Genomic DNA, 227482 nt, shown 5'->3' on the forward strand with positions numbered 1-227482 from the left:
GCCCTGGGTGTAGCACCAGCTGCTGCTGGAGATGCTGTCGTCGGTCAGCCAGTACGGGGTGGTGATGTCGGCCGGGCCGCCGCGCTCGTAGTCGAAGACCTCGCCCTTGCTGTTCATGCCGTCCTTGTACGTGGCGACGACCTCACGGCCCCAGCTGCCCGCCTGGTTGTAGTAGTACGACAGGAAGTTCAGGCGCTTGGTCTCGTCGACGGCGTCCAGCTTGAAGTCCTGCCACAGGATGTCGGGCTGGGCGCGGTCGATGACCTCCTTGAGCTTGTCGAACCACAGCTGGTTCTCCGCGGCCGGCCCCAGTTGCCCGTAGAGCTTCTTGAGGCTGCTGTCCGTCTGGGGGGATACGAATTCATAGAAGCCGTTGAAGTTGTACGCGTGGTGCATGGCCACCAGCAACTTCAGGCCCTTGGCGCGGATGGCCGTGGAGAAGAGCCGCAGCAGGTCGAGACCCGGACCCTTCTTCACCGAGTTCCACTCGTTGACCTGGCTGTCCCACATGGAGAAGCCGTCATGGTGCTCGGCGACCGGGCCGGCGAACTTGGCGCCGGCGTCGACGAACAACTGCGCCCACTCATCGGGGTCGAAGTTCCCGCCGGCCGACTTCAGCTTCGGCGCGAACTTCACGACGGTGCCCGCCAGGTCCCGCGCTCCGTTGATGAAGTGGTGATAGGGCCACGCCGATGGCTGGCCGTAGGTCGCGGTGTGGTGTTGGTTGGCCCGGCTGCCGGCCTGGTACATGCTGCGCGGGTACCACTCGTTGTCAAAGGCGGGGACGCTGAAAGCGCCCCAGTGGAAGTAGATCCCGAACTTCGCGTCCCGGAACCACTCCGGGGCCGGCGGGTGCTGGTCGACCGAGTTCCAGTCGGGCGTGTACGTGCTGGGCGCCGCCTGGGCGACGCCGGCGCCTGACACACCTCCACCGACGGCCGCCGCGGCCACGCAGGTGGCGTTGGCCAGGAACTGGCGTCTGTTGATCGAGCTCGGCATGGACACATCCCTGGGGCGGAGAGGAAGGGGGATCAGGGGACAGCGATTGGCATGGCTGCTTGTGCCTGGAGCGTCGCTTGTTAGGCACGAAGGTCGACCATGTCTCCCAGGGATGTCAACGGGCGTGCAGGGATGAAAAGCATCGCACAGCCAGTCAATTTGCATGATTTACACCTTTGGATGGGTGTTTGCGACTGCTGAAACATGGCATGTCTGGCAGCTACTTCGCGACCGGCTCCCTCACCGAAGGGGCAGGATTGATGGGATGGATCGCGATCCCGACTCCCCAGGCCCTCACTTTGAATGCGCACCGAGCTGGCACTTTGCAAGAGATCGAGCGAGAGACTGGACAGCACAGCAGGAGCGCGCCTATAAAGACATCCCATCTCTGTTGTACGGCGATAGACAGATGTCGTCGAGGCGAAACTTCTCCCGCTACGGGACCAGTACGAGGAAGCATCGATGAGACTCAGAACCGTCCTCTGTTCCGCCGTCTCCACCCTGTCCGCACCGGCGCTGCTCAGCGCATGTGGCAGCGGCTCCACCATCACGGGCGGCAGGGTCCAGGAGTGAATCAGGCGGCCGTCGCCGCCGAACACCGCCCGCCGCTCCCCCTCCGTCGCGGGGAGCCGGGTTTCCACCTGCTTCTCACAGGAGTCGCTGTCATGCCCTCTGCCGTGTCCCCTCCCTCGGCATCTGCCCGTATCACCGCCCTCGACGTCCTGGACGTGCGGTTCCCCACATCCGAGCATCTGGACGGGTCGGACGCGATGAACCCCGAACCCGACTACTCCGCCGCCTACGTCGTCCTGCGCACCGACGCCGGTGACGGGCTGGAGGGCCACGCCCTGGCCTTCACCACCGGACGCGGCAACGACGTGCAGGCCGCCGCCATCGCGGCCCTCGCCCCACACGTGGTCGGCCGGTCCGTGGCGGAGGTCTGCTCCGACCTGGGCGCGTTCTCCCGCTCCCTCGTGCACGATCCTCAACTCCGCTGGCTGGGACCCGAGAAGGGCGCCATCCACATGGCCACCGGCGCGGTGGTCAACGCCGCCTGGGACCTGGCGGCCAAGCGTGCGGGCAAGCCGGTGTGGCGCTTCCTCGGCGAGATGTCCCCCGAGGATCTGGTCGCGCAGGTCGACTTCCGCTGGCTCAGCGACGCGATCACCCCCGAGGAGGCCCTGGACATCCTGCGCCGCGCCGAACCCGGACGCGACGAGAGGATCGCCCGCCTGCTGGAACGCGGCTACCCGGCCTACACCACCACCCCCGGTTGGCTCGGCTACTCCGACGAGAAGCTGGCCCGCCTGGCCCGCGAGGCCGTCGCCGACGGCTTCTCCCAGATCAAGCTGAAGGTGGGCGGGTCCCTGGAGGACGACGTACGGCGCATGCGCACCGCCCGCGAGACGGTCGGCGACGGTGTCCGTATCGCCGTGGACGCCAACCAGAGATGGGATATCGCGCAGGCCATCGACTGGATGCGCGCTCTGGCGCCGTCCCAGCCGTACTGGATCGAGGAACCCACCTCCCCCGACGACATCCTCGGTCATGCCGCGGTCCGCAGGGCCGTCGGCCCCATCAAGGTCGCCACCGGCGAGCACATCGCCAACCGGGTCGTGTTCAAGCAGCTTCTCCAGGCCGGCGCGGTGGACATCGTGCAGATCGACGCGGCACGGGTCGGCGGGGTCAACGAGAACATCGCGATCCTGTTGCTCGCCGCGAAGTTCGGCGTACCGGTGTGCCCCCACGCCGGCGGCGTCGGTCTGTGCGAGATGGTGCAACACCTGTCGATGTTCGACTACATCGCCGTCTCCGGCGCCCTGGAGGACCGGGTCATCGAATACGTGGACCACCTCCACGAGCACTTCGTCGACCCGGTACGCATCGCCGACGGCCACTACCTGGCGCCGGAACTTCCCGGGCTGAGCGCGCAGATGCATCCCGAGTCGCTGAAGGAGTACGCGTACCCCGACGGCCCCGTCTGGACCGCCCGTGTCTGACGCCCTGGCCCTCGTCGATGCCCACCACCACGTGTGGAACCTGGACCTCCGGCCGCAGCCCTGGCTGGACGAGCCCGGGCACGAGCCGCTCCGCCGCAGCTTCAGCTCACGCGCCCTGCGATCGGCCGCGACCCGGCCGATCGCCGGACGGCGGCTTACGAGAACGGTGGTCGTCCAGTGCATCACGTCCGTACCCGAGACACGCGACCTCCTCGCTCTGGCCGACAGCGACCCGCTGGTCGGTGCCGTCGTCGGCTGGGCGGACCTGACGTTCCCGGCGATCGGCGACGTGCTCGACGAACTGCGCGCCCGGCCCGGAGGCGAGTACCTGCGGGCCCTGCGACACATCGTGCAGGACGAGTCCGATCCGGAGTGGCTACAGCGGCCCGCCGTCGAACGGGGCCTGCGGGCCGTGCAGGACAGCGGTCTCGGCTACGACGTGCTCATTCGCAGCCACCAGTTGCCCCAGGCGATCCGGCTCGCGGAAAGGCTGCCGGAGCTGCCCCTCGTCCTGGACCACGCGGGCAAGCCGCCTCTCGCACGGCGGGAACTGACCGACTGGGCCGAGCAGTTGCGCGGACTCGCCCGGCATCCCCAGGTCCGCTGCAAGGTGTCGGGGCTTGTCACGGAGGCCGACCACGAAAAGTGGACCGTCGACGACATCCGCCCGGTGTGGGATGTCCTGCTCTCCGCCTTCGGCTCCGACCGGCTGATGTTCGGTTCCGACTGGCCGGTCTGCGTCCTCGCCGGCGGCTGGAACCGCTGGGCCGCCACCGTCGAGGAACTCCTGGACGGCTGCTCGGCCACCGAGATCCACGCGGTGCTCGCCGGCACCGCGACCGCCTTCTACCACCTGACGACCGCCCCGTCGAAGGAGGGGACTCCGTGCTCCTGACGGAACTGCTGCACCCCGCAATCCTCGAATCCCTGGCCGGCTCGGGCCACGGCGCCCGCGTCCTGCTCGCCGACGGCCACTACCCCGCCAGTACGGCCACCGGGGAGTGGGCGCGGACCGTGCACCTCAATCTGCGGCCGGGCCTGCTGGACGTCACCACCGTGCTCGATGTCCTGCTGCGGGCGATCCCCGTCGAGTCGGCCCATGTCATGGTGGGGCCCGAGGGCGAACCGGAGCCGCCGGCCGTCGCCGAGTGCCGCTCCCGCCTGGCGCCCGCCCCGGTGGAGGCACTGGGCCGATTCGAGTTCTACGACGCCGCCCGCTCCCCCGACCTCGCGCTGACGATCGTCACCGCCGACATCCGTACCTACGCCAATCTGCTGCTGACCATCGGCGTCCGCGCTGAAGGGACCCTGACTCCACGATGACACTCGCAGTCCGCTACACGGCCGCCCGCACCCTGGACACGGGGCCGGCCGATACCCGCTCCCCCGGCCCCGGCGAGGTGGAACTGGCCCCCGCCTACGTCGGCATCTGCGGCACCGACCTGCATATCTTCCACGGAGACATGGACAGCCGGGTCGCCACCCCCGCGGTCCTCGGACACGAGATGTCCGGACGTGTCGTACGCGTCGGACCGGACGTGGAGGGCTGGCAGCCCGGTGACGCGGTGACCGTGATGCCGCTGCGCTGGGACGGCACCTGCCGCGCTTGCCTGACCGGCCACCAGCACATCTGCCAGAAACTCGACTTCATCGGCATCGACTCGCCCGGCGCGATGCAGCAGCGCTGGACAGTGCCCGCTTCGACACTCGTACGCCTGCCTGAGTCCGTCCCACTGGACCGGGCCGCGCTCGTCGAACCCACCGCCGTCGCCGTCCACGACGTCGGCCGGGCCGAAGTCCGTGGCGGGGAGCGGGTCGTCGTGGTCGGCGGAGGGCCGGTGGGCGTGCTCATCGCGCTGGTCGCGCGCGCCGAAGGAGCCGACGTTCGCGTCGTCGAGCCGAGCGCTCATCGGCGGCGGTTCGCCGCTGATTTGGGCCTGCTCGCCTGGGACCCGGCCGCCGGCGACGTGCCCGAGCTGGTGCGGCAGTGGACCGGCGACGCGGGTGCCGACGTCGCCTTCGAGGTCTCCGGGGCGGCAGGTGGCGTGGATACGGCGGTCGATGTCCTCGGGGTGCGCGGTCGGCTGTGCCTGGTGGCCATCCACCCCCGTCCCCGCGAGGTGAACCTACACCGCTTCTTCTGGCGCGAACTCACCCTCGTCGGGGCGCGGTTGTACGACCGCACCGACTTCGAGAGGGCGGTCGCCCTGGTGGCGGACGGCACGATTTCCGCGGAGCGGCTGATCAGCAAGATCGTGCCGCTCACCGAGGCACCTGCCGCGTTCGAGACGCTGGAGGCCGGTGGCGATGTGATGAAGATCCTCGTGGACTGCACCGACGAGACGGAGGCAGCGGCCGTATGAGCGCGTTCGACCTGACGGGCCGACTGGCTGTCGTCACAGGAGCCCGACGGGGCATCGGCCGGGCCATGGCCCGTGCTCTGGCCGAGGCCGGAGCAGACGTCATCGGCGTCAGCGCCAGTCTGGAGGAGTCCGGGAGCGAGGTGGAGAAGGATGTCCTCGCCACGGGACGCACCTTCGAGGCGATCCGCACGGACTTCGCCGACGCCGACGCCGTACGTGCTCTGGGCGCGGACCTCGCCGCACGGGCGCGTCCGGTGGACATCCTGGTCAACAACGCCGGCACCATCCGTCGCGCACCAGCGGCCGAACACACCGACACCGACTGGGACCTGGTGCTCCAGGTGAACCTCAACGCGCAGTTCGCCCTGAGCCGGGCGGTGGGCGCGGCGATGGTGGCCCGCGGCCAGGGGAAGATCATCTTCACCGCTTCGCTGCTCAGCTTCCAGGGCGGCATCACCGTCCCCGGCTACACCGCCGCCAAGCACGGCATCGCCGGCCTGACCAAGGCCCTGGCCAACGAGTGGGCACCGCACGGCGTCAACGTCAACGCTCTCGCCCCGGGCTACATCGCGACTGACAACACCCAGGCGCTGCAGGACGATCCGGTGCGCAGCAAGGCGATCCTGGACCGCATCCCTGCCGGGCGCTGGGGCACCGCCGACGACCTCGCGGGCGCCACCGTGTTCCTGGCCTCCGACGCGGCCGCCTATGTCCACGGCACCGTACTTCCGGTCGACGGCGGATGGCTGGGACGGTGACCCCCGATCCGGCTGTCACACCGGCCCAGGACGCGGCAGCGGCCATCGAGGCGGCCCGGGACAGCGGCATCCGGTACTTCGACACCGCGCCGCACTACGCGCTCGGCCTCTCCGAGCAGCGAGAGCGTACGGGTCTGGATCGCCTCGACGTCGTCTACGTGCACGCCCCCGACGCCCACTGACGGCAGGCCGCCGAGAAGCCCCGTCCACCCTTGCGGACCTGCGCGACCAGGGGGGTGATCGGCGCGATCGGCACCGGCATGAACCAGTCGGCCATGCTCGCCCGCTTCCTGCACGAGACTGCGGCCGATGTGGTGATGCCGGCCGGACGTACCCACGCCCCGGTGATCCTGCTGTTCACTCGGCTCCGGGGCTGAGCAGCCGCTGCCCTTGGGAGCCGTCGATCACGGGTTCACGGCGCCGGCCCTGGCGACCGTGGACCCGTTCAGGAGTGGTCGTCGGGGTACGGCAGCCCCAGGCGCGGCAGGAGTTCGGTTTCCATCCGTTCCCGACCACTTGTGTTAACGGTCACATCACCGCATGATTGTGGCGTCGGAATCCGAAGTGTCAAGAGTTCGCGCAGCATGGATTTCTCCGGGCTTCTTCCGCCGGGCCGGGCCCGGCGGCCGTGCAGATGATCGCTGAGGATGGACCCGCGCCCGCGTGACCGGTCACATGGCCGCACCGGCAAGGAGCAAGGAGCCAGCCATGCCGAGCGGCTACCGTCGCCTTCCCGGAGTGGGCACAGTGTGATGGGCACGGCCCCTGACGCCAGCGGCGCCCCCACCGTGACCATCCGCGATGTCGCGCGGGAAGCCGGCGTCTCCCACCAGACGGTCTCCCGCGTCATCAACGGCCACTCCGCCGTGGCGGATGCCACCCGTCACCGGGTCGAAGCGGCCATCGATTCGCTCGGATTCCGGCCCAACCACGCGGCCCGCGAACTCGCGGGCAAGGCAGCCCGCTCGCTGACCGTCCTCACCAGCGACACCAGCCTGTACGGGGCCGCCTCGACACTGCGCGGCATCGAAGAGGCCGCCCGAGCCGCCTCATTCGCGGTCGCGGTCAGTGTGCTGGACCGGCACGCCCATGCGGACCGGGCCGAGTTACGCGCCCGCCTCGCCCGGCCGGGCGAACCCGTCGTGGTCATCGCCTTCGACGCCCCCGGGGTGCATGCCCTGCGGCTGCTGCCCGCGGACACACCGGTGGTGGCCGCGGTAGAGCACCCCTCCGGCAGTGAGCCGGTTTCGTCTCGGCCGCAGGCCTGGCTGGACGACCGGCTCGCCGCCGCCCACGCCACCCGCCATCTGCTGGGCCTGGGCCACCGCACGGTGCACTACCTGGCGCTGCCTTCCTCGACCGCGGACGTGGCCCAGCGCACGCAGGGCTGGCTGGACGCGCTGCGCGCGGCCGGTGCCCCGGAACCGCCCGTGGCGGAAGGCGGCTGGACGCCGCGTACCGGCTACCTCGCCGCGCGGGAGCTGGTCGCGGACCGGACGGTGACCGCGGTGCTGTGCGGCAACGACGACGTGGCCGCCGGGGTGATGCGGGCGGCCCGCGAAGCCGGACGTCACATCCCCGACGACGTGAGCGTGGCCGGCTTCGACGACGTACCCGTCGCGGCCTTCCTCGCCCCAGCGCTGACTACGGTCCGACTCGACTTCGAGGGGCTCGGCCGCACCTGCTTCGGACTGCTGCACCGGCTGCTCGACCCCGCGGCCCCCGCTCCCGACCCCTGCGACGAGCCCGCCCTGATCGTCCGCGAGAGCACCGGCCCATGGCGCGGGACCGGCCAATAAGCGGCAGCGCGAGTGCCGTTCCGGCCACATGAGCCGAGTGCCGGACGCGCAAACAGCCTTCATCGGCCATCGACGGGCTGGTTGGCGCGAGGGGTGTTGACGTCCCACGGAGTCCGCCTATCATCCATGCTTGTCCGGCCTTCCGATTGTCGTTCGCCATACCGAACGACAATCCGGGTGGACAGGTTTGTGTCGGCCCCACAGACCACCGTTGACAGCCGTATCCCGGTGAGATTCCCCCCTACGTCACCGTGCCGGAGTTCGAGGACACGGGCGGCGACGTTCAAGGGAGCCATCCCCAGCCGACACAGGGAGTTTCCCCGTACCCGCACCCGACCGGCAGCCGCGGCCACCCGGTCGCCGGGGCCGTCAGCAGCCTTCCTCAACATGGGCATGACCGCACCACAGCCGTCATTGGGAGCGCTCCCAATGAGAACGCCTCGACCTCCAAGGAGAACCATGACTGTTGTGAAGCCACCCGGCCGATACCGAAACCTCGCGTTAGGTCTGCTGGCCGCCGGCGTGATGGCGGTGGCCGGGACCGCCGCGCCCGCGTCCGCCACTGCCACGGCCACTGACTCCGCCGCTGCCTCCGACTCCGTTCAGGCGTCCACCTTGGGTGCTCAGGCGGCCCAGTCCGGGCGGTACTTCGGGACCGCCGTGGCCGGCGGCAGACTCGGCGACGGCACGTACTCGACCATCCTGAACCGCGAGTTCAACATGGTCACCCCCGAGAACGAGATGAAGTGGGACACCACCGAGCGCTCCCGCGGATCGTTCAACTTCGGCCCGGCCGACCAGATCGTGAACCAGGCCACCTCGCGCGGACAGCGCGTACGCGGCCACACCCTGGTCTGGCACTCCCAGCTGCCAAGCTGGGTCAGCTCCATCGGCGACGCGAACACCCTGCGCAGCGTGATGAACAACCACATCAACGGCGTGATGGGCCACTACAAGGGCAAGGTCTACGCCTGGGACGTGGTGAACGAGGCGTTCGCCGACGGCGGCAGCGGAGCGCACCGCCCCTCGGTGTTCCAGAACCTGCTGGGCGACGGCTTCATCGAGGAGGCGTTCCGCACCGCGCGGGCGGCCGACGCGTCGGCCAAGCTCTGCTACAACGACTACAACATCGAGAACTGGACCGACGCCAAGACCCAGGGCGTCTACCGCATGGTGCGCGACTTCAAGGCGCGCGGTGTGCCCATCGACTGTGTCGGTTTCCAGGCCCACTTCGGCACCGGCGGCCCGCCGGCCAGTTTCCAGACCACCCTGTCGAACTTCGCCGCCCTCGGTGTGGACGTGCAGATCACCGAACTCGACATCGCGCAGGCGCCGACGACCGCGTACACGAACACGGTCAAGGCCTGCATGAACGTGGCGCGGTGCAACGGCATCACGGTGTGGGGCATCCGGGACACCGACTCCTGGCGCGCCGGGGAGAACCCCCTGCTCTTCGACGGCGGCGGCAACAAGAAACCCGCCTACAACTCGGCGCTCACCGCGCTGGGCGGCACCCCCGCAGTGAAGGCCGCGGCAAACACCGTGACGAAGGCCGCGGCAAAGACCCCCGCGAAGAGCCCGGCCTCCCCCGCCTCGTCGGCCGCCGCCCTGCCCGGCAGCTACGGCTGGAGCTCCAGCGGGGTCCTGATGTCCCCCAAGCCGGACTCCACCCACAACATCGCCGGGCTCAAGGACCCGACCGTGGTCTACTACAACGGCAAGTACCACGTGTTCGCCAGCGTCGCCAGCTCCTCCGGATACAGCCTGGTGTACCTGAACTTCACCGACTGGTCCCAGGCGGCCTCGGCCACCCACTACTACCTGGACCGCAGCGGAATCGGCACCGGATACCGGGCCGCACCCCAGGTCTTCTACTTCGCCCCCCAACGCACCTGGTACCTGGTCTACCAGACCGGCAACGCCTCCTACTCCACCAACACCGACATCAGCAACCCGAACGGGTGGAGCGCCCCGCGCAACTTCTACTCCTCGATGCCGGACATCATCAAACAGAACATCGGCAACGGCTACTGGGTCGACATGTGGGTGATCTGCGACAGCGCCAACTGCTACCTGTTCTCCTCCGACGACAACGGACACCTGTACCGCTCCCAGACCACCCTCGCCCAGTTCCCGAACGGGTTCACCAACACCGTCATCGCCGCCCAGGACTCCAACAAGTACGCCCTCTTCGAGGCGAGCAACGTGTACAAGGTGCAGGACAGCAACCAGTACCTGCTGATCGTCGAGGCCATCGGCTCGGACGGACGGCGCTACTTCCGCTCCTGGACCTCCAGCAGCATCGGCGGCTCCTGGACACCACTGGCCGCCTCCGAGAACAACCCGTTCGCCCGCGCCAGCAACACCACCTTCCCGGCGGGAGCCTGGACCAAGGACATCAGCCACGGAGAGCTGATCCGCGCCGGCTACGACCAGACCCTCACCATCAGTCCCTGCAAGATGCAGTACCTCTACCAGGGCATGAACCCCAACGCCGGCGGCGACTACAACACCCTCCCCTGGCGGCTCGGCCTGCTCACCCAGACCAACTCCTCCTGCTGACCGACCCGGAGACACCCGGTCTCGGCGCGGACATCAGCCCCCGGGACGCGCACCGCGCCGAGGTCCCTCCCGATCGACCCGGTCACTCCATCCAGCACACAGGCGGGTGCCGTCAGTGACGCCCCTGCGGCACCCCTCCGGGAAAGGAACCAAGGTGCCCACACGACCACGCGGACGACTGCTCCGCCTCCTTGTGGCCGCCGCTCTGACGGCCACCGCGTTCACCACCGCCTCGGTCCACTCGCCGGCTCAGGCCGCGCCGGGCAGTCCGGCGCTCACCCCGCCGCTCGGCTGGAACAGCTGGAACAGCTTCGGGTGCGGGGTCACCGAGGCACAGGTCCGCCAAGCCGCCGACGCGATGGTGTCCTCGGGCATGCGGGACGCCGGATACCGGTACGTGGTCGTCGACGACTGCTGGTTCGACCCGCAGCGCGACGCCGCGGGCAACCTGCGGGCCAACCCCACCAAGTTCCCCGGCGGGATGAAGGCACTCGGGGACTACATCCACCAGAAGGGCCTGAAGTTCGGCATCTATCAGGTGCCCAACGAGCGCACCTGCGCCCAGGGCACGGGCGGCTACCCGGGGTCCACCGGCAGCAAGGGGCACGAGACCCAGGACGCTCGCATGTTCGCTTCCTGGGGCGTGGACTACCTCAAGTACGACTGGTGCTCCTCCGCCGGCACCCGGGACGAGCAGGTCGCACGGTTCACGCTCATGCGCGATGCCCTGCGCGCGACCGGGCGCCCGATCGTCTACAGCATCAACCCGAACAGCTTCCACGCCATCACCGGCGACAGGTACAACTGGGGCGAGGTCGCCGATCTGTGGCGGACGACCGAGGATCTGCTCGACATCTGGCAGAACGGCAACACCAACAGCTATCCGATGGGCGTGGGCAACGTCCTGGACGTCACCGCGCCGCTGGCCGCGCAGTCGGGTCCGGGCCACTGGAACGACCCGGACATGCTCGTCGTCGGCCGACCCGGCCCGTCGCTGACCGAGTCCCGCTCCCACTTCGCCCTGTGGGCGCTGATGGCCGCGCCGCTCATGGCGGGCAACGACATCCGCACCATGTCGGCCGACGTGAGCGCGATCCTGCGCAACCCGCGCCTGTTGGCGGTGAACCAGGACCCCCTGGGCGCGGGCGGGCGCAGAGTGCGCGACGACGGAGACACCGAGGTGTTCGCCAAGCCCCTGTCCGACGGCTCGGTCGCCGTGGGCCTGTTCAACCGGGGCGGCGGCGCCGCGACTGTCACCACCACGGCGGCCCAGGCCGGTCTGTCCGGCGGGTCGTTCACCCTCACCGACCTGTGGACCGGGGGCACTTCGAGCACGACCGGCCAGATCTCGGCGAGCGTGCCCGCACACGGCGTCGCCGTGTTCCGGGTGACCGGGGGCACCCCGCTGGCCGCCGCCACGTCCCGGCTGCGCGGCAACGGGTCCGGCCGTTGCCTGGACGTGGAGAGCGCCTCCACCGCGGCCGGGGCAAGGACACTGATCCAGGACTGTCACACCGCCGCGAGCCAGCTGTGGACCACATGGGCCGACGGTGAGGTCCGCGTCTTCGGCGACAAGTGCCTGGACGCCTACGACCAGGGCACCACCAACGGTACCCGTGTCATCACCTGGCCCTGCAACGGGCAGGACAACCAGAAGTGGACCGTGAACTCCGACGGGTCGATCCGCAACGCGCACGCCGGCCTGTGCCTGGACGTCGACCAAGCCGGCACCGCGGGCGGAACCCCGCTCGTCCTGTGGACCTGCGACGGCCGGGCCGGCCAGAAATGGAGCCGTGCGTGAGGCCCGATCGCGGCGGTGTCCGCCCTGGCGGCCGTCCAACGTCACTCGTCGACCAGCCCTCCGTGGAGGCCACGATGCTCCCTGCCCGGCCCACCCCGACCCATGCGAGGCTCGGCCGAGCCGTGGCCTGGGTGGTAGCCCTCGTCCTGGCGTTCGCCGTCGTCCCCGCCGCGGTACAGCCCCCGGCGGCCAGGGCGGACAACCCGATCGTGCAGCACATCTACACCGCCGACCCTGCCCCACTGGTCCACAACGGCCGGGTCTACCTCTACACGGGGCACGACGAGGACGGCTCCACCAACTTCACCATGAAGGAGTGGCGGGTGTGGTCCTCCGACGACATGGTCAACTGGACCGACCACGGCTCGCCGCTCAACCTGGCCACCTTCAGCTGGGCGTCCTCCAACGCGTGGGCGGGGCAGACCACCTACCGCAACGGCAAGTTCTACTGGTACGTGCCGGTGACGAACCGGGCGACCGGCCGGATGGCCATCGGCGTGGCGGTGTCGGACAGCCCCACCGGGCCGTTCCGTGACGCCATCGGCCGCCCCCTGGTGGAGAACGGCGAGATCGACCCCACCGTCTTCGTCGACGACGATGGCCAGGCCTACCTGTACTGGGGCAACCCGAACCTCTGGTACGTCAGGCTGAACGCCGACATGACCTCGTACTCGGGGAGTCCGGCCAAAATCCCGCTCACCACCGCGGGCTTCGGTACCCGCGCCGGCGACCCCAACCGGCCCACGCTGTTCGAGGAAGCGCCCTGGGTCTACAAGCGAGGCGGCCTGTACTACATGGTGTTCGCGGCCAAGTGCTGCTCGGAGTTCATCGCCTACTCCACGGCGCCCGGCCCGACCGGACCGTGGACCTACCGAGGGACGGTCATGCCCACACAGGGCAGCAGCTTCACCAACCACCCGGGCGTCATCGACTTCAAGGGCAACTCGTACTTCTTCTACCACAATGGTGCCCTGCCGGGAGGCGGCGGCTACACCCGCTCGGTCGCCGTGGAGAAGTTCACCTACAACGCCGACGGCACGATCCCGACCATCACCATGACCAGCACGGGAGCGCCCCAGGTCGGCACGCTCAACCCGTACGTACGCCAGGAGGCCGAGACGATCGCCTGGGGCTCCGGGATCGAAACCGAGCCGTCGAGTGAGGGCGGGATGAACCTCGGATGGCTCGAGAACGGCGACTACGTCAAGGTCAAGGGCGTGGCCTTCGGCACCGGCGCGTCCTCCTTCACCACCCGCGTGGCCTCGGCGACCGGCGACGGCACCGTCGAAGTCCGAGTGGGCGGTCCGAACGGGACGGTCGCGGCCCGGTGCGCAGTACCGAACACGGGCGGCTGGCAAACCTGGACGACGGTGTCCTGCCCGGTCAGCGGGGCGACGGGAACCCAGGACCTGTATCTGCGGTTCACCGGCGGCAGCGGCTACCTGGCCAACGTGAACTGGTGGCAGTTCACCCCGGCCGCCAGTGACCGGTTCTGACCACAGCATCAGCGCACGTGGCGCAGCCGGATGGTGGGCGCCGGGCCGACCGCTTCGAACCGAACCTCGATGGGCCCGGGGGCGCCCGGGGCGGCTGGAGCGGTCTTCCGCCTGCCGCCCCGGGCACCGGCAGGCCGCGTGACAGGTGGCCGAGAAGACCGCGTGTCGCGGCGGGGTCCGATGGGGAACGCTATCCGAACAGGCGCCGCTGGATCTCCCGCCGGTAATCCTCGAGCGTCCTGTCGAGATGTGCCGCCGTGGCCTGGGCCGCCTCGTCGGGCCGGCCGTCACGAATGGCTCGGTAGATCGCCTCATGCTCCTCGACCGCCGACTCGGTGCCCTCGCCGAGCCTGTCGTGGATCCCGATCGCGCTCGACTGCCGCTGTAGTCGCCGTGCGTCCCGCACGGCGCTGACGAGGAAGGTGTTGTGCGAGGCCGCGGCGACGCCCGCGTGGAAGTCCTCATCCGCCTGGTTGAACACATCGACCTGACCGTGGACGAACCCGTCTCGGCACTGCTGCGTGGCGGCTTCGATGGTACGCAGCTCGGCGGGCGTGGCACGGGTGGCGGCCAGACTGCTGGCAGCCATCTCCTGAATCCTCCGGAACTCGAACAGCATGAGGACGTGATCAAGGTCGACGGGGCGGAAAAAGCCGCCCCAACGGCTGGTGAGGAGCATGCCCTCGTCGTCCGCGACGAACAGTCCGCGCCCCTTGTGCGCCCGGACCCGGCCAAGCGCCGAAAGGATCTTCACAGCCTCACGCACCACCGCCCTGCTGGTATTCAGCATCTGGGCCAGATCGTTCTCTGTGGGCAGCCGATCGCCCGCCACCAGACGGGCCTCGGCGATGAACTCGAGGATCCGCTCCGCGACGACTTCGTAACCGGGGCGATAGTCACGCCGCTGGCCCGAGCCGTTCACCGCTGCCGCCTCGGCGTAAGAGACCTGCGCAGGCAAGGCCGCTTCGGCTGCGGGCGTGTCGTTCATCTGTCGTGCCTCCGGGGTGACTGCGACGAGGGCCGCTGATCGCTGTGGAGCCGCGCTCATCGTACCGCAGGCAACAATGAGTCGTACTCATTCGGAGATGACTCCACGCCATAGACTTCTATGGCAATTCGGAAGATTCATGAATCTGTTGGGCATAGTTCGGCCTCAACTTTGCGCCATCATCCATAAATCATCGAGAAGACAGCCACACACACCCTTGACGGATGCCTCGATAAGGCGGCTAATTTCTTCCGAGACGGCAGCGGCACAGCCGTCCGCGCTACCCGACGCCCGGCCGGGACGGTCCGGCGTCACCTCATCCGCGCCGCTGCTCTGCCGATCTGCTCGGGCCGCCTGCTAACCCAGGAGAGTCGCATATGACCGTCAACAAGCCTTCGCTCAGCCAGGTAAGGGTGGTCAGCAACAGACGTTCGGCATGGTTGGCCGGCTGCGCGGCCACCGTGGTGCTGACCGCGGCCGGCTGTGGCGGCGGAGGCGCTGCCGGTACGACCACCAAGGACGGCTTCGCCCAGGTACCCCAGAAGGACGGCGCATTGACCGTCTGGGTGGACGCGACCCGTCTGGACTCCGCGAAGCTGTACCAGAAGCTGCACCCGGACGTGAAGCTGGACATCGTCACCTACGACGGCAACGCCAACGGCTCGAACTACCTTCAGACCAAGGTCCAGCTCTTCAACCGCACCCGCAAGGGCTGGCCGGACGTGGTCTTCAGCTCTCAGAACAACGAGGTGACCTGGGCAGTCGACGCGGGCTTCGCGGCGCCGCTCAACAAGGGCCTGATCCCCCCTGCGACCCTGGGGCGGTTCGCCGAGGGCGCCAACGACGTCTGCACGGTGAGCGGCACCGTGTATTGCCTGCGCAATGACCTCTCCCAGGCGGTGCTCTGGTACAACGCGCCACTGCTGAAGAGGTTCGGCTACCAGGTTCCGACGACTTGGGAGGAGTACGAGCAGCTCGGCAAGAAGGTGGCAGAGGAACACCCCGGCTATCTCGTGGGTGACGCGGGCGACTCCTTCGCCCCCGAGATCTACCTGTGGGCGAGCAAGTGCGGCGCCAACCACATCACCGGCCCGAAGTCGGTTTCGGTGAACACCACCAGCGAGGCCTGTACCAAGATGGCCAGGCTCATGGACGTGCTGATCAAGAACAAGTCCCTGTCCATCAGTGGGGTCTTCAGCACCGACTTCGGCAAGAACAAGGCCGACAAGGTCCTGCTCATGCCCGGCCCCGCCTGGTTCGGCGGCGCGGTGTTCAAGGACACCCTCAAGACCCCGGCCAAGCACATCGCGGCAGCGCCCATTCCCCAGTGGCAGGGGGACACCTCGCCGTCCACCGGCAACGTCGGCGGCGGCACCTGGCTGCTGTCCCGGCACTCCGCTCACATCAAGGCCGCCACCGACTTCCTGAAGTGGGTCACCACCGACAACGCCTACCAGGGCGAGAAGGCGCCTGGTTTCCCGGCCTACGCACCCGCAGCCGAGACCTGGCTGAAGGAGCAGGACGCCTCCGGATACTTCGCCGGCGACCTGAGCGCGCTCAAGGACGCGGCCTCCCAGGTCTGGCCGGGCTGGGGCTCGGGCCAGTTCAGCCAGGAGGCGATCTGGGCGGCCACCGTCAAACCCGCCCTGACCCAGGGCAAGACCGTCGAGTCGATGCTGCCCGCCTGGCAGGACTCCGTCGTCAAGTACGCCAAGGCCAACGGATACAAGGTCGCCCAGTGACCCTCGCCCACTCCACGGCCGGCCCCGCCCACCGGCGCCGTCGCGGCGCCGCCCGCCAGAGCCGGGCCGGCACCGCCTTCGTCGCCGGCTATGTGCTCCTGCTGATCGCCTTCGGCATCCTTCCGACCGGGTACGCCGTCTACTTCGCCTTCACCGAAGCCGGGGGAAGGTTTACCGGCTTCTCCAACTTCGTCACCACGGCGCACGACTTCCGCTTCCTGGACGCCGTGAACCACGTCGCGGTCTACCTCATCTTCTGGCTTGCCTCGCTGGTGGTGTTCGTGGTGGGTCTGGCGCTGCTGCTGCACCGCCTGGCCTCCGGGACCGTCAGCAAGGCACTGCGCTTCCTCTTCTACATCCCCGGAGCGCTCGCCGGCGCCGCGAGCGTGCTGGTGTGGCTGTTCGTGCTCGACCCCACGGTGAGCCCGGTCAGTTCGCTCCTGAGCATGCTGGGGTTCCACACCTTCGGAGAAGTCATCGCTCCCGGCAACCTGCCGTTGCTGTTCACGGTCATCGCGTTCTGGACCGGCGCGGGCGGCTGGATCGTCGTCATGTACGGCGCGCTCAACAACATCCCCAAGGACGTCATGGAAGCGGCGCGCATCGACGGCGCCGGCGCCTGGCAGACCGCCTGGCACGTGCAGATCCCCATGCTCCGCAAGTGGATCGTGTACATGATGATCCTGGCCTTCGCGGGCGGGGCGCAGCTCTTCGTCGAGCCGCAGTTGCTCTCCCTCGCCAGCGTGGGTGTGGCCGGACGCGACTACTCGCTCAACCAGCTGACGTTCGACTTCGCCTTCCAGATGAACAACATCAACGGCGCCGCCGCGGTCTCGGTGGAGCTCCTGGTCGTCAGCGCCTCTGCCGCCGCGATCTTCGTCGCACGGTCGGGATTCTTCGATGCCGACTAAAAGCCCCTCCCGGCTGCTGACCGGCTCCGTGCTGGCCGTGTTCGTGGTGTTCTTCGTGCTGCCGGTGCTGTGGCTCGTCCTCGCGGCGACCAAGACCGACCAGCAACTGGTCCACGACAACCCGCTCTCCTTCGGCTCCTGGCAGGCGCTGAAGGCCAACTGGGACGCGCTCACGGCGTTCCAGGACAACGCCATCATGCAGTGGCTGGGCAACTCCGCTCTCTACGCGGCGATTTCCCTGGTCATCACGCTCTGTGTGGCCGTACCGGCGGGCTACGCGCTGGCCATGACCGAGTTCCGCGGCCGACGGACCCTGCTGGTCTCGACCCTGGTCGTGATGCTCATGCCGAACGCCACGCTGGTGGTGCCGTTGTTCCTGGAGATCAATGCGGTGCACCTGATCGGCACGATGTGGTCGATCATCCTGCCGTACTCGTTCTACCCGTTCGGGGTGTACCTGACGTACATCTACTTCACCACCGCCGTGCCGAAGGACCTGCTGGCAGCGGCACGCATGGACGGCTGCTCGGAATTCGGCGTCTTCCGGCACGTCGCGCTGCCGCTGGCGACTCCGGTCATCGCGCTCGTTGGTTTCTTCAGCTTCGTCGCCAACTGGACCAACTACTTCCTGCCGTACGTCATGCTTCCCGAGAGCAGCCAGATGCCGGTCCAGGTGGGCGTCGGAACCCTGCTCAGCAACGTGCCGTCCTTCAATCCGGCCGTCGGCACCCTCGCGATCCAGCGTCCGCAGCTGGCGCTGGCGACACTGCTGGCCATCACGCCCGTGCTGATCGTCTTCCTCTTCGCCCAGCGCTTCCTGGTCGGCGGGATGCTCGCCGGCGCCACCAAGGAATGACACCTGCCTCGTCCGCCCGGCCGTCGTCCCCGGCGTGCGCGATCGCGCCGCCACCCCGAACGGAGCTCCTTCCATGCCCCTCAGCTCTGCTGACCACTCCTCGGCCGAGGACGCCCCGCCCTCCGGCCCCCCGGTTCCGCCACCCGAGATCCGGGCAGGGCTGCCGCTGCTCGAACCACCTGGCTGGGCCGTGGCCCAGCGGGCCCTGTTCGACCTGCTGGACCACGCCTGGCGGCGCTTCGCCCGCGACTTCACCGGCCCGGACGGACGGCTGAACTACACCGGCCGACTGACCACCCGTGACGGTGTGGACGACTTCTACGAGGTGTTCTTCAACTGGCCCCAGCTGTATCTCCTCGGTGGTGCCGACGATCTGCTGCCGGCCAGTGAGAAGCACTGGGAAGGCGTGACCCGGCAGCTCACCGAACTGGACATGCTGCGCGACGAGTTCGAACGCGGCTACGACTGGTTCCACCAGGGCGAGAGCCTGCTCCTGCTCTACTTCCTGTGCATGGCCGCCCCCGACCGCTGGTCCGAACGCGCCCTGCGCTTCGCCGATTTGTACGTCGACCCCGTCAAGGGCAACTACGACCCCGAGCACCGTGTCATCACCCATCCGCACAACGGCAGCGACCCCGACCGCAGGGGCCTGTTCGACGGCGACGTCTATCCCTGGCTGCCCAAGGAAGCGCAGACGTACGGATTCCCGCTCGACTGGATCCCCGAGGCGGACGGCGGCCCGTACCCGCTCTCCTCGGACCCTCGGCTCGGAGCCCGGATGCGCGACCGGATGGGCGTCGGCGACACCGCCGTCAACCTCGCGGCGGCCGGTCTGGTGCTCAACGCCTGGATCCTCTCTGGCGAGGACCGCTACCGCGACTGGATCGTCGAGTACGTGGGGGCGTGGCGAGAGCGCACCCAGGCACACAACGGTCTCATTCCGGACAACGCGGGGCCGGACGGGGTCGTCGGCAGCCTGCTGGAAGGCCGCTGGTACGGCGGCCACTACGGCTGGTCCTGGCCGCACGGCTGGCACAGCGTGGGCCACGCGGCCTGTGTGGCAGCGCTCGCGGCGGCGACGGTCACCAGGGACGACGGCTACCTCGCCATGGTCGCGACCTCACTCGACACCCTCATCGGCCACGGCAGGGTGATGCCCTTCACCGACTCGGACTCCAGTCTCCCCTCCAAGTGGGTGGCCGAACTCGGCCCGGACATCCACACGCCCACCCTCCACCTTCCGTTCCGCCACAACGACTCGGGCTGGTTCGACTACAACCCGGTCACCCCGCCCGTACCGGTGGCGCTGTGGCACCACACGGCCTCCGCCGCCGACCGCACCCGGCTGGAGCGGTTGCGCGAAGCCGACGGCCTCGACTGGCGCACCGTCCGGCCGTTCCGGGCCAAGGAGGAGTCCGGACACGAGAAGGCGTGGTTCGCCTTCCTCGCCGGTGACGACCCCGGCTATCCCGAGCGCATCCTCGCCGCCGCCCAGGCCCAGGTCCGCCACCGGCTGCGCCGCATCGACCGCTACCGCGACCTGGACGTGCCCGAGGCCGACATCCACGTGTGGCAGCAGAGCAACCCCGTGGTCACCGAAGCCCTCGTCCAGCTGACCTGGGGCGGGCCCCAGGTGCTGTACAACGGCGGCCTCCAGCAGGCCCGGCTGCGCTACCACGACGCCGACGCCCGCCGCGCCGGACTGCCGCCGGATGTGGCCGCGCTGGTCACCTCCATCGACCCCGAGGCGACGACGGTCGAACTGGTGAACCTTTCCGCCGAGGCAGACCGCACGGTGATCGTTCAGGCCGGCGCCTTCGCCGAGCACACCATCACCGCCGTCCGTTACACAGCCTGCGAGGACGACGGCTGGATCGGGGACATGTACGACTACGGCCACACCGAGCCGGCCGCCACCGAGACGGAGGAGTCCTGCGACAGCGTCTTCCTGACGGTCCGGCTGCCCGCGTCCACCCGTATTCGGCTCACCCTCCGCCTCCAGCTGCGCACCAACGCCCCGAGCTACCGCACACCGTTCGACACCCCGGCCCAGGGAGCCGCCGCATGAACGCCTGCCCCACCGCCCGAACCAGCACGAGGAGCAGCCGATGAAGCCAGTCACCTCCACCGTCCGCACGTTGTCGGCAGCGCTTGCGATGACGGTCGCCGCTGTGCCGCTGACATCCCTCACGGCACCGACCCCGGCCTCGGCCGCGACTCAGGCGACGTACTACGTCGCCCCCGACGGTGACGACGCCAACCCCGGCACGATCACGGCGCCGTTCAAGACCCTGCGGCACGCGCGGGACGTCGTGCGCACCGTCAACAACAACATGAACGGAGACATCCACGTATATCTCCGCGGCGGAAACTACCCGGTGAGCAGCACGATCGACTTCACACCGGCCGATTCCGGAACCAACGGCCACCGTGTCGTGTACGCCGCCTACCGGGGCGAGAAGCCGGTCCTGAACGGAGGCGTTCAGGTGACCGGCTGGACTCGGCACAGCGGGAACATCTGGCAGGCTCGGCTGAACCGCGACGACAAGCTCCGCGCGCTCTACGTCAACGGCAAGCGGGCCCAGATGGCTTCGAAGACGATCAGCTCGGCGGGATGCCACGGTACCTACACCATCACGGCCGGCCAGGCTCCCTGGGCCTGGGAGTCCGGTTCGCAGTGCGACGGAGCCAAGTACAGCCTCGCGGATCTGCCTGCGGTCGCCCTCAACCAGGACGACGTCGAAATCAAGTCCGCGACGACCTGGACCACGGCCATCGTGGGAGTCCGTGAGATCACCACGAGCTCGGACGGCGCCCATCGCGTGGCTCTCTTCCAGCAGCCGGGCGCGGCCATCGCCCAGGGCCCGCCGAACGGGCATTTCAAAGCCGACGGTACCCACACCTTCATGAACGCGTACGAGTTCCTGGACCAGCCGGGCGAGTTCTACTTCGACAAGACGAATCACCGGCTGTACTACTACAAGTCCGACCCCGAGGACATGACGACCGCACAGGTCTTCGCGCCGAACAAGCTGTCCACCCTGATCAGGATCGCGGGAACGTCCACGACCGACCACGTTCGGAACATCACCTTCTCCGGACTCACCGTCGAGCACTCCGACTGGAACCTGGTCGAAGTGGCGGGCTCCGTGTTCAGACAGGGCCAGCAGGGAAACGCGAGCTCACTCGTGTACGCGAAGGAGAACTTCCACGCCTACTCCTACCGCAACGTCGACCTGCCGCCGGGGATCATACAGATCGAGAACGCCGACGGGATCATCCTGCGGCGCAACACGGTGCAGCACACCGGCGCTGACGGAATCAACATGGTCAACGACGTGACGGACACGCAGTTGATCGGCAACTACACCAATGACATCGCCGGATCCGCCGTCACCGTCGGGCATCCCCAGCATGTGTACATCGGGGACCACACCTCGTCAAACGGCGAGAAGTACCCGGCAAACGTCGAGGGAGTCTGCAAGAACATCTCGATAACGGACAACTACCTCTACGACAGTGCGGTGCTGTTCCAGGGGTCCAGCGCCGTATCGGCCTACTTCGCCGATTCCCTGTCCGTGCGGCACAACCAGATCGAGAAGACCCCCTGGGCGGGCATCACACTCGGCTGGGGATGGTGGAACTTCGACGGTTCGGCGAACTCGGTCCGCCCCGGCGTGCCGACCACCACGGCGAAGAACAACACCATCAGCCACAACCAGATCATCGACACGATGCAGGTGCTCGGCGACTCCGCTCCCATCTACACGTTGGGCAGCCAGCCGGGAACCGAGATCGACAACAACTATATCCAGGGCGTTCCGGCCGGCCACAAGTACGGACTCCACCCCGATGAAGGCTCCGCCTACATCAATTACCGCGACAACGTGCTCCACCTGGACCCGAATGTCAACTACGCCATCAACTCCGGCACGTGGGGCCGACAGCACGACCTGAGCATCACCAACACCTACGGCACGATCAACAAGATCGCCGACAAGAACGTCCCGAACAGCACCATCGAGGACGTGCGCGCGTACGCGGACAACGTGTGGCCGTCACAGGCGTACAGCATCGCCGTGAACGCAGGCCTGGAGAACACCTACAAGGACATCGTCCCCCGGGGCAGACTGGCCCTGCCGGACTACGTTCTGCCGGCCAGCACGTTCGTCGGCAAGGGTGTGTCGTCCATTCCCGTCCGAAGCGCCGGTGACGGGAGCAGAACTCTCTGGCTGGCTCCTTCCGGTACGACGACGTTCGCCGTCGGCCCCACCATGACCAAGGCGAGGGGAACCGCGACGACCATCAAGGTTCCGCCAGCGGTCGGTGACTATCACCTCTACGTCCTGGACGCGCAGGGTCAGGCATCCACCGAGTCGAAATCGCTCGTACGGCAGCGATGAACTCACGTCGACGGCGCCGGCGGCGGGAGCCGGCGCCGTCCCGCGGCCGTCCCCGACGGGCGACAGCGGCAACGATTCCAGGACCGCGTCTCCCTGGCGGAACCGCAGAAAGGTGGGGTTGGTCGACAGGCCGCCCCTCTCCTGTGGAAATCAAGGTGTTCGACATCTCGAACTAAGGCCGAACTATCGGACAACGATGGATGGTAGAGCAGCGCTGAAGAGTGTCAATACCGCGCACCGGACTCGCGTAGCAATCGCGACGAAACCGCCGACCGGAGTTGCTCCCGCAGGGCGTGCTCGTCAACGTGATGTGATGTTTGACCTCCTCTACCGCCGCCACACCGCAGGATTTCGTCCCGAATGGCACGGCAACCCCCTGCATCATTCGACGTCAAGCCTCTTGACAGGCTCCAAGGTCCCATGGGACCCCTAGAGAGGTCATGGGATGTATCGGCGCCACTTGCCGCCCCCCGTTTTTGCGCTCCCCGCCCGTACATGCCGTCGGAAGGTCATGTCATGACGACCAACAGGCGCGTCTTCCCGGCCGGCCACGCCTCGCCGACCGCGCGATATTTCGTCCACGCCTGAATATCGAGTACCCCCCGCAGATCGCCCACGACAGCACCCGCGCCATCCGTACCGGTAAGGCCCCCCACGCGTTGCCGCCATGCTGGTTTCCGAGGACACACGCGACATTTGTGTGACGGGCCTCCGGCCGACCCCATGGAGCTTTCATGCATCCAGGACGCCGACCGCGCTCGCGATACGTTCGCGCTGCCGTAACTCTGCTGCTAAGGCTGGCGATGGCGCTGTTCGCCTCCCCTTCCGGAGCCACCATCGCTTCCGGAGGCACCCCCGCATCGCGGACCCCCGTTCAAGGAGCCGTCAGTGGTGTACGCGAACGGCAAGTGGCACGTCTTCATGACGACCGCGAACAAATGGGGCGGCCTCAACGGCCAGTGGCAGCCACTCGCGGCCGGCGAATCCAATCCCTTCGCCCGTGCCAACAACGTGGGCTTCCCTTCCGGCGCCTGGACCAAGGACATCAGCCACGGAGAACTGATCCGCACCGGCAATGAGCGTCCCGGCCCCTCTTTCATGGGGCCGGGGACCGAGCTGACGGCCCGGCCCCATGAAAACAACACCGCGGGACCCACCACGCTGATGCACCGCGTCTGTGCGGCCCGCCTCACCCCCACACCAACAAGGAGTCATCAATGTCAGTGCGACGGCGTACCTTACTGGGCCTCGGCGCGGCAGCGGCGACGGGCGTTGGCATGTCCCTGCTCGGCAGCAGCGCGGCCGCCGGCACCCTGCTGGCACCCCGGATGTCCTCACCGCGGCAGGCGCCCACCGCGCAGTTCGCCATCGGTGTGCGCCAGTTCAACTGGTCCCGCGGCAACCGCCAACTGACCACGAAGATCTACTACCCGGCCGCCGGCACCCCGGGCGGCAACCCCATCCCGAACGCCCCCATCGCAGGCGGCGTCTTCCCCATCGCCGAATGGAGCCACGGCATGGGGTGCAACTCCGACTGCTATTCCTCGCAGACCCACGACCTGGCTTCCGCGGGCTTCATCTGCCCCGCTCCCTCGTTCTCCGACAACACCAACATCGGCAGCGTCTACAACGGCAACTGGTCGAAGGACGTCTCCGAGGTCCTCACCCGGACACTGGCGCTGAACAACACCGCGGGCGACCCGTTCGCCGGGCACATCGACACCCGAGCCGGAGTCGGGGTATCCGGCCACTCGATGGGCGGTATGACCACCCACGGCCTACTCACCGCCTGGCCGGACAACCGCATCGTCGCCGCCGTCCCGGTCGCCTGCGTGGACATGGGCAACCCGGCAGGCCTGGCCGCCAAGGTGCTGTTCATCCACGGCAGCAACGACGGGACCTGCGACATCAACTCGGCGCGGCAGGCGTACAACGAACTCCGCGCGCCGAAGGCGTTCCTCACTCACGTCGGGGCGGACCACGGCCAGTACCTGGTCCCGGACTACCGGTACTACGCCCAGACGAAGAACACCTTCCTGGACTGGTTCCGCTGGAGCCTGTACGGCGACACCGCCGCTCGCGACCGCCTGCAAAGCGATGCCACCAGCAACGGCACCTCCTGGCAAGCGGCCCTCACCTAGGCGATTTCGCCTTGGACCAGCCATTCGTCGGTCCGGGGGTGCGGTTGCTCCCGGACCGGAGGCCGAAGCGGGCGGCCGGCGGCGGGACCACCGGCAGATGAGCCATGCTGATGGCCCAGGCCGATGCCGTCCCGGCAAGGGCAGGGCCCCGGTCGTGGCCGGGGCCCGACCACTTTGGCTACTCGCTCGCGTCGGCGCCCGGTTCGGCCGACGGCACGGCTTCCTCGACGCACACCCGCACGTCCCACGGGCCCAGAGACAAGGTGTCGCCGGCCGCGTACCGCCGGCCGGTGAGGACATCGCGGACCGGGCTCGGCAGCGGGAAGGCGGTCTGGTCCCATGACCAGTTGTGCACGAAGCGCAGCCGGCTGCCGTCCCTGGCGGTGGCCCCGGTGGAGGTGATCGACGGGTGGCCGGGGCGCCACGGGTCCGTGCCGGTGGCGGCCCACTGGAACAGCGCGCGGGCCAGGGTCTGGTCCGGGACGGTGCCCACGCAGGTGATCCGCCCGGCTCCGTAACGGTGGGTGGTCACAGCGGGCCACCGGGCGAAGTGCGGGTGCTCGTAAGCGGCCAGTACCTCGGCCTCGGCGGGGGACAACGCGTCGGCCCAGGCCGTCGCGCGCGCGGCCGACGGCAGCGGCATCGCATCCGTACCGGTGACCGGCAGCGCCGACGCCAGGTTGGAGAACTCCTCGTAAGCGACGCCTGCCGCCGCGGCCAGGCGTGCGGGCTGGACGTCGGTACGCGCCCTGGCCTCGTGGTCGGCGTAGCCGGTGCGCGGACCGAGCAGGAGATGGCCGCCCGCTTGCGCGTACGCCAGCAGCCGGTCCAGGACCTGGTCCTCGGCGATGTAGTAGCCGGACGCGACCAGCAGCGGCGGCAGGTCGGCGGTGTCCAGCTGGCCCGGGTGGACGATGCGTGCCTGCAGCCCCGCGTCGAAGGCGCCGCGGTAGAAGGCGCCGAACAGGCGCCCGTAGGAGCCGGTGTCGGGACCGCCGTCGGGGGTGGAAAGCGGCGGCTGGTGCTGTAGCGCCCACATACTGGGGTGGTCGAAGAGGAAGGCCGCGTCGGCGTCCGGGCGCAGTCCCGCGACAAGACCGCCCGCCGTCTCCAGCTCCTCCCCCAGCCGGGCCAGTTCCCGGTAGCTGCGGCCAGGGCGGCCGCTGTGCGGGAGGATCCCGCCCCAGAAGGTCTCGGTGCCGAAGTGCAGGGTGTGCCAGTGCCAGTACTCGATCATGGACGCGCCGCGGGAGATCAGTGCCCACGCCGCCTGGCGCCACTGGCCGTCGTAGGCCGGGTAGTTCATCTCCGGGCCGCCGATGGCCTGGGCGTCGGTCTCGGTGACCAGGAACGGCTCCTGCCGGGAGGCGTACATCCGATCGGCGCTCTGGTACAGGGCCCAGGTCCCGCGGCTCGCCCACCCCTGGGGGGCGGTGTCCCGGTCCGGAAGCGCCAGACCGTCCTGCATGGCGTAGTACGGGTTCCCGGCGGTGACATCCAGCGCCTTCGTCAGTTCGGCGTCCTCGGCCGCCACCCGGTCGTAGGAGATGCACGTGGTGACGAACTGCCCCGGCCTGGCGTATTCCCGTACGAGGTCGGCCTGCCAGGCGATGAATTCGGTGGTCTGGCGGGCCTGGAAGCGCCGCCACGCCAGGTCGTACTGCGGCTGCGCGTTGCCGTCGGGGCGCCACAGGTCAGCCCAGTCGCTGAGCCGGTGCGACCAGTAGACCAGGCCCCACTCCCGGTTGAGCGTTTCGACATCCTGGTAGCGGTGGCGCAGGTCGTCGACGAACCTCTGGAAGACCCCGTGGTTGTGCAGAAGCGCCACGCCCGGCTCGTTGTCGACCTGGAAGCCGACGACCGCGGGGTGGTCGGCGTAGTGCTCCACGATCTTGCGGATGACTCGCTCGGCGTGGAAGCGGAAGGCCGGGTGGGTGAAGTCGACCTCCTGCCGGTGGCCCCACGCGATCCGCTCCCCGGTGCGCCGCTCCCCCGCGATCTCGGGATACTGCCTGGCCAGCCACGGCGGAACCGCGTAGGTGGGAGTGCCGATGATCACCCCTATCCCACGCTCGTGCGCGCCGTCCAGCACCGGGCGCAGCCACTCCAGCGCGAACCGGCCGTTCTCCGGTTCCCAGGTCGACCACACCGACTCCCCGACCCGGATCACCGAGAACCGGGCCTCGGCCATCAGGTCCAGGTCCTCCTGGAGCCGGTCGTGCGGCTGGTACTCGTGGTAGTAAGCGGCGCCGAAAAGGACCCGCTCGGCAGGCTCGTACACGCGTTTCTCCACTTCTGTCTGTATGGGGGCCGCAGGACGAACACCGCGACGGTCGGCAGGACGGCGAGCACGGAACCGGCCATCACCAGGTCGTACTGGCGGCGGTGAAGACCGGCGGCGAGGCGAGTCCGGGGGCTTGCGTTCCCGCGGTGCTTCTACGGGCGGAACGCCTCGAAGGGGGCCGGACTCCTCGTCCAGCGCCACGAAAACGCCGTGCTACGACACCGATGCAAGGGCCGCCATGAAGAAGCTCATGGCGGCCCGAGCACGGTGGCCGGGGGTGGCGATCCCGACCGTCGGGTCCAGCCGCACCGCTTCCGGAGTGGGAGGTCCCGTAGTCGGGTCTGTGGTGCTCTTGGGTGGTCGGTGCCGTCACCAGCCGATCGGCAGACCGGCGATGAACGACGTGAGCCGGTCGGAGATGAGTCGGTCGTCGTGCGCCGAGTAGTGCCAGTCGCAGCCCAGGAAGTCCAGCCCCGAGTCGTCGAGGGACCAGTAGCGTACCCGGCTGTCACCGGCGTCGTTGCGTGCCTTGACCACCTGCTGGACATGGCCGGCGAACTGACCGGTGCCGACCGCCACGATGGTGGTCGTGGCCCCGTAGCGCGTCCGCAGCTTCTGGAGGAAGTCGCCGTAGGCGGTGCGGTAGGCGGCCGCCAGGCTGTCGGGCGTCCACGGCTCACCGGGGTTGATGGCGGTCGAGAAGTCGTTGGTGCCCAGGTTGACCACCACGAGCTGAGGGCGCCAGGTGCCCGGGTTCTGCCAGACGTCGCCGGACACGTTGAGCAGGGCACGGTCGTAGAAGGTCCGGTAGGTGACGTCCGGAGAGCCTCCGTTGTAGTTGCGCACCATGCCGAGGCCCGAATAGCCGTTGATCTGGTAGTCGGCGTTCAGTTGCCGGGCGGTCAGGGCGCCGTAGCTCACGTCGGCGTTGGTGGTCCGCCTGACCCGGTCCCAGGTGCAGTCGCGCGAGGTCGAGAGGTTGCCGTAGCCCACCGTGAGGGAATCCCCGATGAACTCGATCTGGCGGTTGCGGGCCGCCGGTTTGCTCAGCACGGCACCGCCCGGCGCGGCGACGAAGCCTCCGAACGTGCTGGTGTCCCCTGGGCTGTCGTTGCGCTTGACGAGCCGGACGGTGTGCACGCGGTCCTGTAGACCGTTGATCCAGTGCGTGGTCCGGCCGGGCGTGACGAGCGTGGCGACGGTGGCTCCGTCGACCTGGACGTCGTAGTCGGCGGCCGAGTCGTTGAGCACGATGCCCACGCCGGTACCCCTGACGGTGCCCTCGAAGTACACGCCGGGCCAGCTGTACTGCACCGTGTTCCCGGCGTCCTTCACCCGCCCGGCGGTGTGCGCCTGCGCCAGCACTCCCGTCGTGGGGACCAGTTGCCACTGCTGGTTGGCCCCGCCCCCGTCGGTGAACTGCATGACCTTGGCGCCGTCAGCGGTGGAGGCGTTCTCCACCTCGACGGCCTTGCCGCTGTTGCGGTTGACCAGCACGTACCACGCGTTCGGATCCACGGTGGCCGCCCGTGCCGTCGCGGCGGCACCCAATCCGGCCAGGAGCGCCACCCACAGGGCGGTCACCACGGTGAGCACCGTCGTTCGCGTCAGAGCCGTTGTCCGCCCGATGGGAGTCCCGGGCGGACGGCGCCGGCCGTCCTCGCTACGCCGGGCTGGAAAGTTTCGTTGATGAACCAGCTCTTGAGCACCGTCCGGTCCACGACGAGCGAGGCGTCGTCCTTGAGACCGAGGTAGCAGCCGGTGTCGGCGTCGCGGGGCCGGATCACGGAACGGCAGCCGGACGGCAGCGGAAGGGAACGGAGTGGCCACGAATCAGATCCCTCTGCAGGCGGATATGAATGACGGCTTGAGCGTGAGTTTGTCGAAGCGCATCGACGCTGCCAGTGCTCGCACGGGCTGTCAATGGACCAGGCAGAGAAACTTTCTTTCCATCTGGGCTCTTGTTTCGCACGAAACAAGCCCGCTAACTTCCCGTGCCAAGTGAAGCGCTTCGACAGCTCCAGGGGAAGGGGCCCGACCATGACGCACGAGTTGAACCGCGATGGCGGACAGCAGAAGACAGGCATCGATCCCGGGTTCAAGGACGCCGGCACACCATCATGGTGACCATCGCCGACGTGGCGAAACACGCGGGTGTCTCGTCCAGCACGGTCAGCTACGTCCTGAACGGCTCCCACCAGATCTCCGAGACGACCCGCGGCCGTGTCCTGCGCTCCGTGGCGGAACTCGGCTTCCACCCCAACGCCGGAGCCAGGACGCTGGCCGGCCGCCGCTCCCGCATCATCGCGCTGGTGATGCCGCTGCGGACGGACATGTACGTCCCGGTCATGATGGAGATCGCCATCTCGGTCACGACCGAGGCACGGCGGCACGGGTACGACGTCCTGCTGGTCACCGACGAGGAGGGCCCCGAGGGAGTGCGGCGCGTCGCGGCGAGCGGGCTGGCCGACGGCGTGATCCTCATGGACGTCCAACTGGGCGACCCTCGCATCCCCGCGCTGCGCGCCCGGGGCACACAGACCGTGCTGATCGGCCTACCGGACGACCCGCACCAACTGTCCTGCGTCGACCACGACTTCACCGCCGCGGGCGCCCTGTGCGCGGACCATCTGGCGGACCTCGGCCATCGGGACGTGGGCTTCATCGGCTACGGCTCCGGCGTCTACGAGCGGCATGCCGGATACGCCGAACGAACCCTGGCCGGCTTCCGCGAACGGGCGGAGCAGCGGCGAGTGCGCTTCCTGCACCGGCCCTGCGAGGGCACGTACGAATCCACCGCCTGGACCCTGACCCGGATCCTCGCCGACCGACCCGGCACCACGGGCTTCGTGGTGCAGAACGAGGCGGCGATCGGCCCGCTGCTCGGCCTGCTGAAGGCCGCTGGACGGTCCGTTCCCGAGGACGCCTCGGTGGTCGCCCTCTGCCCGGAGCAGCTTGCCGAGCAGCACACACCCGCCCTCACCACCGTGTCCGGCCCCGGACAGGAACTGGGCCGCGTGGCGGTCGGCCAGATGATCCGGCGGCTGACCGCCGCACAGCGGGGCGAGCCGCCGACGGACGAACGGGTCCTTCTGCAGCCGACTCTGACCATCCGCCAGAGCAGTGCTAGCCAACCCTCTCCGCCCAAAGAGCCGTCATGACAGCAGTGCGCATCAAGGCCCGACCGACCGAGAAGGACGACATATGAAGGACATACGGCTCCCCGCACACCGCCGAAGTCGGGGCCCGGGACGCCTGGCGGCCCTGCTGCTGACCCTGGTCGTCATGCTGGGGCTGACCGGCGGCACGGCACTGGCCGCGCCCGACGGCACAAGGGAAGCGTCATCGTCGGCGGTCAGGGTCCCGGCTTCCGCCATGGACGCCGTCGCGGCGATGCAGCCCAGCTGGAACCTGGGCAACACCCTGGACGCCATTCCCGACGAGACGTCCTGGGGCAACCCGCTGACCACCAGAAAGCTGCTCGCCACCGTCCGCGCGCAGGGCTTCCGCAGCGTCCGCATCCCGGTGACCTGGACCGACCACCACTCGGCCACCGCCCCCTACACCATCGACGCCGCGTACATGAACCGCGTCGAGCAGGTTGTCGACTGGGCGCTCGCCGAGGGCCTGTACGTCGTGATCAACATCCACCACGACTCATGGCAGTGGATTTCGAAGATGTCCACCGACCATGACGAGGTACTCGCCCGCTTCAACGCCCTGTGGAGCCAGATAGCCGAGAGATTCCGGGACGCGCCGCGCGCCCTGCTCTTCGAGAGCGTCAACGAACCGGTCTTCGACAACGCCACGGACGCGCGGAAGACCCAGCTCCTCAACGAGCTCAACACCTCCTTCCACTCCATCGTCCGCTCCTCCGGCGGCGGCAACGCAAACCGTCTGCTGGTCCTGCCCACGGTGGGCTGCACGCCCTCCCAGACCCTCATGGACGATCTGTCCGCCACCATCGACGCGCTGGACGACAGCAACCTCGTCGCCACCGTGCACTACTACAGCTGGTACCCGTTCAGCGTGAACATCGCGGGCGGCACCCATTACGACGACAACGCCCAGAAGGACCTCGACGACGCCTTCGCCCGCATGCACGACACGTTCGTCGCCAAGGGCATCCCCGTCTACCTCGGCGAGTACGGCCTGCTCAGCTGGCCGGACCACAACCATCCGGACCGCGTCGAGCGCGGCGAGGCGCTGAAGTACTTCGAACACCTCGGATACAAGGCGCGAGTCGCCGGCGTCACCACGGCGCTGTGGGACCCCTTCGCCTACCTGAACCGCGAGACCCTGCAATGGCGGGACCCCGCCCTGTTCGCCTGGATCAAGTCCAGCTGGACCACCCGCTCGGGAACCACCTCCTTCGACAAGATCTTCCTGCCGAAGTCCAGCCCCATCACCGCCCAGTCGCTCACCCTGAACCGGAACGGAACCAGCTTCCGCGGCCTGTGGCACGGCCGCACCAAGCTGGTCGCGGGACGCGACTACACCGTCTCCGGAAACCGGCTCACCCTCACGGCCAAGGCCCTGACCCGGCTCGCCGGCGATCGTGCCTACGGGGTCAACGCCACGCTCCGAGCCCGGTTCTCCCGCGGGCTGCCGTGGCAGATCGACGTGGTCAGCCACGACACGCCGGTCCTGACGGACGCCACCGGGACGACGAGCTCGTTCACCATCCCCACGCAGTACCGGGGTGACGTACTGGCGACCATGCACGCCACGTACGCCGACGGCACCAACGCCGGCCAGACCAGCTGGACTCCTTACCAGGAGTTCAACAAGGCCTACTCACCGGACTACCCGGGCGGCGAGATCATCCTGACCCCCGAATTCCTGAACGCGCTCCGCGACACCGAGCCGGTGACGCTGACCTTCCACTTCTACAGCGGAGCCACCGTCACCTACCACGTCACCAAGTCCGGATCCTCGGTCACCGGCACGGCCTCCTGACCGGCCTCGCTCCCCGGCCGCCCGCTCCCCCGGGCGGCCAGGGCACAGCGGTCCGTTCCCCGCGGGCTCACTCCTCCTTCGGCACAGCCGTGCTCTCCCGGACGGTGAGGGTGGTCACGATCTCCAGCCCCACCTGGGGCACCGCCTCACCCCGGCCGAGCGCGAGGGCCAGCTCGGTGGCGGCCGTCGCCATCTCGGCCAGCGGCTGATGGACAGTGGTCAGGGGCGGATCCATCCAGGCCACGGCCGGCACGTCGTCGAAACCCACCACGCTCAGGTCATGCGGGATACCCAGGCCCAGCTCCCGCGCGGCCTGATAGACACCGAGCGCCTGCATGTCGTTGGCGGTGAACACGGCGGTGGGACGTTCGGGGCGGGACAGCAGCTCCCGCGCCGCCACGTACCCGTGTTCACGCGAGAGCTGCGTCTTCACCACCAGACCGGGGTCCGTCGGCAGGCCCGCCTCCGCCAAGGCGGAGACGTAACCGGAGAGCCGAGCGCGGCAGAAGTCGTGGTCCGGCCCGCTGATCATGGCGATGCGCCGGTGCCCCAATTCGATCAGATGCCGGGTCGCCGCCTGACCACCTCTCCAGTTCGTCGCTCCCACGAACGGCACTCCGTCGGGCAACTCGTCGATCGGGTCGAACACAACGAAGGGGATGCCCTTGGCGGTCAGTTGCTCCCGCTCCGTCTCGAGGAGCTGGGCCACCGACAGTACGGCCTGCGGTCGCCGCCCCACCGTGTCGCCGATGGACCTTCCGTCCGCGTCCAGAAGCCCGAACTCCGACACCAGCAACCCGACCCCGTTCCTGCGGGCCACGCGCTCGACTCCGCGGATGATCTCCACGGACCACAGGTGCTCCAGCTCGCGGAACACCAGCTCCACCAGATTGCTCCGGCTCTGGGGAGGCTTGCGGTAGCCGTACTCATGGATCAGCTGCTCGACCCGGGCCCGGGTCTCGTCGGACACTCCGGAACGACCGTTGAGCACTTTCGACACGGTGGGAATCGAGACGCCCGCGGACTCGGCGATGTACGCAATCGTCACCGATGCGGGTCCCGCGCCACGCTCCCTGTGTTCGTCCGCCGAAGGTCTTCCCGATCGGTTGTCCGGCACGGTCGCCTTTCCCCATCCCCTCGACTGCTGCAACCGCCATTCTGACACCTTCGATCAACCCTGCGTCCTGCCTCGCCTGCCCGTTGCACCCCGGCGCCGTCTCCGGCGTCGAGTCGGCTTCCCGCGCCCGAGGCCGCCACGCTGCTTCCCTTCCTGCCCCTCGTCACAAGGACCACCATGGCTCTGTCTGATCAAAATCCTGACGAACTCCTCGCCTACCGGCCGGAGGTGTCCGCGCCGGAGGACTTCGATGCCTTCTGGCAGCGGACCCTGGCAGAAGCCCGCGCCCGAGGCGGAGCGGTGAAGGCTGAGCGGGTCACCGACCGGCACCTGCTGAGCACGGTCGAGGTCGACGACGTACGCTTCCCCGGCTGGAACGGCGAACCCGTGGCCGCCTGGCTGCTGCGCCCGCGCGGCGCCGAGGCGCCGCTGCCGGTCGTCGTCACCTACATCGGGTACTCCGGCGGCCGCGGGCTGCCCACCGACCACCTGCTGTGGTCCGCGGCCGGTTACGCCCAGCTCGTCGTCGACAGCCGCGGACAGGGCCACGACACCCCGGACCACGGCGAGGGCGACGGAACGCAATGGGCCGAAGGCTTCATGACCCGCGGCGTCGACTCACCTGACAACTACTACTACCGCCGCCTCATGACGGACTGTGTACGCGCCCTGGACGCGATCGTCGAACTGCCCGGACTGGATGCCGGGCGGGTCGTTGTCGCGGGCGGCAGCCAGGGTGGCGGCCTGGCCCTCGCGGTCGCCGGACTCGCCCCGGACCGGGTGGCGGCAGTCGTTCCGGACCTCCCGTTTCTGTGCCACTTCCGCCAGGCGGCGCGGATCAGCGGGGAGGGCCCGTACCTGGAACTCACCAGATATCTGCGCTGGCACAGTCCGCACCGCGTCGAGACGACCTTCGCCACACTCGACTACTTCGACGGTGTCCAATTCGCCCGTCGGGCGACGGCCCCGGCACTGTTCAGCGTCGGCCTCATGGACCCGATCTGCCCGCCCTCCACCGTCTACGCCGCCTTCAACCACTACGCGGGTGTGGACCGGACCATGACCGTCTGGCCCTTCGCCGACCACGGCGGCGGCTTCGGCCGGAACACCGCGGTGCAGCTGAAGTGGCTGCGCCAACGCGGTCTGGCCCCTCAGCAGTAGGGGTCACAGCCGTCAGGCGCTGAAGCGGGTGACCAGGCGGGTAGGCAGGATCAGCGGGGTGGGGTCCTGTCCGTTGACGAGCGCGACGAGCATGCGTGCCATCTCCCGTCCCAAAGCCGCAATGGGCTGACGGACGGTGGTGAGCGGCGGATCGGCGATCTGGGCGACGGCCAGGTCGTCGAAGCCGACCACTGCGACATCGGCGGGGACCAGTCGGCCGGCCTCGCGCAACGTGCGCAGCGCTCCCGCACCCATGTTGTCGTTGGCGGCGAACACCCCGTCCAGGTCGGGGCGGTTCGCCAGGAGTGCGGCCATGGCGGCGGCCCCGCTGGGCTCGGTGAAGTCCCCCTCCTGCGGCGGGAACGGATCGAGGCCGGCGGCCAGCATGGCGTCCCGGTAGCCGCGGTACCGGGCGCGCCCGGCCTCGGTGTCCAGACGCCCGCAGATCGCGGCTACGCGCGTCCGGCCCCGCGAGACCAGGTACTCGGTCGCCTCGCGCGCTCCACCGACGTTGTCGACGTCCACGTACCACCGGGGAGCCGATCCGACCGGGCGTCCACCGAACACGACGGGCATCACCGCCTCCTCGGCCATACGGGCCAGTGGATCGTTCTCACGCAGCGCCATCAGCATGACGCCGTCGGCGCCCTTGGAGCGAAGGAGTTCCTCCACCCGCTTGCGACCCCGGTCGGAAGCGGCCAGGCACAGCATCAGATGCAGGTCGGCCTCCTCCAGAGCGGCCGACGCCCCCACGATCACCTGGGCGAAGAACGGATCCGCGAAGATCGACGGATCCTCTCCCGAGACGACCAGGGCGGCCGCTCCTGTCTGGCGGGTGGCCAGAGCGCGGGCGGTCGGATTGGGTACGTAACCGAGTTGCCGGACGGCCCGCTCGACCGCCTCGCGTTTGGCGCGGCTGACGTGCGGTGCGTTGTTGAGGGCGCGGGAGGCCACGGAGCGGGAGACGCCGGCGAGTTCGGTCACCTCGTCGAGCGTCGGCTGCCGACGCGGCGCATCTTCTGCCATGAGCCATGAGCCCTTCCCGCTCGGCCGGACGGGAAGCGTCTCACCCCGGCCCATGCCGCCGCCACCGCCCGGTGGGCGAGACAGGACAGGTACGGAGCTTCAGGGACCGGAGAGGGCTGGGAGCGCTTCCAGTTGTGGACTGTAAAGCTTCGTCCTCGCCATGTGAAGGGCGGGTTGTTACGTCGACCCTTGACAGCTTGACCAGCCCGCAACACGATACCGACCACACCCCAAAGGCCACGGCGCTGTTGGGACCGCTCCCAATGGGAGCGCTCCCAGTGATGCTCTCTGCCGACCTTCGGAGATGTCGTCCCTGCCGGAGAGTCGCCGCGCCGACGGGACGCCGTACCACCGCACTTCCTCAGCAGGTCGCACGCTCGGGACCAGAGCGTGCGACGCATCCCTGTCAGGAAACCGAGGTACAGTCATGCGCCGCAGACTCCGCGTCCTGGTGGCAGCGCTCTTCACGCTGCCGCTTGCGCTCGCTGTCGCACCGTCCGCCCACGCGGCCGACCCGACCACCATGACCAGCGGGTTCTACGTGGACCCCGACTCCAGCGCGAAGAGGTGGGTCGCCGCCAACCCCGGCGACGGCCGGGCGCCCGCGATCAACGCCTCCCTCGCCGATACCCCGATGGCCCGCTGGTTCGGCTCCTGGAGCGGCACCATCGGCACCGCCACCGGCGCGTACGCGGGCGCCGCGGACTCCAGGGACAAACTGCCCATCCTCGTCGCCTACAACGTCTACAACCGCGACTACTGCGGTGGGCACTCCGCGGGCGGAGCCGCTTCGCCGTCCGCCTACGCGACCTGGATCGCCCAGTTCGCCGGCGGGATCGCCAACCGCCCGGCCGTCGTCATCCTCGAACCGGACTCCCTCGGGGACTACGGTTGCATGACCCAGGCTCAGATCGATGAACGTGAGGGCATGCTCACCGGCGCCCTCACCCAGTTCAGCCGCCAGGCCCCCAACACCTGGGTCTACCTCGACGCCGGCAACCCCGGTTGGGCGGACGCGGCGACCATGGCCCGGCGCCTCCACGAAGCCGGCCTCCGCCAGGCCCACGGCTTCTCCCTCAACGTCTCCAACTACTTCACCACGGCCGAGAACACCGCCTACGGCAACGCCGTCAACAGTGAACTCAACGCCCGCTACGGCTACACCAAGCCGTTCGTCGTGGACACCAGCCGCAATGGCAACGGCTCCAACGGCCAGTGGTGCAACCCCTCAGGCCGCCGTATCGGCACCCCCACCCAGCAGGGTGGAGGCGCCGAGATGCTCTTGTGGATCAAGGCCCCGGGCGAGTCCGACGGCAACTGCGGCGTCGGAGGCGGCTCCTCGGCCGGACAGTTCCTCCCCGAGGTCGCCTACAAGATGATCTACGGCTACTGATTCACATCCATCCATGTACCCGCGTCCCGCTCGTCGACGCCTACCTGTGGATAAAGCTCCCCGGTGAGTCCGACGGCCGCTGCACGCGCAACACCGCCGGTACGATCGACCCCGAGTACGGCATCGTCGACCCGCCCGCCGGCACCTGGTCGCCCGACCAGGCCCACGCACTGGCCCGCAACGCGGCACCGCGCCTGACGTTCAACCGCTGAACTCCGCCGGGCACCCTGGACGTGTCCAGCCACGAGTTACCGTTCACCCGTGGCTGGACGCTTCCGGCCGGGCCGCTCGGGCGCGGTTGCCGTACCGGGTCAAGGGCGGGAGCCTTCCTCCAGCTTCTCGAAGAAGAACTCGTGCTTGAGAAAGGAGACGTCGTACTCGTGGCCGGACTGCGGCGGCAGCAGTTGGGAGGCCTGGAACAGACGCCACCCGTCGTGCAGGGCGGCAAGCCCGGTGGGGTAGGGCGGCTCGTCGCTGTCGCCGGTTGTCGGACGAGTTCGGCCGGTCCCGTCGTATCGGGACCAGCCCACGACGTGGGAGTCGAGCGCCGACGTCGCGAGATAGAGGACCAGAACGTGCTGTCTCATGAGTGGCTCCCCAAGGTCGGCCGGTTGCTGACGCGCGTGACCCAGTAATCGATGTCGAACGAGTGGTCGCCGGTCAGGGCTCGCCACAAGAGGACCCGGTTGTAGATCTCCAGCCGAGCGGTGGCCTGCTCGTACCAGGGGAAATACGTGTTGAGTTCCGCGGTAACGGCCGGGTCGTGCAGGTCGGAGGTGTCCCACAGGCGCACCTGTGGCACGGTCGGATTGAGACGGAGTTTGTACATGTGGCGACGGCGCGCGGTGTCGTTGCGGCGACCACTGTGCCAGATGCCGTGGTGGACGAGGACGACCGTGCCTGCCGGGCAGGTCAGCCGTGTCTGTCCCCTGAGGTTCTGCACGCGGCCGACGTCCGTCTCGTTGATCCTTCGCAGATGGCTTCCGGGCACGCTGAGCGTGCCGCCCATCTCGGCGGTCACCTCGTGGGGGTAGTACATGAGCTGGATGTCGAACGCGTCCGGCCGCACGTCGATGATCGCGTCTCCGTGGAGCGGCTGTGCCTGTCCCTCGTGCGGCTCACGCACATGCACCGCATGGTGATCCACGGTCGGCTCAGGGCCGACCAGGCTCTCCACGGCGCCGGCGATGACCGGCAGAGCGAGCAGCTCGTGGACAAAGTTGCTCTGCGCGAACGCCTTGCCCAGCGGAGTGCCGTAGGGCACATCTGGTATGCCCTCGGTCAAGGTTGCGACGGCCCGTTCATTGATCTCATCCGGCACCACTCCGTCCAAGCGCAGAAATCCCTGCGCCACGAAGCGCGCCACCTGAACCGAGGTCAGGAGTTGCTTGCTGGTTGACATGCGACGAACGTACGTGCTCCGTCCGGCTGAGTCGTGGCCTAAAATCCTCCATTGCTGGTAAATTTCCGTCCTCGTGAAGCTCGTAACACTACGGCTCGAGGAGCCGCCCACCGTGGTCGATGCCGGCGTCGGGGTGCACGGTGTCTCCACCGCGCACGACGTCTTCCGGCTGCCCGACCTGTGGCAGCTACACCTGTACAACTACGCGGGCGAACTCTCCCTCGGGCAGTCGGTCCACGCCATCCGGCCCGGTCACGTCAGCCTGGTACCGCCGAACACGGAGGTACACTTTCACTACCGGGGCAGATCGGAGCATTTCTACGTTCATCTACGGCTTCACGATGGCGGAACCGCGCGGGTGGTACCGGTGATGCAGGACGCCGCGGCCAAGAGCACGCGCCTGGCCGATCTGCTCCGACACGCCGTGACGGCCATGCCGGCTTCTCCCTCCCGGGCCTCCGCCGAGGTCTGGGCCGCCCTGTGGCGCATTGCCGAGTTGCCGAGGAACGACGGAGCCGGGCGCCACCACCCCTTCGTCGCCGCCGCCCAGGGCTACATCGAGGAGCACCTGGCCGGCCCGCTGTCCGTACCGGACGTCGCTCGGGCCGTCGGAATCTCCCACACGCACCTGACGCGCGTGTTCCGTGCCGAGACCGGCCTCACGGTCGTGTCGTACGTCCGGCGCCGGCGCCTTCAACGCGCCCGCCACCTCCTTCTGTCGTCCACTCTGTCCATCACCGCCATCGCCGGGGCCGTGGGCATTGCCGACCTCCAGGCCTTCAACAAGGCCTGCCGCCGCGAGCTCGGAGCGAGCCCTCGTCACATACGTGCGGCCGGACACGAGAGAGCCGGCGACGAGGTACTCGCAACCTCCGGCGAGGTGATCTCATAGCCGAACTGGACGTCGCCGATGGTCTCGCCGCCGGGCAGCCCAGGTGCACTGGCTGCCCGCGCCGGATCCCCAGATGTTGTTGAAGAGCTTGTAGCCGTCGAGGCTGGTGCTGCCCCACTGGTCGCAGGAGTTCCAGACTGCCGCAGCCGAAGCGGGGGCGGAGGCGAGGCCGACGGTGGCGCCGAGAGCCATCGCCGGCGCGAGCACCGCCATGGTGATCTTGCGTGTTCTGCTTTTAACCAGGTGTCTCTTCCACGGGTGAGGGGAATTGTGGGGGGGTGCTACCACGCCCCCATGCTGAGGGCGTGGTCCTCTCCGGCGACGAGATCGATCAGCTCCGCCTCGCCGGACGGAGATCTGACTTCGATTCGGACGGTCCGAGTCGGCCTCAGGACCGCCGTCGCCCCGTCGGGCCCCCAGGTCAGTTCGGCCTCGGCGCCGAATCGCGTGCGCACGCCCGTGAGTCGGCCCGCCGGGAGAGCGGGCGGCAGCGCGGGCAGGAGGGCCAGTCGGTGGGGGGTCGACTGGAGCAACATCTCGATCAGTACGGCGGGCAGGGTGTGCGCGGCGTCCGCGTTGTAGACGTGGCGGTTCGGGTAGTGGGCGCTCATCAGGGAGGCGTGGAAGAAGTCGCCGTCCAGGACCTGGCCTAGGGCGTGGGCGACGCGTTCGCCGTCCCGGAGCCGGGCGGCGATGAGCGCGTGGTGGAGGTGGCCGTGCGCGGAGTCGTTCTCGGCGCCGCGCAGCTCGAGGGCGCGGTGGGCGGCGGCCGCGAGGTCGGGGGTGTCGTAGGGGGTGATCTCGTCGAGCGGCCAGACGCCGTAGAGGTGGCTGAGGTGACGGTGGTCGTAGGAGTCCAGGAGGCCGGGCCACGCCCATTCGGCGAGGGCGCCGTCCTCGTTGATCCGATGCGGCGGGAGCCGCTCGGCGAGAGCTTGCCAGCGGTCGGCTTCCGGGGTGTCCGAGTGGTAGTCGGCCGCCGTGAGCAGGGCGTGGCGGGCCGCTGAGAGGTCCATGGCGGCGTTGATCGTGCCCCAGCTCGCGCCTGCGGGGCGGTTCTCGGGTGAGTAGGAGGGAACGACGACGAGGTGGCCGTCGTCGTCGACGCGGGTGAGGAAGTCCTCGTAGAACAGGGCGACTTCGGTGAGGGCGGACGCGGTGCGCGGGTCGCGGGTTCCGTGGGTCTCGTCGTGGTCGACGAGCGGCTTGAGCAGCCAGTCGGCGCCCGCGGTCCACAGGTGCAGGGGGTACTCGCGGTTGAAGTGGTACGAGTGGCCCGACTCGCCGTCGGTGTGGGCGGGGGCGACCACGCCCCGGGCGCCGAAGACCGCGCGGGCGTTGTCGCGCCAGTCGGGGAGCTGGCGGTGAATCAGCGCGGCATGGGCCTCGGTGACCTCGGGAAGGGCGGCGGCCGCGGCGGAGGCGGTCTGGAGGTTGAGGTTGGCGTTGTTGGTGAACGCGCCCGACCAGGCGGTGTTCCAGTCGCCGGTCCACAGGCCGGTCAGGCGGGGCGGGAAGAGGCCGCCCGCGGACAGCAGGTGGTAGCGGCCGGCCGCGAAGAGGCGCTCCAGCAGGGCAGCGTCGCGCGGGGCCTTCAGCAACTCCGAGCCTGGCAGCGCCCGTTCGGCCGCGTTGGCGGCGAGATCGAGGGTGACTCGCTGATAGGCGGTGCGGTGGAGTGCGACGTGGCGTTCGAGGAGCTCGTCGTACACCGTCGGCAGGTCGCGCAGGGCCCGGCCTTCCACGGTCAGGTCGAGTTCGCCGGTGTGCCGCCGGACCCGGGTGAGGAGAGTTACGGAACGGGCGCCCTCGACGTGCGCGTGAGGTGGGGCGAGGGTCGTCGTGCCGCCGGTGACGACGACCAGGGTGACGCCGGTGAAGGCGCGGTCACTGTTGGGGTAGCGGGCGCGCAGGCTCAGCAGAGCGCCCTCGGGGGTGACGACGGCTCCGTGGCCGACGGCCAGGTGGGCGGGGGCGCCGGGGAGGCGGTGGTCCAGGGAGATGTCGAGGGTGAGGCCGGGCGCCGTGATGTGCTGGACGATCACGTCGTCGGCGCGGGAGACGAAGACCCGGCTTCTCCAGCCGGCGCAGGTCGCCCGTACGACGCCGGTCGTGAAGTCGACGTCGCGGCGGTAGTCGTGGCAGCCGGCGACGGGGCGGGTCAGACGGACTTGGAAGGCGGGGTGGAAGGGCCGTACCCACTGCATCGGACGGCCGTCGGTGAAGCCCTCCGCGGCGGTGCGGTCGCCTGCCAGGAGGCGGTCCTGTAGCGCGGGCAGTTCGGCGGCGAGCCGGGGCGGCCGGCGGTGCTCGCCGTCGCCGCCCGGCCGTACCAGGGTGTGATGCGTGACGACGACCCGCTCGGCGTCCGGTCCCCCGAACACAAGTGCGCCGTGATGGCCGTTGCCGCTCAGGAAGCCGTCCTCCCAGCGGGCGGCCGGGTGCGGCTCCCAGGTGCCGTGGACGGGCCCGTTGATCGCGGTCATGGCCGGAGCACCGCCACGCCGTAGCGGCCGAGGGTCACCCGGTCGGTGACGGCCTCCCCCGTCAGCAGGTCGTGGTGGGTGCCGGGCACCTCCACGGTCACCGGCTCGCGGCCGTGGTTGAGCACGAACAACACCTCGCCCCGGCGTACGGCCTCGACCTGCTCGGGGAGGCCGTCGAGCACCGGCCGGACGCCCGCGCCGGAGGCGATCCGGGCCAGCAGGTCGCGCAGCGCCTCCGGCTCCGGGAGCGTGGAGACGTACCAGGCCCGGCCCTTGCGCAGGACGGCGGGCAGTCCGTCGAGTTCACCGCCTTCGTACGGCACGCTCTCCTCGGCGGTGCCGTCGGCCTCCAGCTCCTCGGACCACAGGGACGCCCGGAAGCCCTCGCAGGTGACGGTCTCCCCGGCGCCCAGCGGCCACCACTCGTGCAGGGTGCGGATGCCGAACAGCTCGCGCAGCCGGGCGTCCATGCCGCCGGGGCGGACCCGGTCGTCCTCGTCTGCGACGCCGGTCTGGAAACCGCACACGAGGGTGCCGCCGCCGCGGACGTAGGCGAGGAGGTTGTCGATCGCCGCGTCGGTGAGCGCGTACAGCTGTGGAACGACGACCACCGGGTACGGCGTCAGGTCGTGCTCGGGGTGGGCGAAGTCGGTGGTGAGGTGCGCTTGCCAGAGTGCTCGGTGCCAGGCGCGCAGGACGTCCGGGTAGTCCGCCTGGGTGGACAGGCGGCCGTCCTGGGCGCCGGCCCACCAGGAGTTCCAGTCGTGCAGGACGGCGATGTCGGCGGTGCCGTGCCGGCCCGTGACGTCCGGGGCGATCCGCGCGAGGTCCGCGCCGAGCTGCTTGACCTCCTGATAGGTCCGCCCCTCCTCCCCGGCGTGGCTGACCATGCCGGAGTGGAACTTCTCGGCGCCCTGCCGGGACTGCCGCCACTGGAAGTAGCAGACGGCGTCGGCGCCCCGGGCCACGGCCTGGAGGGACCAGAGCCGGTTGAGGCCGCGTGGCTTGGGGTGGTTCACCCCCCGCCAGTTGACGGGCCCGGCCGCCTGCTCCATGAGCATCCACGGCCCGCGTGCCTGGGAGCGGGTCATGTCCTGGACGAGTGCGCCGCCCTGGGCGCCCAGCGGGTCGCGCGGGTCCGGGTAGATGTCGACGGAGACGACGTCCTCCTCCTCCGCCCAGCGCCAGGCGTCCTGGCCGAGCCACAGCGGCATGAAGTTGCTGGTGACCGGGAGGTGCAGGGTGTGGTGGCGGACGATGTCCCGCTCGGCGACGTAGCACTCCAGGAGCATGTCGGAGGTGAAGCGCCTGAAGTCCAGCATCTGACCGGGGTTGCGCATGTAGTGCGGCAGGCGGGGCGGCAGGATGCCGTCCCAGGTGTCGTAGCCCTGGCTCCAGAAGGCGGTGCCCCATGCCTCGTTGAGGGCGTCGAGTGAGCCGTACTTCTCGCGCAGCCAGCGGCGGAAGGCGGCTGCGGCCTGGTCGCCGTAGTCGAAGGTGCAGTACTCGTTGTTGATGTGCCACATGGTGAGGGCCGGGTGACCGCCGTAGCGGGCGGCGAGGTCCTCGGTGATGGCGGCGGCGTAGCGCCGGTAGGTGGCGCTGGAGTGCGAGAAGTGCTGCCGGCCGCCCCACCACTCGGTGCGGCCGTCCTCGGTGACGGGCAGGGTGTCCGGGTGCAGCCGCCCCATCCAGGGCGGGGGTGAGGAGGTGGGAGTGGCGAGGACGACGCCGATGCCGTTGTTGTGCATCAGGTCCATCAGCGTGTCCAGCCAGCCGAACTCCCGGGCGCCGGGCTCCGGTTCCAGCGTGGACCAGGAGAAGACGCCGAGGGTGACCGAGTTGACCCCGGCCGCGTTCATCAGCCGGACGTCCTCGTGCCAGGTCTCCTCGGGCCACTGCTCGGGGTTGTAGTCGCCGCCGAAGAGCAGGCGGCCCCGTGTCGCGTCACTCAGGCCGGGCATCAGGCGGACTCCCCGTACTGCACACCGCGCCCGTTGGTGGCGACGCACACCCGGTTCGGGTGGGCCGGGTCGACGGCCATGGCCTCCACGCCGAGCAGGTTCACATCGTCCCAGCCGAGGTGATCGGTCAGCGGGATCCAGCGGTCGGCCCGGTCCTCCCAGCGGTAGGCACCGCCGATGTCGGTGCGGGCGTAGGCGAGGCCGCGGACGGCGGGGTTGAAGAGGACGCCGGTGATGGAACCAGTGCCGCCCATGACGACGCTGCGCCACCGGTATCCGCTCTTCGCGACGGCCGTGGCAGCAGCGGAACCGGCAAGAACGGAACGTCTGCTGAAGTGAAACGTGCCCATGACATACCTCGGACTTGACGAAGGGAGAAGTTGAGCTGGGGCCAGGGGCTCCGGGACCTGCGCGACCAGCCACGGCAGAGCCGGGGGCGGCACACGACGGCCGGACCTACGGCGGGACTCGGAGCCCAGGGGGCTCAGCCCTTGATGGCTCCGGTGAGCATGCCCTTCTTGAAGTGCCGCTGGACGAAGGGGGAGGCGACCGCGACAGGGATCAGCGCGAGGACCATGACGGCCATCTGGAGCCCCAGAGAGGAGAGTTGTCCGGTGTGGACCGCCTGCTGGAGGCCGGTCGGGGCCTGGGTGTTCTTCTGGACCAGCTGGATGAGCACGTTCTGGAGCGGCATCATCTGCTGGTCGGTGAGGTAGATGGAGGCGTTGAACCAGGCGCTCCAGTAGCCGACCGCGTAGAACAGGGAGATGACGGCCAGTACCGCGCGCGACAGCGGCAAGATGATGGTCAGCAGGATGCGCAGGTCACTGGCCCCGTCGATGCGAGCGGACTCGGTGAGCTCGGGGGAGATCCCCATGAAGAAGGCCCGCAGGACGAGGATGTTGAAGACACTGACCGCGCTCGGCAGAACCAGCGACAGATAGCTGTCGGTGAGGCCCAGCGACTGCACCAGAAGGTACGTCGGAATGAGCCCGGCTCCGAAGAACATGGTCGCCATCATGGTCATCAGGAAGAACCGGTGCCCCAGGCTGCCCGGCCGGGACAGCCCGTAGGCCGCGAACACCGATACCGTCATCGAGAACAGCGTGCCGAAGAGCGTGACACCGACCGAGACCATGATCGCGCGGCTGACCTGGCCACCGCTGAGCAGTTCGGTGTAGTTGATGAAGGTGATGCCCTGAGGGATCACGACGAGGCCGCCGACCCGGTCGATCACGGGTTTGGGAGACAGGCTGGTGACGATCACGATCCACAGCGGACCGAGCACCCCCAGGCAGCAGAGCAGGAGGAAGCCGCCCTTGGCGGTGAGTCCGACCTTGCTCGGCGGCTCCTCCCAGGCGGGGCGGGCGGGAGCCTTCAGGCTGCGGATGAGCTGCGTGTTGACACTCACTTCTTGTACACCCCCTGCTCGCCGAGCAGGTGCGCGAACTTGTTCGCGCCCAGGACGAGACACACTCCGATGACTCCCTTGGCGAGGCCGACCGCGGCCGCATAGCTGAAGTCGCCGTTCTGGATACCCATGTTCCACACGTATGTGTCGAGGACCTCGCTGGCCCCCGCGCCGACCGCGTACCGCTGGAGCAGGAACTGCTCGAATCCCACGCTCAGCGCGTCGCCGACCCGCAGGACCAGCAGCAGGGCGATCACCGGGCGCAGCGCGGGCAGCGTGACATGCCACATGCGTCGCCAGCGCCCCGCGCCGTCCATGGCGGCGGCCTCGTACAGGTCGGTGCTGACGGCGGACAGGGCCGCGAGGAAGACGATGATCCCCCAGCCGGCGTCCTTCCAGACGGCCTGCCCGATGACCAGATACTTGAAGAGGTCCGCGTTGGTCATCAGGTCGAAGCCGCTCCACCCGTGCTTCTCCAGGGTCTGCGCGATGATGCCCGCGCCACCGAGGATCTGCTGGAACACGGTGATCACGAGGACCCACGAGAAGAAGTGCGGCAGATACATGATCGCCTGCGCCACGGCCCGCACCCGGGGCCGGATCACGCTGTTGATGACCAGCGCGAGGACGATGGGGACCGGGAAGAACAGCACCAGTTGGAGCATGAACAGGACGATGGTGTTCTTCGTGGCGCTCCAGAACAGCGGGTCGTCGAGCATCCGCGAGAACTGCTCCACGCCCACCCAGGGGCTGTGGAAGATCGCCGTGATGCCGTTGCTGGAGACGTACGGGTCGTAATCCTGGAAGGCGACGACGTTGCCCAGCAGGGGGACGTAGTTGAAGAGGAGGAGCAGGACGATGACGGGCAAGGTCATCAGGATGAGCGCGCGGTCGCGGCGCAGCCGGATCCGCCAGGGGACCTTGCCCGCCTTGCCGGCCTTGCTCGTCCTGCGTGGCGCCCGGTCCTTCGCCGCCGCGGAGGCGACCGCGGCCGTCGGCTCCTCGACGGCCGCGGGGGGACGGGTCCCGTCAGGCCTGCTACCGGCCGTGATGGACATCAGTTGCCGCTGCCGTTCTTGTCGAGGAGCTTCTTGTACCAGTCGCGCAGCTTGTCGCCGCCTGAGGACCTCCAGGTGGAGATGGCCTGCTGCACATCGGACAGCTTCTTGTGGCCCCGCACGTAGTCGATCTGCAGTTGCTCGAACTGGCTGGTGAGGCTGGCGTATCGGGTCGGCTCGACGATGTTCATGCCGTACGTGGACGTCTTCTTCATGAAGGCGCCCATCCGCTGCTGCCACTCGGCCTGCTTGCGGGCGACCTCGGGGAAGTCGGGGTGGGCGAAGTAGGGAGCCGGGGCCGCCAGCATCACCCAGGCGTTGATCACCTCGGAGTTGCCCCGGTCGTTCTTGACCGGGACGCCGTCCTTGACCGTGTAGTGGGTGCCCTCGACGCCGTAGTCGACGAGCATCCGCTCCTTGGTGCCGTAGGGCGCTGCCGCGAAGTTGGCGGCGGCCAGCGCGTTCTCCACGGTCTCCTTGGAGGCGCCCTTGCGGATCATCGACCAGATGGTGGCGGGCGCGGAGGCGTACAGCGTCGGGTTGCCACCGTCGGCGCCGAAGATGTCCATGGCCTCGATCTGGAAGTCGGGGTTGGCCTTGGCCTGTTCGGCGGTCTTGACGTACCAGGCGGAGGCGTCGCTGGCGTAGACCAGGATCTCTCCGGCGGTGAACCGCTGGCCCGCGTCGCCGGTGCGCGCCTTGTCGTCGGGATGGACCACGCCGGCATCGAAGAGCTTGCGGGTCCACTCCAGGGCCTCAAGGTATTCGGGCCGCTCGAAGCCGTACCTCAGCTTGCCGTCGTCATCGATGTTCCAGCCGGGGCAGGCGCCGAAGATGCTCCCCGAGACCCAGGCTATGTCGCCGCAGGCGTACACCTTGGCCCTGGCGCTGGTGGCGTCCTTGGCCCAACTGAGGAACTCGTCGGCCGACTTGGGTACGGTGTAGCCCTTCTTGTCGAAAATGTCCTTGCGGTAGTAGGGCATGATGAACGTCGCGGGGGCGGAGGGCATCGGAATGCCGCGCAGCGCGCCGCCGAAGATGGACATGCGCCAGGAGTCGGAGGGGATCGCGGCCAGGTTCGGGTACTTCTTGACCTTGTCGCCCGCCAGGTAGGGGCCGAGGTCCATGAACTTCGCGCTCACCGCGTTCGGGATCTTGTTGCTGACCATCTCCCAGCTGGGCACGACCACCATGTCGGGTATGGAGCTGGAGGCGAGGACGGCGCCGAGCTTCTCGCCGTAGGTGGTGCCGTCCTGGTTCTGCCAGGTGACCTTGGTGCCCGCCGCCGCATCGACCCCCTTGTAGTACGCACACCCGGGCTTCGGAGGGGTGCCCCAGAACGGGGACATGATCTTGATGGGAGCGCCGGTACCGAGCTTGTCCGGGACCGAGGTGGCAAGCGCCGCGAGGTCGACCTTGCTGGTGTAGCCGGCTGACGAACCGTTCTTCGACGGCAGGTCCGGCTTGGCGACCGTGCTGGCGACGTACGTCGGGATCAGCTTGTCTGCGGCCTTGCCCGACGTGGCACCCTCTCGCGAACCGTTGTCCGAACCCCCGCAGGCGGTGAGCAGCGGCATCCCACCGGCCACCGCTGCGGTGGCGACCGCTGTGGAGGCGAGGAAGCTTCTCCGGCTGGGTCCTGAGGAGATGGAGGCGGCATTCGGCGTCATTGCGTCAACCCTTCATGGCGCACCTGGACACTCGGCGGTGGCCGTCGGCTGTAGTGTCCTGAGTGGAACTCGCTGAGCTGAAGCAGTCCTCCGACCACTTACCGAGGAGCACCCACCACACAGGGCGGGTCGGCCTCTTAGTCGAAGCGCTTCGATGTTGCTGCGAGGTTAAGTGAAGGCATGAGGGCGCACAAGAGTCGATTCCAAGATTCCTCCGAGGTGTGGAGGACCCGACCACGCCTAGATCTCACCTGAATAACAGTCAGGAGTCAGAGATATTGCGCCGGGGAGACTTGACACCCACCCCCGGGTCGACTGAGCATCGAAGCGCTTCGAAAGCGCCTCACCGCTCCACCGCAAGGGGACCCCCAAGTGACCGCACACACGCCGCCAACTCCGCCTTTCCGTGATCGGCAACTGCCGTTCGCGAAGCGCATCGACGACCTTCTGTCGCGGCTCACCCTCGACGAAAAGATCGGATTCCTGCACCAGTTCGCGCCCGCCGTGGAACGGCTCGGCGTCGCCGCGTTCCGCACCGGCCAGGAGGCCCTGCACGGCGTGGCCTGGATGGGTCCGGCCACCGTCTTCCCGCAAGCGGTGGGCCTGGGCGCGACCTGGAACACAGATCTCGTACGACGGGTCGGCGAGGCGGTGTCCAAGGAGGTCCGGGCGATGCGCGCCCGGGACGACCGCGTGGGGTTGAACGTCTGGTCCCCGACCGTGAACCTGCTGCGCCACCCTCTGTGGGGCCGGAACGAGGAGGGCTACTCGGAGGACCCGAAGCTCACCTCGGCCATCGCCACCGCCTACACGCACGGCCTGCGCGGCGAGCACCCGACGTACTGGCGCACCGCGCCCGTCCTCAAGCACTGGCTGGCCCACAACAACGAGACGGGCCGCGACGTCACGTCCTCCTCGGTCCGCCCGCGCGTCCTGCACGAATACGACCTGCGCGCCTTCCGCGAAACGGTCGAGGCGGGCGCCGTGGCCGGTGTGATGCCGGCGTACAACCTGGTCAACGGCCGCCCGAACCATGTCTCGCCATATCTGCGCGAGCATCTGCGCACCTGGACCGACGAGGACCTGCTGGTCTGCTCGGACGCGGGCGCGCCCTCCAATCTGGTCGACTCCGAGCACTACTTCGACACCCACGAGGAGGCGACGGCCGCCGCTCTGCGGGCCGGCGTCGACAGCTTCACCGACCACGGCACCGACAGTTCGCAGATCACCGGACGGGTCCGCGGCGCCCTGGAGCAGGGCCTGCTGACCGAGTCGGACATCGACGCGGCGGTCCGCCGCCAGCTCTCCGTCCGCTTCCGCCTCGGCGAGTTCGACCCGGAGTACGACCCGCACGCGCGCACCACGGACTTCGACACCCCGGCCCACCGCGCCCTCGCCCAGGAGGCCGCCGAGCAGGCGGTCGTGCTGCTCAAGAACGACGGCGGCCTGCTGCCGCTCGCCCCGGACACCCGGCTCGCCGTGGTCGGCCTGCTCGCCGACGAGTGCAAGCTCGACTGGTACAGCGGCACGCTTCTGCACCGCTGCACGCCGTTGGCGGGCCTGCGCGAGCGGTTCGGCTCGGAGCGCGTGCAGTTCGCGGAGGGCGTGGACCGGATTCTGCTGAAGACCTCGGCCGGAACCTTCCTGCATGTGCCCGAGGCGGACGCCGAGGACGAGGTTCGCGGCGTCGAAGGCGCCCTCGACCCGGCCCTGCTCGCGGGCCGGACGGACCTGCCCCCGCTCACCACCGACGCGACCGGCACCGAGCTCTCCCTCATCGACTGGGGCGAGGGCGTGCTGACCCTGCGCGCCCCCGACGGCCGCTACCTCTCCGTCGCCGAGGACGGCCATGTCCGAGCCTCCGCGGACCAGCCCGGAGGCTGGGTCGTCCAGGAGACGTTCCGCCTGGAACCGCACGAGAACGGGCACCTTCTTCGGCACATCGGTACGGGTCACCCCGTCTCCGTCGCCGCCGACGGCCTCAAGGTCGCCGACGGCGACGGGGAGATCTTCGAGGTCGTCGTCGTCGAAAGCGGCGAGGACGCGGTGAGCCAAGTCGCCTCGCAGGCGGACGTGGTCCTGGTGGTCGCGGGTAACGATCCGCACATCAACGGACGCGAGACCGAGGACCGTACGACCCTGGCCCTCCCCGGCCACCAGGAGCGCCTTCTGCGCGCGGCCCGCACGGCCAACCCGAACACGGTGCTGGCGCTGGTGTCGGCGTACCCGTACGCGGTCGACCACGCCGAGGTGCCGGCGCTGCTGTGGACGGCCCACGGCGGCCAGGCGGCCGGCAGCGCCCTGGCCCGGATCCTGGCCGGCGACGTCTCCCCCGCCGGCCGCCTCCCGCAGACCTGGTACGCCGACGACTCCGACCTGCCCGACCTCCTCGACTACGACGTGATCGCTGGCCGCCAGACGTACCTCTACTTCGAGGGCACGCCTCTCTTCCCGTTCGGCCACGGCCTGTCGTACGCGTCCTTCTCCTACGAAGGCCTCACGACTCGCGTCGAGGACGGGACTCTGCACGTGTCCTTCACGGTCGGCAACACCGGTGACGTCACCGCGGAGGAGGTCGCCCAGCTCTACACCCGGGCCATGGAGCCGTCCGTGCCACGGCCCCGCAGGGAACTGGCCGCGCACCAGCGTGTGACGCTCGCGCCCGGCGAGGTCACGGAGATTGCCTTCCGGGTGCCGATGTCGGCGTTCGCGTTCTGGGACGTGGCGCAGGGACGTCTGCGGGTGGCACCGGGCCTCCACGAGATCCTCGTCGGAGCGTCCAGCGAGGACATCCGCCTGGTCCAGACCGTCGACCTCGACGGCGAGCCGTCCGTCCCCCGGCCGGTCATGGTAGGCGGCCTGGACGCGGTGGACTTTGACGACCAGAGCGACACGGAGGTCGTGGACCGCGCGAAGACCTCCGGTGACTCCGTCGCTCCAGTGGCCGGCGTGGAGGGCGAGCTGGTATTCCGTGACTGTGATTTCGGAGAGGGGGCTGCCGGAATCACGGTGGAGGCCGCGGGTGAGGGCACGGTCGAACTCTCGCTGGGTGACGGTCCGGTACTGGCAGTGCTCACGCTGTCCCCGGGTACGGCCGGGCCCTACGACTACTCCACGGTGGGCGTCCCCGTCGTCGTGGCGGCCGGTGTGCACGACGTCCGCCTCGGACTGCGTGGCCCGGTGCGGCTCGCGCGCGTCACCTTCTCCGTCTGAGTTCCGCATCGACCCCATGTGCGCGGGAGTCGCCGCACAGGAGTCCGGCACCGGAAGGCTCGGTGCCGGACTCGGCTTCTTCAGCACTGCGTGGGACCACCGGCTCTCCAGCGCACACCATCGCGACGATCGACTACGACACCCTGAACCGCGCCCCCAAGGACCGCTACCACTGGTACCGGGGGCTGATCACCGCGCACCGCGCGCGGACGGAGGAACCTGCCCGATGAAGTTCACAGACGGCTACTGGCTGATGCGTCCGGGCTGCACCGCCCGCTATGCCACCGAGGTCGCCGACATCCGCGCCGATGACCACCGGATGACGCTGTACGCACCCGTGAAACACGTGAGCCGACGCGGGCAGACCCTCAACAGCCCGCTACTGACGGTGGAGTGCTGGTCCCCGGCCGAGGGAATCATCGGCGTGCGGACCACCCACCATGCCGGATCGGTCCGCCGGGGACCGGAGTTCGCGTTGCCCGGCGCCGGTGCGGACGTCGGCAAGGTATGCCGGGACGGAGCGGTGCTGGAGCTGTCCTCCGGCGAACTGACGCTGCGGGTGGATACGGAACAGCCGTGGCGGCTGGAGTTCACCGCCGGCGGACGCGTGCTGACCTCCGCCGGCGAGCGCGGTACCGGTTTCGTCACCGACGCCGAGGGCCGCCACCACATGCTCGGCCAGCTCTCCTTGGACGTCGGAGAGCTGGTCTACGGCCTGGGGGAGCGTTTCACCCCGTTCGCCAAGAACGGGCAGAGTGTGGATATCTGGCAGGCCGACGGCGGAACCAGCAGCGAACAGGCCTACAAGAACGTCCCGTTCCATCTGACCAACCGTGGATACGGCGTCTTCGTGAACCATCCCGGCAAGGTCAGCTACGAGGTCGGCTCGGAGTCGGTCGGCCAGGTCCAGTTCAGCGTCGAGGACCAGTCGCTGGAGTACTTCGTCGTCCACGGCCCGACCCCGAAGCAGGTCCTGGAACGCTACACCGCGCTCACCGGCCGCCCGGCCCTGCCGCCTGCCTGGGCACTGGGCCTGTGGCTGACCACGTCCTTCACCACCGACTACGACGAGGCCACGGTCGGCCGCTTCATCGACGGCATGGCCGAGCGCGGCATCCCGCTGAGCGTCTTCCACTTCGACTGCTTCTGGATGCGCGCGTACCAGTGGTGCGACTTCGTATGGGACGCGGAGACCTTCCCCGACCCGGCCGGCATGCTGAGCAGGCTCAAGCAGCAGGGGCTGCGGATCTCCGCCTGGATCAACCCGTACATCGCGCAGAAGTCGGCGATGTTCGAGGAGGGCATGCGCGAGGGCCACCTGGTGCGGCGCCCGGACGGCAGCGTGTGGCAGTGGGACCTGTGGCAGCCCGGCATGGCCCTGGTGGACTTCACCAACCCGGCCGCGCGCGACTGGTACACCGGCAAACTGAAGACGCTGCTCGACCAGGGCGTGGACTGCTTCAAGACCGACTTCGGCGAACGCATCCCCACCGACGTCGTCTGGCACGACGGCTCCGACCCCGAGCGGATGCACAACTACTACACCCACCTCTACAACCAGGCCGTCTTCGAACTGCTGCGCGCCGAGCGAGGCGAGGGCGAGGCGCTGCTGTTCGCCCGCTCCGCCACGGCGGGCGGCCAGCAGTACCCGGTCCACTGGGGCGGCGACTGCGAGTCCCACTTCAACGCCATGGCCGAGTCGCTGCGCGGCGGGCTCTCCCTCGGCCTGTCCGGCTTCGGTTTCTGGAGCCATGACATCGGCGGCTTCGAGGGCACCCCGACCCCGGCCGTGTTCAAGCGCTGGGTGCAGTTCGGGCTGCTCTCCTCGCACAGCCGCCTGCACGGCAGCAAGTCGTACCGTGTGCCGTGGGACTACGGCGAGGAGGCCGTCGACGTCACCCGCGAGTTCACCCTGCTCAAGCACCGCCTCGCCCCGTACCTCCAGCGCGCCGCGCAGCAGGCGCACACCACCGGTGTCCCGGTGATGCGCGCCATGGTGCTGGAGTTCCCCGACGACCTGGCCGCCGCCACCCTCGACCGGCAGTACATGCTCGGCGACGACCTGCTCGTCGCCCCGGTCTTCACCGACGACGGCACAGTCGAGTACTACGTACCGGAAGGCACCTGGACCAATGTACTGACAGGGGCTCAGGTCACCGGTCCGCGCTGGACCCGTGAGCAGCACGGCTTCCACACCCTGCCGCTGCTGGCCCGCCCCGACTCGGTCATCGCGCTGGCAGCCGACGACCAGCACCCGGTCTCCGCCTGGGCGGACGGCGTCGAACTGCGGGTGCACGCCTTCGCCGACGGCGCCGAGCGCACCGTGGTGATTCCCAGCACCGACGGCCCCGGCGAGACGGCCCGCTTCCACCTGCGCCGCCAGGGCGGCCACCTGCACGTGACCACCGACAGCCCGCACCCGTGGCAGCTGCGGACCGGCGGCCCGAACGCAACCGTGCACACCCGGCCCGCCGGCACCTCGGAGGCCCACCTGCCGTACCCGGCCTGAACCCGACAGCCAGGGCGGGGCCCCTGCAGCCCGGACTGTCTGATGGCCGAGGTGTCCCGGGTCGCGCCGATGTGCTACCCGCGGGGCAAGTTCCGTATGGGTGTGGGGACGGCGGGTAGGGCTTCGTGACACCTACTCGCCGTCGGCGGCGCGCCGTCCGACTCGGCGGAACCCTCCGCGAGTACCAACATGCAGCGCGACCAGCGCGGACAAGATTCTTGGCACCCACACCGTTCCGCGGAAGGCAGGGGCGAGGGATTGCACCAACGACAAGGCAGCGCAAAAATGAGCAGAGTATTACATGACCATGTCAGCACCACGGACGTATCCCGCTTTCCTTGATCATGGAAAGGGTGCACATTGTCCTCCTCCGTCAGTCGACGCCGGCTGCTGCAGGCCGCCGGGGCCACGGCTGTGGCCTCCGCCGCTGAATCCGTCGTCGGATCCTCCCCCGCCCGGGCGGAAAGCGCCCCTGCCCGGGCCGGGATCGGGGTGTCCGCCTATCCTTTCGAACTCGGTCAGGTCCGGTTGACCGCGAGCCGATGGCTGGACAACGAGAACCGCACGCGGAACTACCTGCGGTTCGTCGATGCCGACCGGTTGCTGTACAACTTCCGGGCCAACCACCGGTTGCCCACCCATGGTGCCGCCTCCAACGGCGGCTGGGACGGGCCGACGTTCCCCTTCCGCACCCACGTGCAGGGGCACTTCCTCAGCGCGTGGGCGCAGGTGTATGCCGTGACGGGGGACACCATCTGCCGGGACAAGGCTGCCTACATGGTGGCAGAGTTGGCCAAGTGCCAGGCCAACAACGGCGCCGCGGGGTTCAACGGCGGGTACCTGTCCGGCTTCCCCGAGTCCGACTTCAGCGCTCTCGAGGCCGGAACCCTGTCCAACGGCAACGTGCCGTACTACGTCATCCACAAGCTCCTGGCCGGCCTGTTGGATGTGTGGCGCCATATGGGCAGCACGCAAGCCCGTGACGTGCTGTTGAGCCTGGCCGGATGGGTCGACTGGCGCACCGGTCGGCTGAGCGGCCAGCAGATGCAGTCCATGCTGGGCACCGAGTTCGGTGGCATGAACGCCGTGCTGTCCGACCTCTACCTCCAGACCGGCGATTCGCGATGGCTCACCACCGCGCAACGGTTCGACCACGGCGCGGTGTTCGACCCGCTGGCATCCAATCAGGACCGGCTGAACGGACTGCACGCCAACACCCAGGTGCCCAAGTGGATCGGCGCCGCCCGGGAATACAAGGCCACCGGCACCACCCGCTACCGGGACATCGCCACCAACGCCTGGAACATCTGCGTCAACGCGCACACCTACGTCATCGGCGGCAACAGCCAGGCGGAACACTTCCGCCCCCCGAACGCCATCGCCGCTTACCTGAACCAGGACACGTGCGAGAGCTGCAACACGTACAACATGCTCACGCTCACCCGGGAGCTGTTCACGCTGGACCCGGACCGGGTCGCGTTGTTCGACTACTACGAACGGGCGTGGCTGAACCAGATGATCGGCCAGCAGAACCCGGCCGACAACCACGGCCACGTCACCTACTTCACCCCGCTCAACCCGGGGGGCCGACGTGGGGTGGGTCCGGCGTGGGGCGGTGGCACCTGGAGCACCGACTACGACAGCTTCTGGTGCTGCCAGGGCACGGGCCTGGAGATGCACACCAAGCTGATGGACTCCGTCTACTTTTCCAGCGACACCACGCTGATCGTGAACCTGTTCGTGCCCTCGGTGCTCAACTGGTCACAGCGGGGGATCACGGTCACCCAGACCACGTCGTACCCCGTCAGCGACACCACCACCCTCCAGGTCACCGGCAACGTCAGCGGCACCTGGGCCATGCGCGTCCGCATCCCGAGCTGGACCACCGGGGCCACCATCAGCGTCAACGGCACGACGCAGAACATCACCACAACACCCGGCAGCTATGCCACCTTGACCCGTTCCTGGACCTCCGGCGACACGGTCACCGTGCGCCTCCCCATGCGGATCATCATGCGGCCGGCCAACGACAACGCGAACGTCGCCGCGGTCACCTACGGCCCGGTGGTGCTGTCCGGCAACTACGGCAACACCTCGCTCAACTCCCTCCCGTCGCTGAACACGTCCTCGATCACACGGACCAGCAGCACCTCGCTCGCCTTCACCGCCACCGCCAACGGCTCCACCGTCAACCTGGGCCCGTTCCACGACGCGCACGGCCACAACTACACCGTCTACTGGAACGCCAACGGCCGGGGCGGAGTTGAGCAGGCCGCCGAGTAGCTGTCGCCGTCGGACTACGGCAGCGGGCAGGGGGTGACGCTCGGGTGGTCGTCGGGTGCTCGTAGGTCGAGGCTGCGGTGGGCCCGTCCGGTGTGGCGAAGAGGCGTCGTAGCGCTTCGGTCCGTACCCACGATGAAGTTCACAAAGGAGAGGAACCCCAGCCGGCGCAGGCTTGGGGTTCCTCGAGGCGGTGACTATCGGGCGGTCAGCAGGTGGAAGTTGCCCATGCCGTAAACCGCTCGTCTACGCGCCGGCAGACCGCACAAATCGCGATCACCGTGGATCAGGCAGGTTAGCGCTGCAGGGTAAGGACACCCGGCCGCCAGGGCAGTTGGTCGTAGGGACCGCCCGCGGAGGGGGACTTGCCCTGGTAGAGGAACTGCAGGTTGCAGGGGTCGATGGTCATGGTCTGGTCGGAGTTGTTGCGGACCAGGTCACCGTGGCTGATGTCGTTGGTCCAGGTGGTACCGCTGTTGGCCTTGCCCGCGAAGGGATTGCTTTCGCTGCTGGCCTGCGGAGTCCACGAACCGCTCAGGCTGGAGGCCGTGAACGAGCGGAAGTAGCGCCCATTCGCACCCATCGCCTCAACGATCATGAGGTACTGGTTCTGGTCCTGAAGCTTGTAGACCTGCACCCCCTCGAACAGGTTGTTCGTGGAGTCGCTCATGATCGTCGTGTACGACGAGCCGAAGTTGCCCGGGAAGTTCCCGATCGGCATGCTCGCTCGGTAGATCTTGCCGTTGTCACCAGCGAAGAACAGGTACATGTTCTGGCCGTCACCGATCAGGGTCTGGTCGATCGGGCCGGTGCCGGAGCCGGAGATGCTACCGGTGAACAGCGGCTGCGGCGAGGACCAGCCGTTGGGATTGGTGGGGTCGCTCGACGTCCGGTAGATGAAGGGCCACGCACCCCACTGGTACGCCAGCACCCAGATGTTCTTGGGCGCGAAGTAGAACAGCGTGGGCGCCACCGCGGCCTGGCTCATCCCGGTCTGGCCGGCCGACCCCATGTCCGACCAGTTCGTGAAGGGACTGAACCTCATCGAGCCGTAAGACGATCCCGACACGTTCGACGCGTAGACCAGGTGCTTGCCGTTGTACACCACGTTGGTGAAGTCCTTCAGCGAGACCCACCCGTTCGCCGACTGCGCCAACACGCCCGTCGACGTCCACCGGTACGTCGACGGAAGAGAACAGGCGCTGGTGGCCGCCTGAGCCGGGTTGGCGACGAGCGTCGCCGCCAACGAGGCCAGGGCCGCAACCGCGGCTGCGAGCACCGCAGGCAGACGTTTGCGGCTGGAATTTCCTCTGCGCATGAGGACCTCTTGATTTTTGAGTAAGCGGTTCCGGTTGGCCCCGCCAGAGGCTGTCCGGACTGTCGATGTGGTTGCGGTTCGTAGCGGTCCGTGGGCACCGGACCGACCCCTTGAGGCTTCTCGGTCCTGCAGGACCTTCTGACACACCGGTGGCGCCCTGGGCCTTCGGTTGCGGTGGGCGCGGCCGGGGTCGGCTTGGTTCAGGGCGTGGACAGCTCGAACCGTGTGAGGCGGACCGAGCCGCCGAGCGCCGGGGTGGCGTGGTTGAAGGGGCGAACCGGTAGCCCGTGAACAACCGCCAGTCGTTGCCCGTGAAAAAGTCGGGTCCGAGGCAGGTGAACGTGATGCCGTCGATGCTGCGGGAGAAAGTCCCGGCGTGCCGCGCCGGGGCGGATGTCCGCGCTGACGCGCAGCCAGATGCAGCTCCCCGGAACGGTCCGCGCTCGCGAGCTCGAGGCCAGTGCCGACGGTGTTCCAGTTGCTGTCCATGGTCAGCCCGCTGACCATCGCCACCCGCATGGCTCCGCCCCGGCGCTTGACACCGATCCACGCGGAGGAGTCGCGCAGCGGCGCGAGTCCGGCCCGGTCACCGTCCCGCACCGCGGAGTGGTCGAGCTGGACCGTGGCGGTGGCGGTGAGGCCCTGGATGCGGCCGGTGGCGGCCCCCAGCGCACGACGACGGGAGAGCTGATGAAGCCATGACATCTGCATGAGCGGCATGCTCCTTGCGGCTCGGCCGTTTCGGTGGGCGTGACGGAGGTGCCCTGCTGTGCGGGTGGAGCAGCTCTATATGTTCGCGATATCGAAAAAGCGTCGACGTGTCGAGCAATCTGGATGGTAGGAGACCGGTGAGCGGCGTCAATACCTCTCGCAAGATTCGCGAGCAACGCCGAAATATTTCGCAGGACTTTATGGATGAACGCCGCAGGTCAAGCCGATCGAATGGCCGAGCTGGGCGGATGGACAGCCCTTTGGTGCCGGAGCGAAGCCGGCCTCGTGGATAGTGTTGACATGGCCGGTCGCCTCTCCAGTCCCGCACTGCGCGAGGATGGCGTCCAAGATCTGCTGTTCCAGGCCGTGGGCGATCAGCCGGTCGCGTCGGCCTCGCCGCTCGGGTAGGCGCTCTCGCGTAGTCGGTGGTTCACGCGTCATGATGTCGACCGCGCTGCTGCGACTGTGCCCCTGCCGGAAACCTCATCCATGCAGGTCACGCCGCATGTTGGTATGCGTGGAGGATGCCGCCGAGGCGATCGTGTCGGCGTATGTCGGGTCTTCGAACTTGAGCGGTGTGTCGTCCTGAGCGGCTGACTGGCTGTCACGTTGGGTGAGGGGCAGGGGTGGTCCCGGCAGCAGGACGCCCGTGGTCGTGAGTGATCATTTCTGTTCTCGACGCAGAACGAGCATCAGGAACCACGGGCTTGGACAACGATACGACGTTGCTGCTCGACCTTGACGGCCTGGCCGTCGTGCGGGTGGAGCGGCTGGAGGACGGCACCCGGCGGGTGTACCTGGCCACCGCCGATGAGCAGGCGCGGGCCCGCCCTGCGTGCGGGGTGTTCGCCACGCGGGTGAAGGGCTGGGTGGTCACCCGGCCACGTGACCTGCCCTGCGGGGAGCGGGGGCTGGAGCTGGTATGGCGTAAACGCCGCTGGTACTGCACCCGACCGGGTTGTGCCCGCCGGTCGTTCACCGAGCAGGTTCGCCAGGTCCCGGCCGGTGCGAGGATCACCACCCGGCTGCGGCAGGCGGCCGGGAGGCGGGTGCGGGATGCCGGATCCACGGTCGTGCAGGCCGGCCGGGACCTGGGCCTGTCGTGGCCGACGGTGATGGACGCCTTCCGGCAGGTCGGGCAGGAGGTGATGACGGCCCCTCCCGAGCCGGTGACGGTGCTGGGGATCGACGAGACCCGCCGAGGTCGCATGCAGTGGCGCCAGGATCCGGGCACCGGCCGGTGGGAGCCGACGGCGGACCGCTGGCACACCGGCTTCGTGGACGCAACCGGGATCCAGGGCCTGCTGGGCCAGGCCGAAGGCCGCGCCCCCAGCGACGTGCAGGCCTGGCCGGCAACCACCCCCAAGCCCTGGCATGAGCAGATCGCTTACATCGCCATCGACATGTCCCCCGGCTACCGGGCCGCCGTGCGTACCGGACTGCCCCACGCCACCGTGGTAGTCGACCACTTCCACGTCGTCCAGCCGGCGAACAAGATGCTCAACCTGGTGCGCCGCCGCGCCACCGCCACCCTGCGCGGCCGACGCGGACGGGCCGGCGACCCGGAATGGAAGGCCCGGCGCCGCCTGCTGCGCAACTGCGAAGACCTCACCGACACCCAGTTCAGCACGATGTGGAACCAGCTCATCGGCACCGGCGACATCGGCATGACGCTGCTGACCGCGTGGATCGCCAAGGAGAAGCTGCGTGACCTGCTCGCACGCGCCCGCTCCGCCGACACGGCACCGAGCCGGCCACCTGCGCTGGATGTTCCTCACCTGGTGCGCCGACTGCGACTGGCCCGAGATCCAAGCGTTCGTTGCCACCGGCCACGGCAACGCCAAGAGCGAAGGCATCAACCGCATGATCAAGCTCGCCGCGCGAGCCGCCCACGGCTTCCGCAACTCCACCAACCAACGCCTACGCACACGCTGCGTCACCATCCGCCGGGCCCGAGGCCACCTCCACCCCGCCTGAATTCGAAGACTCCGCAAACCTTGCCGCCGGAATTCGTCGTTCGAGGCCCGGCGGCAAGGTATGCGTTGGGGAATCGCTCCGGCGTTCGTCTCTGTGCGCGGACGGAGTGCACCGTCGTGTCGCGCGTATTGCGGCTAGATGCTTGATCCGCCGCCGGAGGTGTTGTTCCACCAGGCGCTGTAGGCGTTCAGCGAGTACCGCTTCTGCACGCCGCTGGTCGAGGTGATCTCGATGCCGAACTGCATCGTGTCAAAATTGGTGTTGCGCAGGAGGTTCTGCGACGCGGCCCATCGCCAGACCGCCGAGGCGTCGATGGAGCCGGTGTCGCTCTGCTGGGCGGGGATGAGCTGCAGGACGTTCCAACCGGGATCGGCCTGCCAGACCGACGCGTACTGGACGCCGCCGATGGTCACGTTGGACGCGATCTGCCTTCCCCAGCCGCCTGCCGTCCCGGACCAGCTGGTGAAGACCATGATCTCGTCCTGGTTGCCGGTCGACCAGAAGTCGCTCGTCCAGTTCCAGTGGTCACTGCCGGCGACGGGAGCCGACGACGTGTTGTACCAGAAGCCCGCCGAGTTCAACTGCGACAGCGGCGTCTGGGGCCGGACCGAGGTGTTCGGGTAGGACTTGATCCCGCCGCCGGAGTGGTTGGCATCGACGTACCAGGACTTGATGCTGTTGACGGTCTGGCACTGCGTGCCGGAGTTTTCGCCCCAGACGTTGTTGTAGATCGTCCAGGTGCCCTGGGTGTACTGACCCCACCGGTCACAGGTGGAGGACACCTGGGCCTGCGCCGGAGACGCGAAGCTCAGGAACCCGGCGATCACGGCGACGATCAGGGCCAGCCGACCGAACCCGGCCGACTTGCTTCTGATGGATTTAAGGGCTTGCCATCTCATGTGTCCCTCCAAGGACGGCGATGGGTTGTTCCGGACTCCCCGGTCTGGTGTCGGACTCTGGCGCCGCGAGGTGTCGCTCGCCGGCGAGTCCGGGCTCGGGGCGGCGCGACCCAGCCCCGTCCGAGGTGCTTGCGCAGTTGGCCGACTGATCGGCTTGATGGCCGGCCCTGGGCGAAGTGGTTCCTTCCACTGCTCGCAGTTGGAGTCCCTGCCGAAAGCGAGGCGGCCGAGATGGTCGATCAGCTGACGTGTTGACACCTTCGCTCCGTTCGCATGCGGTGCTGCTCGCGATGGTGGGTGGCTCGTGTCGTCGAGGTGGCGCGCTCAAGAACTGCGGGAACGGTGCTCGGTCCCCTTACTTTCAAGCACCGGGCTTGCCAGACGCAGGTGCGAAGTGTCGAAGCGCTTGCGTCTGCGTGGACAGTAATGACGGGGCCTCTGAACAGCAAGGCTCTGCACAGGAAGACACATTTCCTTCACCTGCGGACATCGCTGTCGAAGCGCTTCGAAACATCGGCCGCGCCCGCCACCTAGCCTTCACGGAACCGCTACTGGCCCTGGTGGATGTGGCGGAAGGTGCCGGGGCAGGTGCCGATGTGACGGGTCAAGAACGTCCCGAAGTTGGTGGGGGCGGGAAAACTCAGACGGCTGGCGACGGTCGCCACCGGCTCATCCGTGTGCGCCGGCAACCGCTGCACCTCCAACGCGGCACGGGCATCGATCACATGCTTCACCGGCTGTCCGGTGGCAACCATGCACGCACGGGTCAGGGTCTTGACCGTGTAACCCAGACGGTGCGCGTGCCACCGGTCGTCCCCGGCCGCACATTGCGGGTGCCGAAAAATCATCCATGCAGGTGGGGGCTTGATCAGTAATCTTCGGCTCTGCATGAGCTGGCCCAGGCGTCTTCTCCTGTCCAACGCACCGGCGGCATCATGATGTGCCGTGCTGCTGCGTCTGGCCTACCTCGCCGCGACCAATGCCCTGACGGTCCTACGCCTCCTGCCGATGAGCGACAACGAGAAGGACATCGAGATCCTCGTCCGCCGGCACCAACTGCTGGTCCTGCAGCGCCAGGTCGGCAAGCCGAGCTTCACCGACAGCGACCGTGCCATCCTCGCGGGCCTGCTCCACCACCTCCCCAAAGACAGACTGCGACACCTTCTGCTCCTGGTCCGCCCCGACACAGTGTTGCGCTGGCATCGTGAACTGCTCAGGCGGCGCCATGCCGCGACCTGCGTACCCAGGGGACGCGGACGCCCACGCACCATGCGATCGATCCGCGCCCTGATCCTGCGCCTGGCCAAGGAGAATGCCTCGTGGGGATATCGCCGGGTCCACGGCGAACTCGCAGCCCTGGGAATCAGGGTCGCCGCCTCCACCGTCTGGGAGATCCTCCGCGAGCACGGCATCCCACCCGCCCCCGAACGGCAGAGCACCACCTGGGCCGACTTCCTCCGCAGCCAGGCCGAGGCCCTTCTCTCCTGCGATCTGTTCGAAGTCCGCACGCTGACGGGGGCGCGCCTGTACGTCTTCGCCGTCATCGAGCACATCACCCGTCGCATCAGGATTCTGGGTGCCAGCGCGCATCCGACCGGGGACTGGATCGTGCAGCTCGGACGCAACCTCCTCATGGACCTCGAAGACGCGGGCAGCAGGGCACGGTTCCTGATCCGCGACCGCGACTCGAAGTTCACAACCGCCTCCGACGCCCTGATGACCGATGCCGGTCCCAAGGCCGTCACCACCGGCATTCGGATACCACGGATGAACTCGCTCATGGAGCGCTGGATACAGACCTGCCGCACCGAACTCCTGGACCGGACCCTGATCTGGAACCAGAGCCACCTCCTCCACGCCCTGCGCGAGTACGAATCCTTCTACAACGAGCACCGCCCGCACAGAGCCCTGGAACAAGCCGCGCCCCGCCGCCCGCTACCCACACCCATCACCCAACAAGCCCAACTCGCCCACCTGGAAGTCCACAGACGAGACCGACTCGGCGGAACCCTCCACGCATACCACCACGCCGCCTGAGCTGCGCGCATGATTTATCGGCACCCGCAGTTTCCCGAAATATGTCCGCAGTCGCTCGAGCCGACGCCCTCGCGCGGCTGCTGTCAGCGCGTCATGATGATCGATCGTGCTTGCTGCGACTGGCTTATCTCGGTGTGACGAACGCGTTCGCGATGCTGCGCCTGCTGCCGATGACCGACCGGAACAAGGACGCGGAGACCCTCGCCCTGCGCCACCAGATCACCGTGCTGGAACGCCAACTCGGCAAGGAAAAGATCCGCTTCTCGCCCAGCGATCGGGCGTTCCTGGCGGCGCTGCTTCACCGGCTGCCACTGCACGTCCTGCGACAGTTACGGCTGCGCACCAGACGACGGTGCCAGGCCAGCAGCGTCCCCGGGGTAACCAGGCGATGCCGGCGCAAGACGGATGGCAGGTGCCGGGCAAGAGCGGAGAGCACGGCACGATCAGCCCATGAAAGCCGCGGCCGCTCGACCTGCCGACGCGGCACAGCGACCTCATGACGAAGCACGAGGATCTCGGCGTTGTTCGCGGCGGCCGACCGGCCCAACAAAAGAAGACAGCCCAGTAGCCGGCAGAAGATCAAATAGAGCAGTCGCAGACCCACAATCAGTGATCATGCCCACACGTGGACGATCACAAAGCCCCAGGTCAACGACCATACGGCAATAAAGACACCCTTCAGGGAGCACCGTCGAGGTCCCTGAGACCGCACCACCACCGAGGGCCACCCCACCGTCCCCGATGGCGCCAACACCTGGACCCTGACCGCCGCCCCCGCTGACGGGCAGGGCGACCCCGTGACGGTCTCGGAGCGCTCGTGATCACTTCGTGAGGGCCTTCGGTCGGCGCCGTGCGGGCATGCGCCCCGCACGACGCAGCCGGTGGCTCGGCTGCACAGGCCAAGCCTGTGACAGTATCGGTGGTGGCGTAAGGCTGTGTGCTGGGGTCGAGAGCAGGGAAATGAGTGACATGAACCGGCCGCCGGGAATGATGGACGTGGCGCGGGAGGCCGGCGTCTCGCACATCACCGTCTCCCGTGTCGTCAACGGTCATCCGTCGGTGCGACCGGAGACCCGTACCCGAGTCGAGGCCGCGATCCGGAAGCTGGGCTATCGCCGTAACAGCGTGGCCAGGGCCCTCAAGAGCCGCCGTTCGTCGACGATAGGTGTGGTGATCGTCGGGTCGGAGCTGTTTGAACTGCCCCGCGTACTTCTGGGAGTGGAGACGGCTGCCAGACAGGCCGGTTACTGGGTCAGCCTGGCGAGCTGGCAGGGCGAGAGCACCACCGGTGACCTGGTGGAGACACTGCAGCGGCTCACCGATCAGTCGGTGGAGGCGATCGCGGTCGTCGCCGACCGCCCCGTCGCGGTGGAAGCGCTGGCCGACCTCGTTTTTGGGGTGCCTGTGGCGGTGGTGATGTCCGGAAGCGTGCCCAACCCCGATCTGAGCTTCGTGGAGATCGATCAGGGGCTCGGCGCACGTCTGGCGGTTCGGCACCTTCTCGACCTCGGGCACCGGCGCATAGCCCATCTGACCGGTTCCCTGCGCACCTTCGACGCGCGGGCGCGCGTCGAAGGCTGGCAGGCCGAACTCGCTGCCGCGGGAGGGGAGGGAACCCTGCTGGAAGGGGACTTCAGCGCGGAGAGCGGGTTTCGCCTCGGCCACCAACTCTGCACGGACGACGCCGGTCTGCCGACCGCGGTCTTCGCGGGGAACGACCAGATGGCCATGGGAGTGCTGGCAGCGTTCACGGAACGGGGCGTGAAGGTGCCGCACGACGTGTCACTTGTCGGGTTCGACGATATGAAGGGCGCCGGATTCCTGGTGCCTGCCCTAACCACGGTTCGACAGGATTTCGTCCGCCTCGGCAGAAACGCCATCGAGCTGCTGATGCGGATGCTGCGCGGGGAGCAGGCAGCGCGCGAGAAGATCGCGCCGGAGCTCGTCGTGCGGCACAGCACCGCTGCTCCGCGCGCCGGTTCCGCGTCCTGAATACCGGCGGCGTGTCCGAAGGGGACGCCGGCGATGCTGGTGCGGGACCGGTTGGATGTGCTGTTCGCGGACGGGGAGTTCGCGGACCTGTATCCCTGCGATGGCCGTCCGGGGTTCTCGCCGCGGCAGTTGGCCCTGGTGTCGGTGCTGCAGTTCGCGGAGAACCTGTCGGACCGTGCGGACGCCGTGCGCACAAGGATCGACTTCACGTACGCGCTGGGGCTGGAGCTGGAGGATCCGGGATTCGACTACTCAGTGCTCAGCGAGTTCCGGGCCGGCCGGCGGAAGGGGATGCCGCTGACCGGCTGCTGCAGGTGATGCTGAAGCGGCTGGTGGAGGCCGGGCTGCTGAAATCCGGGGCCGGCAGCGTACCGATGCCACCCATGTGCTTGCGGCGGTCCGCACGCTGAGCCGACTGGAACTGGCCGGGGAGATACTGCGGGCCCGTTGGAGGAGCTGGCCGGGGTCGACGGGGACTGGCTGCTGCCGTTGATCGAGCCGGAGTGGGGCAAGCGCTACGGACGCAAGGTGGATATCGGCAAGGTCCTCGGCGGGAGGGCCGAAGGTCGCCGCGATGGCAGAGACCTTCGGCCGGGACGGCCAGAAGATCCTGACCGCCGCGTGGGCACCTGATGCTCCACCCGGCTGCGAGTGTTACCGCAGGTGGAGATCCTGCGTCGGGTGTGGGTTCATCACTACCACTGGGACGCCCGAGGGCGGTTGCGCTGGCGTGACGGTCAGCGCTGCCCCCTGCTCGCCTGCGGTTCGACTCCCCGTACGACACCGATGCCCACTACTGCGTCAGCGGGACACCGCCTGGAGCGGCTACCGGGTCCACCTGACCGAAACCTGCGACACCGACCGGCCCGAGGTGGTCATCCACGTGGCCACCACGATCGCCCCGGTCCAGGACGGCGAACTCACAGAGCAGATCCACGACGATCTTGCCGACGCAGGGCCTGGCCCCGTCCGAACATGCCGTCGATGCCACTTACATCGCCCCGGCCCGGATCGAACGTGCCCGCCGGGTCCACGGCATCACCCTGCTGGGCCCGGTGGTGCCCGACCACAGCCGCCAGGCCAAAAGCGGTGGCGGCTTCGACAAGTCCGCCTTCGCCGTGGACTGGGACAACGAGCAGGTCACCTGCGCTCGCGGGCAGGTCAGCCGGAACTGGGGGCCACTGCGCATCAACGGCCATGACTACATCCAGGTCCGTTTCGACAAGGCCACATGCCTGGCCTGCTCCGACCGTCCCCAGTGCACCACCTCCGCCACCCGTCCCCCGCGCTCTCGCGCTCCTGCCTACACGTGAACTCCACGAAATCCAGACCCGCAACCGGGTGGAACAGCAGACCGAGGCATGGCAGCGGTGCTGTGCGATCCGGTCTGGGATCGAGGCCGCCATTTCCCAGAATATCCGCACCTGCGGGATGCGCCAGATCCCGCTACCGCGGTCTCGCCAGAACGCACGTACAGCACGTCCTGACCGCGCTGGCTTGCAACCTCACCCGCATCGCCGACTGGGTAGCCGAGCCCACGACCACCCGCCGCCCGGTCAACACGCTTCCACGCCCTGTGTACGGCCACCGCATGACCCCAGAAGATCACCAACAGAGTCCTGGTATTGCGTCTAGTGCTCTGACCGGGAGGTTCGCAGGGGTGAGCCGTGCGGGATGATCGCGTCATGAATGAGATCGTCTTGATGGCTGACCCGAAAGTCGCCGCCATACCCGTTGCGGAATGCGGTGAACGCCTCGTGGACGTCCGCCGTGGCGGCTCGTTGCTGGTCGATGTACGCAAGCAAGATCCAGCGGATGCCTTCGCGTACCTGCGGGAAGGCATGCTGGAGCGGCTGCTCAAGGCTCAGGCGATGCTTCCGCAGGGCATGCGGTTGCTTTTCGTCGAGGGGTACCGGCCGCCCTCACTGCAGCGGGAGTACTTCGAGGAGTATGCCAGCCAACTGCGCGCCGACCACCCGGGATGGCCTGCCGAGCAGATCCACGCGGCGGCGAGCCGATATGTGTCCCCGCCCGATATTGCCCCGCACAGTGCTGGCGCGGCCGTCGACCTCACCCTGGCCGACACCGCCGGGCGCGAGCTGGACCTGGGCACGCGAATGAATGCGGATCCGGAGGAAAGCGCGGGCGCTTGCTACACCCACGCCCTCAACATCAGCGAGGAAGCCCGCGCCAACCGGAAGGTGCTGGGTGCCGTGCTCACTGCTGCGGGCCTGGTGAACTACCCCACGGAATGGTGGCACTGGTCCTTTGGCGACCGCTACTGGGCTCTGACCACCGGAGAGACAACGGCCCTCTACGGTCCGAGGGAACTCACGCCACGGAGCTGACCTGCCCGGCCTTGCCGGAGTGACCGATCAGACGTCGCCGGCTGGTAGCGGGGCGTCCCCAGCGGATGCCCTTCTCCCTGCGGATGCGGGCGCGTTCACGCCGCTGGGCGGTCGGGACGTCGGGATGTCGGGCGTTGGCGTTGCGCCAGCGAAGGTAGCGGTGCAACGCCCTCGTCTGAACAGTGTGGTTGGGATGGTTCGAGTTGGCGAGGGTGAACTGGCGCAGCGGCCCGAAATGCGCCTCGATCGGGTTGGCCCAGGAGGCATTCGTCGGCGTGAAGCACAGCTTGGTCGCCGGCAGCCGGTTGGGACGGCCCTGCTCGGCCCAGCAGGACCCGGCGGTCGGGCGGATGCCCAGGGGCCCGAACTCGTCGAAGGCGAAAGTCCGGTCCGGGCGCTCGTTCAGCGCATGCTCGATCCGGTCCAGCTTGGCGTCGAAGTCCGGGTCGTTGGACTCCTTCCACGTCTTGGTGCGCTGGAAGGTGATGCCGCGGCGCACGAGCAGGCAGCGCAGGGCCTCGCGCCCGATCCGTATCGGACGGGCGATGTTGCGCCGCAGATGGTCGGCGAGCTTGCGGATCGACCAGCGGGTGAAGGGCTTGCCGAGCTTGGTGGGGGCGGGTGGTGGCCGTCTGGATGACGAAGTCCTCGTCGTCATCCGTGAGCAGGCGGGGGCGGCCTCCCGCCCACCGAGGGTCCAAGCAGGCCAGTCCGACCTCGTTGAATTTGTGGATCACGTCACGGACGGTGTCCTCGGCCGCCTGGACGAGCCGGGCGATCACCGGGACGCTGTTCCCGCCCGCCGAGGCCAGCAGCATCGTCGCCCGGCGGAACCTCACCGTGCTGGTGCTGCCCCTCCGCACGATCCGCTGCAGCTTCTGCCCCTCCGCCCCGGTCAACCTGCGGACCATGACCGGTTGCGCCATCCCGCCTCCCCGTGCCGATCGGACGTGTCGTCACATCCAACCGGCCCGAGCACCACGGTGATCGTTTGCGGTCACAGCACTAGCGGGTGGTCAGCTGTAGCTGCCCGCCCGTGCCGTCGCTCCCGGCCCTGTCCGGGGAGGCCGGAGCGGGCTCGTAGTCGAACCAGTGTATGTGCGCCTCCCCCTCGCCGGCTTCGGCGTGGCCGGTGCCGTACAGGCCGATGTAGACGCCGACGAACCCGCCGGCTCGTTCCGTGCTGAAGAAGGGCCGGTCGATGCTGCCCAGCGTGGTCCACGTGCTGTCTTTGGCGTGGAATGTGTAACCCGACTCGTCGCTGTCGACCGCGAGGATGACCTCGCTGTCCGTCATGGCGACCGCCGCGAGGCGGGTCTCAGCGCCTGCCTCGCGAGTGGTGAGTACGACATGAGGGGTGCCGGTGGCGTCGACGGTGAGAGCCAGGGTGGCGTGGTGGTTGTGGTTCTGGAAGACCGTCAGCCCTGCTTCCTGGGCCGGTGTGTCGGCGGTGAAGCGGATGCGGGTGCTGACGCGTACGCGCAGATGCTGCTGGCGGCGTGCGATGAAGGCGGGGGTACCCGTGGATGTGAGGGGCTCGGGGGACAGGCGGATGGTCAGGCCGCCCCCAGGGCGGGGTGAAATGAGGTCGTCGACCGGTCCGCGGAGGCTGTTCCATTCCAGGCCGAGTGCGGTGCCGTTGAAGTTGTCCCGCACTCGGCTGTCCTGGTGTGGGCCCGTGGCCGTCGCCGTGGTTCCCGCAGGCAGCCGTTCCGCCAGCCTCACCCGTCCGGTGTCCGGTGCGAAGACGGGACCTCTCGGAGTCCATTCGACCGGGACGAGGAACACCTCGCGGCCAAGGGTGTGCGTGCCGCCGATCGACTGCACCCCCAGGGCCACGGCCCAGGTTTCTCCGGCAGGTGTGTCGACGAGGTCGACGTGGCCGACGTTGTGTATCGGTTCCGCCGCCCCGCGGTGGCGGTGGGTGAGCAATGGGCTCCTGGGGTCCGTGGAATAGGGGCCGGTCACGGCGTCGGAACGGGCCGCGGTCACGGCGTGATGTCTTTCGGTGCCTCCCTCCGCGGCGACCAGGTAGTACACACCCTCGCGCTTGTACAGATGTGGCGCTTCGACCCAGGCGCCGCGCATCGCGCCGTGCCACAGGACGTGGGTCGGGCCGGTCAAGGCCAGCGTTTCGAGGTCGAGTTCGCGCATCCACAGCTCACCGGGGCCACCCGCGTCCGGCTGGACGGCGTCGCGGCAGGCGGTGAACCAGCAGCGACCGTCGTCGTCGAAAAACAGTGAGGGGTCGATGCCCTCCGCCTCCAGCACGATCGGGTCCGACCAGGGGCCGGCGGGGTCGGAGGCGGTGGAGAGGAACGTGACGCTGCCCCGGCGGTGTTTCGCCACGGTGGAGACCACGTAGAAGGTGCCCTCGTGATAACGGATGGTGGGGGCCCAGATGCCGTCCGAGACGTCCAGCCCAGTCAGTGACACCTGGGCAGACCGATGCACCACGTGCCCCAGTGGCCTCCAGCGAACCAGGTCGCGGCTGTGGAAGACCGGGATCCCGGGATAGTACGCGAACGATGAAGTGACCAGGTAGAAGTCCTCTCCGACCCGGCAGATCGACGGGTCCGGATGATTGCCGGCAAGAACGGGGTTGGCGAAGGTCAGCATGGGGCGCACTCCAGGCAGGTGTGGGGCGGGAGCCCGAGGCAGGTGTGGGGCCGTAGCGGCATTCGTCACGGCAGAGGCCTTGACAACTTGTTCACGTTAACATCAAGATCCCGACAAAGAACACCGGCAGACGCCGGAACGCACCACACGTCGAAGGAGACGTGAAATGACCGCATCACCGCTGCCCTCCAGCCGGTCAGGCCGCCCGTGGCGGCGTCCAGTCCCCGCGAGCCTGGCCACCGCCACACTGGCAGGCGTTCTCGCGGCCACCTCGCTGACCGGCTGTTCCTCCAGCGACGACTCAGCCTCCGACGGCGGGCCGGTCACGCTTCAGTTCTGGACCTATAGCGTCAAGGGCGGGGACCCGGCGGCCAAGGCCATCGTGGACAAGTACCACCAGGAGCACCCCAACGTCACGATCAAGTTGTCGGAGGTCGGGGGCACCGCGGAGACCGCCTCCAAGCTGCTCGCCGCCGATCGCGCCGACGACACCCCCGACGTGGTGCAACTCGAGTACCGGGCGCTGCCGTCCCTGGTGGTGGCCGGGGCGGTGAAGGACATCACCAAGGACGTTGCGAGCGTCAAGAACAAGATAGATCCGAACATCTGGGACGTGACGACCCTCAACAACCAGATCTACGGCGTTCCGCAGGACATCGGGCCCATGATGTTCACCTACCGCAAGGACCTCTTCGCCAAGTACGGCGTCAAGGTCCCCACCACCTGGGCCGAGTACGCCAGCGCGGCCAAACAGATCCACAAGAAGGACCCGGACGCCTACATCGCCAGCTTCTCCGCCACCCAGTTCGAGTTCTTCGCAGCTCACGCCGCCCAGGCCGGCGCCCAATGGTGGAGCAACGACGGCAAGAGGTGGACCGTTGGCATCGACAGTGAGGCGTCGCTGAAGACGGCCGACTTCTGGCAGGACCTGGTCGACCGGGGCCTGGTCAAGGTCGAGCCGCTCCTGACACCGGAGTGGAACGCACAGGTCAACGACGGGAAGATCCTCAGCTGGGCCGCCGGCTCCTGGGCTCCCAGTGTCCTCTACTCCGTCGCCCCGGACACGGCGGGCAAGTGGGCTTCGGCGCCGCTGCCGCAGTGGAAGGCCGGGGACGCTGCCGTGCCCTTCCAGGGCGGCTCCACCTACCTGGTGCCGGCGAAGTCCAAGCACGCCAAGGAGGCGGCGGCCTTCGCGGCCTGGCTGGGCGCCTCCGACGAGGGCTCCAAACTGCTGCTCGGCCTCGACATCTACCCCAGCGGCAACGCCGGCCGTGCCGCGACCCTCACCCATGAGCCGCCCAAGCTCATGCCGCAGCAGAAGGACTTCTACAAGGTCGCCGAGCGGGTCATCAAGAACACCACCATCCGGGTCGTCTGGGGCCCCAACGTCAACGTCGCCCAGAGCGCGTTCACTGATGCGCTGAACAAAGCCGCGCTCAACAAGACCTCGTTCCGCGAGGTGTACCGAGCGACCCAGAAAACGGTCGTCAACGACCTGAAGAAATCGGGCTACACCGTCACTCAGTAACGCGGCCCGGGCCGGACGCTTCCATTACGCGGCCTTCCGAGAACACCAGGACCCACTATGCCACGCACCGCCGCCTCACCCCCGCGGCCCGCCACCGCCCCACCGCCGAGCCGCCGCAGGCGAATCCGGACCCAGGCCACGCCGTGGCTGTTCGCCGCCCCGGCCCTCCTCCTCTTCGTCATGTTCTTGATCATCCCGATCGGGTACTCGCTCTACCTCAGCTTCCGCGGGTTCCGGATCCAAGGCGGCGGTGCGTTCGGCCGACGGGTCGAGACCTTCGTCGGGCTCGACAACTACCAGGCTGTTTTCACCGATCACGAATTCCTCGCCGGGCTCGGCCGGACCCTCCTGTACGGCGTCATCGCCGTCCCCAGTGTTCTCGGTCTGGCGCTGCTGTTTGCGCTGCTCCTGGACACTCCCCGCATCCGTGCCCGTGGCTTCGCCCGAACCGCCATCTTCCTGCCCTACGCCGTGCCCGGCGTCATCGCCAGCCTCCTGTGGGGCTTCCTGTATCTGCCCAGCACCAGCCCGGTGAACTACCTCGCCGACAAACTCCACGCGGGCCCACTGGATTTCTTCGGCTATCCGACGCTGTACTTCTCCCTCGCCAACATCGCGCTGTGGTCCGGCGTCGGCTTCAACATGGTGATCATCTACACCGCGCTGCGGTCCATCCCGCCCTCGGTCTACGAGGCGGCCCGCATCGACGGCGCGAGCGAACTGCAGATCGCTCTCCGCATCAAGGTCCCCCTGGTCGCGCCCGCCCTCGTGCTGACCGGCCTGTTCTCCGTCATCGGAACCTTGCAGTTGTACAGCGAACCGGCCACGCTACGGCCGCTCACCACGACCATCTCCTTCACCTGGGTACCTCTGATGAAGATCTACCAAGAGGCCTTCATGAACGACAATCTCGGTGGTGCGGCCGCCGCCTCCGCCGTACTGGCCTTGGGCATCCTCGCCCTCTCGCTGCTCCTGCTGCGTGTTCTCCAGCGCCGCACCTTCGGAGACAACGCATGAGCGCGCCCGCCCGGGAACGCGCCCTTCGCCCGGCCACCCGCCCGCTGCCCCGGCGCAACCCCCCGGTCAGACGGCCCTGGCTGCCGACGATCGCCCTCCTCCTCGGCGCGCTGTACTGCCTCACCCCCGTCGTGTGGGTCGTCATCGCCGCCTCCAAGAGCCCCCGCGAACTGTTCACCAGCTTTTCCTTCGCGCCCGGTACGGGACTGCTCCGGAACCTCAGCAACCTGAGCACCTACGCCGGGGGACAGTTCTGGCAGTGGGCGAGCAACTCCCTCTTGTACGCGGGCGTTGGCGCGCTGGCATCCACCCTGGTCTCCGCCATGGCCGGATATGCCCTGGCGAAATTCCGCTTCCGCGGCCGGGAAATCCTCTTCTCCGCCATCCTCGCCGGCGTGCTCGTCCCCGGCATCGTGCTCGCCATCCCGCAGTACCTGCTCATGGCGCGCCTCGGACTCGCCGGAACGTACTGGTCCGTGCTGCTGCCCGTCATCATCAACCCGTTCGGCATCTTCCTGTGCCGGGTCTACGCCGCCTCCGCGGTACCGGACAGCACCTTGGAAGCCGCTCGTCTGGACGGGGCCGGCGAGGTGCGGGCCTTTGCCTCCATCGCCCTGCCCATGATGACCCACGGTCTCGTGACGGTGTTCCTGCTGCAGTTCGTCGGCATCTGGAACAACTTCCTGCTGCCGTTCGTCATGCTCTCCGACCAGGACAAATACCCCATTACGCTGGGCCTGTACACGTTTCTTTCCAAGGGAGCAGGAGACACCGACCTCTACCCCCTGGTCATCATGGGCTCGGCCGTCTCGGTCCTTCCACTGATCGCCCTGGTCCTGAGCTTGCAGCGCTTCTGGCGAGCGGATCTCCTGGCCGGAGGTCTGAAGGGGTGACCCGGTCCACGCCGCGCCGGGAGGGCTCCTGGGTGAGCAGGTCCAGCAGGGCCGCGGCGTCGTGCTCGGGAGTCGCGGGTTCGGCACAGTAGGCGACCAGCCGGTGGGCCGGGGTGCCCTCAAGGACGAAGGGCGGATAGCCGAGGGCGAGGAGCTCGGGGTGAACCGCAGCCGATTCCTTGCCGAGTTGGCGCTCCAGCACCATGATCTGGTGCCGCAAGGCGAGTATCTCGACAGTCTTGTCCCGATCGCCCATCGATAGCAGGCGCAGCATGGCAAACGCATTCGCCACGCCCAAGCAGGCCAGTCGCAGCAACACGGTCGATCATCTTGCCGCGGTAAGCGCCGGCCTCGCGAGGGCGCCCCTTCAGGCGACTTCGCCGGTCGACCTCCGGTACACCGTGCGCACCGCATCCCACCAGGGCGGATGATATTTTCGGCAAGCGCAAGGTCGGCGGAACGCCTTCATCGACGTCAGACGCGCCGCGAGTGCTATCTGGACAGCGTGACCTACAGCACGCCGAGCAGGGCGTTGTCCTCCCACTGGTCGACGACTTCAAGGTAGCCGACGAGCGCCTTGGAGTGCGGTGCCCAGCCGCCACCCCTGCCAATGATCCCGCCGACCTGGCGGTCGGCGGACCCACACCGTCAGACCGTCGAACGCAACCGGTCCAATTCGCTGCTGATCGCATCCCGAAGCACGTCATGCTGCGGACCGAGCCTGAACCGCTCATCACTCCACCGCTCATGCGGATACAGCCACACAGGCTTGCCCACCAGCTCGGCCGGCTCCCACTCGAACCGCGGCCAGACGTGGGCATGCAAGAACGGGTCCGTGTTGCCGAGGATCTCCAGGTTGACCCGGCGAAAATCGGGATCCAGCCGCCGACAGGCCCGCTCAACCGCTTCCCCGAGCTGGTCCATATCAGACAGAAACGCCAGCCGCTTGGCCTTCGGCAGGTCAGACAGCCGTTGAACACCGGATTCGTCCACGAGGAGGACCGAGTAGCCCGACAAGAACTGAACGTCCCCGATCACCGCGAATCCCGACTCAAGCCGCCGCAGCACGGTTGGGTTCTCCCCGCGCAGAGCAGCCCCGCTCCGGTCCATCCGCCAGTCACCAGTCATGGCCAGAACCTACCCACAGGTGATCAAGCCGCGCTCCTCGCTCCCCAGCTTCCCCACACACATCAAGGACCAACCAAGTGAGGCGAGGAGTGACCCCGGCCGTTTTCAGGAATCGCCATCACCAATCGGCCTACTGGTCGGGATGGACGGCCTGGACACCGGTCCCTTCGTACACCTCGGGCGTCAGGGTGAGCAGGAAGCGCCCAGCAGGAAAGTCGGCGGAGGGGCGAGCGGCGTGGATGGCGTGGACGGCCGCCCAGGAGTGCCCGGCGTACAGCAGCTCGCTGGCGATGAGCGCGGCCTGCGTGTCGAAGGGCTCGATCGTGATGAACCGCAGTCCGTTGATGTAGGCGAGGAGCCCGGGTTGCTCGGCGTCGCCGGCGGTGAGGGAGAGCGCGGGGGCGTACAGGGTGCCCAGCCCGCCGGAGGCCCGGACGTAGAACGCGGCGACGGCCTCGTTGTGCGGGTCCTTGGGATCATGGAGGGCGGCGGCGGTCGTGTGGTCCAGGACGACCGAAATCGGCCCCACTACGCGACCGCCGAGCCCTGGCGGCCACCAAGGCGCTCCAGGAGACCGCGGGCCTTCGCCTCAGCCTGCTCGCTGGGCACAACGCCCAGGACGGAGGCAAGCTCGGCGCGGGCCTGCTCGGCGCGCTCGGCGTACTCGGCCCGGGTCGGCCGGCCTTCGGCGAGCTCCTCGACGAGCTGCCGGATCGTGGTGCCCTGCTCGCCCGCCAGCGCAGCCAGCCGGTCGCGGGTAGCCGCACTCACCTTGATACTCGTTTCGTCTGCCATACCTCGACTCTACTGCGGGTAGAGGACTGGCGCGCGGATTCTGGCGGCGCAGTGTGACTGAGCGCTTCACTTGGCGAGTGAGCTGTCGACTTGGCGGGGGGTGCGCTCACTGCCGGCCAACCAGATCCGATATCACGGCGAGCGGCAGGGACGGGTTGGCTGCTGCTGCTTCCACTACCTGCCAGTCCGTGTCGGCGAGCAGCTCTGCGATGACCGGTGGCGGAAGTGCTGGGTGGCCGGCGGCTGCGGGTCTCGCCCGCTTGTCCGCCAGGCAAGCGACCAGCGCCGAGGCCGTCGCCCCGCGATGTCGGGCAACTTCACGGAACACCTTCTGCACCGCTGGTTCGTGCCGGAGCAGGTCCTCCAGCAGGGCCGGGGGCGCGTCTGGGTTGGCCGCCACCTTGGCCAGGACACGGACACCGTGTCGGTCGACCATGGTGCGCAACTGCGCTTCGGTGAGGCCCGGGTGCGGAGCGAGGGCCTTGACCACCTTCGCGTCGGGGTCGTCGGCCAGCCGGTCGCGTATCTCGGGCGGCAAATCGCGTCGTTGGGCCACGAGCGTTCGGGTGGCCGGGTCTGGCGACGTGGCCAGCTCTTCGACCTCGGTGGGAGAAGAGGCGGCAATACGGGGCAGAAGGGTGGCACCGATCTTGGTAGTCCGGGCCAGGTGGGCGAGCACGTCGAGCGGTACGCGGGGATGGTGTGCGAGCCTGCGGCGCACGTCGGGGTCACGGTCGCCAGCCAGCGCACGGATCAGGGCATCGTCGATCGCAGGATTTTCGGCAAGGTCGGCGCGGGTGCCGGGAGTGGGGTCCGAAGCGAGCCGTGCGCAGGCCTGCTGGGGCAGGTCCTGACGGGCGGCGAGCGCCCAGCGCAACTGCATCGACGGATGGTCCACGAAGCCGACGACGGCTTCGACGGGGGTGGCGGGATTACGGAGCGCAGCCTCCCGCATAACGTGGACGGTGGACTGGTGGGAGCCGTCGCAGGAGGCGCCCGGCAGCAGGTCGCAGTCGGGCCGTGGACACTGCCGATCGTGAACGAAGGGGGTCTCCTCGCGGTCACAGACCAGACAGCGTCGCGCCGCAGGCAGCCCCTCCCCGGTCACCAACGCTGCCAGTGCGGCCGGGGGTGTCGCCTCGTTGCTCGCCACCGCACGGCGGACCTCGGCGTGCGGATGGGCCGCGAGCCTCGCGGCCACGTCCGGGGTGGTCCACAACGCAAGCTCGGCGACGACACGTACGTCCGGGTCCGCCGCGAGCGTGTCCACCACGTCGGACGGGAGTCCGCGGCAGGCTGCCAGCTTCTCCCGACGCTCACGGACCGGATCCGCCACAAGGAGACGCGCCCACTCCGGGCGGCCGACACCCTGGTCGAGCAGGGCGAGGGCGGCATCCGGCCAGGCAGCGGGATCGATGTCGGCGGCGGTCAGCCGACCCTCGTACGCGAGCTGCACCGCGCTCTCGTCGACGCGCTCGGCCAGCGCGACCGCCTGTGCACGGCTGAGGTCCGCGCGACAGGAGAGGCCCGCGGCGATGTCGTCGTCCGCGATGGATATCAGCCGGTCGACCAGCTCGGACGACAAGGCAGGGTTGGCGGCGAGCCCGCACAGGATGTGATGCACGGAGACATCCTGCCTGGAGCGTGAATGACGCGTTCAGGGTTATGTGATGCCCACGAGTTGCTGGGCGGGGCGCAAGGTCACGTGCTGAGCGTGCTGTCTGGCGAAACCCGTCAACTGGAGCATCGTGACCCACTCGACCAGGGCGTGTGGGAGGTCGAGTGCGGCAGGATAGGAAACCAACAGGGCTCCTGCGCTGCTGAGCTGAAACTTCGAGGAGGCAGCCCAGCAGTCGGCAGAAGATCAGGTAGAGCAGTCGCGGACCCACAATCAGCGATCATGCCCATATTCGGGCCATCGCAAAGCCCCAGGTCAGCCGCCGTACGGCAGTAATGACACCCTTCAGGCGGCTGCGGTGGTATGGGCCCGGGTGCGGCCGGTGGTCAGCGTCGTCCTGGCGGCCGTGGACACTGTCGCCGTGGTGTACGTGATGCGCGGCGCGTTCACGCGTCGCCCTGGACCCGCGCGACACCGAGGACCAGGCCGTGGCTGCGCCCGCTGCCCGGTAAGCGGTAAGCGGTCCGCGCCCCCGTACGAGCCGGTCCGCCTCGCTGCCGGCGCCCTGGCCGCCCGGGTCAACGCAGCGCGACATGCGGAGCGCCTGGGCTCCCGGCCGTACGCCGTCGCCGTGCCTGCCGCATCGAGGTCGCACTCGCGGCCATTCCACACCGGCCGGAGGGCCGGCCGCCTTCTGGAGCAGGAGTCCGGCGTCGACGTCGACACGGTGGAGCAGTCCCGCCGGACCTTCGAAGCAGCCGCCCTGCTGGCCGCCAGGCTCCAGGACGGCATGCGGGAGCGCGCCGTCGCCCGCGGCCCCCGGCCACAAGTCCGCCCCGGTGACGGCCTCGCCGCCGCACACCCAGCAGCCCGGCGTCCAGCACACGCCGGGCCGGACCGCAGGAGGAGTCGTGTGAGCACGGAACGGTCTAAATTTCCGCGTACTCTCGCGAGCCGTGCTGTCGGAGGCGGCATGTACCCTGCACTCATTCGACGATCGGACGATCACGGGTACGGGCATGCGGGCACGGGGTGGGCGTCCAGGGGCGGGAGCGCGGGGATTTCGATGAGTGACGCACATCCGATACGAAGCCGCAGACCGGGCCTCTCGGTCGGTGCGCGCATCATCGCCGGGGTCGTCCTCGCCGCGATCGGGGCCGTCGGCGCCTGGTTCCAGCACGACGCTCCCGGCCGGAGTGCGGAGCCGCGTACGGAGTTCACCGCGAACAATCCGCCCGCCGGTCTGCCCACCGCGCTCACCACCGGCCAGCACCTCCACTGGTCCCGCTGCACCTCGCCGCCCACCGCGCGCACGGGCTACGACTGCGCCGCCATGAAGGCCCCCCTCGACTACCGGAAACCAGACGGCAGGACGATCGACGTCGCCCTGATCCGCCGCAAGGCCACCGGCCCGAACGCCCGGCGCATCGGCTCGCTCGTCCTCAACTTCGGCGGCCCCGGCGTGTCCGGCGTGAGCGGACTGCCCGAACTCCTCAACCAGTACAAGCCGCTCCTCGACCGCTACGACCTGGTCTCCTTCGACCCGCGCGGCGTTGGCGCGACCATCCCCGTGCGCTGCGGGAAGACCGCGGACGACACCGGCTACGACGGGGCCGACGCCTGCGCCGAACACTCCGGGGCGCTCCTCCCGTACATCGGCACCTCGCACACCGCGCGCGACCTCGACCTGATGCGCTACCTCCTCGGCGACGAGCGGCTGCACTACTTCGGCGTCTCGTACGGAACGGCGCTCGGCGCGGTCTACGCCCACCTGTACCCGTCGCACGTCGGACGGCTCGTCCTCGAAGCGTCCGTCGATCCGACCGAGGACCTCGACGAGGAGCAGGTGTCGCAGGTCAAGGCGGTCCAGGCGGCGTTCGACCGGTTCGCTGTGCACTGCGCGGCCCGTATCCCCCGCTGCCCGACCGGCGACAGGCCTGAGGAGGCCGCGCGACGCATGGCGCGCCTGGCCGACCGCCTGGAGAAGAAGCCCGCCCCGGCCGGCGGCGGAAGGAACCTCGACGCCGACGACCTCGCGTACGCCGTCAGCGACCATCTCGACCTCGGCACAGACGGCTGGTCGCCGCTTGCCAAGGCCCTCACCGCGCTGATCGACCACAACGACGGCCGTCCGCTGAGCAAGGGCGCGGACGGCATCGGCTCCGCCGACCGCGCGGCGATCCCGCGCGACAGCAGCCGCGCCGCCCAGACCGCGATCACCTGCGCGGACTCCAGCCTGCGCCCCGGCTTCGAACGCCTCGACAGGGACAAGGCCCGCATCAAAGCCGCCTCACCCGTCTTCGGCGCGGCCTGGGCCACCGGCGTCTACCTCTGTTACGACTGGCCGTTCGACGGCGAGCGCGCCACGCCCCAGGTGAACGCCGACGGCGCGGCCCCCGTCCTAGTGGTCGGCGGCACCGGCGACCCGACTACCCCATACCCCGGCGCCCGCCACATGGCCCGCGCCCTGGGCGACGGTGTCGGCGTGCTCCTGACGGCCGAGGAGGAGGGCCACGGCACATACCCGCAGAACCGCTGCGTCACGGAGACGGTCGACCAATACCTCCGCACGGGCCGCACCCCGGCCCCGGGGACGGTGTGCCGGGGCAGCATGTCCTGAGGTCCGAGACCGCCTTCGGGTGGGTGCCGGGTCGATCGCCTGGGGCCTGATCGCCGACGGATACCGCCCCGATCGCTTCGACGTCATCGGAGCCCTCGTCTGCCTCACGGGAATGACCGTGATCATGTACGCCCCGCGTGGTACCTGACGACCTCAACCGCAGGTCATTCCGCAGGTTCTGATAGCCGGACTTACCAGCAGGGAAGCGCCTGTGCAGGGCGGGCAGCATGTCGGTGGCTGCCTGGCGGTCGGTGACGTCGCCCGCGGTCACGTTGATCATCAGCAGCAGGCCGGTCGTGTCGCAGATCAGGTGCCGACGCCCGCCGTTGATCTTCTTTCCGCCGTCGTAGCCCCGGCTGCCGGCCCCGACCACCGCATCGGCCCTGACCGACTGCGAGTCGATGACCGCCGCACTCGGCTCCGCTTCACGCCCGCCTGTTCGCGGACCTTCCCGCGCAGCCGGTCGTGGAGTTCGGCGATCAGCCCGGTCCGGCGCCAGCGGCGGAAGAAGGCGTAGACCCGGTCCCAGGCGGGAAAGTCCACCGGCATCGCCCGCCACTTGATCCCGATTCCAGGACGTAGAAGACAGCGTCGAGCATCTGGCGGTGGCAGTAGCCCTTAGGACGCCCGGCCCGGCCCTCCATCCACGCCGGCACCGGCAGCAGCGGCCTGAGTTGGGCCCACTGCTCATCCGTCAGATCCGTGTCGCACACCGGCGCCCGGTCGGGCTGATCCGCCGCGTTACCGAACCTGTGCGCGAGACAGTCACACGACGAAGTGTACGCGTTGGACTCGGACGGCTCGAGAACGTACAACTGCGACAACAGGGCCTCCTGCGTACCTCGTTGCTTCAACAACTCCGAGATTGCGGGTGCCAATACATCATCCACGCAGCTCAGGCCGCATGCTGGTATGCGTGGAGGGACCCCGCCGAGTCGGTCTCTTCGGTCGATATTCAGGTGGGCGAGTTGAGCCTGTTGGGTGATGGGTGTGGGTAGTGGGCGGCATGGAGCGGCTTGTTCCAGGGCCCTGTGCGGGCGGTGCTCGTTGTAGAAGGATTCATACTCGCGCAGGGCGTGGAGGAGGTGGCTCTGGTTCCAGATCAGGGTCCGGTCCAGGAGTTCACGTGCGGCAGGTCTGTATCCAGCGCTCCATGACCGAGTTCATCCGGGGTATCCGAATGCCGGTGGTGACGGCCTTGGGACCGGCATCGGCCGTGAGGACGTCGAAGGCGGTTGTGAACTTCGAGTCGCGGTCGCGGATGAGCAACTTTGCCTTGCTGGCTGCGTCCTCGAGGTCCCCGGCTTCGAACTCGCGCCCGGCCTTGACGTGGACATGAAACTGGCGTCGCTGGCCCCCGAGATCGCGGCGATCCGCTCCCACGCCGCCGCGGGCGAGGCCGTCGTCGCGATCTGCGTCGGTACGTTCCTGCTGGCCGAGCTGACCCCGGCATTCTTGGCCGCGGCGGCGATCGCCGCACGCTGCCGCGGGTCAGGGAAGCGCAGGCTCATGGCTTTGGGCTCTTTGGACTCACTCATGATACCTGCGGTATCAGTGATACCAGATGACCGCTGCTTCGACTCGACTCGACTCGACTCGACTCGGCCGGTTGGAGCGTCATCCACAACGCCTCCATAAACCCAATGCCCAACTCAACTTCGGCTTGGGTAACGCCAGTCAGCTAGTGCTGCGACCGGGATGGTTCACCGTGGTCGGGAGACGGCTCACGGGACGAGCGCGGTCCGCGAGGCGAGTGGTATTACTGGTGCATGCAGGAAGAGACCGCGCGGTCCGCGATCGACACGTTCATCTCCGCGTTCAACGCCTCGGACGACAGCTATGTGACTGCGCTGCTCTCCCAGGCCCTAACCTCGGACGTGGTCTTCTGGGGACCGTTGGGCCGCAGTGAGGGGATCGAGGCGGTCGAGCGGTTCGTGCTGGACATCCGGCGCCACCCCGCGGGGACCGGCACGATGGTGCGCTGTTCGGCGGTGGACATGCCGAACGAGTGGGCCCGGTACCAGTGGGTCTTCACGACGCCGGATGGAGGCCCCCGCCTGGCGGGAACGGACGTCGTCCATCTGCGGCGGAGCCTCATCGACCAGGTCATCGTCTTCGCGGGGGAGATCGAGCCGGCCGCCTCCTGAGTCATTCTCCTCTGGCGCCGTCCTTCTCCTGAACCGGCCCCGTTCGGGGCTCCGGGTCTGCCCAGCCGAGATCATCTTCACAACGCTTCGGTCGTCCGCGCTTGGCCACGAGCGGACCGATGATGCGCTGTGGCTGTGTAAGTTCGCGGTTGGTCAGGCTGCGGTGTTGAGGGGGCGTCCGCCCCAACGGATGCTCTTCTCGCTTCGGATGCGGGCGCGTTCCTTGCGTTCGGCGGCCAGGACGTCGCGGTGGCGGGCGTTGGCGTTGCGCCAGCGTAGATAGGCGTGCAGGGCTCGTGTCTGCACGGTGTGGTTGAGGTGGTTGGAGTTGGCGATGGTGAACTGCCTCAGCGGTCCGAAGTGGGCCTCGATGGGGTTGGCCCAAGAGGCGTAGGTCGGGGTGAAGCACAGCTCGGCCTTGTGCTTTGTAGACCAGCGGCGGATGTCGGTGCCTTTGTGGGCGGACAGGTTGTCCAGGATCACGTAGATGGGGGCGCCGTCGGGCCGGGCGGCGCGGATCGACTTGAGCGTGGCCAGCGTGTTCGCGGTACCTTTCTTGCGGCGGTTGACGCCCCACAACATGTCGTCGCCGACCGAGTAGCAGCCGTGGAAGTACCGGACTCCATGGGTGCGGTGGTAGGTGGCCGGCACCCGGTCGGAGTGTTTCCGTTCGGCCCAGCCCGAGCCTGCGGTGGGCCGGATCCCGAGTGGGCCGAACTCGTCGAACGCAAAGACCCGGTCGGGGAAACGGTCCAGGACGTGCTCGATCCGGTCCAGCTTCGCCTCGCGGTCGGGGTCGGTGGATTCCTTCCAGGTCTTGGTGCGCCGGAAGGTGACTCCACGGCGAGCGAGCAGGCCGCGTAACGCCTCGCGGCCGATACGGATCACTCGGCCGTGGACTGTGCGCAGGTAGGCGACGAGTTTGCGTAGCAACCAGCGAGTGAAAGGCTGGCCGAGCTTGGTGGGGCGGGTGGTGGCCGTCTGGACGACGAAGTCCTCGTCGTCATCGCTGAGCAGGCGGGGACGGCCTCCCGCCCACCGAGGGTCCAGGCAGGCCAGGCCGATCTCGTTGAACCGGTGGATCACATCGCGCACGGTGTCCTCGTCGGCCGCCACCAGCTGGGCGATCACCGGCACCCGATTCCCGCCGGCCGAGGCCAGCAGCATCATCGCGCGCCGATAGCGCACCGAGTTGGTGCTGCCCCGGCGCACGATCTGCTGCAGCCGCTGCCCCTCCTGGTCGGTCAGTCTGCGCACACGGACGGGCTCGGCCACCGCGCCTCCAGCGGTCGGATCAGACGTCACCGCACATCCAACCGCCACGACGACCAACCCGGCGAACCTATGCGGTCACAGCACTAGCCACCCAGGCATCGACACCGACACGTCGTCCGCTTCGGCGACACCATGCCCCGTGACGCACGCCCCGGCCTCGATCACCACACCTGGCCCATGCACCACCGCCGCCACTTTCCCACCCGCTTGGCACACTTTTTCTTACCGCAGGGCCTCTGCGAACTGTCTCGCTACGGCGCCACAGAGCCGGATACGGCGCTCACGCTCTGGGAGTGCCCCATCTGCCGGCGGACGACAAGGGGCTTTGCCCCGCCTTGACGCGGGGCGCACCCGGCGCGCAGGGACTCGGTACGGCGCGGTAGGTCTCTTATAGCCCATCTTGTTACCCCTGCAGATCTGGCGCGCTGTCAAGCTCCTTACGAAGCCGTAGCCGGCAGTTGTCAAGTGTCAACCCGGTGCTCCCACGAACGCATCCGACGCAGGTCCTCGCTGGGTCGCGTCCCCCGCACACATCCGCAGATCCGAGTGCGGCTCCGAGCCTGGATCTTGGTGAACCTTGACAGGGACTGCGCGGAGCGTTGGCCGATGGGCTCCATCACTCGGCGTCTTATAGCTGACCGATGCCGCCTCGACAGCGAAGACTGCTTCCGGTTGCCTGCACAACAGGAAACGGCCACGATCCGGGCCTCAACGGCACAGGAGCGGGAGAAAACCGCCAGGCGACCCTCTCGGTCGGATCAGGAGGAGTCGCGGACGACCAGCGTGGTGGGCAGGACCACGTGTCGGCGGGGCGTCTTGGGGTCGGAGATCTCCTGGATCAGGATCCGGGCGATCGTACTGCCGATCTCCTCGACGGGCTGGCGCACGCTCGTCAAGGACGGGGTGGTGTGACGGGCAATGATCGAGTCGTCGAAGCCGACCACGGCCACATCCTCCGGGACCCGCCGCCCCTGCGCGCGCAGTTCGACCAGGGCGCCTGCGGCCATGACGTCGGAGGCGACCAACACGGCGTCGAGGTCGGGAACGCGTCGCAGCAGCTCGCGCATGGCCCGCTGCCCGCTCTTCTCGGTGAAATCCGCCCGGGCCACAAGCACCTCCTCGGGTTCCCGGCAGGCCTCCCGCAGGGCGTTCCGCCAGCCCTGGAGCCTGCTGCGGCCGACTTCCATGTCCAACGGCCCGGTGATCGTCGCGACCTTTCTCCGGCCGCGTCCCAGCAGATGACGCACGGCCTCCTCGGCGCCGCCCAGATTGTCCGAACGAACATGACTCAGCGGCTCGGAGGGAGACCGCCGCCCGGCCAGCACCGTGGGAAGGCCGAATTCCTCCAGCAGCCCGGGGATCGGATCGTCCCTGTGCACGGAGACGAGGAGTACGCCGTCGACCCGTCGCTCGGCGACCGACTCGGTGAGCTGGTCGAGTTCACCCTTGTCACGCACAAGGACGAGCTGCAGCTGCGTCTTGGTGTCAACAAGACCGGTGCTCACGCCACGGATCACGGCGGAGAAGTAGGGCTCCGAGTCCAGCCTGCTCTCCACTTCAGGGATGACCAGTGCGATGGTGTTGGTCCTGCTGGTGACCAGGCCGCGCGCCACGGAGTTCGGCACATAGTTGAGTTCGGCGATCGCGGCTTCCACCGCTGCTCGGGCCCTGTCGCTGACCAGCGGTGATCCATTGATCACCCGAGAGACCGTGGTGCGTCCGACCCCGGCCCGTGCGGCCACGGTCTTGATGGTCGGTCGCTGGCTGGCGCCCATGATTCCCTCCTCCTGCGCGCTGCTCCCCTGGCGCTCACCAGCGCATTGTGCCAGAGCGTTTCACCGGCCACCGGCCGGAAAGTGAAGGCACGACATCTGGCGGCAACAAACTTGGATTCAAGTTCTTGACACAGCCGTCTTCCCGCCGCCAGTCTTCCCTGGACTTACTGGGAACGTACCCACCACGAATGGGAGCGTTCCCACTTGCGGATGTAGCCATGAGCCGTCCCAGTGGTTGGTACTCCGGTGCGCCGGTGCCGTTGTCAGGAGGAAGAAATGGGTGGGCCCTACAAGCTCTTACGTACAAGAAGTGCGGCTGCCGTCTCGGCCGCGCTCGCTCTCGGGCTGGTCGCCGGCTGCGGTGGAGGCAGTGACTCGGGAACGGGAGGCGGACGGTCCAAGGACGGCAAGGTCACCATCACCATGGGCCTGTTCGGGGTCATGGGCTTCAAGGAGACCGATCTCCTCGATCGGTACATGAAGGAAAACCCCAACGTCACCATCAAGGCCGAGGTGGCCGGCGATGAGCAGACGTACTACACCGCCCTGCAGACACACCTCGCGGCGGGCAGCGGGCTCAAGGACATCCAGGGCATAGAGATCGGCCGGGCCAAGGAACTCGTCGACACCCAGGCGGACAAGTTCGTCGACTTGTCGGACGTGCCGGGCACGGATCACTTCCTGCCGTGGAAGCTCAACCAGGTCACCACCTCCAAGGGCAAGGTCATCGGTCTCGGCACGGATATCGGACCGATGGCCGTCTGCTATCGCAAGGATCTCTTCAAGCAGGCGGGCCTGCCCACCGACCGCGAGGAGGTGGGCAGGCTCTGGGAAGGCGACTGGTCCAAGTTCGTCGACGTGGGCAAGGAATTCAAGTCCAGCTCCAAGGACGACAAGGTCGCCTACATCGACAGCGCCAGCGGGCTGTTCAACGCGATGGTCTACGGCGCCTCGAAGCAGTACTACAACGAGAAGGGCGACCTGATCTATCAGGACAACCCTGTGGTCAAGGAGGCCTGGGCCACGGCCTCGGAGGCCGCCACCTCGGGGCTGACGGCGAAGCTCCGGCAGTTCCAGCCCGGTTGGGATCCCGGGCTGGCCAACGGCACCTTCGCCGCCACCGTCTGCCCCGCTTGGATGCTCGCCCACATCAGCGAGAAATCCGGAGCCGCGAACAAGGGCAAGTGGGATGTCGCGAAGGCGCCCAAGGGCGCCAACTGGGGCGGCTCCTTCCTCGGCGTCCTGGAGAAAAGCCCGGTCAAGGAGGAGGCCAAGAAGCTCGTGGCCTGGCTCACCGCGCCGGAGCAGCAGGAGTACCTGTTCAAGAAGCTCGGCAACTTTCCCTCTTCCGAAAGGGCGTTGAAGTCCCCCGGTGTGGCGGAGGCGAAGTCCGAGTACTTCAGCGGCGCACCGATCGGCAAGATCTTCGGCACCGCGGCCCAGGAGATCCCCGACAAGCAGGTGCTGGGCCGGAAGGACGGCACGATCAAGGACATCTTCTCCCAGGGGCTGACGCTGATCGAGTCGCAGAACCAGAGCCCCGACAAGGCATGGGCCACCACGGACAAGCGGATCGCGAAGGCCACCGGCTGACCGTACGCACTTCCAGGGTTCCGGCGGCCGTCACGGCGGCGGCCGCCGGAACCGACCCCTCACCCATGTCTCGAAAGGAGGCCTGAAGGTGGTCACTTCCAGTTCGGTACCGCACGCCGACGGCACCCAGAACATCCCGGCCGGCGCCGTGAAGGCGCCCGGCGTCAGCGGTGACGGAGACCGCCCCAGGCAGGGCCGGCGCAACCTCCTGCACCGCCTGGACATCAAGGGGGCGCCGTACGCCTTCATCGCTCCGTTCTTCATCGTCTTCGCGGCCTTCGGCTTCTACCCGCTGCTGTACACGTTCTGGATCTCCCTGCACCACGTGGAGCTAGCCTCCATGAACCTCATGGAGTGGCGCGGCTTCGGCAACTACACCGAACTCTGGCAGGACGACCGGTTCTGGAACGCGCTGTCCAATACCTTCACCATCGGTGTGCTGTCCACCGTCCCCCAGCTGTTGATGGCCCTGGGTCTGGCCCATCTGCTCAACTACAGACTGCGCGGCTCGACGTTCTTCCGGGTCGCCGCCCTGACACCGTACGCCACCTCGGTGGGTGCTGCTGCCCTGGTGTTCACCATGCTGTTCGAACGCGACTTCGGTTTGATCAACTGGATGCTGAGCCTGGTCGGCATCGACAACGTCGACTGGGAGAACAACAAATGGGCTGCTCAGAGCGCGATCTCCGTGATCGTTATCTGGCGCTGGACCGGCTACAACGCGCTGCTCTACCTGGCGGCCATGCAGGCCATTCCGCGGGACCGGTACGAGGCGGCGGCCATTGACGGCGCGTCACGCTGGCAGCAGTTCACCAAGGTCACCGTCCCCGGCATCCGGTCCACGATCCTCTTCACCATCGTGTTGTCCACCATCGGCGCAACCCAGTTGTTCGGCGAACCGCTGATCTTCGGCCAGGGACCCAACGGCGTCACCGGCGGTGCGGACAACCAATATCAGACGCTCGGCCTGCTGCTGTACGAAGAGGGCTGGAAGAACTACCAGATGGGGCGGGCGGCAACCGTCGCCTGGGCGATGTTCCTGCTGCTGATCCTCATCTTCGCCCTGCAGCGTGTCCTCAAGCGCTTCACCTCCCGCAAGTCCTGACCAGGAGCAGCCAGCCATGACCACCGAAAGCCTCCAGCCCCGGGCGGGCGCGCGTTCGGGGACCCCCTGGGACACGTCAACGCTGTCCAGGCGCCGGTTCCGCCCTTCACTGCGCCCCAGGGCCGGGCGCCAGCACCACGCCGGTCCGGTCGCCTACGTCCTGCTCGGCCTGGCCACGGTGTTCTCCCTCCTCCCGCTATATTTCACGGTGGTGGCGGCGTCGAGCGACAACACCCGTGTCACGCAGACCCCGCCACCGTTCCTGCCCGGGCCGAATCTCTTCGACAACCTCGGCAAGGCGTGGGAGGACGCGGCACTGGGCAAGGCCATGATGAACAGTCTCATCGTGGCGAGCGCCATCGCCCTGTCCACCGTGCTGTTCGCCACCCTGGCCGGGTTCGCCCTCGCCAAACTGCGTTTCAAGGGACGCAACATCGCGCTGATGCTGGTCATCGGGACCATGATGGTGCCGCCGCAGCTCGGTGTCGTACCGCTCTTCATGATGATGACGGAACTGGGATGGGGTCAGCAGCTGCCCGCCGTCATCTTTCCGACGCTGGTCAGCGCGGTCGGAGTGTTCTTCATGCGACAGTACCTCTCCGAGGCGCTACCGGACGAACTCATCGAAGCAGGGCGGGTGGACGGCGCGCACTCGCTCCGCATCTTCTGGAGCATCGTGCTGCCGATCGCCCGTCCGCCGATGGCAGTCCTGTTCATGATCACCTTTGTGCACGCCTGGAACGACTTCTTCTGGCCGTTCATCGTGCTGGACATGAGCAACCCGACCGTCCCGGTCGCGCTGACCCAGCTCAGCGCGGGCTATGTGCGCGACCAGTCGCTCATCATGGCCGGCGCGCTGCTCGGCACCCTGCCGCTGCTGGCTATGTTCATCGTCTTCGGCCGCCAGATAGTCGGCGGCATCATGCAGGGCGCGGTCAAGGGCTGAGCCCCCACCCGCTCCCTCGGGCGCCTCCCCCGCCCGGGTTCCTCCTGAAGGGTGTCAATGTGGGATGCCGTCGGGAGCATCGTTCAGCGCCCGAAGACTCAGGCCGAGGTGAGCTCGTCCGACGTTGTAGTGCTGGGCATACATGGTGAGAACGGTGCGCAGGTGTCGCTCACCGGTGATGAGGAGTCGGTCGGTGCATCCGACGCGGGCTGTGCGTATCCATCGTTCGGCGAACGCGTTTGACCGCGGCCTGTGCGGCGGGGTCGGGATGACGGCTGTGCCGTTGCCGACGAAGACGGCGTCGAACACGGCGATGAAGTGCTGTCCCGGTCACAGATGAGGAATCGGAAGCATCCGCCTCTGTCCTCGATGCCCATGAACAGATTGCGGGCGAGTTGGGTGACCCTGCGCTTGCCGAGAATGTCGTCCGCCCTGGTCCGTCGCAGCCTGATCTGGCTCGTGAGCCTGCTCTGCCTCACCGCCGTACTGGCGCCCACCGCGGCCCGAGCGGACAACCCCGTCGTCCAAACGATCTACACGGCCGACCCAGCCCCCCTGGTCCACGACGGACGCGTCTACCTTTACACGGGTCACGACGAGGACGGCTCGACGAACTTCACCATGAAGGACTGGCGGGTGTTCTCGTCCTCGGACATGGCCAACTGGACCGATCACGGCTCCCCGCTCAGCGTGGAGACCTTCAGCTGGGCGAGCGCGAACGCGTGGGCGGGCCAGGTCACCGAACGGAACGGGAAGTTCTACTGGTACGTGCCGGTCACGAACGCGGCCACCGGACGCATGGCCATCGGGGTGGCGGTCGCGGACAGCCCCCTCGGGCCCTTCCAGGACGCCCTCGGACACCCGCTGGTGGAGAACGGCGAAATCGACCCCACCGTCTTCATCGACGACAACGGGCAAGCCTACCTGTACTGGGGCAATCCGAACCTGTGGTACGTGACGCTGAATGAGGACATGACGTCGTACTCGGGCAGCCCGACCCAGATCCCCCTCACCACCGAAGGGTTCGGCAGCCGCACCGGGAACCCGGACCGCTCGACCCTGTACGAGGAGGGGCCGTGGGTCTACAAGCGCAACGGCCTCTACTACATGGTGTTCGCGGCGGAATGCTGCTCCGAGTTCATCGCCTACTCGACCGCGCCCGGCCCGACGGGGCCGTGGACCTACCGGGGGACGATCATGCCGCGGGAGGGCGGCAGCTTCACCAACCACGCCGGTGTCGTCGACTACAAGGGGAACTCCTACTTCTTCTACCACAACGGGGCCCTGCCGGGCGGCGGCGGATTCACCCGGTCGGTCGCGGTGGAGCGCTTCGCGTACAACGCCGACGGCACGTTCCCGACGATCACCATGAGTTCGGCCGGGGCACCCCAGGTAGGGACGCTGAACCCCTACGTGCGGCAGGAAGCCGAAACCAGCGCCTGGGCCTCCGGTATCGAAACACAGCCGTCCAGCGAGGGCGGCATGAGCGTCGGCTGGATCGAGAACGGGGACTGGATCAAGGTCAAGGGCGCAGCCTTCGGTGCTGGTGCGGCCTCCTTCACCGCGAGGGTCGCCTCCCAGACCACCGGCGGTCGGATCGAGCTGCGCCTGGACGGCGCCGACGGCCCGCAGGTAGGGACGTGCACCGTCCCGGGCACCGGCGGATGGCAGACCTGGGTGAACGTCTCCTGCCCGGTGCACGGCGCGGCCGGGACCCGCGACCTGTACCTCAAGTTCGCCGGCGGCAGCGGCTACCTGTTCAACGTGAACTCGTGGCAGTTCTCAACGGCCCCATGATCCTCGGCTTGCGCCGATGCCCTCAGCAGGTGCTGCGGGCGTGCAGCGCACGGAGCGGGGGGCGGGCGGCAACGGACAGCGCAGTGATCACAACCGGGGCCGGGGAGCGCCCGGCAGCTCTGTGGCCAACCGGTCAAGGGCAGCGCCCTCAGCCGCTTCATCGCTCTTCATCCTGCCGCCCCAGCGAGCGCTCCGTTCCGAGGCGGCCGCGCCGTAGCCGGCGCAGACCCCATTTTCCTTCATCGCAAAGGAGTGCGCCGTGCCAACCGACAACGGACTGCCCCGCAGGGCCGTCATCGCCGCACTGAGTGCCGTGCCGCTCGTCAGCGCCCTCGGCACGACCGGCTCCGCACGAGCCGCCGACGCGCCGACGGCCACCGCGGCCGTCGAACTCCCCGAAGCGGACGCGCACTGGACCTTCGACGAGGGCAGCGGAACGACCGCCGCCGACTCCTCCGGCAGCGGTCAGGACGCGGCCCTCAAGGGCGGAGCCGGTTGGGGCACCGGCAAGACCGGTGCTCACTGCCTCGACCTCACGGGTGGCGGCAACGCAACCACCACCACCGCCGGTCCTCGACACCTCCAAGGCGTTCTCCGTGTCCGCCTGGGTCAACCTCGCCCAGCTCGGCGGCTACCAGACAGCGGTGAGTATCAACGGAGGAACCGTCAGCGCCTTCTACCTGGGGGTGCGCGACGACACCGGCACCTTCTCCTTCGCCCGTCTGAACACGGATGCCGGCGGCAGCGCTGTGGTCGCGGCCGCCGCAGCAGCACCGACGACCGGCGCCTGGACCCACCTCACCGGGGTCAGCGACCCGTCGTCCGGTGTCATCCGCCTCTACGTCAACGGCGTTCTGGAAGGCGAGGTCGACTGCACCGCCGGCTGGGCCGGCACCGGCGAGACCGCGATAGGCCGGGCGCTCTACGGCGGCGGCCACGTCGACCAGTGGCACGGGCTCATCGACGACGTCTGGTTCTTCCCGTCCGTCCTCACCGCCGAGCAGGCGGCGCAGCTGGCCGGAGTGCCGGTCGGTTCCACGACACCGCTGCTCACCGTGGAGACGGGCTCGCCTGCCCACGCCGTCTCACCGATCCTGCCCGGCCTCATGTTCGAGGACATCAACCACTCCGGGGAAGGCGGCATCTACGCCGAACTGGTGCAGAACCGCTCGATGATGGCGGACAACAACACACCAGTCCACTGGTCGGCAGTCAGCGGATCCACCCTCGGTCTCGACACCGCGCACCCCCTCAACGACGCCCTCGACCGCTCCCTCAGAGTGGAACTGCCCGCCGGCACCGGGACAGGCAGCCGCGCCGGAGTCTCCAACGACGGGTTCTGGGGAATCCCCGTGCGCCCCAACACCACCTACACCGCCCTGCTTTTCGCCAAGGCGTCGCAGCACATCGGGCCACTGACCGTGGCCGTCGAATCAGCGGACGGCTCCCGGGTGTATGCGTCCGCGCAGCTCCGGCAGGTCGGCACGCAGTTCCCCGACCAGCCCGTCACGCTCACCCTGCACACCGGACGCGACGTCCCGGTAACCGGCAACGCCCGGCTGACCGTCACCACCACGGACCCCACCGCCGCGGGAACGACGCTCTGGCTCCAGCATGTCTCCCTCTTCCCACCCACCTACAAGAACCGTCCCAACGGGCTGCGCATCGACCTGATGGAAAAACTCGTCGCCCTGAAGCCGAAGTTCCTGCGCTTCCCCGGGGGCAACTTCCTCGAGGGCGGCATCATCGCCAACCGGTTCGCCTGGAAGAAAACCATCGGCCCGGCGTGGGAGCGCCCCGGCCACCAGGACGACGCCTGGGGCTACTGGTCCACCGACGGCCTGGGCCTGCCCGAATACCTCCAGTGGACCGAGGACATGGGAGCCCAGCCCGTCCTCGGCGTCTTCGCGGGCTACTCACTGTGGGGCGGGCACGTCACGGGCGACGAACTCAAGCCGTTCGTGCAGGACGCCCTCGACGAGATCGAGTACATCACCGGGCCCGTCACCAGCACGTGGGGCGCGAAGCGGGCAGCGGACGGCCACCCCGCGCCCTTCCCGCTGGAGTACGTCGAGATCGGCAACGAGGACTTCTTCGACACGTCCGGTTCCTACGAGGAGCGCTACGCCGCCTTCCACGACGCGATCAGGGCGGCGTATCCCCGTATCAAGCTCATCGCCACGATGCCGGTGAACAGCCGCACGCCGGACGTGATCGACGAGCACTACTACTTCTCGTCCTCGGCCGGCCAAGCCTCCACCCACAAGTACGACAATCGGGACCGCGCCTCAACCAAGGTGTTCGTCGGCGAGTGGGCCGCACAGGAAGGCAGGCCCACACCCAACCTCAACGCCGCCCTGGCCGACGCCGCCTGGCTCACCGGCCTGATCCGCAACTCCGACCAGGTACTCATGGAGTGCTACGCACCGCTCTTCTCCCACGTCGAGAACAACACCTGGGCCACCAACCTCATCGCCTACAACAACCTCACCAGCTACGCCTCACCCAGCTACTGGGTCCAGCACATGCTCACCCAGCAGCTCGGCACCACCGTGCTGCCCGCCACCGCCCGGGCGCTGCCCTCCGTCGCCGCGGTCGCCACCCGCTCCGGGAAGACCGTCTACCTCGCGATCGTCAACTCCGCCTCCCACCAAGTGGACCTGCCGATCACGCTCAACGGGCTGAACGGAGGCGTCAGGCGAAAGGCCAAGGCCACCGTCCTCACCGGCCCCTCACGCACCACGACCAACACGCTCGACAAGCCGGACACCCTGACGCCGAAGACCGCCACCGTCACCGGCGCCGCCGCGACCTTCACCACCACCGTGCCAGCGCTCTCCGTCACCGTGCTCGAACTCACCTTGAACTGAAGCGCCCCACAGCAACCTGATCCCAACGCAGGGGACGGGGCCGACTCCGTCTCCTCAACCGGCGCGGTAAGCAGGCACCCCTGCGTCCGCCCGTTCGGGGACCACGGCTGAGCCATCCATGCCCGTGGTCATGGGAAGGGGTGCGTGGCCGCCGTACTCGACGGGGGCCACGCACCCCTTCCCCGGTAGATCTCCTCCGGCAAGCCTGGAGCGCTCCCTCCAGGCCCGGGAGAGTGGCGGCCCACGCCAGCAGCTTCGAGCCGCAGATCGTCAAGAAGCGGCAGCGGCGCTTGACCGGCGTGGACGAGATGGTGCTGTCGCTGTCCGCGAAGGGAGTCACTCACGGCGAGATCTCCGCGTACCTGGCCGAGGTGTACGGCGCGGAGGTGTCCAAGCAGATCATCTCCACCATCACTGACAAGATCATGGACGGCATGGCCGAATGGCAGAACCGGCCGCTGGCTACCCGGTCCTGTTCGTGGACGCCATCAACGTGAAGATCAGGGATGGGCAGGTCGCGAACCGTCCGGTTTACGTCGTGATGGCGGTGACCGTGGACGGCACCCGCGACATCCGGAGGCGGCGGACCTCTTCTTCCCGTTCGTCTCGGGCCGTTACGAACGCGCGTCCGTGATCGTGACCAGCAACAACCTCTCCGGATGCTGGGGCGATGTCTTCGGCGACGACACCGTCGCAGCCGCGATGATCGACCGCCTCGTCCACCATGCCGAGTGATCTCCCTCAAGGGAGACAGCTACCGCATGCGCGGACGCGACCTCGGACGGGTTCCTGCCGCCAGCACCGGGGAATGACCAACATCAGCTGACAGCAGAGGCCCGCTTTGCATCCGCTGCCGCTGGCCCACGACTCAGCCACTCACCGACAAGTCGCTTGTGCTGAGCGGAAATCGCCGGTGAAGGACCCGGGCCGGTGCACAAGGCCCGTCCCCGCCTCAGCGTGCGTCGCGAATAATCGCGGCGTGCGGAGCCTGAGGTAACCCCCAAGGACCTCACCGTCGGTCGAGCCATTCCTGCAGCACATCGCAGAGCGGAGCGAGATCCGCCGCAAGGCCGCGAAGCAGCTCGGAAGCGGGCTTCGACGAGGGCCGCCAGCTGCGGAGGGCGGCGAGGAAGGCGGCTTGGACGGCGCCACCGATGCTCGCCGGCACCAGATCGCGCTCGCTGACACCCAGACGTGATGCCACGTACTCGCTCACCGCGTCGGCCCAGCTGATCCACTGCACCAGCCCCTCGGCCCTGAGCTCGGCGGAGTTGTCGAAGACGATGAACCGCGTCAACCAGATTCCCCGCTCGTCGACGGAGGAGCGCAGGGCTTCCACGACGCAGGAGCTGACCACCGTCATGGCCGGCTCCCGCGCGTCCGCCTCCGCCAACAGGTGTCGCAGATGACGGGTGTGCGCGTCGAAGGCGTACCAGATGATCTCCGACTTCGACCCGAAGTAGCGGAAGAACGTCGTCTTGCTGACGCCGGACGCCGCGATGATCTCCGCGAGGCTGGTCTCGGTGTAGCCGCGCTCCAGGAAGAGCCCGATGGCCACCGCCTCGACCTTCTCGCGCGACGACACCGGTGGCCGTCCTCGGGGCCGCTTGACCTGGGTCATCTCGGCACGTCCTCACCGCTCAGAATATTTTCGGAACCAAGTACCATTATTAACCGGCGGGACCGGGCCGCGCGGGAGCGCGGGCGATCCCGGAGGGTCTTCCGCCGTCCCAAGGAGGTACACGCGCATGGCACAGGAACTCGCGGACAAGGTCGCCGTCGTCACCGGAGGGGTGAGCGGAATCGGCCGGGGCATCGTCGATGTCTTCCTGGAGGAGGGTGCACGGATCGTCGTCGGCGACATCGACGACGAGGCCGGTCACGCACTCCAGCGGGAGCTCGGCGACGACGTCACCTTCGAGCACACCGATGTCACGGTCCCCGCCGACATGGAGGCCCTCATCGCTCGGGCCGTGAGCCGGTACGGCGAGCTGAACATCATGGTGAACAACGCAGGAGCCCTCGGCGAACAGAGCGGGCTGCTCGACCTCGACCCCGACGGCTTCACCCGCACCAGCGACCTTCTGCTCCGCTCGGTGGTCCTGGGCCACACGTACGCCGGCCGCCGGATGAAGCAGCAGGGCACCGGGGGCAGCATCGTGTCCATGTCGAGCATCGCCGGCATCCAGGCCGGCCTGTCCTCGGTGTCGTACGACGCCGCGAAGGCCGGAATCCTCCAGGTCGCCCGGACCGCCACCCATGAACTGGCCCCCTACAAGATCCGCTCCAATGTCATCCTGCCGGGTCTCATTCTGACGCCGATCATGGCGAAGGGAACCGACCTCGATCCCTCGCAGTACCCGGCCTTCGTCGACGCGCTCAAGGAGCCGCTGGGGGAGCTGCACCCGATCGGCCGCGGCGGTCTGCCCCGTGATCTGGCCAACGCGGCCCTGTTCTTCGCCAGCGACCGCTCGGCGTTCATCACCGGCCAGCACATTGCGGTCGACGGCGGTATCACCTCCGTGTCCAACCGGGACATGGGCTCGGTCGTCGGCAAGGCGTTCACCGCCATGGGCATCACCGGCGTCGACCCCCACTTCTCCGCCGCCGCCAAGCACGACGCCGCATAGCAGGAAACGAGCGGCCGGACCAGCAACACGGTCCACCGGCCGGTGGACCCGAAAGGAATCAACATGAAGGCATGGCAGTTCACCGAGGTCGGAAAGCCCCTCGCCCGCAACGAGATCCCGGAACCGGAAGCCGGGGCCGGCGAGATCGTCATCGAGGTGAAGGCGGCCGGTCTCTGCCACAGTGACGTCGGATTCCTCGACGGCACCCTGACCTCACTGCTGCCCTTCCGCCCGATCACCCTCGGCCACGAGATCGCGGGCGTCGTCGCCTCCACCGGCGTCGGAGCCTCCCGTTTTTCCGTCGGCGACAAGGTCGCCGTGCCCGCCGCGATCGAAGGTCCGGGCACCTCGTCGAACGGAGGCTTCCAGCCCAGGATCGCCGTACGCGAAGACCTGGTGATCCCGCTGCCGGACGGCATCGCCTGGGACCAGGCAGCCGCCGCGACCGACGCGGGGCTCACCTCCTACCACGCCATGATCGTGCAGGGAGGCGTCACGGCCGGCACCAAGGTGGGTGTCATCGGGTTCGGCGGGCTGGGCTCGCTGGGTGCCCAGGTGGCCCTCGCCGTCGGCGCCGAGGTTTATGTGATCGAGAAGAACGAGAAGGTGCACGCCTTCGCCCGCGAACTCGGCGTCACGGATGTCGCGGCGGACATCGCCGCGTTCGCCCACGTGCAGTTCGACGTCGTCGTGGACTTCGTCGGAGTCGGCACCACGACCAACGCGGCGGTGGAAGCCGTACGACGCGACGGGCGCGTCGTACTCGTGGGTCTGGGCACCGGTGAAGGCACCATCAATCTCCAAACGCTCACCCTCAACCAGGTCACGCTCATCGGCTCCCAGGCCGGCACTCCCGAGGACTGCCAGGCGGTCGTCCAACTCATCGCCGACGCCAAGGTCGCTTCCCGTATCACCCACATCGGATTCGACGAGATCGGCGACGGCATCGGCAGGCTCGAACGAGGAGAGGTCATCGGCCGACTGGTCGCCCTGTACGACTGACCAGGCGAGTTCGGCTGAACCCTTCGGTGTGTCAACCTACCGAGCGGGCTGCTGAGCCGGGCCCTTGAGAGCGTGTTTGCGGTCGGCGCGTTCCAGGGTTGTGCCGATGGCGGTGACGGCCTCGCGGGCTGCGTTGGGGACCCAGTGGCTGTAGAGGCGTGGTGGCCGGCGTCTTGGAGGCTACCGCCAGCGGCACCCCGCGAGCTGATCATGAACCGCCGCGGATCGATTGGAGACTCGACCCGCGGCGGTCACCGCCCCGGCCCAGATCGCCAGCCTCGATATACGACGGCGCGAGCGCCTCGGCAGCATCCGCCACGAGCACCGACATGCCGCATGACCTGTCAGGATGTGATTTCCGGCAAGCGCACCTCTGCGAACTGTCTCGCTACGGCACCACAGAGCCGGATACGGCGCTCACGCCCTGGGAGTGCCCCATCTGCCGGCCGGCGACAAGGGGCTTTACCCCGCCTTGACGCGGGGCGCACCCCGGCAGCCAGGAACCCCACGCGCGAGCTGCCTGCGAAAACTGGCCCGGAGAGATCAACAGCAGTCAGCCCCGCCCCTGTCGCACGGGGAGCACGACATCGTGCTCCCACCGCGAAAGGTGCTCGGGAGCCGACAAGGGGTCCTTATGCCTCTCGATGCAGAAGACATCCGGATCGATCGGGTGACGTAGGGGGACTGTGGTTGACGGCGCGGTACGGCGCTGTAGGTCTACCGGATCGGGTGACGGACGAATCGGGCACCGTTGACACGTCTGCGAGTTGGGAGCACGAGGGCTCCCACTTGCTCCCAGCCCGGACATGGTTAAGGCCGCCTCCGCTACTCGCGGAAACGGCCTCCGACCTGCGATGATGCTGGTCGGGACGACAGGATTTGAACCTGCGACCCCTTGACCCCCAGCCCTGTGACTACTCTCTGCAACCACCCGTATCAGGCTGTAGCAATCCATTCAGGGCCATACACCGCCGCACGAAGCCCAAGAAGCACACACCCCGCACACTACGCGCCAGTCGGCGTCGCCGGGGCGCAGTCGGGCGACGTATCCCTCCTTCGAGTGACGCGGACCACGGTCCGGCGACTTTGACCGCGTGGACCCGAGCCCCCCTCGCCCGTCCATGGGAGCCGGCGCGGGGTATCGCAGCCGAGGCCAACCCTCGGCATACGCGTTGATGTCGACCGCGCGACACCTGCGCCGGCGCCGCCGATAAGGGATTTGTTATCGTCATGAGGGTGCCCAGGCATTCAGGGAGGACATGATGGCCAAGATCACCATTGAGATCGACGAGGAGCGCCTCGCCGAGGCCAAGCAACTCCTGCACACCGAGGATGACGCCGAAGTCGTGGCCAAGGCGGTGGATATTGCGGTCGGTGCGATCTACCAGCGTCGCGCGGCCCGGCAGCGGCTGAGCGAGCTCGCGGGTGAGGGCGGCGCCTTCGGCGAGGCCCGCCCGGCGTGAGCACGTCCCACTACCTGATCGACACCAGCGCCTGCAACCGCCTGTTCCTCACCCCCGCCGTGGAACGACACTGGGCCACGGTCCTGGACGAGGGCCGCGCGAGTGTGTGCGAGATCACCGAACTCGAACTGGTCCGCGCCACCGGCGGCCGCGACGAGCGGGCCGTGCTGGAGCGCTACCTCCACGACGCCTTCGGATGGACCCCTGTGCCCGACCGTGCTCTCACCCGGGCCCGGCAGGTGCAAGACCTTCTCGTCGCCACAAGCTGGCACCAGGGGCCGGGAGCGGTCGACCTGATGACCGCCGCCACCGCAGAACTATGCGGACTGACCTTGCTGCACTACGACGCGGACTTCGAAACCATCGCCAAAGTGACCGGACAACCCCACCAGTGGATCGCCCCACGCGGCAGCGTCGACTGACAAGGACAACGGCCACCATGGACCACACCACACACCCGGCCAAGCACACCGACGCGGCACCGCCTGACAAGACCACCACCCACATCTGGGGGGCCTTCCTGAAAAAGGCCCGGCGCAGCCGAGGAATGAGCCAGCGGGCACTGGCCCGGGAACTGGGAGTCAGCCAGGCCCGGATCGCGCAGATCGAAAACGGAGCCAGCACCCCGCAGATCGACACCATGGCCGCTTACATCACCGCCCTCGGCGGCGAGCTGACCCTGCGAGCCGACTTCCACGACCACGTCACCCAGACCACATGGCCCCAACCACACACCGCAGAAGGCTGACACCCACACAGGCCGATTTCACGTGGTGACGCACCGCCTGTGCCAGCACCCGAGCGGCGCGTCACACCACAACAGGGCAGACGCTGCCTGATGCGGCACTGGATGCCCGCCGATGACATGGCGCGATGCGGTCTCGACGCCGCTGACTCCCGGATTGCGGCCGCCGACGGGAGGCACGGTGGTGTCGAGACCGTTTGGACGAGGCAGAAGGCACACGGCGTGTCACGGATGTGGGCTGTGGCCTGCGGGGCTCGAATAATCGTCGCTCCTGGTCAAGAGGCATATCTGTACTCGTTGATCACACCGCCGAGGACGCGAGTGCGCAGGACTTTGCGGCTGGCCGGCTTCAGGACTGGAGGTGGTTGTCCGTGAGCTTGGGGAGGTAGTTGGCATCGGGCCCGGTGGGGGCGGTGCGCGTTGTAGTGCCTCTGGTACGCGGCCAGGACCTGGCGCGCGTGACCTTCACCGAGGATGAGTATGTGGTCGAGGACTTCTCGACGGAGAGTGCCGATCACTCGTTCGCAGCGGGCGTTGGCCTTCGAGGCCCTGCGCTTGCCGAGAATGTCATCCGCCCTGGTCGGAAGCCTGGACCCGGACTGGCGGTCGTCGGCCTCGTCGCTCGAGTCGGCGCTCTCGCGTAGCCGGTAGTCGACGCGTCATGATGATCGACCGTGCTGCTGCGAGTGGCCTACCGGGGAGTGACCAACGCATTCGCGCTGCTGCGTCTGCTGCCGATGAGCGACCGGAACAAGGATGCGGAGATCCTGGCCCTCCGCCATCAGATCACAGTGCTCGAACGCCAACTCGGTGGTGCCCGAGTACGGTTCACCCCGGGCGACCGGGCGTTCCTGGCGGCGCTGCTGCACCGGCTGCCGTTGCCGGCTCTGCGGCGGGTGCGGCTGCTCATGCGCCTGACACGGTGCTGCGCTGGCATCGCGACCTCGCAAGGCGCCGGCATGCCGCCTTATCGCGGCCCAAGCGACCCGGTCGACCTCGTAAAGCACGGTCCATCCGGATTCTGGTGCTGCGGCTGGCGAGGAATCCAAGCTGGGGCTACAGGCGCCTTCACGGCGAACTGCTCGTGCTGGGAGTGAAAGTGGCCGCCTCGACCGTCTGGAAGATCCTGAAGGATGCCGACATCGATCCGGCGCCCGACCGGAGCTCCAGCACATGGGCCGACTTCCCGCGCTCCCAAGCCGACGCCCACCTGGCCTGCGACTTCTTTGAGGCGGTCACCCTGTCCGGCGCCCGGATGTACGTACTCGCGGTGATCGAACACAGCAGCCGCCGCATCCGGGTCCTGGGCGCCACCGCACACCCGACCACATCCTGGGTAACCCAAGCGGCGAAGAATCTGGTCATGGATCTCGAGGACGTAGGCTGCCGGGCACGATTCATGATCCGGGACAGGGACGGGAAGTTCCCCGCCCCGTTCGACGCCGTCCTCAAGGACACGGAGATCGAGATCGTCCTCACCGGCATCCAGATGCCGAGAATGAACTCGATCACGGAAAGGTGGGCGCAGACCTTGCAGACACGAACTCCTGGACCGGACCTTGATCCGGAACCAGCGCCACCTCCTCCACGCCCTACGAGAATTCGAGCAGTTCTACAACTCCCATCGACCGCACCAGGGCATCGCGAACGCCCGACCACTACACCCACTCCCCACACCAATCGACGATCCCGACAAGCTGAACGACCTCGCCATCCGACGCCACGACCGCCTTGGCGGCATCCTCCACGAATACAGACATGCCGCGTGACCTGCACGGACGAGATATTCGGCAAGCGCAGGGCTCCGCCAGGACTTCGACGCCGTCATCGCCGGCCTCACGATGGAGTGGAACTCCGGTCGAGTCGAGGGGAACGTAAACCGGGTGAAACGGATCAAGAGGGACTGGTATGGACGCGCTGGCTTCGACCTACTCCGTTTGCAGATCCTCCACGCGGACTGACCGATGTCACAGCCAGTCACCGCTCCACAGAGAGTGGATCAGAACCGTTCTCCATGGCCGCCGTCACGTGTCGGAGTCGTTGGGTGATCGAGGCGCCTCGGACAGTTCACATATTTGATGTCCCTCGACCAGCCATCCGCGCCGACAAGTGAAGACCCGAGAGGAACTCAGGAGGTGGCGCGGATGTCCTCCCACAGTGGCGTCAGCCGCATGAGCTGCTCGTCTCGCCAGCGAACCCGCTCTTCCCATCGGTCGAGTGAGAGAAGAGTGCGACGCTGGTGTACGGCGGTCGACACGAGGTCCGGCGTCCATGGGTCGTTCTGACCGCGCTCAGCGCCCATTCGTGCATACGCGGGTCCCATTTTCTCCGCGTGTGATTCAAGACCGCCGCGGGTGTTGAGGTCGACGGTTTCGAATGGGCCGACGAGACTCCACCGGCGCCCAAGACCACTGCGGACGACTTCGTCGATCTCGTCAACGGTCGCAACCCCGTCTCGGACCAGGCAGTAGGCCTCACGCAGTACCGCGCCTTGAAGACGGTTGAACACGAACCCTTCCGGTTCATGGTTGACCGTGATCGGGCGTAGCCCTGCGCCCGTGTAGATGGCACGGGCGCGCTCGACGGCCCACGTAGCAGTGCAGGGGGAGGGGACGAGCTCGATCACCGGGATGAGGTACGGCGGGTTGCCGGGGTGACCGACCAGGATCCGGTCCCGTAGCTCTTCGGGCAGGTCGGCTGTGATGAGACTGGGACGTATCGCTGAGCTCGAGCTGGCGAACACCGCTTGATCAGGCGCGCTCTGGGCCGCACGCCGGATCAGCTCCTGCTTGACGTCTACCCGCTCCGGGGCGCATTCCTGCACCAGCGCTACTCCCGCGACCGCCTCCGCCAAGTCACGGGCGAACGTGACCCGCGCACTCACAGCGCTTGGATTCTCGACGAGGCCGTGCACGGACAACTGGACAAGGCGATCGGAGAGCTCACCGTGGGCGCGCTCCAGAGCGTCCGGGAACGGATCCCACACCCGGACCGCGTGCCCGGCTCGTGCGAAGACGATTGCAAAGGCGACCCCGATGGAGCCGGCGCCGGCGACGGCGACCGGCTCCATCGGGCCACTTGTCGGTGTCGCAGCTGTGCTCGTCACACCGACCACCAGGTGCGGTCGTTGTCGTAGCCACGCTGCAGGATCTCAACAACGGACTCGTGGGTGAGATCGCGCGGGTTGTTGGCCGTCAGGCGGGTCGCGAGCATCGCCTGGTCGGCCACGTAGGAGAAGTCCTTCGGGTCCAGGCCGAGCGTCTTCAGGTCGGTTGGGCAGCCGACGGTCTCCAGCAGCGCCTCTACGCGGGCGATGCCGGCCTTCGCCTGATCCAACGGGGTCGACTCGGGGTCCGCGGCACCGAGCAGCGCCCCGATCTCGGCGAATTCCGCGATCCGGGTCGGAAGGTTGAAGCGCATCACGTACGGCAGAAGCGCTCCGACACCGAACCCGTGCGAGGTGTGGGTCAGCGCACCGATCGGGGACTGGATCGCGTGTGCCGCGGCGGTACCGGCGGTGTTGATGGCCATGCCTGCGTTGTACGCGGCCAGCATTGTCGCGGAGCGTGCTTCGATGTCGGACGGGTCAGCGACCACGCCCTCCAGGGACGAGTTGAGCAGAGTCAGGCCGCTGCGGCAGAAGATGTCGGTCAGCGGGTTCTTCCCGACGTAGAGATGATTGACCAGAAACTCCGGCGTCACGTCCTTGACCCGGTCGGTGAACGTCTCGACCAGGTGAGTCAGCGCGTCGGCCGCCGTGGCTGCGGTGAGTGCCGGCGGGCAGGAGACGGTGAGCTCAGGGTCGATGACGGCGGCGTACGCCTCCAGGTGTGGGCTGGCCACGCCGACCTTCATGCCCTTCTCCCGGTCAAAGACGACCGAGATACAGGTAACCTCGGCGCCGGTACCGGCGGTGGTGGGTACGGTGATGACCGGAAGCCCGGGGCCCGGGACGAGGAACTCGCCGTAGTAGTCCCGAACGTCGCCGCCGTGTGCGAGGACGGCAGCGGACACCTTCGCCAAGTCGAGACAGGAGCCGCCGCCGACCGCGAGCAGCGCATCCACGCCGGCGTCGCCGTACCGGTCGACGAGGGTGAGTACGTTCTCGCGAGGCAGGTCCGGCTCAGCCTCAGAGAACACCGAGACCGTGATCCCTTGTCTTTCGATGGCAGTCACCATGTCCTTGAATTCGGTCACCTGTGCCATACGGGCGTCAGTGACGACGAGGACGTGCCGTCCGATCTCGGCAAGGAGATGGGGCAGGTGGCGCCGCTCGCCGGGACCGAAAAGAACGGTCTTGGGCTGGCGCAGGACGCCGATGGAGGCGACGCAGGCGGTCACAGGCCTGCCTCCGTCTCGTCCACGGTGATGGCGAGGTACTTGGGCTCGAGAAACTCATAGATCGCCTCGTGTCCGCCTTCGCGGCCCAGGCCGGAGGCCTTGATGCCGCCGAACGCCGCTGCGGGGTCGGCCATGATGCCGCGGTTGATGCCGACCATGCCGAAATCGAGGCGCTCGCTCACGGCAATGGCGCGGTCCACGTTGCGGGTGAACACGTACGCGGCAAGGCCGTAGGTGGTGTCGTTGGCGACCTTGACGGCCTCGGCGACCGAGTCAACGGTGTAGATCGTCGCGATGGGGGCGAACAGCTCCTGGTGGCAAAGGTGGTCATCCGCCTCCGTCACCGAGAAGACGGTCGGCTCGAAGAAGAATCCGTCGCCCGGCACCTCTTTGCCTCCGGTCAGCAGGGTCGCGCCGATCTCAGAGAAGCCGTTGACGAGCTCCTTGACGGTGTCGCGCTGTTGGGCCGAGATGATCGGGCCGACCTCCGTGGCCGGGTCGAACCCGTCGCCGACCTTCAGCTTCTCGGTCAACGCGACGAACTTGGCCGTGAACTCTTCCACGACGCGGCTGTCGACGATGATCCGGTTGGCCGCCACACACGCCTGACCGGCGTTGCGGAACTTGCACACGATCGCCTGCTCGGCCGCCAGGTCGAGGTCGGCGTCATCGAGCACGATGAACGGACCGTCGCCGCCGAGTTCCATCGAAGCATTGGTGATGTTCGCAGCCGCCTGGCTCAGCAGGGTACTCCCCACACCGGTCGAGCCGGTGAAGCTCACCTTGCGCAGACGGCTGTCCGCCATGAGCGCTGCCGACACCTTGGACGAGGTCGTCGTGTGGACGAGGTTGACCACACCCGCCGGGAAACCGGCATCGTGCAGCGCCTGCACGAACAGCGCGCAGGTCAGCGGAGTCTCCTTCGCGGACTTCACCACGACCGTGCATCCGGCAGCGAGCGCCGCGCCGGCCTTGCGGGCGATCATCAGCAACGGGAAGTTCCACGGAGTGATGAGAAGGCACGGGCCGACCGGCTGGTGGGTGGTGACGACACGGTAGGCGCCTCGGGAGCCGTGTGCGTAGGTGCCGTGAAGGTGGGCGATCTGCTCGGCGTACCAGAGGAAGAAGTCGGCCGAGAGCTGGAACTCACCCCGGGCCTCGCCCAACGGCTTGCCACTCTCCAGCGTCATGGTCTCGACGATCTCGTCGGCACGCTGCAGGAGCAGCCGGTGCGCGCGGTGGAACAGGTCGGCACGCTCGCGCGGAAGCACGTGCCGCCAGGCATCCTGAGCGGCGACGGCCGCATCGAGCGCGGCGAGTGCCTGATCGACGGTGCCGTCAGCGACCTCGGCGATCGTCTGACCCTTTGCGGGGTTGACGACCGAGAACGTCTCGGCGGCGGGTGTCCACACACCGTCGATGTACAGATCGACGGGGATCTCCCGTCCGCGGACCTGTGCTGTGACCGGCGCGGTCGGTGTCGTCATGGAAGGGGTCCTCCTCTTTCGGCGGGAGCGGGTGCGGCGGCAACCAGCCGGCTCGGGTAGAGCTGCCGTCGGTGCCGCACGGCACGTTCGCGCGGTGACGTATTACCGTCATCTCGTAATACGCTACGAGCCAAAGCGCGGGATATGGTCCGGTGCATCGATTTGAGACAGTGCCTCACGAGCCCCAAGAGCCGCTGGGCCTGGCAAGCAACAGTTGGAGGCTGAGGGACCCGTCATGAGCACTTCGAGACTGACTCGACATGCGGCACCGCTGCGGCAGCAGATCACACGCCTGCTTCGTGAAGACATCCTGAGCGGGGCCTTCCAGCCTGGCGACGCCCTGCGCGAGAGCGGCCTGTGCGAGGCCTACGGAGTCTCGCGCACCGTAGTCAGAGAAGCACTGCGCCAGCTCGAGGCTGAGCGGCTGGTGACGGTGGTCGCCCACCACGGACCGGTCGTCACCGTGTTGACACCGCAGGACATCGAGCAGATCTACGAGGTACGGCGCGCGCTCGAGGGCCTGATGGGCGAACTCTTCGTGGCACGCGCGTCAGAGCAGGTGAAGAGCGAGTTGCGACAGCTCCTGATCGAGATGGAGACGACCTACCTCAGGGGGACCATCAAGACACGCGAGGAGGCAAACGAGCGGTTCTACGGGCTCCTGCTCGAAGGCGCCGGCAACCCGGTCCTCACCGAGGATGTCGCCCGCATTCACGCTCGGGTCCAGATCTTTCGCCGCTACGCGTTCATGGACGACCAACGGGCGGGGATCTCCTTTGAGGAATTCGGCCGCATCATCGAAGCCGCGGCTGTTGCGTGTGACGCCGCCGCGGCGCGAGCCGCGTGCGAGCACCATGTCCGCGGCGCAGCAGCGCTGGCCGTCGATGAGTATCGCCGTCGTCTGGCCTGAGACCTCGAGCGACTCGCATGATCAGGAATCGACGCTCGTCGAGCTTCTCCCATTACGGAATGAATTGTGATGTGGCACTATACGCGCCATATCGCATTATGCTCCGGCTCTGCATGAGGAAGGGAAGAGCATGTCGATTGGGCCAGTCCACGCGCTCAAAGACGAGTGGTTGACAGGGAGCACCGACCGCATAGATGTCGAGCCTGCGCTGCTGAGGTCCTGGGAGCGTTCCCGGGAGGCGCTCGGTGTGCCGGCCAACGTCCGGGAGGTCCCGCATGTGGCGGAAGATGAGCTCGATCAGCATCTCCTGGATCTGTTTCAGGCGCCGATGTCACGTTTCTCCGCTGACTTGTCAGGAACGGGCGTCGGCCTTCTGCTGGCGGACGCCCAAGGTCGTATTCTCGGACGCTGGGCCGCAGACCGTGACGCGTGGCGTCACTTCGACATGGTCGGAACCGGCCGCGGAGCCGTCCTGGATGAGTCGCTCGTGGGCACCAACGGCGTCGGCACGGTCTTGGCGACCGGGCAGAGCATCCAGATCACGGGCGCGGAGCACTACGCGGACATGTACAGCGAGGCCGTCTGTACCGGAACGCCGATCCGGCACCCGCTGACCCAGAAGATCGTTGCTGTGGTGACGTTGTCCAGCGGGCTCATCGAGGGCCGTTCGCTGCTGCGGCCCATGGTCAAGACGGTCGCCGACCAGTTGCAGCAGCATCTCCTTGATGTGGCCTCCCCCAAGGCCCGGGCGGTCTTCCAAGCATTCCTGGACGCCTCGAAGGCAAAGGCCGGTGCGGTGGTCGGGTTCGGTCCGCAGGGACTGATCATGCAGAGCCAGGGCGCTGCCCGCCTGTCCAGCGCAGATGTCGCGGCGCTTGGAGATCTGGCCCAGCGGCAATCCGGTGGCCGGTTCATCATCGAACTCTCCGGCGCCCCCACCGAGGTCCGGCTGGCACCAGTTGAGGGCGGCGCCGGAGCCATCGTGTCCTTCCAGCGGGGCAGGACCTCGACCACCACTGCGCTGGGGCCGGCTCGGGCGCAGCTGATCGGACGCTCGCCGGACTGGATGGCGGCTCTGCACGCGGTCGCACGAAGACGGGGGGCGACGCGGCCGGTGGTGATCGCCGGCGAGGCCGGCGTCGGGAAGACGTCACTTGCCCTGGGGTTCCCGTTCCGTTCCGGCGAGCCCGGACCAGGCGCTCACATCGTGATCGACACGGTGGAGCGGACCCTGATCGGCGGGAAGCGATGGCTTCGCGGCATCGCGGAGCGGTTGCAAGGCGGAGCGCCCGTGATCGTCAAGGGGATCGACGCCCTCGACCCCGCAGCGAGGCTCGCACTGTCCGGGCTGTTGGAGATGAGCGTTCCGAAGGGCCCTGTGATGCTCACCGCCACGCTTCGCTCGGCCGCTGAGGCCGAGGAGACGGCGGTGGGTCTCGGGGCGTCACACGTATGGGTTCCCCCGCTGAGGGAGCGCACCGCCGACTTGTCTGCTTTGTGGCGCTACTTCACGGACCGGGCCATGCCGGGCGTCGGCCTGGAGCCACGTGCGGAGACCCTTGACCTGCTCACCGGATACGAGTGGCCCCGCAACCTCAAGGAGCTCCACAACGTCGTGGAGGGGCTGGCGCTTGCCGGCAAACGCGGATACGTCCTCCCCAGTGACCTGCCGGAGCGGATCCAGGGTGCCAGTTCGCGGACCATGATCGAGCGTGCCGAGCTTGAGGTGATCTCTCGGGCGCTGCGGGAAGCCGACGGAAACCGTTCCCGCGCCGCGGAGATGCTCGGCCTGTCCCGAGCGACGATCTACCGCAAGATGAAGGCCTACAAGATCACCGACTCGTGACGGGTGACTGCAGAACGGCCGCCGCGCAGCCACCTCGGAGGTGCGGCGCGACAGAGTGGTCCGGGAGCAGAGCTCCCGGACACTCTGTGCATACCTGTGGTTCGGCCGTCAGCTGACCGTAGGCAACGCCCGTTGCCGGCGACGCTGTGCCAGCCCGCGAAGAGCGGGGGTGGCCTGGCGAAGCAGGACCACCGCGGCGAGGACTGCTGCCTGCGCGATGAGCTGCTGAGCGTCGTTCCAGCCCAACGAGCGAAGCAGCTGTCCGAGCTGTGTCAGGAACAGCGCCCCGACGCCGCTGGCCACGATGCTCGCGATACCGCCGGTCATCGCGGTGCCGCCCAGGACCACGGCCGCGACGGTCGGAAGCACGTAGGTGTCCCCGATGAAGAGCCCGGGAGTCCGGGTGTAGCCGGCCAGGAGAACGCCGGCGGCGCCGTAGGCGAGGCCCGCGAAACCGTAGGCGACGACCTGGTAAAGGGTGACTCGGATGCCCAGAGCCGAGGCCGTGGGAACGCTGACACCGATGTAGGTCAATCGGCGCCCGACCGCGGAGCGCTTGGCGATGATGCCACCGACGGCGAGCATGACGACCGCGATGATGAAGGTGTTGGGGATTCCGAGGGTCCGGTCGACGGCGAACCGGCTCAGGCCGTTGGGTGCTGTGGCCGGCGAGCCGCCGGAGATCTCCAGGGCCGTGCCGAGCAGGACCGCGTTCATGCCGAGCGTCACGACCAGCGGCATGACGCGGGCGACAGCGACCAGGACTCCATTGACCAGGCCGACGAGACCGGGGGCGACCACGGCGACGATGACGGCGAGCCACGCCGGCCAACCGTGGGACTGGACCATGCAGGTGCAGATGGCCGCAGCGAGCGCGATCATGCCTGGCACCGACAGGTCGAGGCCACGTTGCTGCACGACGAGGGTCTGCCCGGCGGCTGCTATGGCGAGCACAGCGGCGAAGGGCAGCATGCTGAGCAACGGGGCTGAGCCGACGCTGCCGTGCGCGATGGCGGGGCTGAGGGCGAAGAGGATGATCGTGGCGATCACGATCCCGACCCAGCTGCCCGAAAGGAGGCGGCGCCAGGTGGTGCCCGCGTCGAAGTTGTTCATCGCGTTCCCCTGATGGCGCGGGTTGCGGCGGGAGGCGTTGGTGGGTCGGGTGCTCATGCGTGTGCTCCCGTCCGGCGGGTACGGCGCAGCTGGGCGTACAGCGCCGCGGCGCCGATCGTGATGAGGCCCGGGAGCCAGTAGCCCCAGGCAGGGGAGAGGTTGAGGAACGGGGAGACATTGACCAGCTGCTGAGCGAGGACAGCAGCGGCGATGATCCCGATGAACGAACCACGGCCACCGAAGATGCTGGCTCCCGCGAGCACGACCACGGTCACTGAGTTGAGGGTGTACGCGAGACCAGGACGACCGTCACCGATACCGATCTGGGCCATCAGGATGATGCTGGCGGGCAGGACCAGTGCCGAGCAGATCACGTACGAGGTGAACTGGATCAGTCGGATCTTCACCCCGAGACGCTCCGCGGCGTCCGGCTCAGACCCGAGAGCCCGAAGCTCGACGCCCCACCTGGTGCGACGCAGCGCCAGCTCAAGGAGCAGAACGAGGAGCACCGCGACGATGGTCACCAGCGGAACCGCACCGAAGTGGGCCTGGATGTCGGCTGCCACCGACGGGAAGATCGTGCCGCCCGGCGTGTCTCGCAGGGACAGGTAGATGCCCTGGAGGGCCATGTAGACCGCGAGGGTCGCGACGACCGGGTTGACGCGAAACCAGGTCACCATGACGCCGTTGATCACGCCTACCGCGACCGCGCCGAGGGCCATGAGGACCAGACCGAGGACCAGGTTTCCGCCGTCCACGATCCAGTACGACGCGATCACGACCAGGAAGCCCATGAGGGGTCCGACCGAGAGGTCGAACCCGGCTCCCATGACGACGACCTGCTGCGCAGCACCGACCAGCAACAGGGGCGCAAGCATGAGCAGGAGGTTGTTGAGGTTGAGCTGACCGAGGTAGTCGCTGTTGTGCAGCCCGGTCCCGAGGCCGAGGAGCACCACAATCGCGGCGATCACCGCCGCAGGGGCCTGGTCGCCGGCCAGCCAGGCCCGCAGTCGGCGACGCTTCTCCGGGCGGGTCTTCTCGTGGCCGCGCACGGTCGTCGAGGTCAGTGCGGCGTGAGCGATGGCCGCTTCGGTGATCTCCGCATCGGTGAGTTCCTCGACGACGCTTCCGCGAGACATGATCAGCACGCGGTGGCACAGGCCCTCGAGCTCGACGTTGTCGGAGGAGAGCACGATGACGGCGGCACCGTCATCGGCCGCGGTGCGCAGGATCTTGTACAGGTCGACGCGTGCACCGGCGTCGACACCCTGAGTGGGCTCCTCGACCACGAGGACCTTCGGTGCAGCCAACAGCGTGCGGGCCATGGCGGCCTTCTGCTGGTTGCCTCCCGAGAGAGAGCTGATCGGCGTCTCGGGGGTCGGGGTCTTGATCGCGAGGTTGCGGATCTGGTCCTTCGCGGTGGCCCGGGTCAGCGCGTCGCTGACAAGGCCGAGGCGTGAGACCTTGTGCAAGGTGCGCGCCACGATGTTCTCGCTCACGCCGAGTGGTAGGAAGACACCCTCGCCGTGCCGGTCAGCAGGCACGTAGACGACACCGGCGTTCGCGGCCGCTGCGTTTCCGCCGCGGACCTGCTGCCCGTCGACGACGATCTTGCCTGAAGTCGAGGCCAGGCCGGCCAGGGCACGGACGAGCTCGGCTTGGCCATTGCCCTGAACCCCGGCCAAGCCGACGATCTCGCCGGAGCGGACGGTCAGGGAGATGTTGTCAAAGCCGGGACCGGAGAGTCCGGTCACGACGAGTCGCTCGGCCGCGTCCGCAGGTACGGGTTCCTTGGTGGGGAAGACCGTCTCGAGTTTGCGGCCCACGACGCGCTCGACGATCTGCTCCTCGGTAACGGCGTCGGCGTCGAAGGTTCCGCGGGTCTGGCCGTCGCGAAGGACGGTGATCCGGTCGGCGATCTGTTTGACTTCAGGAATGCGGTGGGAGATGTAGACGACACCGGCGCCAGTTGCGACGGTCTCGCGGACCTTCGTGAAGAGACGTTGTACTTCTTCGGCGTTGAGATGCTCGGTGGGCTCGTCGAGGATCAGAACCTTCGGGTTCAGCGCGAGGGCCTTGGCGATCTCGATGATGAACCGCTTCTCCATCGACAGATCGGCGACGCGGGCGCGCGGGTCGATGTTCATCTCCCACGGCGCGAGGGTCTCGCAGGCCCAGGCGACCGCGCGGCGAAGCCCGCCGACGCGCTTGTACCCGACGCCGAGTGCCATGTTCTCCGCCACGGTCAGGTCCGGAAGAAGCGCCGGATGCTGACGCACGATGCCGAGGCCGAGGCTGCGAGCCTGCTCGGGTTGCGCATGCGTGAGTTGGTCGCTGCCGATGAGGACTGTGCCGTCGTCTGCCGCCAATGCACCCGAGGCCACGGCCATCAGGGTGGACTTGCCGGCGCCGTTCTCGCCGACCAGGGCGTGAACTTCGCCCGGGCGGACATCGAAGCTCACCTCGTCCAGCGCGCGCACGCCCGGGAAGGACTTCCCGATGCCCTGCATGGAGAGCACCGATGCGACATGGTCGGCCGCCTGGCTTGCTGTCTGACTTGCCGCGTGGTTGGCCTGGGTGGGGACGGGGCTCGCACCCTGCTGCGGTGGCCTGACCTGAGTCTCAGGTCCGTTGCTGCCGAAGTTGGTCACGTCGGACTCCTGGAAGATGTTGAGGGGCGCAGACCTGAGGAGTCGGGCCGGCGCCTCGGCCCGTTGATGGACCCATTACTGGGCGAGGTAGCCGCCGTCGATGACGAGCTCGGAACCGGTCACGAAGCTGGCCTCGTCGGAGGCGAGGAAGACGACTCCGGCGGCGATCTCCTCGGGTCGTCCAGCGCGACCCATCGGGGTCTGGGAGATGACGTACTCGTTCACCTCCGGGGCCTGTGCCTCGGTCAGTGGGGTCCAGATGAAACCGGGATGAACTGAGTTCACGCGGACGCGTTCCTTGGCGTAGCTGACGGCGGCGCTCTTCGACATGTTGCGCACCGCGCCCTTGGTCGCGTGGTAGGCGTGCGCACCGGCGACAGCGGCGCTGCCCCAGATCGAGGAGACGTTGATGATGCTGCCGCCGCCCTGAGCGATCATCTGTGGGATCACCTCGCGCATCCCGAGCCAGGTGCCGGTCTGGTTGACCGCGATGACCCGGTTCCACTCCTCACTGGTGAGGTCGTGGACGGTTTCATAGGCGATGATGCCGGCGTTGTTGACGAGGAAGTCAACGCGCCCGTGGCGGTCGATGACCTCGGTGATCACACGCTGCCAGTCGGCTTCGCTGGCCACGTCAAGGGTCGCGTACATGACGCCGGCGCCGAATGAGTCGTCGACGGCAGCGCGGCTGGTCGCGATGACGGCCGCGCCCTCAGCTGCCATGGCGTCGACGATCGCGTGGCCGATGCCTCGCGAGGCACCGGTGACGATGCCGACCTTGCCCTTGAGTCGGTTCATGATGATGCTCCTCGGATATCCGTACGCCGCTGCGTTGTCGCGGTGAGTTGCCCGGGCCTTCCAGGGAGTCGCGGAGGCCCGGGCACCTGCGGGGAATGCCAGAACTGCGGCCGGTTCTGTCGGTGAACATGACGGTGGTCTGGCCGAGATGGCCTGAAAGCCGACTGGGCTGCTCAAGGGCTACTTGTAGAGAGCCTTGATCTGCTCGGTGGTCAGTCCGGAGGAGAGGATCGCGTCAGCCGGCAGCGACTTGTCATACTTCGGCATCATTTTCGGGTTGGTCGAGTCCTCAATGATCTGAAGGTTGTACGTCGAGGGCTCGGTGTCGGTGATGCCGTTGTAGGCCGCGAGGCCCTTGTTCAGAGCAGCCTCGACGACCCAGTTGCGGGAAGACTCGGTCGCGATCTGATAGCTCGGGTACCGCTTGTGGTACTGGTACCAGAGGGAGGCGAACTCGTTGGAGTCATTGGCCGACCAGGCCGGCAGAGGCTTGTTCGCGGCGATGAATGCGCGGATACCGCCGACCGAGCCGCCGCCGAAGTCGGAGACGATGCCATCGATCTTGCCGTACTTCGTGATGAGACCGGCCACGACCTGCTGCGTCTTGCTGACGTCCCAATCGGTGGCGACGTAGCCGTCGGAGTTGAGCAGGCGGACGCCGGGATGCTCCGCGACCGCCTTCTTGACGCCGTCGTAGACGGCCTGAGAGTAGGCGCTGCCGGCGACGCCGCCCAGCATCACCAGGTTGCCCTTCTTGTGCATCGCCTTGATGGTCCAGTCAGCGAGGGTCTTGCCGTACGTGTCGACGTTCTCGGAGACGAAGTCGACGTAGTCCTTGCCTGGTGTACCGCCGATGTCCGAGACGATCGGCACGACCGCCACGCCGGCCGCGGTCGCCTTCTGGATGGTCGGCAGGAGGGCCTGTCCGGCGTCGCCGAAGGTGACGATCACGTTGACGCCCTGGGCGACCATCGAGTTGATGTCCGAGATCGCCTTCTGGGTGTTGTTCTGGGCGTCGGTCACCATGACCTGGGTGATGTTCGGACACTTGGCCGCCTGGGCCTTGAAGAGCGCGATCGTAGCCTTGCGCCAGGTGTTGTTGTTGTTGCCGTCGGCGTAGCCGACCTTGATCGGCTTGGTGCCACAGAACTTGGTGATGTCTGGAATGTCGGATTGCACGCCGACACCGCCCACCTTCACGGTCGGCCACGGGCTGCTGGAGCCGCCGGAGGCGTCGGAGCCACCGGTACCGGTCGACAGACCGCCGCAGGCGCTGAGCGCCATGACCGTGGCGGCTGCGACGCTGGTCGCTGCGACGGCCCGCTTCTTGATGTGCATGGAATGTCTCCTCGTTGAGAGCTGTGAAGGACCTCGGTGGCCCGCGAGCACCAGGTGCGCGGAAGCGCCGAGCGGTGAGAGCGGAGTGCCTGGCCTGACTCCGAGGGCCGGGATCGCCGGCGTGATCGGAGTGACGTGATCGCTTGGGTGAGGGAAACGGGCTCGGTGAGGGCCTCGATTGAAGGCTGTCGCGAGCAGGACCGTGTGACGCGAGTCACTGTGAGACGGTGGTGCCTCATTTTGTGACAGCGTTCACCTTCGACGCTTGGGCGTGGGGATCCTCGAATGGCTGGGTCGGTCGTTTGTCGGCCCGAGGAACAGCCAGTACCACCAACGATGACGTTGAGGAGCCCCCATGCCCCTTCCCCGTCCTTCAGACCCTCTTGGGGAGATCTACGCCGAGTGGAGCATGGAGTTCGAGGCCAACCCGGAGATGTCGCTCCAGCTGATGCGCTGGGTCTTCGAGGACTGGCAGCGAGCGACCACTGAGCCCGAAGGGGTCACCTACGCCACGACCACCATCGGTGGCGTACCGGGCGTCCTCGTGACCCCGGTTGACGCGGATCCCTCTCAGGTGATGGTGGTCATGCACGGCGGAGGGTTCGCGCTCGGATCCTCTGCCAGCCACCGCAAGCTCGCTGGGCACCTGGCCAAGGCCTGCGGAACCCATGCGTTTGTTCTCGACTTTCGGCTCGCGCCGGAGTGCCCGTTCCCGGCGCAGATCGAGGACGGCCTCGCTGTCTACCAGGCCGTCCTGGACCAGGGCATCAAGGCCGACGACGTGTGCTTCGTCGGCGACAGCGCCGGTGGGAACCTCGCGGTCGCGATGACACTCAGGCTGCGTCGCGACGGCCGCCCGTTGCCCGGACGTGTCCTGACGATGTCGCCGTGGCTGAACATGGAGAACAGCGGTGCCACGATCGAGACCAACAACGACACCGACTTCCTGATCACTCGCGAAGGCCTCGCCGGGAACATCGGCCGGTACCTCTCCGGGGGCACGGACCCGACGGACCCGTACGTCAACCCGCTGTACGCCACCTATGAGGGGTTCCCGCGGCTCTACGTCTGCGCAGCCGACACCGAATCTCTCTTCGAGGACTCTGAGCGTCTGGTCGACCTGGCCGAGAACGCCGGCGTCGACGTGACGTTTTCCATTGGCAAGGGCATGCAGCACGTCTTCCCGTTCCAGGCCGGGCGCCTCGCGCGCGCCGACGAGGAGATCGCCTCCATGGCCGCCTGGTACCGGTCCTGACCAGCACCTACCGGCACCCTGGCCAGACCTCTGACCGGGTCTTATCCGCCTTTCCTGCTGCGCGCTCCCCCCTGAGTGCCCATCTGTCATCACTCGGTGAAAGGACCGACACACACATGACCAGCAAGCGCGACTACGACGCCATCGTCATCGGCGCCGGCTTCTCCGGCCTGGCGATACTCCACCACCTGCGCGAGATCGGTCTTTCGACCCTCGTGGTCGACGGCGAGGACGGCATCGGCGGCACCTGGTGGGTCAACCGCTACCCCGGCGTCCGCACCGACAGCGAGTACAGCTACTACTCCTTCTCCTTCTCCAAGGAGGTCCGCGACGAGTGGACCTGGACCGAGCGGTACCCGGCTGGCGCGGAGGTCCTGAAGTACCTCAACTTCGTCGCCGACCGGCTCGACCTGCGCAAGGACATCCGCCTGTCCACCCGCGTGAACAAGGCCGTCTACGACGAGGATGCGAACACGTGGACCGTCCACCTCGGCGACGGCTCCACCTTGACCACGACCTATCTCGTCTCTGGCATGGGCGTCCTCTCGCAGGCGATCTTCCCTGCCATCGACGGCATTGACACGTTCCAGGGCGAGAAGTACCACTCCTCGATGTGGCCCCGTGGCGGCGCAGACCTGACCGGCAAGCGTGTCGGCCTCATCGGGCTGGGTGCCTCCGGCATCCAGATGGTGCCTGAGATCGCCAAGGTCGTCGGCGACTTCTACGTCTTCCAGCGCACGCCGAACTTTATCGTCGAGACCACGAACGACCCGGTGACCGAGCAGGACATGGTCCACCTGCGTGACCACTACGACGAGATCTACGAGAAGGCGGCGAACCATCCCTTCGGCGTCGCCATGGAGTCGGCCGAGCACAGCGCCCTCGAGGTTTCCGCGGAGGAGCGCGACCGGATCTTCGAAAGCAAGTGGAACGAGGGCGGATTCCACTTCGCCAACGAGTGTTTCACCGATCTGGCCACCAGCCATGAGGCCAGCGAGCTCGCCTCGGAGTTCATCCGCAAGAAGATCCACGAGATCGTCGAAGACCAGGCCGTCGCCGACCTTCTCTCGCCGACCACCTACTCGTTCAACGGCAAGCGTGTCCCGACCGGCCACAACTACTACGCGGCGTTCAACGAGCCGAACGTGCACCTCATCGACGTCGCCTCGCAGCCGATCAGCCGGATCTCCGAGCGCGGCGTGGTGGTCGGCGACACCGAGTACGAGCTCGACGTGCTGATTTTCGCCACTGGCTTCGACGCCATGACCGGGACCCTGACCAACATCGACATCGTGGGTCGCGGTGGCCGCACGCTGCGTGAGAAGTGGCTCGCCGACGGCCTGAAGTCGAACCTCGGCATCAACGCCAACGGGTTCCCGAACTTCTTCATGTCCCTCGGCCCGCAGACGCCGTACTCGAACCTGCCGGTCCCGATCCAGCTCGGTGCCCAGTGGCTCCAGAGGGCCATCGCGTGGGCGCGTGAGAACGACGTTCCGTTCCTCGAGGCCACCCCCGAGTCGGAGACCTGGTGGATGGAGGAGACCGAGCGGGCCGGCAAGGCCACCGTCATGTACTCCGAGGGCAAGAAGGCCAAGGCGTGGTTCCTGGGCGACAACCTGCCCGGCAAGCCGGAGGAGTTCCAGGTCTACATGGGCGGCGGACAGGTCTATCAGCAGTTCTGCCGTGCAGCTGAGGCGGACGGCTACCGCTCCTTTCTGGCCAACCAGTCGGTCAGGGCCTGAGAACCAAACGGGGAAGGGGAATCGGCATGGGACGTCTGAAGAACAAGGTCGCCCTGATCACCGGGGCCGCAATGGGCATGGGCCGAGCGACCGCAGAGCTGTTCGCGGTTGAGGGCGCCAAGGTCGCAGTCACAGACCTGGACGAGGTCAAGGGCCAGGAGCTCGTGGCGGCGATCCGCGCGGCAGGCGGGACCGCGGAGTTCTGGAGCCTGAATGTTGCCCGGGAGGCCGAGGCGAAGTCGGTGATCGACGCAGCAGCAGAGGAGTTCGGTGGTCTCGACATCCTCGTCAACTGCGCCGGCATCATCGGCGTCGACAAGCCGACCCACGAGCTCACCGAGGCCGAGTGGGACGCTCTGTTCGCTGTCGATGTGAAGGGCGTCTTCTTCTGCACCAAGCATGCCATCCCGCACATGATCAAGCGCGGCAAGGGCAGCATCGTCAACTACTCATCCATCTACGGGATGATCGGGAACGACGAGTTCACGGCGTACCACGTTGCCAAGGGCGCGGTTTCGATGCAGACCAAGCAGGACGCGGCCAGCTACGGCAAGTACAACATTCGCGTGAACTCGGTGCACCCGAGTACGGTCCTGACCCCGCTGGTCGAGGGCATCGCGGCTGAGTTCCCCGGTGGTCTGTCGGCCTACGAGGAGTACATGACGGGGAACCAGTCTCTGCGTCGCCTGGGTCATCCGATCGATGTCGCCTACGGGGTCCTTTACCTGGCTTCGGACGAAGCGGACTGGGTGACGGGCGTGAACCTGCCGATCGACGGCGGCTACACGGCGCGCTGATCAGCCCATTGGCGTCGGCCCTTCTCCGAAGCGCTTGGAGAAGGGCCGACGCTGTCGCCTCATCCCGCTCTGGGAGTCTCGGTGTGAACCGCTGACTTGTATGGCGGCAGTGGTGCGCGGGCGGGTTGGCTGCCCGTAGCGTGCCGCAGGGCATCGGCTGGGGTGACTCGTGAACCGCTTGCCGCCCGCCGGTCGGCCGGGGGACGCCCCGGCGACCGCAGCGGCGAACGACCGGCCTGAATCGCCGCACGCGCTCTTCCTTGGGCCACAACACTCTCCTCCATCATCGAGGTGTTGCGACGACCAGTTGAATCCGCCCCGGCCTGCTCAAATAATCGCGGCAATGATGCGCGCCACCGCTGCCGAATCGGGGCGCTGGCCACCCGCACGCCAGGCCAGCACCAGGTCGAGCTGCGGTGGGTTGACCAGCTCTGCATAGCGAACACCCTCAAGAGTGAGGGCCTTCACCGGATGCGGAACGACTGCAACACCGACGCCTGCTGCCACGAAGTTGACGAGGGTCGCGGTCTCGGCAACCTCGATGATGTCCACCGGAGCGAAGCCTGCCGACCGGCAGGCCGCGATGACCGCCGAATGGACGACCGAGCGCCGGCCGGAGGGGTGCAGGACGAAGACGTCGTCGCGTAGGTCGGCGATCTCGATGCTCCCTGCGGTCGCGAGTCGATGGTCGGTGGGCAGGACTGCCACCAGCCGCTCCGTGCGTAGCCTCGACACTTCGAGCCCGCTCTCCGGACCTGGATCACGCATGACGGCGAGATCAAGCTCCGATTCGAGGAGACTGGCCGAGAGCGCCGGACTCAGTCGTTCGCCTCGAAGGTCGAGTTCGATGCCGGGCAGCTGGGTGCGCACACGGCGGGACAGGGTCGGCAGCAGGTCATAGGTCGCCGTCCCGACGAATCCAACGGACACCTTCCCGATGCCCCCGGCGTGGACTTGCCGCACCTCGTCTGCCGCTCGGCCGATCTCCGCAAGGATGAACTTGGCCCGCTCCAGCAGGCGCCGACCGGCGGGAGTGAGTTCCACGCTGCGGGTCGTGCGGTGGAACAAAGGCGCTCCGAGCTCGCGCTCAAGCCGCTTGACCTGCTGTGACACGGCTGGCTGCGCGATATGAAGCTGATCTGCGGCTCGTCCGAACCCACCAGCTTCCGCGACGGCAACGAATGATCGAAGATCCCGCAGTTCCATGCTTCAACATGATAAATCAAGTCGGATTCAATCTTGGACGTAATTGATTGTCGTGCCTAGCGTTGGGTGTGTGACTTCCAGTTTCATCTTTGCCGCTAACCGAACTCCGTTCGGCCGCTTCGGAGGCGCCCTCGCCGAGGTGCGGCCCGACGACATGGCCGCGTCCGCGCTCACCTCTGTCCTCGCGAAGGTTCCCGGCCTCGACCCGGCCGCCATCGGCGACGTGGCTTGGGGATGCACGAACCAGGCAGGAGAGGACAACCGCAACGTCGGTCGCATGGCCGCGCTTCTTGCCGGGCTCCCGGCCTCAGTGCCCGCAGTAACCGTGAACCGTTTGTGCGGCTCGTCGCTCGACGCGGCGATCACCGCCTCGCGAACCATCGAGACCGGCGACGCAGACGTCATCATCGCCGGCGGTGTGGAGTCGATGACGCGAGCACCCTGGGTGCTGCCAAAACCCGAGCGAGCGTTCCCGGCCGGCAACGTGGCCGCGTTCTCCACAACGCTCGGGTGGCGGCTCGTCAACGACCGGATGCCGGCCGAATGGACGGTGTCGCTCGGCGAAGCGAACGAGGCGCTGGGTGACAGGCTCGCGATAGGCCGGGAACGCCAGGATGCTCTCGCCGCACGGTCGCACCGGCTCGCGCACAAGGCGTGGGAGGACGGCTTCTACGACGACCTGGTGACACCGATACCAGGAACCACGCTTGAGCGGGATGAGTGCATCCGGCCGAACTCCACCCTTGAGAGCCTCGCGGGGCTTCGCCCCTCGTTCCGTCCCAACGGAACGATCACTGCCGGAAACGCTTCTCCGCTCACCGACGGTGCCTCTGCTCTCGTTCTCGGCAGCGAAAAGGCCGCGGACATCGTCGGCACAACGCCTATCGCCAGGATCGCAGCCCGGGGCGTCCACGCGCTCAACCCCCAGGACTTCGGGATAGGGCCCGTGGAAGCCGCCAACAAGGCCCTCCGGCGAGCGGGTATCGGCTGGAGCGACATCGGTGCCGTCGAACTCAACGAGGCCTTCGCAGTGCAGGCGATTGCTTGTATCGACGCATGGGACATCGACCCGGAACTGGTGAACACACGGGGTGGCGCGATCGCTCTCGGACACCCGCTCGGGGCCTCGGGCGGCCGTATCCTCGCCACCCTTGCCAAACGGCTGCGGGCAGCGAACCAGCGGTGGGGCGTCGCCGCAATCTGTATCGGTGTAGGCCAGGGTCTGGCCGTGGTCTTGGAGAACGTCACATGACCGCCATCTACGCAAGCGCCCGGGAAGCACTCACCGGCATCGGCGACGGTGCGACCGTTCTCGTGAGCGGCTTCGGCATGGCGGGGATGCCCACTCAGCTCATCGACGCGCTCATCGACGCGGGTCCAAGCGATCTGACCGTTGTGTCGAACAACGCCGGCAACGCAGACACGGGGCTGGCCGCACTGCTCGCGAAGGGCAGGGTCCGCAAGGTTATCTGCTCATTCCCTCGGCAGAGCGACTCATGGGTCTTCGACGACCTGTACCGCCGTGGTCACGTGGAACTCGAGGTTGTTCCCCAGGGAACCCTCGCCGAGAGATTGCGCGCCGCAGGTGCCGGCATCGGCGCGTTCTACTGCCCCACCGGCGCCGGCACTGTGCTGGCTGAGGGAAAGGAGACCCGTGAGCTCGGTGGCCGGACCCACGTCCTCGAGTACCCGCTCCATGGCGACGTCGCCCTGATCGGAGCCCACATCGCAGACCGGATGGGCAACCTCGTCTACAGAAAGACCGCGCGGAATTTCGGCCCCGTCATGGCGACTGCCGCAGCAACGACCATCGCCCAGGTCCATCGCATCGTCGAAACCGGCGAGCTCGACCCCGAAACGATCATCACCCCGTCGATCTTCGTCGACCGGGTGGTCGCCGTCGGAGACCATCAGTGAACACCATCACGCATGCGCGGAGTACGGATCACCCGCTCTCCAAGGACCAGATCGCCGCGGCCATCGCGAGCGACATCCCCGTCGGCTCATACGTCAACCTCGGCATCGGACAACCGACCCTCGTCGCCGACCACATCCGCGCCGACGCCGGTGTCGTCCTCCACACCGAGAACGGCATGCTGAACATGGGCCGGGCCGCGGTCGGTGATGAGGTCGACCCCGATCTCATCAACGCCGGCAAGATCCCCGTCGTCGAGCCTGCGGGAGCGTCCTACTTCCACCACGCGGACTCCTTCGCCATGATGCGCGGCGGCCACATCGACCTCTGCGTTCTCGGTGCGTTCCAGGTGTCGGTGAAAGGCGACCTGGCCAACTGGCACACCGGCGTTCCCGGAGCCATCCCCGCGGTGGGCGGTGCCATGGATCTGGCGAGCGGAGCCAGGAACGTGTTCGTCATGATGACGCTGCTCACGAAGGATGGTGCGCCCAAGATCGTGTCGAGCTGTACCTACCCCCTTACAGGGCTCGCGTGCGTGGATCGGATCTACACAGACCTCGCGACCTTCGCCGTCTCCCGAGACGGGGTCGAGGTCCTGTCCGTCCACGGGACGACGTTCGCCGACCTCGAATCGCTGCTGGACGTCCCCCTCGTCGACGCACGCTGAGTTCTCCTGGGCCCGCGTCACCACCTCGGCCCCGGTTGCCGCAGCATCGGAAACCGGGGCCGGGCCATGTGCTCGTCGGCCAAGACCCGGCCCTTGTGCTGCCCGTCGTGCTCCGCGTGTATGAGCGCTTCGGCCCGGTAGGCGTAGCACCCTGTTCGGACCGCGCGGGACTCAGGACAGGGGCCCACCGCAGTCGGCGCGCCCCTATCCTGAGCGAGGAGAGATCAGTGCGCGGAGAAGCCGCCGTCCACCGGGATCTCGACGCCGGTGACGAACGACGCCGCCGGCGAGTCGAGGAACGCGCACCCGACGACGACCCACCCGGCGTGGCCGGCCACCAGCCCGCCGGCTTCATCACGCGACAAGCCCAGCTCGCCCACCTGAACATCGACCGAAGAGACCGACTCGGCAGAACCCTCCACGCATACCAGCATGCGGCCTGAGCTGCGTGGATGATGTATCGGCACCCGCAGCGTTCGGACATCGTTGACGTGAGCGTGACACTCGATCTCGCGAACCGTTCGCAGGACCGGAACCGGATCTGGACCAGGCGGCGCACTTGTTCGTCCGGGTCGACGGTCCAGCCGTCTACATCGGACCCGTCCGCCACTCGCGGAGCACCTGGACCAACGGCGAACTCCGCAGTTGCCACCTGCGAATCGACCCGCCGTTGAGCCGGGAATTGCTCGAGGGCTGCTGGCACTCTCGACCTGCTTGCCTGGACCCAGACCTTCTTGCTGGACGTTGAGTTGGCCGCCACAGAACCGAAGGAACTCCGCTACCGCCTGCTGCACGTGGCCGCCCGCCGCGGGCCCCAGCCACACCCACCCGCCGACAGACAGCGAAAAGCCCCGCCCAACCCAATCAACCCGGCCCAGCCGACTCCAAGCGAAACAGGGAGGCTTTACCGGTATTGAGGCTAGGACGCTGGTTCGCCCAGGACGAGTCGCCGGACGCTCGCGGCGATCTGGTCGAGGTCGACGTCGGCGGCGAGGGTGGCCTCGTCGGGGCGCTCGGCAATCGGCTCCCGCACGCCGAGCAGGCCCTGCACCAGTCCGGGGTAGACCGTCCGGCCGACGAGGATCTCGGCCGCCTCCCGCGCCTCCTCCTGCGTCAGGCCCCAGGTCCGGGAGACATACGCGCCGATACGCGCCATGGGGGCCTCGAAGACCGCCTCGTAGTAGCCGGACGCGATCTCGGGTACCCGCTCGGCCTCCGCGATCCCCATCCGCAGCGTGCGCAGGGACGAGGACCACAGCAGCAGTTGCAGCAGCCGCCCGCAGTAGCGCACGAGGGCGTCGGCCGGATCGGCCCGCTCCGCGGTGACGTAGCACTCCGGCGAGCCCAGGCGGTCGAGGTAGAGCTCGCGCACCAGGGCGACCACCCCGGAGAAGAGGGCGTCCTTGCTGGGGAAGTGGGCGTAGAGCGAGCGCTTGGAGGTCTCGGCCCGCTGGGCGACGACGTCCATCGAGGTGCGCTCGAAGCCGGCCTCGAGGAACACGTCCTTCGCGGTCCACAGGATGTGCTCGCGGAGCTTCTCGCCTCGTCGCGCCACCATGGTGACCCCTCCCTGAAGTAAACGGTACAGTTGAGTTTACATGTTGCGCCGTGCAAAGGACTGCTCATGATCGTCGTCACCGCACCCACCGCCAAAATCGGCCGCCATGTCGTCGAGCAGCTGCTCGACGCCGGCGAGCCCGTCCGGGTCGTCGTCCGCGACCCGCGGCGACTCTCTCCCACCGTCCGCGACCGTGTCGAGCTCGTGGAGGGCTCCCATCGCGACGCCGCAGTGGTCGACAAGGCCTTCGCAGGCGCCGACGCGGTGTTCTGGCTGATGCCCAGCGACCTCCGCGCCCCCGACGTGATGACCTCCTACGTCGAGGCCAGCAGGCCGGGCGTCGAGGCCGTCACCGCGCACGGCATCCGCCACGTCGTCGGGGTCTCGGCGCTGGGCCGGGGGACCGCCGTCGCCGGCCGGGCCGGCAACGTCACCGCCTCACTGGCCATGGACGACCTGTTCGCCACGGTCACGAACTACCGCTCGCTCGCCAACCCGACCTTCATGGACAACACGCTGCGCGACATCCGCACGATCCTGGGCGAGGGCGTGATCTCGGGGCCCTTCGCGCCCGACCGCAAGCTGCCGCTGGTGGCCACCCGAGACATCGGCACCGCCGCCGCCCGCCTGCTGCTCGACCGCAGCTGGGCCGGGTTCGCCGATGTCCCGGTGCTCGGCCCGGAGGACCTGTCGGGCAACGACATGGCCGCCGTCATCACCGACGTGCTCGGTATCCCGGTGCGCTACGTGCAGGTCGAGGCTGCGTCGCTGGAGGCCGCCATGCTCTCCTTCGGCGCGTCGCCCGGCATGGCTCGGGCGATGGCCGACATGGCGAGGGCCAAGATCGACGGCCTCGACGAGGGCGTCGTCCGCATCGCCGAGAACAGCACGCCGACCACCTTCCGTCAGTGGTGCACGGAGGTCCTCCGACCCGCCGTCGACGCGGCCCGCTTCTGACCGCACCACAGGAGGACGAGATGACTCTCATCTGTGTCGAGGAACACGCGATCGACCTGGCGATCATGGAGGCCGCAGGCCCGATGCTCGCCCGCGAGGCGCCCTATCTGCGCATCCAGAGCACCAGCTCGGCGCCCGTGCGGCCGGGTCCCGGGCGGTCCCCCGCGGTCGACCAGGCGACCGCGTACCGGTTCGGCGCCGATCTCGGCGAGGACCGGATCCGGCGGATGGACGACCATGGCATCGACGTGCAGATCGTGTCCTGGACGAGCCCGGTCCAGATGGTGCCCGCCGATCCGGGCATCGCGCTGTGTCGCGCGGCCAACGACCGCCTCGCGGCGGCGGTGGCCGCCCACCCCGACCGGCTGCATGGGTTCGCGGCCTTACCGTGGCAGGACCCGGCCGCCGCGGTCGCCGAGCTGGACCGGGCCGTGTCCGGGCTCGGCATGCGCGGGGTGCTGATCCTCGGCCGGCCGGGCGAGCGGTTCCTCGATGACCCGGTGTACCGGCCGGTCCTGGCCCGGATCGCCGAGCTGCGGGTGCCGCTCTACGTGCACCCGTTCGTCCCGGTTCCCCAGGTCCAGCAGGCGTACTACGCAGGGTTCGGCGACAAGGTCACGGCGGAGCTGTCGTTGGGCAGCTGGGGCTGGCACCACGAGGCCGGGATCCAGGTGCTGCGGATGATCCTCGGCGGGGTTTTCGACCGTCTCCCGGACCTGCAGGTCGTCAGCGGTCACTGGGGCGAGATGGTGCCGTTCTTCCTGAACCGCCTCGACGACGTGCTGTCGCCGGGTGACACGGGGCTGTCGCGGACCATCACCGAGACCTACCGCTCGAACGTCTGGGTCACTCCGAGCGGCATGGAGCACCGCGCCGAGTTCGAGTTCGTACGCTCGACCATCGGACTCGACCGGGTGATCTGGTCAACCGACTATCCCTTCCTGCAGCTCGGGAAGGTACCGGACTTCATCGACGGGCTCGACCTCACCGCCGAGGAGCGGGCGGCGATCACCCACCGCAACGCAGAGCAGTTGTTCGGGCTCTGACCGGTAGCCGCGGCGGGCCGACCACCTCGGCCCGCCGCGGCTCAGGGCGCCGCCGGAGGCGGCGGTGCGGCGCTGGGATGCTCGGCTACCACACCGTCCACGCCGAGGCCGTCGCCGCCCAAGCCGGAGGCACCTGGCGTGCCCACAGCGGGGTGTCGGCCTGGGCGAACACCGCCATGATCTGCTGGTAGGCCGGATGGTCGGGCAGTTGGGCGGGCGGCGGCGCGGGCGGTTGAGGTTCGGGCAGTTCCAGCAGGGTCTTGCGGGTGATCCGGATCTCCTCGGCAGCTTTGCCGAGTCCATCCAACTGCGCGGTCAACTCCGCGATGCGTTCCTGGGCCGCCTCGGCCTGCGCGGCGATCTCCCGCTCACGCTCCTCCAGCCGGGCCAACACCGCTGCCAGAGGCGATTCCCCACCACTCATACGCCCCGCCAGGCGGGGGTGGAGGTTCCGGTCAGCATTCTCGACATCCGGTCGCTTATGGCCCAGTACACCCTGAGCTCGGCCGAGGCAGGCCAGTGTTCGAGATCACGACGGGTCCCGCGCCTCAAGAGACTGGACTGACCCTGAAACGCCTGAGCCAGTAAGGACGGTGGGGCCAGTGGCTCCGATTCGGCGTGAACGGCGGCACAAAGCTGATCCCACGGAGTGGAGCCAGGATCATCCTGGGTCCACTCCGTGGTTCGGGCATGTCACTGGAACTGTGAGAAAAACCTCCAGATCTCTGCTTTGGTCCAAGTGGCGACGCCGCTCTCGCCGGGGGAGCCGTCGACCGGACCGGGTATGTGGCCTCCGTCGAACGCGGCCCATTGGACCGGGTATCCGGCACGGCAGCCCGCGTAGGTGGTGGTGATGTGCGTTCGGCTGCCCGGCGCGGGCTCGCGCGGGCTCTGGGGGGTGCAGCCGTTGTTGCTGACGAATCTGTCGCGCAGGGACCGTCCTTGCGCGATGTTGAGGACGGAGTCGCTGATGCCGTGGATTCCGAAGTAGGCGATGGGCTGGGTGCCGTCGCTGCACCCGCTGATCTGAGCGCCGGAGATGACCGCGACGGCCCTGAAGACGTTCGCCCGGCTGCATGCGAGTGCGTAGCTCATACCGCCGCCCCAGCTGAATCCCGTGGCGAAACGCTGTGCCGGGTTGACACAGAGGCCGCCCTCGATTCGCCGGATCATGTCGTCGACGAAGGTGATGTCCTCACCGCCCGAATTGGCCCAGCCGTTGCCGAGGCCCTGGGGGGCGACGAGGATCGCGCCATTGTTCGACTGTTCCTGTTGGCCGTAGTAGGACCAGGCGTTCCCGCTCGTGCCGCCCGAGGCGACGTCGCCGGCCGTTCCGCCCCGCCAGTGGAACGCGAAGATCAGCCGGTAGCGGTGGCTGTTGTCGTAGTTGGCGGGAACCCTGAGGATGAAGCTGCGGCTCTTACCGCCGCTCTGAATCGTGTGCGTACCGCTCGCCAGAGTCGGGGCACTGCCGCATCCGCCGTCGCCACCGGACGACAGTTTGATCATCTGCCATTGCTGGTTGGCGCCGCCCCAGTCGGTGTACTGGACGACGTTGCCGCCGTCGGCGGTGGAGGCGCCCTGCACCTCCACCGCCTTGCTGCTGGTGCGGTTGATCAGCCGGACGTGGCCCGCGTCGGAGTCGGCCAGGCGGAACTGCTGGTTGGCCCCGTTGTGGTCGGCCCACTGCTGGATCGCGGCACCGTCTGCGGTCGAGGCGTCGGCCACGTCGAGAACCTGGCCCGAATGCCGGGCCTTGAGGCGGTAGAAGCCGTCGCCGGAGGCCACGAACTGCCACTGCTGGTTGGCTCCGTCGTTGCGCGTCCACTGGCTGACCTGCGCGCCGTCGGCGGTGGACGCGCCGGAGACGTCCAGCGCCTTGCCGCTGTTGCGATTGACCAGGACATACCAGGCATTGGTGTCCACCGTCGCCGCCTCGGCGGGCGCCGGATTCACCGCGGCGACCATGCCGATCGCGAGGGTCGCCGCCACCACGGCGGCGACCCGGGACCACCAGCGAAGTCTTCGTGGAGGGGCAAGGGAAGCCGCACCGTAGGTCTTCATCGATTCACCCTTTCGTTTGTGGCAGGTCCTCTCAGGTGCGGGTCCAGCGTTGGTTGCTGCCGTTCGAGCAGGAGTAGAGCTGGATCAGGGTGCCGTTGGCGGTGCCGCCTGCGACGGCGTCGAGGCAGAGGCCGGACTGGACGCCGACGATGGATCCGTCGGCGTTGAGGCGCCATTTCTGGTTGTCGCCGCCCCAGCAGCTGTAGATCTGGACTTTGGTGCCGTTGCCGGTGCCGGCGGCGTCCAGGCACTTGTTGCCGTAGACCGTCAGCTCGCCGGCGGCGGTGTACGTCCACTGCTGGTTGGTGCCGTTGTGGCAGTCCCACAGGTCGAGCTGGGTGCCGTCGGTGGTGCTGGCGCCGGGCACGTCCAGGCAGCGGCCCGCACCGACGCCCTTGATCGGTCCGGAATCCGAAGGGGGTGTAGAGGAGCCGCCGTTGAGTGCGTTGAGGACGGCGGTGTAGGCGGGCTTCTTGCTGCCGTCGCGGTTGAACAGCAGCGGCGTGTGCTCCGGTCGCCAGGAGTCGGAGTCGCGCACACCCCAGACGGTAATGCCGAGACAGCGCGGGACGGCCAGACAGTCGTTGGTCACGTTGGCGTAGGTCGTGGCCGAGGCGCCCTGGATGTCGAGTTCGGTGATGGCCACGTCGACGCCGAGGGCGGCGAAGTTCTGCAGGGTGGTGCGGAAGTTGCTGTTGTAGGGGCTGTCGTTGTTGAAGTGCGACTGGAAGCCGACGCAGTCGATCGGTACGCCGCGCTGCTTGAAGTCCCGGACCATGGCGTACATGGCCTGGGTCTTGGCCCAGGTCCAGTTCTCGACGTTGTAGTCGTTGTAGCAGAGCTTGGCGGCCGGGTCGGCGGCGCGCGCGGTGCGGAAGGCGACCTCGATCCAGTCGTTGCCGGTGCGCTGCAGGTTGGAGTCGCGCCGGGCTCCCGAGCTGCCGTCGGCGAAGGCCTCGTTCACGACGTCCCACTGGACGATCTTGCCCTTGTAGTGGCCCATCACGCCGTTGATGTGGTCGATCATCGCCTGGCGCAGTGTGCTGCCGCTGAGGCTCTGCATCCAGCCGGGCTGCTGGGAGTGCCAGGCCAGGGTGTGACCGCGCACCTGCTTGCCGTTCTGCACCGCCCAGTTGTAGACGCGGTCACCGGCGGTGAAGTTGAACTGGCCCCGCTGCGGTTCGGTGGCGTCGATCTTCATCTCGTTCTCGGCCGTCACCGAGTTGAACTCACGGCCCGCGATCGTCGTGTACGCCCAGTCGCCCAGCCTGCCCGAGGCGATGGCGGTGCCGAAGTAGCGGCCGCTCTGCGCCGCCGCGGCGCCGAGCGTGTTCTCGGCGGCGTGTGCGGTCGGCGGCGCGACCAGTGTCGCGACCGCACCGAGGACGCCGACGACCAGCGCTAACAGCAGGCCGCGGATCTTCTGGCGGATAACGCGTCTGGGAAGGGCATACGAGCCCATGGCTGTGCCTCCAAGGTAGGAATCACGGAAGGACTGAAGCGCAGGGGAATGCGTCGTCCGCTCCCACTCGGCAGATGGACGGGGCGGGCCGGAACCCGGGCAGCACGGAATCACCGGACACCACGATCACGGGACCGGGACGATCTCAACCGGCACGGACGGCACCCGGTCGGTCGTCGGGTGACGTACGGCGGGCAGCGGCGGTGTTTCGATACAGGCATGGGGTACTCCATCGCAGCTCAGCCGGGGGGGGACCGCCCCGCGGCGTCGCGTACCTCTCCAACTGCGCGAAGAGCCAGGAGGCGCTGGTGCGAACCTCACCGGAACGAAACGGGGTGGCGCAGGTGCTTGGGTGCGCGGATCTGTCGTGCAGCTGTGCATGGATCTGCCGTGCAGCACAGATTGCTCAGGGCTGACGTGGTTCGATATCTCGAACTATGACCGCTTTCTCAGACAGGGATGATTGAGGCATTGACGATGGATCGTCAATACTCCCCGCAGAAAATTTTCGGTTCCTCGCCCGAAACATTCCAGAGTCGGGATCGGGGTCGGGACGCTGCGCAGACGCCACTTGCTTGACGTGTCAAGCCCAAAGGGAGGCGCTGTTTGTGGACAGATCGGCGACAGGCCTTGACGAGAGGGCCCCCCATTCCTAGCTTGTGGCGTCAAAGCATCCGGAAATTGTTCGAAAATTTCCAGGTTGTTGCTGTCCCCCGGCACGTGCGCTCCGCGGTTCATCGAGGTCACCTCACCCCCGCCCCCAAAGGAGGCCCTCTTATGTGGTTTCGCCACCCGTCCCCGGTCCGTCTGAGACGCTTACTCTCCGTCCTTGCGCCCTTGCTGCTCATGGCTACCTTCCTCGGTGCCCAGCCCGCCGGCGCGGCGACCGTAGACCTCAACGCCTCGTATGTGCTGGTCAACCGCAACAGCGGCAAGGCCCTGGATGTCTACAACATGGCGACCGACGACGGCGCCCGCATCACCCAGTGGACCAGGAACGATCAGAACCAGCAGCAGTGGCAGTTCGTCGATTCCGGGGGCGGCTACTACCGCATCAAGTCCCGCCACTCCGACAAGGTCCTGGACATCCACAACTCGTCCACCGCGAACGGCGGCTCGATCGTCCAGTGGGCCGACCTGAACGGCACCAACCAGCAGTGGCAGCTGGCCGACAGCTCGGATGGCTACGTGAGGTTCATTTCGCGCCACAGCAACAAGGCCCTCGAAGTACAAGGTGCCTCCACCGCCGACAACGCGAACGTCGTCCAGTACGACGACTGGGGCGGCACCAACCAGCAGTGGCAGCTCGTCAAGGTCGGCGGCGGCAACCCCGGCCCGTGCGATCTTCCATCGACATACCGCTGGACATCAACGGGCGCGCTGGCGCAGCCCAAGCCGGGGTGGGTCTCGCTCAAGGACTTCACCGTCGTCCCCTACAACGGCAGGCAACTCGTCTATGCGACGACGCACGACACGGGGACGAGTTGGGGTTCGATGAACTTCGGCCTGTTCACCAATTGGCCGGAGATGGCCTCGGCCAGTCAGAACACGATGTCGGCTTCCACCGTCGCGCCCACGCTCTTCTACTTCGCGCCGAAGAACATCTGGGTGCTCGCCTACCAGTGGGGTGGGACCGCCTTCTCCTACCGGACGTCGAGCGACCCCACCAACCCGAATGGCTGGTCATCCCAGCAGGTGCTCTTCTCCGGAAGCATCTCCGGCTCCGGAACAGGACCCATCGATCAGACGCTCATCGGTGACGGGACGAACATGTACCTGTTCTTCGCCGGTGACAACGGCAAGATCTACCGGGCCAGTATGCCAATCGGGAACTTCCCGGGCAGCTTCGGCACAACCTCGACAGTGATCATGAGCGATACGACGAACAACCTGTTCGAAGCCCCGCAGGTCTACAAGCTGCAGGGCCAGAACCGCTACCTCATGATCGTCGAGGCGATCGGCTCGCAGGGCCGCTACTTCCGCTCGTTCACGGCCACCAGTCTGAACGGCTCATGGACACCCCAGGCCGCGACCGAGAGCAATCCTTTCGCCGGCAAGGCCAACAGTGGCGCCACCTGGACCAACGACATCAGCCATGGCGAACTGATCCGCACCAGCCCCGATCAGACCATGACCGTCGATCCCTGCAATCTGCAGTTGCTCTACCAGGGGCGCAGCCCCAACTCCGGCGGCGACTACGGCCTCCTGCCCTACCGTCCGGGTCTGCTGACACTGCAGCGCTGACGGCGTGACCCGGGTCACGCGACAACGTCAGCGCCCATACGTCGACGGAGCGCGGGGGCTGGCAACGCTCACCAGCCCGTGGGCCATCCCGTAACGCGGTGCCGCCGCCGGTGGCGCTTGCTACCGGTGGTGGGGCGGCTGGAGCGGTCGTGCATGCCCTCGGCGTCCCACTGCCGGTAGCGGCCGGCCCAGCGTGCGGCGGTGGTGTGGCCGACCTGGAAGGGTTCCGCTGCCCGACGCAGCGGCCAGCCGTCCTCGACGACACACCGGGCCAGACGCAGCCTGCCCGTCGGCGTCAGCGGGGCATTACGGTGGGACACGAGGGCCTTCTGGGCATCGGCGGTAGGTGTCGCAATCTCCACCGAAACCAGAAGGCCCTCACCTGTTCAAGCACCCAGCACGCGTGTCACCAACGTCCCGGGAACACCTAGGCACCGTGGGCGTGTTCCTGCTCACCCAGATCGACAAGGGCTCGACCTACACCGACTTCCTGCCGTCGCTGCTGCTGCTCGGCTTCGCGATCGGCCTGAGCGTCTCCCCCGCCACCGACAGCCATCATGGACTCCTTCCCCGAGTCCGAACTGGGCGTCGGCGGTGGCGCCAACGACACCTCACTGGAACTGGGCGGCTCCCTGGGCATCGCCGTCCTGGGCTCGCTGCTCGGCACCACCTACAAGGACAAGCTGGCCGACCTGGTGGGCAGTCAGCTCCCGCACGACGCCCTCGACACCGCCAAGGAGTCGGTGGGCGCGGGCCTCGCGGTCGCCGAGCAGGTCGCCAAGACCCCCGGCGCCATGCCCCAGCCCATGCCCCAGTAGACCCAGGCCCTGGTGGACGCGGTGCACGAGTCCTTCACCCACGGCGTGGCGCACACCAGCCTCATCGGTGGCATCATCATGGCCGCCGGCGCTCTGATCGTCTTGGCTGTCCTGCCCGGCTGCAAGGCGGCTACCAAGCACCTCCAGGAGCGGACCGAAGGAGCCCAGAGAAGCCCGGTGCCGACGAGGCCGCCCAGCAGCGATACGGCCGGCCCGAGCGCGACGCCGGCGGCGCCCGCCAGTTCCAGCACACCAATGCGGCGGCAAGCCGCGACGAGAGCGTGGGATCACGGCCGCGACGCATCGGTTGAAGGAGTCGAGGTCGCTGTTCAGGTGGCCGGCCATCGCTGACTCGAACTTGGGAATCTGCACCACGTGACCGGTGGCCACGTCGACGGCGATCCGTTCGACACGGACAACGCCTTCGTAAGCTGGAAGGTGAGGCGGTCAAAAGCCACCCACCCCTCGACCAGCGGGAGAACCCTCATGGACGGCACGGTCACGGTCATCGACAAGGGAGCGGTGCGCATCCACAGCTACATGGCTCCCGACGACAGCCTGAACGTCACGACTCAGCTCATCGAGAGCCCGGCGCGGGTGATCGCCGTCGACGCCCAGTACTCCCTGGCGTATGCGGACGAGGTGGTGGCCTACGTGAAGGGGCTGAGCAAGCCGCTGGACCGGCTCATCGTCTCCCACGCCCACCCCGACCACTTCAACGGTGCCGCCCGCTTCGGCGCACCCGTGCACGCACTCGCCGCGGTGCGCGGCCAGATCGCCGCCCAGGGCGACGGCCAGGATCCCACCGGCGCCGTCATCCCGTCCGCGGACATCACTCCCACCGCCGAGATCGTCCCGGGCGCCGAGGTCATTGACGGCATCCCGTTCGTCTTCGAGGCCCACCACGGTGGCGAGGCCGCCGACCAGCTGGTGATCAAGCTGCCTGAGCAGGGCGTCCTGGTCGCGCAGGACCTCGTCTACCACGCCATGCACCTCTTCTTGGGCAACAACGACATCACCGGCTGGGCCAAGGCAGTGGACGACCTGGCCGCCCAGCCCGCGTACGACACCGTCTTGGGCGGGCACGGCCTGCCCGCCGGGCCCGAGGTTTTCGACGAGATGCGCCGCTATCTCGCGGACGCGAGCGAGCTGCTCGGCGACGACGGGGAGGCGTACAAGCAGGCGATCGTGGCTCGCTACCCTGCCTGGCACGGCACGGTCCTGATCGACATCGGCAACCAGTACCTCTTCGGCGCGCCCCCCGCCTGAGCCGAACGTCGGAAACAGAGACAGCTGTGGCTCCGCTGCTCTCCCCCACCGAGTGGCGCGACTGCTGATCGCCGCCAGGCCGTCGAGAACACGTACGGATGGCGGCGGCACGCGGGTGCGCCTAGCCTGGAGGCTGCCGACCCCCAGAACTTCCGGAGGCGGACATGGATGACCTCCGCTACAAGATGATCATGGCATTGACCGCCGCGGACTTCGGCAACCCCCTCTGCGAGCAGGCGGCCGACATCTGCGCCGAGATCGCCAACCAGCACTGCACACAGCTGCACGTCGCCGACCGGGGACCCCCCAACGTTGTGCCGGCGGTGACAGTTCCGCCCGGCGCCCGGGGACGGCCGTGAGCGCGGCGGCTCGCCGGGGGCGGAAAGGACTCATGCGATGGCCGCTGCTCTGCAACCGACGGTGGACATCCGCCGCAGCCACGAACGGTACAAAACACAGCTCTCCTGGCTTGACTCCAAGCACTCCTTCTCCTTCTCGCACCATTACGACCCTCAGAACACCCACCATGGACTGCTGCTGGTCAACAACGACGACATCGTCACCGCCGGCACCGGCTTCGAAACGCATCCACACCAGGACATGGAGATCGTCACGTGGGTGCTGCAGGGATCACTGGTCCACCAGGACTCCACCGGCCACAGCGGGCTGATCTACCCCGGGCTCGCCCAGCGCATGAGCGCCGGGACGGGCATCCTGCATTCGGAGAAGAACGACTCCTGGCGACTCAAGGGCGTCAGCCCCCACACCGACCCGGTGCATTTCGTGCAGATGTGGGTTGTGCCCGATGAGGAGGGCATCACTCCCGGCTACGAACAGTTGGAGATCGACGATGCACTGTTGCACGGCGGCCTGGTCACCGTGGCCTCGGGAATGGACCGGCATGCCGACGCATCGGCGATCCGCATCAAGAACAAGTACGCCGGACTGCACGCGGCACGACTGAACCCGGGCGACTCGGTGCTCCTTCCCGAGGCGCCGTTCCTTCACCTCTTCGTTCCCCGCGGTGCCGTCACGCTGGAGGCATCCGGAAAACTCGAAGCCGGGGATTCCGTGCGCTTCACCGCAACCGGAGGCCAGCGGATCACCGCCGACGAACCCGCCGAAATCCTCGTCTGGGAAATGCACGCCACTGCCGAAGGCTGGTAAAAGTCAACTCGGGCTCATCTTTGCATCGGGTGTGCTCTAAATGCTGCCGTGAGAAGGGTCGGTGGCAGAAGCCCCTTTCCAGTGCGAGCTTTGAAAGCGGATGCTCGCGACGAGCATAACGAGTCCGGCCGCTACTCCCACGGGAAGAGCTGTGGCGAGCGGGGCATGCAGTCCGTAGGCCAGGACGCCAACGTCGGCACCGATGACGACACTCGTGATCACACCAATACTGCCCGCAACGCTGAGCATCCGCTGAAACGGCTGTCGGCGCGGCGTCAACATGGCCACGGCCTGCTCGTGACCGGCCACAGCGACGAGCAGGTCGGCCAGTTCGGGAACCAGTTCCGCGTACGTGGCGCGAAGTCTGGTGATACGGACATTGAACTCCCAGTCGTCAATAGAGATCTCCAGGCAGCGAACAAAGGTGACCACACCCAAGAACGCCAGCGACGACAGCACCAGGATGTAAAAGGTGGTCGTCCCTGCACCGTGCCCGGCGCGACCATAGAACCCAAGAGCAATGAGGCCGGCCGACAGGGCGCCGAGGAAAATGCTGGCCCGTCCGTTGGCTTCGCTGATCGTGGCGGCCCGTTGCGTCTGCATGTTGTAGTGCTCGGTGGTCAACACAGTGATCCAGGCTGATGCGGCCGCGCCGGCGGCACTGAGCCGCAGTGGTTCATTCGGGCCCGGACCTCGCGGCTGTTCCGGGCAGGATTCCGTCATGGTTGAGTCAATCTGCCGTCCCTTTGTCCATCAAGCATCAATTCTTGCATGCAGCGAGAGTTTCAGGAGTGTGTTGCGCTGCGTGGCGTAGGCCTCGATTCGAATCGTGGCCGCGCAGGACGGCTCCTGGTTTCCGGGAACGGCTGGTCAGTAGTCCAGCGCGACTTTGGTGCGCGCCGGGGGCGTGGCAAATGCTTTCGTGGGAAAGTCCCGGTAAGCGGGGAGCGACCGGTTTCGGCACGGAAGCCGGGCGGGAAAGGGGGCCGAGAGGTCGGCGGCCGTGGCCCTGCGGCGAGGTTTGCGGCGGGGCCGGGCCGGCCGTTCGCGAGTCGATCCGTCGAGCGTGACCGGCACGAACCGGGCGGCCAGCGGGAGACGGCACGGCGGCGAAGAGGGCCGGCTGACCGAGACACCGGGGCCCGAGCCGGTACAGGGGGGCTCGATCATCGTCCACCTCACCGGGGCGGAGGGCTTGAACATGCCGTTCAACGCCTGGACCGACTGATCCGGCGCCGTGCTGATGGACGTGGTCACAGTAGTCTGAAGATGCGGCGCCGCAGTTCAGCGCCCGAGAGTCTCCGTGGCGGGACCGGTAGGCTGCCAGGTCGCCGGGAACGGCCACGCCGTCCAGGGAGAGAGCCATGACGGGATCCGAAGCCGAGGCCGAAAAGCAGATCCTCGGCCGCATAACGGAAATGATCAGCCAGGAGAAGGACCTGCGTGACCGCCTGGCGCAGGACAGCATCGACCAGTCGACCGAACACGCGCGCCTGGCCCGGCTGGAGACCGAACTCGACCAGTGCTGGGATCTGCTGCGGCAGCGGCGGGCTCGGGTCGCCGCAGGTCAGGACCCGGAAGAGGCGGGAGTGCGGTCGGCCTCGGAGGTGGAGGACTACCTCTCCTGACCGACGGCCGGCGCACCGGTGCAGGCAGCGACTGGGCGACGCGGAGCGGAGGGCGATCACTCTGTGGAGGGGGCACCCTCCGCGCGTGCTCCTCACGAGTAATCGGCCGGCCGTGGATGCTCTGTGCGCAACGGCGGATGCCCCTGCGGTTGCCGGAAATGTCATCCGCCCTGGTGGGAGGTGGTGCGCGCGGTGTACCGGAGGTCGACCGGCGAGGTCGCCAGAACAGGCGCTCTCGCGAGGCCGGCGCTGACCCGCGGCAAGATGATCGACCGTGCTGCTGTGACTGGCTTATCTCGGTGTGACGAACGCGTTCGCGATGCTTCGTCTGCTGCCGATGACCGACCGGGACAAGGACGCGGAGATCCTCGCCCTGCGCCACCAGGTCACCGTGCTGGAACGCCAACTCGGCAAGGTCAAGGTCCGGTTCACGCCCAGCGATCGGGCATTCCTGGCGGCGCTGCTGCACCGGCTGCCACTGCACGTCCTGCGACGGTTACTGCTGCTCGTACGCCCCCGACACGGTACTGCGTTGGCACCGCACCCTCGTCGCGCGCCGCCATGCCTCCTCCTGCCAGCCCAAGCGCCCGGGACGGCCGCGCACGGTGCGCTTGATCCGCGTCCTGGTGCTGCGGCCGGCGAAGGAGAACCCGAGCTGGGGGTACAGGCGTCTGCACGGTGAGCTGCTTGTGCTGGGGGTGAAGGTGGGCGCGTCCACCGTCTGGGAGATCTTGAAGGAGGCCGGCATCGACCCAGCACCCGAGCGGAACTCCAGCACCTGGGCCACCTTTCTTCGCCATCAGGCTATGCCCTGCTGGCCTGCGACTTCATGGAAACAGTCGCCCTTTCGGGGTACGGATGTACGTGCTCGTGGTGATCGAACACGGCGGTCGCCGCATCCGCGTCCTGGGCGCCACCACATATCCGACCGCAACGTGGGTAGCACAAGCGGCGAAGAACCTGGTCATGGACCTCGAGGACCTCGACTGCCGCGCACGGTTCATGATCCGGGACCGGGACGGGAAGTTCCCCGCCCTCTTCGATGCCGTCCTCAAGGACGCAGGGATCGACGTCGTCCTCAGCGGCATCCAGATCCCAAGAATGAACTCGATCACGGAAAGGTGGATACAGACCCGTCGCCGCGAGCTCCTGGACCGGACGTTGATCTGGAACCAACGACACCTCCTCCACTCCCTGCGCGAGTTCGAGCAGTTCTACAACGGACATCGACCACACCAGGGCATCGCCAACGCCAGACTGCTGCACCCCTTGCCCCCGCCGATCGACGCCCCGGACACATGAGCCCGCCTCAACATACGTCGACGCGATCGCCTCGGCGGCATCCTCCACGAGTACCGGAACTCGGCTTGACCTGCACGAATGAAGTTTCCGGCAAGGGCAGAGACAAGCTGGCGGGCGCCGCCGCGCCACCCCCAGATACTCGGGGGTTTCTGTGGCCGAGGACTGATCGGCACGTGGCGGAACGCCGGCACCGGGTCAGCCACTGCGTGGCAGAACCAGGCCGGCTTCGTACGCGGCGATGGCCGCCTCCACCCGGTTGCGCGCGCCCAGCTTAGCGAGTACCGCGCTGACGTGCGCCTTCACCGTGCCCTCGACCAGGTGCAGTCGGCTCGCGATCTCCGCGTTGGACAACCCCGCCCCGAGTCCGGCCAGCACCTTGCGCTCCCGTTCCGTGAGCCGCTCCAGCGAGCGGTGGGGATGTGCCGCCCGGTGGGCGCGCAGCCTGGCAATGACCCGGCCGGCGGCCCGCGGGGACAGGTAGGCCCCGCCCGCTCCCACCGCCCGTACCCCGTTGAGAAGTTCCCTCGGGTCGTCCGCTTTCAGCAGGAAACCGTCGGCGCCCTCCTCCAGGGCCCGGGCGACGTACTCGTCCTGGCCGAAGGTCGTCAGCATGATCACACCGACCGGCGTCGGCTCCCGGTGGAGCCGCGCCGCCGCGGTCAGCCCGTCCAGTCCGGGCATCCGGATGTCCAACAGGACCACGTCGGGCCGGTGTTGGCGGGTGAGCGCGATGGCCTCGTGCCCGTCCCCCGCCTCGGCGACCACCTCGACCTGCGGGTCCCTGGCGAGAATGGCCCGCACACCCGCCCGGACCATTGCCTCGTCGTCGGCCACCAGGACCCGGACCGGTCGGCTGCTCGGTGTCGGCTCTTCCACACGGCGAGCCTACGGCCGAGGCACCACCGTGCGAACGGCAAGCCCCACAGATCCACCCCGGGGCGGGGCACACCCCTGACGAAGGGCAGGACGCTGCTGCCGTTCGACCAATGGGCGCCCGCGCCGCGGACTCCTAGCGTCGCTTCCGTACGGGCAACGCGGTGGCCGCCCCCGCCACGCTTCGGCCGGTGTGCGCCACCGCCGACTCCCCCGTGCCGCATCCCGCAGTCCGCGACCGACACGAAGGAACTCCGTGATAACCCTCCAAGGACTTACCAAACGCTATGGCGACACCCTCGCCGTGGACGAGCTGACATTCGACGTCCAGGCCGGCCGTGTGACCGGCTTCCTCGGACCCAACGGGGCCGGAAAGTCCACCACGATGCGCATGATCCTGGGCCTGGACCACCCCACCCGTGGGCGGGCCCTGATCGCCGGCCGGCCCTACGCGGACCTGCGACGGCCGCTGTGCGCGGTGGGGGCGATGCTGGACGCCCGTGCCGTCCACCCGGCCCGCTCCGGCCGCACGCACCTCGTCGCCCAGGCACGGGCCAACGGCATTCCGGTACGCCGCGTGGACGAGGTGCTGGAGACGGTCGGCCTGACCAAGGCGGCCCGCCGGCCGGCGGGCACCTACTCGCTCGGCATGAGCGGGCGACTCGGGGTGGCGGGCGCCCTGCTCGGCGACCCGCCCGTGCTCGTCCTGGACGAGCCGGTCAACGGCCTCGACCCGGACGGCGTGCGGTGGATCCGCCAACTCGTGCGTGAACGGGCGGCGGAAGGACGCACCGTGTTCCTCTCCAGCCACCTGATGAGCGAGATGCAGCTGACGGCCGACCACCTCGTCGTCATCGGACGGGGCCGACTGCTGAGCGACACCTCCATGACGGAGTTCCTCGCCGCAGCCTCGCCCGCGTCGGCGCGCGCCCTGGCGCCCGACCCTGAGGAGCGGGCGACGCTGGTCCGCCGCCTGATGACGGCCGACGGGGTGAGCGTCGAGACGTCCGCGTCCGGTGAACTCACCGTCGAGGGCCGCACCGCCGCCGAGATCGGCGACCTGGCCCACCAATGCCGGGTCCGTCTGCACCAGCTGAGCGACGTCCGGGTCTCGCTGGAGCAGGCGTACATGGACCTGACCGCGCGCAGCGTCGAGTACACGACGGTCGGCAGCGGCGCGGACACGACCGACGCGGCCGCGGCGCCGAACGAAGGGGGACGACAGTGACCACGACGACGACACCCGGCAGGCGGACGGACCCGCCCCGGGCCGTGCCCGACACTCCTGGCCGGGGCGCACCCGGTGGCTTCGCCGGGGCGGTCGCCTCCGAGTGGACCAAACTGTGGTCCGTCCGATCCCCGTACTTCTGCCTTCTGGCGGGCCTCGCGATCACTGGCGTCTTCACCTACTACTACGCCTCGATCGCCCGCATCAACGACGATCCGGTCCAGCCAGTCGGGAACGCGGCGGCCTCCTCCGCCGTCCTCGTCCAGTTCGCCGTCGTCGTCCTGGCCACGGTCGCGGTGACCTCCGAATACTCGACGGGGAGCGTGCGGGCCTCTCTGCTGTGGGTGCCCCTGCGGTACCGGTTCCAGGCGGCGAAGGCACTGGTGGCGGCCGTGGTCGCGTTCGTCGTCGGCACCACGTTCGCTGTCCTGGGCACGATGGTGGCCTGGGTGGCGTTCGACGGACGGGCCTCTTTCGAGGTCGGCCAGAGCCTCCGACAGGTCCTCGCGATCGGTCTCTACCAGGCGTTGGTCGCCGTGCTGACCGTCGGGGTGGCGTTCGCCACGCGCCACCCGGCCGGCACGCTCTCGATCCTCGTCCCACTCCTGTGGGCACTGCCGAGCGTGCTCCTGGGGCTCGGAGGCCCGACGCTCGCCGACGTCAACGACCATCTGCCGCACGGAGCCGGAGACCACTTCATGCGCATCGGCGCCGCGGCCCCGTTCACGCCGGTCACGGCGGTCCTGATCGTGGCGGCGTGGGCCGCGGCCGCGCACCTGATCGGCCTGTACGTGCTACGCCGCCGGGACGCCTGACCCTGTGTCGGAACCGGCCCGGACGCCCTCACCGCGCCCACCCCCTCGTCGGGTCTCCCAGCCCGTCCCACAGAATCGACACGGGCAGGTGAGGACAGCCATCGGAAGGACGGTCGACGCGCCATGCTGCACACTCGCATACCCCCCGTCAGGTCCGTTTGCGGCGACGTGGCCCTGTGGGGCGTGCTCGCCGCCGCCACCGGCTACGGATTCCAGGACGCGAGCGCGGCCTCGCCGGCCCTGGACCTGCTCCTCCCGTTGGCCGTCCTGGCGGTGGCCGTGCCGCTGTCCCGCCGCCGGCCGGGGGCCGCGGTCGTCCTGGTCAACGGGCTGTGCGCGCTGGGCATGGCTGACTCCGCGACCCCCGCCAACGCCCACGTCCTGTCGCTGGCCGCCCTCAGTTGTCTGCTGGGCGCCCGGGTCACCGCGGCACGGCGCCCGCTCTTGGTGCTCGCAGGGTGTCTCGCGGCCGATCTCGCGACGTGCGCGGTGCTGCGGACGCCGGCCGTGTGGTGGTTCTACGCGCTGACCGTGCTGCCCGCCGCCCTCCTGCTGCCTTGGCTGGCCGGACGCCACTGGCGTGGCCGACGCGAACTCGTGCGGGAGGGCTGGCGGCTGGCCCGGAGCCTGGAAGAGCGGCAACACCTGGTCGCCGAGCGGGCGCGGCTGACCGAACGCGCGGACATCGCGGCCGACATGCACGACTCCCTCGGCCACGCCCTGAGCCTGGTCGCCCTGCGCGCCGGGGCCCTGGAACTCTCCCCCGACCTCACCTACCGCGACCGCGCCGACCTCGCCGAGCTGCGCGGGACGATCGCGGACGCTGTGGAGCAACTGCGGGAGACCGTCGCAGTCCTGCACGACCCGCCCAGGACGGAAACGGGTGCGGGCTTGCCTTTCAACGACACCATCGAGGACCTCCTCGGACGGGCAGTCGCCTCTGGGGTGCCGGTGCGCTGGGAGCGGAGCGGGGCGGGGCCCACGCTGTCCCCCCTGGCCGAACGGGGGATGTACCGGGTGGTGCAGGAGGCCCTCACCAACGCTATGAAGCACGCGCCGGACGGTGCGATCCGGGTGCGGATCACACACGAGGCCGACCGTACCCGCGTGAGCGTCGTGAACGCCGCTCCACCGGCTGACGGGCCGGCGCAGGCGGCCGAAGGCCCGACATCTGGCGTTGGCCGCCGGGGCCTGATGGGGCTTCGGGAGCGGGTGACGGTTCTCGGGGGCTCCTTGTGGAGCGGCCCGTATCAGGGCGGGTTCCGCGTCACCGCCGTCCTCCCGCACCAGGCCACGGCCCGTCCGAGAACACCGGCACCGGGACCCGGGACGGCGCCCGGAACACAGGCCAGGACCCACGGGCGTCGCACCGGGTCCGCGTTGCCGTCCGAGACTGCTCTCCACCCAGCTCCGGACACGGACACCGTCTCCGAGTCCGCCAAGCGGCTCGTCTCCGTACGGAGCGCCGCCCGCCGCCGCTCCGCCGCCGCCTTCGCGGCGCCTGTCGTCGCAGCCGCCTTCTTCGTGCCCGCCGCCGTCTACCTGGCCTGGCAACTGACGACGAGCGTGCTGCCACCATCCCGGTTCGACGAGCTGACCACCGGCCGGCCGCGCACCGAACTCGCCCCGCTGCTGCCGGCCCGTGCCTACCCCTACCCGCCCGACCACGCCCGTTCCGCACCCCGGCCGCCCGGCGCCCGTTGCGAGTTCTACCGTTCCAGCCGCGACCTGTTCCACGAGGTCGACCTTTACCGGCTCTGCTGGTCCCACAACACGCTGGTGGCAAAGGACACCGTGCCCGCAAGCCAGCCCTGATCATCCCTTGGGAGCGGCGTTTTTCGCGTCACCGCGGGTGCTTGGTGCGTGCGTAGTGGGGCGAGCGCGCTCGCGGTTGCTGCAGTCGCCCGAGTTGCACCAGCGGCGACTGCTGCTGCGGAGGTCCGGTCGAGGAAGAACCAGCCGCAACTCGGAGCAAAGCCTCGTCGCCCGGCCGAGGCCGAGGCGCCGATCGTCATCCTCGGGCCCTCGTCCCCCGCTTCCTAATTAGTCGACGCTCGAAGTCCTTCGGGGGTTGACGGAGAGGTAAAGCCTGCGGGACGTGCGAGACGGTGCCTGGGGCGTTGGCGTGCCGTTGCAAGATATGGGGACGGGTACGGCCTGGTGTCGGCCCGATCCCTGCCGCCCCCGAAGAATCGGCCGCCTTCATCCCGTGCCCCCCGCCCCCGCCGTGCCCGTCGCGCTGACCGCGGCCGAGCGCCACCGGCTGAAGAAGATGGCCTACGGCCGCAAGACCCCGCATCAGGCCCGGCAGCGGGCAACCATCGTGCTGCTGGCGGCCCGGGGGCGCTCCAACGCCCGGATAGCCGCGCAGACCCGGATGCACGTGGACACGGTGCGCACGTGGCGGGGCCGGTTCGCCGCCGGCGGCCTGTCGGCCCTCGCCGACCGTAGGCGGTCTGGCCGGCCGGTCTCGTTCACACCGCTACAGGTTGCCGAAGTCAAGGTGCTGGCTCGCCAGTTACCCGCCGAGACGGGCGCGCCTCTGTCGCGCTGGTCGTGTCCGGAACTGGCTCGCGAGGTGGTTGCCCGGTCCGTTGCCGGGTCGATCTCCCCCTCCACCGTGCGGCGTTGGCTCAAGGACGACGCGATCAAGCCCTGGCAGTACCGGTCCTGGATCTTCGTGCGCGACCCGGATTTCCGGCCGAAGGCCGCGCGCGTGCTGGACCTGCACGCCCGCATCTTCGACGGCGTCCCGCTGGGCGAGGGCGAGTATGTGATCTCCGCGGACGAGAAGACCTCCACCCAGGCGCGCTGCCGTTGCCACCCGACCCTGGCGCCAGGGCAGGCCCGGGCGATGCGTGTCAACCACGAATACGACCGCGGCGGTGCGCTGGCTTACCTGGCCGCCTATGACGTCCATCGCGCGAAGGTCTTCGGCCGCTGCGAACCGAAGACCGGCATCGTGCCCTTCATGGCCCTGGTCAACCAGGTCATGACCACAGAGCCCTACGCGCGTGCCAGATGCGTCTTCTGGATCGTCGACAACGGCTCCTCCCACCGAGGAGAGAAGGCCATCGACCGTCTGACCACGGCGTTTCCGAACACGGTCATGGTCCATACCCCCGTGCACGCGTCCTGGACGAACCAGATCGAGATCTTCTTCTCGATCGTCCAGCGCAAGGTTGTCACGCCCAACAACTTCTCTGACCTCAGCAAGGTCCGGGACCGGCTCCGAGCATTCGAAGACCGCTACAACAGCACCGCACAGCCGTTCCAGTGGAGGTTCACCACCTCCGACCTGGACGATCTGCTGGCCCGGCTCGACCGGCACACACCTGCCGACCGACAAGAAAATCCTCCGTCGCCCTGGCAGCCTGATCAACCCCCGAAGGGCTTCCGGAGCTGACCACTATGCTGCGCCGTCGGCCCGAACGGATCCGTGCCGGTCAGGGCAGCGCCGGCTACATCGAGAAGTTGAGGTTGGCCGGGTTGACCCGGGCTGGCAGTACCGCGCCCTCGGCAACACCGGGATATAGATGGACCTCCACCGTGTTGTCGGTCTCGAACGGCTCGAACCCGGGTCCGCTGATCCGCACAAGGAGCCGGACGTCGGGGCGCTCTTCGCCCCCCAGCGGCGAAAAGACCGCCGAGAGGACCAGGGCCGTCGCGTCGACGCCGACAGCGGCCAGTTCCACAGTCGCGCGCCGGTTGTCCCAAAGAAGGAAAACTACCTTGACCATGGCCAGCGCGACGGCCGCTGCAACCAGCGCCAGAACCACCGGAATCGCCACTGCGGGGGTCGCACCGTCGACTGTGGCCACCGACACCGCGCAGAACACCGCCGCGCCCCCCGAGCCGAGCGCCAGGACCGCAGCGAACAGGGAGGTGAACAACGTGAAGCACGCCCCCCTGGGTTGCACCAGGGAGGGTCGAGGGGCGCGGGTGGTGGCCATGGCGGCACCCTAGCTGCCGCAGGCGCCGGCCCAACAGACCGGGACCGGCTCCGAGCACGAAGACCGCTACAACACCACCGCACAGCCGTTCCAGTGGAGGTTCACCACCTCCGACCTGGACGATCTGCTGGCCCTGCTCGAGCGACACACACCTGCTGACCGACAAGAAGAATCCTCCGTCGGCCTGGCAGCCTGATCAACCCCCGAAGGACTTCCGGAGCTGACCACTAATGCTGTTGTCAAGCGGCCGTAGTCACTGGAGGTGTGACTTGGTAGCACCGTCGGTCACGGATCAGAGCCCAGATGACGTTGACGCGTCGGCGGGCGAGCGCGAGCACGGCTTGGACGTGCTTCTTGCCTTCGGCGCGTTTGCGGTCGTAGAACTTCCGCGAGTTCGGGTCGCAGCGGACGCTGACCAGCGCGGAGGTGTAGAAGACGCGCTGGAGTCTTCGGTGGTAGATGACCGGCCGGTGCAGGTTGCCGCTGACCTTGCCCGAATCCCTCGGTGCTGGGGCGACGCCGGCGAAGGCCGCCAGAGCGTCCGGGGAGTCGAACTCGTCGAGGCTGCCGCCGACGGCAGCGAGGAACTCGGCTCCGAGGGTCGCGCCGATGCCGGGGACGCTCAGGACGATGTCGGCGAACTCGTGCTCGCGAAACCGGCCCTCGATGAGCTTGTCCATCTCGGAGATCTGCTCGTTGAGGGTCATCACCTCCTCGGCCAGGGTGTGGACCAGCTTCGCGGTGATCTTCTCCCCGGGGACGGCGGTGTTCTGCCGCTCGGCGGCCTCAACGGCCGCTTCGGCCAGGGCTCACGCGCTGCGGACCTTGCGGTTGGCCAGCCACTTCGCCAGCCGCGTGACGCCGGCCCGGCGGATCGCGGCCGGGGTCTGGTAGCCCGTCAGCAGCCTGAGCGGGCCCGTGTTGGTGACCTCCAGGGCCCGCTCCAGGGCGGGGAACATGCTCAGCAGGGTGCCGCGCAGGCGGTTGACCAGGCGGGTGCGGTCCTCGACCAGGTCGGCCCGGCGGCCGGTCAGCAGCTTCAGCTCGATGGCGGCTTCGTCGCCGTGGCGGATGGGTCGCAGGTCGCGGCGCATCCTGGCCTGGTCGGCGATGACGTAGGCGTCGCGGGCATCGGTCTTGCCCTCGCCGCGGTAGCCGTCGGATGCCCGGTTCACCAGCCGGCCGGGCATGTAGAGGACTTCCTGGCCGTGGCCGAGGAGCAGGGCCGGCAGCAGCGCGGGTTCCCCGCCGGTCATGTCGATGGCCCAGGTGACCTGCCGTCCGTCGGCCAGGTCCAGGACATCCCCGATCAGCTTCAGCAGCTCGGGCTCATCGTTGGCCACACGTCGCGACAACAGCGTCTTGCCGTCCGCGTCCAGGGCGAGGCCGTGATGGTGCCCCTTGCCGCTGTCGATCCCCGCCCATATCCGGCTCATCGTGCTCCTGACGTGCTCGTTCGTACTCTTCGCGCCACGGACGACCTCGCCGGCATTGCTCTACGCAGCGACTTGTTCGCACTTCCTAATCGGCGGCCGAGTCGTCGTGGGGTGCCGAGCGGCGAAGCGGGGGGAGCCACGAGACGGCAGCCGCCTGATAGCCACACCCAGCACCCCTGGGCGACCCAACCTTACGAATGGCTCGATCAACCCAATCAAGAACGTAGAGCCCCCTGACTCTCACACTGGCCAAGGCCCCGGTGTGGCGCCACCGCGGCCCCATGGTCCTGCTTCGAGCCCTGGATGGAGGCCGGGCCGCACGAGACGACCATCGCGCGGAACGCTTCGGATCGGCGAGGACCTGCTGCTTCAAGCCCTCTACATGAGCATGCCTTGTCCCTGCCATGGAGAAACGAGACCGCGAGGGTGGGGAATTGCCTGGCGCCGAACCCACTTGGGGTGGGGAATTTGATGACTGTCGGCAATCGGAGGGACATGCCCTTTTGCGGACTCAGCCTGCCTCGTAGCGGGCCAGGCGCCTGCGCAGGTCGAGGCTCTCGCCCTGCGCGATTTCGAGGGCCTTGCGCAGCCTCGCCACCTCCTCACGGTAAGCCTCCTGCTGCCGCGCGAGGCGGGCGCTCAGCGTGTGCCGTTCAGAAACCCGTCGCGGCAGATCAGGCCACATACCTGTTACTCGCTGGCCGGGCGTAGACGTGGAGGACTTGCCGATCGTGGGTCTCGTTCCGAAGCAGCACCTGATCGAGAAGTTCAGGCCGCGGTGTCCCGATGGCTCTCTCGCAGATCGCGTTCATCCGCGAGGCCGTGAGGCGGGCTTCAGGGTTTCGATGCCTTCGGCTTCGAAACCGCGTCGATGGCCAGGATCACGGTTGCCGTATCCATCCAGTTCCCCTCGCGAAGGGCCGGGCACCGCGACCCGGCACAAGTTGAGAGGCTCAACCGACCGTCACCGCGTAACGGCAGCACCAGATTTGTCGCGATCCCCTGGCCAGCAGCTCGTCACTTCGCGCGCCACCGTCCAGGCACGGCCCGGCCATCCCGCTGGCCCTCCATCCCAAGGACGACCGGGCCGGAGCCTCGCCCCCTTGCGGAGACCCTCTGCGGCCAGCCCAGCAGTCGCTTGGCACACTATTTAACGCGCGAGGGCACCTGCCGGCTGTCTCGCTACGGCGCCACAGAGCCGGATACGGCGCTCACGCCCTGGGAGTGCCCCATCTGCCGGCGGACGACAAGGGGCTTTGCCCTGCCTTGACGCGGGGCGCACCCCGGCAGCCAGAAACCCCACGTGCCAGCTGCCTGCGAAAACCGGCCCGAAGAGATCACCAGCGGTTCACCCTCCCCTTGTCGCATGGGGAGCACGAGACCGTGCTCCCACCCCGAAAGGGGGTCGAGAGCCGACAAGGGGTTCTTATGCCTCTCGATGCAGAATGCATCCGCATCGATCGGGTGACGTCGGGGGCCTACGGTTGACGACGGCGCACAAGGGCGCGGTACGGCGTTGTAGGTCTACCGGATCGGGTGACGGACGAATCGGACACGGTTGACACATCTGCGAGTTGGGAGCACGAGGGCTCCCAGAGGGCTCCCACTTGCTCCCAGCCCGGACATGGTTAAGGCCGCTTCCGCTACCCGCGGAAACGGCCTCCGACCTGCGATGATGCTGGTCGGGACGACAGGATTTGAACCTGCAACCCCTTGACCCCCAGCCCAGTGACCACTCTCCGCAACCATTCGTACCGCACCGTAGCGCTCGTTTCGGATCCGAACTGCGCTCTTGCGCGCTACGGAGAACGCGGCAATCAGCTACTCCCCGACCGCGACAGATAGGCCATGCGACGGCGTGCGGAGCAGACTGGAGTCACCCACGGCTGCCGCGCCCCCACGGTATGGTGCGACGAGCAAACCACGTACCGGAGGTCATCGTGAGCGCGCAGCCAGACGGCCCGTATGGACCCCTTATCCCCATGCCTGACCTCACCCCTGACGCCCTCCGCGCAGCTGTCGCTCGGATCGCTCCCAGCAGAATCCCTGCGCTCACTCAGCACCTGTTCGAGGCGACCACAAACGCACAGCAGACACAGAGCCTCGCACCCCTGCGGGCCTTCGTCCACTCATGGGCCGTATTCGTCGCCATCGAGCGGCATCCGGAACGCGCCGCCCACCTCCGTGAACTCGAGCAGATTGTCGATATGGCCGAACAGGACCCGACGGCGGCCATCCACGAAATTCAGCAGATCCGCAAGGCGGCGGAGGCCGAGGCCGGGCTGTGACCGACTGGACCTGGGAGTACAGCCCAAGCGAGGAGCACGTCGCCGACGGACTTGCACCAGGCGTCGTGGCAGAGGTCGAACGGCTGGCGACCGAACTCGCCGCGCTGGGAGTCGACGCGGCAAAGGTAGGTCGACCCTTCGACCGAGAAGGCGGACTCCGAGAATTCGACATTCTCGGCGGACGCGGCTTCATCAGCTTCCTCTCAGTACCACGCCACCACTGCATCTATGTCTGCAACATCACCTGGTACGGATGACGTTGCTCTCCTTCCAGCGCCATCGACGAGGCTGCCGAGGATGCCGGTGGGCGGAATGCTTGCGCCGCTCCGTATCCATCGTTCGGCGAATGTGTTGGACCGTGGGCTTTGCGGCGGCGTTGGGATGACGGCTGTACCGTTGCCGACGAAGACGGAGGAGGCAGCCCAGCAGTCGGCAGAAGATCAGGTAGAGCAGTCGCAGACCCACGATCACTGATCATGCCCATACTTGGGCATTCAAAACGAGACCCAGCGAGCCCAACTGCTCTTATCCGAACTAGCCCAGCTCGGACCTCAGTTGGTTTTCCAGCCCGTCTCCACCACGGAAAGTAGTGGTGGAGAAGTTAGGGAGCAGGACGTCGTCGGGCGTGTCGCGGACCTCGGCGAGGTGTCACTCTGCTGAGTCGGCGGTGTGTCTGCCGGCGGTGGCACGGAAGTCGGGCATGCCGAGGTGGACGGCGGTGTGCCGGGCCGCGACCTCGCGCATCGCGGCGAGCTTCTGCTCGGCGGCGGCGAGACTGGCCTCGATCGCGGCGACCTCGCCGAGCCAGCCTTGTTCCTTGGCTTCCTGGAGCCGGTCGAGCAGGTTCGCGTGGATCTCCTTCAGGCGGGGCATCTGCTCGGGATCTGGCCGCAAGACGGGGCATCTGATGCTTGCTTATCCGAACTGCCCAGCTCACGGACCGACGGGGCCAACCGCGAGCGAGTTACTAAAAGTAGTGGGCAACAGTCTCGGCGTCCGGGCGTATCCGGGTGTGTCGCACCGTCACCGTGGTGTCGATCAGCCTCCGGCTCGCACAACGCAGCCCAACTCAGCTGGCCTCAAGGGCATCCGCCCGCCTCGTCAGGTCCGCCGCGACGCCATCCCAGTCCGGTCCGTGCAGCCACAAGTTCTCGGCAGCCTCGCGCATCAGCGCCGGCTCATCAGGTCGCTGCAGGAGCGCCAACCGGTAGGACAGGTTGCGAACCCAGACCGGCAGACGACCATCGACCACGTGCGGGCAGAGCTCACGGAGCATGGCGAGGATGGAATCCGCGTCAGCGAACGTCAGTTCCTCGACGAAGTAGTGCTCCCGGTGGTCGAGGTCGCACTCAGGCGTCGGTCCGAACTCGTCTCCGTAGAGGCACCGGGCGTGCTCCGTCAAGGTGCTGTGCATGTCCTGGAGCCTATGGCGCCTTGACCCGTCGGAACGAACCTTGGGCCTGTCCCGGCGATCATCTGGAGGGTGTCTCGGTGGTACTTTGACCGGAAATCGCGGGAGGGGTGGGCAGCCAGGTGGACAGTGATCGGCGGCATGCAGCTGTCATGGCGCTCGGTGAGCTCGGGCGAAGCCACGACTACCGTGACCGGGCGGATGCCGGTCACGGCCTGGCAGGCTTCGCCGAGATGCAGGAGGCCCTTGGGCCATTGCTGGAGCTCGTGCTCGACCCGGGTGACACCTTTGTCACCCGGGTGACCGCGGAAGCCGTGCTTCGGCGAAAGGACAGGATCGGGTTGGCGGTGGTCGCCTCCGCACTGGCAGTCGCCGACTCCAATCACAGCGATTGGATCCACACCGCAATCCTCGATGTGTTCGGCATCTCCTCCGAGGACCGGGACAACGCGCTGCAGTTGTGCGAGGAGATGTTGCGGGACACTGACGACCGCGTTTCCCTGGGGGCTCGTCAGCTGCACGAAATCCTGGCCGAGATCGACCCTGTTCTTCGCTCCGTGTAGCACGGGGTGGGCGCTGTCGTGAGAGTACAGGTGCTCGGATCTCCATCCGGGCATCCTGCCGAGTCGGCTCCATGAGTGGCCCGGAATTTCGCCGGCCGATGATTCGGAACACGCCAGCGCTCACTCCCCAGGCTTGGCGCTGCTTCGTCCGGTGTCGCGGCGGAAGTCGGGCATGCCGAGGTGGACAGTGGACGGCTGAGTTGCACGCTCACGCATGGCCTGAAGTTTCTGGGCGGCGGCAGCCAGGGTGGTCTCGATGGCGGCGACCTCGCCGAGCCAGCCCTGGACCTTGGCCTCCTGGAGGCGGTCGATGAGGTTGGTGTGGATCTCTTGGAGGCGTGGCATCTGGGCTGGGTCCACGAGCAGTAGGGGACATCTGACACAGGCGTTTTCATGCTGGCACGGGGTTGCGTAGTCGCGGCCGCAGGTCCCCAGGGCGACCTTGCGGAGTTCGAAGTGGGCCAGGAATTCGTCCCACTCGGTGGCGGTGAGCTCGCGGTACTCCTCGCTGGGCCGCTCGGTTCTGCGGCGGGCGATGAAGGCCCGGTGATGGGAGATCACGTCCTCCGGGTAGATCGCGGCATAGCCCATGGTCGTGTCCAAAGCGGCGTGTCCGCAGATCTTCGCGGCGATGTGTGGGGGCAGTCCGGAGCGGATGGCGTCGGTCACGAAGATCCTTCTGAAGTCGTGGGGGCGCCATTCGAGCGGGTCGCCGGCCACGGTGATCTGGGCGGACTGCGAGGTCGCGACCAGGCACTCGCGGATGTGTGCGACATCCCGTGAGTTCTCCTGAGCCCCGCTGAGTCCCCGGCCCTGTGGCCAGGGGGTTCTTCCTCCTTCGGGTGCTCTGTGGCCTTGTGACGTAACTTCGGGATTCTTGAAGCGTTCTCACCTCGTCCGACCGATCCACAGTCGGACCGAAGGTGAGGGGGCTCGGGTTGGCGGCGCTGGCAGTCGTACGGGACCTGCGTGAACACTGGGCTCCCGCGTCGGCGGAGGAGCTGGAGCGGTTCGAGACCGACGTGCTGTCCGGATTCGTCCTCGCGCGGGCCTCGGCGGGTCTGGCGGACGGCACCATCCGCGGGGACGTCGGGCACCTGGACCAGATGCGCACATGGTTCGGCCGGCCGCTGTGGGACATGGAGCCCGCAGACGCCGACACGTACTTCGGGAAGGTGCTGCGGCAGTCACCCAGCGGTACCCGGCTGGCCCGGTCGCAGGCGCTGACGACGTACTTCATGTTCCTGGAGCTGCGGCACAAGGTCGAGCTCCACCGGTTGACCGGCCGGGTGGTCGAGTGCCCGATCGACGAGATGAACCGGCCGCGCGGGGCCAAGGATGCCCAGCTGCGGATCCCGCCGACCAAGCCGGAGGTCGGGACGCTGTTCACCGGCTGGGGCGGCGAGCTGGCCACTTGCCGCAAGTTCGCCCCGACCGCCCGGAACTACACCGCGTCGAAGCTGATGTCCCGGGTCGGCCTGCGGGTGAGCGAGGCGTGCAAGCTGGACCTGGCCGACATCAAGTGGGAGCTGGGCCGCTTCGGCAAGCTCCACGTCCGCCACGGCAAGGGCACCCGCGGCTCCGGGCCGCGCGAGCGGATGGTGCCGCTGATCAACGGGGCTGACCGCACGCTGCGGTGGTTCATCGAGGACGTCTGGGGCCAGTTCGACGACGACCACACCCGCCCGGGCGCCCCGCTGTTCCCTTCGAAGCGCAAGAACGCCGACGGCTCTTTGCGTCGGGTGGGCGACGACGCCTTGCGCGGCGGGCTCAAGGAGGCAGCCAAGGCGCATCTGCCGGGGTGGGGCGAGAGGCTGACGCCGCATGTCCTGCGGCATTTCTGAGCGTCCCAACTCTATGAGAACGGACTGGGCTTGCTCGCGATTCAGGAGGTTTTGGGACATTCCTGGATCGCCACAACGATGCGATACGTCCACGTCCAGCAGACCCGGGTCGAGGACGCTTGGGTCGCCGGGACCGAGCGAGCCGCGAAACGGCTGGAAGGGCTCATCCGATGAGGTGGAACCTGCGGCTGACGGCCGCGAACAAGGGTATCTGGAAGGCGTCCGAGCTCCAACGAGGCCTGGCAGAACACGGGTTGGTGATCTCGGCGGGGAAGATGTCCGGGCTGTGGTCCGGCCAGCCGGTCTCCCTCAAGCTGGAGGACCTGGACGTCATCTGCGTCGTCCTCGGCTGCGAGATCGGCGACCTGCTGATCCCCGAACCGGACAAGGTCCGCCGCCCCGGCGAGGAGGCCGGCCAGCAGGCCGCCGCATCCGGTCCGGCCCCGGCGGTGGTCCCGCGTCGGCGGGACAGCCGGTCCCTGCCGCCGATGTGACGCAGTGAGTCCGCGCAAGGGCTACCGCAAGCCCGCTACCAGCTGTGACGGCTGCCTGGCCTGGGGCGTGTTCACGGGCAGGCTCTGCCCGGCCTGCTGGCAGTTCGCTCGTCAGCACGCCGCCGGCGAGTGCGGGGCCTGCCGCCGGCGACAGCCGCTGAAGTCCGGCTACTGCCGACTGTGCTGGTGCCAGGCCCGCCGGAACATCCGCATAGCCACTGGCAAGCCGACCTCGGCCGGGCACGTGATGGCACCCTGGCTTCGTCAGGTCGCTGACCTTCAGCTCTTCTTCATCGGTATGCACCACCACCGCGGCTCCTCCACCACGCCGCGACCCCGAGGCCACGGCCGACGGGGGCGCCCACGCAAACCGCCACCGCCCGCTGCTGTCCGGCCGGTCAGCCACTGGTGCCAGCCGGTTCTGTTCGACGGCGTCCCCCGCGACTACCACCGCTTCGACCGCGATGCGCACCCCGATCCCGCCAGTCCCTGGCTGGCCTGGGGACGCCACCTCGCGCACGGCCTGGCCGAGGCCCGCGGCTGGAGCCGCCGCGTCCGTCTCGACGTAGACCGGGCCCTGGTCGTGCTGCTGTCCCCGCACACCGAGGGCGACGTCATCCGCTACTCGGAGATCATCGCGCCGCTGCGGGCCCTGGACAGCAGCATCGAGCGAACCGCCGAGGTCCTGGAAGCGATGAACATCCTGGTCGACGACCGCAGGCCGTCCTACGAGGACTGGTTGGAGAAGCGGCTCAACGGCCTTGCTGCCGGGATCCGCCGGGAAGCCGAGAGCTGGAACCGCACCCTGCGCGACGGCGGACCACGCACCCGCCCCCGCCACCAGGCCACCGTCTGGGCCTACCTCAACGCCGTACGTCCCGCCCTGCTGGAATGGTCCGAGCGCTACGACCACCCGCGCGAAATCACCCGCGACGACGTCCTCGCCCACGTCAAGACTCTCCACGGGCACGAACGGCGCCAGACCCTCGTCGCCCTGCGGTCGCTGTTCGGCTGGGCGAAGAAGAACGGCATCGTCTTCCGCAACCCGACCGCCCGCATCAAGGTCGGCACGTTCGAGTACTCCGTCCTGCAGCCCCTGCTGCCCCACCAGGTGACCCGGTCCGTCGAAGCGGTCTGCGGAACCGGTCCGCCTGTTCTTCCAGCGGAGGCCAGAGCAGATGTCCGGGTGGCGTTCAGCGGGCGATGGTTACTCGGTGAGCAACTCGACCGGGATATTGCCGCGCGTGGCGTTGGAGTACGGGCAAACCTGGTGGGTGGCCTCGATGAGCTCGCGACCGACTTCCCGGGGCAGGCTGTCCGGTAGCTTCGTCCGCAGGCTGACTTCGAGCTGGAAGCCGCCCTGCCCGTTGGGGACGAGGCCGACTTCGGCGGCGACCGACATGCCCGTGACGTCGATCTTCTTCTTCTGCGCCACCAACTGCATGGAGGTGGCGAAGCAGGCCGCATAGCCCGCCGCGAAGAGCTGCTCGGGGTTGGTGCCGTCGCCGGTGCCGCCCAACTCCTTCTGGAGGGCCAGCTCGACGTCCAACTTGCCGTCTGAGCTGAAGGCGCGGCCGTCGCGGCCGGTCGCGGTCGCGACGGCGGTGTACAGGCTCATGTCCTGCCCTTCTGGTAGACCGATCGGTCAATCTGTTTGGCGCACTCAGCGTATGGAGGTCGGGAGCCGCTCCCCATGGCTTGCCGTCTCCATTTCATATCTGATCGTCTTGTGCGCAGCGGCCTCGCGATACGATCTGGCGATGGACGTGCTCAGCGATGCGATCGGCGTCATGCGTACGGGGCGCCCGCATTCCAGTGAAATCCGCAAGCACGCTCCGTGGGGAGTGCGGGCCGAGCCGTTCTCCGGGGCCGGCTTCCATGTGGTGCTGGAAGGGACATGCTGGCTGATCCCGCCAGCGGGCGCCGCGATCGCCCTGAGCGTGGGCGATGTGGTGTGCCTTCCGCACGGCTGCGGGCACGCTCTGGCCGACAGCCCGTTGACGTCCCTGACGGGCGCACCCTCGGGATCCCTGCGGGAGATAGCGCCGAGCGCCGACGACGGCGAGGGAGCCACGACGGTCCTGCTGTGCGGCGCATACACGCTCGACCAGACCCGGCCACATCCGCTGTTCGAGGAACTGCCCGAGGTCATCCACCTTCCGGCACGTCTCGGCCACCGCACCCCGCTACATGCTGCCGTCAATCTGCTCGGTGACGAGATCGCCAACCCCAGCCACGGAACCGAAGCGGTCGTGTCGGCCTTGCTGGACATCATGCTGCTGTACATCCTGCGGGCCTGGCTCGAGGAGCAAACCGACGACGGCCCGGCCACCGGGTGGGCCGCGACGCTGCGCGATCCGGCGATCACCGCAGCGCTGCGCCATATCCACCAGGAACCCGCCGGGCAGTGGACGGTCGAAGCGCTGGGTGCGAAAGCCGGACTGTCGCGCGCGGCCTTTTCCCGCCGGTTCACCTCGCTGGTCGGCAAACCGCCGCTGGGTTACCTGACCTGGTGGCGGATGACCCTGGCGGCGCGACTGTTGCGCGACAGCGACAAGCCGGTACAGACCGTCGCCCAGCGCACCGGATACACCTCCGAATTCGCCTTCGCCAAAGCGTTCAAACGAGAGTACGGCTTGGCCCCCGGTCGGTACCGCCAGCAGTCGCGGAGGTAGTCCGGTCAGCACGCCGTGACGACTACGGCCGCCTGTTGGACGCCATCCTGATCTGCTGCTGACCGCTCGAAGTCCGTAATCGATCGGGTGTCGGTCTCCTCGAATTCGTTACTCTCTGCTACATCGCTCACGAAAATGCGGCCGTTGCTCCGCGAGTACCGGAGATCTCAACACCACGGTCGCAATCTGACGGTCGCCACGGCGCGAGACCGTTAGAGCTGTGCACGTTTCCCCGTACACGCTTGTGCACGTTGACGGCTCTGGCAAGATTTTCGTAGCCGGAGATCATCTCGGGGTGGCGGTCGGCCCGTCCGCATAGCGGGCAGCCTGTGGGTGTGCTCTGTTGAACTGGACTCGCTGTTACCGCAGTTGGCGGATGTGCTGGTGGCCTCGGTCGATGTTTCTGGCCCTGTCGTCGTGATCCAGGCCCATACGAGATCCGGTGTGCCAGCAGAGTGCACGGGCTGCGGAACGTAGAGCGGGTGGTGTCACAGCCGCTACGTCAGGCGACTGGCCGATGCGTCGCTGGGCGGCCGTGCCGTGTTGATCGAGCTGAGTGTGCGACGTCTGTACTGCGAGAACGCCACGTGCGGAAAGACCACACTCGCCGAGCAGGTGCCGGGTCTGACCGTGCGCTACCAGCGGCGCACGCCGCTGCTGCAGCACCTGGTCGAGGCAGTGGGCGTGCAGCTGGCGGGCCGAGGCGGAGCCCGGATGCTGCGGATCCTGAACATCACGCTCTCGCGCTGCACCGTCCTGTCACAGCTGATGCGCATGTCACTGCCAGCCCTTCCCACGCCCCGGGTGCTGGGCGTGGACGACTTCGCTCTCTACGGTGACACCTTCGGAACCCTCCTGGTCGACGCCACCACCCGGCTGCCCCTCACACTCTGGGAGGGACGGGATGCCGAACAGCTCAGCCGCTGGCTGCACGAGCATCCAGGTGTCGAGATCGTCTGTCGTGACGGCTCCCTCACCTACCGGCAGGGCATCACGGACGGCGCCCCCGAGGCCGTGCAGGTCAGCGGCCGCTTTCACCTCTGGCAGGGGCTGTCCCGCCGCGTCCAGGACATCGCTGCCGCGCACCGTGGCTGCCTGCCCACGGCACTGCCACCGACTGCGGAATTCATCCCGTCTCCGGCCAGGGAGACCGTCGAGGACGCCGCGGCGGACACCCGGGCCGGGCGTCACGCCAGAAGGCTCTTCGAAGCCGTACACACCCTCACCGACACGGGCCGGCCCTACAGCGCAGTAGCCCGCGAACTCGGCCTGGACCGCCGCACGGTCCGCAAGTACGCCCGGGCCCGCACCTGGCAGGAGGTGCGGCCGTGCCGGCCGCCCGGTGCGCCCCGAAGGGGTGGATGAGTTGGTCGCCGAGGGACGGGCCCTGGCGCTGCGCGGCGAGGCCGACGCCGCGCTGGTCGTGTTCGGCCGGGCCGCCGACAAGGGGGCGGGCACCGGACGGTACCTGCGGCCAATTCTTGACGCGTTCCTGAACCTCGGGACAGCGCACTTCACGTTGGGGAGCGACGTGCTGTGTAACGCCCACGTCGTGGCAGCCGTGGGCCAAGAGCGGATTCGTGCCGAAGTGGTCCCGCTCTACCTGCGTGCCGCCGGGGACGCCTCGAACGCCAGGCCGGACCAGTACGCCTGGAAGGTGGCGGACTACCTATCGGAAACGGGCGTCGGCTCCCCCGAGGGCCCGGACCGCGAGGAGTACTGGCGCGCACGCCGCGAGGCCTTCGTCCCGCCCGTCCTCCCCCAGCCCCCCGCCTTTCAACAGGCTCTCGATCGCGCCCGTGAGCTTGTCGCCGTCGGCGACCCCGAGGGGGCCTGGGGCACGCTACGCCAAGCCCTCACCTGCTGGTACTCCGACCATCCTCACAGCATCGCCCCGGTCAACTCCTCACCGACCCCGCCTTCCGCGACATCATCACCCCGCGCCGGGCACGCCTGATCGCCCACACACCCAGAGGGCAGGCGTACTCGCCCGGCACCTGAGGCGCGGATCGAAGTACGAGCGCCCCGCCCCCAGGTCCGCGAGCGCCTCTGAGTCTCCTCCGACGCATCGGAGGAGGCCCGAGCGGTCGCCGTTACGGGTGTCAGCCAACGGAGCCGGCCGCTGCGCTGATGACCTTGGCTACCGCGTCAGGGTGCGAGATCAGGGTCAGATGTGACCCGCCTTGGAAGACTGTCGTCTTCGCGTGGGCGCGACGAGCCATGTGTTCTTCTGACTGCTGGGTGATGATCCGGTCGCCTGAACTGATGAAGTACCAGGACGGGATGGTCTTCCAGGCTGCGTGCCGCGACGGCGTGTTGAACGCGATCGTCGAGGCGGCGCGCTGCGTCGCCCACAGGTTTTCGGCCTGGTTGGTGGGCAGGTCACTTGCGAAGTCCTTGACGAATATGTCCTTCTTCAGATATAGGTTCTGCCCGCCGGACGGGGCCTGGGGGTATGCCGCGGTGTCGTACAGCTTGCTGGCCGGCGCATTCAGTGCCGAGGTGGAGCCGCTCACGGATCCGGTGGTCTCTCCGACGGCGGGCGCGGCCGCGTCCACGTAGACCAGGGCCTTGACGTTCTTGGTCTCCGCAGCGGCGTTGGTGATGACACTGCCCCCGTAGGAGTGTCCGACGAGCACCACCGGGCCGTGCACCGTCTTGAGGAAGTCGGCAACCGTCTGCGAGTCGGTGGTCAGGTTCTGCAGAGGATTGGCGATGGCACGTACCTGGTACCCCGCGCTCCGGAGGATCTTGACTTCGCCGTTCCAGCTGGAGGCGTCGGCCCAGGCACCGTGGACCAGCACGATGGTGGGTTTGGAGGCGGTTGGGGAGGGTGTCGCCGACGGGCCCGTAGCGTCGGCGTGCGTGGGGACGAGTGCGGACATGGCAAAGGAGATGCCGACCGCGGCAGCAGCCGAGTAACGAATCGAGTGTATTCGGTGCATACGCCTACCCCACAGTTCGTCAGCCGGGACGTGACCGCGACACTGGCTTACGGGAGGAGTGATGACCTGCTGCGCTATGTCATCCGCAATCCTCGGGCACCGGCGGCCACGGAGGGACAGGCTGCACGCGGCCGGCCCAGCGCTTGCCTGGCACTGCGCGGCCCTCACGACCAATGTGCCATGCGCCGCACCGCCTCGCATTCCGGAGTGCGTCGGCGGTGTGCCAGTCCTCTGCCCGGGTAGGCGTTTGACTGCGGGGATGTCGAGGCCGACATCGCGGATGAGGTATCGAATCGGATAGGGCTACCGAAGCCATCGTCGCACAGCCCAAGGTGGTCGGCTGTCCGGCAGCGGAGCCGGACGGCAGCGGGGGGCGGGCGCGGGGCCGAGGGCATACATGTGCCGCAGGCCGGATGGCATTGCCCTTGCCGGAAACCTCATCCATGCAGGTCACGCCGCATGTTGGTATTTGTGGAGGATGCCTGAAGCTGAAGGGTGTCAATATCCCGATCAGGCTGCTGAGCTGGGTGTTTCTTGTGGATGGAGAAGTCGTTGGGGTGGCGTGGTGTGGTACTCGTTGAGCAGGCCGCCGAGTAGCTGTCGCCGTCGGACTACGGCAGCGGGCAGGGGGTGACGCTCGGGTGGTCGTCGGGTGCTCGTAGGTCGAGGCTGCGGCGGGCCCGTCCGGTGTTGTAGTGCTCGGCATACGTGGTGAGGACGGCACGGAGGTGTCGTTCGCCGGTGATGAGGATTCTGTCGGTGCATTCGGCGCGGGCCGTGCGTATCCATCGTTCGGCGAACGCGTTCGACCGCGGGCTTTGCGGCGGCGTCGGGATGACGGCTGTGCCGTTGCCGGTGAAGACTCGAACGCGGCGGTGAACTTGCTGTCCCGGTCACGGATGAGGAACCGGAAGCACCCCGCCCTGTCGCCGAGGTCCATGAGCAGGTTGCGGGCGAGCTGAGTGACCCATGCGCCCGTAGGGTGGGCGGTGACGCCCAGGACATGGACGCGCCCGGTGGCGATCTCCATGACGAAGAAGACGTAGAGACGTTTGAGGAAGACGGTCTCCACGTGCATGAAGTCGCAGGCGAGCAGCGTGTGGGCCTGGGAGCGCAGGAAGGACCGCCAGGTCTGCTGGGAGGCGCGCTGCGGTGCGGGCGGCAGACCGGAGCGGCGCAGAACGCTCCGGATCGTGGCGGCGGCAACCCTACGACCGAGCCGTCGGAGCTCGCCTTGGATCCTGACGTATCCCCAGGTCGGGTGCTCTCGCGCCAGGCGCTGGATGAGCGCGACCGTCCCCTCCGCCAGCGGTGGTCGGCCGGGTCCGGTTGGGGTTTGGCGCGCCATTTCCAGCGCACGAGATGGCGGTGCCAGGTCAGCAGTGTGCCTGGGGTGACCAGCCGGTGGCGGCGTAAGGCGGTTGGAAGGTGCCGTGCCAGAGCGGAGAGCACGGCACGATCGGCCCATGAGAGCTACGGGCGCTCGATCTGCCGGCGAAGCACGGCGACCTCATGACGAAGCGCGAGGATCTCGGCGTTGTTCGCGGCGGCCGATCGGCCCAGCACAAGGAAGCAGCCCAGCAGTCGGCAGAAGATCAGATAGAGCAGTCGCAGACCCACGATCAGTGATCATGCCCATACTTGGGCGATCGAAAAGTCCCAGGTCAACCACCGCACGGCAATAAAGACACTGCGGGTGTCGGTAAATCATCCACGCAGGTGAGAGCTTGTTCAGAGATCTTCGACTTTGGCCGACGCTCACCCCGGCATCTTCACCTGTACAAGGCCCCGACGGCATCATGACCTCTCGCGCTGCTACCTCACCGCGACCAACACCCTGGCGTTCCTACGTCTCCTGCCGATGAGCGACAGAGTCAAGGACATCGAGATCCTGGTGCTCCGGCACCAACTGCTGGTCCTGCAGCGCCAGGTCGGCAAGCCTGCCTTCAATGACAGTGATCGCGCTGTCCTCTCCGGCCTTCTGCACCACCTGCCCAAAGACAGACTGCGGCACCTTCTGCTGCTGGTCCGCCCCGAGACGGTCTTGCGCCGGCATCGTGAGCTGCTCAGGCAGCGCCATGCCGCGACCCGCATGCCCAAGCGGCGCGGACACCCCCGCACCATCCGCTCGATCCGCGCCCTCGTCCTGCGCCTGGCCAGGGAGAATGCCTCGTGGGGAGATCGCCAGATCCACGGCGAACTCGCAGCCCTGGGGATCAAGGTCGCCGCCTCCACAGTCCGGGAGATCCTCCGCGAGCACGGCATCCCACCCGCCCCCGAACGGCAGAGCACCACCTGGGCCGACTTCCTCCGCAGCCAGGCCGAGGCCCTCCTCTCCTGCGATCTCTTCGAAGTCCGCACGCTGACAGGGGCGCGCCTGTACGTCTTCGCCGTCATCGAGCACATCACCCGTCGCATCAGGATTCTGGGTGCCAGCGCGCATCCGACCGGGGACTGGATCGTGCAGCTCGGACGCGGTTCCTGATCCGCGACCGCGACTCGAAGTTCACAACCGCCTTCGACGCCCTGATGACCTACCCCGGTCTCAAGATCCTCACCACCGGCATTCGGATACCCCGGATGAACTCCCTCATCGAGCGCTGGATACAGACCTGCCGCACCGAACTCCTGGGCCGGACCCTGATCTGGCACCAGAGCCACCTCCTCCACGCCCTGCGCGAGTACGAGCCCGATAGGGCGCTCACGCCCTGGGAGTGCCCCGTCTGCCGGCGGACGCCAAGGGGCATTACCTCGTCTTGACGCGGCAGGCACCTTGCAGCCGGGACACCCGAGCACCGGCTACCTGCGGAAACACGCCGACCGAGGCCCTCAGCCCACACCTTCCCCCTGTCGCATGGGGAGCACGAGATCTGCCCGACCCTGTTGCCCATTGTGGCTATGCGGTGAGGGTGTGCTCGAGTCGGGTGAGGTGGCTGGTGCGGGTGCGGTCCAAGGGGTAGTCGTTCCACCAGGCATTCAGGCGGATCAGGTCCGCCGCAAAGCCCCAGGTCAAACGCTTACGCTCGTGCGACTGCTCTGCCTGATCGCCACGCGGATCTTCGCGAGGCTGGTCCTGCTCTCCCGTTCCTCCGCCGCCGAGAACGCCGAAATACTGATCTTGCGACACGAGGTCGCGGTCCTGCGCCTGCAGATCACCACTCCCAAGCCAAGCCGGCCAGACCGCACCCTGATCGCCGCCCCAGGACGCCCACCGCTGTCCGAGGAACTGCGCGAACTCGTCATCCGGCTCGCCACCGAGAATCCCCGATGGAGCTTCCGGCGCGTCCACGCCGAACTGCGCCACCTCGGACACAAGGGAAGTTCACCGCCGCGTTCGACGCCGTCTTCTCCAGTGAGGGCATCACTGTGGACAAGATCCCTCCACGCAGCCCCAACTGCAACCGGCACGCGGAACGCTTCGCACGCTCCGTACGGGGTGAGTGCACCGACCGCCTGCTGATCTTCGACCGCGGCCACGCAGAGGGAGTCCTGCACGACTATGCCCGCCACTTCAACGGACATCGGCCTCACCAAGCCCGGGATCAGCTCGCGCCCCTGGACGACCCGAGCGTCAGTACCGCCGCGCAAGCTGATCACTCGGCAAAACAGCAGCTCAGCGGATATGCAGACATTTTGAACCGGTACGCGGCTCTGCCCGCGCGCCGCGGCACGGTTGAGGTGAGCACCTGGGGACCACATGGACACGGCCGCGACACGCCAGCGAAACACCCTCTCCCTAATTTCTGTCATCCGACAGGAACCAGTGACTGGGGCTCGCCATGACCGCCACCGCACCACACTCCGAAGCTGAGGAAGCGGCGGCCTCCGCCGACGCAGCCGCGCTCGCCGGGTTCGGATACCGCCAGGAACTGCACCGCACCCTGGGCCGGTACGCCTCTTTCGCTGCCGGCTTCTCCTTCATCTCCGTCGTGACCACCGTCTTCCAGTTCTTCGCGTTCGGCTACTCCTTCGGTGGCGCGGCCTTCTTCTGGACCTGGCCCGCCGTGCTGCTCGGGCAGCTCCTGGTCGCGGCGTGCTTCGCCGAGCTCGCCGCCCGCTACCCGATCTCGGGGGCGATCTACCAGTGGTCGACGCGGCTCAGCACGCCCGCCTTCGGCTGGTACGCCGGCTGGATCATGGTGATCGGCCAGATCGTCGTGGTGGCGGCCGCCGCGCTCGCCCTGCAGATGGTTCTGCCCGCGATCTGGTCGGGCTTCCAGATCCTCGGGGGCGATCCGGCGCCCTTCTCCGCCTCGGGCGCGGCCAATGCCGCCGTTCTCGCCGTCGCGCTCCTCGCGCTCACCACCGTCGTGAACGTCCTCGACAACAAGGTGCTCTCGGTGGTCAACCGAATCGGGGTCACCGCCGAGATCGTCGGCGCCGTCCTGATCATCGTGCTGCTGTTCACCCACGCCGAGCGGGGCACGGGAGTCACCCTGCACACCGGCGGCGAGGGCGGGGCGGTCACGGCCGTGCTGGTCGGCTCGTTCGCCGCGGCCTACGTCCTGATCGGTTTCGACAGCGCGGGAGAGATGAGCGAGGAGACCCACAATCCCCGTCGCACCGCGCCGCGCACGATCCTCACCGCTCTCGTCTCCGCCGGGGTGCTGGCCACCCTGCTGGTGCTCGGGGGGTTGCTCGCCGCGCCCAGCCTGACCGACGGGCGGCTGGCCTCGGACGGGCTGTCGTACGTCCTCACCAGCAGCCTCGGCGACGGGGTGGGCAAGGCCCTGCTGGCCGACGTGGTGGTGGCCATCGCCGTGGCGACGCTCGCGATCCAGACCTCCGCGACCCGGATGCTCTTCTCGATGGCGCGGGACGGGGTGCTGCCGGCCTCGCGGACGCTGGCGAAGGTGTCTCCGTCCACCGGCATGCCGAAGGGACCGGCCCTGGTGGTCGGCGTGGGCGCGGCGGGCCTGTGCCTGCTCAACCTGGCCTCGCCGGAGGCGTTCCTGGCGATCGGCACGACCTGCATCGCCATGCTGTATCTGGCGTACGCGATGGTGACGGGCCCCATGCTGGTGCGGCGGCTGCGCGGCGGCCTGCCCGCGGCAGGAGACATGGCGGGAGGCGTGGACGAGACGGGCAAGCCGCTGTTCTCACTCGGGCGCTGGGGGCTGCCGATCAACGCCCTCGCCCTGGTCTATGGCCTGTTCATGACCGTCAACCTGGCCTGGCCGCGCGTCGCCGTCTACGACCCGTCGGGCGGTCACTGGTACTTCCAGTGGTTCACCGCGCTGTTCCTGGGCGGCTCGGTACTGCTCGGCGCGGCCTACCGGAAGCGGCGGGCCCGCGCCACGGACTCGGCTTCCTCGTCGCCGGCACCGGCCGAGACCGCCGCGCGGCTCTCGCCCGCCTCCCCCCGCCCGTAGCGGGCCTGCTCTCAGGGCCGGCGGTCATACCGACGCCAGCCCCACCGCCTGCTCCCGGACCCCGGCCAGTGCCCCCTCCGCCACGCCCGCGACTCGCAGCGCCGCATCCGCCGTCGCGGCCGCGAACGCGTCGGTGGGCCGGTCGGGGTCCGAGCGGTGGATCAGGATGACCCCTTCGATGAGCCCGAAGACCAGATCCGTGCGGAGCGCCAGCTCGCCCTTGTCGAGCGACCCGCAGCTCTCCGTCGCGGCGAGCAGCCGGCCGTACGCCTCCTTGAGTTCCAGCCGCACGTGGTGGAAGCCGGCGAAGCCTTCGCTGCGCACTTCGGGCAGGAGGTAGAGGCCTCCGAGGTTGTGCGGTCCGCCGCACAGCAGGCGCACATCGGAGCTGCACAGAAACCACAGACGGGCCTCGGGCGGCGCGGCCTCGTCGGCCGCGAGCAGCCGGTGCGCCAGCGCCAGCGAGGGGGTGACCGTGGACTCCAGGAGCTCGGCGAGGAGGTCCTCCTTGCCCGCGAAGTAGTGGTACATCGTGGCCTGCCGCATGCCGGCCCGCTCGGCGACGGCCCGTGTCGTCGTCGCCGCGTATCCACGGGTGGTGAACAACTCGGCCGCGGCGGCGAGCAGTTCGTCGCGCGGCGACAGACCGCTGTCGAGCCGCCCCGCGGCGCGCGGCCGGCCCACCCGCTTTCCTGGAGTGCTCATGGGGCGATCGTCGCACATCCGCGCCCGCGCCCCGTCCGCCGACCACGGTGAGGGCCGGGTAACCGGGCCGCAACAGGCGGGCAACGCGGCCGACGCACCCTCCCCCTAATTTCTGTCAAGCGACAGAAATGGAGGCGACCGATGGCGACAGCGACGACGTACGAAGCCCGGGACCACGCCCGCGCTCAGGAGGGCACCCGCGCCGAGGCCATGCCCGTGGTGCCCGCCACCGACTGGCCCTCCCCACCGTGCGAGGCCGGCCATCTCGTGTGGGCGGAGACCGTGGCGGGCGGCAACTACAGCCACCGGGTCCTCGCCCGCGGCACCGAACTCCGGCTCACGGACCTGCGCGGCGACGCCTGTGCCCATCTGCTGCTCTACGTCGCGGACCGACCCTGGGAGCGGCTCAACGCGGCCGACACCGTCAAGGTGCAGTGGAACGCCTACCTGGGCGAGGGCAGCCTGCTCCTCTCCGACCAGGGCCGTGTGCTCGCCTCCGTCGTCGTGGACGACTCGGGCCGACACGACGCGCTGTGCGGCACCTCCACCCTCGTGCGGAACACCGAGCGCTATGGCAACGGCACCCCGCAGTCCGCCTCGCCCGCGGGCCGTGAGCTGTTCAAGCTGGCCGCGCTCAAGAACGGGCTGGAGCCGCGAGACCTGCCGCCGTCGATCTCCTTCTTCCAGGGCGTGCGGGCGGCCGACGACGGCTCCGTGAACTTCACCGGCTCCGCCGGCCCCGGCGCCCGGGTGACCCTGCGCGCCGAGCAGGACCTGACCGTGCTGATCGCCAACGTTCCCCACCCCGCCGACCCCCGCGCCGAGTACACCAGCACCCCGCTGGAAGTACTGGCCTGGCGGGCCGCGCCGACCGCGCCCGGCGACCCGCTGTGGGACGCCACCCCCGAAGGCCGCCGCGCCTTCCTCAACACCGCTGAATTCCTCACCGCCAGGGGGCTCGCATGACCACCGCACACCCCGCGCCCGCCTCGCGGCCCGCGCGGACGGACGAGTCCGAGCGCACGGTCACCGTCGTCCCCGCGCGGGCGGCCTGGTCGGCCGTCGTCCCCGCCGGTGACCTGCTCACCATCACCGATCTGCACGGCAACCAGGCGGTCGACTTCCTGGTCTACGACGCCCACGACACCACCGTGCGCTACAGCGCGCCCGACACCATCCACGCCCAGGGCAACATCTTCCTCACCACGGGCTCCGTGCTGCTGTCGAACGAGCACACCCCGCTGATGACGGTGGTCGAGGACACATGCGGGCGGCACGACACGGTCGGCGGCGCCTGCTCCAAGGAGTCCAACAGCCTCCGGTACGGCCACCACACCTGGTCCCAGCACGCGTGCGTGGACAACTTCCTGGCCGAGGGGGCCCGGCACGGCCTCGGCAAGCGTGACCTGGTGTCCAACATCAACTGGTATATGAACGTGCCGGTCGAGAAGGACGGCACGCTCGGCATCGTGGACGGCATCTCGGCGCCCGGGCTGCGGGTCACCCTGCGCGCCGAGGCCGATGTGCTCGTCCTCGTCTCCAACTGCCCGCAGATCAACAACCCCTGCAACGGCTTCGAGCCCACGGCGGTGGAGATGACGATCACCGGGGCCGCCCCGTGAACCTCGACCGCTTCGACACCCTGCTGGTGGCCAACCGGGGCGAGATCGCCGCGCGTATCATCCGCACGGCCCGCCGCCTGGGCCTGCGCACCGTCGCCGTCTTCTCCGACCCCGACCGGTCGAGCCCGCACGTCAGGCTCGCCGACACGGCGGTGCGGCTGGGCCCCGCCCTCGCCAAGGACTCGTATCTGAACGCCGATCTGGTGCTCCGGGCCGCCAAGGATACGGGCGCGGGAGCGATCCACCCGGGGTACGGATTCCTCTCCGAGGACGCGGAGTTCGCCCGCCGCTGCGAGGCGGCGGGGATCGTCTTCGTCGGTCCCTCGCCCGAGCAGCTTGAGCTGTTCGGCGCGAAGCACACCGCGCGCGCCGCCGCCGAGCGCGCCGGAGTCCCGCTCGCCCCGGGCACCGGCCTGCTCCCCGATCTCCCCGCCGCCCACGCCGCGGCGGAGCGGATCGGCTACCCGGTGATGCTGAAGGCGACCGGCGGCGGAGGCGGCATCGGCATGGGGGCCTGCCACGGCCCCGACGAACTCGCCGACGCCTGGGAGCGGGTGCAGCGCGTCGCCTCGGCGTCCTTCTCCTCCCACGGAGTCTTCCTGGAGCGGCTGGTGGAGCAGGCCCGCCACGTCGAGGTGCAGGTCTTCGGTGACGGTCTCGGCCGGGTCGTCGCCCTGGGGGACCGGGACTGCTCCCTCCAACGCCGTAACCAGAAGGTGCTGGAAGAGGCCCCGGCTCCCGGCCTGCCGGATGCCGTCCGGGCCTCGCTCGCCGCGTCCGCCCGAAATCTGTGCGCCTCGGTCGGCTACCGCTCGGCCGGAACCGTCGAGTTCGTGTACGACGCGGCCCGCCAGGAGGCGTACTTCCTGGAGGTGAACACCCGCCTCCAGGTGGAGCACCCGGTCACCGAGGAGATCTACGGCATCGACCTCGTGGAGTGGATGCTGCGGCTCGCCCAGGGAGACACCACGGTGGTGCGCGATCCGGGAACTCCGCGCGGCCATGCCATCGAGGCCCGCATGTACGCCGAGGATCCGACCCGCGAGCACCGGCCCAGCGCCGGACTGCTGACGAACGTCGCGTTCCCCCCGGACGTCCGCGTGGACACCTGGGTGGAGACCGGTGCCGAGGTGACGACGTCGTACGATCCGATGCTGGCCAAGATCGTCGCGTATGGCGCCGACCGGACGGAGGCACTCCGCCGCCTGGACGCCGCGCTGACCGCGACCCGGGTGGACGGGATCGAGACCAACCTCGGGCTGGTGCGCGCGGCCCTGGCCGACGCGGAGTTCCGGACCGCCGGACACTCCACCGCCACCCTGGCGCGGATCACCGACCCGACCCCGCGCATCGAGGTCACCGCCTCGGGCACCCTCACCACCGTCCAGGACTGGCCCGGCCGCACCGGCTACTGGCAGGTCGGCGTCCCACCGAGCGGCCCGATGGACGACCTGTCGTTCCGCCTCGGCAACCGGGCCCTCGGCAACGACGAGGGCGCGCCCGGCCTGGAGTGCACCCTCCAAGGCCCCACGCTGCGCTTCAGCCACGCCACGACGCTGTGCGTGACCGGCGCCCCGGCCCCGGTGGCCGTGAACGGCGAACCGGTGCCCCAGTGGGAGCCGGTGACCGTCCCCGCGGGGGCGGTCCTCACCGTCGGCGCCCCCGGCCGGCACGGCCTTCGGACATACGTCCTGTTCGCGGGCGGCCTGGAGACTCCCGCGTTTCTGGGCAGTGCGGCGACCTTCACCCTGGGCCGGTTCGGCGGGCACGGCGGCCGGGCCCTGCGGACCGGCGACGTCCTGCACGGTGGCACCGAGACCCGCTCAGGCGCCCCGGTGCCGACCGCCGACCGCCCGGCCTTCGGCGCCTCCTGGCGGATCGGAGCCGTGGAAGGCCCGCACGCCGCGCCCGAGTTCTTCACCGAGGACGACATCCGCGACTTCTACGACGCCGACTGGAAGGTCCACTTCAACTCGGCCCGGACCGGGGTCCGCCTGGTCGGGCCCAAACCCCGCTGGTCGCGTACGGACGGCGGCGAGGCGGGCCTGCACCCGTCCAACATCCACGACACCCCCTACTCGGTGGGCGCCGTCGACTACACCGGGGACATGCCGGTGCTGCTGGGGCCCGACGGGCCCTCGCTCGGCGGCTTCGTCTGCCCCGCGACCGTCGTGAAGGGGCAGCGCTGGAAGCTGGGCCAGGTCCGGCCCGGTGACACGGTCCGGTTCGTCCCGCTCACCGACCGCGCCGCGTCCGCCCTGCGCCGTACGCCGCAGGCCGACCCCGTCGCGGACCGGGCGGTCATCGTGGACGGCGGCGTGCTCCACCGGGCGGAACGCCTGGGGGAACACCAGGGGGAAGCCGTCACCTACCGCCGCAGCGGCGATGACAATGTGCTGGTCGAGTTCGGGCCGATGCAGCTGGACCTGGGTCTGCGGATGCGGGTGCAGGCGATGTTGGAGGCGGTGGCTGCCGAGCGTCTCCCCGGTGTCACCGACCTCACCCCCGGCATCCGCTCGCTCCAGGTCCAGACGGACCCCGACGTCCTGCCGCAGCCGGAGCTGCTGTCCGTGCTGCGCCGGATCGAGTCGAAGCTCCCGCCTACCGAGGAACTGGTGGTGCCCTCCCGCACCGTCCACCTGCCGCTGTCCTGGGACGACCCGGCGACCAGGGAGGCGATCGAACGCTACATGGCGGGGGTGCGGGACGACGCCCCCTGGTGCCCGTGGAACATCGAGTTCATCCGCCGGGTCAACGGTCTCGACTCGGTCGACGACGTGTTCCGTACGGTCTTCGACGCCGAGTACCTGGTGCTGGGCCTGGGTGATGTGTATCTGGGCGCCCCCGTGGCGACTCCGCTGGACCCGCGCCACCGCCTCGTCACCACGAAGTACAACCCGGCACGGACCTGGACCGCGGAGAACTCCGTCGGCATCGGGGGCGCCTATCTGTGCATTTATGGCATGGAGGGGCCGGGCGGCTACCAATTCGTCGGCCGGACCACGCAGGTGTGGTCCGGGTGGCAGCAGCGGGGTGCCTTCCAGCCGGGCTCGCCCTGGCTGCTGCGCTTCTTCGACCGCATCAAGTGGTACCCCGTCGAAGCGGACGAACTGCTCGAACTGCGGGCCGACATGGCGGCGGGCCGCTTCGCGCCGAGGATCGAGGAGGGCACCTTCGCCCTCGCCGACCATCAGCGTTTCCTGTCCGCCCACGCCGATTCCATCGGCGCGTTCCGATCCCGGCAGGCAGCGGCCTTCGCGGCGGAGCGCGACGCGTGGGAGGCGGCCGGTGAGTTCGCCCGCGCGGAGCGGGCGGCCGGGTCCGCCCCGCCGCCGGCCGATCTCGCGGTCCCGGCCGGCGGCCACCTGGTGGAGGCGGAATTCGCCGCCTCCGTCTGGCAGGTCGCGGTGGCGGCGGGGGACACGGTCACGGCCGGACAGCGGCTGCTCGCCCTGGAAGCGATGAAGATGGAGTCCTTCGTGCACGCGCCGCGGGGCGGCGTGGTGGCGCGGGTCCTCGCCAAACCCGGTGACCAGGTCGAACCGGGCTCTCCCTTGCTCATCCTGGGCCCGGCGGCCTGAGCGGCCCCGGACCCCGGCACCCGCCCGCCCCCTCCCTTGGCCCCCCCGTGGCTTTCCGTGCCCCCAAGGAGCATCACATGCCGCCCTCTGCCCTCCGGCGCGTCCGCGCCGCCTACGCCCGCATCGACCAGGTGGACCGCCCCGAGATCTGGATCGACCTCCGCCCCCGGGCGGAGGTCGAGGCCGAGGCCGGGGCCATCGACGCCCGCGTGGCCGCCGGGGAGCGCCTGCCGCTGGCCGGACGGCTGCTCGCCGTCAAAGGCAACATCGACGTGGCGGGGTTGCCGACGACCGCCGGCTGCCCCTCGTACGCGTACGAACCCACCGCCGACGCCCCCGTCGTCGCCCGCCTCCGGGCCGCCGGCGCGCTCGTCCTCGGCACCACGAATCTCGATCAGTTCGCGACCGGCCTGGTCGGCACGCGTTCTCCCTTCGGCGCCGTACGGAACGCCGTCGACCCCGCCCGGATCAGCGGTGGATCCAGCTCCGGCTCCGCCGTCGCCGTGTCGCTCGGCCTCGTGGACCTCGCCCTGGGCACCGACACCGCCGGATCCGGCCGCGTCCCGGCCGCCTTCAATGGCGTATACGGGCTGAAGCCGACCTACGGCCTGGTGCCCGCCGAGGGCACCGTCCCCGCCTGCGCGAGCCTGGACTGCGTCACCGTCTTCGCCCGCACCCTCCCCGAGGCCGAGCAGGCGCTGTCGTACATGAGCACAGCGCCCTCGCGCCTCCCCGAGCGGGCCCCCGGCCCCTGGCGGGTCGCCGTCCCCTCCACCGGCCGGCTGGGCGAGCTGGACCCCGGCTGGGCGGAGGCGTACGAGGCGGCCGCCGCCCGCCTGGAAGCCGCCGGAGTCCGTCTCCAGCCCCTCGACCTGGCACCGTTCACCGAGGCGGCCGCGATGCTGTACGAGGGCGCGTTCGTCGCCGAGCGCTACACCGCCGTCGGCGAGTTCATCGAGAAGGACACCCCCGACCTCGACCCCACCGTGGCCTCCATCATCCGCGGCGCCCGCGCCATCCCCGCCCACCGCCTCTTCGCCGACCAGGAGAAGCTCGCCGCGCTGCGCGCCCAGGCGCTGGCCGCCCTCGGTGACGCGGACGCCGTGCTCCTGCCCACCACTCCCGGCCACCCCACCCTCTCCGAGGTCGCCGCCGATCCCCTCGGCAGCAACGCCCGCCTCGGCCGGTTCACCAACTCCACCAACCTCTTCGGCCTGGCCGCGGTCGCCGTCCCGGCCGGCACCGTCGGCGGACTCCCCTTCGGTGTGATGCTGATCGGCCCGGCCCACACCGACGAGCGGCTGGCCCGGATCGCGGCCCGGCTCACCCCGCCCACCCGCGTCGCGGTCATCGGAGCCCATCTGACCGGGCAGCCACTGAACCCCCAGTTCCTCGCGCTGGGCGCCCGCCATGACCACACGACCGTCACCGCACCCCACTACCGGCTGTACGCCCTCACCACCGAGCCCGCCAAGCCGGGCCTGGTACGGGTCGCGGACGGCGGCGCGGCCATCGAGGCAGAGGTATGGGAGCTGCCGCCGGAAGGACTCGGCACGCTGGTCGCGACACTCCCCCGCCCCATGGCGATCGGCAGCGTCGAGCTTGCCGACGGCACGCAGGTGCCCGGCTTCCTGTGTGAGCCGTCCGGACTCGAGAACGCGAAGGACATCACGCCGTACGGCGGCTGGCGGTCCTACCTCGCGGCCGGACGGCCGTGATGCGGCGCGGCGTGCGGCGGATCGTGCCGCTGCTGCTCGGTTGGGAGGAACTCCCCAAGTCGGTTTCGGTGCATGGCGCGCCGTACGAGGAGCGGCTGCGCGAACCGGTACCCGCCGTTCTCCTGGAGTGCGACGGCGGCTGGCTGCTGCTGGACACCGGCTTCAACACGGCGCTGATCCGGGACCCGGCACTGCGGCGTCGCTTCTATGGCTCCCCCGCCTACCAGCCCATCCTGCCGGGCCCTGGCGAGCCGCTGGAGGAGGCCCTCGATACGGCCGGAGTCGCGATGGACTCGATCCACGCGGTGGCGGTCAGCCATCTGCACGCCGACCATGCGGGCGGATTGAAGCACTTCGCGGGCCGTGTGCCGGTGCATGTGCAACGCGCGGAGTTGGCCTACGGTCTCTCGGGGCAGCCGGAGGTCGAGCGCAACTCGATCTTCCGGGTCGACTTCGACGACCCCCGCATCGACTGGCGACAGGCCGACGGCGAGGTGGAGATCGCCCCCGGGGTGACAGCCGTGCTGACCGCCGGGCATACGCCGGGACACCAGAGCTTCGTGGTGGACCTCGCGGACGGCGGCGGCTTCGTGTTCGCCTTCGACGCCGCCGATCTCACCGAGAACATCGAGCGCGAGCTTCCCATCGGCGCCTCCATCGGGGTCGATCCGGCGCAGACCGTGGAGCCGATCCGCCGGCTCAAGAGCATCGCGGCCGAGCGTGGCTACGAGCTCATCCCCGGTCATGACCCCGTGGTCTGGCCGCGGTTGCGGGCGTCCTCACAGGCCCGCTTCACACGCCTTTAACGTTCTGGAGACAAGGAGGACTCCACTCACCGAATAATTGGATCCAAGTCAGCGCACATTAGATCCATTCTTCGGATCGGTGCCCAAGGAGGCCCACATGCCGGACCAGCCACACGGATCGCCCTCGCCCGGCTCTGCCGCGGCGGCGGTGTCGCGCCGCACCATGCTCCGGGGCGCGGGGCTCCTCGGAGTGGGAGTCGGTTTCGGGCTCCCCGCGTTGCTGAGCGCCTGTGGTGTGGCGGCTGACGACGCCGGGGGAAGCGGCAAAGGCGGCACTCTGACCCTCGCCATCGACGCCACCAGCGCCGTCGTCGACCCGGCCTTCTACACCTCGCTGGGCGACTGGATGGCCGTCGACTGTGTCTGCCGCGGCCTGACCTTCATCTCCTTCGAGACCAACGAACCCACCCCCGACCTGGCCAAGAGCTGGAAGATCTCCGATGACCAGCTCACCTACACCTTCACCCTGCGGGACGGCGTCACCTTCCACGACGGCACCACCCTGACCTCCGCCGACGTCCTGGCCAGCCTCAACCGGCAGTTCGACCCCGACGACAAAACCCTCCCCAAGGGCGCCACCCGGCCACTCGCCCGCCTCGGCTCGAACGTCGCCTCACTGACCGCCGAGGACAACCTCACCGTCAAGATGGTCCTCAAGGAGCCGGACCGAACCGTCCTCGGCAAGCTGTCCGACATCGGCGGTCGCATCATCTCCAAGGCGGCGCTCAAGAAGTACGGTGCCGACATCGGCAAGCACCTCGTCGGCACCGGCCCCTTCAAGTTCTCCTCCGCCACCTCCGGCCAGTCCATCACCCTTGAGGCCTTCGACGGCTTCCGGCTCGGCAGACCTCCCGTCGACCGACTGGTGCTGCGCCAGGTGCAGGACCCGTCGACCATCGTCAGTTCACTGCTCAGCGGCGACATCTCGGCCACTCAGTTCACCCCGTACTCCGCGGTCGCCCGGCTGCGCAAGGACGACTCGGTCAAGGTCTACAAGACCCCTTACAGCGCCAACGCCATCATGATGATCGATGCTCGGCGCATCCCCGAACTCAAGGTACGCAAGGCCATCAACCTCGCCATCGACCGCAAGGCCATCCTCGCCCAGGCGTTCTTCGGCATCGGCAGCGAACCCAAGGGATACGCCATCCCGCCCGCCCAGAGCTCCTACGACACCAGCCTGGCCGACCTGAGCACCCAGAACACCACTGAGGCGAGGAAACTCATCGCCGAGGCCCGCGCCCAAGGCCGCCGCGTCCGCATCATGGCGGCCAGCGACTCCTGGCACCCGAAGGCCGCCCAGATCATCGCCCAGAACCTCAGCGACGTCGGGTTCAGGGTGTCCACCACCTCGGTGGACCCGGCCACGTACTTCAGTCGTCTCCTCGACAAGAACGACGAGTACCACGACCTGATGATCTGGGAACGCAACACCTACATCCCGGACGCCGACGACATGGTCGGCGCCATGGCCAACCCCGCGGGCATCTACGGCTCCGCGCTCTCCGGCATGAGTGGCCTCGACGGCGTCGACACGCTCGCGAAAGACCTGGTCGAGGCCAAGAACCTCCCCGACGGAGGGCGGCGCACCGCCGCCTACACCAAGATCCAGCGCCGCTGGGCGGAGGAGTACATGGTGCTGTCGATGCTGGCCTGCTTCAGCAACCTGGTCGTCAGCGGCTCGCAGGTGAAGAACATGAACACCAGTGCGCTGGCCAACCACCGCTGCTACATGGAGAAGGCCCGTGTCTGACACCACGGCCGCGGCGGATGCCGCGGCCACCGGCGCACCGCCCGTAGCGGCCGACCGGCCGCCCTCGTCCCCCTCTCCCTCGCCCGCGCCCTCACCCTCGACCGAACGGCGGTCCACTCTCGCCTTGCTGCGCCATCGCCGGGTGGCGCGGTCCTGGCCGGCGGCGCTGTCCTGGCTCGTTCTGATCGCCGTGATCCTCGTGGCGGCCGTCGGCCCGCTCCTGGTCCAGGCCGACCCGCTGCGTCAGACCCCGTCGGCGCTGTTGCCCCCCGGCTCCGCGGGTCACCCGCTCGGCACGGACGACCTGGGCCGCGACGAGCTGGCCCGACTCGTGCACGGGGCCGGCCCGCTGCTGCTGGTGTCGTTCGCGGCGACCGCGCTGGCCGCCGCCGTCGGCACCGCGATCGGACTCGTCGCCGGATACGCCGGCGGCGTCGTCGAGCAGATCCTGATGCGCCTCGTCGACCTCGCCCTCGCCTTCCCCTCCATCCTGCTCGTCATCCTGTTGGTGGCGGCGGCCGGGGCCGGCACCAGCAGCCTGATCTTCGGCATCGGCATCTCCCTCGCGCCCGGTCTGGCCCGGCTGGCCCGCGCGCTGACGGCGCGCGAGGCCGCCCGCGACTACATCGTGGCCTGCCGGCTCGGCGGCACCCGCACCCCGCGCATCCTGGTGCGGGAACTGCTGCCGAACATCGCCGGACCGATGCTCGCCCAGATCGTCATGACACTCTCGATCGCGGCCGGCTTCGCCGCCGGCCTGTCCTATCTCGGCCTGGGGATCCAGCCGCCGCAACCCGACTGGGGGTACATGGTCCAGGCCGGCCAGGAGTTCCTCTTCTCCGCGCCCCGACTGGTCGTCCTGCCCGCGACGCTCACCCTGCTGTTCGTCGTCGCGTGCAACTTCGTGGGCGACGACCTGCGCGACGCGCTCGACCCCCGGGGGACCGCGTGAGTGGCTCCGCCGGCGCCGCCCGCGTGTCCCGCCCGCTGCGCCGGCCGAAGTGGGCCACCGGCACCGTCCCGTTGGTCCTACGGCGGCTGGCGGTCATCCCCCTCGTGTTGTTCGCGCTGGCCAGCCTGGTATTCCTGGCGATACGCCTGCTGCCCGGCTCACCGGCGACCTCGCTCGCGGCAGGTGGCAACAGCCTGTCCGCGGCCGAGGTGTCCGCCAACGAAGAGCGCGTCAGCAGGGCACTCGGGCTGGACCAGCCGCTGCTCACCCAGTACGGCACCTTCCTCGACGACCTGGTGCATCTGCGCCTGGGCAGCTCGTTCTACGGGTCCAACAGCGTCCTGGGGCTGCTCGCCGACGCCCTCCCCGCCACCATCGAGCTGACGCTCGCGGCGATGACCGTCGCGGTCCTGCTCGGTGTCTCAAGCGGTGTCGTCGCCGCGCTGCGCAAGGGCCGTTGGATCGACACCGTGATCCGGGGCGTGGCCACGGTGAGCTTCTCGCTGCCCTGGTTCGCGCTCGGTGTGCTCGGCATCATCGTGTTCGGCGTGTGGCTGCGCTGGCTGCCGGTCCTGGGCCGGCTGCCCAGCTCGCTGAACTACCACCCGACGACCAACTTCGTGCTGCTCGACGCGATCCTTCAGAACCGCCCCGAACTGGTGTGGCCCTGGATCGAGCACCTCATCCTGCCCTCGGTCACCTTGGCGCTGTCGATGGCCGGGTTCATCACCCGCATCGTCCGCGCCTCGGTGCTGGAGGTCCTCGGTGACGACTTCGTCAGGACCGCCCGTATGAAGGGCCTGAGCGAGAGCGTGGTGATCCGCCACCATGTGCTGCGCAACGCCTGGCTGCCCATCGTGACCGTCCTCGGGCTCCAGTTCGGGTCCCTGCTGGGCGGCTCGGTCATCACCGAGACGGTCTTCTCGTACGCCGGCGTCGGCCACCTGCTGGTGCAGGGCGTCCTCCAGCGGGACTACCCCGTCGTCCAGGGAGCCGCCCTCGCCATAGCCCTTCTGTTCACCCTGGTCAACCACGCGGTGGACCTGCTCTACACGGTCCTCGACCCGCGCATACGGAAAGGATGACCCGCATGGACATCGTGCTGGTCCACGGTGCCGGCGGACGGCCGACGACCTGGGCGGCGGTGGAGCCCCTGCTGACCGCCCTCGGCCACCGGGTGTTCATCGTCACCAACCCGCTGACCTCGCTGGAGGACGACGTCGCCCACACCACGGCCGCCGTGGCGGAGACGACGGGCCCGGTGGTCCTGGCCGGGCACTCCTACGGCGGCGCGGTCATCAGCAATGCCGGCCGCCATCCGCGGGTCAAAGGCCTCGTGTACATCGCCGCGTTCGGCCCCGATGAGGGCGAGACCGTCAACGAGATCGTCGAGCGTTACGAACCGGCCGAGATCTCCAAGTACATGCGGCGCGGACCGAATGGCGAATGGAAGTCGGAGCCGAGTCCGGAGTTCTGGGACGAGATCGGGCCCGACCTCTCCCCCGACCAGCGCGTCATCGTCGAGACCGAGGGGCGGAAGTCGGAAAACCTCATTTTCACCCAGCCGACCGGTATCCCCGCCTGGCGCCGTCTGCCCAGCTGGTACCTGGTCGCCGACGACGACCGCACGCTGCGCCCGCAGGCCCAGCAGGACATGGCGACACGTATGAAGGCGACCGTCGAACACGTGCCGGGCAGCCACTACACGACGCTCGTGTGGCCGCGTCGCGTCGCCGACATGATCCACGCGGCGGCGCTGGCCGTGAGCGCCGCCTCATGACCTCCACGCCCGCCCCCGTGCTGGAGATCCGCGATCTGCGCGTGCGGTTCGACGTTCCGGCCGGCCGCCTGCCGGCCGTGGACGGGGTGGATCTGACGCTGCGGAAAGGCGAAGTCCTGGCACTGGTCGGCGAGTCGGGGTCCGGCAAGTCCGCCCTGTCGATGAGCCTGGTCGGGCTGAACCGCGGCCCGCGCACCCACATCAGCGGCGAAGTGTCCTTCGGCGGCCGCGACCTCGTCGCCGCGTCCGAACGGGAACTGCGCGGCGTCCGGGGCAAGGACATCGCGGTCGTCTTCCAGGACGCGCTGGCCGCGCTCAACCCGCTGCACCGGGCGGGCGCCCAGGTCTCCGAGATGATCCGCGCCCACCGCGACGTGGAGCGCGAGCAGGCGATGAGCCGTGCCGTGGAACTGCTCTCGGAGGTCGGCATCGCCGGCCCGGACCGCGCGGCGCGTGCCTACCCGCACCAGCTGTCCGGCGGGATGCGCCAGCGCGTGATGATCGCCATGGGCCTGGCCAACGACCCGGCCCTGCTGATCGCGGACGAGCCCACCACGGCTCTGGACGTCACCATCCAGGCCCAGGTCCTCGCGGTCCTCAAGCGGATCCAGCGCGACCACGACACCTCCGTGCTGCTGATCACCCATGATCTGGGGGTCGTGGCCGAGGTCGCCGACCGGGTGGCCGTCATGTACGCGGGGCGGATCGTGGAGCAGGGCCTGCGGGAGGAGGTATTGTTCCGCCCCCAGCACCCGTACACGATGGGGCTGCTCGGCTCGGTGCCGCCGATCGACGGTCCGGTCCTACGGCGGCTGCCCACCATCTCCGGCACCCCGCTGACCGGGGTGGGCCGCCCGCCCGGCTGCGCTTTCGCACCCCGGTGTCCCTTCGCCCACGCCGCGTGCGCCGAGCGCCCCGCGCTCCGGCAGCGGTACGGCCACGACGGGCACCTCGACGCCTGTGTGCTGCCCGGACCCGCACGTGCCACGGCCCGCTCCCAGGGAGGCAACGCATGACCGCCGCGCTCATCGAGGTCCGCGGGCTGCGGGTGGAGTACCCGGGACGGGCCGGCGGCCGGGTCCAGGCGCTGCGAGACATCGACCTCGACATCCTCCAGGGCGAGACCCTCGGACTGGTCGGGGAGTCGGGGTGCGGCAAGTCCACGCTCGGCCGGGCCCTGCTGCGGGTGATCGAGCCGGCCTCGGGCCGGATCGAGTTCCTCGGCTCCGACCTCACCCGGCTGCGCGGACAGCGGCTGCGCCGGATGCGGGCCGAGCTGCAGATGGTCTTCCAGGATCCGTTCGGCTCGCTCAATCCACGGCGCAGGATCGCCGACATCGTCGCCGAACCGCTGCTGCGGGCGCGCGGCGCCACCCGCGCCGAGGCCGCGGAGGCGGTGGCCGACCTTCTCGACCTGGTCGGGCTCGGCGCGGAGGCTGGCGGGCGCAGACCGCATGAGTTCTCCGGCGGTCAGCGCCAGCGCATCGGCATCGCGCGGGCGCTCGCCTCGTCGCCGCGGTTCGTGGTGGCGGATGAGGCCGTCTCGGCGCTGGACGTGTCGATCCAGGCCCAGGTGCTGAACCTGCTGTCGGATCTCGTCCGCGACCGGGGTCTGACGATGCTGTTCATCTCGCACGACCTGGGGGTCGTACGGCACATCGCCGACCGGATCGCCGTCATGTATCTGGGCCAGATCATCGAGATCGCCACCCGCGAGGACTTCTTCTCCGGTCCCGCGCACCCCTACAGCAGCGCGCTGCTGTCCTCCGTGCCCGTGCTGCGGGCCGGGGAACCCCGCGAACAGCAGGTCCTGGAAGGCGAGTTGCCCGACCCCGCGAATCCGCCCGAGGGCTGTCTGTTCCGCACCCGGTGCCCCATCGCCATGGACCGGTGCCGCACCACCAGGCCCGACCTGCACGAGATCGCACCGGGGCGCAGGGTGCGCTGTCACCTGCCCCTGGTGTCCAGCGAGTAAGGACGAACGTATTGATCATCGACGCGTACAACACCACTCAGGACGTCCGCGGCCGGTCGGACTATCTGACCGGAGCACGCAAGGGTCAGGCTCCGCCGCCGTACACGCCCTTCGAGCCCCGGCGCATCCTCGACAGGATGGACGCCGCCGGGGTGGACATGGCGATGGTGTGCTCGCTCGCGCAGCGCATCGAGAACGACTTCATCAGCTCCCTGGTGGCCGCGCACCCGGACCGTTTCTTCGGTTTCGGGCAGGTGCTGCCACAGGCCGACGACGCGATCGACGAGATCGACCGGATGGCCGACGCGGGCCTGGTGGGTCTGAAGCTGCACCCCAGTCTGCACGGCTACCACGTCGCCGACCACGGACTGCTGGACCCGGTGTTCGAAGCGTGTGCCCGGCGCGGGCTGCTGGTCCTGATCAACGCTCTCGATGACGCGTTCTGCGCGCCGCTGGCCATCGAGGAGATCGCCCGCGACCATCCGGGGGTGCCGACGATCATCGCGCACATGGGGGCGGTGTGGAACGTGCCGGAGGCGATCATCGTGGCCGAACGCCAGCCGCATGTGTACCTGGAGACATCGGCGACACTGCTGAGCGATGTGAAGCGCGCCTACACGCGGTTGGGGCCCGAGAAGATCCTGATGGGCAGCGAGTGGCCCGGCTCGGACTTCGACCTGGAACGCATGAAGATCGCAAAGGCGGTCGAGGACGAGAAGGACCGGGCGCTGGTCGAGGGCGGCAACATGGCCCGGCTGCTGGGCCTGACGTCATGAGCGCGGCGGACGTCAGCCCCGTGCCCGCCCCGCCGTCGATGAGCGCGGGCGACACCGAACTCCTCACGGCGGCCCAGGCCTTGCTGGCCCGGGCCTGGCAGCCGGGCCGCCACGAGGTGGCGACGGCGCTGCGTACCGCGGACGGCCGCGTCCACACCGGCGTCCATGTGGAGGGTTCCTGCCGACGCAGTTCGATCTGCGCCGAGGGAGTGGCCATGGGAACCGCCCGGGGCGCCCTGCCCCCCGAGGCGCCGCTCGCCATCGTGTCGGTGGTCTCGGTGCAGATCAAACCGGCGGGCCGGTTCCGGATCATCGCCCCGTGCGGGGTGTGCCGCGAACTGATCAGCGACTACTGCCCGGACGCCACCGTGTGGGTCACCACGGTCGACGGGGACGAGCCCGTCCCCCTGCGCGCCCTGGACCTGCTGCCCGAGAAGAGCCGACGCCGGTGGTGAGCGCCACCGGCCCCAAGAGGGGAGGAGACATGTCCGTCTTCATCACCGAGCCGTCCGGACGGACCGTACCCACCGGCCTGGACGTCCCGGAACTCGCCGCGCGGTTGGGCGGGACCGGCGCGCCGGTCCTGTGGGAGGAGCTGACCTGGCCGGACGCGAAGTCCACCGCCGCGGGCCAGAACGCCGTCATCATCCCCGTCGGTGCCACCGAGCAGCACGGCCCCCATCTCCCGCTCGCGGTGGACACCCGGATCTGCGAGGCAGTCGCCCTGGGGGTCTCCGCCCTGACCGGTGTGCCCGTCCTGCCGCCCCTGAGCTTCGGGGTGTCCGCGTCCCACGGCGACTTCGCCGGGACGGTGGCGCTGCGGCCGGAGACCATGATCGCCGTGGTCGAGGATGTCATCGACTCGTTGTACGCCTCCGGGATACGGCAGTTCATCCTGCTCAACGGGCACATCTGGAACAACGGCGCGCTCGATGTGTCCGCCGAGAAGCTGAGGGTCCGCCATCGTGACGCCCGGGTGCGGGCATTGGGATACGTGACGATGTACCCGGGACCCGAGGTCGACGGACATGTCACCTACGGCCGGGCGCTGATGCACGCCAACTTCTTCGAGACCTCCGTCATGCTGCATCTGGCGCCGGAGCTGGTCCGGATGGAACTGGCCACCTCCCATGTCGACCTCGACTCCTTCTGGGACTACCGCATGGACCAGGTCAGCGAGACGGGGGTGTGGGGCAGGGACGTGACCGACGCGGACCCGACCCACGGCGCGGCGGAGTTCGACCGCTGCGTCGCGACCACCGCCCGGGCGGTCTCCGCCGCGGTCCGCGAGCCCTGGCCCGATCCGACCCACCGCCCCGGACGACGCGCGTGACGCCGGGATCGGGAACCCAGGACAACGGACCGCGGGGCGGCGGCCCGACCCAGAAGGAGAACACCTTGGACCCCAGCATCGTGCTCCCCCGGCTGCCGGACCGCGAGCCCATGCTCATCGGCGGGGAGTGGACCACGGGCACCGCGCGGGAGCGGATCCCGGTGCTCGACCCCGCCACTCAGGAGCAGCTCACCACCATCGCCCAGGCCGGTCCCAAGGAGGTGTCCGCCGCGGTGGCGGCCGCCGCCGACGCACACCGTGACCGGCGGTGGCGCGGACTGCCGCCCCGACTCCGCCGCGACGTGCTGCTGCGCCTCGCCGAGCTGGTGGCACGCGACGCCGAGGAGCTGGCGGTGCTGGACACCCTGGACAACGGCAAGGCCATCGAGCGGGCGCGCGGCGATGTGGACCTCGGCCTGCAGGCCATCCGCCACTTCGCGGGCGCCCCGACCCGGCTGTCGGGCACCGTGCACGCGTCCGGCCCCGACCGGCATGTCTACAGCGTGCGCGAGCCGGTCGGCGTGGTCGCCGCCGTACTGCCGTGGAACTTCCCCTTCATGATCGCGGCGTGGAAGATCGCCCCCGCTCTGGCCGCCGGCTGCACGGTCGTGGTCAAGCCGGCCGAGCAGACCCCGCTCACCGCGCTGCGGCTGGCCGCGCTCTGCCTGGAGGCGGGCGTACCGGAGGGCGTGGTCAACGTGGTGACCGGTGACGGGCGTACGGGTGCGGAACTGGTCGGCCATCCCGATGTCGCCAAGGTGTCCTTCACCGGGTCCACCGAGGTGGGGCGGCTGATCATGGCCGCGGCGGCACCCTCGGTCAAGCGGCTCACCCTCGAACTGGGCGGCAAGTCGCCCAACATCGTCTTCGCGGACGCCGATCTGGACGCTGCGGCCCCGGCCGCCGTGCGTGCGGTGTTCGGCCACTCCGGACAGATGTGCACCGCCGGAAGCAGGCTGCTGGTGGAGAGACCGGTCGTCAAGGAGCTGCTCGATCGGCTGCTGCCGGCGGTGGAGGCGCTGCGGATCGGCCCCGGGCTGGCGGGCGGCATCAACATCGGTCCCCTGGTGTCCCAGGAGCAGTACGACCGCGTCAGCGGCTACCTCGACCTGGGCCGCGCCGAGGGCGCCGAGGTGGCAGCGGGCGGCGAACCGCTGCCCGGACCGGGCTGGTTCGTGCGGCCGACGGTGTTCACCGGCGTCAGCCCCGGCATGCGGATCGCCAGGGAGGAGATCTTCGGCCCGGTCGCCACGGTCATCCCGTTCGACACGGAGGATGAGGCGATCGCCCTGGCCAACGACAGCGACTACGGGCTTGCCGCCGGTGTGTGGACCGGCAGTCTGGCACGCGCCCACCGCACGGTCGCGGCGCTGGAGGCCGGCACCGTGTGGGTCAACACCTACAACGAGTTCGACCCCGCCGTGGCCTTCGGCGGGATGAAGCAGTCCGGCCTCGGCAGGGACCTCGGCGACGCCGCCGTCGACGGGTTCACCGAGCTCAAGAGCGTCACGATCGCCCTGTGAGCGCCCCCACCACGACCGGGACCGCCGCCTCGCACCCGGCATCGCCACCCCTGCTCCCCGCCGCCCGCGCGCTGGAGGTCGCGGCCGAGCGCGCCCGCACGCCGGGCTCCGCCACCGGCCACCACTTCAACGCCGCCGGTGCGGCCCTGCCCGCCTCCGTCACCGTGGACACGGTCATCGGCCACTTGCGCGCCGAGAGCCTTTCCGGCGGCTACGAGGCCGCCAAGGACGCCGCCCCCGCGCTGGAGGCCGTCTACGCACGTACCGCTGAGCTCCTCGGCGCCCGGCCGGAGGAAGTCGCCCTCGTCGAGAGCGCGACGGCCGGCTGGCATCGCGCCGTGTCGGCGCTGCGGCTGCGCCCCGGCGACCGTGTGCTGGCCGCTCGTTCCAGTTACGTCAGCAGCGCCCTGCACCTGCTGTCGGCCGAACGCGACCACGGTGTCCGGGTCGAGCTGCTGCCCAACGGCCCCGACGGGGCGGTGGCGCTGGAGGCACTGGAGACGGCGCTGCGCACCGGTCCCGCCGCCCTGGTCACCGCGGCGCATGTGCCGACCTCCTCGGGTCTGGTCGAACCCGCCGCCGATATCGGCGCGTTGACCCAGGCGCACCGGGTTCCCTTCCTGTTGGACGCCACACAGTCGCTCGGCCAGCTCCCGGTCGACATCGGCGCCATCGGCTGCGACCTGCTCATCGGGACCGGCCGCAAGTTCCTGCGCGGGCCGCGCGGCACCGGGCTGCTCGCGGTCCGCCGCCCCCTCCTGGACCGACTGGCCCCCGAGGCGCCCGATGTCCGGGGTGCCCATTGGACCGCCGAGCGGAGCTGGGAACTGGTGCCGGACGCCAAGCGGTTCGAGCTGTGGGAGGCCGCACACGCCCTGCGCCTCGGTCTGGGTGCCGCGCTGGCGGACCTGACCGCCCTGGGCGTGGACACCGTCTCCCGGCATCTGGCGACGCTCGCCACCACACTGCGGGAACACCTCGCCGAACTGCCGGGCGTACGCGTCACCGACCCGCCGGCCGCGGGCGGCGCCATCGTCACCTTCGTGGTCGACGGACTGGACGCCGGCGCGGTGCAGCGAGAACTCGCCCGCCGCCGGATCCATCTGATCGCGGTGCCGGCGGGGCACGGCCGCTGGGACATGGATCCCCGGGGCCTGACCAAGGTGGTGCGGGCCTCGGTGCACGTCTACAACGACCGGGCCGACCTGGACGCCCTGGTCGAGGCGGTGCGGGAGATCGTCAGCCCGCACGGCACGCCCACACCGCCGCGGGAGCCGGCACGTCGGTCCGGCGCCGCTGCCCCCGCACCCGCACCCGCGCCCGCTGCGGCCCGCCGTGGCACCCGGTGCCGGGACGCGATCGTGGTCGGCCTCGGCGTGCACGGCAGTGCCGCCCTGCGCCGGCTGGCCGCGCGCGGACTCGACGTCCTGGGCCTGGAGCAGTACGCCCTGGGCCATGACCTCGGGTCCTCGCACGGTGCGACCCGGATGATCCGGCGCGCCTATCCCCATCCCGACTGGGACGGTCTGGTGGACACCGCCTACCGGGCCTGGGAGGAGCTGGAGGACGCCGCGAAGACCCGTCTGGTCGACATCACCGGCGGGCTGTACGCGGCGCCGGTGGACCGGCCGGATCCGCTGCGCGGCCCCGGCTGCCGGCAGGTCGGCCCCGAGGAGGCGGCGCGGATCTTCCCGGGGCTCCGGCTGCCCGCCGGGTTCGGCGCCGTACACGACCCGCGGGCCGGGATCATCGACGCGGAGGAGACGTTGCGGGCCCAGCTGACGCTGGCCGAACGGTCGGGCGCGGCCGTCGCGGACCGTACCCCGGTCATCGGCTGGGAACCGGACGGCGACCAGGTCGTGGTGCGCACCGCAGACAGCGTACTGCGCACCCGGCACCTGGTGCTGTGCACCGGTCCCTGGACGGCGGCCCAGGTCCCCTCGCTGGCGGGGCGGCTGACGGTCACCCGCATCGTCAACGCCTACTTCGCCGCCGACCCGGCGGGACCGCTGGGCCCGTCCGGCCTGGGCAGCTTCTCCGTGGATCTGCCGCAGGGGCTGCTGTACGGGTTCCCCGCGACCGGTGGCCGCGGCCTCAAAGTGGGTCTTGACAGCGGCCCGGCCTGGGATCCGGACGCGCCCCGCCCCGCGGCGACCGCGGCGGAACTCGCCCTGCTCGCCGAGGCGGTGGCCCAGGTGCTGCCCGGTGCCGGCCCGGTGACCGAGAGCCTGACCTGCCTCTACACCATGACGGCCGACCGGCGTTTCGTGGTCGGCGAGGTACCGGGAGTGGAGCGGGCGCTGGTGGCGTCGGCGTGCTCGGGACACGGTTTCAAGTTCGGCCCGGCGATCGGCGAGGCACTGGCCGATCTCGTGTGCGGGACCGCCCGCCCGGACCTGGACTTCCTGTCCCCGTCCCGGCTGTTTCCCGGTGGTGCCGGGTGAGGGGCGCCACCGGGCGGCCCGAATGGCCGGGGGCCGTCTCAGCCGTGGAAGACGGTCTGGGAGCGGCGCTCGTACCAGGCGGTCAGAAGCTCGCCGGAGCTGATGACGTGGTCGCGCATGACCTCGTCGGCGCGGTCCGCGTCCCGGGCGGTCAGCGCTCCGACGATGAGCTCGTGCTGCCGGATGTTCTGCTGCCGGTGGCGCTCGTCACCGGCGAGGGCGAGCGAGGAGACGTTGCGCGGGAAGCTCTCGTTGATCCGGTCGATCATCCGGCTCAGCCAAGGGTTGTCGGCCGCCTCGCAGACGACGGTGTGGAAGCAGTCGTTGGCCGCCGTGGTCGCGGGGCTGCCGGCGGCCGCCTCCTCACCGGCGGCCCGCTCCGCGGCCTCGCGCAGGACGGCGTTGTGCTCCCGCAGTGCGGTGAGCTGACGCTCCGTGATACGCGAGGCGGCACGCCGGGCGGCCAGCCCCTCCAGCTCGGCGCGCACCTCGTAGGCCTGGCGCACCTCCCAGGGCGTGGGCACTCGGACCACCGCGCCGCGGTTGGGCTGCACCTCGATCAGCCCGCCGTTCTGCAACTGGCGCAGCGCCTCGCGTACCGGTGTGCGGCTGACCCCGAACTCGGCGGCCAGCGCCGCTTGGCGCAACGGTTTGCCGATCGCCAGCTCGCCGTTCATGATCCGCGCGCGAATGCGGGCCGCGATGTCGTCGACGAGGGGGCCCTCATCAGTCTGGGGCGTCATCGGAGTCGGTCAAGCCCTTCTCGTGGTCGGTAGATCTTTTGGATCCACTTCCATCATATTCGAATCCAATAAGGGGTAAGTGCATGAATCTGGATTTCGGCAAGGCCATCGACGTGTCGGTGCCGATCCACCCCGGAATGCTGCACTGGGGCCGCCGCCCCGAGGTGGAGATCGTCGAATCCCGCACCGCCGGCGACGCCTCCAATGTGAGCCGCTGGCGCATCGGTACCCACACCGGCACGCACATCGACGCTCCCGCCCACTTCATCGACGGCGGAAAGACGGTCGACCGGCTCGACTTGTCCGCTCTCAACGGCGCCGCGCGGGTACTGGACCTGACGCATGTGAAAGAGCAGATCACCGCCGCCGACCTCGACGCGGCCGGCCTCGGCTCCGAAGAGCGCGTGCTGCTGCGCACCAGCAACTCGGAGGGCGTACTGCGCAGCCCGTGGAAGGCCCGGCAGTGGGTCGGACTGGCCCCGGACGGCGCGGAACGCCTCATCGAGGCCGGGGTACGCACCGCGGGCATCGATTACCTGAGCATCGAGGCCGTCGCCCACACCACCGACTGGCCGACCCACCAACTGCTGTGCGCCGCAGACGTGTTGATTCTTGAGGTGGTCGACCTGCTGCACACGCCGGCCGGGGTGTACGACATGCTCTCCCTCCCGGTGCCGTTGCAGGGTGCCGAGGCTGCCCCCTCGCGCACCGTGCTCCTGCCGCGGGACGAGGCGTGACCGCCGCGTCCCCGCTGATCCTGGCCGCGCCGCACCCGGCGGCGCTGGCGGCCGCCCGGCAGGCGGCGGAGCGGGGCGGCAACGCGGTGGACGCCGCACTGGCGGCGGCGGTCGTCCTCACCGTCGTCTACCCCCACCAATGCTCTCTCGGCGGCGACTTGATCGCACTCGTCCACTCCCCCGACGGCACGGTGCGCGCGGTGCTGTCGGCCGGCGCGGCCGCACACGACGTCGATGTCGACACGCTGCGCGCCGCGGACCCGCGGATGCCCGCGCAGGGGCCGCTGACCGTGACCGTACCCGGCGCGGTGGCCGGCTGGGCCGAGCTCGCCGAAACCCATGGCACACCGGGGACCCTGGCCGCCACCCTGCGGAACGCCGCCGCGCTGGCGGAGGAGGGTGCCACCGTATCGGCGGGGCTGGCGCGCGCCGTGCGCGAACAGTCCGCGCGGATCGCCGCGGATCCCGGGCTCAGCGCGCTGCTGGCCGGGCCCGGCGGGGCGCCGCTCGACGAGGGCGACCCACTGCCGCAGCCGCGGCTGGCCGCCGTACTGCGTGCGCTGGCGGACGATCCGTCGTCCTTCTACCGGGGGGCGGTTGCCGAGGCACTGGCGGACGGGCTGCGCCGGGCCGGCAGCCCACTGACCGCGAGCGACCTCGCGGCCCACCGCGCGGAGAGCGTCGAGGCACTGGCGCTGGACGTGTCCGGCACCCGCTGGTGGACCGCGCCGCCACCGAGTCAGGGCGCGAGCCTGCTGGCCGTCCTGGAGGCCGCCGCCGCGGCCGCGACACTCCCCGAGCCACGGCGGACCGGCCTCCTGGCGGCCCGCTGCCAGGACGCCTCGGCGGCCCGTGACCGGCTGCTGGGCGATCCACGCGGCACGGAGGTGGATCTGGACGGACTGCTGCGGCCGGCGCCGCTCGCCGGTGCGCAGCCGCCGAAGCCGCCGTTCCGGCCCGCCGGGGACACGGTCGCGGTCACCGCCGTGGACTCCTCGGGGCTGGCGGTCTCCCTGATCCAGAGCGTCTACCAGACCTTCGGCTCCGGCATCTGCGAGCCGGACACCGGCATCGTGCTGCACAACCGCGGCTCGGCTTTCAGTCTGCTGCCCGGCCACCCGGCCCTCATCGGACCCGGGCTGCGGCCCCCGCACACCCTGTGCCCCGTGCTCGGCCGGTCCGCCGACTTGCTGCTGGCGGCCGGCTGCCAGGGCGGCCGGGCCCAGCCGCAGATCCTCGCCCAGACGGCGCCGGATCTTATGGACCCGGCCACCGACCCGGCCGCCGTGCTGGACCGGCCGCGCTGGGTGGTCGGCGCCCGCGACATCGGCCACGCAACACAGACCCTGCTGGCCGAGCCCGGGTCCGTCCCCGCCGCCACGCCCGGCTTCCCGTCGGACGTACCGGTCGTCGCCGCTCCCGGCCGCACCGACCTGGCCGGTCACACCCAAGTGGTGCGGCTGGCCGCCGACGGCCGACTGGACGGCGCCTCCGATCCACGCGCCGACGGCGCAACCGTGTTCCACGGCCCGCCCCACGGCGGCGCCGCGGCAGACCTCGCCGGATTTTTGGAAGGAAACCCCCGATGAGCACCCTCGCCCCCGAGCCCGTACCGGCGGACGCGCCACATCCGCTGGACCCCCTCACCGCGGCCGAACTGGCCACCGCCGCCAAGGTCCTGCGGGGCGACGCCCGGGTCACCGAGGACGCGCGCTTCTGGGGCGTGACACTGGACGAGGACCACGCCCGCCGTGCCGCCCCCGGCGAGACGCGGAGAGCCCGCGCGGTCGTGATCTGCCCCTCCGCGCACCTCGCGTACGAGGTCGGCCTCGAACTCGGCGACGCGCCGCGGAGCACCGCCTGGCGGGAGCTGGATGTGCGCAGTCCGGGCTGTTCCTCCGAGGAGGCGCGGCAGGCCGCTGCCGCTTGCCGGGCGGACCCGCGCTTCCAGCGGGCGCTGGCGCTGCGCGGCATCCACGACGTGTCGCTGGTGATGGTGGACCCGGAGTCGATCGGCGGCTTCGAACCGCCCGAGTACAAGGGCCGCCGGCTGACCTGGGGCAGCGTGTGGCACCGCACCTCCGAGGACGACAACGGCTACGCGCGCCCCGTGCAGGGCGTGGTGCCGATCATCGACATGGAGTCCATGGAGATCCTTCACATCGAGGACCACGGTGTGGTTCCGCTGTCACAGGAGTCCGGGGTGTTCTCCACCGGAGTGGTGCCGCCCCGGCCGGGCCTGCGGCCCCTGGAGGTGGTCCAGCCCGAAGGCCCCAGTTTCACCGTCACCGGTCAGCGGATCGACTGGCAGGGTTGGTCGGTACGGGTCGGCTTCACCCACCGCGAGGGCCTGGTGCTGCACGACCTGACCTTCGACGCGGGTGGCAAGGGCCCGCGGCAGGTGATCCGGCGCGCGGCCGTCAACGAGATGTACGTCCCCTACTTCGACACCGCCTCCACCCAGTACCGCAAGAACTTCTTCGACTGGGGCGAGTACGGCGCGGGCCCGCTCACCAACTCCCTGGCCCTGGGCTGCGACTGCCTGGGCGTCATCCACTACTTCGACGCCGCGGTGCTCGGCGGCGACGGCGTCCCCCGGGTCATTCCCAACGCCGTCTGCCTGCATGAGGAGGACGATGGCATCCTGTGGAAGCACCACGACGGCCGCAGCGGCCGCACGGAGGTGCGCCGGTCCCGCCGTCTGATCATCTCCGCGTTCGCCACGGTGGCCAATTACGACTACGGCTTCTACTGGTCGCTGTACCAGGACGGCTCGGTGATGCTGGAGATCAAGATGACCGGCATCCTCTCCGCCACCGGCGTGGCGGAGAGCGAAGAGACCCCCTACGCCCGGCGGGTCGCCCCGAACGTCGCGGTCACCAACCACCAGCACTTCTTCAGCGTCCGCCTCGACATGGCCGTGGACGGCCCCCGCAACCGGCTGGTGGAGGTCACCGCCGAGCACGAGACCGACCCGGAGCTGGACCCGTACGGCAACGCCGCCCGGACCGTGCTGCGCCCCATCCTCAGCGAGGCGGAGGGAGCCCGGCGCACCGATCCGTCGCGTGCGCTGCACTGGCGGGTGGAGAGCGCCGAGGCCCGCAACCGGATGGGCGAACCGACGGCGTACCGGGTGCACCTGGAGAACACCGCGGTCCTGCCGGTGCGGGAGGACAGTGTGTGCGCCCGCCGCGCTCCGTTCGTGGGCCGGCAGCTGTGGGCGACCGCCTACGACCCGGACCGACGGTTCGTCGCCGGTGAGTACCCCAACCAGGCCGAGCCGGGCGCGGACGGCGTGCACAAGTGGCAGGAGGAGGACCGCTCGCTGGACGGCACGGATTTGGTGCTGTGGGCCACCGTCGGCTCGCACCACTTCCCGCGCCCCGAGGAGTGGCCGGTGATGCCGGTGGCCAGGGCGCGGCTGCGGCTGGAGCCCGACGGGTTCTTCGACCGCAATCCGGCCCTCGACGTGCCCCCACCCGTCTCCTGCCATGCGCCGCGGCCCGCGGCGGCCGGCCACGGGTCCGGGGCGCCGGACCACTGCTGCGAATGAGCCGGGCCCGGCCGCGGCCGGCCGCCGCGGGCCGCGGCGGGGCTGGTGGCGGTGGCCGCGACGCTCACCGCGGCCGCGACGGCGGGCGGCACCGGGCCGGTACACGCTCCGCACACGCACGCCTGAAGGGTGTCTTTATTGCTGCACGGTTCACCGCTGATGTTCTCCGATGACCCGGCGCCGGCGGCCGCTCCGGCACCTCGGCTCGGTGCGGACACCGGTACCCTCCACGGCTCCGTCCCGCAGCCGGTCAACGGCTGACGGACGGGGCAGGGGCCAGGCACGGGAGGGAGGGGCCGCTCCACCGTGCCGGGCCCGCGCGCGCCGGGGCCAGGATCCACAGCAGCCGACGGCCTTCGCCCGCTGGGGGGCCCGCCCTGATCCCCGCCCCGCACGTGCGCAGTTCACGTGCCCGCCGGTCGCGCGCCATTATGGTCTGCCGTGCTGCTGCGCCACAGCCTCGCTGTGGCGATGGGGGGCCACCCCGCATGGCGACGGCAGCCGCAACACGTCCGTTGCCGACTGCTACGCCCGAGGGAACCGAGTGGGCCCAGGCCGAGGGCATCATCGCCGCAGACTTCTTCCACTTCGACACCGGGGCGGCGCCGCGCCGTGCGCCGGTAGCCGGTGTAGGAGAGGGTCACCGTGACGGAGTTGGCCGGGTCCTTGTTGACGAGCAGGACGCTCAGTGCGCCGTTCGCCCGGCGCGCTGCGTGCGCGCTGACCGTTGTGGTGCTGGAGGAGGCGCGGACCAAGATGTCTCCGGCCTGGGCGACACGAGAGAGCATCTGGATGCCGTAGTAGGCGCGGAACGGAGTCTGTGCGGCCGGTTCGTTGCCACTGCCGTTGGACAGGAGGCCCTCGTCGTTGTAATCGGTGGCGCCGGTGACATCGGTGGCGGTGCCGCCGGATCCGTTGTGCACGTTCCACCAGGTCGCGTTGTGTACTCCGGCGGCTGCCAGGGACAGGTACGCGTCGGCGGCCCACAGCGCCTGCGCCTGGGTGTTGCGGGGCTTGCCGCCGTTCAGCTCGGTCACGAAGATCTCGGTGTTGGTCGCGTCGTGGCGGTCGAGGTCGGCGCGGAACGCCTCGACGACCGAGGCAGCGGTAGGCGGTCTGGTGAGCATCTCGGCTTCCGTGGTGCTGTCCGTGTACGGGTACCAGTGAAAGATGCCGAAGTCCGCGCGGCCGCCGACGGTCGACAGGACCACGTCGTTCCAGTCGCCGGAGTCCTCGGAGCCGACTTCGCCGTCCGGCCAGAAGCCGGGGGTGGTGAGCACGACGCCGACCCTGATCGACGGGTCGACCGCCTTCATCGCGGTGATGTACTCCATGGCGGCGTTCGCGTAGGCGTGCGGGCTCTTGGGTGTCGTACTCCCATCCGGTCCCGTAGTGGCCATTGTCGAAGACCTCGTTGCCGATCTCCCAGTGGGTGATGCCATAGCCCTTGGTGATGTTGGCGTAGCGGACCCAGTCGGCGGCCTCCTGGGCGGTGCCGGAGCCGTAGTTGACGGTAATGACCGGCCGGGCGCCCGCAGCCTGGGCCATCGTCACGGTGGCCAGCTTCTCGTTGGCGTTGATCGCGACGGAGGTGTTCGAGCGCGGGTTTTCCTTGGAGTTTCGAGCCTTCCTGGAGACGGTCGTCGCGGCCGCGGTCGGCAGAGCGATGCCGGCGACACCGAGAAGTGAAGCGGTCATGACAGTACGGCGCTTGAGCTTCACTCATGTGCGGCGCTGGGGGTTCATTGGTCTCCCTTGAGTGAGGGGGATTCGGGACGGCCCGCTCCGCCGTACACGGCGGCGGACGCGGGCCGACCCCGGTATGTGGGGGATACGGAGCTACGTGACCGGGATGCTGCCCGCGAGCTTGATGTCGGCGGCGGACCGGCCGACGTAGACGGGGACCTTGCCGGTGGGGGTCACCCAGCGGTTCCTGGACTCGTCCCAGTACGAGAGCTTGCGGCGGTCGATCTCGACCGTGACGGTCTCCCGCTCACCCGGCTTCAGCGACACCCTGGCGAACCCGGCCAGCTGCTTCTCCGGTGTGTCCGTCCTGGTCGGCAGGTGACCGATATAGATCTGAACCACGTCCGAGCCTGCGCGTCGGCCGGTGTTCCTCACCTCGACCCGGACGGTGGCGGTGTCTCGCGCGCTGCCCAGGTCGAGGTCCTGGACACGCAGCCTGTCGTAGGCGAAGGAGGTGTACGACAGGCCGTGGCCGAAGGGGAAGAGCGGCTTCTGGCGGTTCTTGTCGTACCACTTGTAGCCGACGTAGATGCCCTCATCGTAGGAGATGATGCCGTTGGCCGTGTCGTTCTTGCCTCCCGTGTACGTGGACGGACCCTGGTCCTCGCGGGCGGGGAAAGTGACCGGGAGGCGGCCGCCGGGCTCGGCGTCGCCGTACAGCACGTTGGCGATGCTGGTGCCGGTCGCGGCGCCTTGGTACCAAGCCTGAAGGACTCCCCTCACGTCGTCCAGCCACGGCATCAGCATCGGGCCGGAGGTGTTGAGGACCACCACGGTGTTGGGGTTGGCGGCGGCCACGGCTTCGATGAGCTGGTTCTGGTCGCCGGGCAGACTCAGGTCGTCGCGGTCCATCGCCTCGCCGGTGAAGTTGTTGACGAACACCACGGCGATGTCGGCCTTCTTCGCCGTCTCGACGGCCTCGGGGATGAGGGAGTCGGGCTGCCAGCACAGCTTCATGCTGGGGCCGTTGAAGCCGACGTCCTTCGTGGAGTACTCGACGGTGATCTCGACGGGCTTGCCGGCCGTGAGCCGGGTAACGCCGCCGAGGGTGTATTCCTGCGGCGCGTGGAAGAAGTCCCAGACGAAGCGGGAGTCGTTGAAAACCGTCTCGCCGTCGACGACGACCTTGGCGGCGCCGGACAGCAGGGTCGAGAAGCGCACCCAGCCGGTGGTGGGCGGGGTGATCGTGCCGGTCCAGCGGGCGGACCACTTGCTCGGCAGGCCGCCGACCGGGTTGCCCCAGCGGAAGTCGACGTTGGGGGTGGTCGTGGTGGCGACCGGGTCGCCCGTGAACTCCTCGTTGCCGAAGAACACGGCGTGCAGGCCCTGCTTCCCGTCCGCGGTGGCGAAGACATCGGCTGGGACGACCGGCAGCGCCACATCGCCGAACGAGCCCTGTGCGACGAACACGCGACCGGTGCCCGCCTTCGCCTTGATCGCATCGGCGGCCGTGGTGAAGTCGCCCGGATCGACGTACGAGGAGCCCTCGACACCCGTGATGGCGTCCTTGCCCGCGGGGCCGATCACGGCGATTGTCTTCTTCTTGGACAGCGGGAGGACACCGCCGGCGTTCTTGAGCAGCACGGTGGCCTGCTCGCCCGTGACCCGGGCCAGGGTCTGATGCTCGGGCGTGGTCACGACGTCGGCGGGCGCGGCCGGCAGCGGATGGTCGAAGGCGCCCGAGTCGAAGAGCGCGAACAGGATGCGGCGAGCCGCGTCGTTCGTACGCTCTCGCGGAATACGCCCGTCGGAGAAGGCCTCCTTGGGGGTGTCCGGCTCGAGCGCGCTGGAATCGACACCGGCCGTGAAGATCTCGACCGGGTCCGCCGACGGCTGGAAGTCGGTGCCCAGATAGCCCTTGAGTCCGAGGTCCTTCTTCAGCGCGGTGATGATGTGCTCGTTCTGACAGGCGTAGACGCCGTTGACCTTGGGGTACGAGCCCATGATCGAGAGCGCGCCACCCTCGCGGATCGCGTGCTCGAAGGCCGGGTAGTACAGCTCGCGCAGCGCCCGTTCGGAGACCCTCACGTCCAGGGAGTTACGACCCTCCTCCTGGTTGTAGACAGTGAAGTGCTTGACCTGGGCGATGACGTCGTTCTTCTGGAAGCCCTTGGTGACGGCGGCGCCCATCGCCCCGTTGACCAGGGGGTCCTCCCCGTACGACTCGACCTCCCGGCCGCCGCGCGGGTTGCGGTCGATGTCGACGGTCGGACCGAGCAGGACGTTCCAGCCCTTGGCGCGGGCCTCGGCGCCGATGGCCTGGCCGTACTTCTCCGCCAGCCCGGTGTCGAACGTGGCGGCGAGCGCGTTCGGCGCGGGGAAGGCGGTCACGCCCGTGTCCCCTCGCAGCCCGTCGGAGGCATCCACCCGCGTCATCGCCGGGATGCCCAGATACTCCAAGGGCTTGAAGTCCGCCACCTCCACAGCGGTGACGAGCGTGACCCTCTCCTCGTGCGTCATCGCCTTCAGCAGGGCCTCGGCCCGCCAGGACGAGGGCTTGGCGGTGTCGCGCCACGGCTGCGCGCCCTGCGCGGCCCGGGTGGCGGCCGAGGCGGGAAGGCTGGTGATCACGGCACCGGCGGTGCCCAGCACGGCCGCGGCCACGGCCTGACGTCGGGTCATACCACTGAAACGATTCATTCTTCCGTACTCCTTCGGACGGGAAGTGATGCTGATCAGGGGTGCTACCTTGCGAACTCGCCCCGGAAGGTGCACACCGGCGTCGGGCTGGTGCGGTCGTACCGCCGGGGTGCGGTGGACTGTGGAGCGGTGCCGGGCCGTGTCAGGGCGGCCCGGCACCGGACTCACCCCTCCGGACGGGCCTCGTCCAGGGCCGGGGAGGACGTCCTGGACCGCCGCTCGAATCGGAGAGGAGCGGGTGCCCCGGGCGAAGTGACCTGCTTTCCCTGGGGTTGTGGCGTCGCTTACGCGGCGTCCCGTCGGAGGTCGGCGGTGTCGATGGTGTGGTCGCCGGGTCCGAGGGTCAGCGGCTCGCAGCCGGGGAGTTCCACCGTCCCGAGGCACCCCTCGGGCACGGTGATGCGGGCGGTCAACCCGTCCGCGGTCAGCTCCCAGGACAGGGCCGCCGTGCCGTATGGCGTCTCATGGCGGGTGTTGGCCCAGGTGATTCCTCCTCCGGGGCGTGGCTTGTAGGCGATGGTGCGGTAGCCGGGTGCGGTGGGGGCGATGCCGCCGACGACGCGGTGCAGCCAGTCGGCGACAGCGCCGAGGGCGTAGTGGTTGAAGGAGGTCATGCCGCCGGGGTTGAGGCTGCCGTCGGGGCGCAGGCTGTCCCAGCGTTCCCAGATGGTCGTCGCTCCCTGGGTGACCGGGTAGAGCCAGGAGGGGCATTCGGTCTGCGTCAGCAGCTGGTAGGCGACGTCGAGGTGTCCGGTGTCGGTGAGGGCGTCGCAGATGAGCGGGGTGCCGACGAAGCCGGTGGCGATGCGGGCGTTGTCCTCCAGGACGAGGGCGGCGAGCCGGTCTCCGGCGTATTGGCGCTGCGCGGGATCGTCGAGCAGGCCGAAGACGAGGGCCATGGAGTACGCGGTGGGGCTGTCGCTGGTCATGCGGCCGGTCGGCAGCACGTAGCGGCCGCGGAAGGCCTGGGTGACCTCATCGGCCAGTGTGCCGTAGTGCCGGGCGGCGTGCGTCTCACCGAGTGCCTCGGCGGACCAGGCCAGGTGCCTGGCCGACCAGGCGAAGTAGGCGGTGGCGACGAGGTAGCGGTCGGTGCGGGAGGCCGCCGGGTCGTCGGGCGGTGCGATGGGGTCGAGCCAGTCGCCCAGCTGGAAGCCGGTGTCCCACAGTCGGCTCGGGCCGGCGAGCCGTTCTATCAGATCGACCCAGGCGCGACCGGCGGGAAAGTGACGGCGGAGCAGCTCGAGGTCGCCGAACCGCTGGTAGAGCACCCACGGTGTGAGGGCGGCGACGTCGCCCCAGGCGGCACCCGGCTGGATGGGGGTCCATATGGGGCCGCCGGGGATGACGGGCACATACCAGGGGATGGTGCCGTCGGGGAGCTGTTCGATGGCGACGTCGGTGAGCCAGGAGTCGAGCAGGCCCGCACAGTCGTACAGGAAGCTCGCCGTGGGGGCGAAGATCTGCAGGTCTCCGGTCCAGCCGAGACGTTCGTCGCGGGCCGGGCAGTCGGTGGGGATGTCGACGAAGTTGCCGCGCATGCTCCACACGACGTTCTCGTGGAGGCGGTTGACGAGCGTGTCGCTGCACTCGAACCAGCCGGTGCGGCGCATGTCGGTGTGGTGCACCAGTGCGGTGACAGCGCCGTCCGACAGGTCGCCGGGCCATCCGCCGATCTCGGCGTAGCGGAAGCCGTGCAGGGTGAACCGCGGTTGCCAGGTGCGGGGACCGTCGTCGGCCAGGATGTAGGTGTCGGTGGCGTGGGCTTCGCGCAGCGGGCGGGTGGCCGGCTCGCCGTCCTCCAGGACTTCCGCATGGCGCAGGGTGATCGTGGTCCCCGCCGGTCCGTCGGCGGTGATGCGCAGCCGGCCGACGAGGTTCTGGCCGAAGTCGAGCAGGTAGCGGCCGTCTTCCTTGCGGATCACCGCGACCGGACTGACCTCCTGGGTACAGCGCACCGGCGGACCCTGGGGAGCGACGAGCGTGTGCATGTCGCGGACGCCGGTGGCGACAGGTGTCCACTCGGCCGTGCGCTTGGCATGTGGCATTGTCCAGTGGGGGTCGTCCAGGCGGGCGTCGAAGGTCTCGCCCTCGTACAGGCCGCTCACGAGGATCGGCCCCGGCGCCGCGGTCCAGGAGTGGTCGGTGGCGATGACGGTGGTGGTGCCATCGTCGTGGACCACTTCGAGCTGGGCGATCAGGGACAGGTCGGTGCCGTAGATGTCGCGGGTGCCGCCGTCGAAGCCGAGGCGGCCGCGGTACCAGCCGTCGCCGAGCCATGCGCCGATGGTGTTGGCGCCTTGGGTGAGGTGGTCGGTCACGTCGTAGGTGCGGTAGCGCAGCCGCTCGTGGTAGACCGTCCAGCCGGGTGACAGGGCGTCGTCTCCTACGCGCCTGCCGTTGATCTCCGCTTCGTACAGTCCGTGCGCGGTGACGTACAGGCGGGCGCGCGCCACCGGACGGCGCAGGGTGAAGTCACGTCGTACACGGGCCGGACGCCGGTCGCTGTCGGGGTCCTCAGGCCAGTCGGCGCCGACGGGGACGGCGCTCCAGTCCGATGCCTCCAGCAGGCCCGCCTCGACAACGCTGGGCGGGCTCCAGGCGGACGGGGTATTCCCGCCGGCCCAGACCCGGACCCGGACGGTGACTCGTTCCCGGGAGGTGAGGGGCTCCCCCGGCCACGACACGAGGACCTGGTCGGTGCTGTCGATGCGGCCGGTGCGGTGGACATGGTCCTCGCGGTCGAGCTCGATCTCGTACCCATCCTGGGCACCGGCGCCGGCCGGCAGCGACCACGACAGGCGCGGTGCGGCGACGCCGGTGCCGAGGCCGTCAAGCAGGTGCTCGAACGACACCGGGGCAGGCTGGAGGAGCATCAAAGGGGGGACCTTCCGTGAAGTGGGCGGTGCGGCAACCCGTGTTGCGCCGGGATGGGGAGGTGGGAGCGGGCGTCAGCCCTTGACTGCTCCTCCGGTCAGGCCCTTCATGACCTTCTGGTTGAGGAAGAGATAGACCATCAGCGTGCCGAAGACGTTGATGCAGATGGCCGCGAACAGCGGTCCGTACTGGGTGGCGCCGAACTCCCCGCTGAAGTTGAGCAGGCCGACCTGGATGGTGCGCAGGTCCTGGTTGTTGGTGAAGGTCAGCGCGATGAGCAGGTCGTTCCAGAGGAAGAAGAACTGCACCAGGCCGACGGTCAGGACGGCGTTGCGGACCATGGGCACACTGATGGTCCAAAAGGACCGCAGGATCCCGGCCCCGTCGATGGTGGCCGCCTCGAACAGCTCCCGGGGCACGGCCTTGTAGTACGTGGCCATCATGAACACCGTCAGCGGCAGACCGGTGCCGGTGTAGGTGAGGATCAGCGGCCACAAGGTGCCCGACAGGCCCGTCTGGAAGTACACCGTGAACAGCGGCAGCAGGATCATCTGGGACGGGACCATCATGCCCGCGAGGAACAGCAGCAGGGTCAGACTGCGCCCCTTCCACACCATGATCTGCAGCGCGAAGCCGGCGGCGGTGCCGAGCAGGAGGATCAGCGCGAGCGACGGAACAACCGCCAGCAGACTGTTCTTGACGTACAGGCCGATGTGGCCGGTGGTCCATGCCTCGCTGTAGTTCCCCCACTCCCAGGACGTCGGCAGACTCCAGGTGGAGTTGTTCAGGTAGTCGCTGTTGGATTTCAGCGAGGTCAGGAACATCCACAGCAAGGGATAGACCTCGACGACCAGCAGCAGACCGACGACCGCCTTCACCCAGAGTCGTCCGGCGCGGCGGCGCCGCCCTGCGGTGCGGATGGTGCCGGGCCGGTGGCTGATGCGCGGGGCCTTCGTCTTGATGGGCGTGTCGACTGCCATGGCTTCAGCCCTTCGTGAGGTCGCGCCGCGAGAGGCGGAAGACGACCAGGGTCACCAGCAGGCACACCACGGTCAGCAGCAGCGCGATGGTGCTTCCGTAGCCGTAGTCGCTGTAGGTGAACGACGTCTGGAACATGTAGAGGGTCAGCGGTGTGGTGGCGTTGCCGGGACCGCCGTTGGTGAGGGCGAGGATGGAGTCGAAGGCCTTCAGCGTGCCGTTGATGCTGAAGATCAGCGACGACATCAGGACCGGGAACGACAGGGGCAGCACGATGTGGCGTACGAGCCGCAGGCCCGAGGCCCCGTCCAGGCGGGCCGACTCCAGCACCTCGTCGGGGATGTCGACCAGCCCCGCGAACAGCAGGACGGCGTAGAAGCCCATGGAGCGCCAGACGTCCATGAGGATCAGGACCCAGAACGCATTGCCGCTGCTGCCGAACCAGTCGACCGACTCCAGGCCCACCATGTTGAGCAGCGAGTTGACGGGGCCGGTCTGCGGGGCGACCTGGAAGAGCTTCTGGAAGAGCAGGCCGACCGCCACCGTGGGGAGGACGACCGGGAAGAACACCAGTGTGCGGATGAGCGCCGAGGCGCGCTTGAGGAAGAAGACGTACAGCAGGGCGAGAAGGTAGCCGGCGAGGACCTGCCCGACGGTCACGGCCACGGCGTACTTGAGGGTGAACCAGAGTGCCTGGCGGACGGCCGGGTCGCTGAACAGGCGCTGGAAGTTGTCCAGGCCATTGCCGGTGAAGCCCTCGATGGTGTTGCCCTTGGTGAACGAGTAGCCCAGTGACCACACCATGGGGACCAGCATGATGAGGGAGTAGACGAGCAGGGCGGGGCCTACCAGGATCAGGATGGCCCTGCGGTCACCGAGTACACGGTGCATGGGTGGTGTCCACTTCGTTGGAGGGGATGCGGGCGGGCCCGTGGAGGGAGGGTTCCGGACGTGCGGCTCAGGAGCGGCACTGCGGCGGGTCCTGAGCCGTCAGCACCGGACCTCAGCTGCTGGACAGCGCGTCCTGAACGGTCTGCATGAACTTCTGCGGGCTTATGCTCCCGGTCGCCAGGGAAGCCGCGTTCGTCTGGCTGACAGTGGTGGCCTTGGTGCTGAACAGGGCCTCGAACCACAGGACGTTCTGCTTCGACTCGCCGATGGTCTTCCTGACCTGTGTGGTGATCTCGTTCGGGTCCTTGACGGGGGTGTTGGTCTTGAAGCCCGAGATGGAGCCCTGGCCGTTCAGCGCGGCGCTGCCGTAGTTCTTCGCGATGCAGGTGACCCAGTCGCCGACCTTGCGATCGAAGGTCTTGGCCCCCAGCGTCATCGCCAGGCCGACGTTGGACGGGTACTGGTCGATCGAGCCCTTGCCGCCGGCGACCGCGGGGAAGGGCATGAAGCCGATGTTCTCGGCGCCCACCTTGTTCTGCTTGGGGTCGGCGATGTTCGTCAGCGCCCAGCTGCCCATGTAGAACATGGCGGCCTTGCCGGTGAGGAACTGGTTGAACGAGGTATCGTAGTCGATCGACCCGACCCCCTTGCCGAAGTAGCCCTTCTTGCCGAGGTCGGCCACCTTCTGGGCCGCCTCGACGTACTTCGGGTCGGTCAGCTTGGCCTTGCCGTCAGCCACGTCCTTCAGCGCGTCCGGCCCCAGGCTGCGGTACAGGTAGCCGCTGACCAGCCGCGTGATCGGCCAGCCCTGCTGCCCGGAGGCGGAGAACGGCTGTATCCCCTTCGCCTCCAGCTTCGCCGCGTTCGACACCAGCTGGTCCCAGGTGGTGGGCACGGACAGGCCGTTCTCGCTGAACAGCTTCTTGTTGTAGAAGATGCCCTCGATGTTGTACTCGTACGGCAGGACCTCGACCTTGCCGCCGTACAGCGCCTTGATGGTGGAGATCGCCGCCGGCTCGATCTGGTCGTAGACACCCAGCTCGTTCAGCTTCTTCTCGAGGTCGGCCACCTTGCCGGACTTGTAGAGCTGGTCGGTCAAGGCAGGGGCGTTGCCGGCTGCGAACTGCACGGGCAGCGCGTTCTGCCCGCCGAGCAGCTGAAGCTTCTGGTCCAGGCTGGTCTGCGGCACCGTGTCCACCTTCAGCGGCAGCGCCTGGTTCTGTGCCTTGCACGCGTTCTTCGACAGGGTGTCCAGCGCCGTCTTGACGGTGGTGTTCTCCGCGTTCGTCAAGTAGCTGAACTCCTTCGGCGCGGAGGAGGAGCCCGAGCCCGAGCCTCCGCAGCCGGACGCGAGAACGACCACCGCGGCGGCGCTCGCCGTCAGGCCGGTGATCCGCGCCCTTCGGGCACGGGACAAGTCGATGATCACAGCTGGCTCCCTGTCATCGTTGCAGCGGGAAGACATTGGGGGGGCGGTCGAGATGGAGGTCTGGACCGGAAGAATGGGTAACGTTACCCACGACGAAGTGGGACTACAGTGCACTCCGTCCACTGTCGCGTCAAGACATCAGGCCGTAACATCGAGGAAAGCAGTCCGCGCCAGTTCCCTCTGCACGGACCGTCATGTAAATCGTTGCCCAAAGCACAAGGACTCGGGGGTGCGCCACGCATGGACTCGGCGCCGAAGCAGAAGAAGCGCGTGACGATCACCGACGTGGCGCGGCACGCCGGCGTGTCCACCACCGCGGTCTCCAAGGTGCTGCGCAACGCCTACGGAGTGAGCGCCACCATGCAGGAACGGGTCCGCGCCGCCATGGCCGAGCTCGACTACCGGCCACACGCGGCCGCGCGCGGCATGCGAGGACGGACCTACACGATCGGTGTCCTGCTGGACAACATCCGCAACGCCTTCTTCGCCGACATCCTGGACGGGATCCGGGACCAACTGCTCGACAGTGAGTACAGCGTCCTGATCGGGGCCGCCGGATTCGGCGCGGAGAACCAGGCCAAGACCATCCGCTCCATGGTCGACCGCCAGATGGACGGGCTGATCCTGATCGCGCCCGGAACGCCGCGCACCGAAGTCCTCGCCACGGCCGCCACCACTCCCACGGTCGTCATCGGCCACCACGACCCCGCCGACGTCCATGACTCGGTCGTGGACGCGGACGACGCCGGAGCGGGGCTCGTGGTGGACCACCTTGTATCCCTCGGCCACCGCAACATTGCCCTGCTGTCGGCGCCCGGCACCAAGTCGAGTATGTGGAAACGCACACCGGAAATCGTGCTGACCAGCGGATACCTGGAAGCGATGGAGCGCCACGGCCTACAGGACCACGCCTGCGTCTTCCAGGCCAGGTACTCCGACGACGGCGGCTACAAGGCCGGGATGCAACTGCTCACCGGCACGGAACCTCCCACAGCCATCATGACCGGTGCGGATGTCGCCGCCCTCGGCGTCTACCGCGCGGCCCATGAGCTGGGCATGCGCGTCCCGCAGGAACTGTCCCTCGTCGGCTACAACAACACCGCCATCGCAGCCCTCACCCCCGTGCAGCTCACCAGTGTCGACCAGGCCGGCCACACCATGGGCGCCGCCGCCGCGAAGATGCTCATCGAGCGGGTGGAAGGACAGCGGGATCGTGCCATGCAGACCACGATGACCCCTCGCCTTGTGATCCGCCGCAGTACGTCATCTCCCCGAACCGCCTGAGACCACCACCCATGTCGGCGGTCCCGGTCGGCTCCAGCAGATCAAAGATCGTCGCCAAGGCGCCCTGGCGGCCCTGTCCGACGCCGCTTTGCCCGTCACCGTTCTGTGTGAGCTGCGATGCGATCAACTGAGGGTGGCCGCCGACAGGTCCGGTCGCTGAGAAGCCGCTGCGGCGGATCTCCTCCAACTGCTGGTCCAGAACGTTGATGTCGACGATAGTACGTAAGGTGTGCCGGGTGAGTCCGCGGCCGACCGCTGACGGTCGCCTTGGGATAATTCGCCGACTACCGCACCCCTGCACTTGTCGCCACGACAAGGCAAAAGCCCAGGCCACAGCAGAGCGCGCCCCTCGGTGATCGCCCGGCGTGTCCGCCCGGACGGAGAATGGGCTTACCGATACATCACGCCACCTTCAGGAAGCGATCACCATGCGCTCCTCTGCCGACCGCGGACGTGTCTGCCGCCGCCACGGCTGCTGCGACGTGATCGGCTCGGTCGACACGGACGCCACTCAGCGGTTCTTCACCGAGGGGCTCCGCTTCAAGATCAGCGACGACATCAGGGGAGTGGGCCGCCATCACATCGGCTCGAACTTCTTCTGGTACCTCAAGGACCTGGCGGGTGGCTTCTTCGAGTACCACAGCGAGCTCGACTGCATCCTGGACGACCGGCTCTGGGAACCGAGCGTCTTCGAAGAGCCAAGGGCCTCTACAGCTGGGGGCCGCTGCCCCGTCGTCGTTCCTCCCTCCCGAGGGTCCCGCCGCCCTGATGACCGCGTCCACGCCCCGCGCTCAGGAGCCCGCTGACGCCGGACACGTCCCCTGAGCACGCCTGGGCCCGGTTCACCGACCTGTTCTCCGGTACGGCGGAAACAGCCGCGCTGCGCGAGCGGGTCGCGGCCGCGATCGCCGACAAGCGCCACGAGTTCCGCGCTCACAACATCGAGATCGGTTACACCTACACCTCGTCGGCCATCGTGCATGACGGCACGGCACCGCATGTCTACGCCGATCCGGTACTGGACTTCCACTCCCAGACCCGGCCGGGCCACCGCATCCCGCACGCCTGGATCAGCCGGGGCGACCGGCAGCGGTCCACCTACGACCTCACCGGACGCGGCAGATTCGTCCTGATCGTCGACGCGTCCGATCCCGGAGGCGCCGCGTGGGCAGAAGCCGCGGCCGACTCCGCCAACCGCTTGAGCATCCCCCTGGACATCCTGTGCCGCTCGAAAAGTCATCGCCGCAGGTGGGCTGGATGCGGTAAGAACGACCGGCAATGGGCATCGGGTGTGGGGGAGGATGCAGAGCAGGCACGGGTCCTCGTGATCATGGAGTCTCTACGCTCAGTGATCACGAAGGACGGCCGTGCCCGCGCTGCCGTCTTGCTGCTCGAAACCGCTCAGCGTCGGAGGACGACGATCATGACCGCCGTGCTCCGGGTCGGCCTACTGTGCCGGGCGGAACGGCTGCAGGAAGCGCATCCCGTCCTCGACGCTGCCGTCCATCAGTTCCAGCAGTTGGGGCACCAGGTCCTGCATGCGGGGTGCCTGCAGGTGGCCTTCGAGGGCCTCGCGGCTCTCCCAGCGCTCGAAGATGACGAACGCGCCCGGTTGTCCCTCGACCTGGTGAGCCTCGTAGTCGATGTTGCCCGCGTCGTAGCGCGATGCGGTGACGGCGGCTGTCATGAACGCCTTCATCGCGGCTTCCTTCCCGGATTTGGCCCGGGCTTCCCACACCACGGTGACGTAGTGGTTCGACGTGGTGGTCACGCTTGCTCCTCCTGACTCCGAACAGCATCGTTGTGCGCCGTTCACGACTCGACACTGAGCCCCCGGGGAGCGTTGGCGGGAGCTACGGGACTTCGTGGTACAGCGCGTACCACCCAGCGGGGCGGGGTGTGCGGGAGGATGGTGTGCATGGATCAACTCGGTGCCGCGCTGCGGGCGTGGCGGGACCGGCTGGACCCATCGACGGTGGGCTTCGCACACGGCTCACCCCGTCGGGTCCCCGGTCTGCGACGCGCGGAGCTGGCGACGCTGGCCGGCATCTCGGTCGAGTACGTGGTCCGGCTGGAGCAGGGACGGGTGGCGACACCCTCGGCGCAGGTCTGCTCGGCCCTGGCTCGCGCCCTGCACCTGTCCGACGACGAGCATGCTCACCTTTTGCGCATGGCCGGTCACGCAGCGGATCCGAGTCGGGTTCCACGAATGATCCCAGGGAGCCTGTACCGCATCGCGGACCAGCTCGCCGGCAACCCGTTGGCGATCTACGACGCCACCTGGCAGTTGCTGCACTGGAATCCGCTGTTCGCGGCCACGTTCGGCGATCCCACGGTCCGCGGTCTGGGAGACCGCAACGTCCTGGTCTGGAAGTTCCTGGGTGAGCTGCCCCGGGTCCGGCAGACGGCGGCCGAGCGGGTGGCGTTCGAGGAATCCCTCGTCGCCGACCTGCGCGCGACGACGAGCCGGTACCCCGACGATCCCGACCTCGCGGCGTTGGTATCGAGGCTGAACCTCAGCCCACGGTTCTGCGAGTTGTGGAGCCGCCGAGCGGTGGGCGGTCACCAGAGTGCGCACAAACTCGTCCAGCACCCGGATGTCGGAGACATCGCCATGAACTCCGACATCCTCAACACCCAGGACACGAACCTCCGCCTCGTGGTGTACACGCCGCAGCCAGGCACCGACGCCCGCAGCAAACTCGAATTCCTTGCGGCCATTGGGGTCCAGAGGATGTCTCCTCAGGGATGAAGGCCCGCGTTCTGCCTCATCCGGTGGACCAGGCTACTGGGTGGTGCGCGCGGTACCAGGAAGTCCCGTAGCTCCCGCCAACCCTCCCGGGGACCCAGCATGGAGTGCGTGAACAGCGCACGACCTGCTGTTCGGACCAGGAGGAGCCAGCATGACCACCACATTCATCACCGGGGCCAACAAGTCCCTCGGTCTTGAAACCGCTCGTCGCCTCGTCGAGGCGGGGCACACCGTCCTCCTCGGTGCCCGCCACCGTGAGCGCGGTCGGGCCGCGGCCGAGTCGCTCGGCGCCCGGTTCGTTCAGATCGACGTGACCGACGACGCCTCGGTCCAGGCCGCGGCCGCGGATGTCGCCGCGCATGAGGGAACGATCGACGCCCTGGTCAACAGCGCCGGCGTCCTCGGCAAGGTCGGCCCCGTCGAGGAGTACACCGCGGCCGACGTGAGCGCCGTACTCGACGTGAACGTCGTCGGGATCGTGCGCGTCACGCACGCCTTCCTCCCGCTGCTGCGCAAGTCGCCGAACCCCGTCATCGTCAACGTGTCCAGCGGGATGGGCTCCTTCAGCATGACCCAGGCCGCTCGCCGTCGAGGTTCAGCTCGCCGCGTACCAGGAGGATCGGTGAGAGTGGCTTGCCCTTCCTGGCATGTTCCAGATCCTTTGCGACCTCGGGGTCATTTGCGGGAAGCAGTTGCAGTCGGGCCGCACGCAGGATGTCCTTGGCGCGATGCCGCACCATCGGCGCCTGCGAGAACAGCGCGGTGAGGACATCCACGAGAGCCGGAGCTGCCGTCAGTCGCAGAAATGAATGTCCGCCCACCGGCCCGTCCTCCACCTCTGAGGCAGTTCCCGAGCGTTGGCACCGTCCTTCACCGTCGCCTCAGGGCGAACGAGGCGAACTCCCGAAAACCGCGAGAGGCGGGTAACAGGTCGGGGCCCGCCGGGAGCCACGCGGGTGCCCAACGGTCGTGCGAGGCACCTGGCCACATTCTCGGCTACCAGTAGTGCCGTCGCCCGCCGACCGCATGCCCCACAGAGCCCAGGACCCACAAGATCGCTCCAATCACGACCAATGAGAGGTTTTCAACCTGAAGTTGCAGGTCGCAGGGCTGGCGTGGGTCGTGGGTGGGTGCTCGTGCAGGTGAGGGACGTGATCACTGGCAGGTGATCGTCCGTCAGCGGCTGACTTCCGCGTTCGTCAGCACGAGCAGGGCGCGCAGGAGTGTGGTGGCGTGGCGGGCCCTCATGCGGACCTTGGTGAGGATCCGCCAGTTCTTCAGGTCGGCGAAGCCGTGCTCGTTCGCCGCGCGTTCGCGGTGATCAGTCGGTTCGCCTCCTTCTGGGCGGCGGTGAGCGGCTGACCGTGGGTCGCCCGGCGGCCGGTGATGATCACTGGGTCGTCGGGGTCGTCGTCCAGGCCGATGAAGCCGAGGTCGGCCAGGGCGCCCAGGCCGGCCTCCCGCAGGCGGGTGGTGATCTTGTTGTGGCGGGCGGTGGTGATCTCGCTGGAGCGTCCCGGCTTCGCCGCGGAGATCCACAGCAGGTTGCCACGCTCGTCGGTGAGGGCGAGGAACAGCAGGCCGTGGGCTTTGTGTTTGCCCGAATAGTTCGGCCGGTTCTCGTCCCCGGTGCGTCGGCGGGTGCGTACGAGGGTGCCGTCGATCAGCACAACGACGCCACCCTTGCGGGCGATTTTCTTCAGGGCGCGGTTCAGGCGCGGAGCACGCGCCGACAGCAGCTCGATCACTTCCAGCAGCCAGCGGCGCACGGTGGAAGCGGAGACGCCGTTGCCGCCCGCCATATCGGAAAGCCGCTGGTCGTGGCGGAGGACAGCGAGGGCGATCAGGGCAATCCGGCCGGGCGGGAGCTTGCGCCAGCGGGAGCGGATGGCGACCTGCGACTTCAGGTTGAAAACCTCTCATTGGGAATGCGGCACTCTTCGCCCGGATGCCGACCCGCGGCGTGCGTGATGGTACGTCTTCGATTAGCGGTCGATGGCGGCCATGTTGTCCGCGTCGTAGCGCTCGCCGGAGGCCGGGGGCAGGTCGTTCAGGCGGGCGACGTGGCTGGCAGTGAGCTCGATGTGGTCGGCGGCGGCGTTCTCCTCCAGCCGGGCGACTCGCTTGGTGCCGGGGATGGGCGCGATGTCGTCACCCTGGGCGAGCAGCCAGGCCAAGGCGACCTGTGCGGGCGTGGTGTCGATCTCGGCGGCCACGGCCCGGACCTCGTCGACGATTCGCAGGTTGCGTTCCAGGTTGCCGTCGGCGAAGCGGTGGTTGGTGCGGCGCCAGTCGTCGGCGTCAAGATCGTTCAGGGAGCGGATGTTGCCGGTCAGGAAGCCGCGGCCAAGCGGGGAGTACGGCACGAAGCCGATACCCAGTTCGCGCAGGACGGGCAGGATCTCGGCCTCCGGGTCGCGGGTCCACAGCGAGTATTCGGACTGGACCGCGGTGACCGGATGCACGGCGTGAGCGCGGCGGATCGTGGCGGGGCCGGCCTCCGACAGGCCGATGTGGCGGATCTTGCCTTCGGCCACCAGTTCGGCCAGCGCGCCAACGGTCTCCTCGATGGGCGTGCCGGGGTCCACCCGGTGCTGGTAGTAGAGGTCGATGTAGTCGGTACCCAGGCGCTTCAGTGATCCCTCCACGGCCAGGCGGATGTTGGCCGGAGTGCTGTCCGGAGCCGAGCCACCGGTGTGGGAGATCAGTCCGAACTTGGTCGCCAGCACGACCTCGTCTCGGTGCCCCTGCACGGCCCGGCCGACCAGCTCCTCGTTGATGAAGGGGCCGTACCCCTCAGCGGTGTCGATATGGGTGACCCCGAGGTCCAGAGCGCGGTGGATCGTACGGATCGACTCGTCGTCGAGCTGGCCGGCGCCGGTGTAGAACGCCGACATTCCCATGGCTCCGAGACCGATGCGCGAGACCTTGAGGCTGCCGAGCGAAATGGTTTTCATGGCGCGGACTTCCCTTCCCATTAGTTAAGTACCGGTCGGTGCAGAACTGTAGCACATCAAGACCGGCCGGTACTGAACTGCGTTCGCCGCCCGGGTAGGATGAAACTGCTGGTCAGCGTAGATCTGTACCGAGGGGTACGCTTGTGGCATGGGTGACTCACGTAGGGCCGTCATGGGTCGGCCTCGAGGATTCGACATCGACCAGGCGCTGGAACGCGCGATGCGGGTGTTCTGGGCGCGAGGTTACGAAGGTGCAAGCCTCGCTGAACTGACCGGCGCCATGGGGATCACCAAGACGAGCATGTATGCGGCCTTCGGCAACAAGGAGCAGTTGTTCCGCAAGGCCCTCCAGCGCTACGGCGCGGGGCCGGCCGCCTACGCCACGCGTGCCCTGGAGGAGCCCACCGCACGGGCTGTGGCCTTGGCGTTCCTCCGCGGAGCGGTCTGCACCACGACCCCTCCCGGCGGCCCCTCCGGGTGCCTGACCGTGCAGGGTGCGCTGGCGTCGAGCGACGAGAGCCGGGCCGTCCACGACCTGCTTGTCGACTGGCGCAACGACGCGGGGGGCCGCCTTGAGGAGCGCTTCCGGCGCGCCGTCAACGAGGGTGATCTTCCGCGCAACGCCGACCCTCGGCGTCTTGCCCGGTTCATCATGACGATGGGTTTCGGCATCGCAGTGCAGGCCGCCAACGGCCTCGGTCCTGCTGAGCTCGATGAGATCGTCGACACGGCGTTGCTCGGCTGGCCTGCATAGCGGCTGCACCCCTTCGCTCGCCCCGGTGAGACATTCTCCTCGCATGAGGGTCGTGACGGTGCGGCAAAACTTCGGTACCGTCCGGGACAGAAGTTTCGAGCAGTGGTTCCTCCCCCTGCCGACGATCACCGCGACGAAACCGTCGAGAGCCGTCGCGAAACACCGAGCATGACCTCCGCTCCGGGGGCCGAAGAAGGAGATCATGTCCGACACCGACCTGCGCGAGTTCTACCTGCGCTACATCGGGGCGCTCAACGCACACGAGATCTCCCGCATGGACGAGTTCATCAACGACGAGACCACCCTGAACGGCGAGCCGGGCACGCGGGACCAGGTCATCGCTGTGCTGAACGGCGACATCGACGCGGTCCCGGACTTCCACTGGGAGCCCCGGGAGATCGCGGTCGATGGTGATCGCCTGGCCGCCCGTCTGACCAACACGGGCACGCCCGCCAAGGAGTGGCTCGGCGTGGCTCCCACCGGCGCCTCGTTCGAGATCGTCGAGTACGCCATCTACCAGGTTCGTGACGGGCGGTTCGTGCACATGACGGCCCTGCACGACGCCGAGACCCTGAGGCGGCAGCTCGGTGCCTGACCCCCGTAAGCCGATCGGCGTCGGCATCGTCGGCCTGAGCGCCACGGGAGGCTGGGCGGCCGGGGCTCACCTGCCCGCGCTGAGAGCCGTCGACGGGATCGAGCTTCGCGCGCTGGCGGCGAGCTCCGAAGCCTCGGCCCAGGCCGCGGGAGCGGCGTATGGCGTCCCCGCGTACACGTCGGTCAAGCAGCTCGCCAGCGACGAGAACGTCGACCTCGTTGTTGTCGCCGTCAAAGTGCCCCAGCATCGCGAACTCGTGTTGCCCGTGCTGAAGGCGGGAGTGCCGGTGCTCTCCGAGTGGCCGCTCGCCGTCGACCTGCGCGAGGCCGAGGAGATGGAGCGTGCCGCCGGGACGACGCGCACCTTCGTCGGTCTTCAGGGACGCTCCTCGCCTACCTTCCGCTGGCTGGCCGACCTCGTGTCCGAAGGATTCGTGGGGGAAGTGCTCTCCGCCACCGTCGTGGCGTCTTCGACCGAATGGGGCACTCCGGTGTCTCCGAACATGGTCTACACGCTCGACCGCAAGCTCGGGGCCACGATGCTGACCATCGCGTTCGGACACGCGATCGACCTGGTGTCGATGGTCGTCGGCGAGCTTCAGGAAGTGGTTGCTACGACCACGACCCGGCGCCGCCAGGTTCCCCTCGGGCGCACCGGGCAGGTCGTTCCGATGACCGCCGAGGACCAGATCGCGATCTCGGGCACCGTGGCGGGCGGGGCGATCCTATCCGTCCACCACCGTGGAGGCGCGGCATCGGGTGCAGGGTTCTCTCTGATCATCGACGGCACGGAGGGGAGACTCGAGATTACCGCCGCCGAGTTCCCGCACGTCGGTCCGGTCACCGTGTGTGGCACACGCAGCGGCGGTCGGCCTACGAAGGTCACGCTGCCCAGCGGCTACGACGACTACCCCGCCCTGGCCGGATCAGTGATCCACACGCTGGTGCACGCCTACGCCGCGATTCGGGACGACCTCGTCCACGGAACGGCTGTCGCCCCGGACTTCACCCACGCCGTCAAGCGCCACCGACTCCTTGACGCGATCGTACGGTCCGCCGCCACAGGCCAACGAAAAGCCCTCCACCCTTACGACCTTGTGCGCAGTAGTTGATGGTGCGTGACCTGGGGTTACCAGGTGAGTCCGGCGGACTTGTCGGAGACCAGGCCGGCGATGGCGTTGATGGTCTCGGGGAGGAGTTCGCGGCGGCCGGTGAAGCGTTGCAGGACGCGCCACCATTGAGAGGTTTTCAATCTGAAGTTGCAGGTCGCCGGGCTGGCGTGGGTCGTGGATGGGGTGCTCCTGCTGGTCGGGTGCCTGATCTCTAGCAGGTGATCATCGGGCGCGTTGGTGATTCGCTGGAATTGTGGTGCTGGGTTCTGGCTCCTTCGTAGGCTCCCGAGGGAGCGGGCGCGGGAGGGCTGCTGGTGGCGGATGTACTGGTGTGGGTGATGCAGCGACGGGTGGTGCTGGCCGATCGCGCCGAGCGGCTGCGTGAGGAGCTCGCCGAGATCGATGCCGAGGTGGCCCGGCTGGAGGCCGCAGAGGTGGTGATCGGGCAGTTCATCGAGGCCGAACGCGCTGGTGACGCCGACGAGCCGGCCATGGCCGCCGAGTTGGAGCGGGTCACGACTGCTCCGGGTGCAGGCGGGATGCTCCTGGTCCCGCACCGCAAGCCGGGCATGGATGAGAGCGTGCTGCCCGCTGACTACCAGGCGATCATGAAGATTGTGGCCACGGCCTCGGATCCGGTCCGGCCAAGGACATCAGCGTCCAGCTCGGCAAGGGCACCGCGCCTGGGCAGGTGGAGCCGGTGCGTGACAAGCTCAGGCGCCTGGCCGACCGGGGCTGGCTGCACCGCACCCCCGCCGGCCGCTTCACCGCCCTGCCGCAGCCGCCTGCATGACCGGCATCAGCCGAATGTCGGCGTAACGCGCATGCCCCCGACGGGTGTTGGGGATTCCATGCGAAAGAACACCAGCCCCGCCGAGGGCACTGACGGCCTTGTCTACCAGTGCCGCCGGCCACTGTCGAGCGCCACCCTGGACCTCGTCTCCGGCCTGGTCCGCGGCCACCTGAAGAAGATCCGCTCCCGCTGGCGCAAGCTCCCGCCCGGCCGGATTGCCCTGATCGCCCTCGCTGTCCTCCGCCACGACCAGCGGCTTTCCGATATGGCGGGCGGCAACGGCGTCTCCGCTTCCACCGTGCGCCGCTGGCTGCTGGAAGTGATCGAGCTGCTGTCGGCGCGTGCTCCGCGCCTGAACCGCGCCCTGAAGAAAATCGCCCGCAAGGGTGGCGTCGTTGTGCTGATCGACGGCACCCTCGTACGCACCCGCCGACGCACCGGGGACGAGAACCGGCCGAACTATTCGGGCAAACACAAAGCCCACGCCCTGCTGTTCCTCGCCCTCACCGACGAGCGTGGCAACCTGCTGTGGATCTCCGCGGCGAAGCCGGGACGCTCCAGCGAGATCACCACCGCCCGCCACAACAAGATCACCACCCGCCTGCGGGAGGCCGGCCTGGGCGCCCTGGCCGACCTCGGCTTCATCGGCCTGGACGACGACCCCGACGACCCAGTGATCACCACCGGCCGCCGGGCGACCCACGGTCATCCGCTCACCGCCGCCCAGAAGGAGGCGAACCCACTGATCAGCCGCGAACGCGCGGCGAACGAGCACGGCTTCGCCGACCTGAAGAACTGGCGGATCCTCACCAAGGTCCGCATGAGGGCCCGCCACGCCACCACACTCCTGCGCGCCCTGCTCGTGCTGACGAACGCGGAAGTCAGCCGCTGACGGACGATCACCTGCCAGTGATCACGTCCCTCACCTGCACGAGCACCCACCCACGACCCACGCCAGCCCCGCGACCTGCAACTTCAGGTTGAAAACCTCTCAATGCGATTCCAATGGTCCACAAAATGGAGATCCCGGCCAGGAACCCAATGACGAGAAGAATGACCCCCAGGACGATCATGGCGTCCTCCGATCTCGCACGAATGCCCTCTTCCCTCGGCTGTCCCCACGGCAACCGCTCCCGGATCAGCTGACCTCCTGGCGCCCCTGCTCGGTCCTTACACGGTTCGATCGCTACCCAGGAGGGAACATATATGAACAAAAGACGCTAGATACGGTGCCAGCGAGAGCCACTGAGAGGACTGGTCATGAGGCTGGGCAAGAAGACCGCGCATTCCGCGGAAAAGGAAAGAGGAAAGCTGAAGAAAAAGACCGGAAAGGCCGCCGGCGACCGTTCCCTGGAGGCCAAGGGGAAGGGTGAGCAGGCCAAGGGCGGTCTCAAGCAGGCCGGGCAGAACATCAAGGGCGCTTTCAAGCGCTGACCGAGCACTCCGGATCCCCGGTCGGCCAGAGTCTGCCGGAGGGGGATGCCGGACCGGCCTCTGGCCCGGCGGGCCTGCTGGTGGCCGCCGCTCGCGCTGGAAGTCTGCGCGGGCGGCGGCCACAGCGTACCCGGGGCTGCGACTTCGGAGTGCGCGGCGGGGCCGGCGGTCAGGCGTTGAGCAGGCGGTCGAAGGAGGACCGATATTGCTGGAGGGCTATGCGCAGGTCCTCGGTGGACAGGCCCTCTTGGACGGGCGTCGCTTCCTCACCGCGTCCGAATCCGCTTTCTCGCCCAATGTCTCTTCACCTCCATTGTGTGGTCTGTGGCGGCGTGTGGTCTGTGGCGGCCGTCCGCTGGGCGCTCAGCGGCTCCCGCCCGACGGAGCGGTGTCATCTTTCAGCAGTTCGTCGAACAAGGCGCGGTAGTGGACCATGGCGCTCCGCAGTTCCTCGGTTGAGGTGTTCCTGCCTCCGGCGCGACGGTTGATCTCGTGGGCAATGCGGTAGTGCTGCAGCGTTTCGGCGTGTTCAACCGAGAGATCGCGCTTCTGTTGCTCGTATCCCTCGGTCGGGTAGCCGCGCTCGCCATCAGCGTGGTCACGAGCTGGTCCGCCTCGCCCACGGCCCGGTCAGGACCATCCACGAAGTGCTTCTGCACGATCCCGGTGGATTGCCGACGAGGCGTGAAGGCCACCGGCCCCCGGGGAGGGTTTGCCGGTTGTGCAGCGGTCTTCGCTACTGCACCATCACACCCGCGCTGACCCCTTGGCCCGCCGCCGCGTCGGCGATCGCCCCGGCCTCGGCTCGCACAGCTACGTAGTCGCATGACGCCCATGGCGAACGTGTCTCAGGTGTACGTCCGCGTATATGCAGGGTCGACTGCAGCCCCAGAGTGTCAGGGCCATACCCTGCGTGGAGCACGCCCGGCGCGCAACCGAGAGATCTCGTGGCACCGGGGTACCCATCCGGGTGACCGGTCCCTCATCACCTCGACGGCCCACAGGCCCAAAGGAGCACCGGATGCCATTGCCAGCAGGGCGGGGAGAGCTCTCCACCGCGCTCGTCGACGCCCTCCTGGGCGCGCCCGGGGAGGCGACGCTGCCCGCGGGCCGCCCGCTGCGGGAGGCGGATCCGTACGGGGACGACCTGCAGCTCGGGCTCTATCTCTGCTACGAGCTCCACTACCAGGGTTTCGCCGGGGTGGACGACGGCTGGGAGTGGAATCCAGACCTGCTACGGCTGCGCCAAGCGCTGGAGCAGCGTTTTCTCGCTGCGCTGCGCGCCGACGCCACCAAACACGACGAGGTGGCAACCGCTCTGGAGGGGCTGCTGGTGGAGTCGGGCGATGGCGCGGGAGTGTCTCACTACCTCAGGGACGAGGGGGAGCCCTGGCAGCTGCGTGAGTACATCGCCCAGCGTTCGCTCTACCAGCTCAAGGAGGCTGATCCGCATGTGTGGGTGATTCCGCGGCTGCGAGGTGAGGCCAAGGCGGCCATGGCTGCGGTGGAGTACGACGAGTTCGGCGCCGGACGCGGGGAGCGCGTGCACGCGGAGCTGTTCGCCGACTTGATGGCGGGCCTGGGTCTGGACCCGACGTACAACGACTACCTGGACGCCGCGTCGGCGCAGATGCTGGCCGTGGTCAATTTGATGTCGCTGCTGGGGCTGCACCGCGCGTTGCGCGGCGCCCTGGTGGGGCACTTCGCCACGGTCGAGATCACCTCATCGCCCTCCTCCGACCGGCTGGCCCAGGCGCTGCGCCGCATGGGAGCGGAGGAGGCGGTCGCGTTCTTCTACACCGAGCATGTCGAGGCCGACGCGGTGCACGAACAGGTCGTGCGCCATGGCGTGGTCGACGGCCTGCTGCGGGACGAACCAGGGCTGGCCCCCGATGTCGCCTTCGGAGTCGACGCCACCGTCTTCCTGGAGGACCGGCTCGAGAGTCAGCTTCTGGGCGCTTGGCGCGACGGCCGCTCCTCACTGCGTATTCCGCTGTGACCTCGGCGGACGGCGGCGGTGGCTGGTGTCGCACCACGGATAACGCGCACTGCGGCCGCACAGACACACCGCGGCCGTGAAGCGATCGGAGCGGACCACGCGGCCGTCCGGCAGGGCCACCTCGACGGGACCTTCGATCAGCATCGGGCCGTCCGTCCCAAACGTCACCCGCACGACAGACTCAGGCCTGTCGTACCTCCACCGCTCCGGATGCGTCCCGTCGCTGTCGTTGCGCTCGTTCGGCACGGATCACCACCAGCTCTTCGGTTTCTTCGCCCGGTTCGATCAGCCCGCGGCCCTCCAGCCACGCGGCCCGCTCGCGCAGCACCGGTCCGAACGGGATGAGGCGGCGGTCGACCACGGCCGTCCGCATAGCCGCCTGCCCCAGCCGCCTCACGGTTCTTTCGATGCCGCACAGCGCGGAGTGAACCAGAAGGAGCACACCTCCGGGGCGCAGCAGCGGTGGCGCGTCCCGGCAGATCCGGTCGACCAGTGCCCGGCCGTCGACACCGGCGTTCCACGCCACAGCGCGGCCGCGGCAGGCGCCCGGAGAGGGCACATAGGGGGGATTGGCGACGATGAGATCGAAGCAGCGGTCAGCCACCGGGGTCAAAAGATCCCCGCGCATCACTTGGATCCGCAGCCCCTCCACCCGGGAGTGGAGCCACGCCGTCGCCACGGCCAGGGCCGAGACATCGACCGCGGTCACCCGCCCAGCACCGCGCCGGGCCGCAGCGATGGCCAGGGCACCGCTACCGGTCCCGACGTCCAGGACGGCGGTGTCCTCGGTGATGTTCTCCCGGTGCAGCGCTTCGGTCAGCAGCCACGTGTCGTGCTGCGGCGCGTGCACCCCTTGAGGGGTCATCAGCACCATGCGCCATGAGTACCCAGAGATGGCGCCGAGCCACCAATTTCGCATGGTCGGCCCTGGCGCGCGGCTCGATGTCCAGTGCCGCGTTCGCGGCAGGAGCCATCATTTCCGTGGTAACACACCCCAGGGAATCGCTCTCACGCCCGATGGGGCCCGCGCGTATGTGGTCAACCGTGGCTCGAACACGGTAAGTGTGATCGACACCGCCGCCGGCGCCGTCACCGCCACCATCGGCGTCAGCGCCCACTCGCGCTTCGTGGCCGTGAGCCCGGACGGCTCCCATGCGTATGTGGCGAACGCCGACCCTGACACGGTGGGTGTGATCGACGCCGCCACGCACACTATCGTCGAGAACATCGGCTTCGGAGACGGCCCGACCGGTATCGCGCTCACCCCGGATGGGGCTCGCGCCTACGTGACGAACAACGCAGTCGCGGGCACCGTCGGCGTCATGGCGACGACCGTGTTCCCGACCAGGGTCCACGGCCGGCGGGACCTGGTCTGCCGAACCCATCCGCCCTGGTGGGAGGTGGTGTGCGGTCGTGTAGGCAGCCTCGTCGGAGGTCGCTCGAACCCGTACCCTCGCGCGGCTGTCGATCGTCGCGGAATGATGGTCGACCGTACTGCTGCGCCTGCTACCGACGAGCGACCACCACAAGGACGCCGAGATCCTGGCCCTGCGCCACCAGCTGATGGTGCTGGAGCGGCAACTCGGCAAGGGCGCTGTTCACTCCGAGCGACCGAGCGATCCTGGCCGCACTGCTGCACCGGCCGCCACGGGACGTACTGCGCGGAATGCGCCTGGTCGTCCGTCCCGATACAGTATGGCGCCCGCACCGCAGCCTGGTCGCACGCCGCCACGCAGCCACCTCCCGCCCCAAGCGTCAGGGAAGGCCACGCACTCCGTCAGGCCGGGATCGACCCGGCACCCGAGCGGGCCTGCAGCACGTGGGCCGACTTCCTGCGCTCCCAGGCCGATGCCCTGCTGGCCTGCGACTTTTCGGAAGCCACCTTGTCCGGGATGCGACTGTACGTATTGGCGGTGATCGAGCACGCCGGCCGACGCGTTCGGATCCTGGGTGCGACTGCGCACCCGACTACCTCGTGGGTGGCGCAGCCGCTAAGAACCTGGTCATGGACCTTGAGGACGCGGGCTGCCGGGCACGGTTCCTGATCCGGGACCGGGACGGGAAGTTCCCCGCCATCCGAGGGCAGCCACTCACGGGGTGCCGGTGGCGGAATCGGCGTCCGCACCCGTGCGGTGGAATCAGGCCCGGTGGCGGCCGGCGGACCCGACGGGCCCCGATGCCGTACCTGCGGCTTCCTGCGATCCTTGTTGAGGAGGAGGCGGCCGTCAACGGCGCGAGCGCCGCCGCGGTTTCTCCTTCTCTTCGTCCTCATCCTCCACGTCCTCAGGCTCCTCTTCCTCCTCGGCTTCCTCGGCTTCTTCTTCCTCGTCCTCGCCCTCTTCCTCCTCATCCTCCTCTTCTTCCTCGCCTTCGGGCTCTTCTTCCTCCTCCACGACCTCACCCTCGTGCACCGTGCCCCGCCAGCCCTCGATCTCGTCGGGTTCAAGCAGCACCTCGGTCATGAGATGGCGACGGAAGTGTTTGAGTTCGAGACGCGCGCGGCGGCCCTGGGCCCGCCAGATGTTTCCGGTGCGCTCGAAGAAGCCCTGGGGGTAGTACTGGAGGACCAGCAGGATCCGGGTGAGATCTGGAGCTATCTCATGGAAGGTGACCGCCCCGTTCACATGGCCCTTCTCGGCCCGCGACTTCCAGATGATCCGCTTGTCCGGCACCTGTTCGAGGATCTCGGAGCGCCACTTGCGATGGGACCAGAAAACCTGGGCCTTCCACTCCATTTCTGTTTCGGACTCCTGTTGGACGTCCTCGACCTTCTTCATGTAGCTGGGAAAGTCCTCGAACTGGGTCCACAGGTCGTAGGTGAGGGACACGGGGGCACCGACGTCAATCTGTTCGACGATGTTGGTAACCTTCAGCTTCTTGTCCTTGCCACCACCACCGCCGCCGAGGCCCGGTATAGCCTCCTTGGCTTTGTCCATGACCTTGTCCTTGGCCTTGCCCAATCCGGCCTTCACCAAGGGTTTCACCACGGCACCGAGCCCGCCTCCGGAGCTGCCGTCCCCGCCGATACTGCTCACCGATGACAGGGCTTTCTCACCCAGTGCGGTGAGGAGATTCTGTGCTTCCTGCTTCAGACGGTCAGTGGGCAGCTGCTTGGCGAGGGTGCCGACCCCGCCCGTGTGCTGGTTGTCCGGTTTCTCAGCCATGCCCCATCACCCTCGGCTCCGTCCGGACCCTCCGGCCTCGGTCTTCTTTTCGTGCTCGGCCGGACGGTCAGCTGACGTCTTCGATTTGCCGGCTCGGGACCGCTCCTCGTCCCCGGGTCCCTTCTGCGATTTAGCTTCATCCCCCCGTGCGCGGTCCCCCTGTGACGACGGCTCACCCGGCTCCTGACCATTCGGGCCGGGACGCAACGCCAAGGCCCACTCCCCCATGGCGTCACTCATGGAATTCATTCGATTGCTTATTGTCGATACGGCTGCCGAGCGCCCCGCAGTCATCAACTCGCTGCGAAGCTCCTGGCCGAGTCGGCCGAGCCCAGGGGAATTCGCCTGCCCCCCATCGGCCACATCGCCGCCGGACAGGAGGCGTCTCCCGGCCGTCAGTCCTGCGAGGGTGATAGCCCAGCGCATCTTGTGCGTGCGTCCGACGAGATAACCGCCGATGAAAACCAGAGCGGCCTGGACCTTCTTCATGCTCGCTCCTCCTCCCGCCACAAAGACGAAGCCGTAAATCAGATCATACAAGTAAGTATGGCGCATATCGCTCGATCGCGTCATGTGGCCATGCCTCGGGAGCTATGGATGCACCACGCCGCTGCCGGATCCGAGGCCGTCACGCTCAGGCCGCAAGCGTCAAGGACGGCACCACCGCGTTGCTACGTCCGGAGCGTCAGCAGTACGCCTCTCAGCGGAGTTCGGGACCGGAGGGCACATACAGCTCTGGCACCGCAGCAATTCCGAGTGATTGCACCGTGCCGACGATCGCGGCCTCCTCATGACTGGGTCACACGCTCACAATCGTGCTGGGTGACCGGGAAGATGTCGGCCGCATGAGTTCGGTCTCGAACTCATCGCCCTGGCTGGGCCAGCTACCGGCAGCTGACGTTCGCGTGGCGCACCGCGAAGTGGAAGCGGCGACGTCTGTCAGCAAGCAAGCCGTCGGCACGGGAACCAAGATCCGTGCCACAGCGAAACAATGAACGTTTCCACCATGCCCCCAAAGGACCCATTCCGCGACCAGACTGACAACGAGTCGGACAGTGGCGGTCGAGGGGCCTCGAAAATATGACGCGCACCCACGCGGCCAAAGCCCCGTTCGCTGACTGGAGCTGTCGGCTCCGGTGGTGGGGTGTAACCGTCAGCAGGGAGAACAGCAACCGCTACACGACAGATCATGAAACCGTGCGTCGAGTGCGCAAGCGCGCCCAACGCAGGGCACGGCCCAAGGCGAGGTCGTGGTGGCCAGGCTGGTAATGAAGCCGAGGGATCGTTGCGACCAGTCGCCGCATGAGTCGGCTCCTCCCCCCGTCCTCGACGAAGACCGACCCGCGGGCACGTCAGCCCTGGCCGGCGCCGCTCGCGCGCTAGCGGGCTCCCGCAGCGGGGACCTGCTGGAAGGGTTTCCGACTGAGAACTGGGCATCCCCGTGACGTCCCGGCCCTGCCCCTAGGCCGGCACACGACCCGGGAAATCGTTCGTTTCCTTCTCGAGGGCGCCCCTGGTCGTCTCGCTCGCCCCGCGTCACTCGCCACGGAGGGGGAACCCGGAGATGAGCCCTGAGGGGGGAACTCCCTGAGGAACTACCGTCATGATCAAGAAGCTGCACGACGTGGGCCTGCGCAGCGAGCACGCCTACACCGCCGCCGTCGCCTCCATCGGACTCTCCGTGCTCACCTGGGCCGCCTCCCTGCGCGCCGAACCCGGCGCAGGACTCGACCGTGCCGACCGCTGGGGCATCTACGTCGGTGAGTGGGCGCCCACATTCTTCGGCCTCGGCCTCGCCCTGTCACACTACGAGCAGGAAGAAGGCTCGCTGATGGGGAAGGCTCACACGGATGGAGAGCGAAGGCAGCAGATGACAGGCACTGCGTAGCAGGCCCCCTCGGCCACACCAAAACCGAGGCGGTAGGGGGCCGGTCGCCGCGGCGCCATGTGTGGCCGACTCGAACCGGCGACCTCGGACTCACAAGGACGCGCTGCCTTGACCGGCTGGCGAACGGGCACGCTGCCGCGCGGTACGGCTGGGTACGGCGCTAGCGTTGTGGGAGTGCCCCGCCGCGGGAAAAAGCCAAGTGTTGCCGCGACTTGAGCTTGTGTCGATACGCCAACCCGGACAGCCGGGCAGGGGACTCACTGCATCTTTCGCCGAATGGCGGGCAGGGCGGCCGTCGAGTCTCTGCCCCATCTGACGCACTTGACGCCGCTGCGGGTGACGCTGGTGGCAGCTGCGGCACGAGCGGGAGCGGGAATGCCGGGCCCGCGCGGATGTGCACTGCCCCCTTTCCGGACCCGGCAGGGAGTTGACACATGGCTGTACGGCACCAGCTGATCCGCCGCAGTCCCGAAGCGGTGTGGGCGGTGCTGGCGGACGGTACCCGCTACGGTGACTGGGCCGTCGGTACCTCGCAGACCCATCCCACCGACGCAACATGGCCCCGGACCGGATCACGCATCGCCTATACAGTGGAACTCGGCCCGTGGAAGGGCAGCGGAGAGACCATCGCCCGGCGCAGCGAGCCACCGCACATCCTGGAACTGGAGGCCATCAGCGGATGGCTCGGCACTGCCAGGATCGCCCTCGAACTGCGCCCGTGGGGCGAGAACACCATGGTGATCTGCGACGAGCATCCGCTGCGCGGGATCGCCGGGAAGCTACACAACGCGGTGGTGGACGCTCTGATGCAACTACGCCACCGCAGCATGCTCAGTCGGCTCGCCGAAGTGGTCGAACGTCACGAGCCTCCGGGACAGTGTGAACGCGGCCACGACACGTGCCCTCCGACGGAGCGGTAGCCGGTCGGCCGGGAGCAGCCGAATCGCTGGTAGACGTCGGTGGGCGGCAAGGCTCTGGCGCAAACCGTCCGTGGAAGGCCTGACTCACCTGGGCGTCAACGGCCACTGGCCCGCACGGGTGCGCGCACGGCCAGATCTCCGACCCTGGCATCCGCCAGCGCTCGGGCCACATCGGCGAGCGCGCTGGTGTCACCGGCCGCAGAGCCGCGCCCCGTTGTCTTCTCCACGGCTCCGCAATGCAGCCCCCGACCTGCGGGCCCGGCATGGCTTCTCCCCTCTGTTGATCATGATCTGAGGGGTGGCGTCACCGGGCGCCGGAGGCACCGGTAAGCCGCTGATAAGGGCAGGACCGCAGATTCGTCGGCAGGCTCTTCATAAGGCAAGGAAAGTCTTCGACAAGCGACTGCCCAACAGCGAACCCAAGCTCCGCGAGCTCTTCGACAAGCTCCAGTCCAACCACGGCACCGTGCTCGTGGTGGTCGACCAGCCCGCCTCCATCGGCGCCCTGCCCCTCGCGGTCGCCCGTGACACACGCTGCCAGGTGGCCTGTCTGCCAGGGCTGACGGTGCGGCGGATCGCCGACCTCTACCCCGGCGAGGCCAAGGCCGACGCCCACGACGCTCACGTGATCGCGGTCGCAGCCCGCGCCCCGGATGTGGACACTGCGGGTGCCGATACATCATCCGCGCAGCTCAGGCGGCGTGCTGGTATGCGTGGAGGGTCCCGCCGAGTCGGTCTCGTCGGCTGACTTCCAGGTGGGCGAGTTGGGCTTGTTGGGTGATGGGTTCGGGTAGTGGGCGGCAGGGCGCGGCCTGCTCCAGGGCTCTGTGCGGGCGGTGCTCGTTGTAGAAGGATTCGTACTCGCGCAGGGCGTGGAGGAGGTGGCTCTGGTTCCAGATCAGGGTCCGGTCCAGGAGTTCGGTGCGGCAGGTCTTTATCCAGCGCTCCATGAGCGAGTTCATCCGGGGTATCCGAATGCCGGTGGTGACGACCGTGAGACCAGCATCGGTCATCAGGGCGTCGAAGGCGGCTGTGAACTTGGAATCGCGGTCGCGGATGAGGAACTTCACCTTGCTGCCCGTGTCCTCGAGGTCCATGAGGAGGTTGCGTCCGAGCTGCACGATCCAGTCCGCGGTGGGGTGTGCCGTGGCGCCGAGGACCCGGATGCGCCTGGTGGTGTGCTCGATGACGGCGAAGACGTACAGGCGCGCCCCCGTCAGCGTGCGGACTTCGAACAGATCGCAGGAGAGAAGAGCCTCGGCCTGGCTGCGGAGAAAGTCGGCCCAGGTGGTGCTCTGCCGTTCGGGTACGGGTGAGATGCCGTGCTCGCGGAGTATCTCCCAGACCGTGGAGGCGGCGACCTTGATCCCCAGCACCGCGAGTTCGCCGTGGATCCTGCGATACCCCCACGAGGCATTCTCCCTGGCCAGACGCAGGACCAGGGCACGGATCGAGCGGATGGTGCGGGGGCGTCCGCGTCGCCTGGGTACGCAGGTCGCGGCATGGCGCCGCCTCAGCAGCTCACGATGCCAGCGCAACACCGTCTCGGGGCGGACCAGCAGCAGAAGGTGCCGCAGTCTGTCTTTGGGCAGGTGGTGTAGAAGGCCGACAAGGATGGCACGGTCGCTGTCGGTGAAGCTCAGCTTGCCGACCTGACGCTGCAGGACCAGCAGTTGGTGCCGGAGGACGAGGATCTCGATGTCCTTGTCTCGGTCGCTCATCGGCAGGAGGCGTAGGAACGCCAGGGCGTTGGTCGTGGCGAGGTAGGTGAGGCGCAGGAGCACGACAGATCATGATGCCGCCGGGACCCGTGCGGGTGAAGCGCATGGGGCGAATGACAAGGAGAGCCGAAGATCCGTGATCAGGCTCCCGACCTGCGTGGATGATTTATCGGCACCCGCACAGTCGCAGCAGCACGGTCGATCATCATGACGCGTCGACTACCGGCTACGCGAGAGCGCCTACTCGAGCGACGAGACCGACGACCGCCAGTCCAGGTGCAGGCTTCCGACCAGGGCGGATGACATTCTCGGCAAGCGCAACACCAGCAATGGATTTCTGAACGGCACACGATCGAATGTGTTCGCCCGCGGATCAGCATGGAGGAAGGCCGCCGCTTGCAGCGGATCAGCCGGACGGCGAAGGACCCGGTGCGGCTGCGGTGGGCGATCGTGGTGCTGATGTCCGCCCAGGACCAGACGGCCAAGGACACTACCTCGCTGATGCAGGAGCGTTGAGTTACCAGTTGCTTGGTCGGGGCCGTCGTTGGGCGGCTGCACTCCTCATCCGGGTTCAGAGACGTGTTGCAACGCGGATGAGGTCGGCAACTGGACGAAGGCGGCTGTGCGGCGGCCAGGCGATCACCGTTGTCACGGGCGGAGCGTCCAGGACCGGCACGGCGGCGAGGTCTCGGCGCAGGTCGGCGCCGGCTGACTCGGGGATGACCGCGGTGCTGCGGCCGAGCGCGATCAGCTGGAAGAGCTGTGTCAGGTTCCGTACCTCTGCGCCAGGTCCTTCTGGGTAGCTGCCGCCGGGGCCGGGCCAGCGGGCCATCGGGAGCTTTGGCAGTGTGGTGACCTCGTCCATCCGGACCTGGGAGCGGCTGGCGAGCGGGTGTGAGGCCGGCAGGATCGCGACCTGCCCCTCGGTGTACAGGGTTTCGGTGTCGAGCCCGACTGCTGAGTCGAAGGGCAGGTGGAGCAGAGCCACGTCGGCTTGCCCGTCCTGCAGCAGCCGCTGGTGCTGGTGTGCCTCGCAGAGCAGCAGATCGACGGTGGCTGCGCCGGGTTCCGCGGCGTAGGCGTCGAGCAACTTTGTCAGCAGCTCGCCGACGGTGCCGGATTTGACGGCGAGGACGAGGCTGGGATGTGCTGTCGCGGCCCGTTGGGTACGCCGCTCAGCTGCGGTCACTGCGCTGAGGATCGCTCGTCCTTCGGCCAGCAGCACGGCTCCGGCCTCGGTGAGCGTGACGTTGCGGCTGTTGCGTTCCAGCAGTGCGATTCCGAGCCGCCGTTCGAGCTGGGTGATCGTGCGCGACAGCGGCGGCTGGGCTATCCCCAGGCGCTGGGCAGCCTTGCCGAAGTGCAGCTCCTCGGCGACGGCGACGAAGTACCGCAGCTCGCGTATTTCCATGAGCCCAGGCTAATGACGGGCAGACGGCTGATCGATATCGCTCGGGTATGGCTGCACTACCGAGATGGTGTTGGTGCCCGGCTGCGGCGCAGGCATGCTCGCTGTCATGAGCGAGAAGACGATCGCGCTGGTCACCGGCGCGAACAAGGGAATCGGGTATGAGATCGCGGCCGGGCTGGGTGCGCGGGGCTGGAGTGTCGGTGTCGGCGCCCGGGACGAGCAGCGCCTGGAGGACGCCGTGGCGAAGTTGCGCGCGGCTGGTGCCGACGCGTTCGGCGTACCCCTGGACGTGACCGACAGCGCGAGCGTGACCGCCTCAGTCCAACTGATCGAGGAGCGTGCAGGACGGCTCGACGTACTGGTCAACAACGCCGGCATTGCCGGCGGCTGGCCGGAGGAACCCACCACCATCGACCTCGAGACCGTACGGCGACTGGTGGAGACCAACGTCATCGGCGTCATCAGGGTCACCAACGCGATGCTGCCGTTGCTGCGCCGTTCGGCGCACCCGCGGATCATCAACCAGTCCAGCCACGTCGGCTCCCTGACACTGCAGACCACACCCGGCGTCGACCTCGGGGGGATCAGCGGGGCCTACGCGCCGACAAAGACCTACCTCAACGCCGTCACCATCCAGTACGCCAAGGAGCTGAGCGGCACCAACATCCTGATCAACAACGCCTGCCCCGGTTACGTGGCCACCGACCTCAACGGATTCAGCGGGACCCAGACCCCCGAACAGGGCGCGGCGATCGCCATCCGACTGGCGACCCTGCCGGACGACGGTCCGACCGGCCAGCTCTTCGACGACAACGGGGTCGTGCCCTGGTGACCTGACCTTCGGATGCGTTCCCCGTCGATCGCAGACCGCGGCCGCCCGTCGGCCCCACGTGCACCCCTGAGGGACCGTGTCGGGACGCACCAGCAGCCGCACTCCGCGAAGCACGTCCATGGGGAGCCGGTGCAGCAGCGCCGCCAGAAATGCCCGGTCGCTCGGCGCGAACCGCACCCGTTCCTTGCCGAGTTGGCGTTCCAGCACCATGATCTGGTGGCGCAAGGCGAGTATCTCGACAGTCTTGTCTCGATCGCCCACCGGCAGCAGGCGCAGCATGGCGAACGCATTCGCCACGCCCAAGCAGGCCAGTCGCAACAGCGCGGTCGATCATCTTGCCGCAGTGAGCTCCAGCCTCGCGAGAGCGCGCGCTCGGGCGACCTCAACGGTCGACCTTCGGTACACCGCGCGCACCGCATCCCACCAGGGCGGATGATATTTTCGGCAAGCGCAGGCCTTGCTGGTCTCTCCGCGGTCGGTCCTTCGCTGGCACGCACGGCTCATCGCATAGAAGTGGACCTACCCATCCCGTCGCCCCGGCCGACCACCCAAACCAGAGGCCCTGCGGCAACTGGTCGTGCGCTTGGCGCGGGAGAACCCTGGATGGGGATACCGCCGCGTCCACGGAGAGCTCCTCGGCCTGGGGCACAACGTCGCCGCCTCCACCGTCTGGTCCATTCTGAAGCAAGCAGGGATCAACCCGTCGCCGCAGCGCGTCGACCGCTCCTGGGCCGCTTTCCTCAAAGCCCAGTCCTCCGCGATCGTAGCCACCGATCTGTTCCACATCGACACGGTCTTCCTGCGGCGTTGGTTCGTGCTGTTCTTCATCAACCACGGCACCCGCCGTGTGCACATCGCCGGCATCACCCGACACCCGACCAGCCTTTGGATCACCCAGCACCCGCAACTACCTCATGGACCTCGGCGACCACGCCAAGTCGATCAAGTTCCTCATCCGGGACCGCGGGGCCTACTTCACCGACAGCTTCGACGCTGTCTTCCAGGCGATCGGCGTGCACGTCCTCCCCACACTGCCCCGGGTACCGCGGATGAACGCCATCGCGGAACGCTGGATCGGATCATGCCGACGCGAGGCGACCGACCGCATCCTGATCACGGGAGAGCGCCACCTACGCCTCGTCGTCAGTGAGTACGCGAAGCACTACAACCAACACCGGCCACACCGATCCCTCGGACAACGGGCGCCGGACCTACTCACCGAGCCCGGACCACCCACCACCACCGACAACACTCGCGTCCATCGACACGATCGACTCGGCGGCCTCATCCACGAATACACGCAGGTCGCATAGGGTGACACGATTTCCGGCACCCACACACGCCATACTTCGCGGCCCGCCGCAGGATCTCCCGCTCGAGCTCGAGTTCCTTCACCCGCGCCCGCAGCTGCCTATTCTCCTTTCTCCATCGCGCTGGCCTCACCGGCCCCAGGCCGGGCAGCCTGTTCGGCATCCCGCACCCACGTGCGCAGCGTCTCGTGGTTGACACCCAGGTCCTTGGCTACCGACGCGTACGTCCCGCCCGGGGTGACCCGGTACAACGCGACGGCATCGGCCCGGAACTCAGGCGAATACTTCGACGTCCCCCAACGGGAACTCCTGTCCTATGGATCATCACGATCCAATGATCAGGGTGTCCACGATCAAGGGCTAATCCCCCTTGCCCAGCGGGGAGGGCTGCCCCCGACCCAAGACGGGACCGCACCCGCTCCTTCCTCCTGGTTCGTAGCACACGGCTCGAAACCGGTTACGTCAGTGGTATGGCGTTGTAACAGTCTCGGCGGAGGCTCATGGCGCACCTCCGGTCTCCTCAGTAACTCGCACCCCCCACGTGACCGGGTTGACCGAACGACCGCTCCCCGGCCGGCGCGCGCCCCGGGGTGCGGATGAGGAGGAATTGATGGCTGCAGAGCAGTCCCCGGCATCCCGCCGTAACTTCCTGAGATCCGTCGGCGTCGCGGGTGGCGCCGGAGTGCTGTACTCGGCGATGGGCGCACTCGGGCTCGCCCCGGTGCCAGACGTGCGGGCGGATGAGTACCGGGCGCCCCAGCGAAGCGACTTCGCGCTCACCGGGCGCGGCGGCAAGAAGGTGCTCGTGCTCGGCGGCGGCATAGCCGGCCTGGCGACGGCGTACGAGCTGGGCAAAGCCGGTTACGACTGCCGGATCCTGGAGGCGAAGGACCGCCCCGGGGGCCGCAACTGGACGGTCCGCGGCGGCACGATGCTGACCGACCTCGACGGGCGTACGCAGACGGCGTCGTTCACCAAGGGCCAGTACATGAACGCGGGCCCGGCCCGGCTGCCGCAGTCCCACGTCACTCTTGAGTACTGTCGCGAACTCGGCGTCGAACTCCAGGTGTTCACCAACCAGAACGCCAACGCGTACATCTACCACGAGAGCAGTGCCGCCCTCGCGGGCAAGCCCATGCGCTGGCGCACGGCGAAGGCCGACGTCTACGGCTACCTCTCCGAGCTGCTCGCCAAGGCCACCGACCAAGGCGCCCTGGACGCACAGCTCACCGCGCAGGACAAGGAACGACTGATCGCGTTTCTGCAGAGCTTCGGCGCCATCAAGGGCAAAGCCGACGGATACGCCTACACCGGCACCGACCGGCGAGGCTACTCCATCGAGCCGGGCGCGGCCTTCGAGGACGGCACGGTCCTTGGCCCGGTGCCGACGCTGTCGGACGTCATCGCCAGCGGCGTGGGGCAGCGCTTCGCCTTCGAACTCGGCTACGACCAGGCCATGCTGATGTTCCAGCCGGTGGGCGGCATGGACGCGATCCCGTACGCCCTGGCCAAGGCGATCGGCCAGAACCGCATCACCTATGGCGCCAAGGTGCTGGAGGTCAAGGACCTGCCGGACGGTGCCGAGGTCACGTACAAGGGCGTCGGCGGCCGTACCCGCACCCAGCGCGCCGACTTCGTTGTCGCGGCCATGCCGCCCATGGTCATGGCCCGCCTCAAGCACAACCTGGGGACCGACATCACCGCGGCGCTGAAGGACGCCATCCCGACCCCCGTCGGCAAGATCGGGCTCGAATACCGCAGCCGATGGTGGGAGACGGACGAGCACATCTACGGTGGCATCACGCCGACCGACACCGACCTGGCCACCATCTGGTACCCCTCCTACGGCTACCAAGGCCGCCGCGGCACGCTCATCGGCTACTACAACTTCGGTGCCAACGCCGTCGCGTACAGCGATCTGCCTCACGCCCAGCGCCTTGCGCGGGCGGTGAGCCGGGGCGTGAAGATCCACGGCGACAAGTACCGCACCGAACTCGATCACTCCTTCAGCGTGGCCTGGCACCGCACGCCTCATATCGAGGCCGGCTGGGTGGGCTGGCCCTCGCAGACCGGTCCCGAGTACAAGCTGCTCAACCAGCCCGCCGGGCACGTCTACTTCGCTGGCGACTGGCTCAGCCATGTCATCGCCTGGCAGCACGGCGCGTTCACCTCGGCCCGCAAGGTCGTGACCGACATCCACGAAAGGGTGATGGCCGTATGAAGCGACGTACGAAGGTTGTGATCGGTACAGCCCTGACCGCCTCGCTCCTCACCGGCGGCACCGCGCTCGCCGAGGGCAAAGGCTGGTGGCCCGGGCCCAAAGAGGTCCGCGTCATGCTGCCCGAGAGCCAGTCCAACCCGGCCATCGCCACCGGAGTGGCGACCGGCGGTGAGGTAGCGATCTACCAGAGCAGCGGCCTCGGCCCGACCGCGCTCAACCCGTCCGCGCCGGTCGGCTCACCCGAGCTCTACACCGACCCGGCCCTCACTCAGGGCGCCACGGGAGTTACGGTCACCGAGGCCCAGGCACTGGTCGTCCTGCGCAACATCAAGACCAACCTCGAAGCGGCGGGCCTGACCCTGGCCGACGTCATCACCATGAAGTGCTACCTGATGAAACCGCCCGGCGTCGAGACCGCCGACTACGCGGGATGGAACCGCGCGTACCGCCAGTACTTCGCCAACATCGACCTCACCTCGAAGGAGGTCGTCCCGGTCCCGATGGGCATCTCCGCCCCCAAGGCACCGCTGGTCGCCAACAAGGCCCGTCCCGCGCGCGCCACGATGGAGGTCGCGTCGCTGGCCGTCAAGGGCTGGATGGTGGAGGTCGAGGTCACCGCCGCGTACAAGGCGCGCTGACCGGCACAGACCCGCGGGGCAACTGCCAGCGAGGGGCCGGGCCCGTAACCGGGCCCGGCCCCGAAGCGACGCTGCCCCTACCGGGCGGCGCCCCCGGTCAGTCGTCCCTACCTTCTTGATCGGGATGATCAAGGCCACTTGTAGGGTCTGGAGGCCCAGAGACGCCGGGTATGGCTTTCGTAGGGTTGCCCGCGATGGTTCAGCCAACCTGGCCGCCCGGTGTCTCACGACGGCCTGACTGCTGATTAGGAGACGCGAGTACCTCGTCGTACATCGCTGAGTAGGACCACGCTGGCAAGGTCGTCCGGAAGGGACGCGGCGCGACAGCACCCGTTTGCCCTCCGCGTCCAGGACCACGCAATGGTGGTGCGTCTTGCCGATGTCCGTACCCGCCCAGATCTGGGCCAAGCCGCGGCCGCACTACTTGCCGGCGAAGCACAGCGACCTCATGACGAAGCGCGTGGATCTCGGCGTTGTTCGCGGCGGTCGACCGGCCCAGCAAAAGAAGACAGCCCAGGAGCCGACAGAAGATCAAGTAGAGCAGTCGCAGACCCACAATCAATGATCATTCCCATACATGGACGATCACAAAGCCCCAGGTCAACGACCGTACGGCAATAAAGACACCCTTCAGGCATGTCGCGCTCGGGCTGGGCGCGCACCACTGCACCGGCCATGCGCTGGCCGACATCGAACTGAACGTCGCCTACACCACGCTGTTCCGCCGCCTGCCCGATCTGCGGCTCGCCGTCGACTTCGCGAAGGTGCCGTTCAAGTTCGACGAAAACCTCGTCGGCGTGCACGCGTTGCCGGTCACCTGGGGCTCGGGAGCGAAACACCGGGATTAGACAAGCAGCGTGCCCAGGGTGACCAGCCGATGACGACGCAAAGCGCACGGCAGCTGCCGTGCGTGAGCGGAGAGCACGGCACGATCGGCCCACGAGAGCCGCGGGCGCTCGACCTGCCGACGCAGCACAGCGACCTCATGGCGGAGAGCGAGGATCTCGACGTTGTTCGCGGCGGTCGATCAGCCCAGCAAGAGGAGGCAGCCCAGTAGTCGGCAGAAGATCAGGTAGACCAGTCGCAGACCCACGATCAACGATCGTGCCCATACTTGGGCGATCACAAAACCCCAGGTCAACCACCCTATGGCAATAAAGACACCG

Annotated in this window: 183 protein-coding genes and 30 pseudogenes (1 of these 213 only partly in view); 127 read left to right on the forward strand and 86 right to left on the reverse strand. The window is 68.5% G+C overall.

The window, feature by feature from the left end:
- Positions 1 to 999, reverse strand: partial view of an alpha-L-fucosidase gene (locus ACZ4WQ_RS12725; protein ID WP_398372371.1) — the start only. Its footprint begins 1263 nt before the window's first position; 999 of the gene's 2262 nt are visible here — the first part of the coding sequence; the start codon lies at positions 997 to 999; its stop codon lies beyond the left edge, outside the window.
- 665 nt (positions 1000 to 1664) lie between these two features.
- Here ACZ4WQ_RS12725 and ACZ4WQ_RS12730 point away from each other — a divergent pair.
- The 10 genes and pseudogenes from ACZ4WQ_RS12730 (at position 1665) to ACZ4WQ_RS12775 (ending at position 13778) form a co-directional block, all read left to right on the forward strand.
- On the forward strand, positions 1665 to 2999 hold the full coding sequence (locus ACZ4WQ_RS12730; protein WP_398372369.1) for an enolase C-terminal domain-like protein: 1335 nt from the start codon (positions 1665 to 1667) through the stop codon (positions 2997 to 2999).
- The gene (locus tag ACZ4WQ_RS12735) at positions 2992 to 3894 is read left to right on the forward strand and encodes an amidohydrolase family protein (protein ID WP_398372367.1); all 903 of its coding nucleotides are present in this window, start codon (positions 2992 to 2994) and stop codon (positions 3892 to 3894) included. Before ACZ4WQ_RS12730 ends, ACZ4WQ_RS12735 begins: the two co-directional genes overlap by 8 nt.
- Entirely contained in the window at positions 3885 to 4322 is a 438-nt protein-coding gene (locus ACZ4WQ_RS12740) for an RbsD/FucU domain-containing protein (RefSeq protein ID WP_398372364.1), read from the forward strand. Before ACZ4WQ_RS12735 ends, ACZ4WQ_RS12740 begins: the two co-directional genes overlap by 10 nt.
- Positions 4319 to 5362, forward strand: coding sequence for a zinc-binding dehydrogenase (locus ACZ4WQ_RS12745; RefSeq protein ID WP_398372362.1), 1044 nt, complete (start codon positions 4319 to 4321; stop codon positions 5360 to 5362). The genes ACZ4WQ_RS12740 and ACZ4WQ_RS12745 overlap by 4 nt, the downstream gene beginning before the upstream one ends.
- Complete coding sequence (locus tag ACZ4WQ_RS12750) at positions 5359 to 6120, forward strand: SDR family oxidoreductase (protein ID WP_385339856.1); 762 nt, start codon at positions 5359 to 5361, stop codon at positions 6118 to 6120. Before ACZ4WQ_RS12745 ends, ACZ4WQ_RS12750 begins: the two co-directional genes overlap by 4 nt.
- A pseudogene (locus ACZ4WQ_RS12755) lies at positions 6105 to 6452 on the forward strand (hypothetical protein); the annotation flags it as partial. The gene ACZ4WQ_RS12750 and the pseudogene ACZ4WQ_RS12755, both read left to right, overlap by 16 nt.
- 420 nt (positions 6453 to 6872) lie before the next feature.
- Positions 6873 to 7919, forward strand: coding sequence for a LacI family DNA-binding transcriptional regulator (locus ACZ4WQ_RS12760; protein ID WP_398372359.1), 1047 nt, complete (start codon positions 6873 to 6875; stop codon positions 7917 to 7919).
- A gap of 459 nt (positions 7920 to 8378) precedes the next feature.
- Positions 8379 to 10481, forward strand: coding sequence for a glycoside hydrolase (locus ACZ4WQ_RS12765; protein ID WP_398372357.1), 2103 nt, complete (start codon positions 8379 to 8381; stop codon positions 10479 to 10481).
- A 154-nt stretch (positions 10482 to 10635) separates the two neighbouring features.
- A complete protein-coding gene (locus ACZ4WQ_RS12770; protein ID WP_468022191.1) occupies positions 10636 to 12282 on the forward strand; it encodes a glycoside hydrolase family 27 protein in 1647 nt (548 codons plus the stop codon).
- A gap of 74 nt (positions 12283 to 12356) precedes the next feature.
- Positions 12357 to 13778, forward strand: coding sequence for a glycoside hydrolase family 43 protein (locus tag ACZ4WQ_RS12775; protein ID WP_398372352.1), 1422 nt, complete (start codon positions 12357 to 12359; stop codon positions 13776 to 13778).
- 190 nt (positions 13779 to 13968) lie between these two features.
- Here ACZ4WQ_RS12775 and ACZ4WQ_RS12780 read toward each other — a convergent pair whose 3' ends face one another.
- Positions 13969 to 14766 (reverse strand): FadR/GntR family transcriptional regulator, encoded by a 798-nt coding sequence (locus ACZ4WQ_RS12780; RefSeq protein ID WP_361188701.1) that lies wholly within the window; start codon positions 14764 to 14766, stop codon positions 13969 to 13971.
- 377 nt (positions 14767 to 15143) lie between these two features.
- On the opposite strand from ACZ4WQ_RS12780, the gene ACZ4WQ_RS12785 reads away from it, so the two are divergent.
- The 7 genes and pseudogenes from ACZ4WQ_RS12785 to ACZ4WQ_RS12815 all read left to right on the forward strand — a co-directional run bounded on the left by ACZ4WQ_RS12785 (position 15144) and on the right by ACZ4WQ_RS12815 (position 24819).
- Complete coding sequence (locus tag ACZ4WQ_RS12785) at positions 15144 to 16508, forward strand: ABC transporter substrate-binding protein (protein ID WP_398372349.1); 1365 nt, start codon at positions 15144 to 15146, stop codon at positions 16506 to 16508.
- Positions 16505 to 17419, forward strand: a complete 915-nt coding sequence (locus ACZ4WQ_RS12790) for a carbohydrate ABC transporter permease (protein WP_398372347.1) — start codon at positions 16505 to 16507, stop codon at positions 17417 to 17419. The genes ACZ4WQ_RS12785 and ACZ4WQ_RS12790 overlap by 4 nt, the downstream gene beginning before the upstream one ends.
- The gene (locus ACZ4WQ_RS12795) at positions 17409 to 18275 is read left to right on the forward strand and encodes a carbohydrate ABC transporter permease (RefSeq protein ID WP_385339870.1); all 867 of its coding nucleotides are present in this window, start codon (positions 17409 to 17411) and stop codon (positions 18273 to 18275) included. The genes ACZ4WQ_RS12790 and ACZ4WQ_RS12795 overlap by 11 nt, the downstream gene beginning before the upstream one ends.
- Before the next feature lie 73 nt (positions 18276 to 18348).
- Entirely contained in the window at positions 18349 to 20343 is a 1995-nt protein-coding gene (locus ACZ4WQ_RS12800) for a DUF8034 domain-containing protein (protein ID WP_398372344.1), read from the forward strand.
- A 40-nt stretch (positions 20344 to 20383) separates the two neighbouring features.
- Positions 20384 to 22678 (forward strand): right-handed parallel beta-helix repeat-containing protein, encoded by a 2295-nt coding sequence (locus ACZ4WQ_RS12805; RefSeq protein ID WP_398372342.1) that lies wholly within the window; start codon positions 20384 to 20386, stop codon positions 22676 to 22678.
- Positions 22679 to 23620: 942 nt separating this feature from the next.
- Positions 23621 to 23761 (forward strand): annotated as a pseudogene (locus tag ACZ4WQ_RS12810) (non-reducing end alpha-L-arabinofuranosidase family hydrolase); the annotation flags it as partial.
- A gap of 134 nt (positions 23762 to 23895) precedes the next feature.
- Positions 23896 to 24819: an alpha/beta hydrolase family protein gene (locus ACZ4WQ_RS12815; RefSeq protein WP_385339876.1), complete on the forward strand. Its 924-nt coding sequence runs from the start codon at positions 23896 to 23898 to the stop codon at positions 24817 to 24819.
- A gap of 178 nt (positions 24820 to 24997) precedes the next feature.
- On the opposite strand, the gene ACZ4WQ_RS12820 is transcribed toward ACZ4WQ_RS12815, so the two are convergent.
- From ACZ4WQ_RS12820 to ACZ4WQ_RS12830, 3 genes are all read right to left on the reverse strand, one after another.
- Positions 24998 to 27100: a beta-galactosidase gene (locus ACZ4WQ_RS12820; RefSeq protein WP_398372339.1), complete on the reverse strand. Its 2103-nt coding sequence runs from the start codon at positions 27098 to 27100 to the stop codon at positions 24998 to 25000.
- 372 nt (positions 27101 to 27472) lie between these two features.
- A complete protein-coding gene (locus ACZ4WQ_RS12825) occupies positions 27473 to 28690 on the reverse strand; it encodes an RICIN domain-containing protein (protein ID WP_398372337.1) in 1218 nt (405 codons plus the stop codon).
- 20 nt (positions 28691 to 28710) lie between these two features.
- Positions 28711 to 28890: a hypothetical protein gene (locus tag ACZ4WQ_RS12830; protein ID WP_311730134.1), complete on the reverse strand. Its 180-nt coding sequence runs from the start codon at positions 28888 to 28890 to the stop codon at positions 28711 to 28713.
- Positions 28891 to 29223: 333 nt separating this feature from the next.
- On the opposite strand from ACZ4WQ_RS12830, the gene ACZ4WQ_RS12835 reads away from it, so the two are divergent.
- Positions 29224 to 30264, forward strand: a complete 1041-nt coding sequence (locus tag ACZ4WQ_RS12835; RefSeq protein WP_398372334.1) for a LacI family DNA-binding transcriptional regulator — start codon at positions 29224 to 29226, stop codon at positions 30262 to 30264.
- A gap of 43 nt (positions 30265 to 30307) precedes the next feature.
- Positions 30308 to 32062: a cellulase family glycosylhydrolase gene (locus ACZ4WQ_RS12840; protein ID WP_398372332.1), complete on the forward strand. Its 1755-nt coding sequence runs from the start codon at positions 30308 to 30310 to the stop codon at positions 32060 to 32062.
- Positions 32063 to 32129: 67 nt separating this feature from the next.
- On the opposite strand, the gene ACZ4WQ_RS12845 is transcribed toward ACZ4WQ_RS12840, so the two are convergent.
- Positions 32130 to 33110 carry a LacI family DNA-binding transcriptional regulator gene (locus tag ACZ4WQ_RS12845; RefSeq protein WP_398372330.1) on the reverse strand — a complete coding sequence of 327 codons (981 nt, stop codon included), beginning with the start codon at positions 33108 to 33110 and terminating at the stop codon, positions 32130 to 32132.
- Positions 33111 to 33356: 246 nt separating this feature from the next.
- Here ACZ4WQ_RS12845 and ACZ4WQ_RS12850 point away from each other — a divergent pair, with 246 nt between their 5' ends.
- Positions 33357 to 34340 (forward strand): acetylxylan esterase, encoded by a 984-nt coding sequence (locus ACZ4WQ_RS12850; protein WP_398372328.1) that lies wholly within the window; start codon positions 33357 to 33359, stop codon positions 34338 to 34340.
- A 12-nt stretch (positions 34341 to 34352) separates the two neighbouring features.
- Here the strand turns inward: ACZ4WQ_RS12850 and ACZ4WQ_RS12855 are convergent, their stop codons facing one another.
- A complete protein-coding gene (locus ACZ4WQ_RS12855) occupies positions 34353 to 35366 on the reverse strand; it encodes a LacI family DNA-binding transcriptional regulator (protein ID WP_361188729.1) in 1014 nt (337 codons plus the stop codon).
- A gap of 427 nt (positions 35367 to 35793) precedes the next feature.
- On the opposite strand from ACZ4WQ_RS12855, the gene ACZ4WQ_RS12860 reads away from it, so the two are divergent.
- Both ACZ4WQ_RS12860 and ACZ4WQ_RS12865 read left to right on the forward strand, forming a co-directional pair.
- Positions 35794 to 36759 carry a glycoside hydrolase family 6 protein gene (locus ACZ4WQ_RS12860; protein WP_398372326.1) on the forward strand — a complete coding sequence of 322 codons (966 nt, stop codon included), beginning with the start codon at positions 35794 to 35796 and terminating at the stop codon, positions 36757 to 36759.
- Positions 36651 to 36971, forward strand: coding sequence for a glycoside hydrolase family 6 protein (locus tag ACZ4WQ_RS12865; RefSeq protein WP_394816881.1), 321 nt, complete (start codon positions 36651 to 36653; stop codon positions 36969 to 36971). The genes ACZ4WQ_RS12860 and ACZ4WQ_RS12865 overlap by 109 nt, the downstream gene beginning before the upstream one ends.
- A gap of 99 nt (positions 36972 to 37070) precedes the next feature.
- On the opposite strand, the gene ACZ4WQ_RS12870 is transcribed toward ACZ4WQ_RS12865, so the two are convergent.
- Both ACZ4WQ_RS12870 and ACZ4WQ_RS12875 read right to left on the reverse strand, forming a co-directional pair.
- Complete coding sequence (locus tag ACZ4WQ_RS12870; protein WP_358844274.1) at positions 37071 to 37346, reverse strand: hypothetical protein; 276 nt, start codon at positions 37344 to 37346, stop codon at positions 37071 to 37073.
- The gene (locus tag ACZ4WQ_RS12875) at positions 37343 to 38161 is read right to left on the reverse strand and encodes a phytanoyl-CoA dioxygenase family protein (RefSeq protein ID WP_361188736.1); all 819 of its coding nucleotides are present in this window, start codon (positions 38159 to 38161) and stop codon (positions 37343 to 37345) included. The genes ACZ4WQ_RS12870 and ACZ4WQ_RS12875 overlap by 4 nt, the downstream gene beginning before the upstream one ends.
- A 73-nt stretch (positions 38162 to 38234) precedes the next feature.
- Here ACZ4WQ_RS12875 and ACZ4WQ_RS12880 point away from each other — a divergent pair, with 73 nt between their 5' ends.
- Positions 38235 to 39053, forward strand: a complete 819-nt coding sequence (locus ACZ4WQ_RS12880; RefSeq protein WP_398372323.1) for an AraC family transcriptional regulator — start codon at positions 38235 to 38237, stop codon at positions 39051 to 39053.
- Between the two features lie 281 nt (positions 39054 to 39334).
- Here ACZ4WQ_RS12880 and ACZ4WQ_RS12885 read toward each other — a convergent pair whose 3' ends face one another.
- The 6 genes and pseudogenes from ACZ4WQ_RS12885 to ACZ4WQ_RS12910 all read right to left on the reverse strand — a co-directional run bounded on the left by ACZ4WQ_RS12885 (position 39335) and on the right by ACZ4WQ_RS12910 (position 47642).
- Positions 39335 to 41539 carry a glycosyl hydrolase family 95 catalytic domain-containing protein gene (locus ACZ4WQ_RS12885; RefSeq protein ID WP_398372320.1) on the reverse strand — a complete coding sequence of 735 codons (2205 nt, stop codon included), beginning with the start codon at positions 41537 to 41539 and terminating at the stop codon, positions 39335 to 39337.
- Positions 41536 to 43503 carry a beta-galactosidase gene (locus ACZ4WQ_RS12890; RefSeq protein WP_398372318.1) on the reverse strand — a complete coding sequence of 656 codons (1968 nt, stop codon included), beginning with the start codon at positions 43501 to 43503 and terminating at the stop codon, positions 41536 to 41538. The genes ACZ4WQ_RS12885 and ACZ4WQ_RS12890 overlap by 4 nt, the downstream gene beginning before the upstream one ends.
- A 38-nt stretch (positions 43504 to 43541) precedes the next feature.
- Positions 43542 to 43853 (reverse strand): annotated as a pseudogene (locus ACZ4WQ_RS12895) (1,4-beta-glucanase); the annotation flags it as partial.
- A gap of 134 nt (positions 43854 to 43987) precedes the next feature.
- Positions 43988 to 44914, reverse strand: a complete 927-nt coding sequence (locus tag ACZ4WQ_RS12900; protein WP_014182541.1) for a carbohydrate ABC transporter permease — start codon at positions 44912 to 44914, stop codon at positions 43988 to 43990.
- Positions 44911 to 45972, reverse strand: a complete 1062-nt coding sequence (locus tag ACZ4WQ_RS12905) for an ABC transporter permease (protein WP_398372316.1) — start codon at positions 45970 to 45972, stop codon at positions 44911 to 44913. The genes ACZ4WQ_RS12900 and ACZ4WQ_RS12905 overlap by 4 nt, the downstream gene beginning before the upstream one ends.
- A complete protein-coding gene (locus tag ACZ4WQ_RS12910; protein ID WP_398898494.1) occupies positions 45972 to 47642 on the reverse strand; it encodes a type 2 periplasmic-binding domain-containing protein in 1671 nt (556 codons plus the stop codon). The genes ACZ4WQ_RS12905 and ACZ4WQ_RS12910 overlap by 1 nt, the downstream gene beginning before the upstream one ends.
- 372 nt (positions 47643 to 48014) lie before the next feature.
- On the opposite strand from ACZ4WQ_RS12910, the gene ACZ4WQ_RS12915 reads away from it, so the two are divergent.
- From ACZ4WQ_RS12915 to ACZ4WQ_RS12930, 4 genes and pseudogenes are all read left to right on the forward strand, one after another.
- Positions 48015 to 50855 carry a glycoside hydrolase family 3 C-terminal domain-containing protein gene (locus tag ACZ4WQ_RS12915; RefSeq protein WP_468022192.1) on the forward strand — a complete coding sequence of 947 codons (2841 nt, stop codon included), beginning with the start codon at positions 48015 to 48017 and terminating at the stop codon, positions 50853 to 50855.
- A 62-nt stretch (positions 50856 to 50917) separates the two neighbouring features.
- Complete coding sequence (locus ACZ4WQ_RS12920; protein ID WP_398372310.1) at positions 50918 to 51085, forward strand: hypothetical protein; 168 nt, start codon at positions 50918 to 50920, stop codon at positions 51083 to 51085.
- Positions 51082 to 53364 carry an alpha-xylosidase gene (gene yicI, locus ACZ4WQ_RS12925; protein WP_468022193.1) on the forward strand — a complete coding sequence of 761 codons (2283 nt, stop codon included), beginning with the start codon at positions 51082 to 51084 and terminating at the stop codon, positions 53362 to 53364. The genes ACZ4WQ_RS12920 and yicI overlap by 4 nt, the downstream gene beginning before the upstream one ends.
- A 360-nt stretch (positions 53365 to 53724) precedes the next feature.
- A pseudogene (locus ACZ4WQ_RS12930) lies at positions 53725 to 55617 on the forward strand (glycoside hydrolase family 127 protein); the annotation flags it as partial.
- A 322-nt stretch (positions 55618 to 55939) separates the two neighbouring features.
- Here ACZ4WQ_RS12930 and ACZ4WQ_RS12935 read toward each other — a convergent pair.
- Positions 55940 to 56842, reverse strand: a pseudogene (locus ACZ4WQ_RS12935) (non-reducing end alpha-L-arabinofuranosidase family hydrolase); the annotation flags it as partial.
- Positions 56843 to 57162: 320 nt separating this feature from the next.
- Positions 57163 to 57619: pseudogene (locus tag ACZ4WQ_RS12940) on the reverse strand (beta-xylosidase family glycoside hydrolase); the annotation flags it as partial.
- A gap of 761 nt (positions 57620 to 58380) precedes the next feature.
- Here ACZ4WQ_RS12940 and ACZ4WQ_RS12945 point away from each other — a divergent pair.
- Positions 58381 to 59796 carry an ISL3 family transposase gene (locus tag ACZ4WQ_RS12945; RefSeq protein WP_468022194.1) on the forward strand — a complete coding sequence of 472 codons (1416 nt, stop codon included), beginning with the start codon at positions 58381 to 58383 and terminating at the stop codon, positions 59794 to 59796.
- Here the strand turns inward: ACZ4WQ_RS12945 and ACZ4WQ_RS12950 are convergent.
- Both ACZ4WQ_RS12950 and ACZ4WQ_RS12955 read right to left on the reverse strand, forming a co-directional pair.
- Positions 59785 to 60549, reverse strand: a complete 765-nt coding sequence (locus ACZ4WQ_RS12950; RefSeq protein ID WP_311730115.1) for a glycoside hydrolase family 12 protein — start codon at positions 60547 to 60549, stop codon at positions 59785 to 59787. The genes ACZ4WQ_RS12945 and ACZ4WQ_RS12950 overlap by 12 nt on opposite strands.
- A gap of 548 nt (positions 60550 to 61097) precedes the next feature.
- A pseudogene (locus tag ACZ4WQ_RS12955) lies at positions 61098 to 61352 on the reverse strand (helix-turn-helix domain-containing protein); the annotation flags it as partial.
- A 142-nt stretch (positions 61353 to 61494) separates the two neighbouring features.
- On the opposite strand from ACZ4WQ_RS12955, the gene ACZ4WQ_RS12960 reads away from it, so the two are divergent.
- Complete coding sequence (locus ACZ4WQ_RS12960) at positions 61495 to 62586, forward strand: integrase core domain-containing protein (RefSeq protein WP_398372306.1); 1092 nt, start codon at positions 61495 to 61497, stop codon at positions 62584 to 62586.
- Between the two features lie 83 nt (positions 62587 to 62669).
- Here the strand turns inward: ACZ4WQ_RS12960 and ACZ4WQ_RS12965 are convergent, their stop codons facing one another.
- Positions 62670 to 62903 carry a hypothetical protein gene (locus ACZ4WQ_RS12965; RefSeq protein ID WP_468022195.1) on the reverse strand — a complete coding sequence of 78 codons (234 nt, stop codon included), beginning with the start codon at positions 62901 to 62903 and terminating at the stop codon, positions 62670 to 62672.
- A gap of 643 nt (positions 62904 to 63546) precedes the next feature.
- Here ACZ4WQ_RS12965 and ACZ4WQ_RS12970 point away from each other — a divergent pair.
- From ACZ4WQ_RS12970 to ACZ4WQ_RS12990, 5 genes are all read left to right on the forward strand, one after another.
- On the forward strand, positions 63547 to 64578 hold the full coding sequence (locus ACZ4WQ_RS12970; protein ID WP_361188764.1) for a LacI family DNA-binding transcriptional regulator: 1032 nt from the start codon (positions 63547 to 63549) through the stop codon (positions 64576 to 64578).
- The gene (locus ACZ4WQ_RS12975; RefSeq protein ID WP_468022233.1) at positions 64579 to 64896 is read left to right on the forward strand and encodes a transposase; all 318 of its coding nucleotides are present in this window, start codon (positions 64579 to 64581) and stop codon (positions 64894 to 64896) included.
- A 129-nt stretch (positions 64897 to 65025) separates the two neighbouring features.
- Positions 65026 to 65211, forward strand: a complete 186-nt coding sequence (locus ACZ4WQ_RS12980; protein WP_311730111.1) for a hypothetical protein — start codon at positions 65026 to 65028, stop codon at positions 65209 to 65211.
- A gap of 311 nt (positions 65212 to 65522) precedes the next feature.
- On the forward strand, positions 65523 to 65891 hold the full coding sequence (locus ACZ4WQ_RS12985; RefSeq protein ID WP_398372299.1) for a hypothetical protein: 369 nt from the start codon (positions 65523 to 65525) through the stop codon (positions 65889 to 65891).
- Between the two features lie 372 nt (positions 65892 to 66263).
- Positions 66264 to 66926, forward strand: a complete 663-nt coding sequence (locus ACZ4WQ_RS12990) for a M15 family metallopeptidase (protein WP_398372298.1) — start codon at positions 66264 to 66266, stop codon at positions 66924 to 66926.
- Positions 66927 to 67021: 95 nt separating this feature from the next.
- On the opposite strand, the gene ACZ4WQ_RS12995 is transcribed toward ACZ4WQ_RS12990, so the two are convergent.
- Entirely contained in the window at positions 67022 to 67852 is an 831-nt protein-coding gene (locus tag ACZ4WQ_RS12995; protein ID WP_468022196.1) for a helix-turn-helix domain-containing protein, read from the reverse strand.
- Between the two features lie 79 nt (positions 67853 to 67931).
- The gene (locus tag ACZ4WQ_RS13000) at positions 67932 to 69545 is read right to left on the reverse strand and encodes a glycoside hydrolase family 43 protein (protein ID WP_398372294.1); all 1614 of its coding nucleotides are present in this window, start codon (positions 69543 to 69545) and stop codon (positions 67932 to 67934) included.
- Positions 69546 to 69711: 166 nt separating this feature from the next.
- On the opposite strand from ACZ4WQ_RS13000, the gene ACZ4WQ_RS13005 reads away from it, so the two are divergent.
- Genes ACZ4WQ_RS13005 through ACZ4WQ_RS13015 form a run of 3 tightly spaced genes read left to right on the forward strand, consistent with a single transcriptional unit; the run spans position 69712 to position 72983 of the window.
- Complete coding sequence (locus ACZ4WQ_RS13005) at positions 69712 to 71073, forward strand: ABC transporter substrate-binding protein (protein ID WP_398372292.1); 1362 nt, start codon at positions 69712 to 69714, stop codon at positions 71071 to 71073.
- A 57-nt stretch (positions 71074 to 71130) separates the two neighbouring features.
- Positions 71131 to 72090, forward strand: coding sequence for a carbohydrate ABC transporter permease (locus ACZ4WQ_RS13010; protein WP_385339917.1), 960 nt, complete (start codon positions 71131 to 71133; stop codon positions 72088 to 72090).
- On the forward strand, positions 72087 to 72983 hold the full coding sequence (locus tag ACZ4WQ_RS13015; RefSeq protein WP_311730105.1) for a carbohydrate ABC transporter permease: 897 nt from the start codon (positions 72087 to 72089) through the stop codon (positions 72981 to 72983). The genes ACZ4WQ_RS13010 and ACZ4WQ_RS13015 overlap by 4 nt, the downstream gene beginning before the upstream one ends.
- A 648-nt stretch (positions 72984 to 73631) precedes the next feature.
- Here ACZ4WQ_RS13015 and ACZ4WQ_RS13020 read toward each other — a convergent pair.
- From ACZ4WQ_RS13020 to ACZ4WQ_RS13040, 5 genes and pseudogenes are all read right to left on the reverse strand, one after another.
- Complete coding sequence (locus ACZ4WQ_RS13020) at positions 73632 to 74111, reverse strand: HIT family protein (protein WP_398372289.1); 480 nt, start codon at positions 74109 to 74111, stop codon at positions 73632 to 73634.
- 130 nt (positions 74112 to 74241) lie between these two features.
- On the reverse strand, positions 74242 to 74640 hold the full coding sequence (locus tag ACZ4WQ_RS13025) for a PIN domain-containing protein (protein WP_361188784.1): 399 nt from the start codon (positions 74638 to 74640) through the stop codon (positions 74242 to 74244).
- On the reverse strand, positions 74640 to 74906 hold the full coding sequence (locus ACZ4WQ_RS13030) for a hypothetical protein (RefSeq protein WP_398372287.1): 267 nt from the start codon (positions 74904 to 74906) through the stop codon (positions 74640 to 74642). The genes ACZ4WQ_RS13025 and ACZ4WQ_RS13030 overlap by 1 nt, the downstream gene beginning before the upstream one ends.
- Before the next feature lie 106 nt (positions 74907 to 75012).
- Positions 75013 to 76530, reverse strand: coding sequence for a hypothetical protein (locus tag ACZ4WQ_RS13035; protein WP_398372285.1), 1518 nt, complete (start codon positions 76528 to 76530; stop codon positions 75013 to 75015).
- Positions 76531 to 76587: 57 nt separating this feature from the next.
- Positions 76588 to 76710 (reverse strand): annotated as a pseudogene (locus tag ACZ4WQ_RS13040) (IS5/IS1182 family transposase); the annotation flags it as partial.
- Positions 76711 to 77590: 880 nt separating this feature from the next.
- On the opposite strand from ACZ4WQ_RS13040, the gene ACZ4WQ_RS13045 reads away from it, so the two are divergent.
- On the forward strand, positions 77591 to 79144 hold the full coding sequence (locus tag ACZ4WQ_RS13045; protein WP_398372283.1) for an alpha/beta hydrolase: 1554 nt from the start codon (positions 77591 to 77593) through the stop codon (positions 79142 to 79144).
- 25 nt (positions 79145 to 79169) lie between these two features.
- Positions 79170 to 79292, forward strand: a pseudogene (locus ACZ4WQ_RS13050) (YnfA family protein); the annotation flags it as partial.
- A 117-nt stretch (positions 79293 to 79409) separates the two neighbouring features.
- Here the strand turns inward: ACZ4WQ_RS13050 and ACZ4WQ_RS13055 are convergent.
- The 3 pseudogenes from ACZ4WQ_RS13055 to ACZ4WQ_RS13065 form a co-directional block, all read right to left on the reverse strand.
- Positions 79410 to 79703: pseudogene (locus ACZ4WQ_RS13055) on the reverse strand (transposase); the annotation flags it as partial.
- A pseudogene (locus ACZ4WQ_RS13060) lies at positions 79670 to 79788 on the reverse strand (transposase); the annotation flags it as partial. The pseudogenes ACZ4WQ_RS13055 and ACZ4WQ_RS13060, both read right to left, overlap by 34 nt.
- Positions 79789 to 80039: 251 nt before the next feature.
- Positions 80040 to 80443, reverse strand: a pseudogene (locus ACZ4WQ_RS13065) (integrase core domain-containing protein); the annotation flags it as partial.
- 470 nt (positions 80444 to 80913) lie between these two features.
- Between ACZ4WQ_RS13065 and ACZ4WQ_RS13070 the strand changes: the two are divergent.
- Positions 80914 to 81291 carry a nuclear transport factor 2 family protein gene (locus ACZ4WQ_RS13070; protein ID WP_311729201.1) on the forward strand — a complete coding sequence of 126 codons (378 nt, stop codon included), beginning with the start codon at positions 80914 to 80916 and terminating at the stop codon, positions 81289 to 81291.
- 153 nt (positions 81292 to 81444) lie between these two features.
- Here ACZ4WQ_RS13070 and ACZ4WQ_RS13075 read toward each other — a convergent pair whose 3' ends face one another.
- Positions 81445 to 82566, reverse strand: a complete 1122-nt coding sequence (locus tag ACZ4WQ_RS13075; protein WP_398372281.1) for an IS630 family transposase — start codon at positions 82564 to 82566, stop codon at positions 81445 to 81447.
- Between the two features lie 758 nt (positions 82567 to 83324).
- Positions 83325 to 84341 (reverse strand): LacI family DNA-binding transcriptional regulator, encoded by a 1017-nt coding sequence (locus tag ACZ4WQ_RS13080; RefSeq protein WP_358844314.1) that lies wholly within the window; start codon positions 84339 to 84341, stop codon positions 83325 to 83327.
- 276 nt (positions 84342 to 84617) lie between these two features.
- On the opposite strand from ACZ4WQ_RS13080, the gene ACZ4WQ_RS13085 reads away from it, so the two are divergent.
- The 3 genes from ACZ4WQ_RS13085 (at position 84618) to ACZ4WQ_RS13095 (ending at position 87985) form a co-directional block, all read left to right on the forward strand.
- Positions 84618 to 85934: an ABC transporter substrate-binding protein gene (locus tag ACZ4WQ_RS13085; RefSeq protein ID WP_398372278.1), complete on the forward strand. Its 1317-nt coding sequence runs from the start codon at positions 84618 to 84620 to the stop codon at positions 85932 to 85934.
- 148 nt (positions 85935 to 86082) lie between these two features.
- Positions 86083 to 87039: a carbohydrate ABC transporter permease gene (locus ACZ4WQ_RS13090; protein ID WP_238545596.1), complete on the forward strand. Its 957-nt coding sequence runs from the start codon at positions 86083 to 86085 to the stop codon at positions 87037 to 87039.
- 16 nt (positions 87040 to 87055) lie between these two features.
- The gene (locus tag ACZ4WQ_RS13095) at positions 87056 to 87985 is read left to right on the forward strand and encodes a carbohydrate ABC transporter permease (RefSeq protein ID WP_398372276.1); all 930 of its coding nucleotides are present in this window, start codon (positions 87056 to 87058) and stop codon (positions 87983 to 87985) included.
- A 54-nt stretch (positions 87986 to 88039) separates the two neighbouring features.
- Here ACZ4WQ_RS13095 and ACZ4WQ_RS13100 read toward each other — a convergent pair whose 3' ends face one another.
- Positions 88040 to 88294 (reverse strand): integrase core domain-containing protein, encoded by a 255-nt coding sequence (locus tag ACZ4WQ_RS13100; RefSeq protein ID WP_385339929.1) that lies wholly within the window; start codon positions 88292 to 88294, stop codon positions 88040 to 88042.
- Positions 88295 to 88405: 111 nt separating this feature from the next.
- On the opposite strand from ACZ4WQ_RS13100, the gene ACZ4WQ_RS13105 reads away from it, so the two are divergent.
- The 4 genes and pseudogenes from ACZ4WQ_RS13105 to ACZ4WQ_RS13120 all read left to right on the forward strand — a co-directional run.
- Positions 88406 to 89782 carry a glycoside hydrolase family 43 protein gene (locus tag ACZ4WQ_RS13105; protein WP_398372273.1) on the forward strand — a complete coding sequence of 459 codons (1377 nt, stop codon included), beginning with the start codon at positions 88406 to 88408 and terminating at the stop codon, positions 89780 to 89782.
- A 539-nt stretch (positions 89783 to 90321) separates the two neighbouring features.
- Positions 90322 to 92652, forward strand: a complete 2331-nt coding sequence (locus tag ACZ4WQ_RS13110) for an alpha-L-arabinofuranosidase C-terminal domain-containing protein (RefSeq protein WP_398372271.1) — start codon at positions 90322 to 90324, stop codon at positions 92650 to 92652.
- Positions 92653 to 92897: 245 nt separating this feature from the next.
- Positions 92898 to 93226: pseudogene (locus ACZ4WQ_RS13115) on the forward strand (transposase); the annotation flags it as partial.
- A gap of 41 nt (positions 93227 to 93267) precedes the next feature.
- Positions 93268 to 93387 (forward strand): annotated as a pseudogene (locus ACZ4WQ_RS13120) (ATP-binding protein); the annotation flags it as partial.
- Positions 93388 to 93661: 274 nt separating this feature from the next.
- On the opposite strand, the gene ACZ4WQ_RS13125 reads toward ACZ4WQ_RS13120, so the two are convergent.
- The gene (locus tag ACZ4WQ_RS13125) at positions 93662 to 94273 is read right to left on the reverse strand and encodes an acyl-CoA-like ligand-binding transcription factor (RefSeq protein ID WP_398372269.1); all 612 of its coding nucleotides are present in this window, start codon (positions 94271 to 94273) and stop codon (positions 93662 to 93664) included.
- Between the two features lie 127 nt (positions 94274 to 94400).
- Here ACZ4WQ_RS13125 and ACZ4WQ_RS13130 point away from each other — a divergent pair, with 127 nt between their 5' ends.
- The 5 genes from ACZ4WQ_RS13130 (at position 94401) to ACZ4WQ_RS13150 (ending at position 98495) form a co-directional block, all read left to right on the forward strand.
- On the forward strand, positions 94401 to 95282 hold the full coding sequence (locus ACZ4WQ_RS13130; protein ID WP_385339939.1) for an SDR family NAD(P)-dependent oxidoreductase: 882 nt from the start codon (positions 94401 to 94403) through the stop codon (positions 95280 to 95282).
- 63 nt (positions 95283 to 95345) lie between these two features.
- On the forward strand, positions 95346 to 96284 hold the full coding sequence (locus ACZ4WQ_RS13135; RefSeq protein ID WP_385339941.1) for a zinc-binding dehydrogenase: 939 nt from the start codon (positions 95346 to 95348) through the stop codon (positions 96282 to 96284).
- A gap of 1262 nt (positions 96285 to 97546) precedes the next feature.
- Positions 97547 to 97747, forward strand: coding sequence for a hypothetical protein (locus ACZ4WQ_RS13140; RefSeq protein ID WP_352133401.1), 201 nt, complete (start codon positions 97547 to 97549; stop codon positions 97745 to 97747).
- A complete protein-coding gene (locus ACZ4WQ_RS13145) occupies positions 97744 to 98169 on the forward strand; it encodes a PIN domain nuclease (protein WP_398372266.1) in 426 nt (141 codons plus the stop codon). Before ACZ4WQ_RS13140 ends, ACZ4WQ_RS13145 begins: the two co-directional genes overlap by 4 nt.
- Positions 98170 to 98186: 17 nt before the next feature.
- Positions 98187 to 98495: a helix-turn-helix domain-containing protein gene (locus ACZ4WQ_RS13150; RefSeq protein WP_398372264.1), complete on the forward strand. Its 309-nt coding sequence runs from the start codon at positions 98187 to 98189 to the stop codon at positions 98493 to 98495.
- A gap of 272 nt (positions 98496 to 98767) precedes the next feature.
- On the opposite strand, the gene ACZ4WQ_RS13155 is transcribed toward ACZ4WQ_RS13150, so the two are convergent.
- Entirely contained in the window at positions 98768 to 99058 is a 291-nt protein-coding gene (locus tag ACZ4WQ_RS13155) for an integrase core domain-containing protein (RefSeq protein ID WP_398372990.1), read from the reverse strand.
- Between the two features lie 108 nt (positions 99059 to 99166).
- Between ACZ4WQ_RS13155 and ACZ4WQ_RS13160 the strand changes: the two are divergent.
- Positions 99167 to 100261: pseudogene (locus tag ACZ4WQ_RS13160) on the forward strand (integrase core domain-containing protein).
- A 359-nt stretch (positions 100262 to 100620) separates the two neighbouring features.
- Here ACZ4WQ_RS13160 and ACZ4WQ_RS13165 read toward each other — a convergent pair.
- The 3 genes from ACZ4WQ_RS13165 to ACZ4WQ_RS13175 are packed head-to-tail and all read right to left on the reverse strand — an operon-like array spanning position 100621 to position 104320.
- Entirely contained in the window at positions 100621 to 101562 is a 942-nt protein-coding gene (locus tag ACZ4WQ_RS13165) for a 3-hydroxyacyl-CoA dehydrogenase (protein WP_398372262.1), read from the reverse strand.
- Between the two features lie 32 nt (positions 101563 to 101594).
- Positions 101595 to 102833, reverse strand: coding sequence for an iron-containing alcohol dehydrogenase (locus ACZ4WQ_RS13170; protein ID WP_398372260.1), 1239 nt, complete (start codon positions 102831 to 102833; stop codon positions 101595 to 101597).
- The gene (locus tag ACZ4WQ_RS13175) at positions 102830 to 104320 is read right to left on the reverse strand and encodes an NAD-dependent succinate-semialdehyde dehydrogenase (protein WP_398372258.1); all 1491 of its coding nucleotides are present in this window, start codon (positions 104318 to 104320) and stop codon (positions 102830 to 102832) included. Before ACZ4WQ_RS13175 ends, ACZ4WQ_RS13170 begins: the two co-directional genes overlap by 4 nt.
- A 235-nt stretch (positions 104321 to 104555) precedes the next feature.
- On the opposite strand from ACZ4WQ_RS13175, the gene ACZ4WQ_RS13180 reads away from it, so the two are divergent.
- Both ACZ4WQ_RS13180 and ACZ4WQ_RS13185 read left to right on the forward strand, forming a co-directional pair.
- Positions 104556 to 105230, forward strand: coding sequence for a GntR family transcriptional regulator (locus ACZ4WQ_RS13180; protein ID WP_385339953.1), 675 nt, complete (start codon positions 104556 to 104558; stop codon positions 105228 to 105230).
- Positions 105231 to 105360: 130 nt separating this feature from the next.
- On the forward strand, positions 105361 to 107076 hold the full coding sequence (locus tag ACZ4WQ_RS13185) for a sigma-54-dependent Fis family transcriptional regulator (RefSeq protein WP_385339955.1): 1716 nt from the start codon (positions 105361 to 105363) through the stop codon (positions 107074 to 107076).
- Positions 107077 to 107184: 108 nt separating this feature from the next.
- Here ACZ4WQ_RS13185 and ACZ4WQ_RS13190 read toward each other — a convergent pair whose 3' ends face one another.
- The 4 genes from ACZ4WQ_RS13190 to ACZ4WQ_RS13205 form a co-directional block, all read right to left on the reverse strand.
- Positions 107185 to 108246 (reverse strand): ABC transporter permease, encoded by a 1062-nt coding sequence (locus ACZ4WQ_RS13190; RefSeq protein WP_385349295.1) that lies wholly within the window; start codon positions 108244 to 108246, stop codon positions 107185 to 107187.
- On the reverse strand, positions 108243 to 110840 hold the full coding sequence (locus ACZ4WQ_RS13195; RefSeq protein WP_398372255.1) for an ATP-binding cassette domain-containing protein: 2598 nt from the start codon (positions 110838 to 110840) through the stop codon (positions 108243 to 108245). Before ACZ4WQ_RS13195 ends, ACZ4WQ_RS13190 begins: the two co-directional genes overlap by 4 nt.
- Before the next feature lie 75 nt (positions 110841 to 110915).
- Positions 110916 to 111638 carry an SDR family NAD(P)-dependent oxidoreductase gene (locus ACZ4WQ_RS13200; RefSeq protein WP_398372253.1) on the reverse strand — a complete coding sequence of 241 codons (723 nt, stop codon included), beginning with the start codon at positions 111636 to 111638 and terminating at the stop codon, positions 110916 to 110918.
- A gap of 180 nt (positions 111639 to 111818) precedes the next feature.
- On the reverse strand, positions 111819 to 112976 hold the full coding sequence (locus ACZ4WQ_RS13205) for a substrate-binding domain-containing protein (protein WP_385349306.1): 1158 nt from the start codon (positions 112974 to 112976) through the stop codon (positions 111819 to 111821).
- Between the two features lie 409 nt (positions 112977 to 113385).
- Here ACZ4WQ_RS13205 and ACZ4WQ_RS13210 point away from each other — a divergent pair, with 409 nt between their 5' ends.
- The 3 genes from ACZ4WQ_RS13210 to ACZ4WQ_RS13220 all read left to right on the forward strand — a co-directional run bounded on the left by ACZ4WQ_RS13210 (position 113386) and on the right by ACZ4WQ_RS13220 (position 116770).
- Positions 113386 to 114231, forward strand: coding sequence for an alpha/beta hydrolase (locus ACZ4WQ_RS13210; protein WP_398372250.1), 846 nt, complete (start codon positions 113386 to 113388; stop codon positions 114229 to 114231).
- A gap of 116 nt (positions 114232 to 114347) precedes the next feature.
- Positions 114348 to 115973 (forward strand): flavin-containing monooxygenase, encoded by a 1626-nt coding sequence (locus ACZ4WQ_RS13215; protein ID WP_398372248.1) that lies wholly within the window; start codon positions 114348 to 114350, stop codon positions 115971 to 115973.
- Positions 115974 to 115999: 26 nt separating this feature from the next.
- Entirely contained in the window at positions 116000 to 116770 is a 771-nt protein-coding gene (locus ACZ4WQ_RS13220; protein ID WP_398372246.1) for an SDR family NAD(P)-dependent oxidoreductase, read from the forward strand.
- Positions 116771 to 117097: 327 nt separating this feature from the next.
- Here ACZ4WQ_RS13220 and ACZ4WQ_RS13225 read toward each other — a convergent pair whose 3' ends face one another.
- Complete coding sequence (locus tag ACZ4WQ_RS13225) at positions 117098 to 117976, reverse strand: LysR family transcriptional regulator (protein ID WP_385349318.1); 879 nt, start codon at positions 117974 to 117976, stop codon at positions 117098 to 117100.
- 70 nt (positions 117977 to 118046) lie between these two features.
- Between ACZ4WQ_RS13225 and ACZ4WQ_RS13230 the strand changes: the two genes are divergently transcribed.
- From ACZ4WQ_RS13230 to ACZ4WQ_RS13240, 3 genes are read left to right on the forward strand one after another with little or no spacing between them, the layout of a single operon-like run.
- Entirely contained in the window at positions 118047 to 119228 is a 1182-nt protein-coding gene (locus ACZ4WQ_RS13230; RefSeq protein ID WP_468022197.1) for a thiolase family protein, read from the forward strand.
- The gene (locus tag ACZ4WQ_RS13235) at positions 119225 to 119893 is read left to right on the forward strand and encodes a 3-oxoacid CoA-transferase subunit A (RefSeq protein ID WP_398372241.1); all 669 of its coding nucleotides are present in this window, start codon (positions 119225 to 119227) and stop codon (positions 119891 to 119893) included. Before ACZ4WQ_RS13230 ends, ACZ4WQ_RS13235 begins: the two co-directional genes overlap by 4 nt.
- Positions 119890 to 120558, forward strand: a complete 669-nt coding sequence (locus ACZ4WQ_RS13240) for a 3-oxoacid CoA-transferase subunit B (RefSeq protein WP_385349327.1) — start codon at positions 119890 to 119892, stop codon at positions 120556 to 120558. Before ACZ4WQ_RS13235 ends, ACZ4WQ_RS13240 begins: the two co-directional genes overlap by 4 nt.
- A gap of 224 nt (positions 120559 to 120782) precedes the next feature.
- Here the strand turns inward: ACZ4WQ_RS13240 and ACZ4WQ_RS13245 are convergent, their stop codons facing one another.
- The gene (locus tag ACZ4WQ_RS13245) at positions 120783 to 120980 is read right to left on the reverse strand and encodes a Rossmann-fold NAD(P)-binding domain-containing protein (protein WP_385349330.1); all 198 of its coding nucleotides are present in this window, start codon (positions 120978 to 120980) and stop codon (positions 120783 to 120785) included.
- A gap of 497 nt (positions 120981 to 121477) precedes the next feature.
- Entirely contained in the window at positions 121478 to 122116 is a 639-nt protein-coding gene (locus tag ACZ4WQ_RS13250) for a TetR/AcrR family transcriptional regulator (protein WP_385349333.1), read from the reverse strand.
- 66 nt (positions 122117 to 122182) lie between these two features.
- On the opposite strand from ACZ4WQ_RS13250, the gene ACZ4WQ_RS13255 reads away from it, so the two are divergent.
- Positions 122183 to 123073: an NmrA family NAD(P)-binding protein gene (locus ACZ4WQ_RS13255; protein WP_398372238.1), complete on the forward strand. Its 891-nt coding sequence runs from the start codon at positions 122183 to 122185 to the stop codon at positions 123071 to 123073.
- Between the two features lie 20 nt (positions 123074 to 123093).
- Positions 123094 to 124119 (forward strand): amidohydrolase family protein, encoded by a 1026-nt coding sequence (locus ACZ4WQ_RS13260; protein ID WP_468022198.1) that lies wholly within the window; start codon positions 123094 to 123096, stop codon positions 124117 to 124119.
- 85 nt (positions 124120 to 124204) lie between these two features.
- Here ACZ4WQ_RS13260 and ACZ4WQ_RS13265 read toward each other — a convergent pair whose 3' ends face one another.
- The 3 genes from ACZ4WQ_RS13265 to ACZ4WQ_RS13275 form a co-directional block, all read right to left on the reverse strand.
- Positions 124205 to 124543 (reverse strand): hypothetical protein, encoded by a 339-nt coding sequence (locus ACZ4WQ_RS13265; protein WP_398372234.1) that lies wholly within the window; start codon positions 124541 to 124543, stop codon positions 124205 to 124207.
- A 269-nt stretch (positions 124544 to 124812) separates the two neighbouring features.
- Positions 124813 to 126114, reverse strand: a complete 1302-nt coding sequence (locus ACZ4WQ_RS13270; RefSeq protein ID WP_398372988.1) for an RICIN domain-containing protein — start codon at positions 126112 to 126114, stop codon at positions 124813 to 124815.
- A 100-nt stretch (positions 126115 to 126214) separates the two neighbouring features.
- The gene (locus ACZ4WQ_RS13275; protein ID WP_398372232.1) at positions 126215 to 127645 is read right to left on the reverse strand and encodes an endo-1,4-beta-xylanase; all 1431 of its coding nucleotides are present in this window, start codon (positions 127643 to 127645) and stop codon (positions 126215 to 126217) included.
- Positions 127646 to 128422: 777 nt separating this feature from the next.
- On the opposite strand from ACZ4WQ_RS13275, the gene ACZ4WQ_RS13280 reads away from it, so the two are divergent.
- Positions 128423 to 129889, forward strand: a complete 1467-nt coding sequence (locus tag ACZ4WQ_RS13280; protein WP_398372230.1) for a non-reducing end alpha-L-arabinofuranosidase family hydrolase — start codon at positions 128423 to 128425, stop codon at positions 129887 to 129889.
- 113 nt (positions 129890 to 130002) lie between these two features.
- On the opposite strand, the pseudogene ACZ4WQ_RS13285 reads toward ACZ4WQ_RS13280, so the two are convergent.
- Positions 130003 to 130209: pseudogene (locus tag ACZ4WQ_RS13285) on the reverse strand (leucine zipper domain-containing protein); the annotation flags it as partial.
- A 107-nt stretch (positions 130210 to 130316) separates the two neighbouring features.
- On the opposite strand from ACZ4WQ_RS13285, the pseudogene ACZ4WQ_RS13290 reads away from it, so the two are divergent.
- The 4 genes and pseudogenes from ACZ4WQ_RS13290 to ACZ4WQ_RS13305 form a co-directional block, all read left to right on the forward strand.
- Positions 130317 to 130866: pseudogene (locus tag ACZ4WQ_RS13290) on the forward strand (MFS transporter); the annotation flags it as partial.
- 327 nt (positions 130867 to 131193) lie between these two features.
- Complete coding sequence (locus tag ACZ4WQ_RS13295; protein WP_398372228.1) at positions 131194 to 131976, forward strand: MBL fold metallo-hydrolase; 783 nt, start codon at positions 131194 to 131196, stop codon at positions 131974 to 131976.
- A gap of 164 nt (positions 131977 to 132140) precedes the next feature.
- A complete protein-coding gene (locus tag ACZ4WQ_RS13300) occupies positions 132141 to 132335 on the forward strand; it encodes a hypothetical protein (protein ID WP_398372226.1) in 195 nt (64 codons plus the stop codon).
- Between the two features lie 37 nt (positions 132336 to 132372).
- Positions 132373 to 133143, forward strand: a complete 771-nt coding sequence (locus ACZ4WQ_RS13305; RefSeq protein WP_398372224.1) for a pirin family protein — start codon at positions 132373 to 132375, stop codon at positions 133141 to 133143.
- Positions 133144 to 133179: 36 nt separating this feature from the next.
- On the opposite strand, the gene ACZ4WQ_RS13310 is transcribed toward ACZ4WQ_RS13305, so the two are convergent.
- Positions 133180 to 133767, reverse strand: coding sequence for a hypothetical protein (locus ACZ4WQ_RS13310; protein ID WP_468022199.1), 588 nt, complete (start codon positions 133765 to 133767; stop codon positions 133180 to 133182).
- Between the two features lie 442 nt (positions 133768 to 134209).
- Here ACZ4WQ_RS13310 and ACZ4WQ_RS13315 point away from each other — a divergent pair, with 442 nt between their 5' ends.
- The 3 genes and pseudogenes from ACZ4WQ_RS13315 (at position 134210) to ACZ4WQ_RS13325 (ending at position 136142) form a co-directional block, all read left to right on the forward strand.
- On the forward strand, positions 134210 to 134371 hold the full coding sequence (locus ACZ4WQ_RS13315) for a hypothetical protein (protein WP_385349355.1): 162 nt from the start codon (positions 134210 to 134212) through the stop codon (positions 134369 to 134371).
- A gap of 136 nt (positions 134372 to 134507) precedes the next feature.
- Complete coding sequence (locus ACZ4WQ_RS13320) at positions 134508 to 134771, forward strand: DUF2630 family protein (RefSeq protein ID WP_385349358.1); 264 nt, start codon at positions 134508 to 134510, stop codon at positions 134769 to 134771.
- A gap of 319 nt (positions 134772 to 135090) precedes the next feature.
- Positions 135091 to 136142: pseudogene (locus ACZ4WQ_RS13325) on the forward strand (integrase core domain-containing protein).
- Positions 136143 to 136268: 126 nt separating this feature from the next.
- On the opposite strand, the gene ACZ4WQ_RS13330 reads toward ACZ4WQ_RS13325, so the two are convergent.
- Positions 136269 to 136949 carry a response regulator transcription factor gene (locus ACZ4WQ_RS13330; protein WP_311729260.1) on the reverse strand — a complete coding sequence of 227 codons (681 nt, stop codon included), beginning with the start codon at positions 136947 to 136949 and terminating at the stop codon, positions 136269 to 136271.
- A 253-nt stretch (positions 136950 to 137202) separates the two neighbouring features.
- Here ACZ4WQ_RS13330 and ACZ4WQ_RS13335 point away from each other — a divergent pair, with 253 nt between their 5' ends.
- The 4 genes from ACZ4WQ_RS13335 (at position 137203) to ACZ4WQ_RS13350 (ending at position 142395) form a co-directional block, all read left to right on the forward strand.
- Complete coding sequence (locus tag ACZ4WQ_RS13335; RefSeq protein WP_385349361.1) at positions 137203 to 138174, forward strand: ABC transporter ATP-binding protein; 972 nt, start codon at positions 137203 to 137205, stop codon at positions 138172 to 138174.
- Positions 138171 to 138989: an ABC transporter permease gene (locus ACZ4WQ_RS13340; RefSeq protein WP_398372218.1), complete on the forward strand. Its 819-nt coding sequence runs from the start codon at positions 138171 to 138173 to the stop codon at positions 138987 to 138989. The genes ACZ4WQ_RS13335 and ACZ4WQ_RS13340 overlap by 4 nt, the downstream gene beginning before the upstream one ends.
- Positions 138990 to 139112: 123 nt before the next feature.
- Positions 139113 to 140804: a sensor histidine kinase gene (locus tag ACZ4WQ_RS13345; protein ID WP_311729263.1), complete on the forward strand. Its 1692-nt coding sequence runs from the start codon at positions 139113 to 139115 to the stop codon at positions 140802 to 140804.
- A gap of 412 nt (positions 140805 to 141216) precedes the next feature.
- Positions 141217 to 142395 carry an IS630 family transposase gene (locus tag ACZ4WQ_RS13350; RefSeq protein WP_398372215.1) on the forward strand — a complete coding sequence of 393 codons (1179 nt, stop codon included), beginning with the start codon at positions 141217 to 141219 and terminating at the stop codon, positions 142393 to 142395.
- Positions 142396 to 142450: 55 nt separating this feature from the next.
- Here the strand turns inward: ACZ4WQ_RS13350 and ACZ4WQ_RS13355 are convergent, their stop codons facing one another.
- The 3 genes and pseudogenes from ACZ4WQ_RS13355 to ACZ4WQ_RS13365 all read right to left on the reverse strand — a co-directional run bounded on the left by ACZ4WQ_RS13355 (position 142451) and on the right by ACZ4WQ_RS13365 (position 145063).
- On the reverse strand, positions 142451 to 142942 hold the full coding sequence (locus ACZ4WQ_RS13355) for a hypothetical protein (protein ID WP_398372213.1): 492 nt from the start codon (positions 142940 to 142942) through the stop codon (positions 142451 to 142453).
- 239 nt (positions 142943 to 143181) lie between these two features.
- Positions 143182 to 144378, reverse strand: a pseudogene (locus ACZ4WQ_RS13360) (IS110 family RNA-guided transposase).
- Positions 144379 to 144889: 511 nt separating this feature from the next.
- Positions 144890 to 145063 carry a hypothetical protein gene (locus ACZ4WQ_RS13365; RefSeq protein WP_311729265.1) on the reverse strand — a complete coding sequence of 58 codons (174 nt, stop codon included), beginning with the start codon at positions 145061 to 145063 and terminating at the stop codon, positions 144890 to 144892.
- Between the two features lie 1255 nt (positions 145064 to 146318).
- Between ACZ4WQ_RS13365 and ACZ4WQ_RS13370 the strand changes: the two genes are divergently transcribed.
- Complete coding sequence (locus tag ACZ4WQ_RS13370) at positions 146319 to 146666, forward strand: hypothetical protein (protein ID WP_311728188.1); 348 nt, start codon at positions 146319 to 146321, stop codon at positions 146664 to 146666.
- The gene (locus tag ACZ4WQ_RS13375; RefSeq protein WP_311728187.1) at positions 146663 to 146923 is read left to right on the forward strand and encodes a hypothetical protein; all 261 of its coding nucleotides are present in this window, start codon (positions 146663 to 146665) and stop codon (positions 146921 to 146923) included. Before ACZ4WQ_RS13370 ends, ACZ4WQ_RS13375 begins: the two co-directional genes overlap by 4 nt.
- A 391-nt stretch (positions 146924 to 147314) precedes the next feature.
- Here ACZ4WQ_RS13375 and ACZ4WQ_RS13380 read toward each other — a convergent pair whose 3' ends face one another.
- Entirely contained in the window at positions 147315 to 147539 is a 225-nt protein-coding gene (locus ACZ4WQ_RS13380) for a hypothetical protein (RefSeq protein WP_311728185.1), read from the reverse strand.
- Between the two features lie 196 nt (positions 147540 to 147735).
- Entirely contained in the window at positions 147736 to 148080 is a 345-nt protein-coding gene (locus ACZ4WQ_RS13385; protein WP_224284706.1) for a hypothetical protein, read from the reverse strand.
- A gap of 149 nt (positions 148081 to 148229) precedes the next feature.
- Between ACZ4WQ_RS13385 and ACZ4WQ_RS13390 the strand changes: the two genes are divergently transcribed.
- Positions 148230 to 148640, forward strand: coding sequence for a hypothetical protein (locus ACZ4WQ_RS13390; protein WP_358848210.1), 411 nt, complete (start codon positions 148230 to 148232; stop codon positions 148638 to 148640).
- A 120-nt stretch (positions 148641 to 148760) separates the two neighbouring features.
- Here the strand turns inward: ACZ4WQ_RS13390 and ACZ4WQ_RS13395 are convergent, their stop codons facing one another.
- Positions 148761 to 149360 (reverse strand): site-specific integrase, encoded by a 600-nt coding sequence (locus ACZ4WQ_RS13395; protein ID WP_311728183.1) that lies wholly within the window; start codon positions 149358 to 149360, stop codon positions 148761 to 148763.
- A 518-nt stretch (positions 149361 to 149878) separates the two neighbouring features.
- On the opposite strand from ACZ4WQ_RS13395, the pseudogene ACZ4WQ_RS13400 reads away from it, so the two are divergent.
- The 3 genes and pseudogenes from ACZ4WQ_RS13400 (at position 149879) to ACZ4WQ_RS13410 (ending at position 152302) form a co-directional block, all read left to right on the forward strand.
- Positions 149879 to 150658: pseudogene (locus ACZ4WQ_RS13400) on the forward strand (tyrosine-type recombinase/integrase).
- A complete protein-coding gene (locus tag ACZ4WQ_RS13405; protein WP_398372208.1) occupies positions 150655 to 150978 on the forward strand; it encodes a helix-turn-helix domain-containing protein in 324 nt (107 codons plus the stop codon). Before ACZ4WQ_RS13400 ends, ACZ4WQ_RS13405 begins: the two are co-directional and overlap by 4 nt.
- A gap of 4 nt (positions 150979 to 150982) precedes the next feature.
- Entirely contained in the window at positions 150983 to 152302 is a 1320-nt protein-coding gene (locus ACZ4WQ_RS13410) for a hypothetical protein (protein WP_398372206.1), read from the forward strand.
- Here the strand turns inward: ACZ4WQ_RS13410 and ACZ4WQ_RS13415 are convergent.
- Positions 152186 to 152596: an organic hydroperoxide resistance protein gene (locus tag ACZ4WQ_RS13415; RefSeq protein ID WP_385349394.1), complete on the reverse strand. Its 411-nt coding sequence runs from the start codon at positions 152594 to 152596 to the stop codon at positions 152186 to 152188. The two genes, ACZ4WQ_RS13410 and ACZ4WQ_RS13415, sit on opposite strands and share 117 nt — an antisense overlap.
- A gap of 142 nt (positions 152597 to 152738) precedes the next feature.
- Between ACZ4WQ_RS13415 and ACZ4WQ_RS13420 the strand changes: the two genes are divergently transcribed.
- The 3 genes from ACZ4WQ_RS13420 (at position 152739) to ACZ4WQ_RS13430 (ending at position 155610) form a co-directional block, all read left to right on the forward strand.
- A complete protein-coding gene (locus ACZ4WQ_RS13420) occupies positions 152739 to 153653 on the forward strand; it encodes an AraC family transcriptional regulator (RefSeq protein WP_385349397.1) in 915 nt (304 codons plus the stop codon).
- Between the two features lie 558 nt (positions 153654 to 154211).
- Positions 154212 to 155018, forward strand: coding sequence for a transposase (locus ACZ4WQ_RS13425; RefSeq protein WP_398372203.1), 807 nt, complete (start codon positions 154212 to 154214; stop codon positions 155016 to 155018).
- Between the two features lies 1 nt (position 155019).
- On the forward strand, positions 155020 to 155610 hold the full coding sequence (locus tag ACZ4WQ_RS13430) for a hypothetical protein (protein ID WP_468022200.1): 591 nt from the start codon (positions 155020 to 155022) through the stop codon (positions 155608 to 155610).
- Between the two features lie 145 nt (positions 155611 to 155755).
- Here the strand turns inward: ACZ4WQ_RS13430 and ACZ4WQ_RS13435 are convergent, their stop codons facing one another.
- The 3 genes from ACZ4WQ_RS13435 to ACZ4WQ_RS13445 form a co-directional block, all read right to left on the reverse strand.
- Positions 155756 to 156538 carry an alpha/beta hydrolase gene (locus tag ACZ4WQ_RS13435; RefSeq protein WP_311729271.1) on the reverse strand — a complete coding sequence of 261 codons (783 nt, stop codon included), beginning with the start codon at positions 156536 to 156538 and terminating at the stop codon, positions 155756 to 155758.
- A 671-nt stretch (positions 156539 to 157209) separates the two neighbouring features.
- Positions 157210 to 157434 (reverse strand): integrase core domain-containing protein, encoded by a 225-nt coding sequence (locus ACZ4WQ_RS13440; protein ID WP_361192041.1) that lies wholly within the window; start codon positions 157432 to 157434, stop codon positions 157210 to 157212.
- A 637-nt stretch (positions 157435 to 158071) separates the two neighbouring features.
- The gene (locus ACZ4WQ_RS13445; protein WP_311729272.1) at positions 158072 to 158218 is read right to left on the reverse strand and encodes a hypothetical protein; all 147 of its coding nucleotides are present in this window, start codon (positions 158216 to 158218) and stop codon (positions 158072 to 158074) included.
- 241 nt (positions 158219 to 158459) lie between these two features.
- On the opposite strand from ACZ4WQ_RS13445, the pseudogene ACZ4WQ_RS13450 reads away from it, so the two are divergent.
- Positions 158460 to 159358 (forward strand): annotated as a pseudogene (locus ACZ4WQ_RS13450) (transposase family protein).
- A gap of 136 nt (positions 159359 to 159494) precedes the next feature.
- Here ACZ4WQ_RS13450 and ACZ4WQ_RS13455 read toward each other — a convergent pair.
- Positions 159495 to 159911, reverse strand: a complete 417-nt coding sequence (locus tag ACZ4WQ_RS13455) for a hypothetical protein (RefSeq protein ID WP_385346902.1) — start codon at positions 159909 to 159911, stop codon at positions 159495 to 159497.
- On the opposite strand from ACZ4WQ_RS13455, the gene ACZ4WQ_RS13460 reads away from it, so the two are divergent.
- The gene (locus tag ACZ4WQ_RS13460) at positions 159866 to 160381 is read left to right on the forward strand and encodes an integrase core domain-containing protein (RefSeq protein WP_385346794.1); all 516 of its coding nucleotides are present in this window, start codon (positions 159866 to 159868) and stop codon (positions 160379 to 160381) included. The two genes, ACZ4WQ_RS13455 and ACZ4WQ_RS13460, sit on opposite strands and share 46 nt — an antisense overlap.
- Positions 160378 to 161970, forward strand: coding sequence for an amino acid permease (locus ACZ4WQ_RS13465; protein WP_311729276.1), 1593 nt, complete (start codon positions 160378 to 160380; stop codon positions 161968 to 161970). The genes ACZ4WQ_RS13460 and ACZ4WQ_RS13465 overlap by 4 nt, the downstream gene beginning before the upstream one ends.
- A 24-nt stretch (positions 161971 to 161994) precedes the next feature.
- Here ACZ4WQ_RS13465 and ACZ4WQ_RS13470 read toward each other — a convergent pair whose 3' ends face one another.
- Positions 161995 to 162675, reverse strand: coding sequence for a TetR/AcrR family transcriptional regulator (locus ACZ4WQ_RS13470; RefSeq protein WP_398372198.1), 681 nt, complete (start codon positions 162673 to 162675; stop codon positions 161995 to 161997).
- Positions 162676 to 162816: 141 nt separating this feature from the next.
- Between ACZ4WQ_RS13470 and ACZ4WQ_RS13475 the strand changes: the two genes are divergently transcribed.
- The 16 genes from ACZ4WQ_RS13475 (at position 162817) to solA (ending at position 182938) form a co-directional block, all read left to right on the forward strand.
- Positions 162817 to 163641 (forward strand): urea amidolyase associated protein UAAP1, encoded by an 825-nt coding sequence (locus tag ACZ4WQ_RS13475; protein ID WP_311729278.1) that lies wholly within the window; start codon positions 162817 to 162819, stop codon positions 163639 to 163641.
- Entirely contained in the window at positions 163638 to 164297 is a 660-nt protein-coding gene (locus ACZ4WQ_RS13480) for an urea amidolyase associated protein UAAP2 (RefSeq protein WP_398372195.1), read from the forward strand. Before ACZ4WQ_RS13475 ends, ACZ4WQ_RS13480 begins: the two co-directional genes overlap by 4 nt.
- Positions 164294 to 167878, forward strand: a complete 3585-nt coding sequence (uca, locus tag ACZ4WQ_RS13485; protein ID WP_398372193.1) for an urea carboxylase — start codon at positions 164294 to 164296, stop codon at positions 167876 to 167878. The genes ACZ4WQ_RS13480 and uca overlap by 4 nt, the downstream gene beginning before the upstream one ends.
- Before the next feature lie 77 nt (positions 167879 to 167955).
- Positions 167956 to 169596 (forward strand): allophanate hydrolase, encoded by a 1641-nt coding sequence (gene atzF / locus ACZ4WQ_RS13490; protein WP_468022201.1) that lies wholly within the window; start codon positions 167956 to 167958, stop codon positions 169594 to 169596.
- Entirely contained in the window at positions 169596 to 170402 is an 807-nt protein-coding gene (locus tag ACZ4WQ_RS13495; protein WP_398372189.1) for an N-acyl homoserine lactonase family protein, read from the forward strand. The genes atzF and ACZ4WQ_RS13495 overlap by 1 nt, the downstream gene beginning before the upstream one ends.
- 97 nt (positions 170403 to 170499) lie before the next feature.
- Positions 170500 to 172155, forward strand: a complete 1656-nt coding sequence (locus tag ACZ4WQ_RS13500) for an ABC transporter substrate-binding protein (protein ID WP_398372187.1) — start codon at positions 170500 to 170502, stop codon at positions 172153 to 172155.
- Positions 172148 to 173107, forward strand: a complete 960-nt coding sequence (locus ACZ4WQ_RS13505) for an ABC transporter permease (protein WP_311729284.1) — start codon at positions 172148 to 172150, stop codon at positions 173105 to 173107. Before ACZ4WQ_RS13500 ends, ACZ4WQ_RS13505 begins: the two co-directional genes overlap by 8 nt.
- Positions 173104 to 174192, forward strand: a complete 1089-nt coding sequence (locus ACZ4WQ_RS13510) for an ABC transporter permease (RefSeq protein WP_398372185.1) — start codon at positions 173104 to 173106, stop codon at positions 174190 to 174192. The genes ACZ4WQ_RS13505 and ACZ4WQ_RS13510 overlap by 4 nt, the downstream gene beginning before the upstream one ends.
- Before the next feature lie 5 nt (positions 174193 to 174197).
- Complete coding sequence (locus tag ACZ4WQ_RS13515; protein WP_311729286.1) at positions 174198 to 174887, forward strand: alpha/beta hydrolase; 690 nt, start codon at positions 174198 to 174200, stop codon at positions 174885 to 174887.
- Complete coding sequence (locus ACZ4WQ_RS13520; RefSeq protein WP_311729287.1) at positions 174884 to 175903, forward strand: ABC transporter ATP-binding protein; 1020 nt, start codon at positions 174884 to 174886, stop codon at positions 175901 to 175903. The genes ACZ4WQ_RS13515 and ACZ4WQ_RS13520 overlap by 4 nt, the downstream gene beginning before the upstream one ends.
- A complete protein-coding gene (locus ACZ4WQ_RS13525) occupies positions 175900 to 176862 on the forward strand; it encodes an ABC transporter ATP-binding protein (protein WP_398372182.1) in 963 nt (320 codons plus the stop codon). Before ACZ4WQ_RS13520 ends, ACZ4WQ_RS13525 begins: the two co-directional genes overlap by 4 nt.
- Positions 176863 to 176873: 11 nt before the next feature.
- A complete protein-coding gene (locus ACZ4WQ_RS13530; protein ID WP_358644637.1) occupies positions 176874 to 177638 on the forward strand; it encodes an amidohydrolase family protein in 765 nt (254 codons plus the stop codon).
- Complete coding sequence (locus ACZ4WQ_RS13535; protein ID WP_311729289.1) at positions 177635 to 178093, forward strand: cytidine/deoxycytidylate deaminase family protein; 459 nt, start codon at positions 177635 to 177637, stop codon at positions 178091 to 178093. Before ACZ4WQ_RS13530 ends, ACZ4WQ_RS13535 begins: the two co-directional genes overlap by 4 nt.
- 29 nt (positions 178094 to 178122) lie before the next feature.
- On the forward strand, positions 178123 to 178971 hold the full coding sequence (locus tag ACZ4WQ_RS13540) for a creatininase family protein (protein ID WP_311729290.1): 849 nt from the start codon (positions 178123 to 178125) through the stop codon (positions 178969 to 178971).
- Positions 178972 to 179036: 65 nt separating this feature from the next.
- Positions 179037 to 180494, forward strand: a complete 1458-nt coding sequence (locus ACZ4WQ_RS13545; protein ID WP_398372178.1) for an aldehyde dehydrogenase family protein — start codon at positions 179037 to 179039, stop codon at positions 180492 to 180494.
- A complete protein-coding gene (gene solA / locus ACZ4WQ_RS13550) occupies positions 180491 to 182938 on the forward strand; it encodes an N-methyl-L-tryptophan oxidase (protein WP_398372176.1) in 2448 nt (815 codons plus the stop codon). Before ACZ4WQ_RS13545 ends, solA begins: the two co-directional genes overlap by 4 nt.
- 38 nt (positions 182939 to 182976) lie before the next feature.
- On the opposite strand, the gene ACZ4WQ_RS13555 is transcribed toward solA, so the two are convergent.
- A complete protein-coding gene (locus tag ACZ4WQ_RS13555; RefSeq protein ID WP_311729293.1) occupies positions 182977 to 183681 on the reverse strand; it encodes a GntR family transcriptional regulator in 705 nt (234 codons plus the stop codon).
- A gap of 83 nt (positions 183682 to 183764) precedes the next feature.
- On the opposite strand from ACZ4WQ_RS13555, the gene ACZ4WQ_RS13560 reads away from it, so the two are divergent.
- Genes ACZ4WQ_RS13560 through ACZ4WQ_RS13570 form a run of 3 tightly spaced genes read left to right on the forward strand, consistent with a single transcriptional unit; the run spans position 183765 to position 187971 of the window.
- Positions 183765 to 184418 (forward strand): cyclase family protein, encoded by a 654-nt coding sequence (locus tag ACZ4WQ_RS13560; RefSeq protein WP_311729294.1) that lies wholly within the window; start codon positions 183765 to 183767, stop codon positions 184416 to 184418.
- On the forward strand, positions 184415 to 186007 hold the full coding sequence (locus tag ACZ4WQ_RS13565) for a gamma-glutamyltransferase (RefSeq protein ID WP_398372173.1): 1593 nt from the start codon (positions 184415 to 184417) through the stop codon (positions 186005 to 186007). The genes ACZ4WQ_RS13560 and ACZ4WQ_RS13565 overlap by 4 nt, the downstream gene beginning before the upstream one ends.
- Positions 186004 to 187971 carry a primary-amine oxidase gene (locus ACZ4WQ_RS13570; RefSeq protein ID WP_398372171.1) on the forward strand — a complete coding sequence of 656 codons (1968 nt, stop codon included), beginning with the start codon at positions 186004 to 186006 and terminating at the stop codon, positions 187969 to 187971. The genes ACZ4WQ_RS13565 and ACZ4WQ_RS13570 overlap by 4 nt, the downstream gene beginning before the upstream one ends.
- A gap of 404 nt (positions 187972 to 188375) precedes the next feature.
- On the opposite strand, the gene ACZ4WQ_RS13575 is transcribed toward ACZ4WQ_RS13570, so the two are convergent.
- Positions 188376 to 189371, reverse strand: coding sequence for a hypothetical protein (locus ACZ4WQ_RS13575; protein ID WP_398372169.1), 996 nt, complete (start codon positions 189369 to 189371; stop codon positions 188376 to 188378).
- A gap of 107 nt (positions 189372 to 189478) precedes the next feature.
- Here ACZ4WQ_RS13575 and ACZ4WQ_RS13580 point away from each other — a divergent pair, with 107 nt between their 5' ends.
- A complete protein-coding gene (locus ACZ4WQ_RS13580) occupies positions 189479 to 189730 on the forward strand; it encodes a hypothetical protein (RefSeq protein ID WP_398372167.1) in 252 nt (83 codons plus the stop codon).
- A gap of 80 nt (positions 189731 to 189810) precedes the next feature.
- Here the strand turns inward: ACZ4WQ_RS13580 and ACZ4WQ_RS13585 are convergent, their stop codons facing one another.
- The 5 genes from ACZ4WQ_RS13585 to ACZ4WQ_RS13605 form a co-directional block, all read right to left on the reverse strand.
- Positions 189811 to 192357, reverse strand: coding sequence for a glycoside hydrolase family 3 protein (locus ACZ4WQ_RS13585; RefSeq protein WP_468022202.1), 2547 nt, complete (start codon positions 192355 to 192357; stop codon positions 189811 to 189813).
- A gap of 284 nt (positions 192358 to 192641) precedes the next feature.
- A complete protein-coding gene (locus tag ACZ4WQ_RS13590; protein WP_398372163.1) occupies positions 192642 to 195212 on the reverse strand; it encodes a family 78 glycoside hydrolase catalytic domain in 2571 nt (856 codons plus the stop codon).
- Positions 195213 to 195308: 96 nt separating this feature from the next.
- The gene (locus ACZ4WQ_RS13595) at positions 195309 to 196214 is read right to left on the reverse strand and encodes a carbohydrate ABC transporter permease (protein WP_398372161.1); all 906 of its coding nucleotides are present in this window, start codon (positions 196212 to 196214) and stop codon (positions 195309 to 195311) included.
- A 4-nt stretch (positions 196215 to 196218) separates the two neighbouring features.
- The gene (locus ACZ4WQ_RS13600; RefSeq protein ID WP_311729301.1) at positions 196219 to 197103 is read right to left on the reverse strand and encodes a carbohydrate ABC transporter permease; all 885 of its coding nucleotides are present in this window, start codon (positions 197101 to 197103) and stop codon (positions 196219 to 196221) included.
- Positions 197104 to 197215: 112 nt separating this feature from the next.
- Positions 197216 to 198532, reverse strand: a complete 1317-nt coding sequence (locus tag ACZ4WQ_RS13605; RefSeq protein ID WP_311729302.1) for an ABC transporter substrate-binding protein — start codon at positions 198530 to 198532, stop codon at positions 197216 to 197218.
- Positions 198533 to 198772: 240 nt separating this feature from the next.
- Between ACZ4WQ_RS13605 and ACZ4WQ_RS13610 the strand changes: the two genes are divergently transcribed.
- From ACZ4WQ_RS13610 to ACZ4WQ_RS13620, 3 genes and pseudogenes are all read left to right on the forward strand, one after another.
- Positions 198773 to 199816, forward strand: a complete 1044-nt coding sequence (locus ACZ4WQ_RS13610) for a LacI family DNA-binding transcriptional regulator (protein WP_385346832.1) — start codon at positions 198773 to 198775, stop codon at positions 199814 to 199816.
- 428 nt (positions 199817 to 200244) lie between these two features.
- Positions 200245 to 200622: a hypothetical protein gene (locus ACZ4WQ_RS13615; RefSeq protein ID WP_398372158.1), complete on the forward strand. Its 378-nt coding sequence runs from the start codon at positions 200245 to 200247 to the stop codon at positions 200620 to 200622.
- 170 nt (positions 200623 to 200792) lie between these two features.
- A pseudogene (locus ACZ4WQ_RS13620) lies at positions 200793 to 201008 on the forward strand (aromatic-ring hydroxylase C-terminal domain-containing protein); the annotation flags it as partial.
- Between the two features lie 255 nt (positions 201009 to 201263).
- Here ACZ4WQ_RS13620 and ACZ4WQ_RS13625 read toward each other — a convergent pair.
- Positions 201264 to 201587 carry a putative quinol monooxygenase gene (locus ACZ4WQ_RS13625; RefSeq protein WP_398372156.1) on the reverse strand — a complete coding sequence of 108 codons (324 nt, stop codon included), beginning with the start codon at positions 201585 to 201587 and terminating at the stop codon, positions 201264 to 201266.
- A 147-nt stretch (positions 201588 to 201734) separates the two neighbouring features.
- On the opposite strand from ACZ4WQ_RS13625, the gene ACZ4WQ_RS13630 reads away from it, so the two are divergent.
- A complete protein-coding gene (locus tag ACZ4WQ_RS13630) occupies positions 201735 to 202568 on the forward strand; it encodes a helix-turn-helix transcriptional regulator (protein WP_468022203.1) in 834 nt (277 codons plus the stop codon).
- A gap of 151 nt (positions 202569 to 202719) precedes the next feature.
- Positions 202720 to 203334 (forward strand): SDR family NAD(P)-dependent oxidoreductase, encoded by a 615-nt coding sequence (locus ACZ4WQ_RS13635; protein ID WP_398372152.1) that lies wholly within the window; start codon positions 202720 to 202722, stop codon positions 203332 to 203334.
- Positions 203335 to 203564: 230 nt separating this feature from the next.
- On the opposite strand, the pseudogene ACZ4WQ_RS13640 reads toward ACZ4WQ_RS13635, so the two are convergent.
- The 3 genes and pseudogenes from ACZ4WQ_RS13640 to ACZ4WQ_RS13650 form a co-directional block, all read right to left on the reverse strand.
- Positions 203565 to 203642: pseudogene (locus tag ACZ4WQ_RS13640) on the reverse strand (DUF6131 family protein); the annotation flags it as partial.
- Positions 203643 to 203845: 203 nt separating this feature from the next.
- Positions 203846 to 204370, reverse strand: a complete 525-nt coding sequence (locus ACZ4WQ_RS13645) for a transposase family protein (RefSeq protein WP_398372150.1) — start codon at positions 204368 to 204370, stop codon at positions 203846 to 203848.
- A 183-nt stretch (positions 204371 to 204553) separates the two neighbouring features.
- Positions 204554 to 205525, reverse strand: coding sequence for an aldo/keto reductase (locus ACZ4WQ_RS13650; protein ID WP_398372148.1), 972 nt, complete (start codon positions 205523 to 205525; stop codon positions 204554 to 204556).
- Positions 205526 to 205673: 148 nt separating this feature from the next.
- Here ACZ4WQ_RS13650 and ACZ4WQ_RS13655 point away from each other — a divergent pair, with 148 nt between their 5' ends.
- The 3 genes from ACZ4WQ_RS13655 to ACZ4WQ_RS13665 all read left to right on the forward strand — a co-directional run bounded on the left by ACZ4WQ_RS13655 (position 205674) and on the right by ACZ4WQ_RS13665 (position 207985).
- On the forward strand, positions 205674 to 206279 hold the full coding sequence (locus ACZ4WQ_RS13655; RefSeq protein WP_311729307.1) for a TetR/AcrR family transcriptional regulator: 606 nt from the start codon (positions 205674 to 205676) through the stop codon (positions 206277 to 206279).
- Between the two features lie 202 nt (positions 206280 to 206481).
- Positions 206482 to 206874, forward strand: a complete 393-nt coding sequence (locus ACZ4WQ_RS13660) for an ester cyclase (protein ID WP_311729306.1) — start codon at positions 206482 to 206484, stop codon at positions 206872 to 206874.
- A complete protein-coding gene (locus ACZ4WQ_RS13665; RefSeq protein WP_398372145.1) occupies positions 206867 to 207985 on the forward strand; it encodes a Gfo/Idh/MocA family protein in 1119 nt (372 codons plus the stop codon). The genes ACZ4WQ_RS13660 and ACZ4WQ_RS13665 overlap by 8 nt, the downstream gene beginning before the upstream one ends.
- A 17-nt stretch (positions 207986 to 208002) precedes the next feature.
- On the opposite strand, the gene ACZ4WQ_RS13670 is transcribed toward ACZ4WQ_RS13665, so the two are convergent.
- Positions 208003 to 208542, reverse strand: a complete 540-nt coding sequence (locus ACZ4WQ_RS13670) for a hypothetical protein (RefSeq protein ID WP_398372143.1) — start codon at positions 208540 to 208542, stop codon at positions 208003 to 208005.
- 294 nt (positions 208543 to 208836) lie between these two features.
- On the opposite strand from ACZ4WQ_RS13670, the gene ACZ4WQ_RS13675 reads away from it, so the two are divergent.
- Together ACZ4WQ_RS13675 and ACZ4WQ_RS13680 are read left to right on the forward strand one after the other, a co-directional pair.
- Entirely contained in the window at positions 208837 to 209670 is an 834-nt protein-coding gene (locus ACZ4WQ_RS13675; RefSeq protein ID WP_398372141.1) for a transposase family protein, read from the forward strand.
- 368 nt (positions 209671 to 210038) lie between these two features.
- Positions 210039 to 210212, forward strand: coding sequence for a CsbD family protein (locus ACZ4WQ_RS13680; RefSeq protein WP_398372139.1), 174 nt, complete (start codon positions 210039 to 210041; stop codon positions 210210 to 210212).
- A 363-nt stretch (positions 210213 to 210575) separates the two neighbouring features.
- Here the strand turns inward: ACZ4WQ_RS13680 and ACZ4WQ_RS13685 are convergent.
- A pseudogene (locus tag ACZ4WQ_RS13685) lies at positions 210576 to 210871 on the reverse strand (hypothetical protein); the annotation flags it as partial.
- Between the two features lie 362 nt (positions 210872 to 211233).
- Here ACZ4WQ_RS13685 and ACZ4WQ_RS13690 point away from each other — a divergent pair.
- Positions 211234 to 212211: an iron-containing redox enzyme family protein gene (locus ACZ4WQ_RS13690; protein ID WP_311729311.1), complete on the forward strand. Its 978-nt coding sequence runs from the start codon at positions 211234 to 211236 to the stop codon at positions 212209 to 212211.
- Here the strand turns inward: ACZ4WQ_RS13690 and ACZ4WQ_RS13695 are convergent.
- Both ACZ4WQ_RS13695 and ACZ4WQ_RS13700 read right to left on the reverse strand, forming a co-directional pair.
- Positions 212191 to 212355, reverse strand: a complete 165-nt coding sequence (locus ACZ4WQ_RS13695; protein WP_311729312.1) for a CDGSH iron-sulfur domain-containing protein — start codon at positions 212353 to 212355, stop codon at positions 212191 to 212193. The genes ACZ4WQ_RS13690 and ACZ4WQ_RS13695 overlap by 21 nt on opposite strands.
- Before the next feature lie 37 nt (positions 212356 to 212392).
- On the reverse strand, positions 212393 to 213085 hold the full coding sequence (locus tag ACZ4WQ_RS13700) for a HemK2/MTQ2 family protein methyltransferase (RefSeq protein WP_398372136.1): 693 nt from the start codon (positions 213083 to 213085) through the stop codon (positions 212393 to 212395).
- A 43-nt stretch (positions 213086 to 213128) separates the two neighbouring features.
- Here ACZ4WQ_RS13700 and ACZ4WQ_RS13705 point away from each other — a divergent pair.
- Both ACZ4WQ_RS13705 and ACZ4WQ_RS13710 read left to right on the forward strand, forming a co-directional pair.
- Positions 213129 to 213416: pseudogene (locus ACZ4WQ_RS13705) on the forward strand (YncE family protein); the annotation flags it as partial.
- A 343-nt stretch (positions 213417 to 213759) separates the two neighbouring features.
- Positions 213760 to 214288: pseudogene (locus tag ACZ4WQ_RS13710) on the forward strand (integrase); the annotation flags it as partial.
- Positions 214289 to 214436: 148 nt separating this feature from the next.
- Here ACZ4WQ_RS13710 and ACZ4WQ_RS13715 read toward each other — a convergent pair.
- Positions 214437 to 215375 (reverse strand): SRPBCC family protein, encoded by a 939-nt coding sequence (locus ACZ4WQ_RS13715; RefSeq protein WP_398372134.1) that lies wholly within the window; start codon positions 215373 to 215375, stop codon positions 214437 to 214439.
- A 6-nt stretch (positions 215376 to 215381) separates the two neighbouring features.
- Positions 215382 to 215864, reverse strand: coding sequence for a hypothetical protein (locus ACZ4WQ_RS13720; protein ID WP_398372132.1), 483 nt, complete (start codon positions 215862 to 215864; stop codon positions 215382 to 215384).
- A gap of 1114 nt (positions 215865 to 216978) precedes the next feature.
- Between ACZ4WQ_RS13720 and ACZ4WQ_RS13725 the strand changes: the two genes are divergently transcribed.
- The 3 genes and pseudogenes from ACZ4WQ_RS13725 to ACZ4WQ_RS13735 form a co-directional block, all read left to right on the forward strand.
- The gene (locus ACZ4WQ_RS13725; RefSeq protein ID WP_311729316.1) at positions 216979 to 217263 is read left to right on the forward strand and encodes a hypothetical protein; all 285 of its coding nucleotides are present in this window, start codon (positions 216979 to 216981) and stop codon (positions 217261 to 217263) included.
- A gap of 434 nt (positions 217264 to 217697) precedes the next feature.
- Complete coding sequence (locus ACZ4WQ_RS13730; protein WP_385346854.1) at positions 217698 to 218183, forward strand: SRPBCC family protein; 486 nt, start codon at positions 217698 to 217700, stop codon at positions 218181 to 218183.
- 382 nt (positions 218184 to 218565) lie between these two features.
- A pseudogene (locus ACZ4WQ_RS13735) lies at positions 218566 to 218847 on the forward strand (IS110 family transposase); the annotation flags it as partial.
- 28 nt (positions 218848 to 218875) lie between these two features.
- Here ACZ4WQ_RS13735 and ACZ4WQ_RS13740 read toward each other — a convergent pair.
- On the reverse strand, positions 218876 to 219967 hold the full coding sequence (locus tag ACZ4WQ_RS13740; protein ID WP_398372129.1) for an integrase core domain-containing protein: 1092 nt from the start codon (positions 219965 to 219967) through the stop codon (positions 218876 to 218878).
- 508 nt (positions 219968 to 220475) lie between these two features.
- A complete protein-coding gene (locus tag ACZ4WQ_RS13745) occupies positions 220476 to 221315 on the reverse strand; it encodes a LysR family transcriptional regulator (RefSeq protein ID WP_398372127.1) in 840 nt (279 codons plus the stop codon).
- A 94-nt stretch (positions 221316 to 221409) separates the two neighbouring features.
- Here ACZ4WQ_RS13745 and ACZ4WQ_RS13750 point away from each other — a divergent pair, with 94 nt between their 5' ends.
- Entirely contained in the window at positions 221410 to 222147 is a 738-nt protein-coding gene (locus tag ACZ4WQ_RS13750; protein WP_398372984.1) for an SDR family oxidoreductase, read from the forward strand.
- A 72-nt stretch (positions 222148 to 222219) separates the two neighbouring features.
- Here ACZ4WQ_RS13750 and ACZ4WQ_RS13755 read toward each other — a convergent pair.
- Positions 222220 to 222426: pseudogene (locus ACZ4WQ_RS13755) on the reverse strand (integrase); the annotation flags it as partial.
- A gap of 635 nt (positions 222427 to 223061) precedes the next feature.
- Between ACZ4WQ_RS13755 and ACZ4WQ_RS13760 the strand changes: the two are divergent.
- Positions 223062 to 223460, forward strand: coding sequence for an integrase core domain-containing protein (locus ACZ4WQ_RS13760; protein ID WP_398372125.1), 399 nt, complete (start codon positions 223062 to 223064; stop codon positions 223458 to 223460).
- A gap of 31 nt (positions 223461 to 223491) precedes the next feature.
- Here ACZ4WQ_RS13760 and ACZ4WQ_RS13765 read toward each other — a convergent pair.
- Positions 223492 to 223708 (reverse strand): annotated as a pseudogene (locus ACZ4WQ_RS13765) (transposase); the annotation flags it as partial.
- Between the two features lie 359 nt (positions 223709 to 224067).
- Here ACZ4WQ_RS13765 and ACZ4WQ_RS13770 point away from each other — a divergent pair.
- The gene (locus tag ACZ4WQ_RS13770) at positions 224068 to 225678 is read left to right on the forward strand and encodes a flavin monoamine oxidase family protein (protein ID WP_398372123.1); all 1611 of its coding nucleotides are present in this window, start codon (positions 224068 to 224070) and stop codon (positions 225676 to 225678) included.
- Positions 225675 to 226316, forward strand: coding sequence for a Rid family hydrolase (locus ACZ4WQ_RS13775; RefSeq protein WP_385346866.1), 642 nt, complete (start codon positions 225675 to 225677; stop codon positions 226314 to 226316). The genes ACZ4WQ_RS13770 and ACZ4WQ_RS13775 overlap by 4 nt, the downstream gene beginning before the upstream one ends.
- A 297-nt stretch (positions 226317 to 226613) precedes the next feature.
- On the opposite strand, the pseudogene ACZ4WQ_RS13780 reads toward ACZ4WQ_RS13775, so the two are convergent.
- Together ACZ4WQ_RS13780 and ACZ4WQ_RS13785 are read right to left on the reverse strand one after the other, a co-directional pair.
- Positions 226614 to 226724, reverse strand: a pseudogene (locus ACZ4WQ_RS13780) (IS110 family transposase); the annotation flags it as partial.
- Between the two features lie 38 nt (positions 226725 to 226762).
- Complete coding sequence (locus tag ACZ4WQ_RS13785) at positions 226763 to 227119, reverse strand: hypothetical protein (RefSeq protein ID WP_385346868.1); 357 nt, start codon at positions 227117 to 227119, stop codon at positions 226763 to 226765.
- Positions 227120 to 227482: the final 363 nt, after the last annotated feature.

Source organism: Streptomyces sp. NPDC028305 (genome assembly GCF_055569495.1).

Excerpts from the sequence above, each read along its gene's own strand:
- ACZ4WQ_RS12730 (WP_398372369.1), top strand. The coding sequence starts at position 1,665 with ATGCCCTCTGCCGTGTCCCCTCCCTCGGCATCTGCCCGTATCACCGCC.
- ACZ4WQ_RS12745 (WP_398372362.1), top strand. The coding sequence starts at position 4,319 with ATGACACTCGCAGTCCGCTACACGGCCGCCCGCACCCTGGACACGGGG.
- ACZ4WQ_RS12750 (WP_385339856.1), top strand. The coding sequence starts at position 5,359 with ATGAGCGCGTTCGACCTGACGGGCCGACTGGCTGTCGTCACAGGAGCC.
- ACZ4WQ_RS12760 (WP_398372359.1), top strand. The coding sequence starts at position 6,873 with ATGGGCACGGCCCCTGACGCCAGCGGCGCCCCCACCGTGACCATCCGC.
- ACZ4WQ_RS12765 (WP_398372357.1), top strand. The coding sequence starts at position 8,379 with ATGACTGTTGTGAAGCCACCCGGCCGATACCGAAACCTCGCGTTAGGT.
- ACZ4WQ_RS12775 (WP_398372352.1), top strand. The coding sequence starts at position 12,357 with ATGCTCCCTGCCCGGCCCACCCCGACCCATGCGAGGCTCGGCCGAGCC.
- ACZ4WQ_RS12780 (WP_361188701.1), bottom strand. The coding sequence starts at position 14,766 with ATGAACGACACGCCCGCAGCCGAAGCGGCCTTGCCTGCGCAGGTCTCT.
- ACZ4WQ_RS12785 (WP_398372349.1), top strand. The coding sequence starts at position 15,144 with ATGACCGTCAACAAGCCTTCGCTCAGCCAGGTAAGGGTGGTCAGCAAC.
- ACZ4WQ_RS12795 (WP_385339870.1), top strand. The coding sequence starts at position 17,409 with ATGCCGACTAAAAGCCCCTCCCGGCTGCTGACCGGCTCCGTGCTGGCC.
- ACZ4WQ_RS12800 (WP_398372344.1), top strand. The coding sequence starts at position 18,349 with ATGCCCCTCAGCTCTGCTGACCACTCCTCGGCCGAGGACGCCCCGCCC.
- ACZ4WQ_RS12805 (WP_398372342.1), top strand. The coding sequence starts at position 20,384 with ATGAAGCCAGTCACCTCCACCGTCCGCACGTTGTCGGCAGCGCTTGCG.
- ACZ4WQ_RS12815 (WP_385339876.1), top strand. The coding sequence starts at position 23,896 with ATGTCAGTGCGACGGCGTACCTTACTGGGCCTCGGCGCGGCAGCGGCG.
- ACZ4WQ_RS12835 (WP_398372334.1), top strand. The coding sequence starts at position 29,224 with ATGGTGACCATCGCCGACGTGGCGAAACACGCGGGTGTCTCGTCCAGC.
- ACZ4WQ_RS12840 (WP_398372332.1), top strand. The coding sequence starts at position 30,308 with ATGAAGGACATACGGCTCCCCGCACACCGCCGAAGTCGGGGCCCGGGA.
- ACZ4WQ_RS12850 (WP_398372328.1), top strand. The coding sequence starts at position 33,357 with ATGGCTCTGTCTGATCAAAATCCTGACGAACTCCTCGCCTACCGGCCG.
- ACZ4WQ_RS12855 (WP_361188729.1), bottom strand. The coding sequence starts at position 35,366 with ATGGCAGAAGATGCGCCGCGTCGGCAGCCGACGCTCGACGAGGTGACC.
- ACZ4WQ_RS12860 (WP_398372326.1), top strand. The coding sequence starts at position 35,794 with ATGCGCCGCAGACTCCGCGTCCTGGTGGCAGCGCTCTTCACGCTGCCG.
- ACZ4WQ_RS12870 (WP_358844274.1), bottom strand. The coding sequence starts at position 37,346 with ATGAGACAGCACGTTCTGGTCCTCTATCTCGCGACGTCGGCGCTCGAC.
- ACZ4WQ_RS12875 (WP_361188736.1), bottom strand. The coding sequence starts at position 38,161 with ATGTCAACCAGCAAGCAACTCCTGACCTCGGTTCAGGTGGCGCGCTTC.
- ACZ4WQ_RS12885 (WP_398372320.1), bottom strand. The coding sequence starts at position 41,539 with ATGACCGCGATCAACGGGCCCGTCCACGGCACCTGGGAGCCGCACCCG.
- ACZ4WQ_RS12890 (WP_398372318.1), bottom strand. The coding sequence starts at position 43,503 with ATGCCCGGCCTGAGTGACGCGACACGGGGCCGCCTGCTCTTCGGCGGC.
- ACZ4WQ_RS12905 (WP_398372316.1), bottom strand. The coding sequence starts at position 45,972 with ATGTCCATCACGGCCGGTAGCAGGCCTGACGGGACCCGTCCCCCCGCG.
- ACZ4WQ_RS12910 (WP_398898494.1), bottom strand. The coding sequence starts at position 47,642 with ATGACGCCGAATGCCGCCTCCATCTCCTCAGGACCCAGCCGGAGAAGC.
- yicI (WP_468022193.1), top strand. The coding sequence starts at position 51,082 with ATGAAGTTCACAGACGGCTACTGGCTGATGCGTCCGGGCTGCACCGCC.
- ACZ4WQ_RS12950 (WP_311730115.1), bottom strand. The coding sequence starts at position 60,549 with ATGAGATGGCAAGCCCTTAAATCCATCAGAAGCAAGTCGGCCGGGTTC.
- ACZ4WQ_RS12970 (WP_361188764.1), top strand. The coding sequence starts at position 63,547 with ATGAGTGACATGAACCGGCCGCCGGGAATGATGGACGTGGCGCGGGAG.
- ACZ4WQ_RS12990 (WP_398372298.1), top strand. The coding sequence starts at position 66,264 with ATGAATGAGATCGTCTTGATGGCTGACCCGAAAGTCGCCGCCATACCC.
- ACZ4WQ_RS12995 (WP_468022196.1), bottom strand. The coding sequence starts at position 67,852 with ATGGCGCAACCGGTCATGGTCCGCAGGTTGACCGGGGCGGAGGGGCAG.
- ACZ4WQ_RS13000 (WP_398372294.1), bottom strand. The coding sequence starts at position 69,545 with ATGCTGACCTTCGCCAACCCCGTTCTTGCCGGCAATCATCCGGACCCG.
- ACZ4WQ_RS13005 (WP_398372292.1), top strand. The coding sequence starts at position 69,712 with ATGACCGCATCACCGCTGCCCTCCAGCCGGTCAGGCCGCCCGTGGCGG.
- ACZ4WQ_RS13010 (WP_385339917.1), top strand. The coding sequence starts at position 71,131 with ATGCCACGCACCGCCGCCTCACCCCCGCGGCCCGCCACCGCCCCACCG.
- ACZ4WQ_RS13015 (WP_311730105.1), top strand. The coding sequence starts at position 72,087 with ATGAGCGCGCCCGCCCGGGAACGCGCCCTTCGCCCGGCCACCCGCCCG.
- ACZ4WQ_RS13020 (WP_398372289.1), bottom strand. The coding sequence starts at position 74,111 with ATGACTGGTGACTGGCGGATGGACCGGAGCGGGGCTGCTCTGCGCGGG.
- ACZ4WQ_RS13030 (WP_398372287.1), bottom strand. The coding sequence starts at position 74,906 with ATGGCAGACGAAACGAGTATCAAGGTGAGTGCGGCTACCCGCGACCGG.
- ACZ4WQ_RS13045 (WP_398372283.1), top strand. The coding sequence starts at position 77,591 with ATGAGTGACGCACATCCGATACGAAGCCGCAGACCGGGCCTCTCGGTC.
- ACZ4WQ_RS13070 (WP_311729201.1), top strand. The coding sequence starts at position 80,914 with ATGCAGGAAGAGACCGCGCGGTCCGCGATCGACACGTTCATCTCCGCG.
- ACZ4WQ_RS13080 (WP_358844314.1), bottom strand. The coding sequence starts at position 84,341 with ATGGGCGCCAGCCAGCGACCGACCATCAAGACCGTGGCCGCACGGGCC.
- ACZ4WQ_RS13085 (WP_398372278.1), top strand. The coding sequence starts at position 84,618 with ATGGGTGGGCCCTACAAGCTCTTACGTACAAGAAGTGCGGCTGCCGTC.
- ACZ4WQ_RS13095 (WP_398372276.1), top strand. The coding sequence starts at position 87,056 with ATGACCACCGAAAGCCTCCAGCCCCGGGCGGGCGCGCGTTCGGGGACC.
- ACZ4WQ_RS13105 (WP_398372273.1), top strand. The coding sequence starts at position 88,406 with ATGTCGTCCGCCCTGGTCCGTCGCAGCCTGATCTGGCTCGTGAGCCTG.
- ACZ4WQ_RS13125 (WP_398372269.1), bottom strand. The coding sequence starts at position 94,273 with ATGACCCAGGTCAAGCGGCCCCGAGGACGGCCACCGGTGTCGTCGCGC.
- ACZ4WQ_RS13130 (WP_385339939.1), top strand. The coding sequence starts at position 94,401 with ATGGCACAGGAACTCGCGGACAAGGTCGCCGTCGTCACCGGAGGGGTG.
- ACZ4WQ_RS13135 (WP_385339941.1), top strand. The coding sequence starts at position 95,346 with ATGAAGGCATGGCAGTTCACCGAGGTCGGAAAGCCCCTCGCCCGCAAC.
- ACZ4WQ_RS13140 (WP_352133401.1), top strand. The coding sequence starts at position 97,547 with ATGGCCAAGATCACCATTGAGATCGACGAGGAGCGCCTCGCCGAGGCC.
- ACZ4WQ_RS13150 (WP_398372264.1), top strand. The coding sequence starts at position 98,187 with ATGGACCACACCACACACCCGGCCAAGCACACCGACGCGGCACCGCCT.
- ACZ4WQ_RS13165 (WP_398372262.1), bottom strand. The coding sequence starts at position 101,562 with ATGGAGCCGGTCGCCGTCGCCGGCGCCGGCTCCATCGGGGTCGCCTTT.
- ACZ4WQ_RS13175 (WP_398372258.1), bottom strand. The coding sequence starts at position 104,320 with ATGACGACACCGACCGCGCCGGTCACAGCACAGGTCCGCGGACGGGAG.
- ACZ4WQ_RS13180 (WP_385339953.1), top strand. The coding sequence starts at position 104,556 with ATGAGCACTTCGAGACTGACTCGACATGCGGCACCGCTGCGGCAGCAG.
- ACZ4WQ_RS13185 (WP_385339955.1), top strand. The coding sequence starts at position 105,361 with ATGTCGATTGGGCCAGTCCACGCGCTCAAAGACGAGTGGTTGACAGGG.
- ACZ4WQ_RS13190 (WP_385349295.1), bottom strand. The coding sequence starts at position 108,246 with ATGAGCACCCGACCCACCAACGCCTCCCGCCGCAACCCGCGCCATCAG.
- ACZ4WQ_RS13200 (WP_398372253.1), bottom strand. The coding sequence starts at position 111,638 with ATGAACCGACTCAAGGGCAAGGTCGGCATCGTCACCGGTGCCTCGCGA.
- ACZ4WQ_RS13205 (WP_385349306.1), bottom strand. The coding sequence starts at position 112,976 with ATGCACATCAAGAAGCGGGCCGTCGCAGCGACCAGCGTCGCAGCCGCC.
- ACZ4WQ_RS13210 (WP_398372250.1), top strand. The coding sequence starts at position 113,386 with ATGGAGTTCGAGGCCAACCCGGAGATGTCGCTCCAGCTGATGCGCTGG.
- ACZ4WQ_RS13215 (WP_398372248.1), top strand. The coding sequence starts at position 114,348 with ATGACCAGCAAGCGCGACTACGACGCCATCGTCATCGGCGCCGGCTTC.
- ACZ4WQ_RS13220 (WP_398372246.1), top strand. The coding sequence starts at position 116,000 with ATGGGACGTCTGAAGAACAAGGTCGCCCTGATCACCGGGGCCGCAATG.
- ACZ4WQ_RS13225 (WP_385349318.1), bottom strand. The coding sequence starts at position 117,976 with ATGGAACTGCGGGATCTTCGATCATTCGTTGCCGTCGCGGAAGCTGGT.
- ACZ4WQ_RS13235 (WP_398372241.1), top strand. The coding sequence starts at position 119,225 with ATGACCGCCATCTACGCAAGCGCCCGGGAAGCACTCACCGGCATCGGC.
- ACZ4WQ_RS13250 (WP_385349333.1), bottom strand. The coding sequence starts at position 122,116 with ATGGTGGCGCGACGAGGCGAGAAGCTCCGCGAGCACATCCTGTGGACC.
- ACZ4WQ_RS13255 (WP_398372238.1), top strand. The coding sequence starts at position 122,183 with ATGATCGTCGTCACCGCACCCACCGCCAAAATCGGCCGCCATGTCGTC.
- ACZ4WQ_RS13260 (WP_468022198.1), top strand. The coding sequence starts at position 123,094 with ATGACTCTCATCTGTGTCGAGGAACACGCGATCGACCTGGCGATCATG.
- ACZ4WQ_RS13265 (WP_398372234.1), bottom strand. The coding sequence starts at position 124,543 with ATGAGTGGTGGGGAATCGCCTCTGGCAGCGGTGTTGGCCCGGCTGGAG.
- ACZ4WQ_RS13275 (WP_398372232.1), bottom strand. The coding sequence starts at position 127,645 with ATGGGCTCGTATGCCCTTCCCAGACGCGTTATCCGCCAGAAGATCCGC.
- ACZ4WQ_RS13280 (WP_398372230.1), top strand. The coding sequence starts at position 128,423 with ATGTGGTTTCGCCACCCGTCCCCGGTCCGTCTGAGACGCTTACTCTCC.
- ACZ4WQ_RS13295 (WP_398372228.1), top strand. The coding sequence starts at position 131,194 with ATGGACGGCACGGTCACGGTCATCGACAAGGGAGCGGTGCGCATCCAC.
- ACZ4WQ_RS13300 (WP_398372226.1), top strand. The coding sequence starts at position 132,141 with ATGGATGACCTCCGCTACAAGATGATCATGGCATTGACCGCCGCGGAC.
- ACZ4WQ_RS13305 (WP_398372224.1), top strand. The coding sequence starts at position 132,373 with ATGGCCGCTGCTCTGCAACCGACGGTGGACATCCGCCGCAGCCACGAA.
- ACZ4WQ_RS13320 (WP_385349358.1), top strand. The coding sequence starts at position 134,508 with ATGACGGGATCCGAAGCCGAGGCCGAAAAGCAGATCCTCGGCCGCATA.
- ACZ4WQ_RS13345 (WP_311729263.1), top strand. The coding sequence starts at position 139,113 with ATGCTGCACACTCGCATACCCCCCGTCAGGTCCGTTTGCGGCGACGTG.
- ACZ4WQ_RS13355 (WP_398372213.1), bottom strand. The coding sequence starts at position 142,942 with ATGGCCACCACCCGCGCCCCTCGACCCTCCCTGGTGCAACCCAGGGGG.
- ACZ4WQ_RS13365 (WP_311729265.1), bottom strand. The coding sequence starts at position 145,063 with ATGTGGCCTGATCTGCCGCGACGGGTTTCTGAACGGCACACGCTGAGC.
- ACZ4WQ_RS13380 (WP_311728185.1), bottom strand. The coding sequence starts at position 147,539 with ATGCCCCGCCTGAAGGAGATCCACGCGAACCTGCTCGACCGGCTCCAG.
- ACZ4WQ_RS13385 (WP_224284706.1), bottom strand. The coding sequence starts at position 148,080 with ATGCACAGCACCTTGACGGAGCACGCCCGGTGCCTCTACGGAGACGAG.
- ACZ4WQ_RS13390 (WP_358848210.1), top strand. The coding sequence starts at position 148,230 with ATGGCGCTCGGTGAGCTCGGGCGAAGCCACGACTACCGTGACCGGGCG.
- ACZ4WQ_RS13405 (WP_398372208.1), top strand. The coding sequence starts at position 150,655 with ATGAGGTGGAACCTGCGGCTGACGGCCGCGAACAAGGGTATCTGGAAG.
- ACZ4WQ_RS13415 (WP_385349394.1), bottom strand. The coding sequence starts at position 152,596 with ATGAGCCTGTACACCGCCGTCGCGACCGCGACCGGCCGCGACGGCCGC.
- ACZ4WQ_RS13420 (WP_385349397.1), top strand. The coding sequence starts at position 152,739 with ATGGACGTGCTCAGCGATGCGATCGGCGTCATGCGTACGGGGCGCCCG.
- ACZ4WQ_RS13435 (WP_311729271.1), bottom strand. The coding sequence starts at position 156,538 with ATGTCCGCACTCGTCCCCACGCACGCCGACGCTACGGGCCCGTCGGCG.
- ACZ4WQ_RS13460 (WP_385346794.1), top strand. The coding sequence starts at position 159,866 with ATGGAGCTTCCGGCGCGTCCACGCCGAACTGCGCCACCTCGGACACAA.
- ACZ4WQ_RS13465 (WP_311729276.1), top strand. The coding sequence starts at position 160,378 with ATGACCGCCACCGCACCACACTCCGAAGCTGAGGAAGCGGCGGCCTCC.
- ACZ4WQ_RS13470 (WP_398372198.1), bottom strand. The coding sequence starts at position 162,675 with ATGAGCACTCCAGGAAAGCGGGTGGGCCGGCCGCGCGCCGCGGGGCGG.
- ACZ4WQ_RS13475 (WP_311729278.1), top strand. The coding sequence starts at position 162,817 with ATGGCGACAGCGACGACGTACGAAGCCCGGGACCACGCCCGCGCTCAG.
- ACZ4WQ_RS13480 (WP_398372195.1), top strand. The coding sequence starts at position 163,638 with ATGACCACCGCACACCCCGCGCCCGCCTCGCGGCCCGCGCGGACGGAC.
- atzF (WP_468022201.1), top strand. The coding sequence starts at position 167,956 with ATGCCGCCCTCTGCCCTCCGGCGCGTCCGCGCCGCCTACGCCCGCATC.
- ACZ4WQ_RS13495 (WP_398372189.1), top strand. The coding sequence starts at position 169,596 with ATGCGGCGCGGCGTGCGGCGGATCGTGCCGCTGCTGCTCGGTTGGGAG.
- ACZ4WQ_RS13500 (WP_398372187.1), top strand. The coding sequence starts at position 170,500 with ATGCCGGACCAGCCACACGGATCGCCCTCGCCCGGCTCTGCCGCGGCG.
- ACZ4WQ_RS13515 (WP_311729286.1), top strand. The coding sequence starts at position 174,198 with ATGGACATCGTGCTGGTCCACGGTGCCGGCGGACGGCCGACGACCTGG.
- ACZ4WQ_RS13520 (WP_311729287.1), top strand. The coding sequence starts at position 174,884 with ATGACCTCCACGCCCGCCCCCGTGCTGGAGATCCGCGATCTGCGCGTG.
- ACZ4WQ_RS13525 (WP_398372182.1), top strand. The coding sequence starts at position 175,900 with ATGACCGCCGCGCTCATCGAGGTCCGCGGGCTGCGGGTGGAGTACCCG.
- ACZ4WQ_RS13535 (WP_311729289.1), top strand. The coding sequence starts at position 177,635 with ATGAGCGCGGCGGACGTCAGCCCCGTGCCCGCCCCGCCGTCGATGAGC.
- ACZ4WQ_RS13540 (WP_311729290.1), top strand. The coding sequence starts at position 178,123 with ATGTCCGTCTTCATCACCGAGCCGTCCGGACGGACCGTACCCACCGGC.
- ACZ4WQ_RS13555 (WP_311729293.1), bottom strand. The coding sequence starts at position 183,681 with ATGACGCCCCAGACTGATGAGGGCCCCCTCGTCGACGACATCGCGGCC.
- ACZ4WQ_RS13560 (WP_311729294.1), top strand. The coding sequence starts at position 183,765 with ATGAATCTGGATTTCGGCAAGGCCATCGACGTGTCGGTGCCGATCCAC.
- ACZ4WQ_RS13570 (WP_398372171.1), top strand. The coding sequence starts at position 186,004 with ATGAGCACCCTCGCCCCCGAGCCCGTACCGGCGGACGCGCCACATCCG.
- ACZ4WQ_RS13575 (WP_398372169.1), bottom strand. The coding sequence starts at position 189,371 with ATGGCCACTACGGGACCGGATGGGAGTACGACACCCAAGAGCCCGCAC.
- ACZ4WQ_RS13585 (WP_468022202.1), bottom strand. The coding sequence starts at position 192,357 with ATGAATCGTTTCAGTGGTATGACCCGACGTCAGGCCGTGGCCGCGGCC.
- ACZ4WQ_RS13595 (WP_398372161.1), bottom strand. The coding sequence starts at position 196,214 with ATGGCAGTCGACACGCCCATCAAGACGAAGGCCCCGCGCATCAGCCAC.
- ACZ4WQ_RS13600 (WP_311729301.1), bottom strand. The coding sequence starts at position 197,103 with ATGCACCGTGTACTCGGTGACCGCAGGGCCATCCTGATCCTGGTAGGC.
- ACZ4WQ_RS13610 (WP_385346832.1), top strand. The coding sequence starts at position 198,773 with ATGGACTCGGCGCCGAAGCAGAAGAAGCGCGTGACGATCACCGACGTG.
- ACZ4WQ_RS13615 (WP_398372158.1), top strand. The coding sequence starts at position 200,245 with ATGCGCTCCTCTGCCGACCGCGGACGTGTCTGCCGCCGCCACGGCTGC.
- ACZ4WQ_RS13630 (WP_468022203.1), top strand. The coding sequence starts at position 201,735 with ATGGATCAACTCGGTGCCGCGCTGCGGGCGTGGCGGGACCGGCTGGAC.
- ACZ4WQ_RS13635 (WP_398372152.1), top strand. The coding sequence starts at position 202,720 with ATGACCACCACATTCATCACCGGGGCCAACAAGTCCCTCGGTCTTGAA.
- ACZ4WQ_RS13645 (WP_398372150.1), bottom strand. The coding sequence starts at position 204,370 with ATGGCGGGCGGCAACGGCGTCTCCGCTTCCACCGTGCGCCGCTGGCTG.
- ACZ4WQ_RS13650 (WP_398372148.1), bottom strand. The coding sequence starts at position 205,525 with ATGAAAACCATTTCGCTCGGCAGCCTCAAGGTCTCGCGCATCGGTCTC.
- ACZ4WQ_RS13655 (WP_311729307.1), top strand. The coding sequence starts at position 205,674 with ATGGGTGACTCACGTAGGGCCGTCATGGGTCGGCCTCGAGGATTCGAC.
- ACZ4WQ_RS13660 (WP_311729306.1), top strand. The coding sequence starts at position 206,482 with ATGTCCGACACCGACCTGCGCGAGTTCTACCTGCGCTACATCGGGGCG.
- ACZ4WQ_RS13675 (WP_398372141.1), top strand. The coding sequence starts at position 208,837 with ATGCGAAAGAACACCAGCCCCGCCGAGGGCACTGACGGCCTTGTCTAC.
- ACZ4WQ_RS13680 (WP_398372139.1), top strand. The coding sequence starts at position 210,039 with ATGAGGCTGGGCAAGAAGACCGCGCATTCCGCGGAAAAGGAAAGAGGA.
- ACZ4WQ_RS13690 (WP_311729311.1), top strand. The coding sequence starts at position 211,234 with ATGCCATTGCCAGCAGGGCGGGGAGAGCTCTCCACCGCGCTCGTCGAC.
- ACZ4WQ_RS13695 (WP_311729312.1), bottom strand. The coding sequence starts at position 212,355 with ATGCTGATCGAAGGTCCCGTCGAGGTGGCCCTGCCGGACGGCCGCGTG.
- ACZ4WQ_RS13700 (WP_398372136.1), bottom strand. The coding sequence starts at position 213,085 with ATGGTGCTGATGACCCCTCAAGGGGTGCACGCGCCGCAGCACGACACG.
- ACZ4WQ_RS13715 (WP_398372134.1), bottom strand. The coding sequence starts at position 215,375 with ATGGCTGAGAAACCGGACAACCAGCACACGGGCGGGGTCGGCACCCTC.
- ACZ4WQ_RS13720 (WP_398372132.1), bottom strand. The coding sequence starts at position 215,864 with ATGAAGAAGGTCCAGGCCGCTCTGGTTTTCATCGGCGGTTATCTCGTC.
- ACZ4WQ_RS13725 (WP_311729316.1), top strand. The coding sequence starts at position 216,979 with ATGATCAAGAAGCTGCACGACGTGGGCCTGCGCAGCGAGCACGCCTAC.
- ACZ4WQ_RS13730 (WP_385346854.1), top strand. The coding sequence starts at position 217,698 with ATGGCTGTACGGCACCAGCTGATCCGCCGCAGTCCCGAAGCGGTGTGG.
- ACZ4WQ_RS13745 (WP_398372127.1), bottom strand. The coding sequence starts at position 221,315 with ATGGAAATACGCGAGCTGCGGTACTTCGTCGCCGTCGCCGAGGAGCTG.
- ACZ4WQ_RS13750 (WP_398372984.1), top strand. The coding sequence starts at position 221,410 with ATGCTCGCTGTCATGAGCGAGAAGACGATCGCGCTGGTCACCGGCGCG.
- ACZ4WQ_RS13760 (WP_398372125.1), top strand. The coding sequence starts at position 223,062 with ATGGACCTCGGCGACCACGCCAAGTCGATCAAGTTCCTCATCCGGGAC.
- ACZ4WQ_RS13770 (WP_398372123.1), top strand. The coding sequence starts at position 224,068 with ATGGCTGCAGAGCAGTCCCCGGCATCCCGCCGTAACTTCCTGAGATCC.
- ACZ4WQ_RS13775 (WP_385346866.1), top strand. The coding sequence starts at position 225,675 with ATGAAGCGACGTACGAAGGTTGTGATCGGTACAGCCCTGACCGCCTCG.